157 protein-coding genes, 4 tRNA genes and 1 pseudogene are annotated in these 162,705 nt (G+C 69.0%); 40 read left to right on the top strand and 122 right to left on the bottom strand.

What is annotated here, in order from left to right; all coding sequences use genetic code 11:
- From ACTWQO_RS18925 to ACTWQO_RS18955, 7 genes are all read right to left on the bottom strand, one after another.
- Positions 1 to 1,086, bottom strand: a 1,086-nt coding sequence (locus tag ACTWQO_RS18925) for a protein kinase domain-containing protein (RefSeq protein WP_443238524.1), incomplete at its 3' end; no start/stop codon positions are given.
- A 91-nt stretch (positions 1,087 to 1,177) separates the two neighbouring features.
- Positions 1,178 to 2,818, bottom strand: coding sequence for a serine/threonine-protein kinase (locus ACTWQO_RS18930; protein WP_443238525.1), 1,641 nt, complete (start codon positions 2,816 to 2,818; stop codon positions 1,178 to 1,180).
- 111 nt (positions 2,819 to 2,929) lie between these two features.
- Entirely contained in the window at positions 2,930 to 4,354 is a 1,425-nt protein-coding gene (locus tag ACTWQO_RS18935; protein ID WP_443238526.1) for a serine/threonine-protein kinase, read from the bottom strand.
- A 75-nt stretch (positions 4,355 to 4,429) separates the two neighbouring features.
- The gene (locus ACTWQO_RS18940; protein WP_443238527.1) at positions 4,430 to 6,055 is read right to left on the bottom strand and encodes a serine/threonine-protein kinase; all 1,626 of its coding nucleotides are present in this window, start codon (positions 6,053 to 6,055) and stop codon (positions 4,430 to 4,432) included.
- Between the two features lie 144 nt (positions 6,056 to 6,199).
- Positions 6,200 to 8,824 (bottom strand): protein kinase, encoded by a 2,625-nt coding sequence (locus ACTWQO_RS18945; RefSeq protein ID WP_443238528.1) that lies wholly within the window; start codon positions 8,822 to 8,824, stop codon positions 6,200 to 6,202.
- 154 nt (positions 8,825 to 8,978) lie between these two features.
- The gene (locus tag ACTWQO_RS18950; protein WP_443238626.1) at positions 8,979 to 11,069 is read right to left on the bottom strand and encodes a serine/threonine-protein kinase; all 2,091 of its coding nucleotides are present in this window, start codon (positions 11,067 to 11,069) and stop codon (positions 8,979 to 8,981) included.
- A 115-nt stretch (positions 11,070 to 11,184) separates the two neighbouring features.
- The gene (locus ACTWQO_RS18955; protein ID WP_443238529.1) at positions 11,185 to 12,891 is read right to left on the bottom strand and encodes a glycerol-3-phosphate dehydrogenase/oxidase; all 1,707 of its coding nucleotides are present in this window, start codon (positions 12,889 to 12,891) and stop codon (positions 11,185 to 11,187) included.
- Positions 12,892 to 13,171: 280 nt separating this feature from the next.
- Here ACTWQO_RS18955 and ACTWQO_RS18960 point away from each other — a divergent pair, with 280 nt between their 5' ends.
- Positions 13,172 to 14,380 carry a nucleotide sugar dehydrogenase gene (locus ACTWQO_RS18960; RefSeq protein WP_443238530.1) on the top strand — a complete coding sequence of 403 codons (1,209 nt, stop codon included), beginning with the start codon at positions 13,172 to 13,174 and terminating at the stop codon, positions 14,378 to 14,380.
- A gap of 611 nt (positions 14,381 to 14,991) precedes the next feature.
- Here the strand turns inward: ACTWQO_RS18960 and ACTWQO_RS18965 are convergent.
- The 4 genes from ACTWQO_RS18965 to ACTWQO_RS18980 form a co-directional block, all read right to left on the bottom strand.
- Positions 14,992 to 16,116, bottom strand: coding sequence for a GuaB3 family IMP dehydrogenase-related protein (locus tag ACTWQO_RS18965; RefSeq protein WP_443238531.1), 1,125 nt, complete (start codon positions 16,114 to 16,116; stop codon positions 14,992 to 14,994).
- 117 nt (positions 16,117 to 16,233) lie between these two features.
- Entirely contained in the window at positions 16,234 to 17,739 is a 1,506-nt protein-coding gene (gene guaB, locus ACTWQO_RS18970; RefSeq protein ID WP_443238532.1) for an IMP dehydrogenase, read from the bottom strand.
- Positions 17,740 to 17,893: 154 nt separating this feature from the next.
- Complete coding sequence (locus ACTWQO_RS18975) at positions 17,894 to 18,481, bottom strand: sigma-70 family RNA polymerase sigma factor (protein WP_301983348.1); 588 nt, start codon at positions 18,479 to 18,481, stop codon at positions 17,894 to 17,896.
- A gap of 324 nt (positions 18,482 to 18,805) precedes the next feature.
- Positions 18,806 to 19,417, bottom strand: a complete 612-nt coding sequence (locus tag ACTWQO_RS18980; protein WP_003948568.1) for a response regulator transcription factor — start codon at positions 19,415 to 19,417, stop codon at positions 18,806 to 18,808.
- Positions 19,418 to 19,797: 380 nt separating this feature from the next.
- Between ACTWQO_RS18980 and ACTWQO_RS18985 the strand changes: the two genes are divergently transcribed.
- Positions 19,798 to 20,127, top strand: a complete 330-nt coding sequence (locus tag ACTWQO_RS18985; protein WP_443238533.1) for a WhiB family transcriptional regulator — start codon at positions 19,798 to 19,800, stop codon at positions 20,125 to 20,127.
- 75 nt (positions 20,128 to 20,202) lie between these two features.
- Here the strand turns inward: ACTWQO_RS18985 and ACTWQO_RS18990 are convergent, their stop codons facing one another.
- Positions 20,203 to 21,108: a LysR family transcriptional regulator gene (locus ACTWQO_RS18990; protein ID WP_443238534.1), complete on the bottom strand. Its 906-nt coding sequence runs from the start codon at positions 21,106 to 21,108 to the stop codon at positions 20,203 to 20,205.
- Between the two features lie 81 nt (positions 21,109 to 21,189).
- Between ACTWQO_RS18990 and ACTWQO_RS18995 the strand changes: the two genes are divergently transcribed.
- From ACTWQO_RS18995 to ACTWQO_RS19005, 3 genes are all read left to right on the top strand, one after another.
- A complete protein-coding gene (locus ACTWQO_RS18995) occupies positions 21,190 to 21,855 on the top strand; it encodes an MOSC domain-containing protein (protein ID WP_443238535.1) in 666 nt (221 codons plus the stop codon).
- Between the two features lie 224 nt (positions 21,856 to 22,079).
- A complete protein-coding gene (locus tag ACTWQO_RS19000; RefSeq protein ID WP_443238536.1) occupies positions 22,080 to 22,853 on the top strand; it encodes an SDR family NAD(P)-dependent oxidoreductase in 774 nt (257 codons plus the stop codon).
- Positions 22,854 to 22,924: 71 nt separating this feature from the next.
- Positions 22,925 to 23,632, top strand: coding sequence for an ester cyclase (locus ACTWQO_RS19005; RefSeq protein ID WP_443238537.1), 708 nt, complete (start codon positions 22,925 to 22,927; stop codon positions 23,630 to 23,632).
- A gap of 55 nt (positions 23,633 to 23,687) precedes the next feature.
- On the opposite strand, the gene groL is transcribed toward ACTWQO_RS19005, so the two are convergent.
- From groL to ACTWQO_RS19025, 4 genes are all read right to left on the bottom strand, one after another.
- A complete protein-coding gene (groL, locus tag ACTWQO_RS19010) occupies positions 23,688 to 25,310 on the bottom strand; it encodes a chaperonin GroEL (protein WP_443238538.1) in 1,623 nt (540 codons plus the stop codon).
- Positions 25,311 to 25,427: 117 nt separating this feature from the next.
- Positions 25,428 to 25,736, bottom strand: a complete 309-nt coding sequence (gene groES / locus ACTWQO_RS19015; protein WP_003998759.1) for a co-chaperone GroES — start codon at positions 25,734 to 25,736, stop codon at positions 25,428 to 25,430.
- Between the two features lie 326 nt (positions 25,737 to 26,062).
- Entirely contained in the window at positions 26,063 to 26,761 is a 699-nt protein-coding gene (locus tag ACTWQO_RS19020; RefSeq protein ID WP_443238539.1) for a polysaccharide deacetylase family protein, read from the bottom strand.
- Complete coding sequence (locus ACTWQO_RS19025; RefSeq protein WP_443238540.1) at positions 26,758 to 27,669, bottom strand: polysaccharide deacetylase family protein; 912 nt, start codon at positions 27,667 to 27,669, stop codon at positions 26,758 to 26,760. Before ACTWQO_RS19025 ends, ACTWQO_RS19020 begins: the two co-directional genes overlap by 4 nt.
- 90 nt (positions 27,670 to 27,759) lie before the next feature.
- On the opposite strand from ACTWQO_RS19025, the gene ACTWQO_RS19030 reads away from it, so the two are divergent.
- Positions 27,760 to 29,043, top strand: coding sequence for a THUMP-like domain-containing protein (locus tag ACTWQO_RS19030; protein WP_443238541.1), 1,284 nt, complete (start codon positions 27,760 to 27,762; stop codon positions 29,041 to 29,043).
- On the opposite strand, the gene ACTWQO_RS19035 is transcribed toward ACTWQO_RS19030, so the two are convergent.
- The 5 genes from ACTWQO_RS19035 to ACTWQO_RS19055 all read right to left on the bottom strand — a co-directional run bounded on the left by ACTWQO_RS19035 (position 28,962) and on the right by ACTWQO_RS19055 (position 35,167).
- Positions 28,962 to 30,995 (bottom strand): cell wall-binding repeat-containing protein, encoded by a 2,034-nt coding sequence (locus tag ACTWQO_RS19035; protein WP_443238627.1) that lies wholly within the window; start codon positions 30,993 to 30,995, stop codon positions 28,962 to 28,964. The two genes, ACTWQO_RS19030 and ACTWQO_RS19035, sit on opposite strands and share 82 nt — an antisense overlap.
- A gap of 118 nt (positions 30,996 to 31,113) precedes the next feature.
- The gene (locus tag ACTWQO_RS19040; RefSeq protein ID WP_443238542.1) at positions 31,114 to 32,376 is read right to left on the bottom strand and encodes an RNA polymerase sigma factor; all 1,263 of its coding nucleotides are present in this window, start codon (positions 32,374 to 32,376) and stop codon (positions 31,114 to 31,116) included.
- A 48-nt stretch (positions 32,377 to 32,424) separates the two neighbouring features.
- Complete coding sequence (locus ACTWQO_RS19045) at positions 32,425 to 32,781, bottom strand: YciI family protein (RefSeq protein ID WP_443238543.1); 357 nt, start codon at positions 32,779 to 32,781, stop codon at positions 32,425 to 32,427.
- A 126-nt stretch (positions 32,782 to 32,907) separates the two neighbouring features.
- Complete coding sequence (locus tag ACTWQO_RS19050; protein WP_443238544.1) at positions 32,908 to 33,957, bottom strand: LCP family protein; 1,050 nt, start codon at positions 33,955 to 33,957, stop codon at positions 32,908 to 32,910.
- A gap of 142 nt (positions 33,958 to 34,099) precedes the next feature.
- The gene (locus tag ACTWQO_RS19055; protein WP_443238545.1) at positions 34,100 to 35,167 is read right to left on the bottom strand and encodes a LacI family DNA-binding transcriptional regulator; all 1,068 of its coding nucleotides are present in this window, start codon (positions 35,165 to 35,167) and stop codon (positions 34,100 to 34,102) included.
- Positions 35,168 to 35,287: 120 nt separating this feature from the next.
- On the opposite strand from ACTWQO_RS19055, the gene ACTWQO_RS19060 reads away from it, so the two are divergent.
- Together ACTWQO_RS19060 and ACTWQO_RS19065 are read left to right on the top strand one after the other, a co-directional pair.
- Complete coding sequence (locus ACTWQO_RS19060; protein ID WP_443238546.1) at positions 35,288 to 37,594, top strand: beta-xylosidase/alpha-l-arabinosidase; 2,307 nt, start codon at positions 35,288 to 35,290, stop codon at positions 37,592 to 37,594.
- A 39-nt stretch (positions 37,595 to 37,633) separates the two neighbouring features.
- Positions 37,634 to 38,371: a hypothetical protein gene (locus tag ACTWQO_RS19065; protein WP_443238547.1), complete on the top strand. Its 738-nt coding sequence runs from the start codon at positions 37,634 to 37,636 to the stop codon at positions 38,369 to 38,371.
- Here the strand turns inward: ACTWQO_RS19065 and ACTWQO_RS19070 are convergent.
- The 4 genes from ACTWQO_RS19070 to tsaB are packed head-to-tail and all read right to left on the bottom strand — an operon-like array spanning position 38,316 to position 40,798.
- Entirely contained in the window at positions 38,316 to 38,579 is a 264-nt protein-coding gene (locus tag ACTWQO_RS19070; RefSeq protein WP_443238548.1) for a hypothetical protein, read from the bottom strand. The genes ACTWQO_RS19065 and ACTWQO_RS19070 overlap by 56 nt on opposite strands.
- Entirely contained in the window at positions 38,576 to 39,661 is a 1,086-nt protein-coding gene (gene tsaD, locus ACTWQO_RS19075; protein ID WP_443238549.1) for a tRNA (adenosine(37)-N6)-threonylcarbamoyltransferase complex transferase subunit TsaD, read from the bottom strand. Before tsaD ends, ACTWQO_RS19070 begins: the two co-directional genes overlap by 4 nt.
- Positions 39,654 to 40,127: a ribosomal protein S18-alanine N-acetyltransferase gene (rimI, locus tag ACTWQO_RS19080; protein WP_443238628.1), complete on the bottom strand. Its 474-nt coding sequence runs from the start codon at positions 40,125 to 40,127 to the stop codon at positions 39,654 to 39,656. The genes tsaD and rimI overlap by 8 nt, the downstream gene beginning before the upstream one ends.
- Positions 40,128 to 40,144: 17 nt before the next feature.
- The gene (tsaB, locus tag ACTWQO_RS19085; RefSeq protein ID WP_443238550.1) at positions 40,145 to 40,798 is read right to left on the bottom strand and encodes a tRNA (adenosine(37)-N6)-threonylcarbamoyltransferase complex dimerization subunit type 1 TsaB; all 654 of its coding nucleotides are present in this window, start codon (positions 40,796 to 40,798) and stop codon (positions 40,145 to 40,147) included.
- A gap of 108 nt (positions 40,799 to 40,906) precedes the next feature.
- Between tsaB and ACTWQO_RS19090 the strand changes: the two genes are divergently transcribed.
- Entirely contained in the window at positions 40,907 to 41,461 is a 555-nt protein-coding gene (locus tag ACTWQO_RS19090) for a hypothetical protein (protein ID WP_443238551.1), read from the top strand.
- 113 nt (positions 41,462 to 41,574) lie between these two features.
- On the top strand, positions 41,575 to 41,715 hold the full coding sequence (locus tag ACTWQO_RS19095) for a hypothetical protein (RefSeq protein WP_443238552.1): 141 nt from the start codon (positions 41,575 to 41,577) through the stop codon (positions 41,713 to 41,715).
- Between the two features lie 115 nt (positions 41,716 to 41,830).
- Here ACTWQO_RS19095 and tsaE read toward each other — a convergent pair whose 3' ends face one another.
- The 7 genes from tsaE to ACTWQO_RS19130 form a co-directional block, all read right to left on the bottom strand.
- The gene (gene tsaE, locus ACTWQO_RS19100; RefSeq protein ID WP_443238553.1) at positions 41,831 to 42,346 is read right to left on the bottom strand and encodes a tRNA (adenosine(37)-N6)-threonylcarbamoyltransferase complex ATPase subunit type 1 TsaE; all 516 of its coding nucleotides are present in this window, start codon (positions 42,344 to 42,346) and stop codon (positions 41,831 to 41,833) included.
- Positions 42,318 to 43,562 carry an alpha/beta fold hydrolase gene (locus tag ACTWQO_RS19105; RefSeq protein ID WP_443238554.1) on the bottom strand — a complete coding sequence of 415 codons (1,245 nt, stop codon included), beginning with the start codon at positions 43,560 to 43,562 and terminating at the stop codon, positions 42,318 to 42,320. The genes tsaE and ACTWQO_RS19105 overlap by 29 nt, the downstream gene beginning before the upstream one ends.
- 72 nt (positions 43,563 to 43,634) lie before the next feature.
- Positions 43,635 to 44,810, bottom strand: coding sequence for an alanine racemase (gene alr, locus ACTWQO_RS19110; RefSeq protein ID WP_443238555.1), 1,176 nt, complete (start codon positions 44,808 to 44,810; stop codon positions 43,635 to 43,637).
- A 190-nt stretch (positions 44,811 to 45,000) separates the two neighbouring features.
- On the bottom strand, positions 45,001 to 45,648 hold the full coding sequence (locus ACTWQO_RS19115) for a M23 family metallopeptidase (RefSeq protein WP_443238556.1): 648 nt from the start codon (positions 45,646 to 45,648) through the stop codon (positions 45,001 to 45,003).
- Positions 45,649 to 45,815: 167 nt separating this feature from the next.
- The gene (locus ACTWQO_RS19120) at positions 45,816 to 46,403 is read right to left on the bottom strand and encodes a L,D-transpeptidase family protein (RefSeq protein WP_443238557.1); all 588 of its coding nucleotides are present in this window, start codon (positions 46,401 to 46,403) and stop codon (positions 45,816 to 45,818) included.
- Positions 46,404 to 47,111: 708 nt separating this feature from the next.
- On the bottom strand, positions 47,112 to 48,542 hold the full coding sequence (locus ACTWQO_RS19125) for an NAD(P)H-hydrate dehydratase (RefSeq protein WP_443238558.1): 1,431 nt from the start codon (positions 48,540 to 48,542) through the stop codon (positions 47,112 to 47,114).
- A gap of 40 nt (positions 48,543 to 48,582) precedes the next feature.
- Complete coding sequence (locus tag ACTWQO_RS19130) at positions 48,583 to 48,954, bottom strand: holo-ACP synthase (protein ID WP_328438989.1); 372 nt, start codon at positions 48,952 to 48,954, stop codon at positions 48,583 to 48,585.
- Positions 48,955 to 49,077: 123 nt separating this feature from the next.
- Between ACTWQO_RS19130 and ACTWQO_RS19135 the strand changes: the two genes are divergently transcribed.
- Positions 49,078 to 49,299 carry a DUF397 domain-containing protein gene (locus ACTWQO_RS19135; RefSeq protein ID WP_443238559.1) on the top strand — a complete coding sequence of 74 codons (222 nt, stop codon included), beginning with the start codon at positions 49,078 to 49,080 and terminating at the stop codon, positions 49,297 to 49,299.
- Here the strand turns inward: ACTWQO_RS19135 and glmS are convergent.
- Positions 49,260 to 51,107: a glutamine--fructose-6-phosphate transaminase (isomerizing) gene (gene glmS, locus ACTWQO_RS19140; RefSeq protein ID WP_443238560.1), complete on the bottom strand. Its 1,848-nt coding sequence runs from the start codon at positions 51,105 to 51,107 to the stop codon at positions 49,260 to 49,262. The two genes, ACTWQO_RS19135 and glmS, sit on opposite strands and share 40 nt — an antisense overlap.
- A gap of 764 nt (positions 51,108 to 51,871) precedes the next feature.
- On the opposite strand from glmS, the gene ACTWQO_RS19145 reads away from it, so the two are divergent.
- Both ACTWQO_RS19145 and ACTWQO_RS19150 read left to right on the top strand, forming a co-directional pair.
- Positions 51,872 to 56,155, top strand: coding sequence for a ricin-type beta-trefoil lectin domain protein (locus ACTWQO_RS19145; RefSeq protein ID WP_443238629.1), 4,284 nt, complete (start codon positions 51,872 to 51,874; stop codon positions 56,153 to 56,155).
- Positions 56,152 to 56,625, top strand: coding sequence for an SMI1/KNR4 family protein (locus ACTWQO_RS19150; protein WP_443238561.1), 474 nt, complete (start codon positions 56,152 to 56,154; stop codon positions 56,623 to 56,625). Before ACTWQO_RS19145 ends, ACTWQO_RS19150 begins: the two co-directional genes overlap by 4 nt.
- A 385-nt stretch (positions 56,626 to 57,010) precedes the next feature.
- On the opposite strand, the gene ACTWQO_RS19155 is transcribed toward ACTWQO_RS19150, so the two are convergent.
- Positions 57,011 to 57,382, bottom strand: coding sequence for a hypothetical protein (locus ACTWQO_RS19155; RefSeq protein WP_443238562.1), 372 nt, complete (start codon positions 57,380 to 57,382; stop codon positions 57,011 to 57,013).
- Positions 57,383 to 57,499: 117 nt separating this feature from the next.
- Here ACTWQO_RS19155 and ACTWQO_RS19160 point away from each other — a divergent pair, with 117 nt between their 5' ends.
- Positions 57,500 to 58,123 carry a TetR/AcrR family transcriptional regulator gene (locus ACTWQO_RS19160; RefSeq protein WP_443238563.1) on the top strand — a complete coding sequence of 208 codons (624 nt, stop codon included), beginning with the start codon at positions 57,500 to 57,502 and terminating at the stop codon, positions 58,121 to 58,123.
- Between the two features lie 288 nt (positions 58,124 to 58,411).
- Here the strand turns inward: ACTWQO_RS19160 and ACTWQO_RS19165 are convergent, their stop codons facing one another.
- Entirely contained in the window at positions 58,412 to 59,221 is an 810-nt protein-coding gene (locus ACTWQO_RS19165) for an ABC transporter permease (protein WP_443238564.1), read from the bottom strand.
- Positions 59,218 to 60,243, bottom strand: coding sequence for an ATP-binding cassette domain-containing protein (locus ACTWQO_RS19170; protein WP_443238565.1), 1,026 nt, complete (start codon positions 60,241 to 60,243; stop codon positions 59,218 to 59,220). Before ACTWQO_RS19170 ends, ACTWQO_RS19165 begins: the two co-directional genes overlap by 4 nt.
- Positions 60,244 to 60,442: 199 nt before the next feature.
- Here ACTWQO_RS19170 and coaA point away from each other — a divergent pair, with 199 nt between their 5' ends.
- Positions 60,443 to 61,420, top strand: coding sequence for a type I pantothenate kinase (gene coaA, locus ACTWQO_RS19175; protein ID WP_443238566.1), 978 nt, complete (start codon positions 60,443 to 60,445; stop codon positions 61,418 to 61,420).
- 16 nt (positions 61,421 to 61,436) lie between these two features.
- On the top strand, positions 61,437 to 62,387 hold the full coding sequence (locus tag ACTWQO_RS19180) for a DUF389 domain-containing protein (RefSeq protein WP_443238567.1): 951 nt from the start codon (positions 61,437 to 61,439) through the stop codon (positions 62,385 to 62,387).
- A 13-nt stretch (positions 62,388 to 62,400) separates the two neighbouring features.
- Here the strand turns inward: ACTWQO_RS19180 and glmM are convergent, their stop codons facing one another.
- The 3 genes from glmM to rplM all read right to left on the bottom strand — a co-directional run bounded on the left by glmM (position 62,401) and on the right by rplM (position 64,987).
- Positions 62,401 to 63,759, bottom strand: a complete 1,359-nt coding sequence (glmM, locus tag ACTWQO_RS19185; RefSeq protein WP_443238568.1) for a phosphoglucosamine mutase — start codon at positions 63,757 to 63,759, stop codon at positions 62,401 to 62,403.
- A 220-nt stretch (positions 63,760 to 63,979) separates the two neighbouring features.
- Positions 63,980 to 64,501, bottom strand: a complete 522-nt coding sequence (gene rpsI, locus ACTWQO_RS19190; RefSeq protein WP_155058631.1) for a 30S ribosomal protein S9 — start codon at positions 64,499 to 64,501, stop codon at positions 63,980 to 63,982.
- Between the two features lie 42 nt (positions 64,502 to 64,543).
- A complete protein-coding gene (gene rplM, locus ACTWQO_RS19195) occupies positions 64,544 to 64,987 on the bottom strand; it encodes a 50S ribosomal protein L13 (RefSeq protein ID WP_030046395.1) in 444 nt (147 codons plus the stop codon).
- A 293-nt stretch (positions 64,988 to 65,280) separates the two neighbouring features.
- Here rplM and ACTWQO_RS19200 point away from each other — a divergent pair, with 293 nt between their 5' ends.
- A complete protein-coding gene (locus tag ACTWQO_RS19200; protein ID WP_443238569.1) occupies positions 65,281 to 66,171 on the top strand; it encodes a hypothetical protein in 891 nt (296 codons plus the stop codon).
- A 79-nt stretch (positions 66,172 to 66,250) separates the two neighbouring features.
- Here the strand turns inward: ACTWQO_RS19200 and ACTWQO_RS19205 are convergent, their stop codons facing one another.
- From ACTWQO_RS19205 to ACTWQO_RS19225, 5 genes are all read right to left on the bottom strand, one after another.
- Positions 66,251 to 67,330 carry a C40 family peptidase gene (locus tag ACTWQO_RS19205; RefSeq protein WP_443238570.1) on the bottom strand — a complete coding sequence of 360 codons (1,080 nt, stop codon included), beginning with the start codon at positions 67,328 to 67,330 and terminating at the stop codon, positions 66,251 to 66,253.
- 17 nt (positions 67,331 to 67,347) lie between these two features.
- Entirely contained in the window at positions 67,348 to 67,830 is a 483-nt protein-coding gene (locus tag ACTWQO_RS19210; RefSeq protein ID WP_019753111.1) for a poly-gamma-glutamate biosynthesis protein PgsC/CapC, read from the bottom strand.
- Positions 67,831 to 67,905: 75 nt separating this feature from the next.
- A complete protein-coding gene (pgsB, locus tag ACTWQO_RS19215; protein WP_443238571.1) occupies positions 67,906 to 69,519 on the bottom strand; it encodes a poly-gamma-glutamate synthase PgsB in 1,614 nt (537 codons plus the stop codon).
- A 6-nt stretch (positions 69,520 to 69,525) separates the two neighbouring features.
- Positions 69,526 to 71,784, bottom strand: coding sequence for a HAMP domain-containing protein (locus ACTWQO_RS19220; protein ID WP_443238572.1), 2,259 nt, complete (start codon positions 71,782 to 71,784; stop codon positions 69,526 to 69,528).
- Positions 71,785 to 71,994: 210 nt separating this feature from the next.
- The gene (locus tag ACTWQO_RS19225) at positions 71,995 to 73,197 is read right to left on the bottom strand and encodes a CapA family protein (RefSeq protein ID WP_443238573.1); all 1,203 of its coding nucleotides are present in this window, start codon (positions 73,195 to 73,197) and stop codon (positions 71,995 to 71,997) included.
- A 180-nt stretch (positions 73,198 to 73,377) separates the two neighbouring features.
- Here ACTWQO_RS19225 and ACTWQO_RS19230 point away from each other — a divergent pair, with 180 nt between their 5' ends.
- The 6 genes from ACTWQO_RS19230 (at position 73,378) to ACTWQO_RS19255 (ending at position 81,878) form a co-directional block, all read left to right on the top strand.
- A complete protein-coding gene (locus ACTWQO_RS19230; RefSeq protein ID WP_443238574.1) occupies positions 73,378 to 74,190 on the top strand; it encodes a hypothetical protein in 813 nt (270 codons plus the stop codon).
- 214 nt (positions 74,191 to 74,404) lie between these two features.
- Entirely contained in the window at positions 74,405 to 75,745 is a 1,341-nt protein-coding gene (locus tag ACTWQO_RS19235) for a glycoside hydrolase family 26 protein (RefSeq protein ID WP_443238630.1), read from the top strand.
- Positions 75,746 to 76,001: 256 nt separating this feature from the next.
- A complete protein-coding gene (locus ACTWQO_RS19240; protein WP_443238575.1) occupies positions 76,002 to 77,453 on the top strand; it encodes a glycosyltransferase family 2 protein in 1,452 nt (483 codons plus the stop codon).
- A gap of 21 nt (positions 77,454 to 77,474) precedes the next feature.
- Positions 77,475 to 78,701, top strand: a complete 1,227-nt coding sequence (locus ACTWQO_RS19245; RefSeq protein ID WP_443238576.1) for a glycoside hydrolase family 113 — start codon at positions 77,475 to 77,477, stop codon at positions 78,699 to 78,701.
- A 15-nt stretch (positions 78,702 to 78,716) separates the two neighbouring features.
- Positions 78,717 to 79,814, top strand: coding sequence for a sugar phosphate nucleotidyltransferase (locus ACTWQO_RS19250; protein ID WP_443238577.1), 1,098 nt, complete (start codon positions 78,717 to 78,719; stop codon positions 79,812 to 79,814).
- Positions 79,815 to 79,874: 60 nt separating this feature from the next.
- Positions 79,875 to 81,878, top strand: coding sequence for an acyltransferase family protein (locus ACTWQO_RS19255; protein WP_443238578.1), 2,004 nt, complete (start codon positions 79,875 to 79,877; stop codon positions 81,876 to 81,878).
- A 6-nt stretch (positions 81,879 to 81,884) separates the two neighbouring features.
- On the opposite strand, the gene truA is transcribed toward ACTWQO_RS19255, so the two are convergent.
- From truA to ACTWQO_RS19495, 48 genes are all read right to left on the bottom strand, one after another.
- Positions 81,885 to 82,745: a tRNA pseudouridine(38-40) synthase TruA gene (truA, locus tag ACTWQO_RS19260; RefSeq protein ID WP_443238579.1), complete on the bottom strand. Its 861-nt coding sequence runs from the start codon at positions 82,743 to 82,745 to the stop codon at positions 81,885 to 81,887.
- 141 nt (positions 82,746 to 82,886) lie between these two features.
- The gene (gene rplQ / locus ACTWQO_RS19265) at positions 82,887 to 83,396 is read right to left on the bottom strand and encodes a 50S ribosomal protein L17 (RefSeq protein WP_443238580.1); all 510 of its coding nucleotides are present in this window, start codon (positions 83,394 to 83,396) and stop codon (positions 82,887 to 82,889) included.
- A gap of 117 nt (positions 83,397 to 83,513) precedes the next feature.
- Complete coding sequence (locus tag ACTWQO_RS19270; RefSeq protein ID WP_003966937.1) at positions 83,514 to 84,536, bottom strand: DNA-directed RNA polymerase subunit alpha; 1,023 nt, start codon at positions 84,534 to 84,536, stop codon at positions 83,514 to 83,516.
- 152 nt (positions 84,537 to 84,688) lie between these two features.
- The gene (rpsK, locus tag ACTWQO_RS19275) at positions 84,689 to 85,093 is read right to left on the bottom strand and encodes a 30S ribosomal protein S11 (RefSeq protein WP_003956432.1); all 405 of its coding nucleotides are present in this window, start codon (positions 85,091 to 85,093) and stop codon (positions 84,689 to 84,691) included.
- Between the two features lie 69 nt (positions 85,094 to 85,162).
- Positions 85,163 to 85,543, bottom strand: a complete 381-nt coding sequence (rpsM, locus tag ACTWQO_RS19280; protein WP_037680379.1) for a 30S ribosomal protein S13 — start codon at positions 85,541 to 85,543, stop codon at positions 85,163 to 85,165.
- A gap of 191 nt (positions 85,544 to 85,734) precedes the next feature.
- The gene (rpmJ, locus tag ACTWQO_RS19285; RefSeq protein WP_003998809.1) at positions 85,735 to 85,848 is read right to left on the bottom strand and encodes a 50S ribosomal protein L36; all 114 of its coding nucleotides are present in this window, start codon (positions 85,846 to 85,848) and stop codon (positions 85,735 to 85,737) included.
- Positions 85,849 to 85,906: 58 nt separating this feature from the next.
- Positions 85,907 to 86,128 (bottom strand): translation initiation factor IF-1, encoded by a 222-nt coding sequence (infA, locus tag ACTWQO_RS19290; protein ID WP_003948620.1) that lies wholly within the window; start codon positions 86,126 to 86,128, stop codon positions 85,907 to 85,909.
- Positions 86,129 to 86,361: 233 nt separating this feature from the next.
- Positions 86,362 to 87,198 carry a type I methionyl aminopeptidase gene (gene map / locus ACTWQO_RS19295; RefSeq protein ID WP_443238581.1) on the bottom strand — a complete coding sequence of 279 codons (837 nt, stop codon included), beginning with the start codon at positions 87,196 to 87,198 and terminating at the stop codon, positions 86,362 to 86,364.
- A gap of 134 nt (positions 87,199 to 87,332) precedes the next feature.
- Positions 87,333 to 87,995, bottom strand: a complete 663-nt coding sequence (locus tag ACTWQO_RS19300) for an adenylate kinase (protein ID WP_443238582.1) — start codon at positions 87,993 to 87,995, stop codon at positions 87,333 to 87,335.
- A complete protein-coding gene (gene secY / locus ACTWQO_RS19305) occupies positions 87,995 to 89,308 on the bottom strand; it encodes a preprotein translocase subunit SecY (RefSeq protein ID WP_328358836.1) in 1,314 nt (437 codons plus the stop codon). The genes ACTWQO_RS19300 and secY overlap by 1 nt, the downstream gene beginning before the upstream one ends.
- 242 nt (positions 89,309 to 89,550) lie before the next feature.
- On the bottom strand, positions 89,551 to 90,006 hold the full coding sequence (gene rplO / locus ACTWQO_RS19310) for a 50S ribosomal protein L15 (RefSeq protein ID WP_014674382.1): 456 nt from the start codon (positions 90,004 to 90,006) through the stop codon (positions 89,551 to 89,553).
- A 2-nt stretch (positions 90,007 to 90,008) separates the two neighbouring features.
- The gene (gene rpmD, locus ACTWQO_RS19315; protein WP_005481207.1) at positions 90,009 to 90,191 is read right to left on the bottom strand and encodes a 50S ribosomal protein L30; all 183 of its coding nucleotides are present in this window, start codon (positions 90,189 to 90,191) and stop codon (positions 90,009 to 90,011) included.
- Positions 90,191 to 90,799, bottom strand: a complete 609-nt coding sequence (gene rpsE, locus ACTWQO_RS19320) for a 30S ribosomal protein S5 (protein WP_030671799.1) — start codon at positions 90,797 to 90,799, stop codon at positions 90,191 to 90,193. Before rpsE ends, rpmD begins: the two co-directional genes overlap by 1 nt.
- Before the next feature lie 40 nt (positions 90,800 to 90,839).
- On the bottom strand, positions 90,840 to 91,223 hold the full coding sequence (rplR, locus tag ACTWQO_RS19325) for a 50S ribosomal protein L18 (RefSeq protein ID WP_301983287.1): 384 nt from the start codon (positions 91,221 to 91,223) through the stop codon (positions 90,840 to 90,842).
- A 3-nt stretch (positions 91,224 to 91,226) separates the two neighbouring features.
- Positions 91,227 to 91,766: a 50S ribosomal protein L6 gene (gene rplF, locus ACTWQO_RS19330; RefSeq protein WP_210572735.1), complete on the bottom strand. Its 540-nt coding sequence runs from the start codon at positions 91,764 to 91,766 to the stop codon at positions 91,227 to 91,229.
- A gap of 24 nt (positions 91,767 to 91,790) precedes the next feature.
- Positions 91,791 to 92,189 (bottom strand): 30S ribosomal protein S8, encoded by a 399-nt coding sequence (gene rpsH, locus ACTWQO_RS19335; RefSeq protein ID WP_015658459.1) that lies wholly within the window; start codon positions 92,187 to 92,189, stop codon positions 91,791 to 91,793.
- 210 nt (positions 92,190 to 92,399) lie between these two features.
- On the bottom strand, positions 92,400 to 92,585 hold the full coding sequence (locus tag ACTWQO_RS19340) for a type Z 30S ribosomal protein S14 (protein WP_003948630.1): 186 nt from the start codon (positions 92,583 to 92,585) through the stop codon (positions 92,400 to 92,402).
- 5 nt (positions 92,586 to 92,590) lie between these two features.
- On the bottom strand, positions 92,591 to 93,148 hold the full coding sequence (rplE, locus tag ACTWQO_RS19345) for a 50S ribosomal protein L5 (protein ID WP_307661676.1): 558 nt from the start codon (positions 93,146 to 93,148) through the stop codon (positions 92,591 to 92,593).
- Positions 93,148 to 93,471: a 50S ribosomal protein L24 gene (gene rplX, locus ACTWQO_RS19350; protein WP_003992365.1), complete on the bottom strand. Its 324-nt coding sequence runs from the start codon at positions 93,469 to 93,471 to the stop codon at positions 93,148 to 93,150. Before rplX ends, rplE begins: the two co-directional genes overlap by 1 nt.
- 2 nt (positions 93,472 to 93,473) lie before the next feature.
- Positions 93,474 to 93,842 (bottom strand): 50S ribosomal protein L14, encoded by a 369-nt coding sequence (rplN, locus tag ACTWQO_RS19355; RefSeq protein WP_003998823.1) that lies wholly within the window; start codon positions 93,840 to 93,842, stop codon positions 93,474 to 93,476.
- A gap of 172 nt (positions 93,843 to 94,014) precedes the next feature.
- Complete coding sequence (gene rpsQ / locus ACTWQO_RS19360; RefSeq protein WP_003992363.1) at positions 94,015 to 94,302, bottom strand: 30S ribosomal protein S17; 288 nt, start codon at positions 94,300 to 94,302, stop codon at positions 94,015 to 94,017.
- Positions 94,302 to 94,526 carry a 50S ribosomal protein L29 gene (gene rpmC / locus ACTWQO_RS19365; RefSeq protein ID WP_010036720.1) on the bottom strand — a complete coding sequence of 75 codons (225 nt, stop codon included), beginning with the start codon at positions 94,524 to 94,526 and terminating at the stop codon, positions 94,302 to 94,304. The genes rpsQ and rpmC overlap by 1 nt, the downstream gene beginning before the upstream one ends.
- Positions 94,526 to 94,945 carry a 50S ribosomal protein L16 gene (gene rplP, locus ACTWQO_RS19370; protein ID WP_155058647.1) on the bottom strand — a complete coding sequence of 140 codons (420 nt, stop codon included), beginning with the start codon at positions 94,943 to 94,945 and terminating at the stop codon, positions 94,526 to 94,528. The genes rpmC and rplP overlap by 1 nt, the downstream gene beginning before the upstream one ends.
- Before the next feature lie 5 nt (positions 94,946 to 94,950).
- A complete protein-coding gene (gene rpsC / locus ACTWQO_RS19375; RefSeq protein WP_171143557.1) occupies positions 94,951 to 95,787 on the bottom strand; it encodes a 30S ribosomal protein S3 in 837 nt (278 codons plus the stop codon).
- Positions 95,787 to 96,134, bottom strand: coding sequence for a 50S ribosomal protein L22 (rplV, locus tag ACTWQO_RS19380; protein ID WP_155058649.1), 348 nt, complete (start codon positions 96,132 to 96,134; stop codon positions 95,787 to 95,789). Before rplV ends, rpsC begins: the two co-directional genes overlap by 1 nt.
- 41 nt (positions 96,135 to 96,175) lie before the next feature.
- Positions 96,176 to 96,457 carry a 30S ribosomal protein S19 gene (gene rpsS / locus ACTWQO_RS19385; protein ID WP_007384069.1) on the bottom strand — a complete coding sequence of 94 codons (282 nt, stop codon included), beginning with the start codon at positions 96,455 to 96,457 and terminating at the stop codon, positions 96,176 to 96,178.
- 12 nt (positions 96,458 to 96,469) lie between these two features.
- A complete protein-coding gene (gene rplB, locus ACTWQO_RS19390; RefSeq protein WP_059192905.1) occupies positions 96,470 to 97,306 on the bottom strand; it encodes a 50S ribosomal protein L2 in 837 nt (278 codons plus the stop codon).
- 38 nt (positions 97,307 to 97,344) lie between these two features.
- A complete protein-coding gene (gene rplW, locus ACTWQO_RS19395) occupies positions 97,345 to 97,764 on the bottom strand; it encodes a 50S ribosomal protein L23 (protein ID WP_210572716.1) in 420 nt (139 codons plus the stop codon).
- Entirely contained in the window at positions 97,764 to 98,420 is a 657-nt protein-coding gene (rplD, locus tag ACTWQO_RS19400) for a 50S ribosomal protein L4 (protein ID WP_301983281.1), read from the bottom strand. The genes rplW and rplD overlap by 1 nt, the downstream gene beginning before the upstream one ends.
- 8 nt (positions 98,421 to 98,428) lie before the next feature.
- Complete coding sequence (gene rplC / locus ACTWQO_RS19405) at positions 98,429 to 99,073, bottom strand: 50S ribosomal protein L3 (RefSeq protein ID WP_301983280.1); 645 nt, start codon at positions 99,071 to 99,073, stop codon at positions 98,429 to 98,431.
- A gap of 17 nt (positions 99,074 to 99,090) precedes the next feature.
- On the bottom strand, positions 99,091 to 99,399 hold the full coding sequence (gene rpsJ / locus ACTWQO_RS19410) for a 30S ribosomal protein S10 (protein ID WP_003948644.1): 309 nt from the start codon (positions 99,397 to 99,399) through the stop codon (positions 99,091 to 99,093).
- A gap of 418 nt (positions 99,400 to 99,817) precedes the next feature.
- On the bottom strand, positions 99,818 to 100,996 hold the full coding sequence (locus ACTWQO_RS19415; protein ID WP_443238583.1) for an acyltransferase family protein: 1,179 nt from the start codon (positions 100,994 to 100,996) through the stop codon (positions 99,818 to 99,820).
- 278 nt (positions 100,997 to 101,274) lie between these two features.
- The gene (gene tuf / locus ACTWQO_RS19420; RefSeq protein WP_155058653.1) at positions 101,275 to 102,468 is read right to left on the bottom strand and encodes an elongation factor Tu; all 1,194 of its coding nucleotides are present in this window, start codon (positions 102,466 to 102,468) and stop codon (positions 101,275 to 101,277) included.
- Between the two features lie 155 nt (positions 102,469 to 102,623).
- Positions 102,624 to 104,750: an elongation factor G gene (gene fusA / locus ACTWQO_RS19425; RefSeq protein ID WP_443238584.1), complete on the bottom strand. Its 2,127-nt coding sequence runs from the start codon at positions 104,748 to 104,750 to the stop codon at positions 102,624 to 102,626.
- 41 nt (positions 104,751 to 104,791) lie between these two features.
- The gene (rpsG, locus tag ACTWQO_RS19430) at positions 104,792 to 105,262 is read right to left on the bottom strand and encodes a 30S ribosomal protein S7 (RefSeq protein WP_003998848.1); all 471 of its coding nucleotides are present in this window, start codon (positions 105,260 to 105,262) and stop codon (positions 104,792 to 104,794) included.
- Between the two features lie 2 nt (positions 105,263 to 105,264).
- The gene (gene rpsL / locus ACTWQO_RS19435) at positions 105,265 to 105,636 is read right to left on the bottom strand and encodes a 30S ribosomal protein S12 (protein ID WP_003948652.1); all 372 of its coding nucleotides are present in this window, start codon (positions 105,634 to 105,636) and stop codon (positions 105,265 to 105,267) included.
- A 307-nt stretch (positions 105,637 to 105,943) separates the two neighbouring features.
- Positions 105,944 to 106,540: a DUF1707 and DUF4190 domain-containing protein gene (locus tag ACTWQO_RS19440; protein ID WP_443238585.1), complete on the bottom strand. Its 597-nt coding sequence runs from the start codon at positions 106,538 to 106,540 to the stop codon at positions 105,944 to 105,946.
- 156 nt (positions 106,541 to 106,696) lie between these two features.
- Positions 106,697 to 110,596 carry a DNA-directed RNA polymerase subunit beta' gene (locus ACTWQO_RS19445; protein ID WP_443238586.1) on the bottom strand — a complete coding sequence of 1,300 codons (3,900 nt, stop codon included), beginning with the start codon at positions 110,594 to 110,596 and terminating at the stop codon, positions 106,697 to 106,699.
- A 102-nt stretch (positions 110,597 to 110,698) separates the two neighbouring features.
- Positions 110,699 to 114,184, bottom strand: coding sequence for a DNA-directed RNA polymerase subunit beta (rpoB, locus tag ACTWQO_RS19450; protein ID WP_443238587.1), 3,486 nt, complete (start codon positions 114,182 to 114,184; stop codon positions 110,699 to 110,701).
- A 607-nt stretch (positions 114,185 to 114,791) separates the two neighbouring features.
- Positions 114,792 to 115,175: a 50S ribosomal protein L7/L12 gene (gene rplL, locus ACTWQO_RS19455; RefSeq protein ID WP_443238631.1), complete on the bottom strand. Its 384-nt coding sequence runs from the start codon at positions 115,173 to 115,175 to the stop codon at positions 114,792 to 114,794.
- Positions 115,176 to 115,284: 109 nt separating this feature from the next.
- On the bottom strand, positions 115,285 to 115,815 hold the full coding sequence (rplJ, locus tag ACTWQO_RS19460; protein ID WP_328358887.1) for a 50S ribosomal protein L10: 531 nt from the start codon (positions 115,813 to 115,815) through the stop codon (positions 115,285 to 115,287).
- A 282-nt stretch (positions 115,816 to 116,097) separates the two neighbouring features.
- Positions 116,098 to 116,952 (bottom strand): DUF1396 domain-containing protein, encoded by an 855-nt coding sequence (locus ACTWQO_RS19465; protein ID WP_443238588.1) that lies wholly within the window; start codon positions 116,950 to 116,952, stop codon positions 116,098 to 116,100.
- 87 nt (positions 116,953 to 117,039) lie between these two features.
- Complete coding sequence (locus tag ACTWQO_RS19470) at positions 117,040 to 117,885, bottom strand: hypothetical protein (protein ID WP_443238589.1); 846 nt, start codon at positions 117,883 to 117,885, stop codon at positions 117,040 to 117,042.
- A gap of 121 nt (positions 117,886 to 118,006) precedes the next feature.
- Positions 118,007 to 118,732 carry a 50S ribosomal protein L1 gene (rplA, locus tag ACTWQO_RS19475; RefSeq protein WP_443238590.1) on the bottom strand — a complete coding sequence of 242 codons (726 nt, stop codon included), beginning with the start codon at positions 118,730 to 118,732 and terminating at the stop codon, positions 118,007 to 118,009.
- A gap of 77 nt (positions 118,733 to 118,809) precedes the next feature.
- Positions 118,810 to 119,244: a 50S ribosomal protein L11 gene (gene rplK, locus ACTWQO_RS19480; protein WP_328358897.1), complete on the bottom strand. Its 435-nt coding sequence runs from the start codon at positions 119,242 to 119,244 to the stop codon at positions 118,810 to 118,812.
- A gap of 167 nt (positions 119,245 to 119,411) precedes the next feature.
- Positions 119,412 to 120,257, bottom strand: a complete 846-nt coding sequence (gene nusG, locus ACTWQO_RS19485; RefSeq protein WP_443238591.1) for a transcription termination/antitermination protein NusG — start codon at positions 120,255 to 120,257, stop codon at positions 119,412 to 119,414.
- A gap of 77 nt (positions 120,258 to 120,334) precedes the next feature.
- Positions 120,335 to 120,616 (bottom strand): preprotein translocase subunit SecE, encoded by a 282-nt coding sequence (gene secE / locus ACTWQO_RS19490; RefSeq protein WP_362935769.1) that lies wholly within the window; start codon positions 120,614 to 120,616, stop codon positions 120,335 to 120,337.
- A gap of 109 nt (positions 120,617 to 120,725) precedes the next feature.
- Positions 120,726 to 120,798 (bottom strand) — tRNA-Trp (locus ACTWQO_RS19495).
- 272 nt (positions 120,799 to 121,070) lie between these two features.
- On the opposite strand from ACTWQO_RS19495, the gene ACTWQO_RS19500 reads away from it, so the two are divergent.
- Together ACTWQO_RS19500 and ACTWQO_RS19505 are read left to right on the top strand one after the other, a co-directional pair.
- Entirely contained in the window at positions 121,071 to 122,297 is a 1,227-nt protein-coding gene (locus ACTWQO_RS19500; RefSeq protein ID WP_301983269.1) for a pyridoxal phosphate-dependent aminotransferase, read from the top strand.
- Between the two features lie 122 nt (positions 122,298 to 122,419).
- Positions 122,420 to 123,451, top strand: coding sequence for an adenosine deaminase (locus ACTWQO_RS19505; protein WP_443238592.1), 1,032 nt, complete (start codon positions 122,420 to 122,422; stop codon positions 123,449 to 123,451).
- Between the two features lie 16 nt (positions 123,452 to 123,467).
- Here the strand turns inward: ACTWQO_RS19505 and ACTWQO_RS19510 are convergent, their stop codons facing one another.
- Positions 123,468 to 124,070, bottom strand: a complete 603-nt coding sequence (locus ACTWQO_RS19510; RefSeq protein ID WP_443238593.1) for a TetR/AcrR family transcriptional regulator — start codon at positions 124,068 to 124,070, stop codon at positions 123,468 to 123,470.
- A gap of 107 nt (positions 124,071 to 124,177) precedes the next feature.
- Between ACTWQO_RS19510 and ACTWQO_RS19515 the strand changes: the two genes are divergently transcribed.
- Positions 124,178 to 124,810, top strand: a complete 633-nt coding sequence (locus ACTWQO_RS19515) for an NAD(P)-dependent oxidoreductase (protein ID WP_443238594.1) — start codon at positions 124,178 to 124,180, stop codon at positions 124,808 to 124,810.
- A gap of 3 nt (positions 124,811 to 124,813) precedes the next feature.
- Here the strand turns inward: ACTWQO_RS19515 and ACTWQO_RS19520 are convergent, their stop codons facing one another.
- The 8 genes from ACTWQO_RS19520 to ACTWQO_RS19555 all read right to left on the bottom strand — a co-directional run bounded on the left by ACTWQO_RS19520 (position 124,814) and on the right by ACTWQO_RS19555 (position 130,056).
- Complete coding sequence (locus ACTWQO_RS19520) at positions 124,814 to 125,869, bottom strand: UDP-N-acetylmuramate dehydrogenase (protein ID WP_443238595.1); 1,056 nt, start codon at positions 125,867 to 125,869, stop codon at positions 124,814 to 124,816.
- A 520-nt stretch (positions 125,870 to 126,389) separates the two neighbouring features.
- Positions 126,390 to 127,826 (bottom strand): MFS transporter, encoded by a 1,437-nt coding sequence (locus tag ACTWQO_RS19525; protein WP_443238596.1) that lies wholly within the window; start codon positions 127,824 to 127,826, stop codon positions 126,390 to 126,392.
- 92 nt (positions 127,827 to 127,918) lie between these two features.
- On the bottom strand, positions 127,919 to 128,488 hold the full coding sequence (locus tag ACTWQO_RS19530) for a TetR/AcrR family transcriptional regulator (protein WP_443238597.1): 570 nt from the start codon (positions 128,486 to 128,488) through the stop codon (positions 127,919 to 127,921).
- 91 nt (positions 128,489 to 128,579) lie between these two features.
- Positions 128,580 to 129,008: a MaoC family dehydratase gene (locus tag ACTWQO_RS19535; RefSeq protein WP_301983261.1), complete on the bottom strand. Its 429-nt coding sequence runs from the start codon at positions 129,006 to 129,008 to the stop codon at positions 128,580 to 128,582.
- Between the two features lie 2 nt (positions 129,009 to 129,010).
- Positions 129,011 to 129,463, bottom strand: a complete 453-nt coding sequence (locus tag ACTWQO_RS19540; RefSeq protein WP_301983260.1) for a MaoC family dehydratase N-terminal domain-containing protein — start codon at positions 129,461 to 129,463, stop codon at positions 129,011 to 129,013.
- Between the two features lie 148 nt (positions 129,464 to 129,611).
- Complete coding sequence (gene rpmG, locus ACTWQO_RS19545) at positions 129,612 to 129,776, bottom strand: 50S ribosomal protein L33 (RefSeq protein ID WP_003948671.1); 165 nt, start codon at positions 129,774 to 129,776, stop codon at positions 129,612 to 129,614.
- An 88-nt stretch (positions 129,777 to 129,864) separates the two neighbouring features.
- A tRNA-Met gene (locus tag ACTWQO_RS19550) sits at positions 129,865 to 129,937 on the bottom strand.
- Between the two features lie 46 nt (positions 129,938 to 129,983).
- Positions 129,984 to 130,056 (bottom strand) — tRNA-Thr (locus ACTWQO_RS19555).
- A gap of 243 nt (positions 130,057 to 130,299) precedes the next feature.
- On the opposite strand from ACTWQO_RS19555, the gene ACTWQO_RS19560 reads away from it, so the two are divergent.
- Together ACTWQO_RS19560 and ACTWQO_RS19565 are read left to right on the top strand one after the other, a co-directional pair.
- A complete protein-coding gene (locus ACTWQO_RS19560; RefSeq protein WP_443238598.1) occupies positions 130,300 to 131,586 on the top strand; it encodes an amidohydrolase family protein in 1,287 nt (428 codons plus the stop codon).
- Between the two features lie 211 nt (positions 131,587 to 131,797).
- Positions 131,798 to 132,454: an SDR family oxidoreductase gene (locus ACTWQO_RS19565; protein WP_301983258.1), complete on the top strand. Its 657-nt coding sequence runs from the start codon at positions 131,798 to 131,800 to the stop codon at positions 132,452 to 132,454.
- 34 nt (positions 132,455 to 132,488) lie between these two features.
- Here the strand turns inward: ACTWQO_RS19565 and ACTWQO_RS19570 are convergent, their stop codons facing one another.
- Together ACTWQO_RS19570 and ACTWQO_RS19575 are read right to left on the bottom strand one after the other, a co-directional pair.
- Complete coding sequence (locus tag ACTWQO_RS19570) at positions 132,489 to 132,701, bottom strand: hypothetical protein (RefSeq protein WP_362934310.1); 213 nt, start codon at positions 132,699 to 132,701, stop codon at positions 132,489 to 132,491.
- Between the two features lie 91 nt (positions 132,702 to 132,792).
- Positions 132,793 to 132,874, bottom strand: a tRNA-Tyr gene (locus ACTWQO_RS19575).
- A gap of 223 nt (positions 132,875 to 133,097) precedes the next feature.
- Between ACTWQO_RS19575 and ACTWQO_RS19580 the strand changes: the two genes are divergently transcribed.
- The gene (locus ACTWQO_RS19580) at positions 133,098 to 133,586 is read left to right on the top strand and encodes a YajQ family cyclic di-GMP-binding protein (RefSeq protein WP_443238599.1); all 489 of its coding nucleotides are present in this window, start codon (positions 133,098 to 133,100) and stop codon (positions 133,584 to 133,586) included.
- A gap of 85 nt (positions 133,587 to 133,671) precedes the next feature.
- Here ACTWQO_RS19580 and ACTWQO_RS19585 read toward each other — a convergent pair whose 3' ends face one another.
- Positions 133,672 to 133,938 carry a GlsB/YeaQ/YmgE family stress response membrane protein gene (locus tag ACTWQO_RS19585; protein WP_443238600.1) on the bottom strand — a complete coding sequence of 89 codons (267 nt, stop codon included), beginning with the start codon at positions 133,936 to 133,938 and terminating at the stop codon, positions 133,672 to 133,674.
- 104 nt (positions 133,939 to 134,042) lie between these two features.
- On the opposite strand from ACTWQO_RS19585, the gene ACTWQO_RS19590 reads away from it, so the two are divergent.
- Positions 134,043 to 135,347, top strand: a complete 1,305-nt coding sequence (locus tag ACTWQO_RS19590; protein WP_443238601.1) for an APC family permease — start codon at positions 134,043 to 134,045, stop codon at positions 135,345 to 135,347.
- An 80-nt stretch (positions 135,348 to 135,427) separates the two neighbouring features.
- On the opposite strand, the gene ACTWQO_RS19595 is transcribed toward ACTWQO_RS19590, so the two are convergent.
- From ACTWQO_RS19595 to ACTWQO_RS19655, 13 genes are all read right to left on the bottom strand, one after another.
- Positions 135,428 to 135,991: an SMI1/KNR4 family protein gene (locus tag ACTWQO_RS19595; RefSeq protein ID WP_443238602.1), complete on the bottom strand. Its 564-nt coding sequence runs from the start codon at positions 135,989 to 135,991 to the stop codon at positions 135,428 to 135,430.
- 155 nt (positions 135,992 to 136,146) lie between these two features.
- On the bottom strand, positions 136,147 to 136,542 hold the full coding sequence (locus ACTWQO_RS19600; RefSeq protein ID WP_443238603.1) for a YccF domain-containing protein: 396 nt from the start codon (positions 136,540 to 136,542) through the stop codon (positions 136,147 to 136,149).
- Positions 136,539 to 137,402: a zinc metalloprotease HtpX gene (htpX, locus tag ACTWQO_RS19605; RefSeq protein ID WP_443238604.1), complete on the bottom strand. Its 864-nt coding sequence runs from the start codon at positions 137,400 to 137,402 to the stop codon at positions 136,539 to 136,541. Before htpX ends, ACTWQO_RS19600 begins: the two co-directional genes overlap by 4 nt.
- 177 nt (positions 137,403 to 137,579) lie before the next feature.
- A complete protein-coding gene (locus tag ACTWQO_RS19610) occupies positions 137,580 to 139,103 on the bottom strand; it encodes an NADH-quinone oxidoreductase subunit N (RefSeq protein ID WP_443238605.1) in 1,524 nt (507 codons plus the stop codon).
- On the bottom strand, positions 139,100 to 140,674 hold the full coding sequence (locus tag ACTWQO_RS19615; protein WP_443238606.1) for a complex I subunit 4 family protein: 1,575 nt from the start codon (positions 140,672 to 140,674) through the stop codon (positions 139,100 to 139,102). The genes ACTWQO_RS19610 and ACTWQO_RS19615 overlap by 4 nt, the downstream gene beginning before the upstream one ends.
- 6 nt (positions 140,675 to 140,680) lie before the next feature.
- Positions 140,681 to 142,675, bottom strand: coding sequence for an NADH-quinone oxidoreductase subunit 5 family protein (locus ACTWQO_RS19620; RefSeq protein WP_443238607.1), 1,995 nt, complete (start codon positions 142,673 to 142,675; stop codon positions 140,681 to 140,683).
- The gene (gene nuoK, locus ACTWQO_RS19625) at positions 142,672 to 143,061 is read right to left on the bottom strand and encodes an NADH-quinone oxidoreductase subunit NuoK (protein WP_301983248.1); all 390 of its coding nucleotides are present in this window, start codon (positions 143,059 to 143,061) and stop codon (positions 142,672 to 142,674) included. Before nuoK ends, ACTWQO_RS19620 begins: the two co-directional genes overlap by 4 nt.
- Entirely contained in the window at positions 143,061 to 143,771 is a 711-nt protein-coding gene (locus tag ACTWQO_RS19630; RefSeq protein WP_443238608.1) for an NADH-quinone oxidoreductase subunit J family protein, read from the bottom strand. The genes nuoK and ACTWQO_RS19630 overlap by 1 nt, the downstream gene beginning before the upstream one ends.
- On the bottom strand, positions 143,768 to 144,472 hold the full coding sequence (locus ACTWQO_RS19635) for a NuoI/complex I 23 kDa subunit family protein (RefSeq protein ID WP_443238609.1): 705 nt from the start codon (positions 144,470 to 144,472) through the stop codon (positions 143,768 to 143,770). Before ACTWQO_RS19635 ends, ACTWQO_RS19630 begins: the two co-directional genes overlap by 4 nt.
- Positions 144,473 to 144,474: 2 nt before the next feature.
- Positions 144,475 to 145,443, bottom strand: a complete 969-nt coding sequence (locus ACTWQO_RS19640; RefSeq protein WP_443238610.1) for a complex I subunit 1/NuoH family protein — start codon at positions 145,441 to 145,443, stop codon at positions 144,475 to 144,477.
- Positions 145,440 to 146,597, bottom strand: a complete 1,158-nt coding sequence (locus tag ACTWQO_RS19645; RefSeq protein ID WP_443238611.1) for an NADH-quinone oxidoreductase subunit C — start codon at positions 146,595 to 146,597, stop codon at positions 145,440 to 145,442. The genes ACTWQO_RS19640 and ACTWQO_RS19645 overlap by 4 nt, the downstream gene beginning before the upstream one ends.
- The gene (locus tag ACTWQO_RS19650; RefSeq protein WP_443238612.1) at positions 146,594 to 147,304 is read right to left on the bottom strand and encodes an NADH-quinone oxidoreductase subunit B; all 711 of its coding nucleotides are present in this window, start codon (positions 147,302 to 147,304) and stop codon (positions 146,594 to 146,596) included. Before ACTWQO_RS19650 ends, ACTWQO_RS19645 begins: the two co-directional genes overlap by 4 nt.
- A complete protein-coding gene (locus ACTWQO_RS19655; RefSeq protein ID WP_362934346.1) occupies positions 147,295 to 147,690 on the bottom strand; it encodes an NADH-quinone oxidoreductase subunit A in 396 nt (131 codons plus the stop codon). Before ACTWQO_RS19655 ends, ACTWQO_RS19650 begins: the two co-directional genes overlap by 10 nt.
- A 196-nt stretch (positions 147,691 to 147,886) precedes the next feature.
- On the opposite strand from ACTWQO_RS19655, the gene ACTWQO_RS19660 reads away from it, so the two are divergent.
- The 5 genes from ACTWQO_RS19660 (at position 147,887) to ACTWQO_RS19680 (ending at position 155,078) form a co-directional block, all read left to right on the top strand.
- A complete protein-coding gene (locus ACTWQO_RS19660; protein ID WP_443238613.1) occupies positions 147,887 to 149,131 on the top strand; it encodes a sensor histidine kinase in 1,245 nt (414 codons plus the stop codon).
- 128 nt (positions 149,132 to 149,259) lie between these two features.
- Positions 149,260 to 150,642: a sensor histidine kinase gene (locus ACTWQO_RS19665; RefSeq protein WP_443238614.1), complete on the top strand. Its 1,383-nt coding sequence runs from the start codon at positions 149,260 to 149,262 to the stop codon at positions 150,640 to 150,642.
- 480 nt (positions 150,643 to 151,122) lie between these two features.
- Entirely contained in the window at positions 151,123 to 151,782 is a 660-nt protein-coding gene (locus ACTWQO_RS19670; protein WP_443238615.1) for a LuxR C-terminal-related transcriptional regulator, read from the top strand.
- 295 nt (positions 151,783 to 152,077) lie between these two features.
- Positions 152,078 to 154,006 carry a 2-oxoacid:acceptor oxidoreductase subunit alpha gene (locus ACTWQO_RS19675; RefSeq protein WP_443238616.1) on the top strand — a complete coding sequence of 643 codons (1,929 nt, stop codon included), beginning with the start codon at positions 152,078 to 152,080 and terminating at the stop codon, positions 154,004 to 154,006.
- On the top strand, positions 153,999 to 155,078 hold the full coding sequence (locus tag ACTWQO_RS19680) for a 2-oxoacid:ferredoxin oxidoreductase subunit beta (RefSeq protein ID WP_443238617.1): 1,080 nt from the start codon (positions 153,999 to 154,001) through the stop codon (positions 155,076 to 155,078). Before ACTWQO_RS19675 ends, ACTWQO_RS19680 begins: the two co-directional genes overlap by 8 nt.
- A gap of 61 nt (positions 155,079 to 155,139) precedes the next feature.
- Here the strand turns inward: ACTWQO_RS19680 and ACTWQO_RS19685 are convergent, their stop codons facing one another.
- From ACTWQO_RS19685 to ACTWQO_RS19695, 3 genes are all read right to left on the bottom strand, one after another.
- Entirely contained in the window at positions 155,140 to 155,397 is a 258-nt protein-coding gene (locus ACTWQO_RS19685) for a hypothetical protein (RefSeq protein ID WP_443238618.1), read from the bottom strand.
- Positions 155,398 to 155,500: 103 nt separating this feature from the next.
- Positions 155,501 to 156,022 carry a DUF6082 family protein gene (locus ACTWQO_RS19690; RefSeq protein ID WP_443238619.1) on the bottom strand — a complete coding sequence of 174 codons (522 nt, stop codon included), beginning with the start codon at positions 156,020 to 156,022 and terminating at the stop codon, positions 155,501 to 155,503.
- A 223-nt stretch (positions 156,023 to 156,245) separates the two neighbouring features.
- Positions 156,246 to 156,632, bottom strand: a complete 387-nt coding sequence (locus ACTWQO_RS19695; RefSeq protein WP_443238620.1) for a winged helix-turn-helix transcriptional regulator — start codon at positions 156,630 to 156,632, stop codon at positions 156,246 to 156,248.
- Between the two features lie 90 nt (positions 156,633 to 156,722).
- Here ACTWQO_RS19695 and ACTWQO_RS19700 point away from each other — a divergent pair, with 90 nt between their 5' ends.
- Positions 156,723 to 157,577, top strand: a complete 855-nt coding sequence (locus ACTWQO_RS19700) for an SDR family oxidoreductase (RefSeq protein WP_443238621.1) — start codon at positions 156,723 to 156,725, stop codon at positions 157,575 to 157,577.
- 170 nt (positions 157,578 to 157,747) lie between these two features.
- Positions 157,748 to 158,686: an EamA family transporter RarD gene (gene rarD / locus ACTWQO_RS19705; RefSeq protein ID WP_443238632.1), complete on the top strand. Its 939-nt coding sequence runs from the start codon at positions 157,748 to 157,750 to the stop codon at positions 158,684 to 158,686.
- Here the strand turns inward: rarD and ACTWQO_RS19710 are convergent.
- A pseudogene (locus tag ACTWQO_RS19710) lies at positions 158,581 to 159,966 on the bottom strand (MFS transporter); the annotation flags it as partial. The gene rarD and the pseudogene ACTWQO_RS19710 sit on opposite strands and share 106 nt — an antisense overlap.
- A 99-nt stretch (positions 159,967 to 160,065) precedes the next feature.
- Here ACTWQO_RS19710 and ACTWQO_RS19715 point away from each other — a divergent pair.
- The 3 genes from ACTWQO_RS19715 (at position 160,066) to ACTWQO_RS19725 (ending at position 162,091) form a co-directional block, all read left to right on the top strand.
- Positions 160,066 to 160,494: a winged helix-turn-helix transcriptional regulator gene (locus tag ACTWQO_RS19715; protein WP_443238622.1), complete on the top strand. Its 429-nt coding sequence runs from the start codon at positions 160,066 to 160,068 to the stop codon at positions 160,492 to 160,494.
- Between the two features lie 38 nt (positions 160,495 to 160,532).
- The gene (locus ACTWQO_RS19720; protein WP_443238623.1) at positions 160,533 to 161,000 is read left to right on the top strand and encodes a VOC family protein; all 468 of its coding nucleotides are present in this window, start codon (positions 160,533 to 160,535) and stop codon (positions 160,998 to 161,000) included.
- Positions 161,001 to 161,146: 146 nt separating this feature from the next.
- A complete protein-coding gene (locus tag ACTWQO_RS19725; RefSeq protein WP_443238624.1) occupies positions 161,147 to 162,091 on the top strand; it encodes a M28 family metallopeptidase in 945 nt (314 codons plus the stop codon).
- A 14-nt stretch (positions 162,092 to 162,105) separates the two neighbouring features.
- Here the strand turns inward: ACTWQO_RS19725 and ACTWQO_RS19730 are convergent.
- Positions 162,106 to 162,705, bottom strand: a 600-nt coding sequence (locus ACTWQO_RS19730) for a hypothetical protein (protein WP_443238625.1), incomplete at its 5' end; no start/stop codon positions are given.

Here is a 162,705-nt window from a genome sequence, read left to right on the forward strand (position 1 = left end):
GGAGACCGTGTCGGGGGCGGGGTCGGGGTTCTCCGATTTACCCGGATCAGGCTGCGGCTCCTCCTGATCAGGCCCCGACTCCTCCTGATCGGGCTCCGGTATGGCTTCCGATTCAGGGCCGGTCGTGCCGTCGGCTGCTTCCGGGGCCGCGCCTGCCAGCTGTATCGTCCCGAGATCGTCGGAGAACTCCCTCAGCTGGGAGGCGTCCTGGGCCTCTGTCGCGGGTGCCCCGGTCGGACCGGCCGTCGGCCAACGCCCGGCCGCCGCTTCCAGGACCTTGCCGACCTCCTCCGGGTCCGGCCGCTGTTCGGGCTCCTTGACCAGCAGTCGCACGATGAGCGACCCGAGCGGTCCGGCCTGTTTGGGCTCGGGCGGGTCCGTGGAGAGGATCGCGGCGAGGGTGGACTCCAGCGTCGTACGACGGAAGGGAGACCATCCTTCTACGGCGGCGTAGAGCAGGACGCCCAGGGACCACAGGTCGGAGGGGGGACCGGCGCCGCGGCCGGACATGCGCTCGGGGGCGATGAATTCGAGGGAGCCGACGAACTCGCCGCTGAGGGTGAGGGATTCCTCGCCCTGGACATGGGCGATACCGAAGTCGGTGAGGACGACGCGGCCATGCGCGCCGAGCAGGACGTTGGCCGGCTTGACGTCGCGGTGGACGATCCCGACGGCGTGCGCGGCGCGCAGCGCGCCGAGGACGGCGAGGCCGACCCGGGCGGACTCGGCGGGTTCCAGCGGTCCGTGTTGCAGCACCTCGTGCAGGGACTCCCCGCGGATCAACTCCATGACGATCCAGGGGAGTCCGTCGTCCACGACGACGTCATGGATGGAGACGGCCGAGGGATGATCGACGCGGGCGGCGGCGCGGGCCTCGCGATAGAGCCGGTTGGCGGCGCGCTGGTGACCGGCGTCCTCCGGGTCGCCCGGCAACCGGGGCTGCTTGACGGCGACTTCGCGGTCCACGAGTTCGTCGTGTGCCCGCCAGACAGTGCCCATCCCGCCGGAGCCGATGCGCTCGACCAGCCGGTAGCGCCCACCGACCAGCCGGCCCTTGGGGCCTGCCCCGCCCCCGTCGTTGCTCATGCCCCATGACTACCGTGCGGGCAGGCTCTTTGTCGACGCGATGCCTCGTGATCAGGCCGTCCATCGGGAAGGCGGAAAGGCGGGCTGAAGCTCACAGCTTGTCGATGTCGAGGTTGGCGATCGCCGTCCGCGCCACCTCGCGTCCCCGGTCGGTGAAGTCGCCCTTGCCCGGGTAACTGATCGTCACCTTGTACATGTCGCCGCCCGAGGTCTTGTAGTAGAAGAGCTTCAGCTCGCGGGGGCGCGGGTTCTGGGTGTCGGTCGTGGTGTACGTGACCGTGTTCTCAGCCGACTTCTTGCCCTGGTACGTGGTCTCCTTCGGGCTGGTCCGAGCGTCTTCCGGCATGGAGAAGTCGTAACTGCCCTGCTCCTTGAACACCTCGTTGTCGGCGTACATCTCGGCCGCGGCGGAGTTCTTGATCTCGTTGGAGGTGTCCTCGGACTTCCTGGCCAGGTTCACGCCGATCCAGATGCTGCCGCTCCAGTCGGTGTAGGTGACCCAGTTCTTGTCGTTGTCGTCGGCGTCCGGCTTGCCGACCTGGTAGGTCGCCGGCACCTGGAGTGTCACACCGAGCTTCGGGTGCGCCCGCTCCGTCCAGCCGTCCGGCAGGGACCCCGCGAACGGGTCGGCGATCACCAGATACGCCGCCACCGCACCCGCGACAACCGCCGCACCGATCCCGAGCAACGCCTTGCGCCCCAGCCGGACGCCTCCCGTGCCGCCCTCGGCGATCCGCACGACCTGCGTGGTGGCGGCCGGCGCCGGCGGATTGGCCGTCTGTTCCAGCAGCGAACGCACCTGGCCTGCGTTCGGCCGACGCGCCGGGTCCTTCTGGAGCAGACCGTTGATGGCGTCGGCGAGGGGGCCCTGCGCGGTCGCGGGCGGTGCGGGCGTGGCGTTGAGGACGGACTGGAGGGTGGCCGGGGTGTTGCTGCGGCGGAACGGCGAGACGCCCTCCGTGGCCGCGTAGAGGACCACACCCAGGGACCACAAGTCGCTTGCCGGGCCGGGGCGTTGGCCCAGCACCCGCTCCGGCGCGATGTACTCCGGCGAGCCGACGAAGCCGCCGGTGTCGGTGAGGTTGGTCTCGCCCTCGATCTGCGCGATGCCGAAGTCGGTGAGGACGACGCGGTCGTGCCGGCCGAGCAGGACGTTGTCCGGCTTGACGTCCCGGTGCAGGATGCCCGCCGCGTGCGCGGCCTCCAGCGCACCCAGCACTTCGAGGCCGATTCTCGCCGCTTCCCGGGCCCCGAGCGTGCCCTCCTGCAGCGCGTCGCCCAGCGAACGGCCCTGCACCAGCTCCATCACGATCCACGGCCGGCCGTCCACGACCGCGACGTCGTACACCATCACGACCGCCGGATGGTCCAGCCGGGCCGCGGCGCGCGCCTCGCGACGCATCCGCTCGAAGGCGTTGGCACGTTCGCGTTCGGGAAGGTGATCCGGTACGCGAGGCTCCTTGACGGCGACCTCGCGGTCCATCGTCTCGTCCTTGGCCCGCCACACCGTGCCCATACCGCCGTGCCCGAGCTTGGCCAGCAGCCGGTAACGGCCCGCGATCAGGCGCCCGGCGCCCGGGTCCTGCGCGGGCGCGGACTGTGCGGGCGCGACCTGTACGGGCGTCGCATACGGGTTGTTGGGGTGCGGCACCGCCGCGGGCGGCCGCGGCGGTTGCAGATCAAAACTCGTTGGCTCGTCGGACCCGTAAGGGGCTCCCCCGTTGCTGCTCATGGGTTTATCCATATCGCGGCAACCGCTCCCGGTTCCACAGGGAACGCATTCCGGTCACAGAGCCGTGACTCAGCTCGTCACTTATCTCACGCTTACGTCTGTATATCCCGTTTACGGCCGCATGAACGTGTCGAGCGCTACGTCGAAATACGCGCGCCCCTGCCGCGCCTCCCCCACCGGCGCCGACACCTGAAGCTGGTAGAACCGGCCGCCCTCCTGCCACCACAGCTCGTACGCGCGCTTCGCCAGGCCTTCCGCATTCCACGCGAACTCCCGGCGGGCGGCGGGGTGTCCGTGGTGCGTGGTGGCGATGACCCGGCCGTCGCGGTACCCCGCATGGGTGTCCGGTCCCTTCGCATGCGCTCGCCGCATCGCGTCCAGGGGGCCGCCGGGCTCGGTTTCGCTGATCCGGACGCTCAGGCGGAAGGTTTCTCCACTCGACACGTACAGCCCCTGAGCGCGACGCGTGAACCCCTCCGGCACGGCCAGCGAGAACCCCGCCGGGTCCTCGACCACCCGGTAACCAGCGGGTGCGGACACGGACACTTCCGGACCCGGCGTATCACCCCCGCCACTCAGGAGCAGCGCCGCCGCCGACGCCCCCGCCCCCGCCGTCGCGGCGACCAGCAGCGCGCCGACCAGCACACGCCGCCGCCGGTACGGCACCGCCCGCGGCGGCAGCCGCCCCATGTCGAGGAAGTCCCGCAGCATCCGCTCGGCTTGCTCGGCGTCCAGCCGCTGGTCCGGATCGCGGTCCAGCAGCCCTCGTACGACGGGCAGGATCGGCTCGGCCTGGACGGGCGGACGGATGTCGTCGTCGATCACCGCGTGCACGATGCCGCCCAACGAGTCGCGCCGGAACGGCGATTCACCGCTCAGGGCCGCGCACAGCAGCGCGCCCAGCGACCACAGGTCGGACTCGGGGCCGGTGCGGGCGCCGGTCATGCGCTCGGGCGCGGTGTACTCGGGCGAGCCGACGAAGGTGCCGCTCTCGGTGAGCGTGGGGGCGCCCGTCAGCCGGGCGATACCGAAGTCGGTGAGGACGACGCGGCCGGTGGCGGGCTCCAGCAGGACGTTCGCGGGCTTGAGGTCACGGTGCAGAACACCGGCCGCGTGCGCGGTGCGCAGGGCGCTGAGCAGGGCGATACCGATCCGGGCGGCCTCGGGGGCATCGAGCGGGCCCTGTGTGGAGATGCGCTCGGCGAGGGAGCCGCCGTCGATCAACTCCATGACGATGAACGGGCGTTCGTCGTGCTCGACGACATCATGGACGACGATGATGTGCGGGTGGCTGAGCTGGGCGACCGCGCGGGCTTCGCGCAGGGTGCGGTCGCGCTGCTGCCGGACCTCGTCGGCGGAGAGGGTCTCGTCGAGGAGCAGTTCCTTCACCGCCACCTGCCGGCGGAGGAGCCGGTCGGTGGCCCGCCACACCAGACCCATGCCGCCACGGCCCAGCCGCGCATCGAGCCGGTAACGACCCGCGATCAGACGGGGGTTGCCCCATCGGCCGTCCCCCTGCTCCCTCTGGGTCCCCATGCGCCCCATCATGCCGCACCGGATGGGTCCCCTCCGGAGCGCCGATCGGCCAAGTCATGGGCGGTGGCCGAAAGTTCAGGGGGTGTCGGCCGGCTCCCGCCAGCTCTGCAGCATCCGCTTGAACTGCTTGTCGGCCGTCGCCCAGTCCTTTGCCGGCGACGACATGTAGATCACGTACTCGGTGCCGTCCCGGGCGATGTACATCTCTTCAATGGCACGGCGCGGCCCAGCGACGTACGGAGGATCCTTCTTCAGCGCGGTCCAGGTGTACTCCCACAGCGAACCCTTGTGGTCGCGGTAGGTGTTCTCCTCCATGGTCACGCGGTTGTAGTCGACCAACCCGTTGAGCTTGAGCTGTTCTTCCAGGTCAAGCTGATGCTGGTACGGGTCGGCGAAGTCCGGTGAGGTGTCGATGGCGATCCGGACGAAGTGCTTGCCGCCGTCGGGCGTGTAGTCGATCTGCGTGAGGTCGCCCTCGTCGCTGTAGGGCTTCCGCTCCCAGCCCTTGGGGAGGGAGAGACCGAAGCCCAGCGGGTCGTTCACGGTCACCCAACCTTCGGACACGGAGCCGCTCCCAGCTGGTTTCGTGGGGCCTGCCGACGTGCCGTCCGTCTGCCGCCCCTCGTCCCACTTCTGGAACGCCACGGCGCCACCGCCACCGACCAGCGCGGCGACCACGACGACCAGCGCGAGCGTGCGCAGACGGCGGCGCTTCGGCCGGGCGGGGGCCACCGGCCCGATGCCGGTCGGTGGCGCGAACGTCGTCGGCCCGGTGACGGGCGGATACGGCGTCCCGGTGTCCGGCCTCTGCGGCACATGCGCGGCGCCGGTCTCATGGTGTACGGCCCCATGTTGGGTCGGCACATATACCTGCGCCCCGCTGGAGCGCCGTCCCTCCGCCGCCTCCGCGAGCATCAGCTCGGCGGCCTCCGCGTCGGGTCGTACGGCCGGATCCTTGTGCAGCAGGGCGGTGATGACGTCGCCGAGCGGGCCGGCGTGCTGCGGCGGCGCGGGCTCCTCCTCGACGACCGCCTGCATGGTGGTCAGCGGCGAGGTGCGGCGGAACGGCGACCTCCCCTCCACCGCCGTGTACAGCGTGGCGCCCAGCGCCCACAGGTCGGAGGACGGCCCGGGATCATGGCCGCGGATGCGCTCGGGGGCCAGGTAGTCGACCGAGCCGACGACCTCTCCGGTCCGGGTGATCGTGTTGTCGCCCTCGATCTGCGCGATGCCGAAGTCGGTGAGGAGGACGCGCCCGTCCTGCGAGAGGAGGACGTTGCCGGGCTTCACATCGCGGTGCAGGACACCGGCGGAGTGCGCGGCACGCAGCGCGCGCAGCACCCACAGTCCGATGCGGGCGGTCTCCTCCGGCGCGACCCGGCCCTGCTCCTTCACCGCGTCGGCGAGCGAGTGGCCCTCGATCAGCTCCATCACGATCCACGGCCGGCCGTCGTGCTCCAGCACGTCGTGCACCGTGACGACGGCGGAGTGGTTGATCCGCGCGGCCGCGCGCGCCTCCGCCCGGGTACGGGCGAGGAGTCTCTCCTGGTCCGCCTCGGAGACATAGAGCGCGGCGGTCAGTTCCTTGATCGCGACCGCCCGGTGCAGCACCTCGTCATGCGCGCGCCACACACGGCCCATGCCGCCGCTGCCGATCGAGTCGGCAAGCCGGTAGCGGCCCGCGATGAGCAGGCCCTGCATCTGATTCACGTTGCCCCGCAATGGTCTTGACAGGGTCAGACTAAGGACCGGCCCGTCCGCAGGGAACCGCGGGGGTGGCACGGAGACAGCACTGTGACGGTTGTCGCTTCGGCGGCCGACAGGCAACCAAACACCGAAGCGCTGTCAGCCCGTGAACCGATATGTCGCCGCCGCCTGTTCGTACAGCCGCGTCACTTCGTCCCGCTCGGCTTCCGGGCCACGCAGTTGCAGCACGTGATAGCGCCCGTCGATCAGGATCGCGAGGTTGCGCACGAACAGCTCGCGGTCATCGGTGCCGGTCCAGGTGAACTGCCCCTCGGCCATGGTCCGTCCGCCCACCTGAATCGTCTTCAGGCCGGTGGAGGTGGCCCAGCTGGAGTCGCGGTACGGCTGCAACTCGGGCTCTTTCTCCCGCTGATACGCCATCGGGTCGGTGCCGTACTCGTCCGCGGTGTCCCGTCCCGGTACGACGATGAGGTCGAAGTCGCCGTTGGAGTAGACGACCTGGCCACGCCCGTTCTTCCCGGTCCGGTCCCAGCCGTTGGCTACGGCGACGGCGAAACCCTCCTGGTCCGTGCGCAGCGCGAAGCCGTCGGGAAGGTCGGGAGCGGTGGTCTGCGTCTCGTCGGAACCGGACGACGCCGAGGGGCTCTCCACGCCCGGCGAGGTCTGGTCGGGCCGCGGCTCACTGCTCGCCTCGGGCGACTGCGCGGGTTCCTGGCTCACTTCACCGGCGGCCCCGGTCCGGTCCGTGTCGTCGGTGCCGGTGCTGTCGGTCTTCGGCATGAACAGCATCGCGTACGCGATCGCCGCGGCCATCGCCAGCAACACCAGCAGCAGCAACGTACGGCCGAGACTCCGCGGCGAACGACTCTGCTCCCGCGCCCGCTTGTGCCGCCCGTGTGTCGCGGGCAGCCCGGCCCGCCGCCTGCGCACCAGCTCGCCCTTGCGCCGTACGATCGGCAGCCGGCTCGCGTCGACGGGCGGCGCGGCGACGACATGCGCCCCGGCTTCCGGCTCGGGCGCCGACCGCACCAGCGAACGCAGCCAGCCCCGCAACTCCTCGAACTCGAGCCGCTCGGTGGGGTCCTGACGCAGCAGCGACTCGACGACCGGCCGCAGCGGACCGCACTCCTCCGCGAAGGCGGGCGGCTCCGCGCACACCAGCTGCACCAGCTCGGCCGTCGACTCCTCCGGATACGGCGCATGCCCCTGCACGGCCCGGAACAGCAACGCCCCCAGCGCCCACAGATCGGTGGCCGGCCCGATCGGCGCCGCCAGCTGCCAGTTCTCGTGCACCGGCCCCGCCTGCTCCGGCGCCCAGCGCTCCGTCACCGGCCCCACCACAGCCATCCGCGCCTGCCGCGCCCGCTCGGCGGCCAGCGCGGTCGTCGGCCCCCGCCGCACCGGCGCACCGGCGACGAGGTCGTCCCAGCGGCTGGGGGGCGGGGTCTGGGAGGCGTCGGGGAGGGGAGCGGTTCCGGGGGCGGGGACACTGGCCATGGGTGCGGGGCCGGCTTGCCCATTGGCCCCGGTCTGCACACCACGAGGCGCAGCCCCGTGCCAGGAGGCTCCGCCCACTCCGTATGGGTCGGCGATGCCGTGGTCGGAGGAGTACGACATCGGGTCGACGCCGGTTTCGGACGCGGGCAGGAGGTGGGGGGCGTCGCTTCCGGGGGCGTACGGCGGCTGCTGGGCGCCGCCGGCATACGGTCGCTGTGCCGAGCCGTCGGTCTGTGCGTGCGGGGTGCCCTCGGGCGAGGGGCGGGCCCCGGGAAGGGCGGCCCGGCTGCTCTGCTCTGCCTCCTGGACGCGGGCCGCGGCCCGGGCGCCCGCGCGATACGCGGCGATCGCTCCGGCGCGCGCGGCCCGGATGTCATCGCCGGCGTCGGGAGCCCTGCGGGCGATCGCGCTCGACGCGCCCGTCCCGTTCGCCGCTTCGGCCCCGACGGCGGGCAATCCCCCGGCCGCCCGAGCCTCGATCGCGGCCCTCCGCGCGGCCTCGGGATCGACTTCGACGGCACCGGAAGGACCCTGGCCACCCGCACCGCCGAAACCCGGAGCGCCACCCCCTCCCGTGCCCGCGCTCCCGCCCGCGTCGCCGTCCCCGTCCTCAGCCGGTACCGGGTCGTACCCGCACAGCGCCTCCTCCGCGGCGCCGACCGCGAGGCCGGTCAGCATGACGCGGCCGTCGTCGCAGACGAGGACCGTGCGGGCGGTGATGTTGCGGTGGACCCAGCCGTGGGCGTGGAGGACGCGCAGGGCCATCAGGACGTCGGAGGCGACCTCGGCCGCCCGGTACGGCGTCAGTGGTTTCTCGGCGAGGAGGGCCGCCAACGGCCGTGCGGCCACCAGCTCGCTGACGATCCACAGCGAACCGCCCTCGGCGAACACGTCGAAGACCTGGTCGAGCCGGGGGTGGTCGGGAATTCCGGCCGCGGCCTGCGCGGCCTCCACGGCACGCCGCACGGCCGGATCGGTGGGCCGCCGCGTGGCCGTCCGCACCGGGGGGCGTCGCGCACCACGCTCCCTCGTCCCACGGTCCCGGGCCGCGAAACCGTCCGGCAACCGTGCCGTGAACCCGTCCGGCAGCCCCTCCGCGTCGAGCACCTCGGCCTCGACGATCTCCGGCAACGGCACCTGCCTGACCAGGACTTCCTGCCCGCTGTAGGTGTCGAAGGCCCGGGTCTCGGTGAGTTCGTACTCGTCGGACGGCGGCAGCGGCAGGCGGTAGCGGTCGGCGAGTACCCGACCCGCATAGTCGTCCACGTTGCCTCCCCCGGCCGCCCGGTTGGTCAAATCCGTTCGCCTTGCGGCCCGTTATGGATGCGTACGGTCCGCAACCACTCACGATACGTGCCGGAGGCAACCCGCACTGAGGTGATGCCCAGATCTCATGCCCCGTTACGCCGGGCCCGTCACGTCACGACTTGGGTTCGAAACTCTTCGTCAGCGTCTGCCAGGTGTCCCTGCGTAGCTCGCTGCCCCAGTTCGCGGCTTTCGCGGTGTACATCAGCGCATAGCCCTGGTCGTCGTCGACGACGAACCCCCGGTCGATGGCCCGGTACTTCGTCCCGCTCTCCACATAGGTGAACTCCCAGTCGGCCGCGTTCCAGCCGCGGTAGCCCACCGCCTCTATTCGGATCCTCTTGTACTGGGAGCGCGTCATGTACCGCTCCTGGCTCTTCCAGTCCGCCACCGGGTCGCCCTTGGGCGTGGACGTCCAGGCGACCAGCAGCTTCTGCCCGTCGGGCCCGGTGAACCGGTCGCCCGAAGCCCCCGTGGTCTGGAACTTCCACCCCTTGGGCAGCCCGATCGCGTAGGTGCCGCCCTGGTGCGTCGACGCCACCCCGGCCACCCCGCCGACCTCGGCACCACTGCCACCGGACGCACTGGCACTCGCACTCGGCTTACTTCCGGACCCCGAACCGGACGTCGCACCTGCCGCCGACCCCGTCCCGGCGGACTCCGTCGCCGTATCGTCCGTACGCGTGCCCCCGCCCTCGTCCTCCTTGGTCGAGGCGCTCGCACTCGCCGAGGCCGGGGCCTTGCCGCCGCCGCTCGCCGAGTCCTTCGAACCGTCTTCGTCTCCACCGAACATGAACGCCAGCACCGTGCCGAGCACCGCGAGCACCACGACCACCGCGATGATCACCAGCGTCCGCTTCGGCACCACATCGGTGAGCGGCGCCCGGGGCACGGGCCGCGGCGGCAGGTCCGGCGGCGGCATGACGGGCCAGCCCGAACTCCGCCCGCCCGAAGCCTCGTTCGTCCCCTGTGAGCCACGATCCCCGGACGACGATCCGGATGGTCCGGACACTCCGGATGATCCGGATGCCTCACCCGAGGTCGACGCAGACGCCGACTCCGACGCCGCACCCGACTTCCCGGACACGGTCTCGGCCACACCCTCGGATCCCGAAACCGCCGTATCGCCCCCGGACTTGGCGCGAGCGGTGGCCGCGGCCGACGCCGTAGCCGCCCCGGCCGACGCGGCGGCCTTCCGCATGGAACGCAGCGCACCCCGCAGCCGCTCACCCGCCTCCGCGCCCGCGGAACTCGCCTTGTCCGCCTTGTCCTTCGGCTCGTCCGGCTGTCCCGGCAGCGGTACGACCTTCGTCGCGTCCGCCGGCGGCTCCGGCTCGGCCTCCTTCGGCTCGGGCGCGTGGATCACCGCGTTGAGCATGGCGCGCGCACCGGCGTCGTCCAGCCGCTGGGCCGGGTCCTTGGTGAGCAGGCCGTAGATGACGTCCTTGAGCGGTCCCGCGTTCTTCGGCTCCTCCAGCGGCTCGGTCATCACCGCGGTGAGGGTCGCGATCGCGGACCCCTTGTCGTACGGCGGGGCGCCCTCGACCGACGCGTACAGCAGCCCGCCGAGCGACCACAGGTCGGCCGCCGGTCCCGGCTTGTGCCCGCGGGCCCGCTCCGGGGAGATGTAGGAGGGCGCGCCGACGAGCATGCCGGTCGATGTGATGGACGGGTCGCCCTCGACCTGCGCGATACCGAAGTCGGTGAGCACGACGCGGTCGGTGTCGGACTCCAGCAGGACGTTCGACGGCTTCACATCGCGGTGCAGGATGCCCTCGCGGTGAGCCGAGCGCAGCACGTCGAGGACCGCGAGGCCCACTTCGGCCGCGCGCCGGGGCTCCAGCAGGCCGTCCTCCCGGATGACCTCGGCGAGCGACTTGCCCTCGACGAGTTCCATCACGATCCACGGCCGGTCGTCCTCTTCGACCACGTCGAAGACCGTCACCGCGCTGTTGTTGCGGATCCGCGCGATCGCCTTGGCCTCACGCAAGGTGCGCGTGATGAGCCGTCGTTTCTCGTCGTCGTCGATGTTGGACGGAAACCTGAGCTCCTTGACGGCGACCGTCCGGCCCAGGGTTTCGTCCTCGGCACGCCAGACCGTGCCCATGCCGCCGCGGCCGAGCACATCTCCCAGCCGGTACCGCCCGGCGAGGAGACGTGCGCTCTTGTCCTGACGGGATGTCCCCGCCCGCTCCGCCTCCGACATGCGTCCCCTCATGCAACCCGCCCTGACAGAGCCTCCATTGTCTCTTACTCGGCAAGTGCCCGACGCCCAGGGTGCCCCTGGCGCCGGACACAAGGGACTGCGGGAGCCGCGGGCACTACAACGGCACGATGTCCGGCGCCCCCAGCCTCGCCGCATCGGCCGTCAGGTCGTCGGGCTGGCGCTGCGACTCCCGCTCCGCCTGCACCCGCTTCTCGTAGTGCTCGATCTCCCGCTCGATGTGGTCCTTGTCCCAGCCGAGGACGGGCGCCATCAGCTCGGCGGCCTCGCGGGCACTGCGCGTCCCGCGGTCGAAGGTCTCGATGGAGATACGGGTACGCCGGGTCAGTACGTCGTCCAGGTGCCGTGCGCCCTCGTGCGAGGCGGCGTACACGACCTCGGCGCGCAGATAGTCGTCGGCGGCCTGCAGGGGCTCGCCCAGCGACGCATCGGTGCCGATGAGATCGAGGACTTCTTCCGCCATCACCCCGTACCGGTTCAACAGGTGCTCGACGCGCACCACATGGAGCCCCGAGCGGGCGGCGATCCGTGCGCGCGCGTTCCACAGCGCCCGGTAGCCCTCGGCGCCGACCAGCGGGACGTCCTCGGTGACGCACTCGGCGACCCGCATGTCGAGGCCGTGCACCGCCTCGTCCACCGCGTCCTTGGCCATCACGCGGTACGTCGTGTACTTGCCGCCCGCGACGACCACCAGCCCCGGCACCGGGTGCGCGACGGTGTGCTCGCGGGACAGCTTGCTCGTGGCGTCCGACTCGCCGGCCAGCAGCGGGCGCAGCCCCGCGTACACACCCTCGACGTCGTCGCGCGTGAGCGGCACCGCGAGCACGGAGTTCACATGCTCCAGCAGATAGTCGATGTCGGCGCTGGAGGCGGCCGGGTGGGCCTTGTCGAGGTCCCAGTCGGTGTCGGTGGTGCCGATGATCCAGTGGCGGCCCCACGGGATGACGAACAGTACGGACTTCTCGGTGCGCAGGATCAGACCGGTCGACGAGTGGATGCGGTCCTTGGGCACGACCAGGTGGATGCCCTTGGACGCGCGGACGTGGAACTGCCCCCGCTCCCCCACCAGCGCCTGTGTGTCGTCGGTCCACACGCCCGTGGCGTTGACGATCTGCTTGGCGCGGATCTCGTACTCCCCGCCCGCCTCCACGTCCTGCACCCGGGCCCCGACGACTCGTTCGCCCTCGCGCAGGAAGCCGGTCACGCGCGCGCGGTTGGCGGTCTTTGCCCCGTACGCCGCGGCGGTGCGCACCAGGGTCGCCACGAAGCGGGCGTCGTCCATCTGCGCGTCGTAGTACTGCAACGCGCCGACCAGTGCCTCCGCCTTCAGGGCGGGCGCGACGCGCAGGGCGTGACGGCGGCTCAGGTGGCGGTGCACGGGCAGTCCCCGGCCGTGGCCGCGGGCCATCGACATGGCGTCGTAGAGCGCGACGCCCGAGCCGGCGTACAGGCGCTCCCAGCCCTTGTGTTGCAGCGGATACAGGAACGGCACCGGCTTCACGAGATGCGGGGCCAGCCGCTCCAGCAGCAGCCCGCGCTCCTTCAGCGCCTCCCGGACGAGCGCGAAGTCGAGCATCTCCAGATAGCGCAGGCCGCCATGGATCAGCTTGCTGGACCTGCTCGATGTGCCCGACGCCCAGTCACGCGCCTCGACCAGCCCCGTGGACAGGCCGCGTGTCACCGCGTCCAGGGCCGTGCCGGCGCCGACGACGCCGCCGCCCACCACCAGCAGGTCCAGCTCGTGCTCGGCCATTGCTGCCAGGGACTCGGCACGCTGCGCCGGCCCCAGTGTCGCTGTCCTCACCACTGCCTCCCGCTGTCGGTCGCCGGCCCCACCCGTCGGGTGAACCCCGTCCGTCTCCCCCATGCCCAAATTCTGACCGTCTTGCCCGACTTCAGCCACCGCCCGCCCGCCGACCTGTGGACAACTTTCACCGACCTGCCAGAAGACACAAAAAGACACAGGAAAATCAATGCCGTATATCGGTCATATTTACTCCTAGTCTCACATTGCGCTCGCTCACGCTGTCCACACGACTTGCGCACCTGTCCCGCTTCGGCTACTGGGAAGGACGGCCCACGCCATGCCCGCAGATCTCGCCGTCATCGGTCTCGGCCCGTACGGCCTGCCCCTGGCCCAGGCCGCCGTCGCCGCCGGCGTCGCCACGATCGGGTACAAGACGGGGCCCGAGCCCGGCTCCCTCAGCCCCGCCGAACTGCGCCGGATGCTCTCGGGGGGCTTCCGGCCGACCACCAACCCGGCGGAGCTGGGCCGGGTGCGCACCGCCGTCATCTGCGCCCCGACCCCCCGGGGCGCGGACGGCGGCCTCGACCTCGGCCAGGTGGAGGCCGCCGCGCGCACCCTGGCCGAGCGGCTGCGTCCGCACACCACGGTGATCCTCGAATCCCCCGTACACCCAGGCACCACCGAGGAGTTCCTCCGCCCGCTCTTGGAAGAGGGCTCAGGACTGCGCGCGGGCCGCGACTTCCACCTCGCCTACTCCCCCAGCCGCGTCGACCCCGGCAACCGCGACTTCACCCCGGCCAACACCCCCAAGGTGATCGGCGGCCTCACCCCCGCCTGCACCGAGTCGGCCGCCGCCTTCTACGGCCGCCTCACCGACAAGGTGGTACGCGCGCGTGGCCCCCGCGAAGCCGAAACCGTGCAGCTCCTGGAGACCAACTTCCGGCACGTCAACATCGCCCTCGTCAATGAAATGGCCGTCCTCTGCCACGACTTGGGCGTCGACCTCTGGGACGTCATCCGCTGCGCGGAGACCAAGCCCTTCGGCTTCCAGACCTTCCGCCCCGGCCCCGGCGTCGGCGGCCACTCCGTCCCCCAGGACCTGACCGGCCGCGCGGGCCGCACCCTCCGCATGGTCGAACTCGCCCAGCAGGTCAACAACCAGATGCCCCGCTACGTCATCCAGCGCGCCGCCAAGCTCCTCAACGAGCACGGCATGTCGGCCCGCGGCGCCCGCGTCCTCCTCCTCGGCGTCACCTACAAGCCCGACCTCGCCGACCAACAGTCCACCCCCGCCCAGGAGATCGCCATCCGCCTGATGGAACTCGGCGCCTCCATCAGCTACCACGACCCGTACATCCCGTCCTGGAACATCCTCGACCGCCCGGTCCCGCGCGCGGACTCCCTGTACGAGGCCGCGGCAGAGGCCGACCTGACGATCCTGCTCCAGCAGCATCGGACGTATGACCTGCAGGGGCTGTCGGTTAAGGCTCAGTTGCTGCTGGATACGCGGGGGGCTACGCCTACGGGGGCGGCGCATCGGTTGTGAAGGGGGGCGCGTGGGGTGCGTGAGCCTCCGGGTTGGTGGCGTGGGGCATTCTGCGCCGGTACCGTGGAAGCCGCTGAACGGAGTGTCCGCCCCTACCTCTCTTAGGGGCAGCCGCCACCGCAAGGGTGGAGCCCACCGCAGAGGGCACTGCGATGGGCTCCTGAAAGTGATCGGGTGTCCGCCCCTAGTTCTCGTGGGGGCGGCCGCTCACTTTCCGAAATACCACAAGACACACCTCCTCCGGAACTTCACCAGCCGAAGCCGGATGTGGTCCCAACGGGTGGGCTTGCGGTGACGACCCATGGGTGCGCCCCCTTCCATGACGCCGCCCATTTGCCCGGTGGACGGTCCATTGGCTCGGGGCCGGGCCCCCGGGTCAACGGGTCCGGACCTGCTCCTTGGAAGGGGGCGCCCAGAGAACCGGGTCGCCGATCAAGGACACTACCGACTCCCCACGCCCATTCGGCCCACATTCGCCCCAAACGCAACCACGCGCCCCCTCCCGCACAACGCGCCCCCATCCAGGCGCAGTTGGGCACGCAAAAGGGCCGGTCACCCCTCCCGGAGTGACCGGCCCTTCCCTGACGTAGACCCAGACGCAGACCTACGGGCTACCGCTTGTGCTGCGAGTCAGCCACCGTGACCTCAACCCGCTGGAACTCCTTCAGCTCGCTGTACCCGGTCGTGGCCATCGCCCGCCGCAGCGCACCGAAGAAGTTCATGGAACCGTCGGGAGTGTGCGACGGACCCGTCAGCACCTCCTCGACCGTGCCCACCGTCCCCAGGTCGACCTTCTTCCCGCGCGGCAGTTCCTCGTTGACCGCCTCCATGCCCCAGTGGTGCCCCTTGCCGGGCGCATCCGTGGCACGCGCGAGCGGCGAGCCCATCATCACCGCGTCCGCACCACACGCGATCGCCTTCGGCAGGTCGCCGGACCAGCCGACACCACCGTCCGCGATGACGTGCACATACCGCCCACCGGACTCGTCCATGTAGTCACGACGCGCCGCCGCCACATCCGCGACAGCCGTCGCCATGGGCACCTGGATGCCCAGCACATTGCGCGTGGTGTGCGCCGCGCCACCGCCGAAACCGACGAGGACGCCCGCCGCACCCGTACGCATCAGGTGCAGGGCCGCGGTGTACGTGGCGCAGCCGCCGACGATCACCGGGACGTCGAGTTCGTAGATGAACTGCTTCAGGTTGAGCGGCTCGTGCGAACCGGAGACGTGCTCCGCGGAGACGGTCGTACCGCGGATGACGAAGATGTCCACACCCGCGTCCACGACGGCCTTGGAGAACTGGGCCGTGCGCTGCGGGGAGAGGGCGGCGGCGGTGACCACGCCGGAGTCGCGCACCTCCTTGAGGCGGCGGCCGATCAGCTCCTCCTTGATCGGCGCGGCGTAGATCTCCTGGAGGCGTCGGGTGGCCGCCTCGACGGGCAGGCCGACGATCTCGTCGAGCAGCGGTTGCGGGTCGTCGTACCGCGTCCACAGGCCTTCGAGGTTCAGTACGCCGAGGCCGCCGAGCTCGCCGATGCGGATCGCGGTGGCCGGGGAGACGACCGAGTCCATGGGGGCGGCCAGGAAGGGCAGCTCGAAACGGTAGGCGTCGATCTGCCAGGTGATCGAGACCTCCTTCGGGTCGCGCGTACGACGGCTGGGGACGACGGCGATGTCGTCGAAGGCGTACGCCCTGCGGCCGCGCTTGCCGCGCCCGATCTCGATCTCAGTCACGTGTGTGGCCTTTCCCTGATGCGTTTCAGCGTCTTCCAGTATCGCCGACGGGTACGACAAGGGCGGCCCCGGATGCTCCGGGACCGCCCTCGGACACGCTTCACGCGCGCGTGCGCGTCACTTGCTGCGGCTGTAGTTCGGCGCCTCGACCGTCATCTGGATGTCGTGCGGGTGGCTCTCCTTGAGGCCCGCGGAGGTGATCCGCACGAAGCGGCCCTTGGCCTCCATCTCCTCGATGGTGGCGGCGCCCACATAGCCCATGGTCTGGCGCAGGCCGCCGACGAGCTGGTGCAGGACGCTGGACAGAGGGCCGCGGAAGGGCACCTGACCCTCGATGCCCTCAGGCACCAGCTTGTCGTCGGCCGAGACCTCGGCCTGGAAGTAGCGGTCCTTCGAGTACGACTTGCCCTGGCCCCGGGACTGCATGGCACCGAGCGAGCCCATACCGCGGTACGACTTGAACTGCTTGCCGTTGATGAACTGCAGCTCACCGGGCGACTCCTCGCACCCCGCGAGCAGGCTGCCCAGCATCACGGTGTCGGCGCCGGCGGCGAGCGCCTTGCCGATGTCGCCGGAGTACTGCAGGCCGCCGTCGCCGATCAGCGGGATACCCCCCGGGCGGGCGGCGAGGGAGGCCTCGTAGATGGCGGTGACCTGCGGGACGCCGATGCCGGCGACCACGCGCGTGGTGCAGATCGAACCGGGGCCCACGCCCACCTTGATGCCGTCGACGCCGGCGTCGATCAGCGCCTGTGCGCCGTCACGGGTGGCGACATTGCCGCCGATCACATCGACGGACACGCTCGACTTGATCTTCGACATCCAGCTGAGGGCGTTGCTGTTGTGGCCGTGCGAGGTGTCGACGACCAGGAAGTCCACCCCGGCCTCGGCGAGCGCCTGGGCGCGCTCCAGGGCCTCGGGGCTGGCGCCCACGGCGGCACCGACGAGCAGCCGGCCCTCGCCGTCCTTGGCCGCGTTCGGGTACTTCTCGGCCTTGACGAAGTCCTTGACCGTGATGAGGCCCTTGAGCACACCCGCGTCGTCGACCAGCGGAAGCTTCTCGATCTTGTGTCGGCGCAGCAGCTCCATGGCGTCCACGCCGGAGATGCCGACCTTGCCGGTGACCAGCGGCATCGGCGTCATGACCTCGCGCACCTGACGGCCGCGGTCGGTCTCGAAGGCCATGTCGCGGTTGGTGACGATGCCGAGCAGCTTGCCGGCCGGGTCGGTGACGGGCACACCGCTGATGCGGAACTTGGCGCACAGGGCGTCCGCCTCGGCGAGCGTCGCCTCCGGGTGCACCGTGATGGGGTCGGTGACCATGCCGGACTCGGACCGCTTGACCAGGTCGACCTGGTTGACCTGGTCCTCGACGGAGAGGTTGCGGTGCAGCACGCCGACGCCGCCCAGCCGGGCCATCGCGATCGCCATGCGGGACTCGGTCACCTTGTCCATCGCCGCCGAGAGCAGCGGGATGTTGACCCGGACGTTGCGGGAGATGCGGGACGAGGTGTCGACCGCGCCCGGCAGCACCTCGGATGCGCCCGGCAGCAGCAGCACGTCGTCGTAGGTCAGCCCGAGTGTCGCGAATTTACCGGGCACTCCGTCGACGTTCGCAGTCATGACACCTTCCCCAAATGGCCTTGATCGGTGCGGATGTCCATGCTAACGGGAAGCATGGCTCTCAAATTCCACGGTTCTGGGTGACCACCGGCTTCGTATGTTCGTACGGAAGTCGCGAGCGGCCTGTTCAAGGAAGGCGCTTACGGCAAAGGGGTTACTGCTCTGCCAGTGCCCTGAGTCGGCTCAGCGCCCGGTGCTGCGCCACTCGGACCGCACCGGGTGACATTCCCAACATCTGACCCGTCTCCTCCGCCGTCAAGCCTACGGCGATGCGCAGCAGCAGCAGCTCGCGCTGGTTCTCCGGGAGGTTGGCCAGCAGTTTCTTGGCCCATTCGGCGTCGCTGCTCAGCAGCGCGCGCTCTTCGGGGCCCAGTGAGTCGTCGGGCCGCTCCGGCATCTCGTCCGACGGGACCGCCGTCGACCCCGGGTGCCGCATCGCCGCCCGCTGCAGGTCCGCGACCTTGTGCGCGGCGATGGCGAAGACGAAGGCCTCGAAGGGGCGGCCGGTGTCCTTGTAGCGCGGGAGGGCGAGGAGGACGGCGACGCAGACCTCCTGGGCCAGGTCCTCCACAAAGTGCCGCGCGTCGCCCGGAAGCCGGGACAGACGGGTGCGGCAGTAGCGCAGTGCCAGGGGGTGAACATGGGCGAGCAGGTCATGCGTCGCCTGCTCGTCCCCGTCGACGGCGCGATGAACGAGCGCTCCGATCGCCCCTTGGGCACGGGATGCCTCGTCATCGCGCATCGGTCCATGGTGCCCTGCGGCCGTCCGGTCCGTGGCACCGCGTCCGTTGTTGTGCACCGAAGCGTTATGAGCAGGTGCGCCGGAACTCATCCCCTGCGCCCTCCCCTTCCGCTCGACCGACTCGTCCCCGAGAGACTCCACACCTCCAAGGATGCGGCATCCGCCGGCGAAACAAGCAGCGGCCACCGACAGGACCACTTGACAGGCCTCGCAGCCGCGCCCCCGAAGGGGCGCGGGGCTGCATCCATATGCGACTACCGTCGCGCGGGCGCGACCAGCCACGAACTGCCCGCACCAAAGCAACAGGCTGTACGACCGAGTTCCTTAACGAACCAGACCCCATCGGAAGCCGAGCGCCACCGCATGCGCCCGGTCCGACGCACCGAGCTTCTTGAACAACCGCCGAGCATGCGTCTTGACCGTGTCCTCGGAGAGAAAAAGCTCGCGCCCGATCTCCGCGTTGGAACGACCATGGCTCATACCCTCGAGCACCTGGATCTCACGCGCCGTGAGCGTCGGCGCCGCACCCATCTCGGCCGAGCGCAGGCGGCGGGGAGCCAGCCGCCAGGTCGGGTCGGCGAGCGCCTGCGTGACCGTCGCGCGCAGTTCGGCGCGGGAGGCGTCCTTGTGGAGATACCCACGGGCGCCGGCGGCGACCGCGAGGGCCACGCCGTCCAGGTCCTCGGCGACGGTGAGCATGATGATGCGCGCACCGGGGTCGGCGGACAGCAGCCGCCGGACCGTCTCGACGCCGCCCAGACCGGGCATGCGTACGTCCATCAGAATCAGGTCCGAGCGATCGGCGCCCCAGCGGCGGAGGACTTCCTCGCCGTTGGCCGCGGTCGTCACGCGCTCGACGCCGGGCACGGTCGCGACCGCGCGGCGGAGCGCCTCTCGGGCAAGCGGGGAGTCGTCGCAGACGAGGACGGATGTCATGGCCGTCCTCCGCAGCTGATGCACGTCACCTTGAGCCTCCAGGCTGGTACGAAATCGTCACCTGTGCGGTCGACCGCCTCGGACGCCTGCCCGAGCGCTTGTTGGTTCAACCGCCTCCGCACTCTCAACGACGGTCACTCGAAAGAGTTACGGGGCCGTGCGCCGTCTTCGGCACTCTACGTGAGGGGGCGGACACGGTGCAGACAGGCGCAGTAGACCCTCAACGTTTCATCACAACCATGCCCCATTTAGCCCTATTTCTTCCCATCAAGCAGATTCTGAGGCTAGATTCGCAATGAGTCATATTTTCATCTCCTTAGATCGTAGATGTACGGTCGTGGACACCGTATCCGCCCAGAACGGCTACAAGGGGTCACGTAATGGCAGATTTCTCCCGCCTTCCCGGACCGAACGCGGACCTGTGGGACTGGCAGCTGCTGGCTGCCTGTCGCGGGGTGGACAGCTCGCTCTTCTTTCATCCGGAGGGCGAGCGCGGTGCGGCGCGGAGTGCTCGTGAGAACTCGGCCAAGGAGGTCTGCATGAGGTGCCCGGTCCGCGCGCAGTGCGCGGCGCACGCGCTGGCGGTGCGCGAGCCGTACGGCGTCTGGGGCGGCCTGACCGAGGACGAGCGCGAAGAGCTCATGGGGCGGGCGCGCAATCGGCTGGTGTCGGCATCGCCGGCCGGCGAACATGCCTCGTCGAGCAACTGACCACACCCGAAGGAACGTTTCTGCACAACTTCTGCACAGGCACAGACCGCACATGGGGCACGCGCTCGCGTGCCCCTACCTTGTGGACCTTGTGGCCGCCCGCGCCAGCTGCTCCAGCGTCGCGGCCACGGCAGGCACCTGCGCCAGGTCGGGCAGCGTGAGCGCGACGATCTCCCGCCGGACCGCCGGTTCCAGCGTCACCGTGCGCGCACCCCGTGGCCGTACGGACTCGATGGCCAGCTGGGGCAGGACGGCGACGCCCAGGCCCGCGGCCACCAGGCCGACGACCGCCGGGTAGTCGTCGGTCGCGAAGTCGATGCGGGGAGTGAAGCCCGCGCCTTCGCAGACCTCGACCAACTGGCCGCGGCAGCGCGGGCAGCCCGCGATCCAGGGCTCGGCGGCGAGTTCGCCGATGGCGACGGAGTCCGCCCGCCCGAGCCGGTGGCGTTCCGGGACCAGCGCGACGAGCCGGTCGCGCAGCAGCGGTCGTACGACGAGGTCGTCCCACTCCTCGGCGCCCGCCGCTCCCTCGTAGCGGAAGGCGAGGGCCACGTCGCAGTCGCCCTCGCGCAGCATCTCGACGGAGCGCGGCGGTTCGGCCTCCTCCAGGGAGACGCGGGTGCCGGGGTGGGCGGCACGCAGGGCGGCGAGGGCGGTGGGGACGAGGGTGGAGCTGCCGCTGGGGAAGGAGACCAGGCGGACGCGGCCCGCGCGCAGGCCCGCGATCGCGGCGACCTCCTCCTCGGCGGCGGTGAGCCCGGCGAGGATGCCGGAGGCGTGCCGGACGAGGGCCTCGCCGGCCTGGGTCAGCCGCATCTCGCGGCCGGTGCGGATCAGCAGAGGGGTGCCGACCGATGCCTCCAGGGCCTTCATCTGCTGGCTGACGGCGGGCTGGGTGCAGCCCAGTTCACGGCCCGCCGCGGAGAAGGAACCGGTGGTGGCCACGGCGCGCAGAACACGGAGATGACGGGCCTCGATCACCCTTTGAGCATAAGCGCTCCTTGGGTGCGACGCCGAATACCCCGTCGACACTTTGGGTGCTGGTCGCCTAGCGTGCCGTCCATGAAGCTTCTGTCTGTCAATCTGGGCCGTCCGAAGTCCGTGCCGTACACGGACCAGCCGGACGGGGTGACCGGCATCGACAAGCGGCCGGTGGACGGGCCGGTGCGGGTGGCGGCGCCCGGGCCCAAGGGGGTCGGGGCGAGCGGGGTGGCCGGGGACGCGGTGTGCCACACACGGCATCACGGCGGCGACGACCAGGCCGTGTACGCGGTCGCGCGCGAGGATCTCGACGACTGGGAACGGGAGTTGGGACGACCGCTGGCGAACGGCGTGTTCGGTGAGAACCTCACGACAACCGGTCTGGATGTCTCCGGGGCGCGGATCGGCGAGCGCTGGCGCATCGGGTCCGTGGTGCTGGAGGTCACCAGCGGCCGGATTCCGTGCAGCACCTTCCAGGCCCATGTGGGTGAAGAGCGGTGGGTGAAGCGCTTCACGGCGAAGGGGGCGCCCGGCGCGTATCTGCGGGTGATCGAGCCCGGCGAGATCCGCGCGGGCGATCCGGTCGAGATCGTGCACCGGCCCGATCACGAGGTGACCGTCGCGCTGCAGTTCCGTGCGGTGACCACCGAGCGTTCCCTGCTGCCCCGACTGCTCGCGGCCGGCGAGGCACTGCACCCGGAGGCGCTGGCGAAGGCACGGGAGTACATGGAGAAGCAGGGGGCCTGACGCGCGACGGCGTCCCGTCGAGTGGTGCGGGGCCGGCACACCGGGATCCGCGGGCCGGGGACGGCACCCGCGCCGGACCGCTCGGCGTCTGATCCCCTCCCGCACCACGTCGCGCCCATCGGCCTGACGCACTCTCACCACCTCGTCCTTCGCCTGGGCTTCACCTACCGGGAGGGCCTGTGCAGGGAGCGGACGCGGGCCCTCCGGGTGTTTAACCTTGCGCCATGACAACGGCTCTCATCACCGGATCCACCGCGGGCATCGGCGCCGCGTTTGCGCGGCGGCTGGCGGCCGACGGGCACAACCTCGTCCTGGTCGCGCGGGACACCAAGCGGCTCGCGGAGCAGGCGACCGAACTGCACGACCGGCACGGCATCGAGGCGGAGGTGCTGTCGGCCGACCTCGCCGAGGACACCGGCATCGACGCGGTGGCCGCCCGCCTCGCAGACCGCAAGAACCCCGTCGACCTGCTGATCAACAACGCGGGCTTCGGCAACAAGGGCCGCTATCTCGACGTATCCATGGCCGACGAGCTGAAGATGCTCAAGGTGCACTGCGAGGCGGTGCTGCGGCTGACGTCCGCCGCGGTGGAGGCGATGCGGGAGCGCGGGCGGGGCGGGGTCATCAACGTCGCCTCGGTCGCCGCCTTCGTGCCGCGCGGTACATACGGCGCGTCCAAGGCGTGGGTCGTGCAGTTCACGCAGGGCGCGGCGCGCGATCTGGCGGGCAGCGGCGTACGGCTGATGGCGCTGGCCCCCGGTTTCGTCCGTACGGAGTTCCACGAGCGGGCCGGAATGGGCACGGACAACATCCCCGGCTGGATGTGGCTGGACCCCGACAAGCTGGTCGCGGCGGCCCTTGCCGACCTGGCGCGCGGCAAGACGCTGTCGATTCCCGATCCCCGGTACAAGGTGCTGATGGGCATGGCCAAGGTGGTGCCGCGCGGGATGCTCGGCGGGATCACCTCGAAGACGGGGCGCAAGTACGGGCCGCAGTAGGCCGACAGACGGAGCGGTCAGGAGGAGAATGGAGCTGTTCGACCGGACCCTCGGGGGACGGAGGCGACGCCATGACGTTCGTACAGCTCATCGACTGCAAGACGAGCCGGTTCGACGAGATGAACCGGCTGATGGACACCTGGGTCGAGCAGACCAAGGGGAAGCGGACCGCGACGCACAGTGTGATCGGCAAGGACCGGTCCGACGCGTCGCACTTCATCGAGATCGTGGAGTTCCCGTCGTACGAGGAGGCGATGCGGAACTCGAACCTCCCGGAGACCGACAAGATCTTCCGGGAGATGGTCGCCCTCTGCGACGAGATGCCGACGTTCACGGATCTGGACGTGGTGCGCGACGAGCAGTTGTACGCGGCCACCGCGCGGCGGTTCTTCGACATGCTGGCCGGGAAGGGCGATGCGCCCACGTTCAACGACGTGCTCATCGAGGACTATCACGACCACGATCCCAGCAACCCGCAGGACGTCATCGGGCTCGACGCCTTCCGGCGCGAGGTCGAGGTGTGGCGGGGCGGCTTCGACTTCTCGTTCACGATCGAGGACCAGCTGGCCCAGGGTGACCGGGTGTGCACCCGGTGGACCTGGAACGGCCTGCACAAGGGCGATTTCCTCGGGATCGCGTCCACCGGGAAGCGGGTCACCATGACCGGGACGACCATCCACCGGTGCACTGCGGACGGGAAGATCGCCGAGGGCTGGTGGCAGTACGACCGGCTCGGGCTGATGGAGCAGTTGGGCGCGCTGGACGCGCTGGAGAAGTAGGGCAACGCGAAGGCCCGGCACCCCTTGGGGTGCCGGGCCTCGGTGCTGACGTGCGTCAGTGGGAGTGGCCGTGGCCGCCCGCGGCGGCCGGCTCTTCCTCTTCCTTCTTCTCGACGACCAGGGTCTCGGTCGTGAGGAGCAGGGAGGCGATGGAGGCGGCGTTCTCCAGGGCGGAGCGGGTGACCTTCACCGGGTCGATGACGCCGGCCTTGACCAGGTCGCCGTACTCGCCGGTGGCGGCGTTGAAGCCCTGGCCCTTGTCGAGCTCGGCGACCTTGGAGGTGATGACGTAACCCTCCAGGCCGGCGTTCTCGGCGATCCAGCGCAGCGGCTCGACGACCGCGCGGCGGACGACGGCGACACCGGTGGCCTCGTCGCCGGTCTTGTCGAGGTTGCCCTCGAGGACCTTGGCGGCGTGGACGAGCGCGGAGCCACCACCGGAGACGATGCCCTCCTCGACCGCGGCGCGGGTCGCGGAGATGGCGTCCTCCAGACGGTGCTTCTTCTCCTTCAGCTCCACCTCGGTGGCGGCGCCGACCTTGATCACGCACACGCCGCCGGCCAGCTTCGCGAGGCGCTCCTGGAGCTTCTCGCGGTCCCAGTCGGAGTCCGTGGACTCGATCTCGGCCTTGATCTGCGCGATGCGGCCCTCGACGCCGCCCTTCTCACCGGCACCGTCGACGATCGTGGTGTCGTCCTTGGTGACGGTGACGCGGCGGGCGGAGCCGAGCACGTCCAGACCGGCCTGGTCGAGCTTGAGGCCGACCTCCTCGGAGATGACGGTGGCGCCGGTGAGGACGGCCATGTCCTCCAGCATCGCCTTGCGGCGGTCGCCGAAGCCGGGGGCCTTGACGGCCACCGCGTTGAAGGTGCCGCGGATCTTGTTCACGACGAGGGTGGAGAGGGCCTCGCCCTCCACGTCCTCGGCGATGATCAGCAGCGGCTTGGAGGAGTTGGACTGGATGACCTTCTCCAGCAGCGGCAGCAGGTCCTGGATGGACGAGATCTTGCCCTGGTTGATCAGGATGTACGGGTCGTCGAGGACGGCCTCCATACGCTCCTGGTCGGAGACCATGTACGGGGACAGGTAGCCCTTGTCGAAGGCCATGCCCTCGGTGAAGTCCAGCTCCAGACCGAAGGTGTTGGACTCCTCGACGGTGATGACACCGTCCTTGCCGACCTTGTCCATCGCCTCGGCGATCAGCTCGCCGACCTGCTGGTCCTGGGCGGACAGCGCGGCGACGGCGGCGATGTCGGACTTCTCGTCGATCGGGCGCGCGGTCGCGAGGAGCTCCGCGGAGACCGCGGCGACGGCGGCGTCGATGCCCTTCTTCAGGGCGGCCGGGGAAGCGCCGGCGGCGACGTTCTTCAGGCCCTCGCGGACCAGCGCCTGGGCCAGCACGGTGGCGGTGGTGGTGCCGTCACCAGCGATGTCGTTGGTCTTGGTCGCCACCTCCTTCACCAGCTGCGCGCCGAGGTTCTCGTACGGGTCCTCGATCTCTACCTCGCGGGCGATCGTGACACCGTCGTTGGTGATGGTGGGTGCGCCGAACTTCTTGTCGATGACGACATTGCGGCCCTTGGGGCCGATCGTCACCTTGACCGTGTCGGCAAGCTTGTTGACGCCGCGCTCGAGGGCGCGACGGGCGTCCTCGTCGAACTTCAGGATCTTCGCCATGGGAGCGGTTCAGCCCTCTCGGAAAACGTGGGTGAAACGAACTGCGCCCCTGACGCCCGGCTTCATAAGGTCGCGGGGGCCCGGGGCGCAGCTCAAAAACAAATGTGCTTCGGTGATCTACTTCTCGATGATCGCGAGCACGTCGCGAGCGGAGAGCACCAGGTACTCCTCGCCGTTGTACTTCACTTCGGTGCCGCCGTACTTGCTGTACAGCACGATGTCGCCGGTCTTGACGTCGAGCGGCAGGCGCTCGCCGTTCTCGAAGCGGCCCGGGCCCACGGCCAGGACGACGCCCTCCTGGGGCTTCTCCTTGGCGGTGTCCGGAATGACCAGGCCAGAGGCGGTGGTCTGCTCCGCGTCGAGCGGCTGGACCACGATGCGGTCCTCAAGCGGCTTGATGGCAACCTTGGAGCTGGTGGTCGTCACGATCCGACCTCCCCCTTCGGAGATCTCACGGGGTTAACTGTCTGAGGTGGCGACCAGGTGGATCCGTCGTCGCGGGTGCCGGACCTGCCCGTCGCTATTGGCACTCTCCAGGGGGGAGTGCCAGAGCCGAGACTATGACCGCAGTTAGCACTCGGTCAAGCGGAGTGCCAATGCCTGCGGCGCGTCGGCGGATTCTTGTGGACGTCCGTTGCGTGGAACCCGGCGTTCCTGGGGGCTGCGCCCCCAGACCCCCGCATCGGCCTGGCGGCCTCGTCCTCAAACGCCGGACGGGCTGAGATTGCCTGGACCGGCACCGAGAAGTGCCCTTACAGGTAATCCTCGAGCCGCCCCACCCTCAGCCCCGCCCCCTCCACCCGCCGCAGCACACGTTCCGTCCGCTTCCACAGAGGTGGGCCGGTCGGGTCGTCCGGGCCGATGAGGATGATGTCGCCGGGGTGGAGGGGGGCGTCGTCGGTGTCGGCGGAGGTCCACAGGACGATGGCCGAGAGGCCGCAGTCGGCGGTCGCGTGCAGGGTCGTCATGTCGTAGCGGCCGTGGGGTGGGCGGAAGAGGCGGGGGCGGATGCCGAAGCGGGACTTGAGTTTGTCCTGCTGGCCGCAGATCTCGGCGCGCTGGCCGGCGTAGGGCAGGCCGGGCAGGGCGGTGTGGTCGAGGGTGTGGTTCTGGATGCTCGCGCCGACCGACTGCAGGCGCGCGAAGTGGCCGTAGCCCGGGCCCACGACGCTGTCCGTGAGGAACATGCTGACCGGGAGCCGCCGTTCGCGGACCATGTCGACGAAGCGGGGGTCCTTCTCCGCGCCGTCGTCGTAGGTCAGGAAGACGACCTTGTCCTCGGTGCGGACCCGGTCCACCACGGGCGGCAGCCCCCGGTCCGCCTCCGGGCCGTGCGGGCTCACCCGTCCGGCCGCTTTCTCGCCGAGGCGTTCGAAGGGGTCGACGGACTGTGCGCAGCCGGTGAGCAGCGCGGCGGTCAGCGCCAGCGCCCCGGCCGCGCGCAGCCTCACAGGTAGTCCTCCAGCCGCGCCACGGCGTACCCCTTCGCCGTGACCTTCTCCAGGAACCGTCGGATCATGTCCGGCATCGTGCCCTTCCAGTCGTCCTTACCGCGGAAGTGGCTGAGAACGATGTCGCCGGGATGAAGGTCACGGTCCCACTCGCGGTACTCCCAGTGGTCGGCGAAGACCTCCTCGTTCCACAGGGGCGCGTACTTGATGCCGCAGGCCTTCGCCGCGTACAGGGTGTCCGCGTTGTAGTTGCCGAAGGGCGGGCGGAAGAGGGTCGGGCGGGTGCCGTAGTGCTTCTCGATCACGTTCTGCATGCCGCAGATCTGGCGCTTCTGGCGGGAGTACGACAGGCCCGGCAGGTAGGGGTGGTCGAGGGTGTGGTTGTTCAGACTCACCCCCGCCCGCTGCATGCGCTTGAAGTAGCCGTAGTCCTCCTTCACCAGGTAGTCGCTGAGGAACGCGGTGTACGGGACCCGCAGTTCGCGCATCATGCGCAGGAACGCCGGGTCCTTCTCGGCGCCGTCGTCGATCGTGAGGAAGACGATCTTCTGCCGGGTGGGGATCGTGGTGAAGACCGGCGGGAGGTCGTCCTCCTCATGGCCGTCCACCTCGAAGCCCGCGCGGGTCCTGATCTCCGGTTTCACGGCCGGGGGCGGCGGGGCCGTCAGGGGGACCCTCGACAGGCCCCAGCGCTTCGCCGCGGCGACCCGGGCCCGCTGCGCGGCGTGCTTGTCGGGGACCTTGGCGCCGGGCGCCTCACGGGGCTGCTGGCCTGCCGCGGGCCGTGCCGTGGAGGCGCCGTCCGCGCAGCCCGAGGCGATGGCCGCGGCGGCGAGCACGGCGATCCCGGCATGGATCCGCTGCTTCCGATACGCCCCGTATTTATCATTTTGTACGACTACTCGCATGGAGCCGGATCCTCGCAGGCACCCGCCCCGAACCCCGGCCGACACCGCCGCCGCGCGTGCACCATCCACCGACTGGCCCACAATGAACCGGTGAACGACCTCGCCCCCCTCCTCACCCCCGAAGGCCGCGCCCTCCTCGACGAGGTCCGCGGCACCGACCCCGCGCAGGAGCTCGCCGTCGCCACCCGGCTGCGCCGCGAGCACCCCGCCGAGCTGGTGTCGGCGGCGCTCGGGCAGGCGCGGCTGCGGCAGCGGGCGGTGGCGAAGTTCGGGGCCGAGGACGCGGGGCGGATGTTCTTCACGCCGAACGGGGTCGAGCAGTCGACGCGGGCGAGCGTGGCGGCGTATCGGGCCGAGCGTTTCAGGACGCTGGGGATCCGGTCCGTCGCGGACCTGTGCTGCGGTATCGGCGGTGACGCGATCGCGTTCGCCCGCGCCGGGATTCGGGTGCTGGCCGTGGATCGAGATCCGCTGACCTGTGAGGTGGCCCGCGCCAACGCGACCGCGCTCGGCCTCGCCGACCTCATCGAGGTACGGGAAGCGGATGTGACGAAGGTGGAAACGGCTGCGTACGACGCCGTGTTCGTCGACCCCGCCCGGCGTGGCGGTCGCGGCCGGATCTTCGACCCCGAGGCCTACTCGCCGCCGCTGTCGTGGGCGGTGCAGACGGCCCTGAAAGCTCCCCGCGCCGCCCTGAAGATCGCGCCCGGAATCCCCCATGAAGCCGTCCCCGCCGAGGCCGAGGCCGAGTGGATCTCCGACGGCGGGGATGTGAAGGAGGCGGTGCTGTGGTTCGGCACCGAGCCGGGTGCCGTACGCGCCACCCTGCTGCCGGGGCCGCGGACCCTGCTCGGACGCGGGCTGCCCGATCCCCAAGTACGGCCTGTGGGGCGGTACTTGTACGAGCCCGACGGCGCCGTCATCCGCGCCCATCTGGTCGCCGAGGTCGCCGAGTCGCTCAACGGTGGGCTCGTCGACGCGACCATCGCGTACATCACCGCCGACGAGCATCACGAGACCCCGTACGCCACCGCGTACGAGATCACCGATCAACTCCACTTCAACGTAAAGAAGTTGAAGGCACTGCTCCGGGAGCGGCACGTCGGAACGCTGACCGTCAAGAAGCGTGGGTCGGCGGTGGAGCCGGAGGAGCTGCGCAGGAAGGTCAAGCCGCAGGGGCCCAACGCGGCGACGGTGTTTCTCACCCGGGTCGCGGGGGCGCCAAACACACTCTTTGGCGCCCCCCCGCCGGGACCCGACCATACTCGTCGGCGCCCCCTCGCAGCCGTCGGCTACTGCCGGTGGAGCGTCTTGAGGGGCTCCAGGTGGGGGTCGGCGCCGACCGGGCCGGTGCGGGCCACGGTGGCGGGCTGACCGCCGTTCGTGCGCGCCGAGAAGGTGCTCGTCTGCGCGCTCGTGGGCACCGTGCCGTTGTAGTACTCGTGGTACACGAACTGAGAGCCGCTGGCGCTGATCGAGGAGCCCGCCGAGTTCAGCGTGCTCGCGGTGACCGAGGCGGTGGGGCCGAACGCGACCGTGAAGCTCGTGCTGGCGGACTCGCGCAGCAGATAGCTCTTGGTCTCGTCCGACAGGGCGGGGCGGGAGGTCCACAGGAGGGGCCCGAAGACGTTCATCGCCGCACCGGCGGACAGGCCGTCGCGCCAGGCCCCCGCGTAGGCGAGAGCCACCGAACTCGGCGCCGTCCACCAGAACTTGGCGACCGCCACCGACAGGGCCGCGTCGGTGCTCCCCGTGATCGGGTAGTACGAGTACGTCGACGGCCACCTGGAGAAGCCCGTGTGGGTCAGCGCGTACTTGGCGTCCGACCCGACCGTGATGATCATGGTCCTGTCGGGGTTCAGGCTGTTGAGGTACGACTTCACGGACGCCGTCAGCTTGTTGCCGTTGGTGAGGACGACGCTGCCCGCGCTGGCCGCTCCGTCGGCGCCGGCCGCGGCGGCTGCCGGGAGGGCCGCGCGGTAGTCGGTGCCCGACGCCAGGAACACGTACTTCGGGGCGCCGGTGACGGACTGCGCCACCCTGACCGAGGTCTCGTAGCGGTCGGTGCCGGACAGCCGCTTGGGGACGTAGCCGAGCGTCCTCAGCTGTGCGGCGACGTTGCTGCTGAGGATGGACGTGCCGCCGACGAGGTACACACTGGCGCCCGGCTTCAGCACCCGCTTCAGCTCGCTCTTCACCGCCGTGGACAGCCCGGTCTTCGGGGTCGTGAGCACCGGCCCCTGCTTCTTGCCGGCCAGCGCGGGCGCGGTGAGCGCGTACGCCGTGTCGTCCTGGTTGACCAGCACCGCGGCCTTGGCGTCCAGCAGGCCCGGCACACTGCCGCCGATCTTGTTCCAGGTCCAGCGTGAGGAGGCGATGTTGGTGTTGTAGGCGTTGCTGCCCCAGACCCGGCCGGTGCGGTTCTTGCGCAGCGGCTGCCAGCTGGGGTTGCTGCCCTGCGGCGTGCCCGGGACCCGGGTGAGCTCGCCGGTGGCCAGGTCGACGTACTCGGTGGTGTGTACGTCGTCGCTGTACGGCGAGGTGTGGGCGTCGAAGACGATCCGCTTGCCGGTGGGCGACCAGGACGGGTTGGCGTACCAGCGGGGGCCGTTGGTGTGCTGCCGGACGTCGGTGCCGTCGGCGTTCGCCGTGAAGATCTGCGCGTTGCCGTCGGCGTCCTTGCGGACGAAGGCCAGCTTGGTGCCGTCGGGCGAGAAGGCGGGCTGCTCGGCGTTGGCGAGGACCCGCTTGAGCGTGTTCGTCGTCCCGTCGTAGGTGTAGATCCGCGCACTGTCGGAGCAGCCCTCGACGCGACGTGAGAAGGCGAGCAGGCCGGACGGGCTCACCGTCGGGTCCTCGTCGCAGACCTTGGCCGGTTCCATGGCCTCGGACAGCAGCGGCGTGGGCGCCCACGAGCCGTCGGAGGGGCCGAAGGCGAGCTGGCCGCCGGAAGCGAAGACGACGTAGCGGCCGCCCCACCAGAAGGCCAGGTCCTCGTAGGCGGCGCTGGAGCGCATGCCCTCCGCCCAGGGCAGGGTGATCTTCGAGGAGCCGCTGGGCCGGACGCTGGAGATCTGGCTCCAGGCGGTGACCAGCCGGCTGCCGTCGGGCGCCCAGGCGGCGTAGTTCCCGGAGGCGCCCGGGACGGCGGTGGCCCGGCCGGTGGCCGGGTCGACGAGGACGGGGCCGTCGGTGAGGATCCGGCCCTCGGTGCCCGGCCAGGGCCCTGCCTCGTCGGCGATGGCGCCCGGTGCGGTGGTCAGGGTGCCCACGGCGGCGAGCACCGCCGCGGTCGCGAGCGCCGCGGCACGGCGGCGCGTGAACATTCTCAAGGTCGATCCCCCCATGGATCTTCACAGCCTCTACACAGAGGCCGGGTCACTGTAGTGCCCAACGAGGCATGAGGGGAACAGAGTTACTAGTGAACAGATGTGCGCCTTCGGGTTACGAATCGCACTCCCGCGCCCTGGCCAGCAGCAGCTTCCGCTCGCGTTCGTTGCGCGCCAGCCCGGCCGCCCGTACGAACTCCTCGCGGGCCTCCGCCGTACGGCCCAGGCGGGCCAGCAGATCGCCGCGCACGCTCGGCAGCAAGTGGTAGTCCCGCAGGGCCGGTTCGGCGGCGAGGGAGTCGACCATCTCCAGCGCCGGGGCGGGGCCGTCCGCCATCGACACGGCGACCGCACGGTTGAGTTCGACGACCGGGGAGGGGGCGCGGGCGGCGAGCAGGCCGTACAGGGTGGCGATCGCGCGCCAGTCGGTGTCCTCGTAGGTCAGCGCGTGCGCGTGGCAGGCGGCGATCGCGGCCTGGAGGGCGTACGGGCCGGGCACGCCGGTGGACAGCGCGTTCGCGCGGTCGAGGGCGGTGATCCCGCGGGCGACGAGGAGCCGGTTCCAGCGGCCGCGGCTCTGGTCCTGGAGGAGGACCGGCTCACCGTCCGGGCCGGTGCGGGCGGCCATACGGGACGCCTGGAACTCCAGCAGCGAGGCCAGGCCGTGCACTTCGGGTTCCTTGGGCATCAGGCCGGCCAGCTGCCGGGCCAGCCGCAGCGCGTCCTCGCACAGGGACGGGCGCAGCCAGTCGTCGCCTGCCGTGGCCGCGTACCCCTCGTTGAAGATCAGGTAGATGACGTCGAGAACGGAGCCGAGGCGGGCCTCACGGTCAGGGCCGTACGGCACCTCGAAGGCGACGTTCTTCGTGGCGAGGGTGCGTTTCGCGCGGACGATGCGCTGGGCGACCGTCGATTCCGGGACGAGGAACGCGCGGGCGATCTCCGCTGTGGTCAGGCCGCCGAGGAGGCGGAGGGTGAGGGCGATGCGGGCCTCGGCGGAGAGGACCGGGTGGCAGGCGGTGAAGACGAGGCGGAGCAGGTCGTCGTCGATGTCGTCGGGGGCGGAGGGCTCCGGCGGTGCGGCCACATCCGAAAGGTCCCGGCCGATCTCCTGGAGCTTCCGGGCGTAGTTGTCCCGGCGGCGGACCAGGTCCACGGCGCGGTGCTTGGCGGTGGCGGTCAGCCAGGCGCCGGGGTTGTCCGGGACCCCGTCCCGCGGCCACTGCTCCAGCGCCGCGACCAGGGCGTCCTGGGCCAGCTCCTCGGCGATGCCGACGTCGCGGACGACACGGGCGACGGCGGCGATCACGCGGGGCGACTCGATACGGAAGAGGGTCTCGACGGTGGCGCGCGGGTCGGCGGAGGGCTGGTTGCTCACAACCCCCCATTCGACACCCGTACCCGCGCGCCGCCAAGCTCGGCAGGCTCAGCCCTCGTCGAGCTGCCGTACCTCGCAGGTCACGGTCCACTCCTCGCCGTGCACCTTCAGGAACCGCGAGGCCCACTCGATGGCTTCGGCCTTGTCCTTGCACTGCGTGATCGAGTAGCCGCCGACGACCTCCTTGGACTCGGTGAACGGCCCGTCGGTCACCGAGATCTTGCCGCCCTCCCAGTGCACCCGGGTGCCCTCCTTGGTCGGCAGCAGGCCACCCGTGTCGAGCATGACCCCGGCCTTGGTGATCTCCTCCAGCAGCTCTCCCATCCGCTGCATCATCTCGGGGCTCGGGCCCCCGGCGGGGGCGTTGTTCTCGTCGATGCGGACGAGGGTCAGGTAGCGGGGCATGGTGACTCCTTGTGACGCCGGCGGGGTCTCTCCCCGCCTCTCACTCATGCGTCGACCGGGAGACGTCCGGATCGACATCCGCGCCGAACTTTCTTCGAGGATTTTTTCCAGCCGCCTTTCCGCAGGTCACCGCAACGACTCCCACAACTCCCCCGCCTCCGGCTCCTGAGCAACCACCCGGTTGGCGTTCGAAGGCGCCGTCTCCACCGGCATGGTCACCGTCGTCGCGTCGTCCGCGGACAGCCCCTCAAGGCTCTGCCCCAGCGCATACAGCTCGGCCAGTGAGTCCAGGCCGGTGTCGGTGGTGAGGCTGCCGGTCACGGCGTCGGCGACCGAGTAGAGCCGGGTGGGGCCGATGTCGGACAGCCGTTCCAGCAAGGCCTTCACGAGCGTCTGCTGGAGGCCTATGCGCCCGAGGTCGCTGCCGTCACCGATGCCGTGCCGGGTGCGGGCGAGGGCCAGGGCCTGCTCGCCGTCGAGCTGGTGGGTGCCGGCCTCCAGCGTCAGGTGGCTGTCCTCGTCGTCGATGTCCTCGTCCGTGGTGACGGTGACCCCGCCGAGCGCGTCCACCAGCTTGGCGAAGCCGGCGAAGTCGATCTCGAGGTAGTGGTCCATGCGGACGTCCGTCATCGCCTCGACGGTCTTCACGGCACAGACCGGACCGCCCACCGCGTAGGCACTGTTGAACATCACGCCGTACGCCTCCTGCGTCGACTCCCCGTTCGACAGCGGGCAGGACGGCCGGGTGACGAGCGTGTCGCGCGGGATGCTGACCACGGTGGCCTCGGTGCGGCCGGAGTCGAGGTGGACGACCATCGCCGTGTCGGAGCGGGCGCCGCCGCTGTCGCCGCCGCCGAGCTTCTGGTTCTCCTCGCCGTCCCGCGAGTCCGAACCCAGCACCAGGATGTTCAGGGCCTCGGTGGGCAGGGAGGACGCGGAGGCCGAACCGTCGGGCGTCGTCATCGACTTGGCCGGGCGGTCGTCGCCGAGCGCGCTGTTGATGTCGACGCTCGTGATGTTGTCGTTGAGATGCCAGTAGACCCAGCCGGCCCCCGCGGCGCCCACCGCCAGCAGACCGGCCAGGGTGAATCCGACGGCCTTCAGCAGGCCGGAGCGCGGGCGTATGTGTCTGTCCGTTCCCCCGTTGTCGTCCCCGTGTTCGTCTTCAACAGTCACGGGCAGGAACGTAAGTCCGAATTATTACGAGAGAACACCCCTGCCCGCTGTTTCTGCGGAAAATCTAAGACTTCTCAGCCCTGCCTCAGGCCAGAGCCACCGGCTTTCATCGGCTTTTATCGGCTCCGAAAGTTTCGGACGGTCACCCGACTGACTTCGGAAGAGCGGGCGGCGCCCCTGTGCTGCTGCGCACCACCAGGCTCGTCGCCAGCTCCACCCGGGTCGCCGCCGGCGTCCCGTCCTCGCGTGCGAGATCGAGCACGAGCTTGGCCGCCGCCTCGGCCATCTCGGTCAGCGGCTGCCGTACGGTCGTCAGCGGCGGCCCCACCCAGCGGGCGATCGGCAGATCGTCGAAGCCGACGACGCTCAGGTCCTCCGGGATGCGCAGACCCAGCTCGCGCGCCGCCTCGTACAGGCCGAGCGCCTGGAGGTCGTTGCCGGCGAAGACCGCGGTGGGCCGGTCGGGGGCGCGCAGCAGGTCCAGTCCCCGCCGGTAGCCCGTCTCGTGGTGGAAGTCGCCGTTCTTGATCAGCTCGGGATCGACCGGCAGCCCGGCGGTCTCCAGCGCCGCCCGGTAGCCGTCGACCCGGGCGCGGCTGCACATCATCCGGGAGGGGCCGGTGATCGCGCCGATCCGGGTGTGCCCCAGCTCGACGAGATGGCGGGTGGCGGCGAGCCCGCCCTGCCAGTTGGTGGCGCCGATGGACGGCACGTCGGCGCCCGGGTCGCCCGCCGGGTCCATCACCACGAACGGGATGGAACGGCTGGTCAGCAGGGCGCGCTGGGACTCGTCGAGGCCGGAAAGCACGAGGATCACGCCGTGCGGGCGGCGGGCGGCGACCTGGTCGGCCCAGGTGCGGCCGGGGGTGAGCCGGCCGGCGCTCTCGCTCAGCACCACGCTCAGCCCGGCGTCCCGCGCCACGTTCTCCACGCCCCGGATGACCTCCATCGCCCACGCGCTCTCCAGCTCGTGGAAGACGAGGTCGATCAGGGGGGATCGGCTCGCCTCGGCGCGGCGGCGCCGGTAGCCGTGGGCGCGCAGCAGTTCCTCGACGCGGGTGCGAGTCGCCGGGGCGACATCGGCCCGTCCGTTGAGGACCTTCGAAACAGTCGGCGCGGACACGCCGGCTTCGCGGGCGATCTCGGCGAGCGTCGCGGTCTGCGTCGAGCGTCCTGCCGTCCGGGTTTGAGCGGGCTCGGAGGGTGTCATGGCGGCGATCGTATCCCTGCACCCCCTCTTGACGAACCCTTCTGAGCGCCATAGCGTCCCGGAACATTCGAAGTGCACATCGAAACATTCGCCAGCGACTGGAACACCGACAGGAGTTTCATGACCACCGCCCCCTGGCGTGACCCCGCCTTGCCCGCCGCCGCCCGCGTCGACGATCTCCTCGCCCGGATGACCCTGGAGGAGAAGACCGCCCAGCTGTACGGCGTGTGGGTGGGCGCCGCCACGGACGGCGACGGAGTCGCCCCGCACCAGCACGACATGACCGTCGACTACACATGGGACGAGCTGATCACCCAGGGCCTGGGCCAGCTCACCCGCTCCTACGGCACCGCCCCAGTGGACCCGGCGCTGGGCGCGCAGGCACTGGCCCGCGCCCAGCGCCGTATCGCCGACGCGGGCCGCTTCGGCATCCCTGCCGTGGCCCACGAGGAGTGCCTCGCCGGCTTCACCGCCTGGGGCGCCACGGCCTACCCGGTCCCCCTCGCCTGGGGCGCCACCTTCGATCCGCCGCTGGTCGAGGAGATGGCCCGGCACATCGGCCGCGACCTGCGCGCGGCCGGCGTCCACCAGGGTCTCGCGCCCGTCCTGGACGTCGTACGGGATCCGCGCTGGGGCCGGGTCGAGGAGACGATCGGCGAGGACCCGTACCTGGTCGGCACGGTCGGCGCCGCATACGTCCGGGGCCTGGAGTCGGCCGGCATCATCGCCACGCTCAAGCACTTCGCCGGGTACGCGTCCTCCGCGGGCGCCCGGAACCAGGCCCCCGTCCGGGCGGGCGTCCGGGAGCTCGCGGACGTGATCCTCCCGCCCTTCGAGCTGGCGCTGCGCGAGGGCGGGGCCCGTTCGGTGATGGCGGCCTACAACGAGACGGACGGCGTCCCGGCCTCCGCGGACCCGGCCCTGCTGACCGAACTCCTGCGCCGGGACTGGGGGTTCACCGGCACGGTCGTCGCCGACTACTTCGGCATCGGCTTCCTGCAGACCCTGCACCGCGTCGCCGGCTCCCCCGCCGAGGCGGCGCACGCGGCGCTCGCCGCGGGCATCGACGTGGAACTGCCGACGGTGAAGTGCTACGGCCGCCCGCTGCTGGAGGCGGTACGGGAGGGCCGTGTCCCGGAGGAACTGGTGGACCGGGCCGCGCGCCGGGTCCTGCTCCAGAAGTGCGAACTCGGCCTCCTGGACGCCGACTGGGACCCGGAGCCGAAGGGCCCGATCGACCTCGACTCGACGGCCAACCGCGCCCTCGCCCGCCGGCTGGCCGAGGAGTCCGTGGTCCTGCTGGACAACCCGGACGGCGTGCTCCCACTGGCCCCGGACGCCCGGATCGCGGTCGTGGGCCCGCGCGCGGCGGACGCCCTCGCCATGCTCGGCTGCTACTCCTTCCCGTCCCACGTCCTCACCCACCACCCCGAAGTCCCCATGGGCATCGAGATTCCGCCGGTCCTCCAGGCCCTGCGCGACGAACTCCCCGACGCCAAGGTGACGTTCGCCGAGGGCTGCGACACCTCGGACCCGGACACCTCCGGCTTCGAGGAGGCGGTGGCCCGGGCGTCCGAGGCGGATGTGTGCGTGGCGGTACTGGGCGACCGGGCGGGCCTGTTCGGGCGGGGCACGTCGGGCGAGGGCTGCGATGTGACGGACCTGCGACTGCCGGGCGTACAGGGCGAGTTGCTGGACAACCTGATCGCGACGGGCGTACCGGTCGTGCTGGTGCTCCTGACGGGACGGCCGTACGCGCTCGGCCGCTGGCACGGGCGCCTCGGGGCGGTCGTCCAGGCGTTCTTCCCCGGGGAGGAGGGTGGCCCGGCGGTGGCGGGAGTGCTGTCGGGCCGCGTCAACCCCTCCGGCCGCCTCCCGGTGAGCGTCCCGCACGTGCCCGGCGGGCAGCCCTGGACCTACCTCCAGCCTCCGCTGGGCCTGGCCGGCGAGGTCAGCAACCTGGATCCGACGCCGCTGTACGCCTTCGGGCACGGCCGCTCGTACACCACGTTCGCCTGGGAGTCCTTCGAGGGCACGCACCCGTCCATCGACACGGACGGTTCGTACGACATCTCGCTCACCGTCCGCAACACGGGCGACCGTGCGGGCGCGGAGGTCGTCCAGCTCTACCTCCACGACCCGGTGGCGTCGGTGACCCGCCCGGACGTCCGGCTGATCGGCTACCGGCGGGTGGAGCTGGAGCCGGGCGAGGCGAACCGGGTGACCTTCCGCTTCCACACCGACCTGTCCTCCTTCACCGACCGCTCGGGACGGCGGGTGGTCGAACCGGGCGTACTGGAGCTGCGGCTGGCGGCGTCCAGCGCGGACGTACGGCACACGGCGCGGGTGGAACTCACGGGGGCCGTACGGGAGTTGGGGCCGGACCGGCGGCTGCGGTGCGAGACGGAGGTATCGGCGGCGGGGTGACCGGGACCCCTCCCGCACCCACCCCGCTACACAGGGCGGATGACATCTGCGACGTGTCTCCGCCCCGGAGCGGTTGCGGCCATCACCGCGCTGCTCGTCCTGCTGCTGGCGTCCTGCGGATCCCCGGAACCGGAGACGCCGCCCGGAAAACTGTTCACGGAGTACTTCAGGTCGACCGACGTCAAGAACGACAGGTTTCCCAGTGACGGTGGCACCGGCGAGGACCGAATCGCGAACTTCGCCGCCCACTACACCGCCGAAGAGTTCCAGGGGGTACTCCTTGGGGCGACCCCGTGCAGCAAGGACGCCGCCGAGACCGACTACGACTACCAATCCAACACCGGCTGCCCGCCTAGCTCGTCCGTGAGCGCGGCGGCGCGGGACTTCGCCGGGTCCAAGGGCGAACTCTTCAGGCGCTCCGTCCTGGTCCAGCACGAGGACGGGGCCCTGGAACTGATCACTCTCCACGTGGCCCAGCCACCGGACAAGTCCAAGTCCCCGGCCCTGATCGACGCCAACGGCGAGACCTACACCGGTGGCCTGGAGGACTTCCGGGAGAACAACGACCTGCTCGGCCAGGAGGACGTGATCCTCACACTCCGCGACATCACCTCGGTTCCGGGCGAGGGAGAGATCGTCACCGTCTTCGGACACACCCCGCCCGACTGGCGGCTGTGGTTCATCGGCGGAGTCGTCACCGTCCTGGTGCTCGGTCTCTGGCTCACCCTGTCCAGGCGTCGACGGACTCGAACCGCCACCGATGGACCACCCGATTGACCAACTCCCCGTCCGGCTCCGGCAGTTCCGGCAGCTCGGCGTCGTACGCCGCGTCCCACCACGTGATGACCAGCACCCGGTCCTGATGCGCCCGGAAGGTCTCCCGGCGCAGCGGCTCCTCGGGAAGCCGCTGCCCGCGCACCCAGGCCAGCAGCTCCGCGCCCCGCCCTTCGGCCGCCCGCGCCTCCCACATCAACGCCACGGTCATGAGTACAGGTTGTCCTTGCTGACCTCGTGGACATGGTCGTGCCCCGGCACATGCGGGTCGGTCACCGGCAGTGAGGAGTCCGCCGACAGGTCCCAGCTGGACACCGCCCGCCCCCGCGCCACCATCTCCGCACCGAGCGCGGCGACCATCGCGCCGTTGTCGGTGCACAACTTGGGCCGCGGCACCCGCAGTTCGACCCCGGCCGCCTCGCACCGATGCTGGGCGAGGTGCCGCAGACGGGAGTTGGCCGCCACGCCGCCCCCGATCATCAGATGCTCGACGCCCTCGTCCTTGCAGGCCCGTACGGCCTTGCGGGTCAGCACATCCACGACCGCCTCCTGGAAGGACGCCGCCACATCGCGCACCGGCACCTCCTCCCCCGCCGCCCGCTTGGCCTCGATCCAGCGGGCCACGGCGGTCTTCAGACCGGAGAAGGAGAAGTCGTACGCCGGATCGCGGGGCCCGGTCAGACCGCGCGGGAAGGCGATGGCCTGAGGGTCGCCCTCCTTCGCGTACCGGTCGATGACCGGCCCGCCCGGGAAGCCGAGGTTCAGCACCCGTGCGATCTTGTCGAAGGCCTCGCCGGCCGCGTCGTCGATGGTCGCGCCCAGCGGCCGCACGTCGGAGGTGATGTCGGAGGACAGCAGTAGGGACGAGTGCCCGCCGGAGACCAGCAGCGCCATCGTCGGCTCGGGCAGCGCGCCGTGCTCCAGCTGGTCGACGCAGATGTGCGAGGCCAGGTGGTTCACGCCGTACAGCGGCTTGCCCAGCGCGTAGGCGTACGCCTTCGCCGCCGAGACGCCGACCAGCAGGGCGCCGGCGAGTCCGGGACCGGCGGTGACGGCGATGCCATCCAGGTCCCTGGCGCTCACCCCGGCCTCCTTCAGCGCACGGTCGATCGTCGGGACCATCGCCTCCAGATGCGCCCGCGACGCGACCTCCGGCACCACGCCGCCGAAGCGGGCGTGCTCGTCGACGCTGGACGCGACGGCGTCCGCCAGCAGGGTCCTGCCGCGGACGATGCCGACGCCGGTCTCGTCGCAGGAGGTCTCGATCCCCAGGACCAGAGGTTCGTCAGCCATTGATCTCGGTTCCTTGTACGGAGGTTGATGGGTCGGTCAGTCGCATCACGAGGGCGTCCACGTTCCCCGGCTGGTAGTAGCCGCGCCGGAAGCCGATGGCCTCGAAGCCGTAGCGCTCGTACAGCTTCTGCGCGCGGACGTTGTCGATCCGGCACTCCAGCATCACTTCGGCGCACTCGAAGGCGGTGGCCGCCCGCAGCAGCTCGGTCAGCAGCCGCCCGCCGAGGCCGGTGCCCCACTGGTCGCGGGTGACGGCGATGGTCTGGATGTCGGCGAGGTCCCCGGAGGCGGCGAGGCCCGCGTACCCGACGAGCCGGTCCGCGTCGACGGCGACGACGTACCGCTTGGTCGCCGCGGGACCGCGCGCGTGGGCCAGCTCGGACCAGAACATCCCGCGCGACCAGGCGTCCTCGGGGAAGAGGTCCTTCTCCAGCTCGAGCACGGCATCGATGTCCCACCAGCGCATCTCGCGCAGCACCGCTGTCACTTGGGGGTGACCACCTTGTAGTTCTTGGGGACCTGTGCGTCGGGACGGCGCAGGTACAGCGGCCGGGGCGCGGGCAGTTCCTCGCCGGCCGCCAGCCTCTCGGCGGCGAGGCTCACGAGCGCCGCGGCCGACACGTGCTCGGGCTCGTGCACGTTGGGGAAGGTGTCGGGGTACAGCAGCGCGCCCGCGCCGACGGCGGGCAGCCCCGCGACCTTGTCGGCGATGTCGGCGGGCCGGTCGACGGCGGGTTCGGTGACGCGCGTACGGGAGTCGGCGTACCGCGCCCAGTAGACCTCCTTGCGCCGCGCGTCGGTGGCCACGACGAAGGGGCTCCCCATGTCGGACGCGTAGGCGAGGCCGTCGAGCGTGCACAGCCCGTGCACGGGGACGCCGAGCGCTAGCCCGAACGTGTCCGCGGTCATCAGACCGACCCGCAGCCCGGTGTACGGGCCCGGACCGATCCCCACGACGATCCCGGTGACGGCGTCGAGTTTCAGCCCCGCCTCGGTCAGCACACGGTCGACGGCCGGCAGCAGCAACTCTCCGTGTCGGCGCGCGTCGATCTGACTCGACGAGGCGATGACGTCCGTCCCGTCGTGCAGGGCGACGGTGACGGCGGGGGTGGCGGTATCCAGAGCGAGCAAGAGCACGCAAACAGCCTACGGCTCCCCGGGCGCGAGCACGGCCGCCCAGGTCCGGCCGTCACCTGCTGCTACCGTCGCAACGAAGCGTGACGTACGACGAAGAGGTGGGCGACCGTGCCAAGCAGCAGCGCCGGATTCGTGGCCGTGCTGACCGCGGCGGCCGTCGCGACCGTCGGCTTCCTCGCCTACCAGGCCTCGGCGACCGTCCCGGCGGACCTGGGCCGGCCCCAGGTGGGCGGGTCGGCCTCGGCGGCCACCTCCAAGGCGCCACGGGACGGACGCCACCCCGAGGCACTGCCCGCCGGTTCCGGCAAGGGTGAACGGGTCGTGTACTCGGTGGACGACGACCGCGTCTGGCTCGTCACCCGGGGCAACAAGGTCCAGCGCACCTTCAAGGTCAACCCGAGCACGGTCGACCCACCGCCGGGCACCTACTTCGTCACCTCCCGCTCGAACGCGGTCACCGGCTCCGACGGCACCCCCATCGAACACGTCGTCCGCTTCACCAGCGTCGACGGCGTCGCCATCGGCTTCAGCGCAGCCGTCGACGGCTCGACCCCGGTACCCGACCCCACGGTGAAAACAGGCGGCATCCGCGAATCACGCGCGGACGGCAACGCGATGTGGCAGTTCGCGACGGTAGGCCAGAAGATCGTAGTGATCCGCTAGGTGAAGCGCCCCAAAGGGGCGCGGGGAACTGCGCGACCAGCCACAACGAACCCGCAGACGACTACGCGGCCCGACGGCCCTCTGTGTCATACCGCTCCGGCGCAGGTGGCGGCGTGGAGATCGCGCGCGCCGCCGCACAAGACGCCAGCAACGCACTCATCGACACCCCGCCAACCGCGTACGGCTGCCGCGGGCGCTCCTCGGACCGGTCGTTCTCCGCACTGCGTTCCGAAGCCGACATGGACGCCTCCTGAGGGACGGGGGCGGACGTAGTTAGGTAGACCTAACTACGGACTGGGTACCATGTGACCACGCGCAAGACCCCGAAAGCAATATCTTGCCGACGTCATGTCGGAACGTTCACCGTGCTCACGCCGACAGCACGCTGAGGTCCGCGTTCGCCCAGCGCTCCCCCAGCCCGGTCAGCGTCACACGCCGTACCTCGTCGGCCGTGTCGCCGACAGCCCGGTGGATGTCGACCTGGAGCCGGTCGTCGGTCAGCTCCTCGACCTTGCCCTCGCCCCACTCCACGACGATCACCGACTCGGGCAGCGAGACATCGAGGTCGAGGTCCTCCATCTCGTCGAGGCCGCCCCCGAGGCGGTACGCGTCGACGTGGACCAGCGGCGGCCCGTCCCCCAGCGACGGATGCACCCGGGCGATCACAAACGTCGGCGAGGTGACCGCGCCACGGACCCCGAGCCCCTCACCCAGCCCCCGGGTCAGCGTCGTCTTGCCCGCGCCGAGTTCCCCGCTGAGCATCACGAGGTCACCGGCGCGCAGCAGCTTGGCGAGGCGGCGGCCGAGTTCGCGCATCTGGTCGGGGGAGGTGATGGTGAGGTTCTGGACGCTCGGCTCAGCCGGGTTGTGCGGTACTGCTTCCATAGCCACTTACGGTAGCCCCTGCCGGCACGGCACCCGCGCGGGTGAGCAGGTCGGCGAGACGGTCGGTGACCACTTCCGGGTGCTCCAGCATCACCAGGTGCCCGGCGTCCGGAACGAGCACCAACTCGGCGTCCGGCAGCAGATCGGCGATGGCCTCACTGTGCTCACTGGGCGTGACGAGGTCCTTGACCCCGGCCAGCACCAGCACCGGCAGATCGGTGAAATGCGCAAGCGCCTCGGTCTTGTCGTGGTCCGCGAAGGCCGGGTAGAACTCGGCGACCACATCGATCGGCGTGCCCTCGATCATCCGCTCGGCGAACCGCGCGACCGCCGGATCGACGTCCCGGGACGCGAAGGAGTACCGCTTGATGATCCCGGCGAACAGATCGGCCGTGGCCCGCCGCCCCCGCTCGACCAGCGCCGCCTGCTGCCCCAGCGCTTTCAGCACTCCGGGGAGCACACGTCGTACGGCGTTGACGCCCGCGACCGGCAGCCCGAAGTTGACTTCGCCGAGCTTCCCCGACGACGTACCGATCAGCGCGACGGCGGTGACCCGCTCCCGGACCAGCTCCGGGAACTGGGCGGCCAGCGCCATCACGGTCATCCCGCCCATGGAGTGCCCGACCAGCACGATCGGCCCCTCGGGGACGGCCGCGTCGATCACGGCCTTCAGATCGCGGCCCAGCTGGTCGATGGTGACCGGAATGCCGTCCTCGATCTGGGACGCCCCGCGCGCGGACCGGCCGTGGCTGCGCTGGTCCCAGTGCACCGTCCGTACGACGCCCCTGAGCGCCGCGCGCTGGAAGTGCCAGGAGTCCTGGCTGAGGCAGTAGCCGTGGCTGAAGACGACGGTGACGGGGGCGGGGGCCTTACGGCCGAAGAGCCGCCGGCGCCGCGGGGTGAGCCCCTCCTGGGGTTCGACGTCGTCGACCTCGTAGTACAGCTCGGTGCCGTCGTCGGCGTACGCCTTGCCGGGGGTGCCGCGCAGGGCGCCGTACGGTCCGGCGGAGTCCAGGGCGAGGCGGGCCTTCTGCCGCATCCCGCGCCCGACCGTCATGCGCTCTATCGCGACGCCGGCCGCCGCACCCGCGGCGACCACGCCGATCGCGGCACCCGCGATACCGGTCACCCGGCGCCAGTTCCCGGCCGCCCCCGTGGCGGAGGCGACGGCCGCCGAGGCGGCGTTCGCTACGGCCTCCGCACTGCTCTCGCTCACGAATCGCTCCTCTTCGCCGTACTGCTGGTCGCCGGATGGCTGTCGCTGACTGTGGTGCACGCCTCCTGGCGTCTACCCCGCTTGTTCCTCATTCACATAGACGCGCGGAACACGCGTTCCGATGCGGGTGACGATTTCGTACGCGATGGTGCCCGCGGCCTGCGCCCAGTCCTCGGCGGTGGGCTCACCGCGGTCGCCGGGCCCGAAGAGGACCGCCTCGGTCCCGGTGCCTGGCTCGTCGCCTCCGAGGTCCACGACGAACTGATCCATCGCGATCCGTCCCGCGACGGTACGCCACTTGCCGCCGATCATGACCGGCCCGGTCCCGGAGGCGTGCCGCGGGATGCCGTCCGCGTAGCCCACGGGCACCAGGCCGAGGGTGGTCTCGCCGGGGGTGGTGTAGTGATGCCCGTAACTGACGCCGTGGCCGCCCGGAACGTGCTTCACCAGCGCGACCGACGCCGACAGCGTCATCACCGGCCGCAGTCCGAAGTCGGCCGGGCCGCCGATCTCCGGGCTGGGCGAGATGCCGTAGACGGCGATCCCGCTGCGGACGAGGTCGAAGTGGCTCTCGGGCAGCGTGAGGGTGGCGGGCGAGTTGGCGATGTGCCGCACCTCGGGCCGCACGCCCTGTCCTTCGGCGTACGACACCATCTCCCGGAAGCGGCTGAGCTGGGCGTCGATGGAGGGATGCCCGGGCTCGTCGGCGCAGGCGAAGTGCGACCAGAGCCCGGTGATGCGGATGAGTCCGTCCCGCTCGGCGCGCAGGGCGGCGCCGACCAGCTCGGCCCAGTCGCCGCCGGGCTGGCAGCCGCCGCGCCCGAGGCCGGTGTCGGCCTTGAGCTGGACGCGGGCGGGTGTTCGGGTCGTCGTCTGCTGAGCGGCGGCGGTCACTTCATCCAGAGCCCACATGCCGCTGACGGATACATCGAGGTCGGCCTCGATGGCCTCGCGCCAGGGCCCGCCGGGGGTCCACAGCCAGCACATGATCCGCCCCGGGACACCGGCGGCCCGCAGCGCGAGGGCCTCCTCGGGGGTGGCGGTTCCCAGCCAGGTCGCGCCGGCCTCGACGGCCGCGCGGGCGCACGGCACCGCGCCATGGCCGTAGGCGTCGGACTTCACCACGGCCATCAGCTCCGCACCCGGTGCGAGGGCGCGCAGGGTCCGCACATTGGCCCGCAGCGCGGCCAGGTCGATCTCGGCGCGGGCGCGCAGGGGGGCGGTCGGCGGTGGTGCGTTCTCAGTCATGGCGCCCCCAGTGTCTCAGAGGGGTCTGACGGTCGAGCTCTCCGGCCGCCGGTGGCCGCCGCGATGGCGTCCCGCCGAGTGAGGCAGGAATCCTGTCCGCGCCTGCCCGCGTGAGGTGCCCGGGCCGGACGGCCCTTTGCGCCGCGCAGCGGCCATCCGCACCCGGCCATGGCCTGCGGCACCGTGCGCGTCAGAGGCGCAGTCCGTGCCGGGCCAGATATTTCACCGGGTCGATGTCCGAGCCGTACTTGCGGCGGGTGCGCACCTCGAAATGCAGATGCGGGCCGGTGGCACGGCCGGTGCTGCCGCTGCTGCCGAGCCGCGTGCCGGGCCGGACCTTGTCGCCCCGCGATACGGAGATACGGGACAGATGGGCGTAGACGACGTAGCGGGAGTCACTCATCTTCACCGTCACGGCCTTGCCGTACGACCCCGACCACCGAGCCAGTACGACGACACCGGGGCCCACCGAAAAGACCGGGGTTCCCCTCGGTACGGCGAGGTCGATCCCGGTGTGATACCCGACCGCCCAACTCCCCCGCATTCGGTAACGCGCCGTGACCCTGACCCGCCGCCGTATCGGACGGCGCCATTTCTTGGTGGGGGCGCGGTACACGTCGTCGTCCGGGTCCACCCAGTCCTGGGGTTCCTCCACGGCCGCGAGCAGGGCCTCGAATTCCTCGTCGTACTCGATGCCACAACTCCCGGCCGGTTCCTCACCCCAGTCACCCGAATCAGAATCGCTCGCGCGCTTTCCAAGGACGGCGCCCCCCAGAACAACGGCCGCCCCTCCCAGCACTTCACGCCGAGTAGCATCACGTATGTCTGATTCACTCATGCCGCCAGCGAACCACCCCCCTTTTCAGCTCCGCACACTCGGCCGACCGGGATTGCTCCCTTCGGTGGTTTCTTCACCTAGGAAGCGCCAATTTCCCGCCCTACCGTTTGCGAGCGACGGCCGCAATCACAACGCGCGCACACGAGTTACGGCCGTCGCCGCGCTGCTCAGATGGGCCTGCGCCCCCACACGTACACCCGGTCGCCCTTCTTCAGCAGGCCCCACAGCTTGCGGGCGTCGCCGTGGCGCATGCTGACGCAGCCTCTGGAACCGACGGTGGTGAAGATGGTGCCGTGGACGGCGTGGAATGCCTGACCGCCGCTGAAGAACTGGGCGTACGGCATGGGGGACTTGTAGAGCGTCGAGTAGTGATTCTTGTGCCGCCAGTAGATCGCGTGCCACCCGACACGAGTCCGATACCCTGCCCGCCCGCTGCGCATGGGCACCGGCCCGAACACGACCTTCTTCCCCTTCTGCACCCAGGTCAGCTGCCGGCTGAGATCGACACAGGCGACGCGATACGTCCGCACCGGGCACTTCTTCGCGGCATTGGGGTTCTTCTTCGCGGCGGCGACCTGCGTCCACGCCCACGTCAGAGGCCCGGCATATCCGTCGACCTCGATCCCCTGCCTCTCCTGAAACGCCCGGATCGCCTCGCAGTCCCGCTCCGACTGCTTCCCGTCCACCTTCAACTTCAGGTACCGCTCGACCTGCCGCTGATAAGGCCCGGTGAAGTCGGGACAGCTGTCCGGCACGACTTCATCGTCGACCGGAACATCATCGAGAAACGCATACGCCCTGTCGGCCGCGTCCCTGAGCTCGAGCTCAACGGCATCCAATTCAGCCCCGGTTGTGTCCTCCCCCGGCGCCAACTCCCCTTCCACACCAGCCCCAGGCGGCCCAGGCTCCGCAGAGGCGCTCCCCACAGGAATCACAGTGACAACGGCCAACAAAACCGCGACACTCCGGCGCACAAGACGTCCACTGATCATGCGCTCACATAAGCGCGCCACCTCAACGGCACCGGGGAGCCGCGCGGTAGACATCACCCGTACGCAGCCGCCCACCTGGCCTGCGGGCAGGCGTGCCGCAGGGACGGCGCCCACCCAGCAGGCAGCGGGCTGCCGCCCCGCCCAACTGCGGGCATCCGTGCCTCCGCCATAGCTGCGGGCAGGCGTGCCGCAGGGACGGCGCCCACCCAGCAGGCAGCGGGCTGCCGCCCCGCCCAGCTGCGGGCATCCGTGCCTCCGCCATAGCTGCGGGCCACCGTCCCGCCAAGCTGCGGGCATCCGTGGCTCCGCCGTAGCTGCGGGCATGCGTGCCGCCTGGGGCGGCACGGGTGGGCGCAGGCGGCACCCCGTCAGCGCCGGGCCGCGCGACCCACCCCCGCCCAGCCCCCACGCCGGGTGCGACGCATCCCGAACGTCGGCATCAGCACCGGCGCCGCCACACGCTCCGCCCCCTCACCCCCGTACATCCCTCCACGCCCCCGGAATCGCCTCGGCAACGTCATGCGCCCCCACCGGCGCCCCATCCGCCGCAAACCGCCCCGCCAACCCATGCAGATACGCCGCCACACTCCCCGCATCGACAGCCGAAAGCCCCGCCGCCAGCAAAGACCCCGCCAGCCCCGACAACACGTCCCCACTCCCCGCGGTCGCCAGCCAAGCCGTCCCCGTCGGATTCACCCGCACCGCCCCACCCCCCGCATCCGCGACCAACGTCGTCGACCCCTTCAGCAACACCGTCGCCGCATACCGCCCCGCCAACTCCCGCGCGAAGAACAGCCGAGCCCCCTCGACCTCCTCCCGCGCAACCCCCAACAGCGCGGCGGCTTCCCCAGCATGCGGAGTCATCAGCGTCGGCGCGGTACGACGACGTACGACATCCGGATCCGCAAGCCGCAACCCGTCCGCATCCACCAGCACCGGCACATCCGCCCGCAACACCTCCCCCACAGCGGACGCATCGTCCCCGGCCCCGGGCCCCACGACCCACGCCTGCACCCGCCCCGCCTGCTTGGGCCCCTTGTCGGACACCAGCGTCTCGGGGAACCGCGAGATCACGGCATCCGCGGCCGGCCCGACGTACCGCACGGCCCCGGCCCCACCCCGCAACGCCCCCGCCACAGCCAGCACCGCCGCCCCCGGATACCGCGCGGACCCGGCGGCGATCCCGACGACACCCCGCCGGTACTTGTCGCTCTCACCGCCCGGCACCGGCAGCAGCGCCGCCACATCCGCGTGCTGCAAAGCCTCCAACTCGGCCTCGACAGGCAGTTCGAGCCCGATGTCGACGAGCCGCACCGACCCGGCGTACTCCCGCGCCGGATCGATCAGCAACCCCGGCTTGTGCGTCCCGAAGGTCACGGTCAGATCGGCGCGGATCGCCGCACCCCGCACCTCACCGGTGTCGGCGTCGACGCCACTGGGCAGATCGACGGCGACAACGGCAGCAAGCGAATCCGCGACCACCGTTGCCAACGGAACCGCCTCCGCCCGCAACCCACCCTTCCCACCGATCCCGACGATGCCGTCGACGACGAGATCGGCCGCCGCGATCAACTGCTCGGCGTCACCCGGGCGCACGGCCCGGCCACCCGCCCGGCGCAGCGCCGCGAGCCCCCCGGCGTGCGCCCGCTCGGGCGACAGCAGCACCGCCGCGACCCCCGCACCACGCCGGGCCAGCCGGGCCCCCGCGTACAGCGCGTCGCCGCCGTTGTCCCCACTGCCGACCAGCAGCACCACCCGGCTGCCGTACACCCGCCCCATCAACTGCCCGCAGGCGACGGCCAGTCCGGCCGCGGCCCGCTGCATCAACGCCCCCTCGGGCAGCCGTGCCATCAGTTCCCGCTCGGCGCCCCTGACCGTTTCCACGCTGTACGCAGTACGCATGGAGTCGAGTCTCTCTCGAAACGGTCACTTCTTCAGGTCGCTACGCCTCAGCCACGACAACCGCCGAGGCCACCCCCGCGTCATGGCTCAGCGACACATGCCAGGACCGCACCCCCAACTCCGCCGCCCGCGCCGCCACCGTCCCCGTCACCCGCAACCGCGGCTGCCCACTGTCCTCGACGAAAACCTCGGCATCGGTCCACAACAGCCCCGCCGGCGCCCCCAACGCCTTGGCCACCGCCTCCTTGGCGGCGAAGCGGGCGGCAAGAGAGGCAACCCCGCGCCGCTCCCCACTGGGCAACAGCAACTCACTCTTCAGAAACAGCCGTTCAGCCAGCCCAGGCGTCCGCTTGAGCGAAGCCGCGAACCGGTCGATCTCAGCCACGTCGATACCGACCCCGATGATGCTCATTCGGGCACTCTACGAGCTCCGGGCGACCACAGACTCGCTCTCCGGTACGGGGACCGTTTCGCTCGAACCGGAACGTTCACGTGACTTCATCAGCAGGCTGGTGAAAGAGCTGTGAGGCAACCCGTGATCACCTCCGAGAACTGGCGGAAGTCGTCCTACTCCGGCGGCGGGGACGGTGACGATTGCGTGGAGATCGCCAACTCCCCCACCCACATAGCCATCCGCGACTCAAAGACCCCGGCCAGGGCAACCCTCACCTTCCCGACCGGAGCCTTCGCGGCCTTCCTCGACAACCTGAAGCGCGACTACTCCACCGTCACCGACTTCGCCAGGTTCCGAGGCTGATCCACCTCGTTCCCTCGGGCGGTGGCCAACTCACACGCGAACACCTGAAGCGGCACCGTAGCCACAAGCGGCTGCAGCAACGTCGGCGTAGCCGGAATCCGAATCAAGTGATCCGCATACGGCACCACCGCCTCGTCCCCCTCCTCCGCGATGACGATGGTCCGCGCCCCCCGAGCCCGGATCTCCTGGATGTTGGACACGATCTTGTCGTGGAGGACGGACCGCCCCCGAGGCGAAGGCACCACAACAACCACCGGCAGATCGTCCTCGATCAGGGCGATCGGACCGTGCTTCAACTCCCCCGCCGCAAAGCCCTCGGCATGCATGTAGGCAAGCTCCTTGAGCTTCAACGCCCCTTCCAGCGCGACCGGATACCCCACATGCCGCCCCAGGAACAGCACGGTGTCCTTCTCGGCGAGGCTGCGCGCAAGCTCCCGTACGGGCTTCATGGTCTCCAGCACCCGATCGACCGCACCGGAGATCTCGGACAGATCCCGGATCACGTCCCGGATCTCGTCACCCCACTTGGTCCCGCGCACCTGCCCCAGATAGAGGGCGACGAGGTAGCAGGCCACGAGCTGCGTCAGAAAGGCCTTGGTCGAGGCGACGGCCACCTCCGGCCCGGCATGTGTGTAGAGGACGGCGTCGGACTCACGGGGGATGGTCGACCCGTTCGTGTTGCAGATGGCCAGCACTTTGGAACCCTGCTCGCGGGCGTGCCGTAGGGCCATCAGCGTGTCCATGGTCTCGCCGGACTGCGAGATCGCGATGACGAGCGACTGCGGGTCGAGAATCGGGTCCCGGTACCGGAACTCGCTCGCCAGCTCCACCTCGCAGGGAATCCGCGTCCAGTGCTCGATGGCGTACTTGGCGATGAGCCCGGCGTGAAAGGCCGTACCGCAGGCCACGATGACGACCTTGTCGACTTCCCGCAGCACCTGCGGAGCGATCCGGACCTCGTCCAGCGTCAGCGAGCCGGCGGCATCGATGCGCCCCAGCAACGTGTCGGCGACGGCCTTCGGCTGCTCGGCGATCTCCTTGAGCATGAAGTAGTCGTAGCCGCCCTTCTCCGCGGCGGACGCGTCCCAGTCGACGTGATACGACCGCACCTCGGCGGGCCGCCCGTCGAACCCGGTCACGCTCACCCCGTCCCGCCGCAGCTCGACGACCTGGTCCTGCCCCAGCTCGATCGCGGACCGGGTGTGAGCGATGAACGCGGCGACATCGGAGGCGAGAAAGGCCTCCCCCTCACCGACCCCCACCACGAGCGGCGAGTTCCTCCGCGCCCCCACCACCACATCAGGCTCATCGGCATGCACGGCGACCAGCGTGAACGCCCCCTCCAGCCGCCGGCACACCAGCCGCATCGCCTCCGCGAGATCGGCGCAGGACGAGAACTCCTCGGCGAGCAGATGGGCGACGACCTCGGTGTCGGTCTCGGAGGCCAGGTCATGCCCCCGCTCCTCCAACTCGGCCCTCAGGAGCGCAAAGTTCTCGATGATCCCGTTGTGCACGACGGAGACACGCCCCGCGTTGTCGAGATGCGGGTGGGCATTCGCATCGGTCGGCCCGCCATGCGTGGCCCACCGCGTGTGCCCGATCCCGGTCGAACCGGTCGGCAACGGCCGCTCAACGAGTTCCTTCTCCAGATTGACCAGCTTCCCGGCCCTCTTCGCAGCGGCCATCCCACCGTCCGCGAGCACGGCGACACCCGCCGAGTCGTATCCCCGGTACTCCAGCCGCTTCAGCCCGGCCATCACCACATCAAGCGCCGACTGCGACCCCACGTATCCCACGATTCCGCACATGCGCGGCAGCCTACGACCGATTTCGCGCCCGAAACGGTCACCGCGTGCCCGATTTCGGAAATTCCCACCGCGGTACGAACGCTCCGACGGGCATCTGCCCGAAGCGTAGACATGGACGACATTCGGCCAGTTCTGGACTGCAGGCAGCCCTTGCCTTCACCTCACTTCACAAAGCAATCACAAATAACTCGCAAGCTACGCACGGCATTTACATGCCCCGGAGTGCGGCCAGGGGCGGTGCAAGTTCGCGCCAGGTCCGGCCGTGATCGGGTTTACCCCCTGTTACCTGCCCATGCCCTGTGTCTATCGTGATCGCCGCGCGCAGCGGACCTGACCAGCCCGCCATCGTGCGCGCCAATCGGCGACCGGGGGAACAGCGTCGCCACACGGGGAGGGACCGCATCGTCATGCCGTCGTATCGGCTGTCATTCGCGCAGACCGGCCGGAGCCGCACTGTGCTTTGCCTCTGACCCGCGCCGCACAGTTCCCCCCTCTTCGGGCCTCGCCCGCCCTCATGACGAAGAAGGGATGCCCTCTTGCGCCTCAGACCCAGACCAGGACTCCGCATACCCAAACCGCGAAAGACCACCCGGTTCCTGACCCCCATCGTGTCGTCCGCCGTGGCCGTAGCCCTGCTGAGCGGCCTGGCCGTCCAGTCCGTCCCGCCCGACCGGAACGCGGCGGACGGCAGCAGCCCCGTGGCGGACGGCTACGACGGCTTCGACGCCACGGCGGCCGAACAACTCCGCCAGGACCAGTGCCTGATGGCCGACGCGCTGCGCGTGGGCGGCTCATCCATGGCCGCTACCGCTCAGGACGCCCTCGGCCAGACTCCCGACAAGCTGCGCACCGCGGCCAACCGCGAGTACTGGAACGACACCCCATTGTCCAAGGCGTTCGACCAGGACAAGGCCGCCGCTGACAAGGAACAGTCGGCGCTTACAGCCCGCGTCGACGCATGGCAGAAGCCGCTGGAAGGGCTGACGACTCCGGCCGGATTCACCGAAACCGACTTCCACTGGCCGCCCGGCTCGCCCGGTGACGGGAAGGAGGACTTCTACGCCCAGACCGGCTTGACGAAGTGGATCTCGGCTCGGTTCTGGAAGGAAGAGAGCGACTTCTACAAGGATCCGACGGCGAAGGCTGACGACAAGACGGTCAAGGCTGTCACCGACCTTGGCACCCCGCTCTACGGCCAGTCCCCCGACTCGTCGCTGCCTACCCCCGAGTGGCAGCAGGCGTACGCGGAACACCAGGCCTGGGAGAAGCTGACCGACGGGGCGTTTGAGCCCATGGGCGCGGACAATGCGCGCCTCTTCCTTTCCTCCGGTGGTTTCCCGCGCACCGCGCCCGAGCCGGGCACCGTCGAACACCGGATCGCGGTCGAGGATCTGAAGTCCCGGTTTGCGGCGTGTGCCTGGCGCACGCCGATCGACCCGAGCAAGGTCCTCGGCAAGGAGGTCGCCGCCGCGTCGGCGGAGTGGCAGCAGGAGATCACCTCCCAGGCAACGCAGCGCAACCAGATCCTGGACGCCAACGAGGACGCCACCAAGGCTCTCGCCGCAGGCTCGAAGACGCTGGGTGAGTTGCTGGGACAGTCCTGGACGGCCGACCATCTCGCGCGCTGGCAGGACTACTGGTCTCCGGGTGGGCCGGGCTGGGTCGGCGATGCCCCGGCAGTGATCGAGGTCCATGCCGCTCAGGGCAAGTGCCTGGATGTCGAAGGGGGGAAGAAGGACAGCGGTACTCCTGTCCAGCTGTACACGTGCAACGGCTCGGCGGCGCAGAAGTGGAAGGTCTACGGCGACGACAAGGGCCTGCACCTTCAGAACGTCAACTCGCTGAAGTGCATGGACGTGTCGAACAGCGACTCGGCCAACGGCACGAAGATCCAGATCTGGACGTGCAACAGCAGCCCGGCGCAGACGTGGGAGTTCAACCTCCGGGCCACGACCAGCCTGCGTAACGTCGGCACCGACAAGTGCCTCGACCTGCACGAATACGCCAACGGCCACAACTCGTGGCTGTGGACGTGCAACGGCACCGGTCCGCAGCAGTTCGACGTCGAGCCGACCGGCCACAACGGCACCGTTCCGCCGAAGGCACAGTTCGACAAGGCCAAGGCCGGCATCGCAGCCAGCCAGGCAGGCGCGGCGAAGCAGTTGACCGTGCTCAAGACGCAGCTCGCCGCCGCTAGGCAGGCCGCGGCCACCAGCGACAGCGCCGAGCAGGCCGCCTCCGCCATCGCCGACGGCAATGGTGCGCCCCGAGGCCGTGGCCTGCTGGTCGGTCAGCAGAAGGCTCAGGTCACCAAGGGAGCGGTCGCCGCGCTCGAGGCGATGGTGAAGGCGGGCGAGACCGCCGAGGCCGCCACCCGCGCATCCGGCGGTGACAGCCAGACCATTGCTCAGCGTGCGCTCGCGCAGGCCGCCCAGGTGAAGGCGGAGTTCCGCAAGAAGGCTGCGGAGACAGCCGAGTTGCAGGCCAAGGCCGCGGCCGACGCCGCGAAGGTGCACCGCGACAACGCCAAGAAGGACAAGGAGAGCGCAGAAGCCAAGCTCTCTGTGGCCCTGAAGGCCGAGGGCGAGGCCAAGGCAGCCGCCACCGACGCCCACGCCAAGCGCCTGGCTGCCGAGGCCGAGGAGAAGACGGCCAAGGCGGAGAAGGAGAAGGCCGCCGCCAAGCAGGCCGAGGCCGCGCAGCACAAGAAGAACGCCGAGACCGAGGCGACGAACGCGAAGAACGCCAAGGACAAGGCCGAAGGATCCGAGGCCACGGCTGTCGAGAAGAAGAACGCCGCCATCAAGGCCCGCGACCACGCCAAGGCCATGCGGGACGACGCATGGGACGCCGAGCAGAAGGCCGCCGCCGTCCGCGCCAAGGCCGACGCGAAGGCCGCCTACGCCGACTCTCTGGACGCCGGTGAGGCAGCCGACGCCGCCCGGGCCGCCGCCAATGACGCCGACAAACACGCGGACGACGCCGAAGCCGCCGCGACCAGGGCCCGTTCGGAGGCGAACGCAGCGACCAAGGCGGCCGAAGAGGCGGACGCGGCTGCCACCCGCGCCGAGGCAGCCGCCAAGCGGGCCCGAGCCGCAGCGGACGGCGCGCAGGCCGCGAAGTTGAAGGCCGATGCCGCGGTGAAGACCGCGACGAGCGCCGCAGCGGACGCGATCAAGGCCGCGCAGCACGCTGCGTCGGAAGCGCGAGCGGCGGTCAAGCTGGCGGACGAGGCGAAGGCGAAGGCCAAGACCGCCAAGTCCCATGCGGACGAGGCGAGCAAGGAAGCCGCCAAGGCCGTACTCGCCTCGGCGAAGGCCGCGGGCTTCGCCCATGTCACCGCCCAGGCAGCGGTGAACGCCGGGAAGGCAGCCGCGCAAGTCGCCAAGCCGGCCAACGACGCCATCCAGCTCGGCTCCCCGTACGTCACCACCGATTCGGCCGCAGGCCTGGTGGTGCTGAGCGGACAGGCGTCGAAGACGATCGCCGAGCAGCAGAAGGCCGTCGCCGAGGCCCACGCCAAGAATGCCCAGGAGGAGGCCGCCGCAGCCAAGGCGATCGCCGACCAGGCGCAGGGCGACGCGAAGGCCGCCCACCAGCACGCCGCGAACGCCGCCAAGCACGCCTCGGATGCCCGCGGTTACGCGAAGGAGGCCCTCGGCTACGCCGCCGACGCCGCCACGGCCGCGTCCAAGGCCACCGCGTCACTGGCCCGCACCATCGAGTACGACCGCCAGGCCACCGAGGACGCCGCAGCCGCCGACAAGGCGGCAGGCCGCGCCGAAAGCCACGCCAAGGCGGCCCGCGACTCCGCCGACCAGGCAGCCCTCGACGCCGAAGCCGCCCGCACGGCCGCCTCATTGGCCGAGGAGGCCGCCAAGGACGCCCGCGCGGCAGCAGACCGGGCCGACACCGCGGCGACGGAGGCCGAAGAGGCCGCGAAGGACGCCGACAAGTACGCCAAGGAGGCTCAGGAAGCGGCCGCACGCACGGAGACGGCGGACAAAAACAGCAGCATTCAGAAGGGGTCGTCGGTCGGCAATATCGGCAACGTCTTCTACGTCGACCGCATCGAGACTGTCGGTGAACCGGAGGACGTCAAGAAGGACAACTGCAACGTCATCGTCCACTTCGGGAACTGCACGGTCACGGCCACCATCACCTACAAGGTCGAGATCGACGTCTACCTCTGCACGGCCCTCGACCTGCCGGCCACCCAGGCCGGATGCCCTGAGTGGGAGACGCTGTTCCTCGGAACGCAGCCGGTCAAGCCCCAGAAGCAGAAGGTCACGAAGACCATCTCGATGACCGAGTTCAACGAGGGCGTCGACCCGGTCGACATCCTCGTCGGGCATTGGATCGAGTGCGCCGAAAAGGTGGCCCCGGGCGGCGCGAGCGGAAGCTTGGGCGGCTGCGGCTGGGCAGCCTTCGATGTCGCGGCCTTCGTCTTCGGCGGCAAGATCACCGAGGCCGTGGTCAAGAGCATTCGCGCCCTTGACGCCTCACTGCGTACTGGGATCGGAGTCGGTGACGCCTACAAGGCGCTGCGGGCGCTCGACATGGACCCCGGAGCCGCCGCCAACATCGGGCGCACGTTGGCCGCGTACGAGGACGACGTCGCAGCGGCCTGCCAGGCCGTGGGCCGCGTCACCCAGCTCGTCAGAGCGCTGGCCGCAGCGGCATCGAACGGACTGCCCTGCAAGTTCTGGAAACTGAGCGATTTCGAGAACCAGCGTGTGTACCAGCGGGATGACCTGATCGACCCCAATTACACGTCGCCCAAGCAGAAGGAGGGCCTCAGCAATTTGGAGTTGATGCAGAACGGCAGGCCCCCGTACGGTCCGGACGACAAGCAGATGCAGCTTCACCACATGCTGCAGACCCAGGAAGGCCCGATCGCCGAGGTAACCGGATCGTTCCACTCGGCGAACAGTAAAGTCATCCACTGGAAGTCTGGGACGAAGATCCCCAGCGGGATCGACCGCCCAAGCTTCAACAAGTGGCGGGAGCGGTACTGGGCCAACCGAGCGAAGGACTTCGGCGGATGACGGGCATCGAAGCGAGCCGACAGGTCATCGACTTGGTTCGCGCCAACGAGGACAGGGCAAGGCACCACCAGGGCTGTTCCCCCGACATCATCGCCCGTGCCGAGCGGGAGATGAGCCTGACGTTCCCGCCGTCGTACCGGCTCCTGATCGAGGAGTTCGGCACTTGGGATGTGCCGCCCACAGAGTTCCTCGGTGTCTACCAGACCGAACGCGCCGGGGATGTGCTCCTGGGTTCCGTGGTCGAGACCCTCGACGCCCGGGCCACCGTCGGCATGCCGCCGGAACTGATGGTGGTCCTGCTCGACGACGTGTGGTTGTTCGCCGTGCTCGACACCTCCCAGCCCGACGACGACGGCGAGTATCCCGTCTTCGCCTGGAACCCAGGGGTCCTGGACGGCGGGCTGATGGAGAAGATCGCGGACAGTTTCGGAGAGTTCGCGCTCAAGGAGTGCCAGCAGAATCTGAGTTGACCCGCTCCGCGGGACCGACAACGGACAGGGGTCCGCACGCCGATCGTGCGGACCCCTGAACGCCAGCAGACCTACGTCGACCTCACCCGCACGGAGTGAAGCGCGCTGCGCGACAAGACGCCGCCCCTCTCACCGCCAAGGAGGTCGGGGCAGGATCCTCACAACGGCGGGTCTTCAGGACAATGCCCCGGCTGCCCTCGGCGGCGACCACAGCACTGGCTCCGCCACCGCCCCGCCCAGCAGCAGTCCGCCGAACAGTAGGCAACTTGTTGGTGTTTTGGGCATTCTCACGACGCCCTGAACCGCTCCGGGGTCGGTGGAGGCTCCGGACTGTCCAGGTTGCACGCCTGGCCAGGTGACCGGGTGGTGGCGGCGACTTGCGCGCTCACGAGTGGGAGTGAGTGGCGGTTCGTTGGGTGAGGGCTTGGCTCTGGGCCGGCAGGCCGATGCGCCAGGAGAACATCACGGTCATGACCATGCTGATCAGTGCGGGTACGAGGACCGCGACTCCCACCTCGTCCCGGACGAAATTGGAGAATACGGCCACCGTGAACACGCCGGACGCCAGTCCGAATGCGGATGCGAGCACCGGCACCGCGCGCTCCGCCGGCAGTCCCGCAGCGGCGACCAGTGCGGCGCACACCAGCGCGTCGGGGGCGACGAAGGCGCTCTCCACATCGCTCACGAGCAGATTGACGAACGTTCCCAGGCTGATGAGGACGGCCACGCATCGGCCGACAGTAAGGGTGGTGGGCATTTTCCGCCTCCTTCGGTTCGGCGGCGCTCACCGCCACGGCGACCTCCGCCTTGTCTACAGCGTAGACAAGGCGGAGGCGAGATGTCTACGGCGTAGACAAGGTGCGAGACTGCAGGCATGACCAAAACTCGCTTCCTCACCCCCGAACTGATCGTCCGTAAAGCCCTGGAGGTGGGCGATCGCGGCGGTGCGGAGGCGATGACGATGCGCCGGATCGCAGCGGAGCTGGGATGCGACCCCATGGCGCTCTACCGGCACTTCGCGAACCGTGAGGCCCTACTCGACGCCGTTGCCGACCACGCCGTCGCCGAAGTGAGGGACGCCGACCTCCGGATGCCCTGGGATGAGCGCATCTCAGTGACCGCGGACGCCATCCGCAATGCCGCGCTGAGGCATCCCGGGATTACCGCGCATCTGGCCGCACGTCCGCCCATGGGAGAGAACGGGCGGCGGATCGCCGTGGGCATGCTGGGTGCGCTCGGGGCGGCCGGGCTGCCGCCGGCCACGGCGGTACGAAGCTTCCAGACACTCATTGCCTACCTGGCCTCGTCGCTGGCCATGGCGGTCCAGGCGGGAGCGCGGGACCGGCGCTGGGAGCAGGTACGCGACATGGTGAACGAGCTGCCCGGATCCGCCGCTCCGGGCGAGGAACTATTTGTCGTCGGGTCAGCCGAGCAGTTCCAATTCGGGCTGCGGCTGCTGCTGGCCGGCATCAGGGCAGAGGCCGCGGCTGGTCGATGACCGACCGTCTGCGGACCGAAATCGGGGACAAAGATCCCCCACTGGAATCGACCGCAACGAGTTCCGGAAGTGGTCACAGCGGTATTGGAAGAACCGAGCCAAGGAATTCGAGTGACGATCCGCTCTGAGCCAGATCATGCATGACCGACGGGAGCATGGTCCACGTGAAGGCCTCCAGCCCTGATCCATCCATGTACAGGCCCCGCCGAAGCCAAGTTGTCGCGCCCTCGGCGGGGCCTGCTTCAAATTGAGGGATGGTGCAATGCGCCTGTCCCGCTGAGGCTCCCCTCACGTCTTCGCCCGATAAGCCCGCATAGCCAACGGATAAAACACCAGCGCGATCCCCGCAGCCCACACCAGCGACCACATCACCGGCTCCGCCACCGCCCCACCCAGCAGCAACCCGCGGAACGCGTCGGACAGATGGGTCACCGGGTTGACGTCGCTGAAGGCCTGGAGCCAGCCGGGCATGGTGTCGACGACGACGAAGGCGCTGCTGGTGAAGGTGATGGGGAAGATGAGGGTGAAGGCGAAGGCCTGTACCTTCTCCGCGTCGCCGGCCAGCATGCCGATCAGCACCGCGCTCCAGGAGACGGCCGCGGCGAAGACGACCAGCAGCAGGATGCCGAGCAGGAACCCGTCGAAGCCGCCGGTGACCCGGAAGCCGAGCAGCAGGCCGAGGCCGATCATGAGCAGCATCGCCCAGACGTGCTTGGCGAGGTCCGCGGTGATGCGCCCGATGAGCGGGGCGGAGCGGGCTATCGGCAGGCTGCGCAGACGGTCGAAGACGCCCTTCGTGAGGTCCGTGTTGAGCGCCATCGCCGTGTACATCGTCATGAACAGGGTGTTCTGCACGATGATCCCGGGCAGCGCGTACTTCAGATACGCCTCGGGCGATCCGGCCATCTGCCCGCCCAGCACATAGGTGAAGAGGAACACGAACATGATCGGCGTGATGCTGTAGTCGACCAGTTCGAGCGGATTGTGCTTGACGGCGACCAGGCTGCGCCAGGCCATCGTGAAGGTCTGCTGGAGGCCGGCCAGGGGCCGCACACGTCCCGATGCCGTGATCGGGGCTGTGGCAGTGGTCGCGGTCATGACCGGCTCACCGCCTTCTCCGGCTCAGCCTCAGAGTCGCGTACGGCAGAGTCTCGTACGGCCGTACCGCCGTCGTTCTCCGGCTCGCCCGGCTCGGCACGGTGGCCGGTCAGGGCGAGGAACACCTCGTCCAGCGAGGAACGGCGCAGCGCCAGCTCGCCCACCGCGATCCCCTCGCGGTCGAGCGTGCGCACCACGGCCGGCATGAGCTGGGGGTCGTTCACCGGGGCGGTGATCGTCTCCCCCTCGATCTGGGTCTGCGGCCCGGCCGCCTGGGCGACCAGCCGATGCGCCCGCGCAAGATCCTGCGCCAGCACCGGCCGCAGTTGCAGCACCTGCCCGCCGACCTGCGACTTCAGCTGGTCCGGGGTGCCCTCGGCGATCACCCGGCCCTTGTCGATCACCACGATGTCGTCGGCGAGCACATCGGCCTCGTTGAGATACTGCGTGGTCAGCAGGGCGGTCGCGCCGTCCGCGACCAGGCCCCGCAGCAGGTCCCAGAGCTCACCGCGGCTGTGCGGGTCCAGGCCGGTGGTCGGCTCGTCGAGGAAGAGGATGCTGGGCCGGCCCACCAGGCTGGCCGCGAGGTCCAGGCGCCTGCGCATGCCGCCGGAGAAGGTCTTCACGGCCCGTCCGGCCGCGTCCGTCAGCTGAAAGCGCTCCAGCAGCTCACCCGCCCTCGCCTTGGCCTCCCGCCGCGGCAGACCGAGCAGCCGGCCGATGAGCAGCAGGTTCTCCGTGCCGGTCAGGTTCTCGTCCACCGCGGCGTACTGCCCGGTCAGCCCGACGAGGGCGCGGACGACCCCGGCGTCCCGGACCACGTCATGACCGGCCACATGAGCCCGGCCGGCATCCGGGCGCAGCAGGGTCGCGAAGATCCGCACGGCGGTCGTCTTCCCCGCACCGTTGGGACCGAGCAGCCCGAGCACCGAGCCCTTACGGGCCCCCAGGTCGACCCCGGCCAGCGCCTCGGTCTCCTTGAACCGTTTGACCAGGCCTTCCGCCTCAATCGCATAGGTCATGGGTCACCCCTCGACGTTCGTCACCCGTCGACGTTCATGGACCCCGGCCTGGGCCCACCCTTCCCACAACTGTGACGCACACCACTGACATTCCCCGTCTTGCCCGGGTTCGCCCCGAAAGCGGGCCGCGTGACGGACCCCACCCCGCCGACTGTTCGTACTCCCGTAACAATGGACTGTGATCTCTCCGGTCTCCCCGATGCCCCGGAGCGCCCACCGGCACAGGCCGGAGGCGACTCCCTACGTCGACCTCACCCGCACGGAGTGGAGCGCGCTGCGTGACAAGACGCCGCTCCCCCTCACCGCCGAGGAGGTCGAGAAGCTGCGCGGCCTCGGCGATGTCATCGACCTCGACGAGGTGCGGGACATCTACCTCCCGCTGTCCCGGCTCCTCAACCTCTACATCGGCGCCACCGACGGCCTCCGCGGCGCCCTGAACACCTTCCTCGGTGACACCGGCGAGAAGGGCTCCCAGTCCGGCACCCCGTTCGTCATAGGCGTCGCCGGCTCCGTGGCCGTAGGAAAGTCCACGGTCGCCCGCCTCCTCCAGGCCCTGCTCTCCCGCTGGCCCGAGCACCCGCGCGTGGAGCTGGTCACCACCGACGGATTCCTGCTGCCCACCAAGGAGTTGCAGGCCCGCGGCCTGATGTCGCGGAAGGGTTTCCCCGAGTCGTACGACCGCCGCGCGCTCACCCGTTTCGTCGCCGACATCAAGGCGGGCAAGGACGAGGTCACGGCCCCCGTCTACTCCCACCTCATCTACGACATCGTCCCGGGCCAGAAGCTCACTGTCCGCCGCCCGGACATCCTGATCGTCGAGGGCCTGAACGTCCTTCAGCCCGCCCTCCCCGGCAAGGACGGCCGCACCCGCGTCGGCCTCGCCGACTACTTCGACTTCAGCGTGTACGTCGACGCCCGCCCCGAGGACATCGAGCGCTGGTACCTGAACCGGTTCCGCAAACTCCGCGACACCGCCTTCCAGAACCCGTCCTCGTACTTCCGCAAGTACACCCAGGTCTCCGAGGAGGAGGCCCTCGACTACGCCCGTACCACCTGGCGCACGATCAACAGGCCGAACCTCATCGAGAACGTGGCCCCCACCCGGGGCCGTGCCACCCTGATCATCCGCAAGGGCCCGGACCACAAGGTGCAGCGGCTCAGTCTGCGCAAACTGTGACCGCTACCCTGCCCCCATGCTGCACCTCCGCCTGATCACACCGTCCGGCAAGACCGACGACGTGGTCCGCCTGATCGAGAAGACGGTCGGCACCACCCACCTCGTGGTGCTGCCGGGCGCCGCCCGCAACCCCGCGGGGGACGTGGTGATGTGCGACGTGGCGCGCGAGGCGGGTGACGAACTCATCGGCGCGCTGCGGGAGTTGAACCTGGACAAGACGGGGTCGATCGCCGTCGAGAACATCGACCTGTCACTCTCCAAGCGCGCCGAGAAGGCCGAGGAGGAGGCACCCGGCGAGGGCGCGGACGCGGTCCTGTGGGAGCACCTGGCGGACGCGACGCACGAGGAGTCGACGCTGTCGATCACCTACGTCGCCTTCATCACGCTCGCCACGATGATCGCGGCCTGCGGTGTCGTCCTCGACAACGCCATCCTGATCGTGGGCGCGATGGCGGTCGGCCCGGAGTTCGGCCCACTGGCCGGCTTCTCCACGGCGATCGTCCAGCGCCATCCGCGCCTCGCGCTGCGCTCACTGATCGCGCTTCTGGTCGGCTTCGCGGTGGCGATGGCGGTGACGGTCGGCTTCAGCGTCTTCATGGACTCGGTGGGCCTGTTCACGGAGGAGAAGCTGCACGATGACAGGCCCAACACCGGCTTCGTCTACGCCCCCGACTGGTTCTCGTTCGTCGTGGCGGTCCTCGCCGGCATGGCAGGCACCCTGTCCCTCACCTCATCCAAGTCGGGCGCCCTGGTAGGCGTAGCCATCTCCGTGACCACAGTCCCCGCGGCAGCCAACGCGGCCGTCGCCCTGAGCTACGGCGACACCAAGCAGACCTGGGGCTCCACCGAACAACTCCTCCTGAACCTGCTCGGCATCATCCTCGCCGGCACGCTCACGCTCCTGGCCCAGAAGTGGCTCTGGGCCAGGCAGCGCGAACGTACCGCCAAAGCAGGAAAGCCGTTCTGACGGAGCAGCCGTACTACCCGAGCGCCGACTTCACCGCATCGGCCAGCCGCCCGGCCACAGACCGAGCCTGCTCAATATCCGCCGCCTCCACCATCACCCGAACCAACGGCTCGGTACCGGACGGCCGAAGCAACACCCGCCCAGTCGCCCCCAGTTCCCGCTCCGCCTCAGCAACGGCAACAGCAAGCTCGGCCGAGTTCCCGACACGGGCCCTGTCGACATCCGGCACATTGATGAGCACCTGAGGCAACCGCTCCATGACAGAAGCAAGATCCCGCAGCGTACGACCGCTCTCCGCGACCCGCGCCGCCAACAACAGCCCGGTCAACGTCCCGTCACCGGTCGTCGCGTGATCGAGGATGATGACGTGCCCGGACTGCTCGCCACCGAGGGCGTAGTCGTGCTCCTTCATCTCCTCCAGCACATACCGGTCACCGACGGCAGTCTGAATGAGCGTCAACCCCTCACGCTCCATGGCCAGTTTGAAGCCGAGGTTGGACATCACCGTCGCCACCACCGTCTCGGCACGCAGCGCGGAGCGTTCTCGCATCGCCAGCGCGAGTACGGCCAGGATCTGGTCGCCGTCCACCTCCGCACCGGTGTGGTCGACGGCGAGACAGCGGTCGGCGTCACCGTCGTGCGCGATACCGAGATGCGCGCCGTGCTCGACGACGGCGGCCTTCAGCAGGCCCAGATGCGTGGAGCCGCAACCGTCGTTGATGTTGAGCCCGTCCGGCTCGGCACCGATCGTGATGACCTCCGCGCCGGCCCGCGAGAACACCTCCGGCGAGACCCGAGCCGCGGCGCCGTGCGCCTCGTCGAGGACGATCTTCAGCCCGTCGAGACGGTTCGGGAGTACGGAGAGGAGATGGGCGACGTACTGCTCGAACCCTTCGTCATACGTCCGCACCCGCCCGACACCCGAACCCGTGGGCCGGTTCCACGGAGCCCCCGTCCGGTGCTCCTCGTAGACCGACTCGATACGGTCCTCCAGCTCGTCGGCGAGCTTGTGGCCGCCGCGGGCGAAGAACTTGATGCCGTTGTCGGGCATGGCGTTGTGGCTGGCGGAGAGCATCACGCCGAGGTCCGCGCCGAGCGCGCCGGTGAGATGGGCGACCGCGGGCGTCGGCAGCACACCGACGCGCAGGACGTCCACACCCGCGCTGGCCAGGCCCGCGACCACGGCGGCCTCCAGGAACTCCCCGGACGCGCGCGGGTCACGGCCGACCACGGCGGTCGGCCGGTGCCCCGCGAACGTGCCCGCCTCGGCCAGTACGTGCGCCGCGGCGACGGAGAGGCCGAGTGCCAACTCGGCCGTCAGATCCGCGTTGGCGACACCGCGCACGCCGTCCGTGCCGAAGAGTCGTCCCACTTGTCCTCCATACGTTCACAGTTCCCGGAAGGGGCTCGAATCTCGAAGATCCTCGAAGCCCTCTAAGAATCTGATGAAAGCTCTGTTTGGAAAGCATCCGATCACGCCAGCCTTTGAGCGTCTTGTGCCGTTATACGCCTCTGGCTGTGATAAACGAACGCCCCGACGGCACTGTGGCGTGCCGCCGGGGCGTTCGGGGTACGAACAGACGCCGTCGTGATTAGCGCTTGCTGTACTGCGGAGCCTTACGGGCCTTCTTCAGACCGGCCTTCTTGCGCTCGACCGCACGGTCGTCGCGGCGGAGGAAGCCGGCCTTCTTGAGGGCGCCGCGGTTGTTGTCCACGTCGGCCTCGTTCAGCGCGCGGGCCACACCGAGGCGCAGGGCGCCGGCCTGGCCGGAGACGCCGCCACCCGCGATGCGGGCGATGACGTCGTAGCGACCCTCGAGCTCGAGGACCTTGAACGGCTCGTTGACTTCCTGCTGGTGCACCTTGTTCGGGAAGTAGTCCTCGAGGGTGCGACCGTTGATCTTCCACTTGCCGGTGCCCGGGACGATCCGGACGCGGGCGATGGCGTTCTTGCGGCGGCCCAGGCCGGCGGCCGGCTGGGGGTCGCCGAAGCGGGACGCCAGCGACTCCGAGGTGTACTCGCCCTCGACGGGGACCTCGGACTCGGTGGTGTAGCTCTCGATGTCGACGATCTCTTCGCCCTCGACGGGCGTCTCGACGGTGGTCTCGGCCACGATTCTCCTCAGATTCTCTTCAGTCTTAGGGGGTGGCCGGACTTACTGCGCGACCTGGGTGATCTCGTACGGCTGCGGCTGCTGCGCGCCGTGCGGGTGCTGGTCACCCTTGTAGACCTTCAGCTTCGAGAGCATCTGACGGCCCAGAGTGTTCTTGGGGAGCATGCCCTTGACGGCCTTCTCGATGGCCTTCTCGGGGTTCTTGTCGAGCAGCTCGTCGTAACGGACGGAGCGCAGACCACCCGGGTAGCCGGAGTGGCGGTACGCCATCTTCTGGGTCCGCTTGTTGCCGGACAGGTGCACCTTGTCGGCGTTGATGATGATGACAAAGTCACCGGTGTCGACGTGGGGCGCGTAGATCGGCTTGTGCTTGCCGCGCAGGATGGACGCCGCAGTGGAGGCCAGACGACCCAGGACGACGTCCTGGGCGTCGATGACGTGCCACTGGCGCGTGACATCGCCGGGCTTGGGGCTGTACGTACGCACGGTTCGTAGCCTTCGCTTCTTCAGTGAATGGTCCTGACAAGGTCACCGAAGACGATCACGACAGCCCTGACCGCACTGCGGTGACGCAAACCGCGTGCTGGTCGCTGGTCATCGGCCCGGTGGACCGGTGTAAGGGCCCCTCACGTGAGAATGAGCAAGCCAATACACATAACGAACTGCAAGAGTACCTGCGGCGCCCCGGACGGGTCAAAACGACCTCGGGCCCGCTGATGCCGCAGTGACCTGTGAGACGGGCCGACACACGGGTTGCCGCCCCGTCTAAGATGCGGCCCATGAGCTTTGGGCAGGGGGGTCCTCAGTCCCAGTGGGACCCCTGGAAACCGAATTCGCAGCAGCAGCCGTGGAGCAGCGGCGACGGCGAGACTCCGGACTGGGCCGCTCTCGCCGAGGCGTCGGAGACCCGCAACAAGCGCCGCCGACTGCTGCTCGTCGGCGGCGGCGCGCTTGCCACCGTCGCGATAGGTGCCGCCGTCGCCGTGGCCGTGGTGTCGGCGAACGGTGACAGCGAGGCGTCCGGCAACGGGTCCTCCCAGCTGCCGTCGACCGCGGACATCCCGAGCGCGTCCGGCGCCGCCGACCCGTCCTTCGCGCCGACCAGCGCGCCGCCGCCGCTGGACCCGAAGGACTTCGTGGCCAGCGTGAAGAAGGACAAGGCTCCGCTCAGCCCGGAGATCCTCTTCCCGGGCACGCAGCTGACCATGGGCGAGACCCTGTACAAGAAGGGCCCGACGGCCGACACGAAGAACTGCGCCTCGGCCGCCAACCCGCAGGGCACCCTCGGCAAGGTCCTCAAGGCCAACGACTGCACCCGCTTCCTGCGCGTCACCTACACCAGGAGCGGCATCGCGGTGACGGTCGGCGTGGCCGTCTTCAACACCGAGGCACAGGCGACGAAGACCAAGGGACAGGCCGACGACAAGAGCGTCGTCGCGTCCCTGTCCGGCGGCGGCGTCAAGCCCTTCTGCAATGGCCCCACCTGCCGCACGACCACCAACTCCTACGGCCGTTACGCCTACTTCACCGTCGCCGGCTTCATCAACGGCAAGGACGTGACGGACAAGAGCACGGAGGTCTTCAGCACCGGCGACGACCTCCAGGAGTTCACGTTCCGGCAGATCCGCCGGCGCGGCGAGGCCCAGGCGTCGGCGGCGGCGAACGAGTAGCGCCAGCCGGCGCATGACGGCGGCCGACGATCAGTCGGCCGCCACCCTCGGGCTCACCCGCGCTTCGGGAGCAGTGGGCTCACAGGCGCTTGGCGCTGCGCAACGTCTTGGCGTAGTACCCGTTGCCGTCCAGCCGGGAGACACCGCCCACGTCACCGATCGTCGGCCCGTTGACCTCCTCACGGCTGGAGACGAAGATCAGGTGCCCCTCGGTGTCATGTCCGAGGACCATGCCTACATGGTCGAGTCGCTGGCCGGTGCGGGTGTCGAGCTTGAAGAAGACGAGGTCGCCCGGCTGGAGCTGGTCGATGGCGGAGGGCCGGTCCTGCGCCGAGATCCCGGCGAGCGGCAGGATGTCGACGCCCTCCTTGGAGCGGGCCATGCCGTTGGCGGTGCGGGGCAGTCCGTCGCCGGAGGTGTCCGAGGACATCAGGGGGTACCGGGCCCGGTAGCCCAGCACCATGCGGATGAAGCCCGAGCAGTCGAGGGACCTGGCCCGTATGCTCTCGGGCTGCCCGACGGCGCCGTCCCGGAAGGGGTACTGCACCCCGAGGTAGTCGTAGAAGTCGGACTCCTCCAGGCGCAGGTCGCCGCCCTCGGCCCCGGCCGTGTTCAGCGGACCGAAGTTCGCGTCACCGGCGTAGACGGTGCCCTCCTCGTCCTTCTTCTCCGGCGTGCCGGCCACGTACTGGAAGGCGAAGGCGAAGAGGTCGTCCTCCTTGCTGTCCTTGTACTCGGCGTACCAGTCCTTGAACCACTTCTTCTGCTCCGCCCCCCTGGACCAGGGCTCCGGCATCAGCCGTACCCACTCCGTCGTGCTGACCTTCGACGCGGTCGAGGTCGGCTCCTGGAAGGTGCGGGCCGGGCCGGTCAGGGTCGCGGTGCGCGCGCCGTCCGTGAACACGGCCTTGATCTGGCCGTCGCCCCCGCGCAGCACGGACCGCGCCGGATTCTCCAGCCGCGACCAGGTCTCCTTGCCGGTGTCCGTCGCGGCGGCCCCGGTGCTGCGGCCGCCCTCCAGGACCCCGACGTTGCGCACCTCGGTGACGCCCGCCTCCTCCTGACTCCGCAGTTCGACCGTGAGGTAGCCGGAGGCGCCGACGAGCGCCAGCAGCACCAGGCCCGTGACGACGGGCCGCGACTTCTTCTTCCCTGCCATCAATAGCTCCTCGGTTCTCAGACGGTCGGCATGACGCCGAGCAGCAGGCCGGCGGCGACGACGATGTAGGCCATGAGGGAGACGGTGCCCGTGGCCAGCAGGGTGGCTCCCTTGGGCTGGCGCACCATCTGGTAGGCGATCAGGCCCGGCACGATGAAGCCGAGGGTCTGGTTGCCGTACAGCAGCGGGAACTCGATCGAGAGCACGATCATCACCGTGGCCTGCAACAGCACACCCAGCAGCACCACGGCGGCGAACAGCCGCTTGCCGTACAGGATCACCAGCCGCTGCATGATCTTGGTGCCGCCGTAGGTCAGGGCGGTGACGCCCACCACCATGGCGGCGCGCTGCAGATCCTCGATGAGGGTGAGCGCGAGCCAGCCAGGTGTGATCATGCCCCCGGGCGACAAGTTGGTCGTGAGATAGCAGAGCAGCGAGAAGAACAGGCCTATGGCGATGCCCAGGGCAGCCATCTCGGGAGTCAGGGCAGCGGTGGTCAACGGGATCTCCGGACGAGGGGTGCGGGTTCAGGGGCGGAGCGGGCACACGAGGGGCGCCGCGCGCGGGGACGGGTGTCAGGCGCGCGGCGGGTGTCCACCTCCGTCGTCGTCCGTCGACGGCCGCGCGGTGCGGAACCACGCCGACACCGCCGCCTGCCCGGCGTCGGGCGGCAGCTGCGCCGGAGCCTGCGGCAGGTCGTGGCCGTGCTGCTGGGGCTCGGCGTACTGCTGCGGCTGGGCGTACTGCGGGGCCCCTTGGTAGTGCCGGTTCTCGCCGTACGACTGCTGCCCTGTCCCGTGTCCCCCGCCGGCCGCGGCTGCCGCATACGCCCCCGGCGTCTCGACGTACCGCCCCGCCGGCGCCGGGATGCTGATCACCGGGATCTCCTGGGTCTGCGAGGCCTGGTACCGCTCCTCGTAGGCCGTGGGGTACGAGGCGTACGGGTCCAGGCGCTGCGGCTGGTGCGGTGCGGCGGCGGCCGACTGCCCCGGCTCGTCGGCGTCGCTCTCGTCCGCCGGGAGCTCGGCCAGGAATTCGAGGAGCTCCTCGCCCTGTCCGTGGATGTTGCCGATGGCGACCAGGGAGGAGCCGTCGGACATCCGGCCGAGCAGGGTCGGCATGAACTCGTCCGCCGCGCGGCGCTCGCCGCCGAGGTCGACCGCGCGGTCGCGCCAGTCGGCGGGGATGGCGTCGATGGCGCTCTTGGAGGGATGCCCGATGGCGAAGACGTTGTCCGGCCGCAGGTCGGGGACGATCTCGCCCATCTGTCCGTTGCGCTCCACCCGGTCCGGGCGGCAGTTGATCACGACGTTCAGGGGGCGGCGGATCGCGCCGAGGTCGAGCAGCTGGTTGATGTTCATCAGCGTGGACTCGGGGTCGTTCGCCGCGAAGACGTTGGCGAAGGCGAGCCGCTTGCCGTCGGGGGCGACGTACTTCTCCACCGAGAGGACACCCGGGTCCGGCGGGGCGTCGTACATGCCCTGCAACGCGACCTTGCGCTCGACGCCGAGCAGCTCCGCCACGACCAGCGCGATGGCCACGTTCTCCTTGAAGGTGAACCAGCTGAAGCCGCGCAGCTCCTCGTCGGTGACCGTGTCCGGGTCGGCGTAGATCAGCTTGCAGTTACGGGCGTCCGCCTCCTCCTGGAGGATGTGGAAGCGCTCCTTCTCCGCGGTGACGCAGATGCCGTCCTCCGGCATCGAGCGGCACAGCGAGCGCGCCACGTCGTCCAGGGTGGGCCCCATCTCGGCGAGATGGTCCTCACGGACGTTGCACAGCACGCCGATCGTCGAGCGGATCAGCTTGCTCTGGTTGACCTCCTGCAGCGCCGGCATGACCGCCATGCACTCGATGACGAGGGCGTCGGGACGGTAGGTGGCGGCCCGGCGGACGATGCCGATCTGCTCCACCACGTTGGCGATGCCGAACTTGCGGTAGACCGGCTCCTCCGTGGCGTCCGGGTGGATGAAGCGCGCCGCGGTGCCCGTCGTCTTGGCCACGGTGACCAGGTCACCGCCGCGCAGGGCGCCCGCGCACAGCCGGGTGATGGAGGACTTGCCGCGGATGCCGTTGACCAGCACCCGGGAGGGGATGGTGTGCAGCGCGGCGTAGTGCCTGCGCTGCTCGATGATGCCCGCGATCAGCAGGAACACCCCGCCGATCAGCAGCACGAAGTAGAGGTACAGCACAGCCGGTCACCTTCCTCCGGCGCCGAGCCGGGGCTCGGCACTCCGACGCGCCTGGTTCTGCCTGCGGGCCTGCAACTGCTGGCGGACCAGTTCGAGGCTGCGGACGACGGCCCCCACCTCGTCGTGGTAGCGGGGGTAGAGCACGGTCTTGAGGTCGCCGTCGGCCAGCTTCTCGGCGCTGCTCGCCAGCGCGCGCAGCGGCCGGACCACGACCAGGTGGATCCAGCCCAGGCAGACCACGATCAGCGCGAGCCCGAGCATCCCGGCGAGCACGCTGCGGTCCTCGCGTTCGTACGGGGCGATCTCGAAGTGCTTGGCGTTCTGCCAACTGACCACGGTCCAGCCGATGTCGGCGGCCACGCCGCCGCCGGAGAAGGGCGCCGCGGCGGCGACGGTGACCGAGCGCCCCTCGCGGATCAGCAGGCCGTTCTCCACCGGGCCCGCGCCCACTCTGACGCCGCCCGCCCGCACGAGGTCGGTGAGCGATTCGCGCGGCAGGCTCTCGAAGGCCAGGAAGCCGTCGCTGGCGGCGAGGGTCCTGGCCTTGGTGTCGACCACGCGGACCTCGCCGAGACCGGGCCGGTTCAGCAGCGAGTTCAGGAACTCCACGCGTACCTCGCCGACCAGGGTCATGCCCTTGTGGTCCGGTACGGCGGCCCCGGCCTGGATCACCGGCTTCTTGCCGCCCTCGCCCGACACGCGGACCAGCGAGTCGTCCCCCTCGTCCTCCTCTTCCTCACTCCAGGCGGAGGCGGGCTCCGCGCCGGCGCGGGCGACGACCTCGCCGTCCTCGTCGACGACGTACACGGAGCCGTAGCGCGTGTGCTTGCGCAGGGCGTCGTCGAGCACACCCGTGGTGGCGTCGGGGTCGTCCGCGTCGATCAGCCGGGAGATGGAGACGAGGTCGGCCTGGGCCTCGTTGAGGGCCCGGCGGACGCGGTCGGCGACCAGGTCGGTGCGGTCGCGCTGGTCGTTGACCATGGTGCTCGGCACACTCACCGACGCGTCCGTGCGGTTGAGCAGCAGACCGACCGGCACGCACCACAGCAACAGCAGGGCGGCGGTCAGCGCCAGTGGAACCCGCAGTCCGAGCCGGCCCCTACGGCCGACGCCGGGGGCCGGCTCCGCCTTCCCATCGGACAGCTGCACGCGCAGCCGCTCCAGGGCGCCGCCGACGCGGGCGGTCTCGCCCCAGCGGGGCACGGCCACGGGACGGGTCAGATCGCCGCGGGCCAGCCGGCGGGACTCCAGGAAGAGCCCGAGGAGGGGCCGCTGCACGGCCATCCACAGCAGGGCCGCCGCCACCAGCCCGAAGACCACCAGGACGCCGGCCGCCACCAGCCCGTACAGCTCGCGCTCCTGCCCGACGGCCTGCTCCTGCACCACGGGCAGCATGGCCACGACGGTCAGACCGAGGCCCGCGCCGACGCTCTGGCGCTGCTCGGGGTCGGCGGAGGCGAGGGAGGCGTATCCGGCGGTCGCGATACGGCCGTTGTATGAGTTGCCCAGCAGGGTTCCGCTGACGCCCGGGTAGCCGCGGGAGCCGGGCTCCCTCGCGCTGACGGGGTCCTGCTCGCTCTCCTTGGCCGCCTGATCGGACAGCCGGGTCATCTGCTTCTGCAGGAAGGAGAGTTCGCTGCGCTCCGCGTCCGAGTTGAGCGCCTCGGCCCGCTCGAAGCCGGCCGTGGCGAGGACCTCGCCGCCCCGGGCCACGACCGCCATCGAGCGGAACGGGCCCAGGTTGATGGCGGGCACGGAGAGGCTGTTGGAGGCGATCAGCAGCTGCTGCGGACGGTCCTTCCAGTCGAGGAGGGCCATGGTCATCAGCCGCACGTCACCGGTCTTCAGCCGGACCATGCGGGGGGTGAGGGCGTTCTCGCCGGTCAGGACGTCCTTGTCCAGCCAGGCGAGCGGAATCGTTTCACCCCTCGCGGCGAGCACCTTGCCGCTCTCCAGGTCCAGCACGGTGGTACCGGTCCACTTCTGGTACGTCCTGCTCAGGTCCGACAGCACCCGCTCCGGGTCCGCCGGCTCCCCCGCGTTCAGCGCGGTCGCCGTGCGGTTCAGGTCGGTGACCCGCTCGTCGATCGACGCGCGTAGGGCGATGGCGCCGTCCTGCGCGAAGTGCTGCTGGGAACTCAGCACCGCCTTCGGCACGACCGGCTCACCGGCGGGGCCCAGCACCTTGGCGGTCAGCCCGGCCAGGGCGAGGATCAGCAGGCACAGCAGCGCGATCGGCGGTCGTATACCGCCCAGGAGCGGCATGTCCGCGCGTCTGCGCAAACGCCGCCGGCCGCCCCGTCCTGGGCGTGGCGCGCTTTGGGTCGAAATCACCGGTGGTTTCCTTCGCCTCTTCACTACTCAGGCGCTCGCAGGAGCCACCGCTGACGCGGACATGAGACGCCGTCACTTTAAAAGACGGTTAAAACACGCCGGGGTTGGGTTTCGGCGGGCAACCGCTGCCTGTGTTGCTCATCACGTCCCCAGCGGGAGCTGCTCCAGACCGTCGCCACCTGGGGCGCCCCGGTTGTAGAGGAAGCCGCGGGTGCGGTCGGCGGCCAGCCGGTAGCGGGCGAGCCGGTCCTCGGACAGGTCTCCGGGACTGTCGAGCAGCTGCTGCACGTCCACCACGCGGTGGTCCTCGACCGCTCCTTCGGGCGCCTTCTCCCCGGCCTCCACCTCCGGCGGGACGTCGACCAGCGTGGTCCGGTAGCGGGCGTCGACGTCCCAGCCGTCGGTCGTCTCCGTGAACTCGAACCAGCCGATCGCGCCCTCCTCGGTGAGGCCGGTCGGCGAGGAGTGGCGGGCCACCTGGTTGCCGAGGCTGTAGGCGACCCAGGTGCCGTTGAGCTTCTGGATGGGCTGCACCACGTGGGAGTGGTGACCGATCACCAGGTCGATCCCGGTCTCCTTGGTGATCCGCTCCGCCAGCTCCAGTTGCGGGACGCTCGGTTCGTTGTAGTGCTCCAGGCCCCAGTGGACCGAGAGGATCACCACCTCGGCGCCCTGCTTGCGGGCCCGGGCCTCGGCCTCCTTGATGGGGGCGATACCGATCCGGTTGAGGGCCCAACGCTCCTTCTCGGGCGTGGGGTTGAGGAAGGACTCCCAGGAGAACGAGAGATGGGCGACCTTGACGCCGTTGACGTCCCGGATATTGATCTGCTCTGCTTCCTCGGGCGTACGCGCGGACCCGGTGTGGCCGAGACCCACCTTGTCCATCGTGTCCAGGCTGCGCTTCACGGCCTTCAGGCCGTGGTCGTAGGTGTGGTTGGAGGCCGTGGAGCAGGTGTCGTAACCCACGTCCTTGAGAGTCGTGAGGATCTGCGGGGGAACGAGGAACTCCGGGTACCCCTCGAAGGGGCCCTTGGGCGTGCCGACCGGAGTCTCCATGTGACAGATGGCCAGATCGGCCTTGCTGATGACCGGCTTCACCCCGGCCATGAGCGGTCCGAAGTCCAGCCCGGCCTGCCCCTCATCGGTCTTCTCGGCGTCCTTGGCCGCTTGTTCGACCAGCTCGGGGTGGATGAGCACATCACCCGCGGCGGCGACGGTGAACGAGCGCCCGCCCGGCTTCACCTGCGCCCCGGACGGCTCGGCGGTACAGGCGGCGACGAGGCCGCCCAGAGCCCCCAGAATCGCCAGCGAGCGACCTATACGGAGAGACTTACGAAATGTCACCGCGACATACTCACACGTGCCTCGCAACACAACTGGGCAACACAACTGGTCTCTCTCGTCACAAGGCAGTCACGTTTTGCTCGCATTTTTGCCCAAACGGTTTTGATTCTGGCCGTGGCCGGTTGTAACACAACATCACCCGAAGGTACGGAGCGTTCGGTTCCGCAGGCCCGGGAACTCGTGGACCTCCGCAGCCGGATCCTCACGTACACGGCCGGCTTCGAGCCCGACGACCCGTACACACCGCCCGGCGACGACGAGCGTGAGCAACTCGCGCACGGTGTCGGCCGCCTCATGGACGGCGACGCGGCAGAGGCGGAGCACCTGCTCACCCCCCTCGGCCTCGGCGTCACCCGCCTCACCGACACCGAATCCGGCCGCCGTTACGACGAGATCGCCGCCCTGCGACCGAACGGCGAGGCCGCGCGCTGGGGCCGCCTCTACCTGACCGCGGACTCCGCGGTGCGCTGGAACGTACAGGTGCCGCACCCGGTCTCCGACCGCGGCACCGAGGCACTCGGCGTCCGGCTGCTGGAGGGCACCCCCTCGGGCGCCCTCGTCGTGGCCGGCGCCCACCGCCGCGCCGGCCGCGCGGACGCCGCGGATGTCGCCCACCGCGAGGACAGCGCCTTCCACGCCATCGTCGTCGAGCTCCAGAAGCGCGGGGTGCCCGGCCTCCAACTCCACGGCTTCGCCGAGACGTCCGAGCGCCCCTACGAGGCCATCGTCTCCGGCGGCGCGGCGCAGAGCACGTCCGGCGAGGCCTCGGCGCTGGCCGACCGACTGGAGGCGGACGGTCTGCGCGTCTGCCGCGGCTGGTCGGCACGCTGCCCGCTGGAGGGCACGTCGAACGTCCAGGGCAGGTCCGCGGAGCGCCGGCACGCCACGTTCCTGCACGTGGAACTGGCCCCCGACGCCCGGGACGACGGCCCCGACGCCGACGAAACCGCGGACGCCCTCGGCGACCTCTTGAGGGCCTGGTCGCAGGACTGAGGCGCAGCAGTAACCGGCTCCCGACACAAAAGCGGGCCCGCTCCTGGCAAGAACGGCGCCACCAACGCCCTGAAGGGGCGCGGGGAACTGCGCGACAAGCCACAACGAACCCGCACCGCCAATGACCCAGCACCCCCCACCCCGCCCGCCGGCCCTTCCCGCACCAGGGGACAATCACCCCACGTCATGTCGGGGAGGGGGCGGGGCCGTGCGGATGCGAGGCCGGATCGGGCTGCTCGGGGCCGCGGCAGGTGCCGCGGTGCTGGCCCCGCTGGCAGTGTGGGCCTGGCCCGACCAGGAGGACGGCGAGACCGGACCCCGGCCGGTGCCGACCGATCTGCGGGACCGTGACCCGAAGGCCACCCCCGAGGCACGCCGGGTGTACGCGATGCTCGCGAACCTGGAGAACACCGCCCGCCGCGGCTGGCCGAGCCGCACGGTGATCGGCCAGCACGTGGAGCTGCACAACGAGCGGTACAACGCCCAGTACGGCGACTACCGGGGTACCAAGCAGCCGGGCTACTACTACCGCAAGGCCCGCGACATCACCGGCCGCCTGCCCGGCTTCGTGGAGCTGGACCTCGGCCCCGGCTACGGCCAGCCCGGCTGGGCGGTGGGCCGGTCCCGCTCCTACTCCGGCGACTGGCCGGGCTGCCGCCGCCACTGGGGGTATGTCGAGGACGCCGTGGACCTCGCCGCGGGGGTGTGGGCGGGGCTGCCCAGGGCGGCCGACGGCTCGTACCGCCCTTCGGGCACGCACCGGGAGTGCGCGACCGGAGCCGAGGTGTCCCTGCCGCACAACGGCGGCGCCTCGGCGGGCCTGGTCGGTTTCTCCTTCCACCAGCCCTACCCGGGCAGCCCCGTCAAGGGCTTCCCGCAGACCCTGCACCGCAACTCGCCCGCAGCGCAGGACCCTCGCTGGTTCGCCCGGGTGCTGAGCCGGGGCACCTCCGAGCACCGGGCCCTGCTGCGGGACCTCGCCTATCTCGCGGATCACCTGGGCTACCTCGCCGACCAGGGCGTACCCGTGCTGCTGCGGCCGTATCACGAGATGAACGCCGCACCGGGTCGTGGCTTCTGGTGGTCCGGGCAGGACCCGGCGGCCTTCCGCAAGCTGTGGCATGTCACATACGACTACCTCGTCCACCGCCGCGGCCTGCACAACCTGATCTTCGTCTGGGCCCCGAACGCCTGGAACAGCTCCGGCCGCGAGCCCGGGCCCTACTACCCCGGCGGGCGCTACGTCGACATCGTCGGCGTCGACGACTACAGCGACACCCCGGCCGAACCGTTCGGCGGCGGCGCCTGGACCGGGGTGTGGTACCGCGGCCTGGAGAAGTACCGCAGGCCCCGGATCGTCTCCGAGTCCTTCCATGTCCCGCTCAACGCCGCACAGCCCAAGACCCTGGTCAGGACGCCGTGGGTGCTGTGGACGGTGTGGGGGCAGGCGCTGTCGTACGACAACGTCTCCGAGCCGCGGAAGAAGAACACCACAGACGACGTGAAACGGACGTACCACTCCTCCCGTGTGATCACGGCGCAAGACTTCGCTTGATTAACTTTTAAGCACATCTTCCTCACAACGATTCCATGCCCCGGGCACGTATGCGAGGATCGTGCTCCTGTTCGGCCAATGGTTCTGGACGCCTGGGGGGGCATCTGAGCGGCGATTGACCGATTTTTACGCCAGCAGGGCGTTGAGGGGTGGGGATCCCGTAGGGAAGGTGCCGTGGTGCGCTCTGTCGCGCCGCGGCCGAGATCTGTCGCTGCCTCAACGCACCACCGATCTCACGGGGAGTTCCGCAGTCGTCATGGCATCGACACTGGTCGACGGGGGTGTGCCGCATTCACGGCACAATCAGAAACTGGCCAAGCGCACAGCTGCTTGGCGGCCCGGGATTTTGCCGTTCCTCATCCCGCTGATAGGGCTGCTCGCCTTCAGTCTCTGGTCGTACACACCCTCCGACTCACCGCTGGCCTGGCTGATCACCATCGCCTGGGCCCTGCCCGTTCCGGGTGTACTCGTGTCCATTCAGGGCTTCATCCTGATCCGCCGCCGGGCCCGCAAGGCGCATCTGATGACCCCGCCCGCCCTGGTGGAGCAGGATTTCCTGATCACGCTCGTGCCCACCATCGGCCGGCACGACACCTACCCGGCGCTGGAACGTTCCGTCCTGTCCTATGTGGAACACCTCCCCGAGTGGTTCCCGTACATGCGGGTGGACGTCCTCACCGAGGAGGGCTGCGAGGCCGCCGAGCGGATCGACGCACTGGCGGCAACCAGCCCCCTCATCCGCGTGGTCACGGTCCCGAAGGCCTACGAGACCCAGAACGGCACCCGGTTCAAGGCCCGCGCCAACAACTACGCCCACGAGCTGCGTATCGAGGAGGGCGAGGCGCTGGAGAACGTCTGGGTGCTGCACATGGACGACGACACCGGCGTCGGCCCGGACACGGCGGCGTCCCTCGCCCAGTTCATCAACCGCCAGCGGCGCGCGACCCCCGAAGAGGTCAAGCACATGGCGCAGGGCATCCTGACCTACCCCCGCGAGAACGCGGTCAGCATGTTCACCTGGTTCGCCGACGCCATCCGCCCGGCGGACGACATCGCGCGGTTCCGCGCCTTCACGGGACTCGGCACACCGGCCGCCGGCGTGCACGGCGAACTCCTCGTCATCCGCGCCTCCATCGAGGCCGAGATCGGCTGGGACTTCGGCCCCAAGGAGATCGTCGAGGACGCCCGGCTGGCCCTGACCTTCTGCCGTATCTACCCGGGCCGCAGCGACTGGTTCAACGGCCGCTGCTACGGCGCCTCGCCGGCCAACTCCAAGGACTTCATCAAGCAGCGCGAGCGCTGGGCCTGGGGCCTGGTCGCCCTCTGCTTCAACCGCAAGGTGCCGCTGCGTTACCGATGGTTCCTGACCATCTGCGTGACGAGCTGGATCCTCGGCCCGCTGCAGCACGTCGGCACGGTGCTCTTCCTCGCCTGGTTCATCGGCGACATGAACACCTCGCCCGTGACCCAGTCGGTCGTCGTGCTGTGGTCGATCAGCTTCGCCTATGTGATCTGGGCGTACTGGGAAGGGCTGCGGCTCAACGCGATCGCCTCCGCGAACGGCAGGCGCAAGTGGTGGGAGCCCTTCGCGGTGATCCTCATGCTCCCCCTCTTCTCCCTCATCGAAGGGATCGGCGGCATCAAGGGCCTGTGGAAGTTCATCCGCCGCGAGGAGAACAAGTTCGTCGTCATCGCCAAGCCCGCCTGACCCGGAAGAGACCGACACCTCATGAAGCGCGCCCGCTTGCCTCTGCTTGCCGTGCTGCCCGTATCCGTCATCTCCTTCGTGATCGCGGTCCCCTTCGTCGCCGGTGACCACCCGCTGCGCTGGGAGTCCGGTTCACTGCTGCCCGACGTCGTGCTGAAGGGCGAGGACGCCGGAAAGCCGAAGACCCCCTCGGACGGCACCGCCGGGGATACGTCGACCCCGGCCACGGCGCAGATCGCCAAGGTGGACAAGAAGTGGAAGGAGGGCATGCCACAGTGGGGCGTCCAGCTCTACTGGGAGGACAACCCCAAGCACGCCCTGGACTACGTCGAGAAGCAGGCGAAGCTGCACTCCGACTATCTCGTCGGCCTGCACGCCAACTCCGTCAGCGTGAGCTTCCCCTTCTTCACCGGCGACCTCGACTCCACGAAGATCAGCGGGGGCGGCAAGACGCCCACCGCCGAGCGGCTCGCCCGCGTCCTGCAGATCTTCCACGAGGCCGGGCTGCGTACGACCGTACGGCCGCTGATGGACGAGACGTCCCTCGATGTGGACAACGGCGGCTGGCGCGGCAAAATCGACCCGGCCGACCGCGACGCCTGGTTCGCCTCGTACAAGAAGTTCCTGACGCCGTACCTGAAGGCGGCGGACCGTGAGCAGGCGGCGACCTTCGTCATCGGCACCGAGCTGAACTCCATGGAGGGCGACACCCGCTGGGACGCCCTGGTCTCCTCCGCCGAGAAGGCCTTCTCCGGCGAGGTCGCCTACGACGCCAACTGGGACAACTACGTCTCCGGCCGCATCAACATGCCGGTCAGCCACCTCGGCGTCGACGCCTACTTCCCGGTGAAGGTCGCGGACACCGCGCCCGTCGAGACGCTGGTCGAGGGCTGGAACGACTGGCTGGACAAGAAGGCCACCGGCCCGCTGCCCAACATCACCATCGCCGAGGCCGGCATCGGCGCGATGAAGGGCGCCTACAAGGCGCCCGGCGACTTCTACACCAAGCGCGCCGTCAACCCCGAGGTGCAGGCCAACTGGTACGAGGCCGTCTGCCAGGTCGTCCAGAAACGGCAGATGAGCGGCGTCTATTGGTGGTCGATCTACTTCGACGACGACCCGAACTCCAAGCCCGACGACAAGGTCGCCTCCCGGCTCGACTTCGCCGGACGCCCCCTGACCGAGAAGGCCATCAAGTCCTGCTTCACCTCTGACTACGCAGGCCCCGGTACCGACACCGCCAGCTGACCGAGCGAGGCCATCATGCAAGAAGCCATCATTTTGGTGGGCGGCAAGGGCACCCGCCTGCGCCCCCTGACGAACCACACCCCGAAGCCGCTGCTCAACGTCGCCGGCTCGTCCTTCATCCGGCACCAGATAGCCAAGCTGATGGACGCGGGCGTCGAGCACGTGGTGTTCGCCACCTCGTATCTCGCCAGCCTCTTCGAGGAGGAGTTCAAGGACTTCTCCCAGGAGTTGCGGATCTCCTACGCCGTCGAGAGCGTCCCGCTCGGCACGGGCGGCGCCATCCGCAACGCGGCCCGCCTGCTGCGCGGACCGGCGGACGCCCCTGTCCTGATCCTCAACGGCGACATCCTGTCCGGCCTCGACCTGCGGGACGTCCTGGAGCAGCACGAGGCGCGGGACGCGGACGTGACCCTGTATCTCACCCGCGTCTCGGACCCGCGCGCCTTCGGCCTCGTACCCACCGACGAGTCCGGAAGGGTCCTGTCCTTCCTCGAGAAGCCCAAGACCCAGGAGGAGTGCGTCACCGACCAGATCAACGCCGGCTGCTACGTCTTCCGCCGCTCCGTGCTGGACGCCATCCCTGCCGACCGCGAGGTCTCGGTCGAGCAGGAGACCTTCCCGCAGCTCGTCGCCCAGGGGCGGCGCGTCTACGGCCACACCACCGACGACTACTGGCGTGATCTCGGCACACCGCTGGCCTTCGTCCACGGCTCGGCCGACCTGATCACCGGCAGGGCGACGTCTCCCCTGGTGGAGCGGCCGGCCGAGGCCCTGATCCATCCCACAGCCACCGTCGACCCGACCGCCCGTATCACCGGCGGCTCGACCATCGGCGCGCACGCCGTCATCGGCGCACACGTGGTCGTCGACCGCTCGATCATCGGCGGGAACGTCACCGTGGCCGACGGCGCCCAGATCCACGAGTCCGTGGTGGACCACGACTCCTCGATCGGCAGCGAATCGTTCCTTCGCGAGGTCGTGGTGGGCTGCCATGCGCACGTCGGCGCCCAGAACGAACTGCCCGCCCAGCTGCGGCTGTCGTGCGGCATCCGCATTCCCGCCCAGGGGGTGCGCGTCAGCGGTACGGCTGTCGCCTGCCCGACGGTCCACTGAAGTCGCCGGCCCAGCCCGGACAGTTACTGGAGAACCGTGACCCGCCATCGTTCAACGGCCGTGCAGACAGAGCGTCTTCGCAAGTACCGGCCGGACATTCAGGGCCTGCGCGCCGTGGCCATCATGATGGTGGTCAGCATGCACGTCGGCATACTCGACATCCACGGCGGCGTGGACGTCAGCTTCGTCCTCAGCGGCTTCCTCATCGGCAGCCAGCTCCTCGCCGAGATCGACAAGACCGGCAAGGTGTCACTGAGCAAGTTCTGGGCGCGTCGTATGCGCCGACTCGCCCCCGGCATGGCCGTCGTCATCCTCGCTACGGCGGCCCTTGCCTGGGTCTACGGCAGCCCGCTCAGGTTCCGTGACTACATGGAGGACGGTCTCGCCTCCGCGCTGAGCGTCATGAACTGGCGGCTCGTCGAGACGGGCACCGACTACTTCGCCAACGACGGGACCCAGTCTCCGTACCAGCACTTCTGGTCGCTGGGCATCGAGGAGCAGTTCTACGTCGCCGCGCCGATCGTCCTGTTCGTCACGGCCTGGCTCAGCCGCGCCCTCTTCCGCAACCGCGTCCTGGTGGGACTGTTCCTCACGGCCGTGGTGGGCGGGTCACTGTATCTGTCCATCCAGCAGACCGCGTCGAATCAGCCCCTCGCCTACTTCGGCACCCACACCCGCATCTGGGAACTCGCCTTCGGCATCCTGCTCGCCCTCGGGGCCCCGCTTCTCTCCCGCATGAACCACGGGCTGGCGGCGCTCATCTCCTGGGCCGGGCTCGCCATCGCGATCGGCACCGCGCTCCTCATCACCCCGGAGACCCCGCTGCCGGGATACGCGGTGGCCGGCCCCGTCCTGGGCGCTTCCATGATCATCGCCGGCGGATGCGCCGCTCCCCGCCTCGGCGCGGAATGGCTGCTGAACAACCCGGTGTTCAACTCTGTCGCCAACGTCAGCTACGGCTGGTACCTCTGGCACTGGCCGATCCTCATCCTCTGGCCGGACTTCACCGGCCACGAGCTCTCCTACTCGGACCGTTTCCGCGTCGCCTCGCTGTCGCTGATCCTGGCCTACGCCATGTACTACATGGTCGAGGCCCGCTTCCGGAACAATCCCCAACTGGTGGCCCGCCCCTGGAAGGGCATCTTCGCCGGCGGCACGGCCGTCGCGGGCACCGCCGCTGCCGCGGCCTTCGCCATGACCGCGCTCCCGCTGAACCTCTCGACCACGGCCGTCGCAGCGGATGGAAAGGTCGGCTATTCCGGCCCGGATTCGGTGCAGAAGTCCGTGCTCCAGACGAAACTCTCCAACGTCGCGCAGAGCGCTCTGCCCAAGTCTCTCGACGACAAGACCCACTACGGCTGCATCGACAACACCGATGTCACCGAGTTCGTCATGCGCGACAACTGCGTCATCGGAGACCCGGAAGGGAAGACGTCGATCGTCGTCATCGGCGACTCCCACGCCTGGCAGTGGGGCGACGCCTTCCATGAGATCGGGCAGAAGCTCAACGCGAGGATCATCACCATGGCGAAGGGCGGCTGCTCCCCCGAGGTCTACTCCATCAAGAACCCCGAGCTGAACCGCGAGTACTCCGAGTGCGACAGCTGGCGGGAATCGGCCTTCGAAGAGCTCGAGAAGGTCAAGCCCGATGTCATCGTCGTCACCAACCGCGTCCGCCGCGAGGCGCGAGAGGCGGGCGCCGAAAAGGCCTTCCAGGTCTTCGAGGACACCGGCGCCAAGCTGGTCTACCTCACCGACAGCCCTCAGCCCGGCAGGAACGTACCGGACTGTCTTGCCACCCACACCGACGACATCTCGGCCTGCAATCCCGCACAGGACCAGGCCATCGAGTACCCCGAATACCGGGAGATGGAGCAGCAGGTGGCCAAGCGCCACGGCGCCGAGATCATCGACACCCTGCCCGCGTTCTGTGCGAGCAACGTGTGCCCGACGGTGATCGCCGACCAGATCGTCTACTTCGACTCCAGCCACATCACGGCCGGCTACGCGAAATCGCTGGTTCCCTATCTCCAGCCGACCCTGAAAGAGGCCCTGGCCGGCTGACCCCCGCTACCCGCAGCACCCCGCCGACGGCAACGTCCGCTTGTTCCGCGCCTCCTTGTTCCGCGCGGCCAGCAACTCGTCGGCGGGGTAACCGACTTCCTCCAACGTCAGCCCATGGGGCCGTACGACATGCACGGCGGAGTCACGCACCCCGGCGGCAAGCACCTTCCCCGGCCAGTCCGGCCCCCGATGCCCGTCCCCCACGAACAACAGCGCCCCGATCAACGACCGCACCATGTTGTGGCAGAACGCATCGGCCCGCACGGTCGCCGTGACGATCCCGTCCTCACCCCGCACCAGGCTCAGCTCCTGCAGCGTGCGAATGGTCGTCGCCCCTTCCCGCTTCTTGCAGTAGGCGGCGAAGTCATGCTCCCCCAGCAGCCCTTGAGCCGCCTCGTTCATGGCATCGACGTCGAGCGGCCAGTCATGCCACAGCACATGACTCCGCAACAACGGATCAACACCCCCCGGATTGTCGGTGACGCGATACGCATACCGCCGCCAGACAGCCGAGAACCGCGCGTTGAACCCGGCCGGCGCCTCCCTCAGCGCCCACACCCGCACATCCTTCGGCAACCGCCCGGCAAGCCGCTTCAGCAACTTCTCGTGATGCTCCCCCCAGACCTCCCGAGGCAGATCAACATGCGCGACCTGCCCCCGCGCATGCACCCCGGCATCAGTCCGCCCGGCCACGGTCAGCTCGTACGTCGTCCCGCCGGACCGCGTGACGGTCCGCAGGGCATCCTCGATCTCCCCCTGCACGGTCCGCCGCCCACCGGCCTGCTTGGCCCAGCCGGAGAACTCGGTCCCGTCGTAGGACAGGTCAAGTCGCACTCGCACGAACCCGGGCGCTGCGTCATCACTCACGTACAGATCCTCTCAGCAACACAAGAACGGGCCCGCTCCTCGAAAGGAACGGGCCCGCAATCGCCCCAAAGGGGCGCGGGGAACTGCGCGACAAGCCACGACGACGCCGCAGCCGCACGACGACAGCCACCCCGCAGACGCTTACGCGTCCTTGGCCTCCTCGGCGGGAACCTCGTCGGCCTTGGTCACGTCAACCTTGGTCTCCTCGGCCTTGGTCTCAACCGCAACCTCGGCGTCCTTGGCGGCACGCTTGGTCGCAGCCTCGGCCTCACCCGTCGCCTCCTGCGCAACCGTCAGCGCCTCGACCAGCTCGATGACAGCCATGGGCGCGTTGTCGCCACGACGGTTACCGATCTTGGTGATACGGGTGTAACCACCCGGACGGTTCTCGTACCGCGGGCCGATCTCGGTGAAGAGCGTGTGGACAACGCTCTTGTCCGTGATGACCTGGAGCACCTGACGGCGGTTGTGAAGGTCGCCCTTCTTCGCCTTGGTGACCAGACGCTCGGCGTACGGCCGCAGACGGCGGGCCTTCGCCTCGGTGGTGGTGATACGGCCGTGCTCGAACAGCGCCTTCGCGAGGTTCGCGAGAAGCAGCTTCTCGTGCGCGGCACTGCCGCCCAGACGGGCACCCTTGGCGGGCTTCGGCATGATCTTTCTCCTAGGTGTCTGCCCCGGCCGTATCAGGTACCGGGGTCAGTATCCGAGCAGACGGTCGTCTGTCGGAGATCCGGGGTCCGCTGACGCGAACCCCGGAGGTGGAACCGATCAGTACTGCTCGGTCTCCACAAAGCCCGCATCCGCGTCGTCGTCCGCGCCGAACGCGTCCGCCGCAGCAGTCGGGTCGAATCCGGGCGGGCTGTCCTTGAGCGCCAGGCCCATGCCCGCCAGCTTCGCCTTGACCTCGTCGATGGACTTCGCACCGAAGTTACGAATGTCGAGGAGGTCGGCCTCGGAGCGCGCGACCAGCTCACCCACGGAGTGGATGCCCTCACGCTTGAGGCAGTTGTACGACCGAACGGTGAGCTCCAGCTCCTCGATCGGCAGCGCCAGATCGGCGGCAAGGGCGGCGTCCGTCGGGGACGGACCCATGTCGATGCCCTCGGCGTCGATGTTCAGCTCACGCGCCAGACCGAACAGCTCGACCAGCGTCTTACCGGCGGAGGCCATGGCGTCACGCGGACGCATCGCCTGCTTGGTCTCGACGTCGACGATCAGCTTGTCGAAGTCGGTGCGCTGCTCGACACGCGTGGCCTCGACCTTGTACGTGACCTTCAGAACCGGCGAGTAGATCGAGTCGACCGGAATACGCCCGATCTCCTGACCGACCTGCTTGTTCTGCACGGCGGAGACATAACCACGGCCACGCTCGACCGTGAGCTCCATCTCCAGCTTGCCCTTGCCGTTGAGCGTGGCGAGGACGAGGTCGGGGTTGTGCACCTCGACACCGGCCGGGGGCGCGATGTCGGCGGCGGTGACCAGACCCGGACCCTGCTTGCGCAGGTACATCACGACCGGCTCGTCGTGCTCACTGCTCACGACCAGCTGCTTGATGTTGAGGATCAGGTCGGTGACGTCCTCCTTGACGCCCGGCACGGTGGTGAACTCGTGCAGGACACCGTCGATACGGATGCTGGTGACAGCCGCACCGGGAATCGACGACAGGAGAGTCCGACGCAGGGAGTTGCCGAGGGTGTAACCGAAGCCCGGCTCCAGCGGCTCGATCACGAACCGGGAGCGGAATTCGTCGACGACCTCTTCGGTCAACGAGGGACGCTGAGCGATCAGCATGTGTGGATCAGATCCTTCTTTCGTGGACGCCCGCTATTTGACGTCCGACGGAACCGCCCCCGGCAAAAGGGACGGGTACTGCAAGGGTACGGGCGATACCGCCCCGAAGAGCCGTACCGCCCGAAACCAAGCCTGCGTGAAGCAGCCGTACGTCAGACGCGACGGCGCTTCGGCGGACGGCAGCCGTTGTGCGGGGTCGGGGTGACGTCCTGGATGGAGCCGACCTCGAGACCGGTCGCCTGGAGCGAACGGATGGCGGTCTCACGACCGGAACCCGGGCCCTTGACGAACACGTCGACCTTGCGCATGCCGTGCTCCTGGGCGCGGCGGGCAGCCGACTCGGCGGCCATCTGCGCGGCGAACGGCGTGGACTTCCGGGAGCCCTTGAAGCCGACGTGGCCGGCGGAGGCCCAGGAGATCACGTTGCCGGACGGGTCCGTGATGGAGACGATCGTGTTGTTGAACGTGCTCTTGATGTGCGCGTGGCCGTGAGCGACGTTCTTCTTTTCCTTGCGGCGCACCTTCTTGGCAGCGCCCTGACGACCCTTGGGGGGCATCTATAACTCCTACGGGGAGGTGGTCGGTCCTACAGCGAAGACCGCTGATGAAGCGTTGTCCGCTGCGGACTACTTCTTGCCCGGCTTCTTCTTACCGGCGATGGCGCGACGCGGGCCCTTGCGGGTACGAGCGTTCGTGCTGGTGCGCTGACCGCGGACGGGCAGGCCACGACGGTGACGGAGACCCTGGTAGCAGCCGATCTCCACCTTGCGGCGAATGTCGGCCTGGATCTCACGACGGAGGTCACCCTCGGTCTTGATGTTGTTGTCCACGTACTCGCGGATCGCGACGAGCTGCTCCTCGGAGAGGTCGCGAACACGGGTGTTCGGGTCGATGCCCGTCTCCGCCAGCGTCAGCTGCGAAAGGGTCCGGCCGATGCCGAACACGTAGGTCAGGGCGACTTCCACACGCTTTTCGCGCGGGATGTCGACACCGGAAACGCGTGCCATTCAATGGCTCCAGTTGTCGTTCGGAGGTCTGACGCGGAACCGATTCCCAGCCGCCGTACGAGGTACGAACTGGGTCCCCAGCCTCCGACCGGGGGTGTCAGGCCTGATGAGTCTCAGCCCTGGATTCCGCGTATGAACATGTACTGCTTGCGTCGCGCGAAGTTCTGCGGATGCAGAGAGTCGGTCGTGCGTCAGCCCTGGCGCTGCTTGTGGCGCGGGTTCTCGCAGATGACCATGACCCGACCGTGACGGCGGATCACCCTGCACTTGTCGCAGATCTTCTTGACGCTCGGCTTGACCTTCATTAGGTGAGGTTCTCCGGGTCAGTGCCACCACCCCGGCGAGCCGGGGCACAGGCAAGATCTACTTGTAGCGGTAGACGATCCGGCCACGCGTCAGGTCGTACGGAGACAACTCCACCACGACCCGGTCGTCAGGGAGGATGCGGATGTAGTGCATACGCATCTTGCCGCTGATATGTGCCAGGACCTGGTGGCCGTTCTGGAGCTCGACCTTGAACATGGCGTTCGGAAGAGACTCGACGACAGTGCCCTCGATCTCGATGGCACCTTGCTTCTTGGCCACGCTTCGCCCTTCGAATCGACTACCTTGATCGACCCTCGTGCGAGCGCATGCAGACATGCGGGTACACAAGAGCCGACGAGTCAGTCTACGTCAGCGCACCCGGAAAGACGAATCCAGGGAGCCTGCCCCAACAGGCAGATCATTAAGCGCCCCGAAGGGGCACGGGGAACTGCGCGACAAGCCCCCACGGGCCGCAGCCGCCGATCAACCGGACAACCCTCCCCGGCAGGCGCTCAGACCAACGGGTCCGGCGCAGCAACGACCCCGTACTCCGCCAACTTCGCCTTACCCCCGTCGGGAGACGTAAGCACCAACGGCCCCTGCTCAGTCAACGCAACCGAATGCTCCCAGTGGGACGACCACGTACCGTCCGTCGTGACAACCGTCCAGTCATCCGCGAGAACCTCGGTCTTCGGCGTACCCAGCGACACCATCGGCTCGATCGCGAGGCAGAACCCGGGCACCAGCTTCGGCCCCTTGCCACGCCGCTTCTCGACATAGTTCAGCAGATGCGGATCCATGTGCATCTCCGTGCCGATGCCATGACCGCCGTAGTCCTCGATGATCCCGTAGCGCCCGCCCCCGGGCTTCGGCTGGCGGCGGATGTACGTCTCGATGGCACGGGAGACGTCGACGAGGCGATTCCCCTGCTTCATCGCCGCGATGCCCGCCCACATCGACTCCTCCGTCACCCGGGACAGCTCGATCAGCTCCGGAGCGTGACCGGAGCCCACGAAGACGGTGTAGGCCGCGTCGCCGTGCCAGCCGTCGATGATCGCGCCGGCGTCGACGGAGATGATGTCGCCGTCCTTGAGGACGACCTCGTCGGACGGGATGCCGTGGACCACGACCTCGTTCACGGAGGTACAGATGGTGGCCGGGAAGCCGCCGTACCCGAGGAAGTTCGACTTGGCCCCGTGCTCCGCGATCACCTTGCGCGCGACCTCGTCCAGGTCCTTGGTGGAGGCACCCGGCACGGCCGCCTCCCGCGTCGCCGCGTGAATGGCGGCAACGACCAGCCCTGCCTCACGCATCTTGGCGATCTGCTCAGGGGACTTGATCTGCACCATGTCGGCGGTGGCCTTTCTGGAACGGGGAGAAATGGGGCTGCTTCCACAACCATACGTGCGCGGCCTGCGTCCGCTCTCACGCAGTAGCCGCGGCCCCCCGACGGGGAACCGCGGCTACGGCAACGTACGAACGACTACTTCTCGTCGCCCTCGCGCTTCAGCGCCTCCAGCGCACGACCGGTGACCTCGTCCACGGGGCCCATCGCGTTGATCGTCACGACCAGGCCCTGCGTCTTGTAGTAGTCGATGATCGGCTCGGTCTGCGTGTGGTAGACCTCGAGCCGCTTGCGGACCGTCTCCTCGGAGTCGTCGTCCCGCTGGTACAGCTCACCGCCGCAGACGTCGCAGACGCCCTCCTTCTTCGGCGCGCTGTACGTCACATGGAAGACGTGCGCGGAGTCCCTGCGGCAGATCCGTCGGCCGGCGATCCGCTTGACGACCTCTTCCTCGGGTGCCTCAAGATCCAGCACCGCGTCCAGCTTGACGTCCTCGGTCTCCAGCACCTCGTCCAGCGCCTCGGCCTGCGAGACATTGCGCGGGAAGCCGTCGAGCAGGAAGCCGTTCTCCGCGTCGGGCTGCTCCATGCGGTCCTTGGCCATCGCGATGGTGACCTCGTCGGGGACCAGGTTGCCGGCGTCCATGTAGGACTTCGCGAGTTTGCCGAGTTCCGTCTGCTGGCTGATGTTCGCGCGGAACAGGTCGCCCGTGGAGATGTGCGGGATGCGCAGCTTCTCGGCAAGGCGCGTGGCCTGCGTACCCTTACCGGCGCCCGGCGGCCCGACGAGGACGATTCGCATCAGCGGAGGAACCCTTCGTAATTGCGCTGCTGGAGCTGGCTCTCGATCTGCTTCACCGTCTCGAGACCGACACCCACGATGATCAGGATGCTGGTGCCACCGAACGGGAAGTTCTGGTTTGCCCCGAAACCAGCCAACGCCATTGTCGGGACGAGAGCGATCAGACCCAGGTACAGCGAACCCGGCCAGGTGATCCGGTTGAGCACGTACGACAGGTACTCAGCGGTCGGCCGGCCAGCCCGGATGCCCGGGATGAAGCCACCATACTTCTTCATGTTGTCGGCTACTTCTTCGGGGTTGAAGGAGATAGCCACGTAGAAGAACGCGAAGAAAACGATGAGCAAGAAGTACAGAGTGATGTAAATCGGATGGTCACCCTTCACCAGGTGTGACTCGATCCACGTTTTCCAGCTGGAGTTTCCGCTCGAGAACTGCGCGATCAGTGCCGGGATGTAGAGCAGTGACGAGGCGAAGATGACGGGAATCACACCCGCCTGGTTCACCTTCAGCGGGATGTACGTGGACGTACCGCCGTAGGACCGGCGGCCGATCATCCGCTTCGCGTACTGCACCGGGATGCGGCGCTGTGCCTGCTCGACGAAGACCACCAGGCCGACCATGAACAGGCCGACGAGGACGACGGTGCCGAACTCGATCCAGCCGTCGGCCAGGGAGCCCTGCGTCTTGATGGCCCACAGCGCGGACGGGAAGGTCGCGGCGATCGAGATGAACATCAGGATCGACATGCCGTTGCCGATGCCGCGGTCGGTGACGAGCTCACCGAGCCACATCACGACGGCCGTACCGGCGGTCATGGTGATGACCATGGTGATGGTCACGAAGATCGACTGGTCCGGAACGATCTCGGAGGCCACGGGGCAGCCCTGGAAGAGCGCGCCGCTGCGGGCGGTGGCGACCAGGCCGGTGCCCTGGAGGACGGCGAGCGCGACCGTCAGATACCGGGTGTACTGCGTGATCTTCGCTGTGCCGGCCGAGCCCTCCTTCTTGAGGGCCTCGAGCCGTGGGATCACCACCGTCAGCAGCTGCAGGATGATGCTCGCCGTGATGTACGGCATGATGCCGAGCGCGAAGATCGTGATCTGCAGCAACGCGCCGCCGCTGAACATGTTGACCAGACCGAACAGGCCCTGGTTGCCCTTGGCCACGTCGATACAGGTCTGGACGTTCTGATAGTCGACACCGGGGATCGGGATATGCGTACCGATCCGGTAGATCACGATGATGCCGAGCGTGAAGAGCAGCTTCTTGCGCAGGTCGGGCGTCTTGAACGCCCGGGCGAACGCGGTGAGCACGGTGCCTCCTGCGACCCCCGCGCTTCTGCGTCAAGGGTGACGGTTGTGAGATTCCGATGGATAACGACATACGTAACGGTCAACTGCCGCTCTGAGTGCCCCACGTGAAGCACTCAGTAAAAGTTGGCAGTGCAGGCCACCTTACCCGTGGGACTGCCACCCTTGGAACGACCAACCGGGGATACCCCATTTGTGGGTATCCCCGGTCGGGATCGCTCAAGTCATCAAGACGCCTGAGGTGTTCAGACGAGCTCGGTGACGGTGCCGCCGGCGGCGGTGATCTTCTCCTTGGCGGAGCCGGAGACGGCGTCGACCGTCACCTGCAGCGCCACGGAGATCTCGCCCTGGCCGAGCACCTTGACGAGGCTGTTCTTGCGAACGGCACCCTTGGCCACCAGACCCTCGACGGTGACCTCGCCACCCTCGGGGTAGAGCGCGGCCAGCTTGTCGAGGTTCACGACCTGGTACTCGGTCTTGAACGGGTTCTTGAAGCCCTTCAGCTTCGGGAGACGCATGTGGAGGGGCATCTGCCCACCCTCGAAGCGCTCCGGAACCTGGTAGCGGGCCTTGGTGCCCTTGGTACCACGACCGGCCGTCTTACCCTTCGACGCCTCACCACGACCCACACGGGTCTTGGCGGTCTTGGCGCCCGGGGCCGGACGGAGGTTGTGGATCTTGAGCGGGTTCTGCTCCGCCATGATCAGTCGACCTCCTCGACCGTCACGAGGTGGCGGACGGTGTGCACCATGCCGCGGAACTCGGGACGATCCTCCTTGACGACCTGCGTGTTGATGCCCTTGAGACCAAGGGAGCGCAGGGTGTCACGGTGGTTCTGCTTGCTGCCGATGTACGACTTCGTCTGCGTGATCTTGAGCTGAGCCATTACGCAGCACCAGCCCCGGCACGCGCACGCAGCAGAGCCGCGGGAGCGACGTCCTCGAGCGGCAGACCACGGCGAGCCGCGATCTCCTCGGGACGCTGCAGGCCCTTCAGGGCCTCCACGGTCGCGTGCACGATGTTGATCGCGTTCGACGAGCCGAGCGACTTCGACAGCACGTCGTGGATACCGGCGCACTCCAGGACGGCACGCACGGGACCACCGGCGATAACACCGGTACCCGGCGAAGCCGGCTTGAGGAGAACGACGCCGGCAGCCTTCTCACCCGTGATCGGGTGCGGGATGGTGCCCTGGATCCGGGGGACCTTGAAGAAGTGCTTCTTGGCCTCCTCAACACCCTTGGCGATGGCGGCCGGCACCTCCTTGGCCTTGCCGTAACCGACACCCACGGTGCCGTCACCGTCGCCCACTACGACGAGCGCAGTGAAGCTGAAGCGACGACCACCCTTCACAACCTTGGCGACGCGGTTGATCGCGACAACGCGCTCAACGTACGCGGTCTTCTCGGCGGCAGCTGCGCCGCCGTCACGGCCCTTCCGGTCCCGCCGCTCGCCGCCACCGGCACCGCCACCGCGGCGCTGGGGTCCAGCCATTGGAATTACCTCTCTCTGTCTCCGCTAGCTACGGAACCGACTAGAACTTCAGTCCGGCTTCGCGGGCGGCGTCCGCCAGGGCGGCGATGCGCCCGGCGTACTGGTTGCCACCACGGTCGAATACGACGGCCTCGACGCCCGCGGCCTTGGCGCGCTCGGCGACCAGGGCGCCGACCTGCTTGGCCTGTGCGGACTTGTCGCCCTCGCCACCGCGCACCGAGGTGTCCAGGGTGGACGCCGACGCCAGGGTGTGACCCTTGATGTCGTCGATCACCTGGGCCACGATGTGGCGGTTGGAGCGGGTAACGACCAGACGGGGACGCTCCGCCGTACCCGAGACCTTCTTACGGATCCGGATGTGACGGCGCTTGATCGCGGCGCGCTTGTAGGCGTCGCCCTTAAGGATCTTCTGTCCGTATGCCATGGCTTACTTACCCGCCTTTCCGACCTTGCGGCGGATGACTTCGCCCTCGTACTTGACGCCCTTGGCCTTGTACGGGTCGGGCTTGCGCAGCTTGCGGATGTTGGCCGCAACCTCGCCGACCTTCTGCTTGTCGATGCCCTCGACCGAGAACCGCGTCGGGTTCTCGACCTTGAAGGTGATGCCCTCGGGCGCCTCGACGGTGATCGGGTGGCTGTAGCCGAGCGCGAACTCGAGGTTCGAACCCTTGGCCTGCACGCGGTAACCGACACCGCTGATCTCGAGCTTCTTCACGTAACCCTGGGTCACGCCGGTGATCATGTTCGCCACCAGCGTGCGGGACAGGCCGTGCAGGGCCTTGTTCTGACGCTCGTCGTTCGGACGCACGACGTTCAGCACGCCGTCCTCGCCCTTAGCGATCTCGATCGGCGCCGCAATGGTGTGGGAGAGGGTGCCCTTGGGGCCCTTCACCTGGACCGTACGGCCATCGATGGTGACGTCCACGCCGGCGGGAACCGTGATGGGGAGCTTGCCAATGCGCGACATAGCTGTTTCCTCCGTTCCCTTCCGCTACCAGACGTAGGCGAGAACTTCTCCGCCTACGCCCTTCTTGCCGGCCTGCTTGTCGGTGAGAAGCCCGTGGGACGTGGAGATGATCGCCACGCCGAGGCCGCCGAGCACCTTCGGCAGGTTGGTGGACTTCGCGTACACCCGGAGACCGGGCTTGGAGATCCGCTTGATGCCCGCGATGGAGCGCTCACGGTTGGGGCCGAACTTCAGCTCCAGGACGAGGTTCTTGCCGACCTCGGCGTCCTCGACCTTCCAGCCCGTGATGAAGCCCTCCTGCTGGAGGATCTCCGCGATGTGCGACTTGATCTTCGAGTGCGGCATCGCCACGGTGTCGTGGTATGCCGAGTTCGCGTTCCGCAGACGCGTAAGCATGTCTGCGATCGGATCAGTCATGGTCATGAATTGGCCTTCGGCCTCTCTCGCCGGGGTTTCCTGGTGCGCCATCCCTCTCCCCGATCCGAGACGGGACGGGTGCGGCGCGGTGGACCTACGGCGTAGTAAGTCGTATGGGCGTCAGGCGCCCAACCCTCCAAGCCTAAGCCATGGAGAGGTGGGCTCCTGACACTGCCCTTTACTTACCGAGAGCCTCTGGAATCCCGAAGTACGGGACTACCAGGAGCTCTTGGTCACGCCCGGCAGCTCGCCACGGTGAGCCATCTCACGAAGGCACACGCGGCACAGGCCGAACTTGCGGTACACGGAGTGCGGACGGCCGCAGCGCTGGCAGCGCGTGTAGCCACGTACGCCGAACTTGGGCTTACGAGCAGCCTTGGCAATCAGAGCCTTCTTCGCCATCTCGCTTACGCCTCCTTGAAGGGGAAGCCGAGGTGACGAAGGAGCGCGCGGCCCTCAGCGTCGTTGGTCGCCGTGGTGACCACGGTGATGTCCATACCCCGGACGCGGTCGATCTTGTCCTGGTCGATCTCGTGGAACATGACCTGCTCCGTGAGACCGAAGGTGTAGTTGCCACGGCCGTCGAACTGCTTGGGGGACAGACCGCGGAAGTCGCGGATGCGCGGCAGCGCGAGCGACAGGGTGCGGTCCAGGAACTCCCACATGCGGTCGCCACGGAGCGTGACGTGGGCACCGATCGGCTGACCCTCACGCAGCTTGAACTGCGCGATGGACTTGCGGGCCTTGGTGACGGCCGGCTTCTGACCGGTGATCGTGGTGAGGTCGCGGATAGCGCCGTCGATCAGCTTGGAGTCGCGGGCGGCGTCGCCCACACCCATGTTGACCACGATCTTGACGAGGCCGGGGATCTGCATGACGTTCTCGTAGGAGAACTCCTCACGCAGCTTGCCCGCGATCTCCTCGCGGTACTTCGTCTTCAGACGCGGAGTGGTGGTGGTAGCCATCAGATGTCCTCACCCGTCCGCTTGGCAACGCGGATCTTGTTGCCTTCGTCGTCGAAGCGGTAACCGACACGCGTGACGACCTTGTTGCCGTCCTTCTCAACGACCAGCTGGACGTTGGAGACGTGGATCGGCGCCTCGGTCGTGACGATGCCACCGGCCTGCGAACCGCGAGCGGTCGGACCGGCCTTGGTGTGCTTCTTGACCCGGTTGACACCCTCGACCAGGACACGGTCCTCACGGGGGAAGGCCGCGATGACCTTGCCCTGCTTGCCCTTGTCCTTACCGGTGATGACCTGGACCAGGTCGCCCTTCTTGATCTTCATGCTTACAGCACCTCCGGCGCGAGCGAGATGATCTTCATGAACTTCTTCTCGCGCAGCTCACGGCCGACGGGGCCGAAGATACGGGTGCCGCGAGGGTCGCCGTCGTTCTTCAGAATGACGGCGGCGTTCTCGTCGAAGCGGATGTACGAGCCGTCCGGACGGCGGCGCTCCTTGACGGTGCGAACGATGACCGCCTTGACGACGTCACCCTTCTTCACGTTGCCACCGGGGATCGCGTCCTTGACGGTGGCGACGATGACGTCACCGATGCCCGCGTAGCGGCGACCGGAGCCACCGAGCACACGGATGCAAAGGATTTCCTTCGCACCAGTGTTGTCGGCGACACGCAGTCGCGACTCCTGCTGGATCACGTCTATCTCCTGTTTGTCTGCCGGTTCCCGCAGCGCCCCTACGGGACGACCCTGCGAGCCTGGCGGAACCGTCCTGCGGGTAGTTCCCGCAGGAATTACTTAAGCCTCTTGCAAGCGAAACCCGCGCCGGGGGCAGAGCCCCCGGCGGGGCAGCGGGGCGAACCCCGCTTGATTACTTCGCCTTCTCGAGGATCTCGACGACGCGCCAGCGCTTCGTCGCGGACAGCGGCCGGGTCTCCATGAGGAGGACACGGTCGCCGACACCCGCGGCGTTCTGCTCGTCGTGCGCCTTGAGCTTGTTCGTACGGCGGATGACCTTGCCGTACAGCGCGTGCTTGACGCGGTCCTCGACGGCGACGACGACGGTCTTGTCCATCTTGTCGCTGACGACGAGACCCTCACGGGTCTTGCGGAAGCCGCGCGCCTCTGCGGTCTGCTCAGTCACGTTGCTCTCACTCATCAGGCGCTCTCCACCGTCTCGATGCCCAGCTCGCGCTCACGCATGAGGGTGTAGATCCGCGCGATGTCCTTACGGACGGCCTTGAGCCGACCGTGGTTCTCGAGCTGTCCGGTCGCCGCCTGGAAGCGGAGGTTGAACAGCTCTTCCTTGGCCTCGCGGAGCTTGTTGAGGAGCTCCTCGTTGCCCAGCTCGCGCAGCTCTGACGCCTTGGTACCGGCCGACATCACGCTTCACCTGCCTCGCGCTTGACGATCTTGCACTTCATCGGCAGCTTGTGAGCCGCACGGGTCAGGGCCTCGCGCGCGATCTTCTCGTTGGGGTACGACAGCTCGAACATCACACGCCCGGGCTTGACGTTGGCCACCCACCACTCGGGAGAACCCTTACCGGAACCCATGCGGGTCTCGGCGGGCTTCTTCGTCAGGGGGCGGTCCGGGTAAATGTTGATCCAGACCTTGCCGCCACGCTTGATGTGACGGGTCATGGCGATACGAGCCGCTTCGATCTGGCGGTTCGTGACGTACGCCGGGGTCATCGCCTGGATGCCGTATTCGCCGAACGCAACCTGCGTGCCACCCTTGGACATGCCGGAGCGCTTCGGGTGGTGCTGCTTGCGGTGCTTGACCCTACGGGGGATCAGCATGTCGGTCAGGCCTCCGTTCCGGTGCTCTCAGCCGGAGCGGCAGCCGCCGGAGCCTCGGCCTTGGGGGCCTCGGCAGCGGGAGCCTGCTGCGGCTTACGACCGCGACCGCCGCGCTCGCCACCACGGCCACCACGGGCCGGGCGGTCGGCGCCGCCGCCACCACGAGCCGGGCGGTTGCCGGCACGGGCCGCGGCGTTCTCGGCGCGGACCTCGGCGATGTTCTTGACGTCGCCCTTGTAGATCCAGACCTTCACACCGATACGGCCGAAGGTCGTCTTGGCCTCGAAGAAGCCGTAGTCCACGTTCGCGCGGAGCGTGTGCAGGGGCACACGGCCCTCGCGGTAGAACTCCGAGCGGGACATCTCGGCGCCGCCGAGACGGCCACCGCACTGGATCTTGATGCCCTTGGCGCCGGCCTTCATGGCGGACTGCATGCTCTTACGCATGGCCCGACGGAAGGAGACGCGGGAGGACAGCTGCTCGGCGACGGCCTGGGCCACCAGCTGAGCGTCCGTCTCCGGGTTCTTGACCTCGAGGATGTTCAGCTGGACCTGCTTGCCGGTCAGCTTCTCCAGGTCACCGCGGATGCGGTCGGCCTCGGCGCCACGGCGGCCGATGACGATGCCCGGACGAGCGGTGTGGATGTCCACACGCACGCGGTCACGGGTGCGCTCGATCTCCACCTTCGAGATACCGGCGCGCTCCATGCCGGACGTCATCATCCGACGGATGGCGACGTCTTCCTTGACGTAGTCCTTGTACAGCTTGTCGGCGTACCAACGCGACTTGAAGTCGGTCGTGACACCGAGGCGGAACCCATGCGGGTTTACCTTCTGGCCCATTACCGGGTTCCTTCCTTGCTGCTGACGACCACGGTGATGTGGCTGGTCCGCTTGCGGATCCGGTAGGCACGGCCCTGGGCGCGCGGACGGAACCGCTTCAGGGTCGGGCCCTCGTCGACGTACGCCTCGGAGATGAAGAGGCTGTCGGCGTCGGTGTGGTCGTAGTTGTGCGCGGCGTTGGCAATGGCGCTGTCGAGCACCTTGCCGACCGGCTCGGAGGCGGCCTGCGGAGCGAATCGCAGGACCGCCTGGGCCTCCGTGGCGTCCATGCCACGGATGAGGTCCACCACGCGGCGGGCCTTCATGGGCGTGACGCGGATGTACCGCGCCTGGGCCCTGGCTTCCATGGTTGTCCCTTTCAGGTTTCTTTGTCTGAATGCGATCCGCGTTAGCGGCGCTTCGACTTCCGGTCGTCCTTGACGTGACCCCGGAAGGTGCGCGTCGGCGAGAACTCGCCGAGCTTGTGGCCGACCATCGACTCGGTGACGAACACCGGGATGTGGGTCTTGCCGTTGTGCACCGCGATCGTGTGGCCGAGCATGGCCGGGACGATCATCGAGCGACGGGACCAGGTCTTGATGACGTTCTTGGAACCGGCTTCGTTCTGGGCGTCCACCTTCTTGATCAGGTGGTCGTCGACGAAGGGCCCCTTCTTGAGACTGCGCGGCATCTAAACCCGCTCCTAGCGCTTCTTGTTCGTCTTGCGGCGGCGGACGATGTACTTGTTCGACGCCTTCTTGGGCGAACGAGTACGTCCTTCCTTCTGACCCCAGGGGCTGACCGGGTGGCGACCACCGGAGGTCTTGCCCTCACCACCACCGTGCGGGTGGTCAACCGGGTTCATCGCCACACCGCGAACGGTCGGGCGGACGCCCAGCCAGCGCTTGCGGCCGGCCTTGCCCCAGTTGATGTTGGACTGCTCGGCGTTGCCGACCTCGCCGACGGTGGCGCGGCAGCGCACGTCGACCAGGCGGATCTCACCGGACGGCATACGGAGGTGGGCCATCTGGCCCTCCTTCGCGAGCAGCTGCACGGAGGCACCGGCGGAGCGGGCGAACTTGGCGCCGCCACCCGGACGGAGCTCGATCGCGTGGATCGTGGTACCGACCGGGATGTTGCGGAGCGCCAGGTTGTTGCCCGGCTTGATGTCGGCCCCGGGACCGTTCTCGACGCGGTCACCCTGCTGCAGGTTGCGCGGGGCGAGGATGTAGCGCTTCTCGCCGTCGGCGTAGTGCAGCAGCGCGATGCGCGCGGTGCGGTTGGGGTCGTACTCGATGTGCGCGACCTTCGCCGGCACGCCGTCCTTGTCATGGCGACGGAAGTCGATGACACGGTAGGCGCGCTTGTGTCCGCCACCCTGGTGGCGAACGGTCACACGACCGGCGTTGTTACGGCCGCCCTTGCTGTGCAGCGGGCGGACCAGCGACTTCTCCGGCGTGGACCGCGTGACCTCGACGAAGTCGGCGACGCTGGAACCACGACGGCCCGGCGTAGTCGGCTTGTACTTGCGGATTCCCATTTCTCAGTCCTCGTCCGATATCGGACGATCCGACCCGCTTACGCGGTCGGACCGCCGAAGATGTCGATACGGTCGCCCTCAGCGAGGGTCACGATCGCGCGCTTGGTCGCCGCACGCTGGCCGAAGCCGGTGCGGGTCCGCTTGCGCTTGCCCTGACGGTTGATCGTGTTGACCCCGGTGACCTTGACCGAGAAGACCGCCTGGACGGCCTGCTTGATCTGGGTCTTGTTGGCACTCGGGTCGACCAGGAACGTGTACTTGTTCTCGTCGATGAGCGCGTAGCTCTTCTCGGACACCACCGGCTTCAGCAGGACGTCACGGGGATCCGTGTACGCCTTGCTCGCCGGGGTGACGACGGTGTTCTTGCCCTCGGTGGCGTGGCGACGCGCCTTGGCGACGCGCGCGGCCTTGGCCTTCTTGGCGGCCTTGGAGGCAATGGCGGGGTGACGGATGGCCATCAGACCTCGCTCCCTTCGGTGTCATTGGCCTTCGGGCCGGACACGAAGGACTCGAAGGCGGCCTGGGTGAAGACCACGTCGTCCGAGACGAGAACGTCGTACGTGTTCAGCTGGCCCGGCTCCAGGATGTGGACCTGGGGCAGGTTGCGGGCGGACAGCCACGCGGCCTCGTCGGCACGGTCGATGACGAGCAGCAGGTTCTTGCGCTCGCTGATCTTGCCGAAGAGCGTCTTCGCGGCCTTCGTCGACGGGCTCTCGCCCTCGATGACGCCGGAGACGACGTGGATGCGGTTGTTGCGGGCCCGGTCGGTGAGGGCGTGGCGCAGGGCCGCGGCCTTCATCTTCTTCGGGGTCCGCTGCGAGTAGTCACGCGGCTGCGGGCCGTGGACGACGCCACCGCCGGCGAACTGCGGCGCACGGGTCGAGCCCTGACGGGCGCGGCCGGTGCCCTTCTGGCGGTAAGGCTTCTTGCCACCACCACGGACTTCGCCGCGGCGCTTGGTCTTGTGGGTGCCCTGGCGGGCAGCGGCCAGCTGCGCGACGACGACCTGGTGAAGCAGCGGAACGCTGATCTTCTCTACGTCGAAGATCTCCGCGGGGAGCTCGACGCTTCCGGCCTTCTCGCCGGCGGGCGAAAGGATGTCAACAGTGCTCATCGGTTACCTCAGGCCCCCTTGGCCGCGGTGCGGACCAGGACGAGGCCGCCGTTCGGACCGGGAACCGCGCCCTTGATGAGCAGCAGACCCTTCTCCGCGTCAACGGCGTGGACGGTCAGGTTCTGGGTGGTGACCCGCTCATTGCCCATACGACCCGCCATGCGGAGGCCCTTGAACACACGGCCCGGGGTGGCGCAGCCACCGATGGAACCGGGAGAGCGGTGCTTGCGCTGGGTGCCGTGTCCGGCGCCGAGGCCACGGAAGTTGTGGCGCTTCATGACACCGGCGAAGCCCTTGCCCTTGCTCTTGCCGGTCACGTCGACCTTGATCCCGGCCTCGAACACCTCAGCGGTGATCTCCTGGCCGAGGGTGTACTCGCTGGCGTCAGCGGTACGGATCTCGACGAGGTGGCGACGGGGGGTGACGTCGGCCTTGGCGAAGTGACCCTTGAGGGGCTTGTTCACCTTGCGCGGGTCGATCTCGCCGAAGGCGATCTGGACCGACTCGTAGCCGTCACTGTCATTCGTACGGACCTGGGTCACGACGTTCGGGCCGGCCTTGACGACGGTGACCGGAACAACACGGTTGTTCTCGTCCCACACCTGCGTCATGCCGAGCTTCTCGCCCAGGATGCCCTTGATCTGCTTGGTCATTCTCAGCTCACCGACCCTCAGAGCTTGATCTCGATGTCGACACCGGCCGGGAGGTCGAGTCGCATCAGAGAGTCAACGGTCTTGGGGGTGGGGTCGAGAATGTCGATCAGGCGCTTGTGCGTGCGCATCTCGAAGTGCTCGCGCGAGTCCTTGTACTTGTGCGGCGACTTGATGACGCAGTACACGTTCTTCTCAGTGGGCAGCGGCACCGGGCCCGCGACCGACGCACCAGTACGCGTCACCGTCTCGACGATCTTCTTCGCCGAGGAGTCGATGACCTCGTGGTCGTAGGCCTTGAGCCGGATGCGGATCTTCTGTCCCGCCATGGCTACTAGTAGTCCTGTCTCTCGTTTAACGCTCTGGAACCCGATGTTCCGAACACTCCACCTCCGACCCACGCGGTCGGGCGTGTCGCACTCTCGCTGACACGGATGTCCCATCTCTGGAACTTCCCTGCTGGGAAAGCACGGCCGGGGGTGAAGACCCACCGGGTGCCTGGCCGGTGCCGCACTGACACTTCCCGAAAGATTCCCGTACGTCCGTCCCAGCGCTGCCGTGAGGCAGTTAGGACGACGAGTACTGTGGGACTCGCTTCCGGTCCTCCCGGCGGGAGGCGCGCAGCATCAACACTCGACCGAGCAACTCGGACAGTCTGCCATATGGGGCAGGGGCCTGGCCAATCGAGCCGGAGAGAATACCCCGAGCGTGACGCAGGTCAAACACAGGGCTGCGTGGCCGAAGGCCTCAGGCCGCGCGCTGGAAGCCCCGCAGCCGTACGAAGGACGAGTCCAGCCCCTTCTTCAGCGCCCGTGCCGCCGGACGTTCCACGAGCCGGTGCACCAGCCAGCTCAGCACCATGAAGCCGGCGATGAGGGAGGCGACCAGCAGGCGGGGGTCCATCGTGTCGTGCAGGCGGCTGATGAGGACCGTACCGGCGACGTAGTGCACGAGGTAGAGCGGATAGGTCAGGCAGCCCGCCGTCACCAGCCACCTCCACTGGATGCGGTCGGTGTAGCCGAGGGCGATGGCGACCATGAACAGCATGAAGGCGGTGAAGATGACCACCGCGCCGCGCCAGCTGCTGACGCCCTCGTGCCCGACCCGCTCCCCCAGCTCCAACTGGCCCATGAGCCAGGCCATCGCGAGGATGCCCCACAGGAGCAGGTCCTGGCCGAAGCGGTGCATCAGGTAGAGGGCGAGGCCGGCGATGAAGTACCAGGCGGCGCTGGGGTCCGCGACGAGGACCATGAGCGGGAATTCGGAGATGGGGGCGAGCATCGCGGCCGCGCCCCAGACGCAGCAGAAGATGATGACCCTGCGGTAGGTCAGGCCCATGGCGACGACGATGAGGAACAGCAGATAGAACCGCAGCTCCGACCAGAGCGTCCAGTACACGCCGTCGACGTGCGGCACGCCCGAACCCGCTTGCAGCATCGTCAGGTTGAAGAGCACCTTCCGCATCGACAGCCGCTCCCACACCCCGGGCATGAGCACCAGCACGGCGGTCGTGAAGAAGACCGCGAACCAGTAGGCCGGGTAGAGGCGGATCACCCGCGACACGAAGAAGTCCTTGGGCGTACGGCCCCAGCAGGACATGCAGATCACGAAGCCGCTGATCACGAAGAAGATCTCGACGCCGATCCAGCCGAAGGACGAGACACGGAACACCGTCGGCATGATCTCCGACACCGGGCGGTCCCAGATCACGTTGCCCGGCCGGTTGACCCGGCTCGTGCCGACGAAGTGGTGCAGGACCACCATCAGGGCGGCGAGCAGGCGGATGCCGTCGAGGACGTAGAGCCTGGGGCGCTGCCGGGCAACGCGGGTGGGCCGGTCCGGGCTTGGCGCGCGGGTCAGTTGTGGTGGGCGCTGGGCCACCACGGCCGGCATCGGCACCGACAAACGGCTGCGCACACCCTGCATCAAGAGACCTTGCCATCCTCGGTAGTTGCTCGGAGCCCGACGGCCACGGACGACCGTTCACGCTACGGCTGTACGTTCCGCCCCACCGGGACAGAAAAGAACATTCCTCGCGCGGCCGTTTCGAAATTGCCGGAACTCTCGCCAATCCGCCCCACAACGTTCGACTAGGTTTCACCTGGCCACAGCACAACCATCGGAATTGTTCGAATAGGGCGCATGGAGAAGGGGCCCGCACGACCGAAGTCGTACGGGCCCCTTCAGAGACCTACCGGGTCAGATCACTTGTTGATCTTGGTGACCTGGCCGGCGCCCACGGTCCGGCCACCCTCACGGATGGCGAACTTCAGGCCCTCCTCCATGGCGACGGGCTGGATGAGCTCCACCTTCATCTCGGTGTTGTCACCCGGCATGACCATCTCGGTGCCCTCGGGGAGGGTCACCACGCCGGTCACGTCCGTCGTACGGAAGTAGAACTGCGGGCGGTAGTTGTTGAAGAACGGCGTGTGGCGGCCACCCTCGTCCTTGGACAGGATGTAGGCCTGCGCCTCGAACTCGGTGTGCGGGGTGACCGAGCCCGGCTTGATGATGACCTGGCCGCGCTCGACGTCCTCGCGCTTGATGCCACGAAGCAGCAGACCGACGTTCTCACCGGCCTGACCCTCGTCGAGCAGCTTGCGGAACATCTCGATGCCGGTGACCGTGGTGGTGGTCTTCTCCTGCTTGATGCCCACGATGTCGACGGTCTCGTTGACCTTGAGGACACCACGCTCGATACGACCGGTGACGACGGTGCCACGACCGGTGATCGTGAAGACGTCCTCGATCGGCATCAGGAACGGCTTGTCGACGTCACGCTCGGGCTGCGGGATGTTCTCGTCCACGGCCTGCATCAGGTTCAGGACCGACTGGCCCCACTCCTTGTCGCCCTCAAGGGCCTTGAGCGCCGAGACCTTGACGACCGGCAGGTCGTCGCCCGGGAACTCGTACTCGGAGAGCAGCTCACGGACCTCGAGCTCGACGAGCTCCAGGATCTCCTCGTCGTCCACCATGTCGGCCTTGTTCAGGGCGACGACGATGTACGGAACGCCGACCTGGCGGGCCAGGAGCACGTGCTCCTTGGTCTGCGGCATCGGGCCGTCGGTGGCGGCGACCACGAGGATGGCGCCGTCCATCTGGGCAGCACCGGTGATCATGTTCTTGATGTAGTCCGCGTGACCGGGGCAGTCGACGTGGGCGTAGTGACGCGTCTCCGTCTGGTACTCGACGTGCGCGATGGAGATGGTGATACCGCGCTGGCGCTCCTCAGGAGCCTTGTCGATCTGGTCGAAGGCCGAGGCCTCGTTCAGGTCCGGGTACGCGTCGTGCAGCACCTTGGTAATGGCGGCCGTGAGGGTCGTCTTACCGTGGTCGATGTGACCGATGGTGCCGATGTTGACGTGCGGCTTAGTCCGCTCGAACTTCGCCTTCGCCACTGGGGTCCTCCTGTGGAGTGGTTCTGAACGCCTTGCTTCATCGGCGCCAGGTGATCTTTGCTGGAAAGCCCGGGCCCGGGGCATTCGCACCACGATTGTGGCGGAATGCCCCCTGAGGCTCCGGAGTCAAGCCTAAAGCGTGTGAACGGAGTGCGTTACTCGCCCTTGGCCTTCGCGATGATCTCCTCGGCGACGTTCCGCGGAACCTCGGCGTAGGAGTCGAACTGCATCGAGTAGCTTGCGCGACCCGATGTCTTGCTGCGGAGGTCTCCGACGTAGCCGAACATCTCCGAGAGGGGCACGAGGCCCTTCACGACGCGGGCACCGGCCCGCTCCTCCATGGCCTGGATCTGACCACGGCGGGAGTTGATGTCGCCGATGACCTCACCCATGTAGTCCTCGGGCGTGGTGACCTCGACGGCCATCATCGGCTCGAGCAGCACGGGGCTGGCCTTGCGCGCGGCCTCCTTGAAGGCCTGCGAACCGGCGATCTTGAACGCGAGCTCGGAGGAGTCGACCTCGTGGTAGGCACCGTCGAGAAGCGTGACGCGGACGCCCGTCATCTCGTACCCGGCGAGGATGCCGAACTGCATGGCCTCCTGCGCACCGGCGTCGACCGAAGGGATGTACTCCTTCGGGATACGACCACCGGTCACCTTGTTCACGAACTCGTACGAGGCGTCGCCGCCCTCGATGGGCTCGATCGCGATCTGCACCTTGGCGAACTGACCGGTACCACCGGTCTGCTTCTTGTGGGTGTAGTCCACGCGCTCGACGGCCTTGCGGATCGTCTCGCGGTACGCGACCTGCGGCTTGCCGACGTTGGCCTCGACCTTGAACTCACGGCGCATACGGTCGACCAGCACCTCGAGGTGCAGTTCGCCCATACCGCCGATGATGGTCTGGCCGGTCTCCTCGTCCGAGTGGACCTGGAAGGACGGGTCCTCCTCGGCCAGGCGCTGGATCGCGACGCCCAGCTTCTCCTGGTCGCCCTTCGACTTGGGCTCGATGGCGACCTGGATGACCGGCGCCGGGAAGTCCATGGACTCCAGGATCACCGGGTTCTTGTCGTCGGCCAGCGTCTCACCGGTGGTGGTCTGCTTCAGGCCCATGACGGCGACGATGTCACCGGCGCCCACCGACTCGATCTCCTCACGCTTGTTCGCGTGCATGCGGTAGATCTTGCCGATGCGCTCCTTCCTGCCCTTGACGGAGTTCAGCACGGCGGTGCCGGACTCCAGGCGGCCCGAGTAGACCCGGACGAAGGTGAGCTTGCCGAGGTGCGGGTCGCTCATGATCTTGAACGCAAGGGCGGACAGCGGCTCGTCGTCGGACGGCTTGCGCTTGACGACCAGCTCCGGGTCCTTGACGTCGTGGCCCTCGATGGCCTCGACGTCGAGCGGGGAGGGGAGGTAGCGCACGACCGCGTCGAGCAGGGGCTGAACGCCCTTGTTCTTGAACGCGGTACCGCAGAACACCGGGGTGACGGTGGTGTCGCTGGACTTGCCGGACGCGATGGTGACGCGACGGATCGCGGCGTACAGCTGCTCCGCGGAAGGCTCCTCGCCCTCCAGGTACAGCTCCATGATCTCTTCGTCGTTCTCGGCCACGGCCTCCAGCAGCTTGCCGCGGTACTCCTCGGCAGCCTCGGTGTGCGTGTCCGGGATGTCGACGACGTCGTACATCTCGCCCTTGGTGGCCTCGGCGGACCACACGAACGCCTTCATGGTGACCAGGTCGACGACGCCCTTGAAGTCGGCCTCGGCACCGATCGGGAGCTGCATGACGATCGGCTGCGCGCCCAGACGGTCCGAGATCATGTCCACGCAGCGGTGGAACTCGGCGCCCGTGCGGTCGAGCTTGTTCACGAAGCAGATGCGCGGAACGCCGTAGCGGTCCGCCTGACGCCACACCGTCTCGGACTGCGGCTCAACGCCGGCGACGCCGTCGAACACCGTCACGGCACCGTCGAGCACACGCAGCGAACGCTCCACCTCGACGGTGAAGTCCACGTGGCCCGGGGTGTCGATGATGTTGATGGTGTGGTCGACGTCTTCCAGCGGCCAGTGACAGGTGGTGGCAGCAGAGGTGATCGTGATGCCACGCTCCTGCTCCTGCTCCATCCAGTCCATGGTGGCAGCGCCGTCGTGGACCTCACCGATCTTGTACGAAACGCCGGTGTAGAACAGGATCCGCTCGGTGGTTGTCGTCTTGCCCGCGTCGATGTGGGCCATGATGCCGATATTGCGCACCTTGGCCAGGTCAAGCGAAGTGGTAGCCATAAGGCTTTCGTCTTCTCTCGGTTCTCTCGATGGGGTAGCGACTACCAGCGGTAGTGCGCGAAGGCCTTGTTGGACTCGGCCATCTTGTGCGTGTCCTCGCGCTTCTTGACGGCCGCACCAAGGCCGTTCGAAGCGTCGAGAAGCTCGTTGAGCAGACGCTCGGTCATGGTCTTCTCGCGACGGGCGCGGGAGTAACCGACCAGCCAGCGCAGCGCCAGGGTGTTGGCACGGCCGGGCTTGACCTCGACCGGGACCTGGTAGGTGGCGCCACCGACACGGCGGGACTTGACCTCGAGGGTCGGCTTGATGTTCTCGAGAGCGCGCTTGAGGGTGATGACCGGGTCGTTGCCGGTCTTCTCGCGCAGGCCCTCCATGGCGCCGTAAACGATCCGCTCGGCAGTGGAGCGCTTACCGTTCAGCAGCACCTTGTTGATGAGCGACGTGACAAGAGGAGAACCGTAGACCGGGTCGATGATGACCGGGCGCTTCGGGGCGGGGCCCTTACGAGGCATTCTTACTTCTCCTTCTTGGCGCCGTAGCGGCTGCGGGCCTGCTTGCGGTTCTTCACACCCTGGGTGTCAAGGGAACCGCGGATGATCTTGTAGCGAACACCCGGCAGGTCCTTCACACGGCCACCACGCACGAGCACGATGGAGTGCTCCTGCAGGTTGTGTCCCTCACCCGGAATGTAAGCGGTGACCTCGATCCCGCTGGTCAGACGCACACGCGCGACCTTACGCAGGGCCGAGTTCGGCTTCTTCGGGGTGGTCGTGAACACACGCGTGCAGACGCCGCGGCGCTGAGGGGAACCCTCGAGTGCGGGCGTCTTGTTCTTCTCGACCTTGTCCTGCCGGCCCTTGCGGACCAGCTGCTGGATCGTAGGCACTACTTCTCCGGTTTCTGTGTGCCGAATGTGAAGCTAACCTGGAACGTCGCCGACCCACGCGGTCGGGTGTGTCGAACCCGCAGACTCCCGCCGCAAGGCAGAAAGAGGCGCAGATTACGGTGGCCGCTCTCGGACCCCAGTGCGGTTGAAGGCACGCACGAGAGCCAGGGCACACCCCAGGCACAAGGTCTGAGCGTACCTACCTCATTCGCTGCGGTCAAAACAAATGGGCCTCGGCCGGATCGCGGCAGGGAGCATGTCAAGCCCCTGTGCGGCTGATGATCTTCGAATCGACGATCCGCGCGCGTCACGCGGACGCGGCGGCGGCCACGATCATCGCGGTCAGTAGGATCGCCCATCCCACCGTGGACAGCCAGCCGATCACCAGCCCCGTGAGCGCGAGCGCATCGCCCGCCTCCCCGGTCCGGCGGATCTCGGCACGGGCGGCGTGGCCCAGGACCACCGCGGGGACGCCGGCCAGCCCGAACGTCAGCAGACACAGCGCACCGCACACCGCGGAGCCGACCGCCTTGCCGTTCGTCTGCGGCCGGGCCGGCAGAAACGTCCCCGGCACGCTTGTGACGGGCGCAGGGTGCGGTACGGGCCCCTGCGGCAGGTCGGCGACCAGCAGCGCCAGCTCACCCACCGTACGGGCCGCGTAGGCCCGTCCGACCCGCTTCTCGAACTCCGCCTGCTCCAGCCGCCCCTCGCCGAACCCCGCTCTGAGCACGTCCACGGCACGCTCACGGTCGGCGTGCGAGGCGAGCATGGACGGGCTGCCCTGGCCGGCCCATGGCTGCGGGACACCGGCCCCCTGCCACCGCTGCGGGGCAGGACTCCCGCTTCCCTGCCACGACTGCGGCGTGCCGTTGCCCTGCCACGGCTGCCACGACGGGTGCGTCATGGAGCACCTCCCCCGTACTGGTCGGAGTGCCTCCATCATGCGCCGAAACCGGCATCTCCGGCACCAGGGACGACCCGGAGAAAACCCCGAGAGGTCCCTGAGACGCCGAAAGGCGGCCACCCCGAGAGGTGACCGCCTTCAGTTCAAGCGACTCGCTTACTGGTTGTACGGACCGTAGTCGTAGTCCTCCAGCGGAACGGCCTGGCCGGAGCCCGTGCCGAACGGCGAGTAGTCGATGTCGTCGTAGCCGACGGCCGAGTACATCGCGGCCTTGGCCTCCTCGGTCGGCTCGACCCGGATGTTGCGGTAGCGGGACAGACCCGTACCGGCCGGGATGAGCTTACCGATGATGACGTTCTCCTTGAGGCCGATGAGGCTGTCGGACTTGGCGTTGATCGCCGCGTCCGTCAGAACTCGGGTCGTCTCCTGGAAGGAGGCGGCCGACAGCCAGGATTCCGTCGCCAGCGAGGCCTTGGTGATACCCATCAGCTGCGGACGACCGGAGGCCGGGTGACCGCCCTCCTGGACCACACGACGGTTCTCGGTCTCGAACTTCGTGCGCTCGACCAGCTCGCCGGGCAGCAGCTCGGCGTCGCCGGACTCGATGATCGTCACCCGGCGCAGCATCTGCCGGATGATGATCTCGATGTGCTTGTCGTGGATCGACACACCCTGCGAGTTGTAGACCTTCTGGACCTCGCCGACCAGGTGGACCTGGACGGCACGCTGGCCCAGGATGCGCAGCACGTCGTGCGGGTTGGTGGCACCCACGGTGAGCTTCTGGCCCACCTCGACGTGCTCGCCCTCGCTGACCAGGAGCCGGGCACGCTTCGAGATCGGGAACGCCGTCTCGTCGCTGCCGTCGTCCGGGGTGATGACGATCTTCTTGGTCTTCTCGGTCTCCTCGATCCGCACGCGGCCCTGGGCCTCGGAGATCGGGGCGACACCCTTCGGGGTACGGGCCTCGAAGAGCTCGACGACACGCGGCAGACCCTGGGTGATGTCGTCACCGGCCACACCACCGGTGTGGAAGGTACGCATCGTCAGCTGGGTGCCGGGCTCACCGATGGACTGGGCGGCGATGATGCCGACCGCCTCACCGATGTCGACCAGCTTGCCGGTGGCCAGCGAACGGCCGTAGCACATGGCGCAGGTGCCGACCTGGGACTCACAGGTCAGGATCGAACGGGTCTTCACCTGCTCGATGCCGTGGCGCACCAGCTGGTCGATGAGCACATCGCCGAGGTCCACGTTGGCCGGCGCGATCACCTTGCCGTCGACGACGACGTCCTCGGCGAGCATGCGGGCGTAGACGCTGGTCTCGACGTCATCGGTCTTGCGGAGCGTGCCGTCGGCGCCGCGCTCGGCGATCTTCAGCTTCAGACCGCGCTCGGTACCGCAGTCCTCCTCGCGGATGATCACGTCCTGCGAGACGTCCACCAGACGACGGGTCAGGTAACCCGAGTCGGCGGTACGCAGGGCGGTGTCGGCGAGACCCTTACGGGCACCGTGCGTGGAGATGAAGTACTCCAGCACGGAGAGGCCCTCACGGAACGAGGCCTTGATCGGACGCGGAATCGTCTCGTTCTTGGCGTTCGACACCAGACCACGCATACCGGCAATCTGACGCATCTGCATCATGTTGCCTCGTGCACCCGAGTTCACCATCATGAAGATCGGGTTGGTCTTCGGGAAGTTCTCGTTCATGGCCTCGGCAACCTCGTTGGTCGCCTTGGTCCAGATCGCGATGAGTTCCTGGGTGCGCTCGTCCTTGGTGATCAGACCGCGCTCGTACTGCTTCTGGACCTTCTCGTCCTGCGCCTCGTAACCCTTGACGATCTCCTTCTTCGCCTCGGGAACGACGACGTCGGAGATGGCCACGGTGACGCCGGAACGGGTCGCCCAGTAGAAGCCGGCCGCCTTCAGGTTGTCGAGCGTCGCCGCCACGATGACCTTGGGGTAGCGCTCGGCGAGGTCGTTGACAATCTCGGAGAGCTGCTTCTTGCCGACCTCGTAGTCGACGAACGGGTAGTCCTCGGGCAGCAGCTCGTTGAAGAGCGCCCGGCCAAGGGTCGTCTTCAGACGGAAGCTGTCACCCTGCTGCCACTCCGGGTCGCCCTCCTCCTGCGCCGGCGGGGTCCAGCCGCGCGGCGGGATGGTGCCGACGGGGAAGCGGATGTCGACCTTCGACTGGAGCGAGAGCTCGCCCGCGTCGAACGCCATGATCGCCTCGGCCGCCGAGCCGAAGGACCGGCCCTCGCCCTTGACGTCCCGCATCTCGCTGTCGGTGGTGAGGAAGAACAGACCGAGGACCATGTCCTGGGTCGGCATCGTCACCGGACGGCCGTCCGCGGGCTTGAGGATGTTGTTCGAGGACAGCATCAGGATGCGCGCCTCGGCCTGCGCCTCCGCGGACAGCGGAAGGTGTACGGCCATCTGGTCACCGTCGAAGTCCGCGTTGAACGCGGTGCAGACGAGCGGGTGGATCTGGATGGCCTTGCCCTCGACCAGCTGCGGCTCGAAGGCCTGGATGCCGAGGCGGTGCAGGGTGGGCGCACGGTTCAGCAGAACCGGGTGCTCGGCGATGACCTCTTCGAGGACGTCGTACACGACCGTGCGGCCGCGCTCCACCATGCGCTTGGCGCTCTTGATGTTCTGCGCGTGGTTCAGGTCGACCAGGCGCTTCATCACGAACGGCTTGAAGAGCTCCAGCGCCATCGCCTTCGGCAGACCGCACTGGTGCAGCTTCAGCTGCGGACCGACGACGATCACGGAACGCGCGGAGTAGTCCACACGCTTACCGAGCAGGTTCTGACGGAATCGACCCTGCTTGCCCTTCAGCATGTCGCTGAGGGACTTCAGCGGGCGGTTACCGGGACCGGTGACCGGACGGCCACGACGGCCGTTGTCGAAGAGGGCGTCAACAGCCTCCTGAAGCATGCGCTTCTCGTTGTTGACGATGATCTCGGGCGCGCCGAGGTCGAGGAGCCTCTTCAGTCGGTTGTTCCGGTTGATCACACGGCGGTACAGGTCGTTCAGGTCGGAGGTCGCGAAGCGGCCACCGTCCAGCTGCACCATCGGGCGAAGGTCCGGCGGGATGACCGGGACGCAGTCGAGGACCATGCCCTTGGGGCTGTTGGAGGTCTGCAGGAAGGCAGACACGACCTTCAGCCGCTTCAGCGCACGGGTCTTCTTCTGGCCCTTGCCGGTACGGATGATCTCGCGGAGACGCTCGGCCTCCTCGTCGAGGTCGAAGGACTCCAGGCGCTTCTGCAGCGCCGCGGCACCCATCGAACCGTCGAAGTACGTACCGAAGCGGTCCCGCAGCTCGCGGTAGAGCAGCTCGTCGCCCTCGAGGTCCTGGACCTTGAGGTTCTTGAACCGGGTCCACACCTCGTCGAGCCGGTCGATCTCGCGCTGCGCACGGTCACGCAGCTGCTTCATCTCCCGCTCGGCGCCCTCACGGACCTTCCGGCGTACGTCGGCCTTGGCGCCCTCGGCCTCCAGCTCGGCCAGGTCGGCCTCGAGCTTCTTGGCGCGGGCCTCCAGGTCGGCGTCCCGACGGTTCTCGACCTGCTGCCGCTCGACGGAGACATGCGCCTCCAGGGAGGGCAGGTCGCGGGTACGGCGCTCCTCGTCGACGTACGTGATCATGTACGCCGCGAAGTAGATGACCTTCTCGAGGTCCTTGGGCGCCAGGTCCAGCAGGTAGCCGAGGCGCGACGGGACACCCTTGAAGTACCAGATGTGCGTGACGGGGGCGGCCAGTTCGATGTGGCCCATCCGCTCACGGCGCACCTTGGCGCGAGTCACCTCGACGCCGCAGCGCTCACAGATGATGCCCTTGAACCGGACACGCTTGTACTTGCCGCAGTAGCACTCCCAGTCCCGGGTCGGACCGAAGATCTTCTCGCAGAAGAGTCCGTCCTTTTCGGGCTTGAGCGTGCGGTAGTTGATCGTCTCGGGCTTCTTGACCTCGCCGTGGCTCCACTGACGGATGTCGTCAGCGGTGGCCAGGCCGATCCGGAGCTCGTCGAAGAAGTTGACGTCGAGCACTATGCGTCAATCCCTCTCAGGGTCGTAAGTCTTGGGGTCTGAAACGGGGTCCCGGGGTCGGCGGGCCTTTGCTGATCTCTCAGAAAGGCCCGCCGGACTCCGTCAGACCTCTTCGACGCTGCTCGGCTCACGCCGGGACAGGTCGATGCCGAGCTCCTCCGCAGCGCGGAAGACATCCTCGTCGGTGTCACGCATCTCGATGGACATACCGTCGCTGGACAGCACCTCCACATTCAGGCAGAGAGACTGCATCTCCTTGATGAGCACCTTGAAGGACTCGGGGATGCCGGGCTCAGGGATGTTCTCGCCCTTGACGATGGCCTCGTAGACCTTCACGCGGCCGGTGACGTCGTCGGACTTGATGGTCAGCAGCTCCTGGAGGGCGTACGCGGCGCCATAAGCCTCCAGCGCCCACACCTCCATCTCGCCGAACCGCTGGCCACCGAACTGGGCCTTACCACCCAGCGGCTGCTGGGTGATCATCGAGTACGGACCGGTCGAACGGGCGTGCAGCTTGTCGTCGACCAGGTGGTGCAGCTTCAGGATGTACATGTAGCCGACCGAGATCGGCTCCGGGAACGGCTCACCGCTACGGCCGTCGAACAGCCGCGCCTTACCGGACGGGAGGACCATGCGGTCGCCGTCGCGGTTCGGGATGGTGTGCTGCAGCAGACCGGCCAGCTCGTCCTCGCGCGCACCGTCGAAGACGGGGGTCGCGACGTTCGTGCCCGCGTCGACCTGGTCGGCGCCGATCGCCTGGAGGCGCTGCGCCCACTCGTCGGCGAGGCCGGAGACGTCCCAGCCGCGGCTGGCGAGCCAGCCGAGGTGGATCTCCAGAACCTGTCCCGGGTTCATTCGGGACGGGACACCCAGCGGGTTGAGGATGATGTCGACCGGGGTGCCGTCCTCCAGGAACGGCATGTCCTCGATCGGCAGGATCTTGGAGATGACGCCCTTGTTGCCGTGCCGGCCGGCGAGCTTGTCACCGTCGGTGATCTTGCGCTTCTGCGCCACGTACACGCGCACCAGCTGGTTCACACCGGGGGGAAGCTCGTCGCCCTCCTCACGGTCGAAGACGCGGACGCCGATGACCTTGCCGGTCTCGCCGTGCGGCACCTTCAGCGAGGTGTCACGGACCTCACGGGCCTTCTCACCGAAGATCGCGCGCAGCAGGCGCTCCTCCGGCGTCAGCTCGGTCTCGCCCTTGGGCGTGACCTTGCCGACGAGGATGTCACCGGCGATGACCTCGGCGCCGATGCGGATGATGCCGCGCTCGTCGAGGTCGGCGAGGACCTCCTCGGAGACGTTCGGGATGTCCCGGGTGATCTCCTCGGGGCCGAGCTTGGTGTCACGGGCGTCGACCTCGTGCTCCTCGATGTGGATCGAGGAGAGGACGTCGTCCTGCACGAGGCGCTGCGACAGGATGATCGCGTCCTCGTAGTTGTGACCCTCCCACGGCATGAACGCCACGAGCAGGTTCTTGCCCAGCGCCATCTCGCCCTGCTGGGTGGCCGGACCGTCGGCGAGGACCTGGCCCTCGATGATCCGGTCGCCCTCGTGGACGATGACCTTCTGGTTGACCGAGGTGCCCTGGTTGGAGCGGGCGAACTTGGCCAGGCGGTACGTGATGTACGTGCCGTCGTCGTTGGCGGTGGTGATGTAGTCCGCGGAGACCTCCTGGACGACACCCGCCTTCTCGGCCTTGACCACGTCACCGGCGTCGACGGCGGAGCGGTACTCCATGCCGGTGCCGACGAGCGGGGCCTCGGACTTGATGAGCGGCACGGCCTGACGCATCATGTTCGCGCCCATGAGGGCACGGTTGGCGTCGTCGTGCTCGAGGAACGGAATCATGGCGGTCGCTACCGACACCATCTGGCGCGGCGAGACGTCCATGTAGTCGACGTCGTCACCGGGGACGTAGTCGACCTCGCCGCCACGGCGGCGGACCAGCACGCGGGACTCCTCGAACCGGAAGTCCTCGGAGAGCGGCGCGTTGGCCTGCGCGATGACGAACCGGTCCTCCTCGTCGGCGGTCAGGTAGTCGACCTCGTCGGTGACGACACCGTCGACGACCTTGCGGTACGGCGTCTCGATGAAGCCGAACGCGTTGACCCGGCCGTAGGAGGCGAGCGAGCCGATCAGACCGATGTTCGGGCCTTCAGGCGTCTCGATCGGGCACATGCGGCCGTAGTGCGACGGGTGAACGTCACGGACCTCGAAGCCGGCCCGCTCGCGGGAGAGACCACCCGGGCCGAGGGCGTTCAGACGACGCTTGTGCGTCAGCCCCGACAGCGGGTTGTTCTGGTCCATGAACTGGGACAGCTGGCTGGTGCCGAAGAACTCCTTGATGGAGGCGACGACCGGCCGGATGTTGATCAGGGTCTGCGGCGTGATCGCCTCGACGTCCTGCGTGGTCATGCGCTCACGCACGACGCGCTCCATACGGGCGAGACCCGTACGGACCTGGTTCTGGATCAGCTCGCCGACGCTGCGGATACGACGGTTGCCGAAGTGGTCGATGTCGTCGGTCTCGACCATGATCGAGCGACCGGACTCGCCGACCGTCTCGGTCTCACCGGCGTGCAGCTTCACCAGGTACTTGATGGTGGCGATGATGTCGTCGGTGGTGAGCACACCGGCGTCCAGCGGCTCGTCCGCGCCGAGCTTCTTGTTCACCTTGTAGCGGCCGACCTTGGCGAGGTCGTAACGCTTCGGGTTGAAGTAGAGGTTCTCGAGCAGCGTCTGCGCGGCCTCCCGGGTGGGGGGCTCGCCCGGACGCAGCTTGCGGTAGATGTCGAGCAGCGCGTCGTCCTGGCCCTGGGTGTGGTCCTTCTCCAGGGTGGCGCGCATGGATTCGTACTCGCCGAACTCCTCCAGGATCTGCTCGGTGGTCCAGCCGAGAGCCTTCAGGAGAACGGTGACGGACTGCTTGCGCTTGCGGTCGATGCGGACACCGACCATGTCGCGCTTGTCGATCTCCATCTCCAGCCAGGCACCCCGGGACGGGATGATCTTGGCCGAGAAGATGTCCTTGTCGGACGTCTTGTCGATGGAGGAGTCGAAGTAGACGCCGGGCGAGCGGACCAGCTGGGACACCACGACACGCTCGGTGCCGTTGATGACGAAGGTGCCCTTGTTCGTCATGAGCGGGAAGTCGCCCATGAAGACGGTCTGGGACTTGATCTCGCCGGTCTCGTTGTTGGTGAACTCAGCCGTGACGAAGAGCGGGGCCGCGTACGTGAAGTCGCGCTCCTTGCACTCGTCGATGCTGTTCTTCGGGGGCTCGAAACGGTGGTCGCGGAAGGTCAGCGACATCGACCCGGAGAAGTCCTCGATCGGAGAGATCTCCTCGAAGATCTCCTCCAGACCGGACTTGGTGGGGACGTCCTGACCGGACTCCAGAGCCGCCTCGACCCGACTCTGCCAGGCGGTGTTGCCGAGCAGCCAGTCGAAGCTCTCGGTCTGCAGCGCGAGCAGGTTGGGAACCTCGAGGGGCTCCTTGATCTTTGCAAAGGAGATGCGCAGCGGGGCGGTGCTGGCGCCGTTGTTCGTATTCGCGGTCGAGGCAGTGCGCGAGGCGGCCAAGAGGGGGTCCTTCCGAGGGCTCGGACTCACTACGCGCGTACCGGTCCCCCTCATGCGCACAGAGACAGCACTCCCCGAATTGGCCAAAAGGCCAGGTCAGGGACGTTCTGATCGTCGGTGCTCAAGCGAGGGCATGCCCCTGGTGACGGGCAGGGGACAGCTAACAGGCAGCGCAAAGGGTCAGTGTAGCCACTTGGCACACTGATGTCCAGTGCGGGTTTTTCGAGACCCTCGTTGTTCTCGACACCTGCGCAAGCCCATGCCCTCAATGCACGTTGATACTGCCCTCTTCGTCGACGATCCATGCCTCGGATCCGGATCGTTGTGACGACGCGTCCTGAGAATTGCGCGCTGCGTGCGGTTCGTCAAGGCCCCCCTTGCCCAAACCGGGTGCTGCCATCGTCACTTGCGGCCGGCTTCGGAGGTGCCCGGAGACACGACGAAGATCACCATACTCCGCGCATCCGCCCGTGCAAGGCCGCCACAACCAGGCACCGGGAACGCCGAAGAGCGACCACCCGGATGGATGATCGCTCTTCGGTGCGCTCGCGTTACAGCCCTACGGCTGTATCAGCTCGCAAGAGTCCGTGTAGGGACTCTCAAGGTCTTACTTGACCTCGACGGAGGCGCCGGCGGCCTTGAGGGACTCGGCAGCCTTCTCGGCGGCCTCCTTGGCGACCTTCTCGACGACGGGCTTCGGAGCGCCGTCCACGAGGTCCTTGGCCTCCTTCAGGCCGAGGGAGGTCAGCTCACGCACGACCTTGATGACCTGGATCTTCTTGTCGCCGGCGCCGGTGAGGATGACGTCGAACTCGTCCTGCTCGGCCTCGGCCTCGGCCGGGGCGCCGGGGGCGGCGGGGCCGGCAACGGCGACCGCGGCGGCGGCGGTGACGTCGAACTTCTCCTCGAACGCCTTCACGAACTCGGAAAGCTGGATGAGGGTCATCGTCTCGAACTCGGCGAGCAGTTCGTCCTGGGTGAGAGCCACGATGGCTTCCTTCCACTAATTTTCGGCTGGTGCCGTGATGTACATGTCTGGCGGGCGTACGTTCGGCCCGCTACGACCTCCGCCTCAGGCGGTGGTCATTTCGCGAGCCGAGTTACTCGGCACCGCCCTGCTCGTCCTGCTTGGCGCGAAGCGCGTCCACGGTGCGGACGAGCTTCGACGGAAGCGCCTGGAAGACCTGGGCAGCCTGAGTCTGCTTGGCCTTGAAGGCACCCGCCAGCTTGGCGAGCAGAACCTCGCGGGACTCGAGGTCCGCGAGCTTCTTGATCTCGTCGGCGGACAGCGCCTTACCGTCAAGGACACCGCCCTTGATGACGAGGTTCGGGTTGTCCTTGGCGAAGTCACGAAGACCCTTCGCCGACACCACCGGGTCACCGGTGACGAAGGCGACCGCCGTCGGACCGTTGAACAGGTCGTCGAGCGTCGTGATCCCGGCCTCGTTGGCCGCAATCTTGGTCAGCGTGTTCTTCACCACGGCGTACTGGGCGTTCTCACCGAGCGAACGGCGCAGCGTCTTGAGCTGCGCCACGGTGAGACCCCGGTACTCGGTCAGCACGGCGGCGTTCGAGCTGCGGAACTGCTCCGTCAGCTCGGCTACCGCGGCAGCCTTGTCGGGCCTTGCCATAGAGCGTCGGCCTCCTTCCGGGTGTTGAGGACCGCTCGGAAGGGGCTGGGGTAAACGAAACGCCCCGGCGCAGGCGCACGGGGCGTAGCTCGACCAGAATTCCCATGAGACACGGGCATTCCAGGAGCACTTCCACAGTCACCTGCGCGGGTCGTCCGCCATTCAGCGGATCCTTCGGCCACCGCACCCTCTCGCGAGCGCACAGCAACGACCAGCGGTCTTTGGCTTCTGTTGGAGAGTACGTGACCGGATCGCCGTCAGGCAAATCCGGTCGTACGAGGCTCAGGCCTTCCCGAGTTCCTTCATCATCTCGCCGAGGTCCATGGTGTCCTTGGCGGGCGGGGCCTGGACGGTGACCGGCTCGTTGAGGTCGGAGAAGGTGACGGTCATGTCGAGGGTGCCCTTGTCGGCGTCGCCACGCATGCGGAACTGCTTGGTGTGGTCCTCACCGTCGACCCACATGTCCATGGTGAGCTTGTCGACGCCCATGTCCTCGTACTGTTCGAGGCTCTTCTCGCGCCGCTCGCGCGTCTTCTTGTCCTCGTCCTTGAGGCTTTCGCGCATGTCGTCGAGGGTGAGCGTGCCCTTGTAGTGGGTGGTCTTCACCCCGTCGATCGTCTCGGTGCCGACCTCGGTGACGTCGTCAGCGCCGGTGAGGAAGGCGGATTCGGCGGCCGGGTTCCGCTCGGCCTGAGCGACACCGGCCGTCTCGGCGCCCAGCCGATGCTTGCCGCCACCCGACTCGGGGGCGTCGATCTTCATCCAGCTCTTGCCGTCCATCTGCTTGGCCATCGCCTCGCCGCCGATGTACAGCGCCTTGCCGACGATGCGCATCTCGACGGCGCCCTTGATCTCGGGGTCGTCGGGCATCCGTATCTTCATGCTCATCGCCATCGGCTCCATGCGCATCGCGGCCTCGGCCTCGACCCGGCCGTCGCCCGGTACCTCGCCGCGCATCCGATAGCTCAGGGAGGTGATCTCCTCCGTCTTCTCTGCGGCCTTGGCGACGGCGGCCACCGGCGTCATCTCCGGCGACTGTTCGGTGCCGCAGCCGACGGCGCCCCCCGCGAGCAGCAGCGCGGCAAGTCCGGTGCCCGTCGCCCGGCGTCGCGCGGAACGGCGTAAAGCAGTCTTCATCGATTCCCCCCAAGGAACACACGGCCGATTCACAACCTCGCGAGCGTATCCCAGCGGGCTTCAAGGGGCTGCTGAATTCCCTGGGGTTCAGGAGGCGCTGCCGCCTTGTTTCTTCAGTAGTTCCTTGAAGTCCTCGGTGTCGGAGGCCGGCGGCTCGGCGGCGGTGACCTGCACGCCGTAGTCGCTGTAGTACGCGGTCTGGGTGAGGTGACCGGTCGCCAGCCGGCCCTGCTCGATCTTCTTGATCAGCAGGTCCTGGTCGTCGACCCAGATGTCGACGGTCTGGGTGGTGACGCCGGCCTGCTGCAGCAGCTCCTTCAGCTCGGCGTCGGCGAGGTCGCCCACGGAGACCGTGCCGGAGTAGTGCGTGGTGTGCTTGCCGCGCACCTGCTCCTCGCCGATCTTGTGTACGTCCCCGGAGGCGAGCAGAAGCTTCACCGACTGGTTGGGAGTGGCGCTGCGCATCTGGTCCGCGAAGTTCGCGGCCGCGCCGCCGCCGAGGTCGTCCAGATCGTCGTAGGCGTACCGGATCCAGTGCTTGCCGCCGGTCTGCTCGGCGAACGTGTCGCCCATCCGGGCGTAGTAGGCGTCGGGGAGGTAGCGGGCCTCCATCGATGTGACGCCGAGGTCGCGCATGGTCTCGGCCGTGGTGCCGCCGGTGTAGGTGATGGTCAGGGTGCCGGTGAGGCCGTCGCCCCAGCCGAGGGCGCCGTCGGCGTCGAGGGACAGTTCGCTGCCCATGACGGTGGTGGACTCCACCTTGGCCGAGTCGGCGCCGTCGGTGGAGCGTTCCACGGAGCGCAGGGCGGCGAGGAGGGCGCGGGGCGGCGTGCGGTCCTGGGCGTCCTCGTCGGGGCCGTCGGAGGAGGTGCAGCCGGTCGCCGTCGTCAGCGCGATCGTGAGGGCCAGGCAGTGTGCCGTAGTCCTCTTCATGCGTTCCACCCCCGTGCGTTGCCCTGCTCGCACGCTAACCCAGCGGAGCGCGAAAAGGGGACGGGCCCCGCACCTCGGAAGGTGTGGGGCCCGTCGCCGGACGTCAGCGAGCCGGTGGGGCTCAGACCGCGGCCGGGTCCTCCTCGACGAGGAGGTTGCGGGTGCGGTTCGGGTCGACCGGGATGCCGGGGCCCATCGTGGTGGTGATGGCGGCCTTCTTGATGTAGCGACCCTTGGCGGCGGACGGCTTCAGACGGAGGATCTCCTCCAGCGCGGCGCCGTAGTTCTCCACCAGCTTGGTGTCGTCGAAGGACGCCTTGCCGATGATGAAGTGCAGGTTCGAGTGCTTGTCGACGCGGAACTCGATCTTGCCGCCCTTGATCTCGGTCACGGCCTTGGCCACGTCCGGGGTCACGGTGCCGGTCTTCGGGTTCGGCATCAGACCACGCGGGCCGAGGACACGGCCGAGGCGGCCGACCTTGCCCATGAGGTCCGGGGTGGCGACGACGGCGTCGAAGTCCAGACGGCCCTTCGACACCTCGTCGATCAGTTCGTCGGAGCCGACGATGTCGGCGCCCGCGGCACGCGCGGCCTCGGCACGGTCGCCGGTCGCGAAGACCAGGACCCGGGCGGTCTTGCCGGTGCCGTGCGGGAGGTTCACGGTGCCACGGACCATCTGGTCGGCCTTGCGCGGGTCGACACCCAGACGGAAGGCGACCTCGACGGTGCCGTCGAACTTGGTCGTGGTGGTCTCCTTGGCGAGACGGACGGCCTCGAGCGGGGCGTAGAGCTTCTCCCGGTCGATCTTGGCGTCCGCAGCGCGGAGAGACTTGCTGCGCTTGCTCACTACTGCTCCTGGGGATTCTTAGGAGTCGTGGTCCGGGCCGAGCAGGCCCCGCCACTTCTGCTGCTGGAGGTTGGGGTTCAGCCCTCGACCGTGATGCCCATGGAACGGGCGGTACCGGCGATGATCTTCGCGGCGGCGTCGATGTCGTTGGCGTTGAGGTCGGGCATCTTCGTGGTGGCGATCTCGCGGACCTGCGCCTCGGTGATCTTGGCGACCTTGGTCTTGTGCGGCTCGCCGGAGCCCTTCTCCACGCCCGCGGCCTTGAGGATCATCTTGGCGGCCGGCGGAGTCTTGGTGATGAAGGTGAAGGAACGGTCCTCGTAGACCGTGATCTCCACCGGGATCACCCAGCCACGCTGCGACTCGGTCGCGGCGTTGTAGGCCTTGCAGAACTCCATGATGTTCACGCCGTGCTGACCCAACGCGGGGCCGACCGGCGGCGCCGGGTTGGCGGCACCGGCCTGGATCTGGAGCTTGATGAGCCCCGTGACCTTCTTCTTCTTGGGAGGCATTGCTCTCTCCGGGTCCTAGTGAGAGGTGATCGCCTGCCACCCGATCATCCGGATGGAGGCATACCGCACAACGATAACGGGTATCCCTGCGCGGCCAAAAACCGAGCAGGTCAGACCGGCTTCAGCAGCCTGTCTGACCTGTTCGGAAGGCGTACGTCCAGAAGGTGCTAGTTCTTCTGGATCTGGTCGAAGGACAGCTCGACCGGCGTCTCCCGGCCGAAGATCTCCACGAGGCCCTTGACCTTCTTCGAGTCGGCGTTGATCTCGTTGATGGTGGCCTGCAGCGTGGCGAACGGGCCGTCGGTGACGGTGACCGAGTCGCCGACCTCGAAGTCCAGCACCTGGACCTCGACCTTGCGCTGCGGGGCGGGCTTGCCCTCGGCCTCGGCTGCCTCGCGGGCGGCCTTCTCCTCGGCCTCGGGGGCGAGCATCTTGACGATCTCGTCCAGGGTCAGCGGGTACGGGTCGTAGGCGTTGCCCACGAAGCCGGTGACGCCGGGGGTGTTGCGGACGACGCCCCAGGACTCGTTCGTCAGGTCCATGCGGACGAGGACGTAGCCCGGGAGCTTGTTCTGCTTGATCGTCTTGCGGTCGCCGTTCTTGATCTGGACGACCTCTTCCTGCGGCACCTCGGCCGCGAAGATGTAGTCCTCGACGTTCAGCGAGACGGCGCGCTGCTCCAGGTTGGTCTTCACGCGGTTCTCGTAGCCGGCGTAGGTGTGGATGACGTACCACTCGCCAGGCAGCGTGCGCAGCTCCTCGCGCAGGGCGGCGACGGGGTCGACCGGCTCGGCCGGCTCTTCCTCAGTCGCCTCTTCCTCGCTCGCCTCGGCCTCGGCGTCAGCCTCCGGCTCGTCGTCGACGTGTACGGCGGCTTCCTCGGCAGGCTCACCCTCGGCGGCGTCGGCAGCCTCGACCTCGTCCAGGTCGTCGTCGGCACCCTCGACGATCTCGAGCTCGTCTTCCACGGACTCGACCGGCTCGATGGCGTCGTTCACGTTCGGGTCAGACACGGTGGCTGCTTCTTCCTGGATACATGGGGTGGAACGCGCGAATAGGGGCGCCGGGTACGGCGCCCTTCGCTTTCGGCTCAGCCGAAGACGTACTTGGCGGCCTTGTCTAGTCCGAAGTCAATCACAGTCACCAGACCGATCATGATGACGACGAAGATGATCACGACGGTCGTGTACGTCGTCAGCTGGTTGCGCGAGGGCCAGACGACCTTGCGGAGTTCCGCGACGATCTGGCGGTAGAAGAGCGCGAGCCGCTTCAGCGGGCCCTTCTTTGCGCGCTTGCCGCCCTTGCGGCCCTGCTTCTTCGGCGTCTCGTCCTGGGCATCAGGCGTGTCGATGGAGCCCACGGCGTCCGTCATTCGTCCTCACCTGATTCCGGGTCGTGGCCGTGCCGCGCCCGGTCTGAGCCGCACGGCGCATTGCTGCTTGTACGTACATGCGCACACATCCTGGCGAAGGTGTGTGTAGCAGGGCCGGAGGGACTTGAACCCCCAACCGCTGGTTTTGGAGACCAGTGCTCTACCAATTGAGCTACGACCCTTTGGTTCTCCCCAAACGTACCGCATCCGCCCGGATGCTCGGTGTGCACCGGGTGAGCGCAGCCCGTATGAGGCCAACGAGGTGAGAGTGTACGTGTTCTGCGGCCGGGCGTCGAACAGAAAGTGCCCGTAGGGGCTTTGTCAGTGACGGCGTGGCTGAAGATCACCCTGGCCGCGGGGCGGTTCCGGACGCTTGTTCAGCGATCGGCCCGGTGTTGTTCAGTCCGTGAAACCCGCGTGCCGGGCAGGTTTCCGGTCTGAAACGATGGGGCCCATGAGCGCTGCAACCCCTCCCACCGAGCGCCGGGTCTCCGCCCGAGTCGGCGCGATCTCCGAGTCCGCCACCCTCGCCGTGGACGCCAAGGCCAAGGCCCTCAAGGCCGCCGGGCGTCCGGTGATCGGCTTCGGCGCGGGCGAGCCCGACTTCCCGACCCCGGACTACATCGTCGAGGCCGCGATCGAGGCCTGCAAGAACCCGAAGTACCACCGCTACACGCCCGCGGGCGGCCTGCCCGAGCTGAAGGCCGCGATCGCCGCGAAGACGCTGCGCGACTCCGGCTACGAGGTCGACCCCTCGCAGATCCTGGTCACCAACGGCGGCAAGCAGGCGATCTACGAGGCCTTCGCCGCGATCCTCGACCCGGGTGACGAGGTCATCGTCCCGGCGCCGTACTGGACGACGTACCCGGAGTCGATCCGGCTGGCCGGCGGTGTGCCGGTGGACGTCGTCGCGGACGAGACGACCGGCTACCGGGTGAGCGTGGAGCAGCTGGAGGCGGCGCGCACGGAGAAGACGAAGGTCGTCCTCTTCGTCTCCCCGTCGAACCCGACCGGCGCGGTCTACAGCGAGCAGGACACCGAGGCGATCGGCCGCTGGGCCGCGGAGCACGGCCTGTGGGTGATGACGGACGAGATCTACGAGCACCTGGTGTACGGCGACGCGGCGTCCGTGTCGCTGCCCGCGCTGCTGCCCGAGCTGCGCGACAAGTGCATCGTGGTCAACGGGGTCGCCAAGACGTACGCCATGACGGGCTGGCGGGTGGGCTGGATCATCGGCCCGAAGGACGTGGTGAAGGCGGCGACGAACCTCCAGTCGCACGCCACGTCGAACGTGTCGAACGTCGCCCAGGTGGCGGCGCTGGCCGCGGTCTCCGGCGACCTGGACGCGGTCGCGAAGATGCGCGAGGCCTTCGACCGGCGCCGCAGGACGATCGTGCGGATGCTCAACGAGATCGACGGCGTGGTGTGCCCGGAGCCGGAGGGCGCCTTCTACGCGTACCCGTCGGTGAAGGGTCTGCTCGGCAAGGAGATCCGCGGCAAGCGCCCGCAGGACTCGGTCGAGCTGGCCGCGCTGATCCTGGAGGAGGCCGAGGTCGCGGTCGTACCCGGCGAGGCCTTCGGCACCCCGGGCTATCTGCGGCTGTCGTACGCCCTGGGTGACGAGGATCTCGTCGAGGGTGTCTCGCGGATCCAGAAGCTGCTGGCGGAGGCCCGCGACTGACGGTTCCTTTCCGGCCTGGGGCACATACCGACTTCGGTATGTGCCCCATTCGTTTGTGCGAGCAAGACCACTAACGGGGAAAGCGCTACCGGGAGGGCGGGAACGTACGGCAGGATCCTGGGATGGAGCGTGTACGTGATGTCTCTGAGCTGCCGAAAGCCCATCTGCACCTGCACTTCACCGGCTCGATGCGGCCCACCACCGTGCTGGAGCTGGCCGACAAGTACGGGGTGCGCCTGCCCGAGGCGCTGACCGAGGCACTGACGAGCGGGGAGCCGCCGAGACTGCGGGCGACGGACGAGCGGGGCTGGTTCCGTTTCCAGCGGCTGTACGACGCCGCGCGCTCGTGTCTGCGGGAGCCCGAGGACATCCAGCGGCTGGTGCGGGAGGCTGCGGAGGAGGACATCAAGGACGGCTCGGGGTGGCTGGAGATACAGGTCGACCCGACGTCGTACGCCCCTCGGCTGGGCGGTCTGATCCCGGCGCTGGAGGTCATCCTGGACGCGGTGGAGTCGGCGATGCGGGAGACCGGGCTCGGGATGCGGGTGCTGGTGGCCGCGAACCGGATGAAGCATCCGCTGGACGCCCGCACGCTGGCCCGGCTGGCGGTGCGGTACGCGGAGCGGGGTGTGGTCGGCTTCGGGTTGTCGAACGACGAACGGCGGGGCATGGCGCGGGACTTCGACCGCGCGTTCCACATCGCGCGCGAGGGCGGCCTGCTGTCGGCTCCGCACGGTGGTGAGCTGACCGGCCCGGCGTCGGTGCGGGACTGCCTGGACGACCTGCACGCGAACCGGATCGGGCACGGTGTGCGGGCGGCGGAGGATCCGCGGCTGCTGAAGCGGCTGGCCGACCGGGGGGTGACCTGCGAGGTGTGCCCGGCGTCGAATGTCGCCCTCGGCGTCTACGAGGAACCGGAGGACATCCCGCTGCGGACGCTGTTCGAGGCGGGTGTCCCGATGGCGCTGGGCGCCGACGACCCGCTGCTCTTCGGCTCCCGGCTGGCCGCCCAGTACGAGTTGGCCCGTCGCCACCACGCCTTCACGGACGCCGAGTTGGCCGAGCTGGCCCGCCAGTCGGTACGAGCGTCCGCGGCGCCGGAGGATGTGCGGCGCAAGCTGCTGTCGGGCGTCGACGACTGGCTGGCGGCGTAGCTCACGCGGTGGCGCCTCACGCGGTGACGCCGGCCAGGAGCGTGCGGGCGAGCCGCCGGGCGAAGTCGTCCAGGGGCGGCCGTACGCCTTCCGGTGTCGCGTCGTAGGCGAACGCGCGCTGGGCGCAGGCGCCGAGGAGCAGGGACGCGGCCGCGAAGGTGTCGGCGTCGGCGCGGATGCGGCCCGCGTCCTGCTCGGCGCGGAGGTAGGCGTCCAGTCCCTCGATGGGCTTGTGCGGCCCCATGCCCATCTGCCGCATCGCGTCGTCGTGCCGTCGCTTCAGCTGGGTCTCGGCGTACAGCGAGGCGGCGATCGGGAAGCTCTGCTCGTAGAAGAGGGCGGCCTGGCGGGCGATCTCGGTGAGGTTCTCCTCCAGCGTGTGCCGGCCCGGTTCGGCGGCGAGGCTGGTCAGCAGGGGGCCCAGGCGGGGCAGGCGCTCGGCGAGGACGCGGATGAACAGGTCCTCCTTGCTCGCGAAGTGCTTGTAGAGCGCGGCTTCCGAGCAGCCGGCCGCCTTGGCGATCTCCTTGGTGGTGGCGCGGGCCAGGCCGACGGTGAGCATCAGCTCGTGGGCGGCGTCGAGGATGCGGACGCGGGCGGGTTTCTGCACGGATTCCACGAGGGCGGACCTTACCGGGCTTGACGGGTGGGTGAGTACTTACCCACTCTGGAGTCCGACAGGTGAGTGAACACTCACCCACCCGGAACACGGAGACGGGAGAAGCCATGAACCTCACGGTTTTCGGAGCCACCGGCGGCATCGGGCAGGAGATCGTCCGGCAGGCGCTGACCGCCGGGCACCAGGTGACGGCGGTCGTACGGGATCCCGCGCGGCTTCCCGTGGCGGGCGCGGGCCTGGAGGTGTTCCGGGCGGACCTGACCGACCCGGAAGCGCTACGCCCCGCGGTGAGCGGCCGGGACGCGGTCCTTTCGGGCCTCGGCGCACGCAGCCGTAAGGACGCCGGTGTCGCCGCCCGCCTCACGCGCGCGGTGCTGCGGGCCATGGAGGCGGAGGGCACGCGGCGGCTGCTGGTGGTGAGCGCGGCTCCGCTCGGGCCCGCCCCGGAGCGCGACGGCCCCCTCGACCGCGCCGTGCGCGGTCTGGTCTCCGCGATCCTCAAGGACGTCTACGACGACCTCAGGGAGATGGAGGCGGAGCTCGCCCGCAGCGCGGTCGACTGGACCTCGGTGCGACCGCCCCGGCTCCAGGACAAGCCGCTCACCGGGAGGTACCGCACGGTCGTCGGCGGCACTCCGGCCAAGGGCCGCTTCATCGGCCGCGCGGACGTGGCGCACGCGATGCTGGCGATGGCGGACGAGCCGGGGACGGTGAAGCAGGGGGTGGGTGTCGCCTACTGATCCTTACAGGGTCACGCCCACGGTCACCGGTTCGTTGACCAGCGTGATGCCGAACTTCTCGCGAACGCCCGCGACGACCTCGCGGGCCAGTGCGAGGAGGTCCTCGGTGGTCGCCTCGCCGCGGTTGGTGAGGGCGAGGGTGTGCTTGGTGGAGATGCGGGCCGGGCCGGTGCCGTAGCCCTTGGTGAAGCCGGCCTTGTCGATCAGCCAGGCGGCGGAGGTTTTGGTGTGGCCGTCGCCTGCGGGATAGGCGGGTGGCTCCACGCCGTCGCCGAGCCGGGCGCGCACGCGCGCGTGGAACTCGGCGAACTCCGCGTCGGTGAGGATCGGGTTGGTGAAGAAGGAGCCGGCGGACCAGGTGTCGTGGTCCTCGGGGTCCAGGACCATGCCCTTGCCGGTGCGGAGCTTGAGCACGGTCTCGCGGGCGGCGGTGAGGGGCACACGGTCGCCGGGGTCCACGCCCAGGGCACGGGCCGTCTCGGCGTACTTGATGGGGGCGGAGAGGCCGTCGGCGTCCTCCAACTGGAAGCGGACGCGTAGGACGACGTAGCGCTCGGGGTCGGCCTTGAAGCGGCTGTGGCGGTACGAGAAGGCGCAGTCGGTGTTGTGGAGGGTGACCGTCTCGCGGGTCGTTCGGTCGTAGGCGACGACCTCGGTGATCGTCGAGGAGACCTCCTGGCCGTACGCGCCGACGTTCTGGATCGGGGTCGCGCCTGCCGAGCCGGGGATGCCGGCCAGGCACTCGATGCCGGCGAGTCCGGCTTCTACGGTGCGGGCGACGGCGTCGGTCCATACCTCGCCGGCGGCCAGTTCGAGGGTGGTCCCGTTGATTTCGAAGCCTTGTGTGGCGATGCGCAGGGCCGTGCCGTCGAACCCCTTGTCGCCGATGACCAGGTTCGAGCCGCCGCCGATGAGCAGCAGGGGCGTTCCGTTGTCGTCGGCTTCCCTTACGACGGCGACCACCTCGGCGTCGGTCGTCGCGGTGACCAGGCGGGTGGCGGGGCCGCCCAGGCGGAAGGTGGTCAAGGGGGCCAGGGGGGCGTCGTGGAGTTCCTGCACGGGCTCAAGAGTACGAGACGGTGGGTGGGGGCTTCGGTGGTGATGCCTCCCGGCGGGGGGTGCGGGTGTGTGGGGGTGCGTGTAGCGCCTTCGGTTGGTGGTGGGGTCGGGGCCGCGGGCGACCGCGGGTGCGTGGTGGCATACGCCGCAGCACGCCGGGCCGTCGGGGCGCGTGGGCGACTGCGGGCTGCCGTCCCGCCCAGCTGCGGGCTGCTGTCCCGCCCCAGCTGCGGGCATGCGTGCCGCCTGGGGCGGCGCCCACCCGGCAGGCGGCGGGCTGCCGTCCCGCCAAGCTGCGGGCATGCGTGCCGCGAGGGCGGTGCCCACCCGGCAGGCGGCAGGCCGTCGTCCCGCCCAAGCTGCGGGCATGCGTGCCGCCTGGGGCGGCACGGGTGGGCGCAGGCGGCGCCCCGTCAGCGCCGGGCTGCGCGACCCACCCCGGGCCGGCACCGACGCCGGGTGCGGGGCGGCCCGGGTGCCTCGCGTACGGCCCCACCCGGTGGGTGGGGCCGTCTCCTTGTCAGCCTGCGGCCGGTTCCAGGGCCCGCTCCTCGGTGTGTATCGGCTGCTGGGGGTGCGTGGAGCGCCTCGTCGGGATCAGTAGCGCTGCGATTCCGGCCAGGGCCACCACTGCGGAGCCGGTGACCAGGGCGGGGCGCAGGCCGTCTACGAAGGTCTGTCCTGTCTCGTAGCCACCCTGGGCGGAGAAGATCGACGCCATGATGGCGATGCCGAGCGCGCCGCCGACCTCGCGCAGGGCGTTGTTGGCGCCGGAGGCCATGCCCTGCTCGCTGTGGCGGACGCTGGACATGACCAGGTTGGCGGCGGGGGCGAAGTAGAGGGCCATTCCGATGCCGCTGATGATCAGGCCGGGCAGTTGGATGGAGTAGGAGGCGTCCGCTGTGACCACGGAGGCCAGGTAGCCGAGGCCGATTGCCTGGAGGAAGAGGCCGGTGGCTACGACGGGGCGGCCGCCGATGCGGTCGGAGAGGATGCCGGCGATGGGCGCGACCAGCATTGGCATGCCCGTCCAGGGCAGCATGCGCAGGCCCGCCTCGGTGGGCGAGTAGCCGAGCACTCCCTGCATGTACTGGCTGAGCAGGAAGATCGAGCCGAACATGCCCAGGAACATCAGCAGGCTCGCGGCGTTGATCCCGGAGAACGCCCGGGAGCGGAACAGCCGCATCGGGAGCATGGGGTTCTTGGCGCGGGCGCTGTAGACGATGAAGCCGACGAGCAGCGCCGATCCGGCGAACAGGCCGGTCAGGACGGAGGGGGCGGTCCAGCCGTCGGCGGGGCCGCGGACCAGGCCGTAGACGATCCCGAAGAGGCCGCCGCTGGCGAGCAGGGTGCCGGGGACGTCGAGCGGGGAGCCGGTGCCGTGGGACTCGGCGAGGCGGAGGCGGGCGAGCGGCAGCAGGGCCAGGCCCAGCGGGACGTTCAGCCAGAAGATCCACTGCCAGGAGATGTGCTCGGTGAGGCTGCCGCCGATCAGCGGTCCTGAGGCGACGGCGAGTCCGTTGACGGCGCCCCAGATGCCGTACGCCATTCCGCGCTTCGCGGCGGGAACGGCCGCTGTGAGCAGCGTGAGCGTCAGAGGCATCATGATCGCGGCGCCTACGCCCTGGACCGCGCGGGCGGCGATGAGGCTGTCGATGCCGGGGGCGACGGCCGCGGCCGCGGACGCGCCGGTGAAGATCGTGAGGCCGATGATGAGGAGCCGGCGACGGCCGAAGCGGTCGCCGAGTGCCGCGCCGAACATCAGCAGCACGGCGAAGGTGAGCGTGTAGGCGCTCACGGTCCATTCCAGGTCGTCCAGCGCTCCGCCGAGATCCTTGCGGATCGAGGGCAGCGCGGTGGTGACGACGAGGTTGTCCAGGGACGCCATGAATCCGGCGAGGCTGGTGATGACGAGGGCCCAGACGGCCTCTCCACGACGTGCGGTCTGCTGTGACATCTCTCCCCCAGAGGGTGATCACGTGTTGTAGATAGTAATTGATTACTAACTTTTGCGGTCATGGAGAATCGCCTGGGCAGGCTTTCCCTGCCTCAGTGCTCGAGTCGACCCTTGGCCCGCGCGGAGGGATAGAGCCCCTCCCACACCCGGTGCTCGGGCGGGAAACCCATGGCCACCAGACAATTGACGAGCATCCCGTACGCCATGAAGGTCGTCGTCTCGTTGACGTCGGCCCCCAGCGGCAGATGAACGGTGTCCCACAGGCGCATCCAGCCGTCCCGTACCGCCGCGCCGAACTCGTGGTCACCCTCCTTCTCGGCGGCCCCCACGGCGACGTACATCTGCATCTGCATCAACAGCTGCTCAGGGTGATCCGCGATGACCTTGGTGTACGCGTTCGCCATGGCATGAAGGGCCTCTTCGCCGTGCAGACCTTCAGCGGCCTGCCCGAAGGTCCGCATGGTGTCCTCGACGCAACGCTCGGCCGCCGCCAGGAAGATCGCCTTCTTGCCCGGGAAGAGCCGGAAGAGATACGGCTGCGAGACGCCGACCCGCTTGGCGATCGCCTCGGTCGACGTGCCGTGATAGCCACCGAGGGCGAACTCGGTCATCGCCGCACGGATGACGCTCTCGCGCCTCTCTTCTGCGCTCATCCTGACCATGTGAGTAAGTTAGTACTCAATCACTAACTACGTCAAGGGTCATGAGTAAGGGGCGGCCGCAATGGCGGACGCCCCTTACTGATGACCGTGCTCAGGCCAGCCGGACGACCGCGCGCGACATCCCCAGCACCTTCTGCCCGGCGCTCGTGACCGTCAGGTCGACGCGGACCGTGTTGTCGTCGAGCTTGGCCGCGACCTTGCCGGCGACCTCGATCGTGGCGCCCTGGTCGTCGTTCGGGACGACGACGGGCCGGGTGAAGCGGACGCCGTACTCGACGACCGCGGCGGGGTCGCCGGTCCAGTCGGTGACCACGCGGATCGCCTCGGCCATGGTGAACATGCCGTGCGCGATGACGTCCGGCAGCCCGACCTCCTTGGCGAACTTCTCGTTCCAGTGGATCGGGTTGAAGTCCCCGGAGGCGCCCGCGTACCGAACAAGGGTGGCGCGGGTCACGGGAAAGGACTGGGCCGGCAACTCGGTGCCGACCTCGACATCCTCGTACGAGATCTTCGCGGTCACTCTCAGTCCTCCTCTGCGGCGCGCGCCACGAGCTTGGTCCAGGCGGTGACGACGTGTTCGCCCGCCTCGTCGTGGACCTCGCCGCGGATGTCCAGGATGTCGTTGCCCGCCATGGACTTGATCGCCTCGATGGTGGACGTGACCGTGAGCCGGTCGCCTGCGCGCACCGGGCGGACATAGGAGAACTTCTGGTCGCCGTGCACCACCCGGCTGTAGTCCAGGCCCAGTTGGGGGTCGGCGGTGACCTGTCCCGCGGCCTTGAAGGTGATCGAGAAGACGAAGGTCGGCGGGGCGATCACATCGGCGTGACCGAGCGCCTTGGCGGCCTCCGGGTCCGTGTACGCCGGGTTGGTGTCCCCCACGGCCTCCGCGAACTCGCGGATCTTCTCCCGGCCCACCTCATAGGGGTCGGTGGGCGGATAGGTCCGCCCCACGAAGGACTGGTCGAGCGCCATGGGCTCGGCACCTCCTGATAGTTCAGCTGGTCCTGCTGCTGCCGTTGTCGCCGTTGCTGCCGTCCGAGCGGTTACCGGTCGGTTCCGGCTGGTGGAACGACGCGAGGCCGCCCCCGATGTGGGGACGGCCTCGTCGTACGAGCCTGATTTATCGCGTTTCGCGGTGCGCGGTGTGCGCGTTGCAACGCGGGCAGTGCTTCTTCATCTCCAGTCGGTCCGGGTTGTTACGCCGGTTCTTCTTGGTGATGTAGTTCCGCTCCTTGCACTCCACGCAGGCCAGCGTGATCTTCGGGCGGACGTCGGTGGCAGCCACGTGAGTGCTCCTTGACGAACGGATGGGACGGTGAACGCATAAAAGAGTAGCCGATCGAAGGACCGACCCCACAATCGGCTACTGTCAGTAGCGGTGACCGGACTTGAACCGGTGACACAGCGATTATGAGCCGCTTGCTCTACCGACTGAGCTACACCGCTGTGATGTGATCGGTTCCCGCCTCGCGGCGAGAACCTCCCACACCGGAGCCCCAATACGGAATCGAACCGTAGACCTTCTCCTTACCATGGAGACGCTCTACCGACTGAGCTATTGGGGCGAGCGATGAAGACATTACACGCTCGGCAGCCGTTCACCCAAATCCGTTTCGCGGCACCCTTCCCGCCCGAACGCAGGTCCGCCACGCGCGCGTGAAGCGTTCCCCGCGCGCCTCTCCCGTTCGGCGGACCACGCCGGTACGACTATTGCGCTCCTGCGCGTCGCGCGCGGATCGCCACCCTAGGCTCGACTCACTCTGTGTGATCTTGCGTCCCCCGCGCAGTCCCCGAGCCACTGGAGCGCGATGCCCGACAGCCAGCCGCAGCCGCCCCCTTCGTCGTCGTCCGCTTCGGGCTCGTCGGGTTCAGCGGGCTCTTCCGGGCAGACCGAATCGGCCTCCCTGCTGCTGTGCGGGGCGCGCCTCACCGACGGCCGGACCGTGGACGTACGGCTGGGCGGCGAGCGCATCGAGGCGGTCGGTACCGCCGGGAGCCTGACGGCGGACGGTTCGCCCGGCCCGGGCGCGCGCGTGGACCTCGGCGGCTATCTGCTGCTGCCTGCCCCGGCCGAGCCGCACGCCCACGCCGACACCGCGCTGTCGGCGGACGAGGGCGGTCCGGTCTCCTACGACCCCCAGGACGTCCAGCGCCGGGCGACCGAGGCCGCGCTGCTGCAGCTCGGGCACGGGGCGACCGCGCTGCGTGCGCACGTGCGCGTGGGTGACGTGCAGGGGCTGGGCGCGCTGGGCGCCGTACTGCAGGCCCGCCGTGCGCTGCGCGGGCTCACCGAGTTGATGACGGTGGCCATGCCCCGTGTGCTGACCGGCCGTGCCGGCGCGGACGGGCTCGCGATACTGCGGGACGCGGCGAAGATGGGCGCCTCCGTGGTGGGCGGCTGCCCGGACCTGGACCCCGATCCGACGGGCTACGTCGAGGCTGTCCTGGAGGTCGCCTCCGAGCACGGCTGCCCCGTCGACCTGCACACGGACGCCACCGACCCGGCCCGTCTGGCCCGTCTGGCGACCATGGCCGGCGGGCTGCGCCCCGGGGTCACGCTCGGCCCGTGCGGGGGTCTCGGCCGGCTGCCCTCCGAGGTGGCCTCCCGTACCGCCGACCAGCTCGCCGCGGCCGGAGTGACGGTGGCGTGCCTGCCCCAGGGCAGCTGCGGGGGCGTGGAGCGCCGGGGCACCGCTCCGGTACGGCTGCTGCGCTCGGCCGGCGTACGAGTGGCCGCGGGCAGCGGCTCACTCCGTGACGTCTCCAACCCGGTCGGCCGCGGCGACCCCCTGGAGGCCGCGTATCTGCTCGCCTCGCGCTACGGGCTGCGGCCTGAGGACGCCTACGACGCGGTGAGCACGACCGCTCGTGCGGTGCTCGGCCTGCCCGAGGTCCGTGTGGAGGCGGGCTTCCCGGCCGAGTTGCTCGCGGTGCGGGGCGACGGGCTGGCGAGCGCGCTGTCACTGGCGTACAGCCGGATCGTGGTGCACCGGGGGCGCGTGGTGGCACGGACGAGCGCGGTACGGGAGTACTGCAACTCGACGGTGGCGGTGGAGCTGGGCTTGCCTCGGCAGGGGCGGGGGGAGTTGTCGTGAGGGGTGGGGTGGTGGGATTGGGTGCGGGATCGGGGCGTGCGCGGGTGTTGTGTGCGCCCTGCTGTGGGGCGCGTGACTGTGGTGTGAGCGCTGTGGGATGCGGAGCGTGAGGCATCGGTAGGCACCCGGCGCACGATCCTGGGAGTGCGCGCCGTGGGGCGTGGCTGAAGTCGTGCGGCGTGGGCGGCCGTCCGGGCGTACGGTCGGAAGCATGCGCATTGTCATCGCTGGGGGTCATGGTCAGATCGCGCTGCGGCTTGAGCGACTGCTCGCCGCGCGCGGAGACGAGGTTGCGGGGATCATCCGCCACGCCGAACAGGGCGACGATCTGAGGGAGGCCGGCGCCGAACCGATCCTGCTGGACCTGGAGTCGGCCTCGGTCGAGGAGGCCGCGGCCCATCTGCAGGGCGCGGACGCGGCGGTCTTCGCAGCCGGCGCGGGGCCGGGCAGCGGGGCGGCCCGCAAGGACACGGTGGACCGGGACGCGGCGATCCTGTTCGCGGACGCGGCGGTGCGGGCGGGCGTACGACGCCATGTGGTCGTGTCGTCGATGGGCGCGAACCCGGCGCATGAGGGGAGCGAGGTCTTCGACGTGTATCTGCGCGCGAAGGGCGAGGCCGACGCGCACGTCCAGAGCCTCGACGCCCTCGACTGGACGATCCTGCGCCCCGGCATGCTCACGAACGACGCCGGTACCGGTCTCGTACGCCTGGAGGCCCACACGGGCCGCGGCGCGATCCCGCGCGACGATGTGGCCGCCGTGCTGGCGGAACTCGTGGACACTCCGGCGACGGCGGGCCTGACCCTGGAGCTGGTCAGCGGGTCGGCGCCGGTGGCGGTCGCGGTGAAGTCGGTGGCGGGCAACTGAGGGCGGCTGCGGGGTCGAAGCAGACCCGCGCCCTTCAGAAGAGCGGCAGCTGCCCAGGAAACTCGGGGACGACGTACCCGTCCAACGACGGCTGGGTCGCCCCGAGTTCCGCCAATCTGCGTGAGCCGGAGCAGGACACCAGCTCCCCACTCTCCCGCGCCCCCGGCGGATCGTGCCGCGCAAACCTCCCCGCAACGACGGCGATCTCACGCCGGCATTCGGGACAGCGTCTGCGAGGAGTGGACATGGGGCCAGTGTGCCCCGGGAAAGCGCCCTGACAACGAAGAGACCCCCTCCGCGTGCGTTTCCGCAGTTCGGAGGGGGTCTCGTTTCAACTGTGGCGGCGCCAGGATTCGAACCTGGGAAGGCTGAGCCGGCAGATTTACAGTCTGCTCCCTTTGGCCGCTCGGGCACACCGCCGGGGTTGCTGCCGTTCGAACCGCTTTGCGGCGGTGCTCGCTGGCAACGACGTAAACAATACCCGATGGACAGGGGTGCTTCGCCACCCGATTGATCGGCGCTCGGGGGACGGTGGGTGGCTAGGCTTATGCGGATGCGGCCCGGGACGACGCCGGGCTCGGCGGCTGCCCCACGTACGCCGATACGCACCCGATACGCACCCCGATACAAGGAGCCACAGGACATGGCCGACTCCAGTTTCGACATCGTCTCGAAGGTCGAGCGGCAGGAGGTCGACAACGCCCTCAACCAGGCCGCCAAGGAGATCTCGCAGCGCTACGACTTCAAGGGCGTGGGTGCCTCGATCTCGTGGTCCGGTGACAAGATCCTGATGGAGGCGAACTCCGAGGACCGGGTGAAGGCTGTCCTCGACGTCTTCCAGTCCAAGCTGATCAAGCGCGGGATCTCGCTGAAGGCCCTGGACGCGGGCGAGCCCCAGCTGTCCGGCAAGGAGTACAAGATCTTCGCGTCGATCGAGGAGGGCATCTCCCAGGAGAACGCGAAGAAGGTGGCGAAGATCATTCGCGACGAGGGTCCGAAGGGCGTGAAGGCCCAGGTGCAGGGCGAGGAGCTGCGGGTCAGCTCGAAGAGCCGTGACGACCTGCAGGCCGTCATCGCTCTGCTGAAGGGCCAGGACTTCGACTTCGCGCTGCAGTTCGTGAACTACCGGTAAGTCGCGCCTGCGACGCCGTACGAGGAAGGGTGGGCACCGAGCGGTGCCCACCCTTCTCGCCTGCTGGCTGCGGTCGGGGGTGCGCTCAGTCGCGCGAGTTGCCGAACAGGAGGCGGTAGGCGATCAGCAGGACCAGGGAGCCGCCGATCGCCGCGCCCCAGGTGGTGGTGTCGTAGAAGTCCTTGGTGATCGGGTGGTCCAGCCAACGGGCCGATATCCAGCCGCCGATGAACGCGCCCGCGATGCCGATCACGGTCGTGCCGATGAAGCCGCCCGGGTCACGGCCCGGCAGCAGGAACTTGGCGATGGCTCCGGCCAACAGTCCCAGGATGATCCAGCCAACGATGGTCATGCCGTGAACCTGCCCCTTCGTGCTGTGCCCGCACTGTCCCTGCGCTGTGACTTGGGTCCTGCCGGGCCGGTTGTACTCGTCGCGCGTGTGTTCGTGCCTTGTTGATGGAGAGGACGTCAGCGGTGCACCCGGCGGTTGCACTGATCAGTAGGGTGCGGGGCGTGACATCTTCCAGCTCCGAGCTACGGCGCACCCTGGGTGTGGGGGACGCCGTGCTCATCGGCCTGGGCTCGATGGTCGGAGCCGGGATCTTCGCCGCCCTGGCGCCCGCCGCGCACGCCGCCGGGTCCGGGCTGTTGCTCGGACTGGCCGTCGCCGCCGTGGTCGCCTACTGCAACGCCATGTCGTCGGCGCGGCTGGCCGCGCTGTATCCGGCCTCGGGCGGCACGTATGTGTACGGGCGCGAGCGGCTCGGGGAGTTCTGGGGCTATCTCGCCGGCTGGTCGTTCGTGGTCGGCAAGACGGCATCCTGTGCGGCGATGGCGCTCACCGTGGGCGCGTACGTCTGGCCGGAGCAGGCGCACGCCGTGGCGGTCGCGGCCGTGGTGGCGCTGACCGCGGTGAACTATGGCGGGGTCCAGAAGTCCGCCTGGCTGACCCGGGTGATCGTGGCTGTCGTGCTGGCTGTCCTCGCTTCCGTGGTGGTCGTGTGCCTGAGCTCCGGGGACTCCGACGCCGGACGGCTGGACATCGGGGCCTCCGATGGTCTGGGCGGGGTGCTTCAGGCGGCAGGTCTGCTGTTCTTCGCGTTCGCCGGGTATGCGCGGATCGCGACCCTCGGTGAGGAGGTACGGGATCCCGCGCGCACCATCCCCCGTGCCATCCCGCTGGCGCTGGGCATCGCGCTGGTCGTGTACGCGTGTGTCGCGGTGGCTGTCCTTTCTGTGCTGGGGGCGGGCGATCTGGGCGACGCGGCCGCGCCGCTGGCCGACGCGGTGCGGGCGGCGGGGGTTCCGGGGCTGGTGCCGGTAGTGCGGGTGGGTGCTGCCGTGGCCGCGCTGGGTTCGCTGCTCGCCCTGATCCTCGGTGTCTCGCGTACGACGCTCGCGATGGCGCGGGACCGGCATCTGCCCGGGGCGCTGGCGGCCGTCCATCCGCGCTTCCGGGTGCCGCACCGGGCGGAGCTGGCCGTGGGCGCGGTGGTCGCGGTCCTGGCCGCCACGGTGGATGTACGCGGCGCGATCGGGTTCTCCTCCTTCGGTGTGCTGGTCTACTACGCGGTTGCCAACGCGTCGGCCTGGACGCTCGGATCGGCTCCCTTGACCCGGGTGGTGCCGGCGGTCGGGCTGCTCGGGTGTGTGGTGCTGGCGTTCGCGTTGCCGCTGGTTTCGGTGGTCGTGGGTGCGGGCGTGCTGGCTGTGGGTGTGGCGGCGTATGGCGTACGGCGGCGGTGGGTGGCCGGGCGGTAGTTGGCCGGGCGGTAGGTGCGCGGTCCTGGGGGCCCGGCGGTAGGTGCGCGGTGCGCCACGTGGTCTTGCGAGGCGGCGGGTTACGGCATCGGCGTCGCCGTGCGTATGCGGAAGTCTGCCCAAGGGGCCAGCTCCAGCTCTTCGTTCATCTCGGCATACCAACCCGTGCCCTCGACCCAGGCGTGCAGCCAGTCCGTGAGGCTGGGGGCGTCCACGAACCAGGCGTGGTCGCTGTCGTCGGCGTTCGGCTCGAAGAGCAGGACGGTGGCTTCCGGGGTGCGGCAGTCCACGCACGTGTACATCGCGCAGCCCCAGTGAGATATCGGCAGGACGCCCTCGGGCCACGGCCAGTCGGGATCCTTGCGGCCGGTGGCGCGGTTGGCGAGGTACTGCTCGACGGCGGCGGGTTCGCCGGCGGGCGGGTTGTCGAAGAGAGGCAGCAGGCCGTACTCCGGGCCGAATCCGCCGTCTCCTATCCGCAGGTAGAGGTCGGCGAGCAGCGGGGGCAGAGAGAAGCCCAGGGCGGCCTCGGCGCGGGACAGGGTGGCCGTGTCCACGGGCTCGGGGAGTGAAGTCCAGCCCCACGGGTGGGTGTTGCGTGCCTTGGCCGCCACCCGTGTCAGCAACTGCTCGATCTCGGTCATGGGTTCATGATGCAAGCCGCCACTGACAATCGGGCGAGGCTGTGGACAACCGTCGGGCTGTGGATAACCAGCGGTCGGACGTGAAGCGATTGCCGCCTCCTACCTACCGCACCGGTTGCCGCTTCTGCCCTACCGGACCGGTTGCTGCTTCCGCCCTACCAGCGTGACGAGAACGGCTGGTCCGTCGACACGATTTCGCGTCCCAGCGGAAGCAGCGACACCGGGATGAGCTTGAAGTTGGCGATGCCGAACGGGATGCCGATGATCGTGATGCACAGGGCGAGGCCGGTGACGATGTGGGCCAGGGCGAGCCACCAGCCCGCGAGGACCAGCCACAGGACGTTGCCGACGCAGGAGGGGGCGCCGGCGTCGCGGCGCTCGACCGTCGTGTACCCGAAGGGCCACAGGGCGTAGACGCCGATACGGAACGCGGCAATGCCAAATGGGATGCCGATGATGGTGATGCACAGCAGCACGCCCGCGAGCAGGTAGCCGAGGAACAGCCAGAAACCGCTCAGGACGAGCCAGATGACGTTGAGGATTGTCTTCACTGGGGGCGACCTGCCATCTTCTCGAGCCGGGCGATGCGTTCCGCCATCGGCGGATGTGTCGAGAACATCTTGGAGAATCCCTGACCTGGGCGGAAGGGGTTCGCGATCATCATGTGGCTCGCCGTCTCGATCCGGGGTTCGGGCGGCAGCGGCAGCTGCTTGGTGCCCATCTCGAGCTTGCGCAGGGCGCTGGCGAGGGCCAGGGGATCGCCGGTGAGCTGGGCGCCGGACGCGTCCGCCTCGTACTCCCTGGAGCGGCTGATAGCCAGTTGGATGAGAGTCGCGGCGAGCGGGCCCAGGATCATGATCAGCAGCATGCCGAGGAGGCCGGGGCCGTCGTCGTCATCGGAGCGGCCGATCGGGATCAGCCAGGCGAAGTTGACGAGGAACATGATCACCGAGGCGAGCGCGCCGGCGACCGACGAGATCAGGATGTCGCGGTTGTAGACGTGGCTGAGTTCGTGGCCGATGACGCCGCGCAGCTCGCGCTCGTCGAGGATGCGCAGGATGCCTTCGGTGCAGCACACAGCCGCGTTGCGTGGGTTGCGGCCGGTCGCGAAGGCGTTCGGCGCCTCCGTCGGGGAGATGTACAGACGGGGCATGGGCTGGCGGGCCTGGGTGGAGAGGTCACGGACCATGTGGTACAGGGCGGGGGCCTCGAATTCACTCACCGGGCGGGCGCGCATCGCGCGTAGCGCGAGCTTGTCGCTGTTCCAGTACGCGTACGCGTTGGTCCCGAGGGCGATCACGACCGCGACGACGAGCCCCATGCGACCGAAAAGGCTGCCGATGACGATGATGAGTGCGGACAGTCCCCCGAGGAGTACTGCGGTCCTGAGCCCGTTGTGCCGGCGGTGCACGGTACGCCCTCCAAGTGGTGCGGCAGGGGAACCCTTTGCTTGTCGATATCCGAAGCCACTGGTGCCGTGGTGTCACGTCCAGTGGACCCTCCCGTACTGGTCAACGCCAGGCGAGGGGGACTAGTTCCCTTGTCCGTGCGGCGGCGGGCGTGGGCCGTCCGGGTGAGGTGCGTGTGCTCAGAAGAGGCCCGTGTCGGCGAAGCGCAGGACCACCTGGGGCGCTCCGGAGAGGGCGATGCCGAGTACCGCGGTGATGGTGATCGCTGCGGTGACGGGTGCGGGCACCCGGTGCTCGACGGGCTCGCCCTCCGGGGCGCGGAAGAGCAGGGCCGTCCACTGGAGGTAGTAGAACAGCGCGATCACTACGTTGACGGCCATCACCACGGCGAGCCAGCCGAGGCCCGCGTCGACGGCCGCGGAGAAGACGGTGACCTTGGCGAAGAGGCCGATGATGCCCGGGGGCAGTCCGGCGAGGCAGAGCAGGAAAAACGCCAGGAGGAGGGCGGAGATGGGGTTCTTCGCGTACAGGCCGCGGTAGTCGGTGATGCGGTTGAGGGATCTTGTACGGCCCACCAGTGCGGCCACCGCGAAGGCGCCCAGGTTCACGGCGGCGTACATGAGGGCGTAGGCGACGGTGGAGCCGATGGACTTCTCGGCGTCGTCGGAGTACGCGGCGGCGGCGATCGGAACCAGCAGATAGCCGGCCTGGCCGACGGACGACCAGGCGAGCAGTCGTACCGCGCTGTACGCGCGCGTGGCCTGCTGGCGCAGGGCGCCGACGTTGCCGACGGTCATGGTGAGGGCGGCCAGCGCGGCGAGTGCCGGGCCCCAGACGTCGGCGTACGAGGGCAGCGCGATGACCGTGACGAGGATCAGGCCGGAGAAGCCGACGGCCTTGCCGACGACCGACAGATAGGCGGCGACCGGCAGCGGCGCTCCGATGTAGGTGTCGGGCACCCAGAAGTGGAAGGGCACGGCGGCCGTCTTGAAGGCGAAACCGACGAGGGTGAGGACGACCCCGGTCTGAGCGAGGGTGTCGAGCTGTCCGTCGACGTCCTGGATCCGCTCGGCGATCTGGGTGAGGTAGAGGGTGCCGGTGGAGGCGTACACGAAGCTGATGCCCATGAGGCTGACCGCGGTGGCGGTCACCGAGGACAGGAAGAACTTCAGGGCCGCCTCGGAGGACTTCCGGTCGCCGTGGCGGATGCCGACGAGGGCGAAGGCGGGCAGGGAGGCGACTTCCAGGGCGACGATGAGGGTCGCCAGGTCGCGGGAGGCGGGCAGGAGGGCGGCGCCGGCCGCGGAGGACAGCAGCAGGAACCAGAACTCCCCTTCGGGGAGTCCCTTGTTGGCGTCCTTCAGGGCCGTCACCGACAACAGGGCGGCCAGGAGGGCGCCGCCGAGGACCAGGAACTGGATGACGAGGGTGAAGCGGTCGGCCGTATAGCTGCAGATGTCCGGGGCGCCGGTCAGGCAGAAGGTGCTGCGGTCGCCGTCCAGGAGGGGCAGCAGCAGGGCGGCCGAGGCGGCGAGGCCCGCGACCGACACCCAGCCGAGCAGCGCCTTCCGGGAATCCGCGAGGAACAGGTCGGCCACGAGGACGACGAGTCCGACGACTGCCGCGACGGTGGGCGGCGCGATGGCGAGCCAGTCGACGGACTGGACGAGGGACTCGGCCAGTGGCTGGGCCAGGGCGCTCATCGGGTGCCTCCTGCGAGGAGCTGCTGCACGGCCGGGTCGGTCAGGCCGAGGAGGGCCTTCGGCCACAGCCCGGCGATGACGGTGAGGGCGACGAGCGGGGTCCAGGCCGCGAACTCGTACGTCTGGACGTCGGCGAGCTGCGGAGCTTCCTGCGGGACGACGCCCATGCAGACCCGGCGGACCACGACGAGCAGGTACGCGGCCGTCAGCAGGGTGCCGAACGCGGCGATCGACATGAAGGTGAGGAACGCCGGGCGGCTGAGTTCGTCGGCGGGGTCGAACGCGCCGAACAGCGCCAGCATCTCGCCCCAGAATCCGGCGAGGCCCGGCAGCCCGAGCGAGGCCACCGCGGCGAAGGCGAGCAGACCGCCGAGGCGGGGTGTCTTGGCGTAGAGGGCCGCGCCGGTCTTGTCGGCGAGGGTGTCGAGGTCGGTCGTGCCTGTGCGGTCCTTCAGCGCGCCGACCAGGAAGAAGAGGAGGCCGGTGATGAGGCCGTGGGCGATGTTGGCGAACAGTGCGCCGTTCACGCCGGTCGGTGTCATCGTCGCGATGCCGAGCAGGACGAAGCCCATGTGGCCGACGGAGGAGTAGGCGATGAGGCGCTTCAGATCGCCCTTCGCGCCCTGCTTGGCGAGGGCGAGGCAGGCCAGGGATCCGTAGATGATCCCGACGACGGCGAACGCGGCGAGGTACGGCGCGAAGGTGCGGAAGCCGTCGGGCGTAATGGGCAGCAGGATTCGGACGAACCCGTACGTACCCATCTTCAGCAGGACTCCTGCCAGCAGGACCGAGCCCACGGTCGGCGCCGCGGTGTGGGCGTCCGGCAGCCAGCTGTGCAGCGGCCACATCGGCGTCTTGACCGCGAGCCCGATCCCGATCGACAAAACGGCGATGACCTGCACGGATGTGGTCAGCGACCGGCCGTTGTCAGTGGCGAGTGCCACCATGTCGAATGTGCCCGCCTTGATTCCGATCAGGAGCAGGCCGAGCAGCATGACCACGGATCCGAGCAGCGTGTAGAGGATGAACCGCCAGGCCGCCTGGGTCCGGCCCTCGCCGCCCCAGCGGGCGATGAGGAAGTACATCGGGATGAGCACCATCTCGAACGCGAGGAAGAACAGCAGCAGATCGAGGACGGCGAAGGTCGCGAGGGTGCCGGACTCGAGGACGAGCAGCAGTGCGACGAAGGCCTTCGGGGTCGGGCCCGCGGGCATCTTGAAGTAGGAGTAGAGCGCGCAGAGGAAGGTCAGCAGCGCGGTCAGGACCAGAAGGGGGAGGGAAATGCCGTCGATGCCGAGGTGGATGCGTACGTCGAGTGCGGGGATCCAGCTGATGTCCGTGCTGGCCTGCATCTTCGACGGCTGGTCGTGGTCGAAGCCCAGCGTGAGGACGATCGCGGCGATGAGGACCGCGCCGGTCACGGTGACGCCGTGCCGCAGCACGGCCTGCTCGGGTGACTTCCCCTTCAGCCCGGGCGGGGCCGGCAGGAGAGCGGCGGCGGCGCCGAGGAGCGGGCCGACGACGACGAATGCCAGAAGGAACTGCATCACGGACTCGTTGATATCGATCACGCCTGCTCACGCTCCCGTGGCGACGAGGACGGCGGCGACCGCGAGGACGACGGTGCCGGCGAGCAGCGCGCTCACATAGGTCTGCACATTGCCGGTCTGGGCGCGTCGTACGGCGGCACCGAGCCAGCGGGGCAGGGTGCCCGCGCCGCGTACGTAGGTCTCGACGACCTCGCGGTCCAGGAACCGGACGAGGGTCGCTCCGGCCCGGACCGGGCGGACGAAGAGTGCCGAGTACACGGCGTCGAGGTGGAAGCCGACGGCCGCGTGACGGTGGAGCGGGCCGAGCAGGAGGCGGCCCGGGTCGGCCGGATCGGGCGCGTGGGCCACGTCTCCGTAGGCGGGCGCGTGGCTGGCGATGGCCTCGGCCTCGACCAGTCCGGCGTCGCCCTCGGGGTGGGCCGCGACCGCGCCGAGCGGTGTGCGGGCCGCCAGTGCGGTGGTGCGCTGCCAGGCTCCGTAGGTGACGAGTCCGCCGACGACGGCGAGGCCCGTGCCGAGGATGGACGTGGTGAGGGTCGGGGTCAGGTCGTCGCCGTCGAACCAGCCGGGCAGCGACTGGTAGGCCAGCCCGCCGATGGCGAGTGACGGCGCGGCGAGCACCCACAGCACCACGGTCATGGTGAGGGGCTGCCTGCCGTGGTCCGGGGCCTCGGCTCCCCGGCCGCGGAAGGCGAGCAGCCACAGGCGCATCGCGTAGGCGGCGGTGAGCAGGGCCGTGAGCAGGCCGGCGACGAGGATGATCCAGCCCGCGGCGACGGGAACGCCTTCGGCGTGGCCGGTGGTGACGTGCTCCGCGGCGCCGAGGACGGACTCCTTGGAGAAGAAGCCGCTGAAGGGCGGGATCGCGGCGAGCGCGAGGAGGGCCACGGTCATCGTCCAGTAGGCGTCCGGGACGCGGTCGCGCAGGTCGCGCATCCGGGACATGGCGGCCAGCGAGTTGGTGCCGGCGGCGTGGATGATCACGCCGGCCGCGAGGAACAGCAGCGCCTTGAAGGCGCCGTGCGTGAGGAGGTGGAAGACGGCGGCTCCGCGGTCGCCGACGGCGAGGGCGCCGGTCATGTAGCCGAGCTGGCCGATCGTCGAGTAGGCGAGGACGCGCTTGATGTCGTCCTGGGCGAGCGCGGCCAGCGCCGAGCCGGCCATCGTGACGGCGGCCATGACGGCGAGGACGACCATCGCGGCCTGCGAGGCCTCGAAGACAGGGAGGAGACGGGCGATGAAGTAGACACCGGCGGCGACCATCGTCGCGGCGTGGATCAGCGCGGAGACGGGCGTCGGGCCGGCCATCGCGTCGGGGAGCCAGGTGTGCAGTGGGAACTGGGCCGACTTGCCCGCGACGCCGGCGAGGAGCAGCAGGGCGATGAGGGTCGGATGGTCGAGCGCGCCGGTCGACACGGCCCCGAGGACCTTGGTGATCCGGAAGGACCCGGCGTCGGTGGCCAGCGCGAACAGGCCGATCAGGAAGGGGACGTCACCGAGCTTGGTCACCAGGAAGGCCTTGAGGGAGGCGGCGCGGGCCTCCGGGGTCTCCCAGTAGTGACCGACCAGGAAGTAGGAGCAGATGCCCATGATCTCCCAGCCGACCAGCAGCACCATCAGGTCGCCGGAGTAGACGACGAGGAGCATCGCGGAGGTGAAGAGGGAGACGAGGGCGGCGTACGAGGGGTAGCGCGGGTCGTCGCGCAGGTAGCCCATCGAGTAGATCTGCACGCAGGAGGCGACGAAGGCGACCAGTACGGCGACGAGGGCGGCGAAGCCGTCGATGTGCAGGGCGAGTTCGATCGGGATCGAGCCCGTGGGGGTGAGTTCGGTGGCCGCGTTCACGGCCTCGTCACCGCCCTGGCGCACGGCGACCGGCACAGCCACGACGAGGGAGGTGAGGACGGGCAGGACGGCGAGCGGGCGGACGAAGCCGGGAGCGCTACGGCCCAGGAGCAGGCCGGCGGCCGCGCCCAGGAACGGGAGGAGGGGGACGAGGACGGCGAGGGTGGTCGTGGTCACGCGGTGGCCTCAGCCTTCTCGGCCGCGCCGGCTGCCGGGCCGTCGGTCTCGGGGCTCTCGGGCTCGTGGCCCTCGGCGGTGTCGCGGAGCTTGTCGATGTCCGCGGTGCCGCGGTTGCGGTGGACGGCGAGGACGATCGCCAGACCGATGCCGATCTCGGCGGCGGCGATGGCGATGGTGAACAGGGTCAGCGCCTGGCCGGAGTGCAGGGTCTCCTCGGCGGTCCTGCTGAGCCAGACGTCGAAGGCGACGAGGTTGAGGTTGACGGCGTTGAGCATCAGCTCGACGGACATCAGGACCAGGATCGCGTTGCGCCGGGCGAGGACGCCGTACAGGCCGGTGCAGAAGAGGAGGGCGGAGAGTACGGCGGGGTAGGCGAGGTGCATCAGCGGACACCTTCCTTGTCGGAGCCGTCTGCGTTGCCGGCTCCCGTGCCGCTGTGGGCTCCCGCGCTGTTGCCGGTCCCCTTGCCCGGGTCGGCGCCCTCGGCGCTCGGGGTGTTCGGGCCGGTCGCCGCGTCCGCCTTTGTCTTGCGGGAGAGGACGATCGCGCCGACCAGGGCGGCGAGAAGGAGGACGGAGAGGGCCTCGAAGGGGAGGACCCAGTTCTGGAAGAGGCTCTCTCCGGTGGCCTCGGTGGAGCCGGCGGCCGGGCCGTCCAGCTCGATCCAGGTCGTGCGGAAGGCGTCGACGACGACCCAGACCAGGGCGGCGGCCGCGGCCACGGCGACCGTGAGGGCGGCCCAGCGGTTACCCGAGTCGGCGTCCGGGGAGCGGCCGATGGGGGCCTTGGTGAGCATCAGACCGAACAGAAGGAGGACGACGACGGAACCGACGTAGATGAGGACCTGGACCCAGGCGATGAACTCCGCGGTGAGCAGGAGGTATTCGACGGCGAGGCCGCCGAGGGTCACCACCAGCCACAGGGCGGCGTGCACCAACTGCCGGGTGGTGACGGTGACCAGGGCGGCGCCGAAGGTGACCAGGCCGACGAGGAGGAAGGCGATCTCGACGCCGGTCGGGGAGAGAAAGCCGTGCGTGTCGGCGGCGACGGTGGTCGTGGTGTGCGCCGACGCGGCGGCCGAGGCGAGGATCACGACTCGCCTCCCTGCGGGTCGGAGGGCTTCGCCTGGGGATCGGCGGGCTTGGCCTGGGGATCGGACGGCTTCGCCTGCGGGGCGGTGCCGGGCCCGCTCTCGGATGTCGGGGGCGATGTGGGCCCGGACGGCTGGGCGGTGCCGGGGTCGTCCTCAGGCGTGGGGGGTGGTTCGGCCTGTGCGGCTGCCAGTTTGTCGGCGGTTTTGCGGGCCGCGGCGATTTCCTTGGGCTCCTCGGCGGCGGGGTCGAGGGCGGGTGGGGCGGGGACCGTCCACATCCACTCGCGGAGCTTGTCGCGTTCGTGGGTGAGTTCGCGGATGTCGGTCTCGGCGTACTCGAACTCCGGGGACCAGAACAGGGCGTCGAAAGGACAGACCTCGATGCAGATACCGCAGTACATGCACAGGGCGAAGTCGATGGCGAAGCGGTCCAGGACGTTGCGGCTGCGCTCGCGGCCGCCGGGGGCCGCGGGCGGGACCGTCTCCTTGTGGGAGTCGATGTAGATGCACCAGTCCGGGCACTCGCGGGCGCACAGCATGCAGACCGTGCAGTTCTCCTCGAACAGGCCGATGACGCCGCGGGTGCGGGGCGGCAGGTCGGGCTGGGCGTCCGGGTACTGGTCGGTGACGGACTTCCTGGTCATCGTGCGGAGGGTGACGGCCAGGCCCTTGGCGAGGCCGCTGCCGGGGAATGGAGCCATGGTTACTCGATCACCACCTTCACGATGCCGGTGAGGGCGATCTGGGCGAGGGAGAGGGGGACGAGGAGGGTCCAGGCGAGCTTCTGGAGCTGGTCCTCGCGCAGGCGGGGGTAGGTCACGCGGAGCCAGATCACGATGAAGGCGAGGACGGCCGTCTTCAGCAGGGTCCAGACCCAGCCGAGGCCGTCGGCGCCCCAGGGGCCGTGCCAGCCGCCCAGGAAGAGGACGGTGGTGAGGCCGCACAGGACGACGATTCCGGCGTACTCGGCGAGGAGGAACAGGGCGAAGCGGAGGCCGGTGTACTCGGTGTACGCGCCGAAGATGATCTCCGAGTCGGCGACCGGCATGTCGAACGGAGGGCGCTGCAGTTCGGCCAGCCCCGCCACGAAGAAGACGATCGCGCCGACGATCTGCCAGGGCAGCCACCACCACTCGAAGGCGTCGAGGATGCCGGGGAGGGAGACCGTGCCGGCCGCCATCGCCACGGAGGCGGCGGTGAGCAGCATCGGGAGTTCGTAGGCGAGGAGTTGGGCGGCGGTGCGCAGGCCGCCGAGGAGGGAGAACTTGTTGGCGGAGGCCCAGCCGGCCATGAGCGAGCCGAGGACGCCTACGCCCATCACCGCGAGGACGAAGAAGATGCCCGCGTCGATGACCTCGCCGACCGCGCCCTCGCCCGGGCCGATGGGGATGGCGAGCAGGACCAGGAGGTAAGGGAGGAGCGCTACGGCAGGGGCGAGCTGGAAGACACGGCGGTCCGCGTCCGCCGGGACCACGTCTTCCTTCTGCGCGAACTTCACGCCGTCCGCGACGAGTTGGGCCCAGCCGTGGAAGCCACCGGCGTACATGGGGCCGAGGCGGCCCTGCATATGGGCCATGACCTTGTGCTCCGTCTGACCGATGATCAGAGGGAAGGTGAGGAAGACGACGAAGACGATCAGGAGTCGCAGGGTGACGTCGAGCACGTCGTTCACTGCGGGCCTCCTGCGGGGTCTTCGGGGTCCTGGGTTTCCGAGGTGGCGTCCGCGTTCTCGTCCCCGGACTTCGGGGCGGCCTTCCCGGTCGGCTCGTCCCCCTCCGGCTCAGGTTCGTCGAACGCGGGACGGGCGTGGTGCCAGGGGGCGTCCGCGCTGCGGGGAGCCTCGGGCGGCGTGCCGGAGGCGGAGTCCGCCGCACCCGCCGGCGCCGCACCCTCTGTCGCTGCCGCGCCCTCTGCCGCCGCACCCTCCGGCGTCGCTGCCTGCGTGCGCTGCGAGGCCGAGCCCTCGCCCACGCTCCGCGAGCGACGCGGCCGGGCCGGAGAAGCCGAGGGAGCCGAAGTAGCCGGCGGAGCCGAGGGCGTGCCCTCCGCCGAAGGCGTGCCCTCCGCCGAAGGCGTGCCCTCCGCCGAGGCTGTGCCGCTCTCCGGTGTCGCCGTCTGGCTCGCCGAGCCCTCCGACGCCGTACGGGTCCGACGTACGGGACGCTCCCCCGCACCCGCACCCGCGGCCCGCGCAGGACGTTCGCCCGTGCCGCGCGCCGCCGCACCCCGTGCGGGGCGGGCCGGAGCGGGCGGGAGTTGGCCCTTCTGAGGGCCCCACTCGTTGGGGTCGGGGACGCCCGGGGGGAGCATCTGGCGGCGCTTGGGGCCGCCGTGCTCGGACTCGCCCGGTTCCTTCGCGCCCGGCCAGGCCTTGACGACGCGGGAGGCCAGGACGAAGTCCTTGCGGAGGGGATGGCCCTCGAAGGTCTCCGGCAGGAGGAGGTGGTCCAGCGCCGGGTGGCCCTCGAAGTGGACGCCGAACATTTCGTGGGTCTCGCGTTCGTGCCAGGCCGCGCCCGCGTACACGTCGATGGCGGTGGGCAGGGCAGGGGCCTCGTGCGGGACCGTCGTACGGAGCAGCAGGCGTCGTACCGGCGAGAGGGCGGCGACATGGGCCGCGATGCGGAAGCCCGTGCCGGGTTCGTCGACCGCGCTGAGCCAGTCGAAGTAGGTGCAGCCCAGCTCGTCGCGGGCGGTCCGGAGTGCCGTGGTCCAGGCCGACGCCGGAACGTCGACCGTCAGGACCTCGTACGACTCCTCGGCCGTGGCCTCCGGGCCGAAGAGTTCCTCGGCGGGGGCGGGCAGCCAGCCGACGGCACCGGTCATCGGGCCTCCCCCGTATCGCCGTCCTTCGCGGTAGCGGTACCGCCATCGGCCTCTTTTCCGCCACCGCCACCCGGCGCAGACACCCCCGGCGGCTGCACCAGCCCGCTCTGCAGAGCCGCTACCGACGGACGCCCCGCAGCAGTTCCGTACCGCTCCCCCAGCGACTCTCGAGCGATCTTCTCCTGGAGCTTGATGATCCCCTGGAGCAGCGCCTCGGGCCTGGGCGGGCAGCCCGGCACATACACGTCCACGGGGATGATCTGGTCGACGCCCTTGGTGACGGAGTACGAGTCCCAGTACGGGCCGCCGCAGTTGCTGCACGCGCCGAAGGAGATGACGTACTTGGGCTCGGGCATCTGCTCGTACAGGCGCTTCACGGCGGGGGCCATCTTGTCGGTGACCGTGCCGGAGACGACCATCAGGTCGGCCTGGCGCGGACCGGGCGCGAACGGGATGACACCCAGCCGGATGAAGTCGTGGCGGGCCATCGACGCGGCGATGAACTCGATCGCGCAGCAGGCGAGGCCGAAGTTGAAGACCCAGAGCGAGTAGCGGCGGCCCCAGTTCAGGACGACCTTCATCGGCTCGGGAGCGAGGCGGGCAAGCGCGCCCAGCCGCTTCGGCTCCGGCAGCAGAACAGGCTCGGAAGGTTGCACAACCGGTTCGGAAGGCAGCACGACCGGCTCGGAAGAAGGAGTCACGTCCATGCCAGGACTCCCTTCTTGTAGGCGTACAGCAGGCCCACGGCCAGGAAGCCGAGGAAGAGGAACATCTCCACCAGCGTCGTCGCGCCGTAGCCGGGCGCGGCGAAGACCGTCGCCCACGGGAACAGGAAGATCGAGTCGACGGCGAAGATGACGTACAGGAAGGCGTAGACGTAGTAGCGGACCTGAGTGTGGGCCCAGCCCTCACCGACGGGGTCGACGCCGCACTCGTAGGTCAGGAGCTTCTCGGGGGTGGGGACCACGGGCCGCAGCAGTCGGCCGGCGCCGAAGGCGACGGCGACGAACAGCACGCCGATGACGGCGAGCAGCCCCACGACCGAGTACGACTGGAAGTAGTCCGCCGCGACGACGACGGTCGAATCGCGCACGTCCGTCCTCACTCCCTGACCTCGTGACCCACGTGAACCCTGCGTTCGACGATCTGTACGCACGGGAGTCTAGGCCCTGATAAAGCGACGGTAAGCAGGCCTTCACGCGTTGGTCCACAGGGGTGGGGTTTTCCCCCGTGTATCCCGGCGGCCGACCTCATGGCGCGGCGGCCGTCCGCGCGGCACGCTAGCCCATATGACCGTACGCACACCCGACACCGGCATGCCGCGCCTCGACGCCACGGCCCCGGACGCCGAGCGCCTGCCGCCGGCTCAATTCGCCTTTCACTCGCAGACCTGGAAGGAGATCGCGCACCTTCTGCTGAACCTTCCGGTCGCGCTGTTCGGGTTCGTCTACGTCGTCACCGTGCTGTGGCTCGGCGCCGGGCTGACCGTCACGGTGATCGGCCTGCCGCTGCTCGCGCTCGGGCTGATGGGCGCTCGGCAGCTGGGCAAGCTGGAACGGAAGCGGGCCAGGGCACTGCTCGGAGTGCGGGTCGACGAGCCGAGTCCGCTGCCGTTGCGCAGCGACAGGAACGGCTTCTTCGCGCGGCTGTGGATGGCGCTGAAGGACCCGGTGGGCTGGCGCACGGTCCTGTACGACTTCATCCGGCTGCCCTGGGGCATCCTCACCTTCACCATCACGCTGGCCTCGCTGTTCGTGCTGTGGCCGGTGCTGCCGTTCATCGCGCGGGGGCTGACCAACGCGGACCGGGCGATGGTGCGCGGGCTGCTGTCGCCCTCGGACGAGCTGGAGCGCCGTATCGCCGAGCTGGAGTCGGACCGGGGGGTCGTGGTCGACACGGCCGCCGCCGACCTGAGGCGCATCGAGCGGGATCTGCACGACGGGGCGCAGGCGCGGCTGGTCAATCTGGCCATGGGCCTGGGTCTGGCCAAGGAGAAGCTGCTGGAGGACCCGGACTACGCGGCGGGGATGATCGCGGAGGCGCACGGCGAGGTGAAGCTGGCGCTGCAGGAGCTGCGCGACCTCGCGCGCGGGATCCACCCCGCGGTGCTCACCGACCGTGGCTTGGACGCGGCGCTCTCCTCCGTCGCCTCGCGCTGCACCGTGCCCGTGAAGGTGACGGCCGACCTGGACGCCCGGCCGGCCCCGGCGATCGAGGGCATCGCCTACTTCACCGTCTCCGAGCTGCTGCAGAACATCAGCAAGCACAGCGGGGCGCGGACCGCGTCGGTCGATGTGTGGAGGGTGGAGAACCGGCTGCTGATCCAGGTGTGGGACGACGGGCGCGGGGGCGCGTCGCTCGACCGCGGGAGCGGCGTGAGCGGTCTCGCCGAGCGGCTGGACGCCGTGGACGGCCTGTTCGTCGTCGACTCGCCGGCCGGCGGCCCGACGACGGTGACGGCCGAACTGCCGTGGCGGGACCGCGTGCCGGCGGACGGCCGGCAGAGCCAGGGACGCCACGGGAGCCAGGGGTAGGGAAAACCCCCCGTTCAAGAGGCCGACGGACTCCATGGTCCGCGGAACTGCGGCAGAGCAGTGTGGGGGTACGGCGGCACAGCCGCGGTACGACAGGACGAGCAGGCCGAGTAGAACGGACGACGCCGATGGCCACGGAGTACGGACAGGGCTACGCCCAGCGCGACAGCGGGCTCGGATACCCCACCGGACACCTCACGGAGTACGCCGCCGAGACCAGGCGGCACCGGCTGCCGGCGGGGCTGCGGGCACCGTTCGAGGCGCGCAGCTGGCGCGAGTTCACGTATGTGCTGCTCAGCCTGCCGATCAGCATCCTGCTCTACACCTACGCCGTGACGATGGTGTCGCTGGGCGCGGGCCTGCTGGTCACCTTCCTCGGGATTCCGGTGCTGGCCGCGGGGCTCGCCGGGTGCCGGTTGTTCGGGTCGCTGGAGCGGGCGCGGGCCCGGGGGCTGCTGGGGCTCGACGTGGCCGCGCCCGAACCGCTGCGGATGCGGAAGCCCGGCGCGATGGCCTGGATGGGGGCCGTACTCAAGAGCGGCTCGTCGTGGCGGGCGCTGCTGTACGCGGTGCTGCACCTGCCCTGGGCGGTGTTCTCCTTCGTCGTCTCCGTGACCGCCTGGGCGATCGGCTGGTCGCTGCTGACGTATCCGCTGTGGTTCTGGCTCTTCCCGATGTACGGCGGTCAGGACGGCCTGCAGCTGTACGGCGACGAGACCCACCACGTCTACCTCGACAACCCCTTCGAGATCACCGTCACGGCGCTGGTCGGGCTGTTGTTCACGCTGGCCACGCCGTGGATCGTGCGGGCGCTGACCACGGTGGACCGGCTGCTGGTGCACGGGCTGCTCGGGCCGTCGCGGCTGGCGACGCGGGTCGTGGAGCTGGAGTCGGACCGGGGGGTCGTGGTCGACACCGCGGCGGCCGACCTGCGGCGGATCGAGCGGGATCTGCACGACGGGGCGCAGGCGCGACTGGTGGCGTTGGCCATGGATCTGGGGCTGGCGAAGGAGAAGCTGACGGAGGATCCGGAGGCCGCGGCGCGGATGGTGGACGAGGCGCACGGTGAGGTGAAGACGGCGTTGCAGGAGCTGCGGGATCTGGCGCGGGGGATTCATCCGGCGGTGCTGACGGACCGGGGGCTGGATGCGGCGCTGTCCGCGGTGGCGTCCCGGTGCACGGTGCCGGTGCAGGTGGAGGTCGATCTGGTGGAGCGGCCGGCGCCGGCGATCGAGGGGATCGCGTACTTCACGGTGTCGGAGCTGCTGCAGAACATCAGCAAGCATTCGCGGGCCACGTGGGCGGCGGTGGATGTGTGGCGGGTGGATCACCGGCTGATGCTGCAGGTCGTGGACAACGGGGTGGGGGGCGCGGACACCTCCGGTGGGTCGGGGCTGGCGGGGCTGGCCGAGCGGTTGGACGCGGTGGACGGGATTCTGGTGGTGGATTCGCCGGTGGGGGGGCCTACGCGGGTGACTGCGGAGTTGCCGTGGCGGAGTGAGCGGGTGTGAGCGTGTGTGAGCGGGTGACGTGGGCCGCGGCGGCTGGGCGGGGGTGGGTTGCGCAGCCGCCGCTCCGTCGTGGCTGGGGTGGGGTGGGTCGCGTGGCCCGGCGCTGACGGGGTGCCGCGGGGCTGGGCGCCGTGAGGTGGGTCGCGCAGCCCGGCGCTGACGGGGCGCCGCCTGCGCCCACCCGTGCCGCCCTAGGCGGCACGAATGCCCGCAGCTTGGCGGGACGGCCGCGCAGTTGGGCGGCACGGCCCCAACCGGCGCCTGCCGGGCCGGCGCCGCCCCTCGCCGCGCGACAACCGGAGACACACAACAGGCCGTCCGCAGCCGCGGGCGGCCGAAACACTGCCCCCCTTCCCCGCAGACCCGCCATTCCCTCCCCCATTTCCGCAGCGTGGGCGCAGCCCGGACCGAATGCTGGAATGCTGGGGGTCTTGGTGGGCGCTGTTGGGCTGTGGGGGGCCGAGGATCGTGGAGGACAGGGTGCGTGTGGTCATCGCCGAGGATTCGGTGCTGCTCCGGGAGGGGCTGACTCGGCTGTTGACCGACCGGGGCCATGATGTCGTGGCCGGGGTGGGGGACGGGGACGCGCTGATCAAGACCATCGGCGAGCTGGACGCGGCCGGATCGCTGCCCGACGTGGTCGTGGCCGACGTACGGATGCCGCCGACGCACACCGACGAAGGCGTTCGCGCGGCCGTGCAGTTGCGCAAGGCGCATCCCGGACTGGGCGTGCTCGTGTTGTCACAGTATGTGGAGGAGAGGTACGCCACCGAACTGCTGGCAGGTTCCAGCCGTGGGGTCGGGTATCTGCTCAAGGACCGGGTAGCCGAGGTGCGTGAATTCGTGGACGCGGTGGTCCGGGTGGCCCAGGGCGGTACGGCCCTGGACCCGGAGGTCGTCGCGCAGCTGCTCGGCCGCTCCCGTAAGCAGGATGTGCTCGCGGGACTCACCCCACGGGAGCGGGAGGTCCTGGGCCTGATGGCCGAGGGGCGGACCAACTCCGCGATCGCCCGGCAGCTCGTGGTGAGCGACGGCGCCGTCGAGAAGCACGTCAGCAATATCTTCCTGAAGCTCGGTCTGTCCCAGAGCGACGGAGACCATCGGCGGGTACTCGCGGTTCTGACCTACTTGAACTCCTGAGGGTCTGACGCCGTGTCAGATAATCGGGGGGCAAGGAAAGGGTCCGGCAAGCGAGACACAAGCGTGGCGCGAGATCAAGGAACGAGGCTAGAACCGAAACCTGCACGGGGAGCGTCTTTGAGGGAAGCGCCGGGGGGCGGGAAATCATGACAAGTCAGGGCGGCGAACCGTCTCAAAGCGGCGTCCATCATGCGAATGGCCGCGGGAGCGTGCCCCTTACGGACGTAGGGTTGATCCTGGGAGGGCCTGCGGGAGGGCCGTTCCCAGACAGCCGCCTCGAGGGAGGTCCAGTTCAGTGACCAGCCAGGTCAGCAGCCCAGCGGAGCAGGCCGACGAAGCCGTCGTGGGAGAGCAGCGCAAACCGGCAGGAGAGAAGGACGTCCGCCGGCTGGACAGAGTGATCATTCGGTTCGCGGGGGACTCGGGTGACGGTATGCAGCTCACCGGAGATCGCTTCACCTCGGAGACGGCGTCCTTCGGCAACGATCTGTCGACGCTGCCGAACTTCCCCGCCGAGATCCGCGCGCCCGCAGGAACCCTGCCGGGCGTTTCGTCTTTCCAGCTGCATTTCGCCGACCACGACATCCTGACCCCGGGCGACGCGCCGAACGTGCTGGTCGCGATGAACCCGGCCGCCCTGAAGGCGAACATCGCCGATCTGCCGCGCGGCGCGGAGATCATCGTCAACACGGACGAGTTCACCAAACGGGCGATGCAGAAGGTCGGCTATGACGCGAACCCGCTGGAGGACGGTTCGCTCGACGGCTACAGCCTCCACCCGGTGCCGCTGACGACGCTCACCGTCGAGGCGCTCAAGGAGTTCGACCTCACCCGCAAGGAGGCCGAGCGCAGCAAGAACATGTTCGCCCTCGGCCTGCTGAGCTGGATGTACCACCGGCCCACCGAGGGCACCGAGAAGTTCCTCACCGCCAAGTTCGCCAAGAAGCCGGACATCGCGGCCGCCAACATCGCCGCGTTCCGCGCGGGCTGGAACTTCGGCGAGACGACCGAGGACTTCGCCGTCTCCTACGAGGTGGCCCCGGCCGCCAAGGCCTTCCCGGTCGGCACCTACCGCAACATCTCCGGGAACCTGGCCCTGTCCTACGGGCTGGTCGCCGCGTCCCGCCAGGCGGACCTGCCGCTGTTCCTGGGCTCGTACCCGATCACCCCGGCCTCGGACATCCTGCACGAGCTGAGCAAGCACAAGAACTTCGGTGTACGGACCTTCCAGGCCGAGGACGAGATCGCCGGCATCGGCGCCGCCCTGGGCGCGGCCTTCGGCGGCTCGCTGGCCGTCACCACCACGTCCGGTCCCGGTGTGGCGCTGAAGTCGGAGACCATCGGGCTCGCGGTCTCCCTGGAGCTGCCGCTGCTGGTGATCGACATCCAGCGCGGCGGGCCGTCCACCGGCCTGCCGACCAAGACCGAGCAGGCCGACCTGCTCCAGGCCATGTTCGGCCGCAACGGCGAGGCCCCGGTCCCGATCATCGCCCCGCAGACGCCGGCCGACTGCTTCGACGCCGCGCTGGAGGCGGCCCGTATCGCGCTGACGTACCGCACGCCGGTGATGCTGCTGAGTGACGGCTACCTGGCCAACGGCTCGGAGCCCTGGCGCATCCCCGACATCGACGACCTCCCGGACCTGCGGGTGCAGTTCGCACAGGGCCCGAACCACACCCTGGAGGACGGCAGCGAGGTCTTCTGGCCGTACAAGCGCGACCCGCAGACCCTCGCCCGCCCCTGGGCGATCCCCGGCACGCCGGGCCTGGAGCACCGCATCGGCGGCATCGAGAAGCAGGACGGCACGGGCAACATCTCCTACGACCCCGCCAACCACGACTTCATGGTCCGCACCCGGCAGGCCAAGATCGACGGCATCGACGTGCCGGAGCTGGAGGTCGACGACCCGGAGGGCGCGCGGACGCTGGTCCTGGGCTGGGGCTCGACATACGGGCCGATCACGGCGGCGGTACGGCGGCTGCGCCGGGCCGGGGAGTCCATCGCACAGGCCCATCTGCGGCACCTCAACCCCTTCCCGCGGAATCTCGGCGCGGTGCTGGAGCGTTACGAGAAGGTGGTAGTGCCCGAGATGAACCTCGGTCAACTCGCCACGCTGATCCGGGCGAAGTACCTGGTCGACGCGCACAGCTACAACCAGGTCAACGGCATGCCGTTCAAGGCCGAACAGCTCGCCACGGCTCTCAAGGAGGCCCTCGATGGCTGAGACGTCCACGGAAGGCACGGGCACGATCGAGTCGCTTTCGCTCGTTCCCAAGGCCGAGGCCCGCCAGTCCATGAAGGACTTCAAGTCCGATCAGGAAGTGCGCTGGTGCCCCGGCTGCGGTGACTACGCGATCCTCGCCGCCGTGCAGGGCTTCATGCCGGAGCTGGGCCTGGCCAAGGAGAACATCGTCTTCGTCTCGGGCATCGGCTGCTCGTCCCGCTTCCCGTACTACATGAACACGTACGGCATGCACTCGATCCACGGCCGCGCGCCCGCCATCGCGACCGGCCTGGCCTCCTCCCGGCGCGACCTGAGCGTGTGGGTCGTCACCGGCGACGGCGACGCGCTGTCCATCGGCGGCAACCACCTCATCCACGCCCTGCGCCGCAATGTGAACCTGAAGATCCTGCTCTTCAACAACCGGATCTACGGCCTCACGAAGGGCCAGTACAGCCCGACGTCGGAAGTCGGCAAGATCACCAAGTCGACGCCGATGGGCTCCCTGGACGCGCCCTTCAACCCGGTCTCGCTGGCCATCGGCGCCGAGGCGTCCTTCGTGGCCCGGACGGTGGACTCCGACCGCAAGCACCTCACCGAAGTGCTGCGCCAGGCAGCCGCCCACCCGGGGACGGCACTGATCGAGATCTACCAGAACTGCAACATCTTCAACGACGGCGCCTTCGACGCGATCAAGGACAAGCAGCAGGCCGAGGAGGCGGTGATCCGGCTGGAGCACGGGCAGCCGATCCGCTTCGGCGCCGACGGCTCGAAGGGCGTCGTACGCGACGAGCACACCGGCGACCTCAAGGTCGTGACCGTCACGCCGCAGAACGAGGCGCAGGTCCTGGTCCACGACGCCCACGCGACCTCACCGACCACGGCGTTCGCCCTGTCCCGCCTCGCCGACCCGGACACCCTGCACCACACCCCCATCGGCGTCCTGCGCTCCGTCGACCGGCCCGTCTACGACACCCAGATGGCCGACCAGCTCGACACAGCGATCGAACAGAACGGCAAGGGTGACTTGGCGGCACTGCTCGCCGGGGGCGACACCTGGACGGTCGTGGGCTGACGGCTGTTTCCAGGGGCTTCGGGGCCTGGGTGTCGTACGACATCCAGGCCCCGCCCTCGTGTCAGACGTCGGGGATGTCCCGCTTGGCCCGCAGGAGGGTCTCGCGTGTGATGACGACGATGCGCTCGTAGTCGGCGCGGCCGGCGTCGGGCGGAAGCAAGGGGTCGAGAGCCTCCGTGACATCGGTTCCGATGACGGCGAAGTTGCCGTCGCTCAGTTCGAAAAGGTCGGGGCAGGTTTCGAGGGTGAGACAGCCCCTCTTGCGAGGGGAATCACCGAGGCGTCGCCTGACAGAGACAGACTGGACATCGCTGTGCAACGTACTGATCTCCTCTCGGAGCACGCAGTAACGGGTCATCCGCTACAGCGGCATCACTACGCACGCCGAACCTAAGGAAATCCAATCAGGTGACCCACGCCAATCATTCATCACCCGATCCGACGACCCACCATTCGTCGAGATCATCGTCCCTTTCGGCCATGATCGCGTCGATGGCCCTGCCGACCCGTGCCTCCAGCGATTCCGGTGGCAGGTTGCCGCGTTGCCTGTCCGTCCGCTCCCAGTACTCCGCGAAGATGGGGTTTCTGCTGAGGATCTTCAGAGTCCCGAGAAGTTCACCCCGACTCAGTGCGCCAACTCGATAGCCCAGCAGGAGGAGGCCGTACTCCCGGTTCGCGAAGAGCATCTGCCGACGCTTCTCCTCGGTGAGCCTGCCCAGGGTGCCCAGGGTGGCGCCGAGCGACGGGTCGTCGATGGCCAGGTCCAGTTGCTCCACGAAGAAGCGGTGCAGCTGGATCAGGTTCGCCCGGTGCAACTCCTTGGCCACACTTGCCAGTTGAGCGGCCAGGAGAGGTGACGGGGTCTCTCGGTGCCGGGGAAGGCGCGGGAAGGGGGTACGCACCCGCCCCGTCCTCACGCGCCTCGCAGAATCGATCCTTCGCATATCTGGACCCTGTACGGCCAATGCGAACCCCCGCGTCGCGCCCTACGGCCGCCGGTGAGCGTGCCATTTTCCAGCATGCCGGGAGCTCAAGGCGGCGCGGGAGGCGGAAAGGGGGCGCATGGGTGGACGCGCGGCCCACAGCCGTACGCCCTGACTTGCATGTGCCCTTCGAGCGCCGCCCGCATGCGCGTCAGCCGGCCACGACCGTATGCATCATCCCTGCTCAGGCCTGCCTTTTCGCCGCGTCATACGCATCCCGCGCCTCCTGCACCGCGTCCATCCGCTTCTGTGTCCACAGCGCGAGGTCGCGAACCTGTTCCGCCGCCTCGCGGCCGAGGTCGGTGAGGGAGTAGTCGACGCGTGGCGGGATCACCGGCTGGGCCTCGCGGTGGACCAAGCCGTCGCGCTCCAGGGTCTGCAGGGTCTGCGTGAGCATTTTCTCGCTGACCTGGCGGACCTGGCTGATCGCCCGGCGCAGTTCGCTGAAGCGGTGCGAGCCGTCGAGGAGCTGGATGAGGATCATGACGCCCCACTTGCTGGTGACGTGCTCCAGGACCAGGCGGTACGGGCACATCGTCTCGCCGTCGGGGTGCCATTCGGTTACTGCCATGCCGGTACCTTACTTCAAAGTGGGTACTTTCGGAGAGTTAGTGCAGGCCCTAGGGTTAGTGCCAACGCACCCCACAAGGAGTTCTTCATCATGAGCATCGTTGTCACCGGAGCCACCGGACACCTCGGCCGCCACGTCGTCCAGCAGCTGCTGGAGAAGGTCCCGGCCGATCAGATCACCGCCGTCGTCCGCACCCCGGAGAAGGCCGCCGACTTCGCGGCCCGCGGCGTGAAGATCGCGGTCGCCGACTACAACGCTCCGGAGACCTTCGACGGCCTGTTCGCGGCCGGCGACAAGGTGCTGCTCATCTCGGGCAACGAGTTCGACAAGGGCCGCGTCGGCCAGCACCAGGTCGTCATCGACGCCGCCAAGGCCGCCGGTGTCGCGCTCCTCGCCTACACCAGCGCCCCCGGCAGCCTGACCGCCGCGCTCGCCGACGACCACCGCGCCACCGAGGAGGTACTCCTCGCTTCCGGCCTGCCCTACACGCTGCTGCGCAACAGCTGGTACCACGAGAACTACACCGAGAACCTCGCCCCGGTGCTGGAGCACAACGCGGTCGTCGCCGCCGCCGGCGAGGGCAAGGTCGCCTCCGCCTCGCGCGCCGACTACGCGGCCGCCGCCGTCGGGGTACTGACCGGCGAGGGGCACGAGAACAAGACGTACGAGCTGAGCGGCGACGCGGCCTGGAGCTTCGCCGAGTACGCGGCCGAGCTGAGCCGGCAGTCCGGCAAGGAGATCGCCTACAGCTCCGTCCCCGCCGACACTCTCGTCGGGATCCTGACCGGCGCCGGGCTGCCCGAGCCGCTCGCCGCGATCCTGGCCGGCGTGGACCAGTCCATCGAGAAGGGCGAGCTGGGCTTCGTCAACGGCGACCTGTCCCGTCTGGCCGGCCGCCCGACCACCCCGCTGTCCGAGGCGATCGCCGCCGCGCTCAAGGGCTGAGCATCTGACGCCCCCGCGCGTCATGACCGTATAGCGATACGGACATGACATGCGGGGGCGTTCGGCGCTACCTTCGTGCGGGCGAGCGACGCATGAAGGAGGAGCCGGTGACCGGGGAGCCGAGGGGCGAGCGGCGTATAGGACTGCTGAACGGCATCGCGGCATACGGCATGTGGGGGCTCGTCCCCCTCTTCTGGCCCCTGCTGAAGCCGGCCGGCGCGGTCGAGATCCTCGCCCACCGGATGGTGTGGTCCCTGGCCTTCGTCGCCGTCGCGCTGGTCTTCATACGCCGTTGGGCCTGGGCGGGCGAACTGCTGCGGCAGCCGCGCAGGCTCGCTCTGATCACGGTGGCCGCGGCCGTGATCACCGTCAACTGGGGCGTCTACATCTGGGCCGTGAACAACGGTCAGGTGGTCGAGGCCTCGCTCGGCTACTTCATCAACCCGCTCGTCACCATCGCCATCGGCGTCCTGCTCCTGAAGGAGCGGCTGCGGCCGGTGCAGTGGGCGGCGGTCGGCATCGGCGCCGCGGCCGTCCTGGTCCTGACCATCGGATACGGCCGCCCGCCCTGGATCTCCCTGATCCTCGCCTTCTCCTTCGCCACCTACGGCCTGGTGAAGAAGAAGGTCAACCTCAGCGGCCTGGAGTCGCTGACCGCGGAGACCGCGATCCAGTTCCTGCCCGCCCTCGGCTATCTGCTGTGGCTGAGCGCGCAGGGCGACTCGACGTTCACCACCGAGGGCCCGGGGCACGCGGCGCTGCTCGCCGCGACCGGCGTGGTCACCGCGCTGCCGCTGGTCTGCTTCGGCGCGGCGGCGATCCGCGTGCCCCTGTCGACGCTGGGCCTGCTGCAGTACCTGGCCCCCGTCTTCCAGTTCCTGCTCGGCGTCGCCTACTTCCGTGAGGCCATGCCGCCCGAGCGCTGGGCCGGGTTCGCGCTGGTCTGGCTGGCGCTGACGCTGCTCACCGCCGACGCCTGGCGGGCGGCGCGCAGGGTCAGGGCTGAGATCAACAGGCCCAGCACCACCATCACGACGGGCACCCAGAGCGCCGTACGGAACGCGGACAGCGTGGCCTCAGGCCCCGACCCGGTCGACGCCAAGCCGTAGACCGCGGTCACCGCCGAGATCCCGATCGCCGAGCCGAACTGCGTCGCCGTGTTCAGCAGCCCGCTCGCCAGCCCCTGCTCCTCCTCGGCGACCCCGTCCGTCGCCGCGATGGTCAACGGCCCGTACGCCAGCGCGAACGCCGTGCCCGCGATGATCAGCGTCGGGAACATCGCCGCATACGACCAGTCCATGCCGACCGGCAGGAACAGCCCGTACGCGACGACCGCGAGGGCGAAGCCGGCGACGATCACGCGGGCGTTGCCGTAGCGGGCGACGAGCTTCGGGGTGAGCGTCGGGGCCAGTACCATGTCACATCCCATAATCACCAGAGCGATCGCCGTCTGCAGCGACGACCACCCCCGCAGCTCCTGCAGATACAGCGTCACCACGAACTGGAAGCCGAAGAAGGCGCCGACGAACAACAGCGCCCCGAGGTCGGCACGGACGAGCGCCCCGCTGCGCAGGATGCCAAGTCTGACCAGCGGATCCGGACTGCGCCGTTCGACGGCGACGAAAGCGGCGGCCAGCAGCAGCGCGGCGGCACCGGACACGACGGTCAGCGGCCAGCCGTGCGGAGCGTGTTCCAGTCGTACGACGGTGTAGGCGGCCAGCAGCATCGCGCCGGCGGCGGTGAGCGCGCCGAACAGGTCGAAGCCGCGGCGGGTCTTCGACGGCGGGTCCTGCTGAGACGTTTCCTGAAGCGATGCGCCCTGCTCCACTGTCTCCTGCCGCGGAATGAGCCGTACCGCCGGGACCAGCAGCGCGCCCGCCAGCAGCACCGGCGCGAAGAACACCCAGCGCCAGCCGAGTTGGGTGAGCAGGCCGCCGATGACGAGCCCGAGCGAGAAGCCGCCCGCGGCCGTCCCGGCAAAGACCAGCAGGGCCTTGTTGCGCTGCGGCCCCTCCTCGTACGACGTCGTGATCAGCGACAGCGCCGCCGGGGTCATGAACGCCGCCGACACACCGGTGACGAACCGGGCGACGACCAGCATCCAGCCCTCGGTCGCGAACCCGCCGAGGCCCGAGAAGACCAGGAAGACGGTCAGCCAGAGCAGGAACATCCGGCGCCGCCCGAGCAGGTCGGCGGCCCGTCCGCCGAGCAGGGTGAAGCCCGCGTAACCGAGCACGTAACCGCTCATCACCCAGGCCGCGGTGCCCGTGGACAGGCCGAGATCGGATCGGATCGACGGGATCGCGACGGCCATCATGGCGACGTCGATGCCCTCCAGGAAGATCGTTCCGCAGAGGACGAAGAGCAGGGCCCAGGCACGGGTGCCCATGGGGACTCCTCGGGTAGGCGAAGTGAGGTAATCCGGTTACGCACATGAGGGTCGGTTCCCTCTTGTAACCGCCTCCAGCCTGCGGCAGCATCGGGTGACATGGAAGAAGGCACTTCGAAGTCACCGAGTAACTGCGAGAGCACCGTGGACTACGGCGACGCCGACCCCTTCCAGTGGGACACCCGGGAGGGCTGCGAGGTACGGCAGATCCTCGACCGAGTGGCCGACAAGTGGTCGCTGCTCGTCATCGCCCTGCTGGAGAACCGGCGGCTGCGCTTCACCGAACTGCGCCGCGAGATCGACGGCATCAGCCAGCGCATGCTGACCGTGACTCTGCGCCAGCTGGAGCGGGACGGACTGGTGAAGCGGACGGTGCATCCGGTCGTCCCGCCACGGGTGGAGTACGAACTCACTCCGCTGGGCGGAACGCTGCACGCCACGATCCAGTCGCTGGTGACGTGGACGGAACTGCATCAGCAGGAGATCGCGGCGGCGCGGGCGGCGTACGACAGGCAGGAGGCCGTTTAGGACAGCCGCTGACCGGATGCGCGGCTATAAGTGGACGCATGACTGAGAGCACTCCCACACCCATCCACTGGAAGCTCGTCATCGACTGCGCCAGCCCGCAGTCCCAGGCCGATTTCTGGGCTGCCGCGCTGCACTACGAGGTCGAGGACAACAACGCCTTCATCGAGCGCCTCCTCGAACTCGGCGTACTGCCGCGCGAGGCGACCATCGAGTTCCACGCCCGGCTCGCCTTCCGGGACCTGGTCGGCGTACGGCATCCGGACGATCCGTACGACGAGGACAACGGCGCCGGACTGGGGCGCCGGCTGCTGTTCCAGCGCGTCCCCGAGGCCAAGTCCGTCAAGAACCGGCTCCACCTCGATCTGCACCCCGGCAAGGGGCGGCGCGCGGAGGAGGTCGAGCGGCTGCGGGAGCTGGGCGCGAGCGTACAGCGGGAGGTGAAGGAGCCCGGCGGGGAGTGGGTCGTGATGACCGATCCCGAGGGCAACGAGTTCTGCGTGCAGTGATCTGCCCGCCGCCGCCCGCTATACGAACACACCTGTCCTGATAGCGCTCTTGACGGAGCGTCAGCCAGAGCTTCACCATCCAGGCACCCCATTCACTGCGGAATCACGGAATCCCTGTGATTCCCAAGGAATTCGGAGCCCCCCACATGAAGCTCTCGGTTCCCGGACGCGTCACGGCCACCGCCGTCGTCGCGGCCGCATCGCTCCTGCTCGGCGGATCCATAGCCGGGGCCGCCCCCGCACCCGCAGTGGCCGCCGCCCCCGACATCCCCGTGGCCAGCGTCAAGGCGCACCTCACCCAGCTCCAGTCCATCGCCACCGCCAACGGCGGCAACCGGGCGCACGGCCGGGCCGGCTACAAGGCCTCGCTCGACTATGTGAAGGCCAAGCTGGACGCGGCCGGTTACACCACGGCCATCCAGCAGTTCACGTCCTCCGGCCGCACCGGCTACAACCTGATCGCGGACTGGCCGGGCGGCGACACCAACCAGGTCGTCATGGCCGGCTCACACCTCGACAGCGTCACCTCGGGGGCCGGCATCAACGACAACGGCTCGGGCTCGGCGGCGGTCCTGGAGACCGCACTGGCCGTGTCCCGCGCGAACCACCAGCCCACCAAGCATCTGCGGTTCGCCTGGTGGGGCGCGGAGGAGCTGGGGCTCGTCGGCTCCCGCCACTACGTCAACAACCTGTCCTCGGCGAACCGGGCGAAGATCAGCGGCTATCTCAACTTCGACATGATCGGCTCGCCCAACCCCGGCTACTTCGTCTACGACGACGATCCGGCGATCGAGAAGACCTTCAAGGACTACTTCACCGGCCTCGGCGTCCCCACGGAGATAGAGACCGAGGGCGACGGCCGCTCCGACCACGCACCGTTCAAGAGCGCGGGCGTGCCGGTCGGCGGACTGTTCACCGGCGCGAGCCGGGCCAAGACGGCGGCACAGGCGGCCAAGTGGGGCGGTACGTCGGGGCAGGCGTTCGACCGCTGCTACCACTCCTCCTGCGACACGACATCCAACATCGACGACACCGCGCTGGACCGGAACAGCGACGCCGTCGCCCACGCGGTGTGGGAGCTGTCCTCCTAGGAGTTCCTGTCCGGTTAGGAGTTCAAGGTCCGGGCGCGCTCGGCCAGACGGTCCATCCGCGCCCGGGCCGACTCGAGTTGCTCGATGTCCTCGGCCGCGGGCCCGTCCTCGGCGGTGAGCTCGCTCCACAGGCCGATCAGGTCCCGGCCAAGCAGCAGGCCCTGCTCCGGGTCGCGTACGGCACGCCAGGCGGTCGCCGCGCTCTGCACGTTGCCGTACGCGGCCTCCGCGTCGCGGGCCCTGCTGCGGATCCTGGCGAGGTCCAGGGAAAGACCGAAGGCATGGACCGGGTCGCCCGCCAAGTAGGCGACGTAGGCGGTGAGTTCACGCAGCCGCAGCACTTCCGGGTGCTCCGGCCCCAGCGTTCCCGACGCCTCCGCCACCGTCTCCGCCGCCAACTCCGCGGCCGACTCGATCTGCCCCTCCCTGACCGCCTCCCCGATCCGCGCGACCGGCTCCGCCAGCTGAGCCCCTTCGTCCCCATGCGCCCCGGCCAGCGGATCGTCCCCCAGCACCGCTTCAGCCACCGCGTCGAACCCGCGGGGCGGGGTCGGCTTGGACTCCGGGTCGAGGTCGGGGGCGGAGGTGTAGGGCGCGTCGACGGGTGGCTGCGG

The sequence above is a fragment of the Streptomyces sp. 4N124 genome (genome assembly GCF_052245395.1).
Lineage (GTDB): Bacteria > Actinomycetota > Actinomycetes > Streptomycetales > Streptomycetaceae > Streptomyces.

Excerpts from the sequence above, each read along its gene's own strand:
- rplC (WP_301983280.1), bottom strand. The coding sequence starts at position 99,073 with ATGACCAAGCAGATCAAGGGCATCCTGGGCGAGAAGCTCGGCATGACG.
- rplF (WP_210572735.1), bottom strand. The coding sequence starts at position 91,766 with ATGTCGCGCATTGGCAAGCTCCCCATCACGGTTCCCGCCGGCGTGGAC.
- ACTWQO_RS19725 (WP_443238624.1), top strand. The coding sequence starts at position 161,147 with ATGAAGCTCTCGGTTCCCGGACGCGTCACGGCCACCGCCGTCGTCGCG.
- ACTWQO_RS19270 (WP_003966937.1), bottom strand. The coding sequence starts at position 84,536 with ATGCTGATCGCTCAGCGTCCCTCGTTGACCGAAGAGGTCGTCGACGAA.
- ACTWQO_RS19470 (WP_443238589.1), bottom strand. The coding sequence starts at position 117,885 with ATGAAGAGGACTACGGCACACTGCCTGGCCCTCACGATCGCGCTGACG.
- rpsK (WP_003956432.1), bottom strand. The coding sequence starts at position 85,093 with ATGCCCCCCAAGGGTCGTCAGGGCGCTGCCAAGAAGGTGCGCCGCAAG.
- rplW (WP_210572716.1), bottom strand. The coding sequence starts at position 97,764 with ATGGCCATCCGTCACCCCGCCATTGCCTCCAAGGCCGCCAAGAAGGCC.
- rplB (WP_059192905.1), bottom strand. The coding sequence starts at position 97,306 with ATGGGAATCCGCAAGTACAAGCCGACTACGCCGGGCCGTCGTGGTTCC.
- rpsQ (WP_003992363.1), bottom strand. The coding sequence starts at position 94,302 with ATGAGTGAGAGCAACGTGACTGAGCAGACCGCAGAGGCGCGCGGCTTC.
- rimI (WP_443238628.1), bottom strand. The coding sequence starts at position 40,127 with ATGCGCTGGTGGGACATCGATGCCGTGCTCGAGCTGGAGAAGGACCTC.
- ACTWQO_RS19340 (WP_003948630.1), bottom strand. The coding sequence starts at position 92,585 with ATGGCGAAGAAGGCTCTGATTGCCAAGGCTGCTCGTAAGCCCAAGTTC.
- ACTWQO_RS19205 (WP_443238570.1), bottom strand. The coding sequence starts at position 67,330 with ATGGCAGGGAAGAAGAAGTCGCGGCCCGTCGTCACGGGCCTGGTGCTG.
- ACTWQO_RS19580 (WP_443238599.1), top strand. The coding sequence starts at position 133,098 with ATGGCCGACTCCAGTTTCGACATCGTCTCGAAGGTCGAGCGGCAGGAG.
- ACTWQO_RS19220 (WP_443238572.1), bottom strand. The coding sequence starts at position 71,784 with ATGCCGCTCCTGGGCGGTATACGACCGCCGATCGCGCTGCTGTGCCTG.
- rpsG (WP_003998848.1), bottom strand. The coding sequence starts at position 105,262 with ATGCCTCGTAAGGGCCCCGCCCCGAAGCGCCCGGTCATCATCGACCCG.
- ACTWQO_RS19245 (WP_443238576.1), top strand. The coding sequence starts at position 77,475 with ATGAAGCGCGCCCGCTTGCCTCTGCTTGCCGTGCTGCCCGTATCCGTC.
- rpmD (WP_005481207.1), bottom strand. The coding sequence starts at position 90,191 with ATGGCTCAGCTCAAGATCACGCAGACGAAGTCGTACATCGGCAGCAAG.
- ACTWQO_RS19200 (WP_443238569.1), top strand. The coding sequence starts at position 65,281 with ATGAGCTTTGGGCAGGGGGGTCCTCAGTCCCAGTGGGACCCCTGGAAA.
- tsaD (WP_443238549.1), bottom strand. The coding sequence starts at position 39,661 with ATGGCTGACGAACCTCTGGTCCTGGGGATCGAGACCTCCTGCGACGAG.
- rplD (WP_301983281.1), bottom strand. The coding sequence starts at position 98,420 with ATGAGCACTGTTGACATCCTTTCGCCCGCCGGCGAGAAGGCCGGAAGC.
- ACTWQO_RS19585 (WP_443238600.1), bottom strand. The coding sequence starts at position 133,938 with ATGACCATCGTTGGCTGGATCATCCTGGGACTGTTGGCCGGAGCCATC.
- rplP (WP_155058647.1), bottom strand. The coding sequence starts at position 94,945 with ATGCTGATCCCCCGTAGGGTCAAGCACCGCAAGCAGCACCACCCGAAG.
- ACTWQO_RS18950 (WP_443238626.1), bottom strand. The coding sequence starts at position 11,069 with ATGTCGGAGGCGGAGCGGGCGGGGACATCCCGTCAGGACAAGAGCGCA.
- ACTWQO_RS19060 (WP_443238546.1), top strand. The coding sequence starts at position 35,288 with ATGACCACCGCCCCCTGGCGTGACCCCGCCTTGCCCGCCGCCGCCCGC.
- rplR (WP_301983287.1), bottom strand. The coding sequence starts at position 91,223 with ATGGCATACGGACAGAAGATCCTTAAGGGCGACGCCTACAAGCGCGCC.
- rpmJ (WP_003998809.1), bottom strand. The coding sequence starts at position 85,848 with ATGAAGGTCAAGCCGAGCGTCAAGAAGATCTGCGACAAGTGCAGGGTG.
- rplO (WP_014674382.1), bottom strand. The coding sequence starts at position 90,006 with ATGGCGGAGCAGAACCCGCTCAAGATCCACAACCTCCGTCCGGCCCCG.
- ACTWQO_RS19500 (WP_301983269.1), top strand. The coding sequence starts at position 121,071 with ATGAGCGCTGCAACCCCTCCCACCGAGCGCCGGGTCTCCGCCCGAGTC.
- guaB (WP_443238532.1), bottom strand. The coding sequence starts at position 17,739 with ATGACTGCGAACGTCGACGGAGTGCCCGGTAAATTCGCGACACTCGGG.
- rpsH (WP_015658459.1), bottom strand. The coding sequence starts at position 92,189 with ATGACCATGACTGATCCGATCGCAGACATGCTTACGCGTCTGCGGAAC.
- ACTWQO_RS19525 (WP_443238596.1), bottom strand. The coding sequence starts at position 127,826 with ATGTCACAGCAGACCGCACGTCGTGGAGAGGCCGTCTGGGCCCTCGTC.
- ACTWQO_RS18980 (WP_003948568.1), bottom strand. The coding sequence starts at position 19,417 with ATGACATCCGTCCTCGTCTGCGACGACTCCCCGCTTGCCCGAGAGGCG.
- fusA (WP_443238584.1), bottom strand. The coding sequence starts at position 104,750 with ATGGCTACCACTTCGCTTGACCTGGCCAAGGTGCGCAATATCGGCATC.
- ACTWQO_RS19000 (WP_443238536.1), top strand. The coding sequence starts at position 22,080 with ATGACAACGGCTCTCATCACCGGATCCACCGCGGGCATCGGCGCCGCG.
- rplQ (WP_443238580.1), bottom strand. The coding sequence starts at position 83,396 with ATGCCGAAGCCCGCCAAGGGTGCCCGTCTGGGCGGCAGTGCCGCGCAC.
- ACTWQO_RS19115 (WP_443238556.1), bottom strand. The coding sequence starts at position 45,648 with ATGAGTGAATCAGACATACGTGATGCTACTCGGCGTGAAGTGCTGGGA.
- ACTWQO_RS19505 (WP_443238592.1), top strand. The coding sequence starts at position 122,420 with ATGGAGCGTGTACGTGATGTCTCTGAGCTGCCGAAAGCCCATCTGCAC.
- ACTWQO_RS18995 (WP_443238535.1), top strand. The coding sequence starts at position 21,190 with ATGAAGCTTCTGTCTGTCAATCTGGGCCGTCCGAAGTCCGTGCCGTAC.
- ACTWQO_RS19565 (WP_301983258.1), top strand. The coding sequence starts at position 131,798 with ATGCGCATTGTCATCGCTGGGGGTCATGGTCAGATCGCGCTGCGGCTT.
- rpsE (WP_030671799.1), bottom strand. The coding sequence starts at position 90,799 with ATGGCTGGACCCCAGCGCCGCGGTGGCGGTGCCGGTGGCGGCGAGCGG.
- ACTWQO_RS19690 (WP_443238619.1), bottom strand. The coding sequence starts at position 156,022 with ATGCGAAGGATCGATTCTGCGAGGCGCGTGAGGACGGGGCGGGTGCGT.
- ACTWQO_RS19720 (WP_443238623.1), top strand. The coding sequence starts at position 160,533 with ATGACTGAGAGCACTCCCACACCCATCCACTGGAAGCTCGTCATCGAC.
- ACTWQO_RS19160 (WP_443238563.1), top strand. The coding sequence starts at position 57,500 with ATGACCAAAACTCGCTTCCTCACCCCCGAACTGATCGTCCGTAAAGCC.
- ACTWQO_RS19300 (WP_443238582.1), bottom strand. The coding sequence starts at position 87,995 with ATGCGAATCGTCCTCGTCGGGCCGCCGGGCGCCGGTAAGGGTACGCAG.
- ACTWQO_RS19650 (WP_443238612.1), bottom strand. The coding sequence starts at position 147,304 with ATGGACGTGACTCCTTCTTCCGAGCCGGTCGTGCTGCCTTCCGAACCG.
- ACTWQO_RS19660 (WP_443238613.1), top strand. The coding sequence starts at position 147,887 with ATGACCGTACGCACACCCGACACCGGCATGCCGCGCCTCGACGCCACG.
- ACTWQO_RS19170 (WP_443238565.1), bottom strand. The coding sequence starts at position 60,243 with ATGACCTATGCGATTGAGGCGGAAGGCCTGGTCAAACGGTTCAAGGAG.
- rpsC (WP_171143557.1), bottom strand. The coding sequence starts at position 95,787 with ATGGGCCAGAAGGTAAACCCGCATGGGTTCCGCCTCGGTGTCACGACC.
- ACTWQO_RS18960 (WP_443238530.1), top strand. The coding sequence starts at position 13,172 with ATGCCCGCAGATCTCGCCGTCATCGGTCTCGGCCCGTACGGCCTGCCC.
- ACTWQO_RS19680 (WP_443238617.1), top strand. The coding sequence starts at position 153,999 with ATGGCTGAGACGTCCACGGAAGGCACGGGCACGATCGAGTCGCTTTCG.
- ACTWQO_RS19005 (WP_443238537.1), top strand. The coding sequence starts at position 22,925 with ATGACGTTCGTACAGCTCATCGACTGCAAGACGAGCCGGTTCGACGAG.
- ACTWQO_RS19415 (WP_443238583.1), bottom strand. The coding sequence starts at position 100,996 with ATGCAGGGTGTGCGCAGCCGTTTGTCGGTGCCGATGCCGGCCGTGGTG.
- alr (WP_443238555.1), bottom strand. The coding sequence starts at position 44,810 with ATGACTGAGAACGCACCACCGCCGACCGCCCCCCTGCGCGCCCGCGCC.
- rplK (WP_328358897.1), bottom strand. The coding sequence starts at position 119,244 with ATGCCTCCCAAGAAGAAGAAGGTCACGGGGCTCATCAAGCTCCAGATC.
- ACTWQO_RS19515 (WP_443238594.1), top strand. The coding sequence starts at position 124,178 with ATGAACCTCACGGTTTTCGGAGCCACCGGCGGCATCGGGCAGGAGATC.
- ACTWQO_RS19560 (WP_443238598.1), top strand. The coding sequence starts at position 130,300 with ATGCCCGACAGCCAGCCGCAGCCGCCCCCTTCGTCGTCGTCCGCTTCG.
- nuoK (WP_301983248.1), bottom strand. The coding sequence starts at position 143,061 with ATGCACCTCGCCTACCCCGCCGTACTCTCCGCCCTCCTCTTCTGCACC.
- ACTWQO_RS19045 (WP_443238543.1), bottom strand. The coding sequence starts at position 32,781 with ATGCCCCGCTACCTGACCCTCGTCCGCATCGACGAGAACAACGCCCCC.
- rpsM (WP_037680379.1), bottom strand. The coding sequence starts at position 85,543 with ATGGCACGCGTTTCCGGTGTCGACATCCCGCGCGAAAAGCGTGTGGAA.
- ACTWQO_RS19240 (WP_443238575.1), top strand. The coding sequence starts at position 76,002 with ATGGCATCGACACTGGTCGACGGGGGTGTGCCGCATTCACGGCACAAT.
- rpmC (WP_010036720.1), bottom strand. The coding sequence starts at position 94,526 with ATGTCGGCCGGTACCAAGGCGTCAGAGCTGCGCGAGCTGGGCAACGAG.
- ACTWQO_RS19150 (WP_443238561.1), top strand. The coding sequence starts at position 56,152 with ATGACGGGCATCGAAGCGAGCCGACAGGTCATCGACTTGGTTCGCGCC.
- groL (WP_443238538.1), bottom strand. The coding sequence starts at position 25,310 with ATGGCGAAGATCCTGAAGTTCGACGAGGACGCCCGTCGCGCCCTCGAG.
- ACTWQO_RS19645 (WP_443238611.1), bottom strand. The coding sequence starts at position 146,597 with ATGACCGGTGCCGTCGGCTGGCTGCCCGCCCCCGCCGAGGAACTCTTC.
- ACTWQO_RS19055 (WP_443238545.1), bottom strand. The coding sequence starts at position 35,167 with ATGACACCCTCCGAGCCCGCTCAAACCCGGACGGCAGGACGCTCGACG.
- ACTWQO_RS19715 (WP_443238622.1), top strand. The coding sequence starts at position 160,066 with ATGGAAGAAGGCACTTCGAAGTCACCGAGTAACTGCGAGAGCACCGTG.
- ACTWQO_RS18930 (WP_443238525.1), bottom strand. The coding sequence starts at position 2,818 with ATGAGCAGCAACGGGGGAGCCCCTTACGGGTCCGACGAGCCAACGAGT.
- ACTWQO_RS19540 (WP_301983260.1), bottom strand. The coding sequence starts at position 129,463 with ATGGCGCTCGACCAGTCCTTCGTGGGGCGGACCTATCCGCCCACCGAC.
- ACTWQO_RS19070 (WP_443238548.1), bottom strand. The coding sequence starts at position 38,579 with ATGACCGTGGCGTTGATGTGGGAGGCGCGGGCGGCCGAAGGGCGGGGC.
- ACTWQO_RS19700 (WP_443238621.1), top strand. The coding sequence starts at position 156,723 with ATGAGCATCGTTGTCACCGGAGCCACCGGACACCTCGGCCGCCACGTC.
- ACTWQO_RS19610 (WP_443238605.1), bottom strand. The coding sequence starts at position 139,103 with ATGAGCGCCCTGGCCCAGCCACTGGCCGAGTCCCTCGTCCAGTCCGTC.
- secE (WP_362935769.1), bottom strand. The coding sequence starts at position 120,616 with ATGACGGACGCCGTGGGCTCCATCGACACGCCTGATGCCCAGGACGAG.
- coaA (WP_443238566.1), top strand. The coding sequence starts at position 60,443 with ATGCCCCGGAGCGCCCACCGGCACAGGCCGGAGGCGACTCCCTACGTC.
- ACTWQO_RS19530 (WP_443238597.1), bottom strand. The coding sequence starts at position 128,488 with ATGGTCAGGATGAGCGCAGAAGAGAGGCGCGAGAGCGTCATCCGTGCG.
- ACTWQO_RS19570 (WP_362934310.1), bottom strand. The coding sequence starts at position 132,701 with ATGTCCACTCCTCGCAGACGCTGTCCCGAATGCCGGCGTGAGATCGCC.
- rplE (WP_307661676.1), bottom strand. The coding sequence starts at position 93,148 with ATGGCTACCACCACCACTCCGCGTCTGAAGACGAAGTACCGCGAGGAG.
- glmS (WP_443238560.1), bottom strand. The coding sequence starts at position 51,107 with ATGTGCGGAATCGTGGGATACGTGGGGTCGCAGTCGGCGCTTGATGTG.
- rarD (WP_443238632.1), top strand. The coding sequence starts at position 157,748 with ATGTGGGGGCTCGTCCCCCTCTTCTGGCCCCTGCTGAAGCCGGCCGGC.
- rplJ (WP_328358887.1), bottom strand. The coding sequence starts at position 115,815 with ATGGCAAGGCCCGACAAGGCTGCCGCGGTAGCCGAGCTGACGGAGCAG.
- ACTWQO_RS19125 (WP_443238558.1), bottom strand. The coding sequence starts at position 48,542 with ATGCGTACTGCGTACAGCGTGGAAACGGTCAGGGGCGCCGAGCGGGAA.
- ACTWQO_RS19025 (WP_443238540.1), bottom strand. The coding sequence starts at position 27,669 with ATGCGAGTAGTCGTACAAAATGATAAATACGGGGCGTATCGGAAGCAG.
- ACTWQO_RS19145 (WP_443238629.1), top strand. The coding sequence starts at position 51,872 with ATGGCCGACGCGCTGCGCGTGGGCGGCTCATCCATGGCCGCTACCGCT.
- ACTWQO_RS19130 (WP_328438989.1), bottom strand. The coding sequence starts at position 48,954 with ATGAGCATCATCGGGGTCGGTATCGACGTGGCTGAGATCGACCGGTTC.
- ACTWQO_RS18985 (WP_443238533.1), top strand. The coding sequence starts at position 19,798 with ATGGCAGATTTCTCCCGCCTTCCCGGACCGAACGCGGACCTGTGGGAC.
- ACTWQO_RS19590 (WP_443238601.1), top strand. The coding sequence starts at position 134,043 with ATGGAGAGGACGTCAGCGGTGCACCCGGCGGTTGCACTGATCAGTAGG.
- map (WP_443238581.1), bottom strand. The coding sequence starts at position 87,198 with ATGGTGCAGATCAAGTCCCCTGAGCAGATCGCCAAGATGCGTGAGGCA.
- ACTWQO_RS19695 (WP_443238620.1), bottom strand. The coding sequence starts at position 156,632 with ATGGCAGTAACCGAATGGCACCCCGACGGCGAGACGATGTGCCCGTAC.
- ACTWQO_RS19180 (WP_443238567.1), top strand. The coding sequence starts at position 61,437 with ATGCTGCACCTCCGCCTGATCACACCGTCCGGCAAGACCGACGACGTG.
- ACTWQO_RS19250 (WP_443238577.1), top strand. The coding sequence starts at position 78,717 with ATGCAAGAAGCCATCATTTTGGTGGGCGGCAAGGGCACCCGCCTGCGC.
- rpsS (WP_007384069.1), bottom strand. The coding sequence starts at position 96,457 with ATGCCGCGCAGTCTCAAGAAGGGGCCCTTCGTCGACGACCACCTGATC.
- rplV (WP_155058649.1), bottom strand. The coding sequence starts at position 96,134 with ATGGAAGCCAGGGCCCAGGCGCGGTACATCCGCGTCACGCCCATGAAG.
- ACTWQO_RS19235 (WP_443238630.1), top strand. The coding sequence starts at position 74,405 with ATGCGAGGCCGGATCGGGCTGCTCGGGGCCGCGGCAGGTGCCGCGGTG.
- ACTWQO_RS19035 (WP_443238627.1), bottom strand. The coding sequence starts at position 30,995 with ATGTTCACGCGCCGCCGTGCCGCGGCGCTCGCGACCGCGGCGGTGCTC.
- ACTWQO_RS19665 (WP_443238614.1), top strand. The coding sequence starts at position 149,260 with ATGGCCACGGAGTACGGACAGGGCTACGCCCAGCGCGACAGCGGGCTC.
- tsaE (WP_443238553.1), bottom strand. The coding sequence starts at position 42,346 with ATGGAAGCAGTACCGCACAACCCGGCTGAGCCGAGCGTCCAGAACCTC.
- ACTWQO_RS19595 (WP_443238602.1), bottom strand. The coding sequence starts at position 135,991 with ATGACCGAGATCGAGCAGTTGCTGACACGGGTGGCGGCCAAGGCACGC.
- ACTWQO_RS19155 (WP_443238562.1), bottom strand. The coding sequence starts at position 57,382 with ATGCCCACCACCCTTACTGTCGGCCGATGCGTGGCCGTCCTCATCAGC.
- ACTWQO_RS18935 (WP_443238526.1), bottom strand. The coding sequence starts at position 4,354 with ATGGGGACCCAGAGGGAGCAGGGGGACGGCCGATGGGGCAACCCCCGT.
- ACTWQO_RS19065 (WP_443238547.1), top strand. The coding sequence starts at position 37,634 with ATGACATCTGCGACGTGTCTCCGCCCCGGAGCGGTTGCGGCCATCACC.
- rpsJ (WP_003948644.1), bottom strand. The coding sequence starts at position 99,399 with ATGGCGGGACAGAAGATCCGCATCCGGCTCAAGGCCTACGACCACGAG.
- ACTWQO_RS18940 (WP_443238527.1), bottom strand. The coding sequence starts at position 6,055 with ATGCAGGGCCTGCTCATCGCGGGCCGCTACCGGCTTGCCGACTCGATC.
- ACTWQO_RS19465 (WP_443238588.1), bottom strand. The coding sequence starts at position 116,952 with ATGAAGACTGCTTTACGCCGTTCCGCGCGACGCCGGGCGACGGGCACC.
- ACTWQO_RS18975 (WP_301983348.1), bottom strand. The coding sequence starts at position 18,481 with ATGCGCGATGACGAGGCATCCCGTGCCCAAGGGGCGATCGGAGCGCTC.
- ACTWQO_RS19440 (WP_443238585.1), bottom strand. The coding sequence starts at position 106,540 with ATGACGCACCCGTCGTGGCAGCCGTGGCAGGGCAACGGCACGCCGCAG.
- ACTWQO_RS19635 (WP_443238609.1), bottom strand. The coding sequence starts at position 144,472 with ATGGCTCCATTCCCCGGCAGCGGCCTCGCCAAGGGCCTGGCCGTCACC.
- rplX (WP_003992365.1), bottom strand. The coding sequence starts at position 93,471 with ATGAAGATCAAGAAGGGCGACCTGGTCCAGGTCATCACCGGTAAGGAC.
- ACTWQO_RS19165 (WP_443238564.1), bottom strand. The coding sequence starts at position 59,221 with ATGACCGCGACCACTGCCACAGCCCCGATCACGGCATCGGGACGTGTG.